At 47.9% G+C, this 230686-nt stretch carries 241 protein-coding genes, 1 tRNA gene, 1 pseudogene and 1 riboswitch (2 of these 244 cut by a window edge); of the genes and pseudogenes, 215 read left to right on the top strand and 28 right to left on the bottom strand.

Going from position 1 to position 230686, the window contains the following annotated elements:
- The 6 genes from nifS to DHAF_RS17835 form a co-directional block, all read left to right on the top strand.
- Window positions 1–719: the 3' portion of a cysteine desulfurase NifS gene (nifS, locus tag DHAF_RS17860; protein ID WP_011460327.1), read on the top strand. 484 nt of this gene lie to the left of the window's left edge; 719 of the gene's 1203 nt are visible here — the last part of the coding sequence; its start codon lies beyond the left edge, outside the window; it ends in the stop codon at window positions 717–719.
- A 14-nt stretch (window positions 720–733) separates the two neighbouring features.
- Window positions 734–1108: a Fe-S cluster assembly scaffold protein NifU gene (nifU, locus tag DHAF_RS17855; protein ID WP_015944678.1), complete on the top strand. Its 375-nt coding sequence runs from the start codon at window positions 734–736 to the stop codon at window positions 1106–1108.
- Between the two features lie 11 nt (window positions 1109–1119).
- A complete protein-coding gene (gene mnmA / locus DHAF_RS17850) occupies window positions 1120–2232 on the top strand; it encodes a tRNA 2-thiouridine(34) synthase MnmA (protein WP_015944677.1) in 1113 nt (370 codons plus the stop codon).
- 151 nt (window positions 2233–2383) lie between these two features.
- Complete coding sequence (locus tag DHAF_RS17845) at window positions 2384–2878, top strand: PRC-barrel domain-containing protein (protein WP_015944676.1); 495 nt, start codon at window positions 2384–2386, stop codon at window positions 2876–2878.
- Window positions 2875–3069: a hypothetical protein gene (locus DHAF_RS17840; protein ID WP_005810836.1), complete on the top strand. Its 195-nt coding sequence runs from the start codon at window positions 2875–2877 to the stop codon at window positions 3067–3069. The genes DHAF_RS17845 and DHAF_RS17840 overlap by 4 nt, the downstream gene beginning before the upstream one ends.
- A gap of 430 nt (window positions 3070–3499) precedes the next feature.
- Entirely contained in the window at window positions 3500–4534 is a 1035-nt protein-coding gene (locus DHAF_RS17835) for an AI-2E family transporter (RefSeq protein WP_015944674.1), read from the top strand.
- A 156-nt stretch (window positions 4535–4690) separates the two neighbouring features.
- On the opposite strand, the gene DHAF_RS17830 is transcribed toward DHAF_RS17835, so the two are convergent.
- Both DHAF_RS17830 and DHAF_RS17825 read right to left on the bottom strand, forming a co-directional pair.
- Window positions 4691–4963 carry a type II toxin-antitoxin system YafQ family toxin gene (locus DHAF_RS17830; RefSeq protein ID WP_005810841.1) on the bottom strand — a complete coding sequence of 91 codons (273 nt, stop codon included), beginning with the start codon at window positions 4961–4963 and terminating at the stop codon, window positions 4691–4693.
- A complete protein-coding gene (locus DHAF_RS17825; protein WP_005810843.1) occupies window positions 4956–5234 on the bottom strand; it encodes a type II toxin-antitoxin system RelB/DinJ family antitoxin in 279 nt (92 codons plus the stop codon). Before DHAF_RS17825 ends, DHAF_RS17830 begins: the two co-directional genes overlap by 8 nt.
- Window positions 5235–5681: 447 nt before the next feature.
- On the opposite strand from DHAF_RS17825, the gene DHAF_RS17820 reads away from it, so the two are divergent.
- From DHAF_RS17820 to DHAF_RS17660, 34 genes are all read left to right on the top strand, one after another.
- On the top strand, window positions 5682–6059 hold the full coding sequence (locus DHAF_RS17820) for an RNA polymerase sigma factor (protein ID WP_242659900.1): 378 nt from the start codon (window positions 5682–5684) through the stop codon (window positions 6057–6059).
- Window positions 6052–6789 (top strand): DUF4367 domain-containing protein, encoded by a 738-nt coding sequence (locus DHAF_RS17815; protein WP_015944673.1) that lies wholly within the window; start codon window positions 6052–6054, stop codon window positions 6787–6789. The genes DHAF_RS17820 and DHAF_RS17815 overlap by 8 nt, the downstream gene beginning before the upstream one ends.
- 93 nt (window positions 6790–6882) lie before the next feature.
- The gene (locus DHAF_RS17810) at window positions 6883–7323 is read left to right on the top strand and encodes a hypothetical protein (RefSeq protein ID WP_015944672.1); all 441 of its coding nucleotides are present in this window, start codon (window positions 6883–6885) and stop codon (window positions 7321–7323) included.
- 239 nt (window positions 7324–7562) lie between these two features.
- Window positions 7563–8384: a hypothetical protein gene (locus tag DHAF_RS17805; RefSeq protein WP_015944671.1), complete on the top strand. Its 822-nt coding sequence runs from the start codon at window positions 7563–7565 to the stop codon at window positions 8382–8384.
- A gap of 245 nt (window positions 8385–8629) precedes the next feature.
- A complete protein-coding gene (locus tag DHAF_RS17800; RefSeq protein ID WP_015943229.1) occupies window positions 8630–9874 on the top strand; it encodes an IS4-like element ISDha2 family transposase in 1245 nt (414 codons plus the stop codon).
- Between the two features lie 206 nt (window positions 9875–10080).
- Window positions 10081–10647, top strand: a complete 567-nt coding sequence (locus DHAF_RS17795) for a hypothetical protein (RefSeq protein ID WP_015944670.1) — start codon at window positions 10081–10083, stop codon at window positions 10645–10647.
- A gap of 160 nt (window positions 10648–10807) precedes the next feature.
- Window positions 10808–11083: a hypothetical protein gene (locus DHAF_RS26810; protein WP_370736977.1), complete on the top strand. Its 276-nt coding sequence runs from the start codon at window positions 10808–10810 to the stop codon at window positions 11081–11083.
- A 608-nt stretch (window positions 11084–11691) separates the two neighbouring features.
- On the top strand, window positions 11692–13890 hold the full coding sequence (locus DHAF_RS25805) for an RCC1 domain-containing protein (protein WP_080518285.1): 2199 nt from the start codon (window positions 11692–11694) through the stop codon (window positions 13888–13890).
- A 423-nt stretch (window positions 13891–14313) separates the two neighbouring features.
- Window positions 14314–16941 (top strand): alanine--tRNA ligase, encoded by a 2628-nt coding sequence (gene alaS / locus DHAF_RS17785; protein WP_015944668.1) that lies wholly within the window; start codon window positions 14314–14316, stop codon window positions 16939–16941.
- A 97-nt stretch (window positions 16942–17038) separates the two neighbouring features.
- A complete protein-coding gene (locus DHAF_RS17780) occupies window positions 17039–17290 on the top strand; it encodes an IreB family regulatory phosphoprotein (protein ID WP_011460321.1) in 252 nt (83 codons plus the stop codon).
- Window positions 17291–17344: 54 nt separating this feature from the next.
- Window positions 17345–18310 carry an aldo/keto reductase gene (locus DHAF_RS17775; protein WP_041271988.1) on the top strand — a complete coding sequence of 322 codons (966 nt, stop codon included), beginning with the start codon at window positions 17345–17347 and terminating at the stop codon, window positions 18308–18310.
- Between the two features lie 31 nt (window positions 18311–18341).
- Window positions 18342–18770, top strand: a complete 429-nt coding sequence (gene ruvX, locus DHAF_RS17770; RefSeq protein WP_005810863.1) for a Holliday junction resolvase RuvX — start codon at window positions 18342–18344, stop codon at window positions 18768–18770.
- Between the two features lie 86 nt (window positions 18771–18856).
- On the top strand, window positions 18857–19162 hold the full coding sequence (locus DHAF_RS17765; RefSeq protein WP_005810865.1) for a DUF1292 domain-containing protein: 306 nt from the start codon (window positions 18857–18859) through the stop codon (window positions 19160–19162).
- A gap of 138 nt (window positions 19163–19300) precedes the next feature.
- On the top strand, window positions 19301–20608 hold the full coding sequence (locus tag DHAF_RS17760; RefSeq protein WP_015944666.1) for a VanW family protein: 1308 nt from the start codon (window positions 19301–19303) through the stop codon (window positions 20606–20608).
- A 141-nt stretch (window positions 20609–20749) separates the two neighbouring features.
- Window positions 20750–21775 (top strand): endolytic transglycosylase MltG, encoded by a 1026-nt coding sequence (gene mltG / locus DHAF_RS17755; RefSeq protein WP_015944665.1) that lies wholly within the window; start codon window positions 20750–20752, stop codon window positions 21773–21775.
- A 143-nt stretch (window positions 21776–21918) separates the two neighbouring features.
- Window positions 21919–23211 (top strand): peptidase U32 family protein, encoded by a 1293-nt coding sequence (locus tag DHAF_RS17750; RefSeq protein ID WP_015944664.1) that lies wholly within the window; start codon window positions 21919–21921, stop codon window positions 23209–23211.
- Window positions 23212–23268: 57 nt separating this feature from the next.
- Window positions 23269–23499, top strand: coding sequence for a DUF4911 domain-containing protein (locus tag DHAF_RS17745; RefSeq protein ID WP_015944663.1), 231 nt, complete (start codon window positions 23269–23271; stop codon window positions 23497–23499).
- Window positions 23500–23681: 182 nt separating this feature from the next.
- Window positions 23682–24143, top strand: coding sequence for a type II secretion system protein (locus tag DHAF_RS17740; RefSeq protein WP_015944662.1), 462 nt, complete (start codon window positions 23682–23684; stop codon window positions 24141–24143).
- Window positions 24144–24290: 147 nt separating this feature from the next.
- Complete coding sequence (locus tag DHAF_RS17735) at window positions 24291–26012, top strand: GspE/PulE family protein (RefSeq protein WP_015944661.1); 1722 nt, start codon at window positions 24291–24293, stop codon at window positions 26010–26012.
- A gap of 43 nt (window positions 26013–26055) precedes the next feature.
- Window positions 26056–27261, top strand: a complete 1206-nt coding sequence (locus tag DHAF_RS17730) for a type II secretion system F family protein (protein WP_015944660.1) — start codon at window positions 26056–26058, stop codon at window positions 27259–27261.
- Between the two features lie 15 nt (window positions 27262–27276).
- On the top strand, window positions 27277–27792 hold the full coding sequence (locus DHAF_RS24780; protein ID WP_015944659.1) for a pilus assembly FimT family protein: 516 nt from the start codon (window positions 27277–27279) through the stop codon (window positions 27790–27792).
- Between the two features lie 29 nt (window positions 27793–27821).
- Window positions 27822–28178, top strand: a complete 357-nt coding sequence (locus tag DHAF_RS17720) for a type IV pilus modification PilV family protein (protein WP_015944658.1) — start codon at window positions 27822–27824, stop codon at window positions 28176–28178.
- Window positions 28175–28729 carry a PilW family protein gene (locus tag DHAF_RS17715; protein ID WP_015944657.1) on the top strand — a complete coding sequence of 185 codons (555 nt, stop codon included), beginning with the start codon at window positions 28175–28177 and terminating at the stop codon, window positions 28727–28729. The genes DHAF_RS17720 and DHAF_RS17715 overlap by 4 nt, the downstream gene beginning before the upstream one ends.
- Window positions 28730–28836: 107 nt before the next feature.
- Entirely contained in the window at window positions 28837–30021 is a 1185-nt protein-coding gene (locus DHAF_RS17710) for a hypothetical protein (protein ID WP_242659899.1), read from the top strand.
- Between the two features lie 41 nt (window positions 30022–30062).
- Window positions 30063–31124 (top strand): pilus assembly protein PilM, encoded by a 1062-nt coding sequence (gene pilM / locus DHAF_RS17705; RefSeq protein WP_015944655.1) that lies wholly within the window; start codon window positions 30063–30065, stop codon window positions 31122–31124.
- The gene (locus tag DHAF_RS17700; RefSeq protein ID WP_015944654.1) at window positions 31125–31667 is read left to right on the top strand and encodes a PilN domain-containing protein; all 543 of its coding nucleotides are present in this window, start codon (window positions 31125–31127) and stop codon (window positions 31665–31667) included.
- A gap of 46 nt (window positions 31668–31713) precedes the next feature.
- Window positions 31714–32316, top strand: coding sequence for a hypothetical protein (locus DHAF_RS17695; protein WP_015944653.1), 603 nt, complete (start codon window positions 31714–31716; stop codon window positions 32314–32316).
- Window positions 32317–32521: 205 nt separating this feature from the next.
- Window positions 32522–33271, top strand: a complete 750-nt coding sequence (gene sigK / locus DHAF_RS17690) for an RNA polymerase sporulation sigma factor SigK (protein ID WP_005810876.1) — start codon at window positions 32522–32524, stop codon at window positions 33269–33271.
- A gap of 224 nt (window positions 33272–33495) precedes the next feature.
- Entirely contained in the window at window positions 33496–34677 is a 1182-nt protein-coding gene (locus DHAF_RS17685; RefSeq protein ID WP_015944652.1) for a thiolase family protein, read from the top strand.
- A 37-nt stretch (window positions 34678–34714) separates the two neighbouring features.
- Window positions 34715–35803, top strand: coding sequence for a butyrate kinase (gene buk, locus DHAF_RS17680; RefSeq protein ID WP_015944651.1), 1089 nt, complete (start codon window positions 34715–34717; stop codon window positions 35801–35803).
- 3 nt (window positions 35804–35806) lie between these two features.
- Complete coding sequence (locus DHAF_RS17675; RefSeq protein WP_015944650.1) at window positions 35807–36718, top strand: phosphate butyryltransferase; 912 nt, start codon at window positions 35807–35809, stop codon at window positions 36716–36718.
- Between the two features lie 241 nt (window positions 36719–36959).
- Window positions 36960–37433 carry an Lrp/AsnC family transcriptional regulator gene (locus DHAF_RS17670; RefSeq protein WP_015944649.1) on the top strand — a complete coding sequence of 158 codons (474 nt, stop codon included), beginning with the start codon at window positions 36960–36962 and terminating at the stop codon, window positions 37431–37433.
- A 73-nt stretch (window positions 37434–37506) separates the two neighbouring features.
- Window positions 37507–38268 (top strand): AzlC family ABC transporter permease, encoded by a 762-nt coding sequence (locus DHAF_RS17665; RefSeq protein ID WP_041271987.1) that lies wholly within the window; start codon window positions 37507–37509, stop codon window positions 38266–38268.
- Window positions 38265–38600, top strand: a complete 336-nt coding sequence (locus DHAF_RS17660) for a branched-chain amino acid transporter permease (protein WP_005810882.1) — start codon at window positions 38265–38267, stop codon at window positions 38598–38600. Before DHAF_RS17665 ends, DHAF_RS17660 begins: the two co-directional genes overlap by 4 nt.
- Window positions 38601–38637: 37 nt before the next feature.
- On the opposite strand, the gene DHAF_RS17655 is transcribed toward DHAF_RS17660, so the two are convergent.
- Window positions 38638–39534, bottom strand: coding sequence for a phosphatidylserine decarboxylase (locus tag DHAF_RS17655; protein ID WP_005810883.1), 897 nt, complete (start codon window positions 39532–39534; stop codon window positions 38638–38640).
- A gap of 144 nt (window positions 39535–39678) precedes the next feature.
- On the opposite strand from DHAF_RS17655, the gene DHAF_RS17650 reads away from it, so the two are divergent.
- The 37 genes from DHAF_RS17650 to gltA all read left to right on the top strand — a co-directional run bounded on the left by DHAF_RS17650 (window position 39679) and on the right by gltA (window position 71239).
- Window positions 39679–40209, top strand: a complete 531-nt coding sequence (locus DHAF_RS17650) for a YqeG family HAD IIIA-type phosphatase (protein ID WP_011460298.1) — start codon at window positions 39679–39681, stop codon at window positions 40207–40209.
- A 12-nt stretch (window positions 40210–40221) separates the two neighbouring features.
- Window positions 40222–41109, top strand: a complete 888-nt coding sequence (gene aroE, locus DHAF_RS17645; RefSeq protein WP_015944647.1) for a shikimate dehydrogenase — start codon at window positions 40222–40224, stop codon at window positions 41107–41109.
- Between the two features lie 81 nt (window positions 41110–41190).
- The gene (locus DHAF_RS17640; RefSeq protein ID WP_011460296.1) at window positions 41191–41667 is read left to right on the top strand and encodes a prepilin-type N-terminal cleavage/methylation domain-containing protein; all 477 of its coding nucleotides are present in this window, start codon (window positions 41191–41193) and stop codon (window positions 41665–41667) included.
- Window positions 41668–41678: 11 nt separating this feature from the next.
- Window positions 41679–42827: a chorismate synthase gene (gene aroC / locus DHAF_RS17635; RefSeq protein WP_015944646.1), complete on the top strand. Its 1149-nt coding sequence runs from the start codon at window positions 41679–41681 to the stop codon at window positions 42825–42827.
- Between the two features lies 1 nt (window position 42828).
- The gene (locus tag DHAF_RS17630; RefSeq protein WP_005810888.1) at window positions 42829–43452 is read left to right on the top strand and encodes a shikimate kinase; all 624 of its coding nucleotides are present in this window, start codon (window positions 42829–42831) and stop codon (window positions 43450–43452) included.
- Entirely contained in the window at window positions 43433–44515 is a 1083-nt protein-coding gene (gene aroB, locus DHAF_RS17625) for a 3-dehydroquinate synthase (RefSeq protein WP_005810889.1), read from the top strand. Before DHAF_RS17630 ends, aroB begins: the two co-directional genes overlap by 20 nt.
- A 269-nt stretch (window positions 44516–44784) precedes the next feature.
- On the top strand, window positions 44785–45123 hold the full coding sequence (locus DHAF_RS17620; protein ID WP_015944645.1) for a type II secretion system protein GspG: 339 nt from the start codon (window positions 44785–44787) through the stop codon (window positions 45121–45123).
- On the top strand, window positions 45120–45503 hold the full coding sequence (locus DHAF_RS17615) for a type IV pilus modification PilV family protein (RefSeq protein ID WP_015944644.1): 384 nt from the start codon (window positions 45120–45122) through the stop codon (window positions 45501–45503). The genes DHAF_RS17620 and DHAF_RS17615 overlap by 4 nt, the downstream gene beginning before the upstream one ends.
- Before the next feature lie 34 nt (window positions 45504–45537).
- On the top strand, window positions 45538–46071 hold the full coding sequence (locus DHAF_RS17610) for a PulJ/GspJ family protein (RefSeq protein ID WP_015944643.1): 534 nt from the start codon (window positions 45538–45540) through the stop codon (window positions 46069–46071).
- The gene (locus tag DHAF_RS17605; RefSeq protein WP_035213812.1) at window positions 46014–46424 is read left to right on the top strand and encodes a hypothetical protein; all 411 of its coding nucleotides are present in this window, start codon (window positions 46014–46016) and stop codon (window positions 46422–46424) included. The genes DHAF_RS17610 and DHAF_RS17605 overlap by 58 nt, the downstream gene beginning before the upstream one ends.
- Entirely contained in the window at window positions 46417–48177 is a 1761-nt protein-coding gene (locus DHAF_RS17600) for a GspE/PulE family protein (protein WP_015944642.1), read from the top strand. The genes DHAF_RS17605 and DHAF_RS17600 overlap by 8 nt, the downstream gene beginning before the upstream one ends.
- A 16-nt stretch (window positions 48178–48193) precedes the next feature.
- A complete protein-coding gene (locus DHAF_RS17595) occupies window positions 48194–49228 on the top strand; it encodes a type IV pilus twitching motility protein PilT (RefSeq protein ID WP_015944641.1) in 1035 nt (344 codons plus the stop codon).
- A 12-nt stretch (window positions 49229–49240) separates the two neighbouring features.
- Complete coding sequence (locus DHAF_RS17590; RefSeq protein ID WP_015944640.1) at window positions 49241–50464, top strand: type II secretion system F family protein; 1224 nt, start codon at window positions 49241–49243, stop codon at window positions 50462–50464.
- A 27-nt stretch (window positions 50465–50491) separates the two neighbouring features.
- Window positions 50492–50980, top strand: a complete 489-nt coding sequence (locus DHAF_RS17585; protein ID WP_015944639.1) for a type II secretion system protein — start codon at window positions 50492–50494, stop codon at window positions 50978–50980.
- Window positions 50981–51027: 47 nt separating this feature from the next.
- Window positions 51028–51789, top strand: coding sequence for a prepilin peptidase (locus tag DHAF_RS17580; RefSeq protein ID WP_015944638.1), 762 nt, complete (start codon window positions 51028–51030; stop codon window positions 51787–51789).
- A 26-nt stretch (window positions 51790–51815) separates the two neighbouring features.
- The gene (locus DHAF_RS17575; protein WP_041271986.1) at window positions 51816–53288 is read left to right on the top strand and encodes a PilN domain-containing protein; all 1473 of its coding nucleotides are present in this window, start codon (window positions 51816–51818) and stop codon (window positions 53286–53288) included.
- Window positions 53281–53784, top strand: a complete 504-nt coding sequence (locus DHAF_RS17570; RefSeq protein WP_015944636.1) for a hypothetical protein — start codon at window positions 53281–53283, stop codon at window positions 53782–53784. The genes DHAF_RS17575 and DHAF_RS17570 overlap by 8 nt, the downstream gene beginning before the upstream one ends.
- A 21-nt stretch (window positions 53785–53805) precedes the next feature.
- Entirely contained in the window at window positions 53806–54372 is a 567-nt protein-coding gene (locus DHAF_RS17565) for a LysM peptidoglycan-binding domain-containing protein (RefSeq protein WP_193345570.1), read from the top strand.
- A 191-nt stretch (window positions 54373–54563) separates the two neighbouring features.
- Window positions 54564–55001, top strand: a complete 438-nt coding sequence (gene aroQ / locus DHAF_RS17560) for a type II 3-dehydroquinate dehydratase (protein ID WP_015944634.1) — start codon at window positions 54564–54566, stop codon at window positions 54999–55001.
- A gap of 148 nt (window positions 55002–55149) precedes the next feature.
- Window positions 55150–55707 carry an elongation factor P gene (gene efp, locus DHAF_RS17555; RefSeq protein WP_015944633.1) on the top strand — a complete coding sequence of 186 codons (558 nt, stop codon included), beginning with the start codon at window positions 55150–55152 and terminating at the stop codon, window positions 55705–55707.
- Window positions 55708–55800: 93 nt separating this feature from the next.
- Window positions 55801–57459, top strand: a complete 1659-nt coding sequence (locus DHAF_RS17550; RefSeq protein ID WP_015944632.1) for a ribonuclease J — start codon at window positions 55801–55803, stop codon at window positions 57457–57459.
- A gap of 286 nt (window positions 57460–57745) precedes the next feature.
- A complete protein-coding gene (gene spoIIIAA, locus DHAF_RS17545; RefSeq protein ID WP_015944630.1) occupies window positions 57746–58831 on the top strand; it encodes a stage III sporulation protein AA in 1086 nt (361 codons plus the stop codon).
- Window positions 58828–59337, top strand: a complete 510-nt coding sequence (locus DHAF_RS17540) for a stage III sporulation protein AB (RefSeq protein WP_015944629.1) — start codon at window positions 58828–58830, stop codon at window positions 59335–59337. The genes spoIIIAA and DHAF_RS17540 overlap by 4 nt, the downstream gene beginning before the upstream one ends.
- Before the next feature lie 18 nt (window positions 59338–59355).
- Window positions 59356–59553: a stage III sporulation protein AC gene (gene spoIIIAC, locus DHAF_RS17535; protein WP_005810911.1), complete on the top strand. Its 198-nt coding sequence runs from the start codon at window positions 59356–59358 to the stop codon at window positions 59551–59553.
- A 12-nt stretch (window positions 59554–59565) separates the two neighbouring features.
- Window positions 59566–59952 (top strand): stage III sporulation protein AD, encoded by a 387-nt coding sequence (gene spoIIIAD, locus DHAF_RS17530; protein ID WP_005810912.1) that lies wholly within the window; start codon window positions 59566–59568, stop codon window positions 59950–59952.
- A 9-nt stretch (window positions 59953–59961) separates the two neighbouring features.
- On the top strand, window positions 59962–61131 hold the full coding sequence (gene spoIIIAE, locus DHAF_RS17525) for a stage III sporulation protein AE (RefSeq protein WP_005810913.1): 1170 nt from the start codon (window positions 59962–59964) through the stop codon (window positions 61129–61131).
- Between the two features lie 12 nt (window positions 61132–61143).
- Window positions 61144–61734, top strand: coding sequence for a stage III sporulation protein AF (spoIIIAF, locus tag DHAF_RS17520; protein ID WP_005810914.1), 591 nt, complete (start codon window positions 61144–61146; stop codon window positions 61732–61734).
- Between the two features lie 68 nt (window positions 61735–61802).
- On the top strand, window positions 61803–62363 hold the full coding sequence (locus DHAF_RS17515; protein WP_005810915.1) for a hypothetical protein: 561 nt from the start codon (window positions 61803–61805) through the stop codon (window positions 62361–62363).
- Window positions 62360–62929, top strand: coding sequence for a SpoIIIAH-like family protein (locus DHAF_RS17510; RefSeq protein ID WP_005810916.1), 570 nt, complete (start codon window positions 62360–62362; stop codon window positions 62927–62929). The genes DHAF_RS17515 and DHAF_RS17510 overlap by 4 nt, the downstream gene beginning before the upstream one ends.
- A 231-nt stretch (window positions 62930–63160) precedes the next feature.
- The gene (accB, locus tag DHAF_RS17505) at window positions 63161–65026 is read left to right on the top strand and encodes an acetyl-CoA carboxylase biotin carboxyl carrier protein (RefSeq protein ID WP_015944628.1); all 1866 of its coding nucleotides are present in this window, start codon (window positions 63161–63163) and stop codon (window positions 65024–65026) included.
- 16 nt (window positions 65027–65042) lie between these two features.
- A complete protein-coding gene (gene accC / locus DHAF_RS17500) occupies window positions 65043–66389 on the top strand; it encodes an acetyl-CoA carboxylase biotin carboxylase subunit (protein WP_015944627.1) in 1347 nt (448 codons plus the stop codon).
- A gap of 90 nt (window positions 66390–66479) precedes the next feature.
- Window positions 66480–66878, top strand: coding sequence for an Asp23/Gls24 family envelope stress response protein (locus tag DHAF_RS17495; protein ID WP_005810919.1), 399 nt, complete (start codon window positions 66480–66482; stop codon window positions 66876–66878).
- A gap of 63 nt (window positions 66879–66941) precedes the next feature.
- Window positions 66942–67466 carry an alkaline shock response membrane anchor protein AmaP gene (amaP, locus tag DHAF_RS17490; RefSeq protein ID WP_015944626.1) on the top strand — a complete coding sequence of 175 codons (525 nt, stop codon included), beginning with the start codon at window positions 66942–66944 and terminating at the stop codon, window positions 67464–67466.
- Window positions 67467–67543: 77 nt separating this feature from the next.
- On the top strand, window positions 67544–67990 hold the full coding sequence (gene nusB, locus DHAF_RS17485; RefSeq protein WP_011460271.1) for a transcription antitermination factor NusB: 447 nt from the start codon (window positions 67544–67546) through the stop codon (window positions 67988–67990).
- The gene (locus tag DHAF_RS17480; protein ID WP_015944625.1) at window positions 67968–68921 is read left to right on the top strand and encodes a tRNA (adenosine(37)-N6)-threonylcarbamoyltransferase complex transferase subunit TsaD; all 954 of its coding nucleotides are present in this window, start codon (window positions 67968–67970) and stop codon (window positions 68919–68921) included. The genes nusB and DHAF_RS17480 overlap by 23 nt, the downstream gene beginning before the upstream one ends.
- Before the next feature lie 75 nt (window positions 68922–68996).
- Entirely contained in the window at window positions 68997–69845 is an 849-nt protein-coding gene (locus tag DHAF_RS17475; protein WP_015944624.1) for a sulfide/dihydroorotate dehydrogenase-like FAD/NAD-binding protein, read from the top strand.
- A gap of 2 nt (window positions 69846–69847) precedes the next feature.
- The gene (gene gltA, locus DHAF_RS17470; protein WP_005810925.1) at window positions 69848–71239 is read left to right on the top strand and encodes an NADPH-dependent glutamate synthase; all 1392 of its coding nucleotides are present in this window, start codon (window positions 69848–69850) and stop codon (window positions 71237–71239) included.
- A 300-nt stretch (window positions 71240–71539) separates the two neighbouring features.
- On the opposite strand, the gene DHAF_RS17465 is transcribed toward gltA, so the two are convergent.
- From DHAF_RS17465 to DHAF_RS17455, 3 genes are all read right to left on the bottom strand, one after another.
- Window positions 71540–72016 carry a hypothetical protein gene (locus DHAF_RS17465; protein ID WP_005810927.1) on the bottom strand — a complete coding sequence of 159 codons (477 nt, stop codon included), beginning with the start codon at window positions 72014–72016 and terminating at the stop codon, window positions 71540–71542.
- Window positions 72017–72023: 7 nt separating this feature from the next.
- A complete protein-coding gene (locus DHAF_RS17460) occupies window positions 72024–73106 on the bottom strand; it encodes a hypothetical protein (RefSeq protein ID WP_015944623.1) in 1083 nt (360 codons plus the stop codon).
- 557 nt (window positions 73107–73663) lie between these two features.
- Window positions 73664–73885: a response regulator transcription factor gene (locus DHAF_RS17455; RefSeq protein ID WP_005810932.1), complete on the bottom strand. Its 222-nt coding sequence runs from the start codon at window positions 73883–73885 to the stop codon at window positions 73664–73666.
- Window positions 73886–74141: 256 nt separating this feature from the next.
- Between DHAF_RS17455 and DHAF_RS17450 the strand changes: the two are divergent.
- The 21 genes and pseudogenes from DHAF_RS17450 to DHAF_RS17350 all read left to right on the top strand — a co-directional run.
- Window positions 74142–74441: pseudogene (locus DHAF_RS17450) on the top strand (DUF4367 domain-containing protein); the annotation flags it as partial.
- 197 nt (window positions 74442–74638) lie between these two features.
- The gene (locus DHAF_RS17445; protein WP_011460266.1) at window positions 74639–75493 is read left to right on the top strand and encodes a bifunctional 5,10-methylenetetrahydrofolate dehydrogenase/5,10-methenyltetrahydrofolate cyclohydrolase; all 855 of its coding nucleotides are present in this window, start codon (window positions 74639–74641) and stop codon (window positions 75491–75493) included.
- Window positions 75493–76128, top strand: a complete 636-nt coding sequence (locus tag DHAF_RS17440; RefSeq protein WP_005810935.1) for a cyclodeaminase/cyclohydrolase family protein — start codon at window positions 75493–75495, stop codon at window positions 76126–76128. The genes DHAF_RS17445 and DHAF_RS17440 overlap by 1 nt, the downstream gene beginning before the upstream one ends.
- A 431-nt stretch (window positions 76129–76559) precedes the next feature.
- Window positions 76560–77510, top strand: a complete 951-nt coding sequence (locus DHAF_RS17435; protein WP_005810938.1) for a magnesium transporter CorA family protein — start codon at window positions 76560–76562, stop codon at window positions 77508–77510.
- An 84-nt stretch (window positions 77511–77594) separates the two neighbouring features.
- On the top strand, window positions 77595–78806 hold the full coding sequence (gene xseA, locus DHAF_RS17430; protein ID WP_015944622.1) for an exodeoxyribonuclease VII large subunit: 1212 nt from the start codon (window positions 77595–77597) through the stop codon (window positions 78804–78806).
- Window positions 78807–78834: 28 nt separating this feature from the next.
- A complete protein-coding gene (xseB, locus tag DHAF_RS17425; protein ID WP_018211232.1) occupies window positions 78835–79080 on the top strand; it encodes an exodeoxyribonuclease VII small subunit in 246 nt (81 codons plus the stop codon).
- 4 nt (window positions 79081–79084) lie between these two features.
- Entirely contained in the window at window positions 79085–79954 is an 870-nt protein-coding gene (locus DHAF_RS17420; RefSeq protein WP_041271985.1) for a polyprenyl synthetase family protein, read from the top strand.
- 8 nt (window positions 79955–79962) lie between these two features.
- Window positions 79963–80406 carry a divergent PAP2 family protein gene (locus DHAF_RS17415; RefSeq protein ID WP_015944620.1) on the top strand — a complete coding sequence of 148 codons (444 nt, stop codon included), beginning with the start codon at window positions 79963–79965 and terminating at the stop codon, window positions 80404–80406.
- Window positions 80407–80429: 23 nt separating this feature from the next.
- Window positions 80430–81035 carry a hypothetical protein gene (locus tag DHAF_RS17410; protein WP_005810947.1) on the top strand — a complete coding sequence of 202 codons (606 nt, stop codon included), beginning with the start codon at window positions 80430–80432 and terminating at the stop codon, window positions 81033–81035.
- The gene (gene dxs, locus DHAF_RS17405) at window positions 81013–82908 is read left to right on the top strand and encodes a 1-deoxy-D-xylulose-5-phosphate synthase (protein WP_005810949.1); all 1896 of its coding nucleotides are present in this window, start codon (window positions 81013–81015) and stop codon (window positions 82906–82908) included. The genes DHAF_RS17410 and dxs overlap by 23 nt, the downstream gene beginning before the upstream one ends.
- Window positions 82901–83710 carry a TlyA family RNA methyltransferase gene (locus tag DHAF_RS17400; RefSeq protein WP_005810950.1) on the top strand — a complete coding sequence of 270 codons (810 nt, stop codon included), beginning with the start codon at window positions 82901–82903 and terminating at the stop codon, window positions 83708–83710. Before dxs ends, DHAF_RS17400 begins: the two co-directional genes overlap by 8 nt.
- Window positions 83711–83716: 6 nt before the next feature.
- Window positions 83717–84523, top strand: coding sequence for an NAD(+)/NADH kinase (locus DHAF_RS17395; RefSeq protein ID WP_005810952.1), 807 nt, complete (start codon window positions 83717–83719; stop codon window positions 84521–84523).
- Window positions 84516–85097 (top strand): tRNA 5-(aminomethyl)-2-thiouridylate-methyltransferase MnmM, encoded by a 582-nt coding sequence (gene mnmM, locus DHAF_RS17390; protein ID WP_005810955.1) that lies wholly within the window; start codon window positions 84516–84518, stop codon window positions 85095–85097. The genes DHAF_RS17395 and mnmM overlap by 8 nt, the downstream gene beginning before the upstream one ends.
- Entirely contained in the window at window positions 85094–85546 is a 453-nt protein-coding gene (gene argR, locus DHAF_RS17385) for an arginine repressor (RefSeq protein WP_005810957.1), read from the top strand. Before mnmM ends, argR begins: the two co-directional genes overlap by 4 nt.
- Window positions 85547–85576: 30 nt before the next feature.
- Window positions 85577–87244 carry a DNA repair protein RecN gene (gene recN / locus DHAF_RS17380; RefSeq protein WP_005810958.1) on the top strand — a complete coding sequence of 556 codons (1668 nt, stop codon included), beginning with the start codon at window positions 85577–85579 and terminating at the stop codon, window positions 87242–87244.
- A 206-nt stretch (window positions 87245–87450) separates the two neighbouring features.
- A complete protein-coding gene (spoIVB, locus tag DHAF_RS17375) occupies window positions 87451–88710 on the top strand; it encodes a SpoIVB peptidase (RefSeq protein ID WP_015944619.1) in 1260 nt (419 codons plus the stop codon).
- Window positions 88711–89007: 297 nt separating this feature from the next.
- Window positions 89008–89826, top strand: a complete 819-nt coding sequence (spo0A, locus tag DHAF_RS17370; protein WP_005810961.1) for a sporulation transcription factor Spo0A — start codon at window positions 89008–89010, stop codon at window positions 89824–89826.
- Between the two features lie 135 nt (window positions 89827–89961).
- On the top strand, window positions 89962–90306 hold the full coding sequence (locus DHAF_RS17365) for a helix-turn-helix domain-containing protein (RefSeq protein ID WP_015944618.1): 345 nt from the start codon (window positions 89962–89964) through the stop codon (window positions 90304–90306).
- 40 nt (window positions 90307–90346) lie between these two features.
- On the top strand, window positions 90347–91222 hold the full coding sequence (locus tag DHAF_RS17360; protein WP_015944617.1) for a methionyl aminopeptidase: 876 nt from the start codon (window positions 90347–90349) through the stop codon (window positions 91220–91222).
- 308 nt (window positions 91223–91530) lie between these two features.
- Window positions 91531–93315 (top strand): methyl-accepting chemotaxis protein, encoded by a 1785-nt coding sequence (locus tag DHAF_RS17355; protein WP_005810968.1) that lies wholly within the window; start codon window positions 91531–91533, stop codon window positions 93313–93315.
- A 96-nt stretch (window positions 93316–93411) separates the two neighbouring features.
- On the top strand, window positions 93412–93903 hold the full coding sequence (locus DHAF_RS17350; protein ID WP_011460257.1) for a hypothetical protein: 492 nt from the start codon (window positions 93412–93414) through the stop codon (window positions 93901–93903).
- Window positions 93904–94100: 197 nt separating this feature from the next.
- Here the strand turns inward: DHAF_RS17350 and DHAF_RS26150 are convergent, their stop codons facing one another.
- Entirely contained in the window at window positions 94101–94247 is a 147-nt protein-coding gene (locus DHAF_RS26150) for a hypothetical protein (protein ID WP_015944616.1), read from the bottom strand.
- Window positions 94248–94653: 406 nt separating this feature from the next.
- On the opposite strand from DHAF_RS26150, the gene DHAF_RS17340 reads away from it, so the two are divergent.
- The 6 genes from DHAF_RS17340 to DHAF_RS17315 all read left to right on the top strand — a co-directional run bounded on the left by DHAF_RS17340 (window position 94654) and on the right by DHAF_RS17315 (window position 101595).
- Window positions 94654–95853, top strand: a complete 1200-nt coding sequence (locus DHAF_RS17340; protein WP_011460255.1) for an ABC transporter permease — start codon at window positions 94654–94656, stop codon at window positions 95851–95853.
- Between the two features lie 2 nt (window positions 95854–95855).
- Window positions 95856–96530, top strand: coding sequence for an ABC transporter ATP-binding protein (locus tag DHAF_RS17335; protein WP_011460254.1), 675 nt, complete (start codon window positions 95856–95858; stop codon window positions 96528–96530).
- Window positions 96517–97692 (top strand): YncE family protein, encoded by a 1176-nt coding sequence (locus DHAF_RS17330; protein ID WP_005810979.1) that lies wholly within the window; start codon window positions 96517–96519, stop codon window positions 97690–97692. Before DHAF_RS17335 ends, DHAF_RS17330 begins: the two co-directional genes overlap by 14 nt.
- A gap of 148 nt (window positions 97693–97840) precedes the next feature.
- On the top strand, window positions 97841–100177 hold the full coding sequence (locus tag DHAF_RS17325; RefSeq protein WP_011460252.1) for a molybdopterin-containing oxidoreductase family protein: 2337 nt from the start codon (window positions 97841–97843) through the stop codon (window positions 100175–100177).
- Between the two features lie 75 nt (window positions 100178–100252).
- Window positions 100253–100729, top strand: coding sequence for a 4Fe-4S dicluster domain-containing protein (locus tag DHAF_RS17320; protein ID WP_005810983.1), 477 nt, complete (start codon window positions 100253–100255; stop codon window positions 100727–100729).
- Between the two features lie 14 nt (window positions 100730–100743).
- Complete coding sequence (locus DHAF_RS17315) at window positions 100744–101595, top strand: dimethyl sulfoxide reductase anchor subunit family protein (RefSeq protein WP_011460250.1); 852 nt, start codon at window positions 100744–100746, stop codon at window positions 101593–101595.
- Between the two features lie 96 nt (window positions 101596–101691).
- Here the strand turns inward: DHAF_RS17315 and DHAF_RS17310 are convergent, their stop codons facing one another.
- Both DHAF_RS17310 and DHAF_RS17305 read right to left on the bottom strand, forming a co-directional pair.
- Window positions 101692–102954 (bottom strand): sigma-70 family RNA polymerase sigma factor, encoded by a 1263-nt coding sequence (locus tag DHAF_RS17310; RefSeq protein WP_005810987.1) that lies wholly within the window; start codon window positions 102952–102954, stop codon window positions 101692–101694.
- 126 nt (window positions 102955–103080) lie between these two features.
- Window positions 103081–103935 (bottom strand): GGDEF domain-containing protein, encoded by an 855-nt coding sequence (locus DHAF_RS17305; RefSeq protein ID WP_015944613.1) that lies wholly within the window; start codon window positions 103933–103935, stop codon window positions 103081–103083.
- Between the two features lie 284 nt (window positions 103936–104219).
- Here DHAF_RS17305 and DHAF_RS17300 point away from each other — a divergent pair, with 284 nt between their 5' ends.
- From DHAF_RS17300 to DHAF_RS17205, 21 genes are all read left to right on the top strand, one after another.
- Entirely contained in the window at window positions 104220–104585 is a 366-nt protein-coding gene (locus tag DHAF_RS17300) for a helix-turn-helix domain-containing protein (RefSeq protein ID WP_005810991.1), read from the top strand.
- A 79-nt stretch (window positions 104586–104664) separates the two neighbouring features.
- Window positions 104665–106758, top strand: a complete 2094-nt coding sequence (locus DHAF_RS17295) for a beta-propeller domain-containing protein (protein WP_041271984.1) — start codon at window positions 104665–104667, stop codon at window positions 106756–106758.
- A 170-nt stretch (window positions 106759–106928) separates the two neighbouring features.
- Complete coding sequence (locus DHAF_RS17290) at window positions 106929–107501, top strand: NUDIX domain-containing protein (RefSeq protein WP_011460247.1); 573 nt, start codon at window positions 106929–106931, stop codon at window positions 107499–107501.
- Window positions 107498–108661, top strand: a complete 1164-nt coding sequence (locus tag DHAF_RS17285) for an endonuclease Q family protein (RefSeq protein WP_011460246.1) — start codon at window positions 107498–107500, stop codon at window positions 108659–108661. The genes DHAF_RS17290 and DHAF_RS17285 overlap by 4 nt, the downstream gene beginning before the upstream one ends.
- 91 nt (window positions 108662–108752) lie before the next feature.
- Entirely contained in the window at window positions 108753–109349 is a 597-nt protein-coding gene (locus DHAF_RS17280; RefSeq protein WP_005810999.1) for a stage II sporulation protein M, read from the top strand.
- A 225-nt stretch (window positions 109350–109574) separates the two neighbouring features.
- Complete coding sequence (locus DHAF_RS17275) at window positions 109575–109865, top strand: FeoA family protein (RefSeq protein WP_005811001.1); 291 nt, start codon at window positions 109575–109577, stop codon at window positions 109863–109865.
- 57 nt (window positions 109866–109922) lie between these two features.
- A complete protein-coding gene (locus DHAF_RS17270) occupies window positions 109923–110144 on the top strand; it encodes a FeoA family protein (RefSeq protein WP_011460243.1) in 222 nt (73 codons plus the stop codon).
- A 63-nt stretch (window positions 110145–110207) separates the two neighbouring features.
- The gene (feoB, locus tag DHAF_RS17265) at window positions 110208–112355 is read left to right on the top strand and encodes a ferrous iron transport protein B (RefSeq protein WP_011460242.1); all 2148 of its coding nucleotides are present in this window, start codon (window positions 110208–110210) and stop codon (window positions 112353–112355) included.
- A 44-nt stretch (window positions 112356–112399) separates the two neighbouring features.
- Window positions 112400–112576 carry a FeoB-associated Cys-rich membrane protein gene (locus DHAF_RS26805; RefSeq protein ID WP_015944610.1) on the top strand — a complete coding sequence of 59 codons (177 nt, stop codon included), beginning with the start codon at window positions 112400–112402 and terminating at the stop codon, window positions 112574–112576.
- Between the two features lie 186 nt (window positions 112577–112762).
- The gene (locus DHAF_RS17260; protein ID WP_005811011.1) at window positions 112763–113143 is read left to right on the top strand and encodes a metal-dependent transcriptional regulator; all 381 of its coding nucleotides are present in this window, start codon (window positions 112763–112765) and stop codon (window positions 113141–113143) included.
- Window positions 113144–113329: 186 nt separating this feature from the next.
- Complete coding sequence (locus DHAF_RS17255; protein ID WP_015944609.1) at window positions 113330–114568, top strand: acyl-CoA dehydrogenase family protein; 1239 nt, start codon at window positions 113330–113332, stop codon at window positions 114566–114568.
- Window positions 114569–114712: 144 nt separating this feature from the next.
- On the top strand, window positions 114713–116464 hold the full coding sequence (locus DHAF_RS17250) for a long-chain-fatty-acid--CoA ligase (RefSeq protein ID WP_011460241.1): 1752 nt from the start codon (window positions 114713–114715) through the stop codon (window positions 116462–116464).
- A 22-nt stretch (window positions 116465–116486) separates the two neighbouring features.
- Window positions 116487–117647, top strand: coding sequence for a 2-hydroxyacyl-CoA dehydratase subunit D (locus tag DHAF_RS17245; RefSeq protein WP_005811019.1), 1161 nt, complete (start codon window positions 116487–116489; stop codon window positions 117645–117647).
- Window positions 117644–118873 carry a 2-hydroxyacyl-CoA dehydratase subunit D gene (locus DHAF_RS17240; protein WP_015944608.1) on the top strand — a complete coding sequence of 410 codons (1230 nt, stop codon included), beginning with the start codon at window positions 117644–117646 and terminating at the stop codon, window positions 118871–118873. The genes DHAF_RS17245 and DHAF_RS17240 overlap by 4 nt, the downstream gene beginning before the upstream one ends.
- Window positions 118874–118898: 25 nt before the next feature.
- Window positions 118899–119684, top strand: a complete 786-nt coding sequence (locus tag DHAF_RS17235; RefSeq protein ID WP_015944607.1) for an acyl-CoA dehydratase activase — start codon at window positions 118899–118901, stop codon at window positions 119682–119684.
- 25 nt (window positions 119685–119709) lie between these two features.
- Entirely contained in the window at window positions 119710–119940 is a 231-nt protein-coding gene (locus DHAF_RS17230; RefSeq protein WP_005811024.1) for a hypothetical protein, read from the top strand.
- Window positions 119941–120012: 72 nt separating this feature from the next.
- Complete coding sequence (gene xerD, locus DHAF_RS17225; RefSeq protein ID WP_005811026.1) at window positions 120013–120981, top strand: site-specific tyrosine recombinase XerD; 969 nt, start codon at window positions 120013–120015, stop codon at window positions 120979–120981.
- A gap of 94 nt (window positions 120982–121075) precedes the next feature.
- Complete coding sequence (locus DHAF_RS17220; protein WP_005811028.1) at window positions 121076–122242, top strand: phosphopentomutase; 1167 nt, start codon at window positions 121076–121078, stop codon at window positions 122240–122242.
- Window positions 122243–122617: 375 nt separating this feature from the next.
- Window positions 122618–122758, top strand: a complete 141-nt coding sequence (locus DHAF_RS17215) for a hypothetical protein (RefSeq protein WP_005811029.1) — start codon at window positions 122618–122620, stop codon at window positions 122756–122758.
- 361 nt (window positions 122759–123119) lie between these two features.
- Entirely contained in the window at window positions 123120–123953 is an 834-nt protein-coding gene (locus DHAF_RS17210; RefSeq protein WP_005811031.1) for a purine-nucleoside phosphorylase, read from the top strand.
- 76 nt (window positions 123954–124029) lie between these two features.
- A complete protein-coding gene (locus DHAF_RS17205) occupies window positions 124030–125322 on the top strand; it encodes a pyrimidine-nucleoside phosphorylase (protein ID WP_015944606.1) in 1293 nt (430 codons plus the stop codon).
- A 96-nt stretch (window positions 125323–125418) separates the two neighbouring features.
- On the opposite strand, the gene DHAF_RS17200 is transcribed toward DHAF_RS17205, so the two are convergent.
- Together DHAF_RS17200 and DHAF_RS17195 are read right to left on the bottom strand one after the other, a co-directional pair.
- Window positions 125419–125742 (bottom strand): type II toxin-antitoxin system RelE/ParE family toxin, encoded by a 324-nt coding sequence (locus DHAF_RS17200; protein WP_005811035.1) that lies wholly within the window; start codon window positions 125740–125742, stop codon window positions 125419–125421.
- Window positions 125739–126050: a type II toxin-antitoxin system RelB/DinJ family antitoxin gene (locus tag DHAF_RS17195; protein WP_005811036.1), complete on the bottom strand. Its 312-nt coding sequence runs from the start codon at window positions 126048–126050 to the stop codon at window positions 125739–125741. Before DHAF_RS17195 ends, DHAF_RS17200 begins: the two co-directional genes overlap by 4 nt.
- A gap of 236 nt (window positions 126051–126286) precedes the next feature.
- Between DHAF_RS17195 and DHAF_RS17190 the strand changes: the two genes are divergently transcribed.
- Window positions 126287–126763 (top strand): CoA-binding protein, encoded by a 477-nt coding sequence (locus DHAF_RS17190; RefSeq protein ID WP_005811038.1) that lies wholly within the window; start codon window positions 126287–126289, stop codon window positions 126761–126763.
- 213 nt (window positions 126764–126976) lie between these two features.
- Complete coding sequence (locus DHAF_RS17185) at window positions 126977–128119, top strand: D-alanyl-D-alanine carboxypeptidase family protein (RefSeq protein ID WP_005811039.1); 1143 nt, start codon at window positions 126977–126979, stop codon at window positions 128117–128119.
- On the opposite strand, the gene sigF is transcribed toward DHAF_RS17185, so the two are convergent.
- From sigF to spoIIAA, 3 genes are read right to left on the bottom strand one after another with little or no spacing between them, the layout of a single operon-like run.
- Window positions 128116–128898, bottom strand: coding sequence for an RNA polymerase sporulation sigma factor SigF (gene sigF, locus DHAF_RS17180; RefSeq protein WP_011460233.1), 783 nt, complete (start codon window positions 128896–128898; stop codon window positions 128116–128118). The two genes, DHAF_RS17185 and sigF, sit on opposite strands and share 4 nt — an antisense overlap.
- A gap of 13 nt (window positions 128899–128911) precedes the next feature.
- Window positions 128912–129349, bottom strand: coding sequence for an anti-sigma F factor (gene spoIIAB, locus DHAF_RS17175; protein ID WP_005811042.1), 438 nt, complete (start codon window positions 129347–129349; stop codon window positions 128912–128914).
- Complete coding sequence (gene spoIIAA, locus DHAF_RS17170; RefSeq protein WP_005811044.1) at window positions 129346–129693, bottom strand: anti-sigma F factor antagonist; 348 nt, start codon at window positions 129691–129693, stop codon at window positions 129346–129348. The genes spoIIAB and spoIIAA overlap by 4 nt, the downstream gene beginning before the upstream one ends.
- A 200-nt stretch (window positions 129694–129893) precedes the next feature.
- Between spoIIAA and spoVAC the strand changes: the two genes are divergently transcribed.
- The 7 genes from spoVAC to DHAF_RS17135 all read left to right on the top strand — a co-directional run bounded on the left by spoVAC (window position 129894) and on the right by DHAF_RS17135 (window position 136573).
- A complete protein-coding gene (spoVAC, locus tag DHAF_RS17165) occupies window positions 129894–130361 on the top strand; it encodes a stage V sporulation protein AC (RefSeq protein ID WP_015944604.1) in 468 nt (155 codons plus the stop codon).
- Between the two features lie 49 nt (window positions 130362–130410).
- Complete coding sequence (gene spoVAD, locus DHAF_RS17160) at window positions 130411–131415, top strand: stage V sporulation protein AD (RefSeq protein ID WP_011460231.1); 1005 nt, start codon at window positions 130411–130413, stop codon at window positions 131413–131415.
- Window positions 131416–131431: 16 nt separating this feature from the next.
- Window positions 131432–131794 carry a stage V sporulation protein AE gene (gene spoVAE, locus DHAF_RS17155; RefSeq protein ID WP_005811048.1) on the top strand — a complete coding sequence of 121 codons (363 nt, stop codon included), beginning with the start codon at window positions 131432–131434 and terminating at the stop codon, window positions 131792–131794.
- A gap of 62 nt (window positions 131795–131856) precedes the next feature.
- On the top strand, window positions 131857–133350 hold the full coding sequence (locus tag DHAF_RS17150) for a spore germination protein (protein WP_005811050.1): 1494 nt from the start codon (window positions 131857–131859) through the stop codon (window positions 133348–133350).
- 14 nt (window positions 133351–133364) lie between these two features.
- Window positions 133365–134471, top strand: a complete 1107-nt coding sequence (locus DHAF_RS17145) for an acyl-CoA dehydratase activase-related protein (RefSeq protein ID WP_011460230.1) — start codon at window positions 133365–133367, stop codon at window positions 134469–134471.
- Entirely contained in the window at window positions 134413–135552 is a 1140-nt protein-coding gene (locus DHAF_RS17140) for a 2-hydroxyacyl-CoA dehydratase (protein WP_011460229.1), read from the top strand. Before DHAF_RS17145 ends, DHAF_RS17140 begins: the two co-directional genes overlap by 59 nt.
- Window positions 135539–136573, top strand: coding sequence for an acyl-CoA dehydratase activase (locus DHAF_RS17135; protein WP_005811054.1), 1035 nt, complete (start codon window positions 135539–135541; stop codon window positions 136571–136573). Before DHAF_RS17140 ends, DHAF_RS17135 begins: the two co-directional genes overlap by 14 nt.
- Here DHAF_RS17135 and DHAF_RS17130 read toward each other — a convergent pair.
- On the bottom strand, window positions 136550–136933 hold the full coding sequence (locus DHAF_RS17130) for a hypothetical protein (RefSeq protein ID WP_005811056.1): 384 nt from the start codon (window positions 136931–136933) through the stop codon (window positions 136550–136552). The two genes, DHAF_RS17135 and DHAF_RS17130, sit on opposite strands and share 24 nt — an antisense overlap.
- Window positions 136934–137525: 592 nt before the next feature.
- Here DHAF_RS17130 and DHAF_RS17125 point away from each other — a divergent pair.
- The 20 genes from DHAF_RS17125 (at window position 137526) to DHAF_RS17030 (ending at window position 157133) form a co-directional block, all read left to right on the top strand.
- Entirely contained in the window at window positions 137526–138845 is a 1320-nt protein-coding gene (locus tag DHAF_RS17125; RefSeq protein WP_015944602.1) for an LCP family protein, read from the top strand.
- Window positions 138846–138956: 111 nt separating this feature from the next.
- Window positions 138957–139298 carry a hypothetical protein gene (locus DHAF_RS17120; protein WP_005811059.1) on the top strand — a complete coding sequence of 114 codons (342 nt, stop codon included), beginning with the start codon at window positions 138957–138959 and terminating at the stop codon, window positions 139296–139298.
- A gap of 138 nt (window positions 139299–139436) precedes the next feature.
- Window positions 139437–142058: a CBS domain-containing protein gene (locus DHAF_RS17115; RefSeq protein WP_005811060.1), complete on the top strand. Its 2622-nt coding sequence runs from the start codon at window positions 139437–139439 to the stop codon at window positions 142056–142058.
- A complete protein-coding gene (locus DHAF_RS17110; RefSeq protein ID WP_005811062.1) occupies window positions 142046–142690 on the top strand; it encodes a site-2 protease family protein in 645 nt (214 codons plus the stop codon). The genes DHAF_RS17115 and DHAF_RS17110 overlap by 13 nt, the downstream gene beginning before the upstream one ends.
- 38 nt (window positions 142691–142728) lie before the next feature.
- On the top strand, window positions 142729–143709 hold the full coding sequence (trpS, locus tag DHAF_RS17105) for a tryptophan--tRNA ligase (RefSeq protein WP_015944601.1): 981 nt from the start codon (window positions 142729–142731) through the stop codon (window positions 143707–143709).
- A complete protein-coding gene (locus DHAF_RS17100; protein ID WP_005811066.1) occupies window positions 143706–144491 on the top strand; it encodes a segregation and condensation protein A in 786 nt (261 codons plus the stop codon). The genes trpS and DHAF_RS17100 overlap by 4 nt, the downstream gene beginning before the upstream one ends.
- A gap of 3 nt (window positions 144492–144494) precedes the next feature.
- Entirely contained in the window at window positions 144495–145085 is a 591-nt protein-coding gene (gene scpB / locus DHAF_RS17095) for an SMC-Scp complex subunit ScpB (protein ID WP_005811067.1), read from the top strand.
- Between the two features lie 121 nt (window positions 145086–145206).
- Window positions 145207–145875, top strand: coding sequence for a DUF2953 domain-containing protein (locus DHAF_RS17090; RefSeq protein ID WP_005811069.1), 669 nt, complete (start codon window positions 145207–145209; stop codon window positions 145873–145875).
- Window positions 145876–145973: 98 nt separating this feature from the next.
- Window positions 145974–146423, top strand: coding sequence for a GerW family sporulation protein (gene ytfJ, locus DHAF_RS17085; protein ID WP_011460223.1), 450 nt, complete (start codon window positions 145974–145976; stop codon window positions 146421–146423).
- 246 nt (window positions 146424–146669) lie between these two features.
- Complete coding sequence (locus DHAF_RS17080) at window positions 146670–147284, top strand: LuxR C-terminal-related transcriptional regulator (protein ID WP_015944599.1); 615 nt, start codon at window positions 146670–146672, stop codon at window positions 147282–147284.
- Between the two features lie 70 nt (window positions 147285–147354).
- Window positions 147355–148116, top strand: a complete 762-nt coding sequence (locus DHAF_RS24775; protein ID WP_015944598.1) for a class II aldolase/adducin family protein — start codon at window positions 147355–147357, stop codon at window positions 148114–148116.
- A gap of 394 nt (window positions 148117–148510) precedes the next feature.
- Entirely contained in the window at window positions 148511–149689 is a 1179-nt protein-coding gene (locus DHAF_RS17070) for a M24 family metallopeptidase (RefSeq protein ID WP_015944597.1), read from the top strand.
- Window positions 149690–149725: 36 nt separating this feature from the next.
- Window positions 149726–151051: an SLC13 family permease gene (locus DHAF_RS17065; protein WP_015944596.1), complete on the top strand. Its 1326-nt coding sequence runs from the start codon at window positions 149726–149728 to the stop codon at window positions 151049–151051.
- Between the two features lie 111 nt (window positions 151052–151162).
- The gene (locus tag DHAF_RS17060) at window positions 151163–152197 is read left to right on the top strand and encodes a 2-hydroxyacid dehydrogenase (protein WP_015944595.1); all 1035 of its coding nucleotides are present in this window, start codon (window positions 151163–151165) and stop codon (window positions 152195–152197) included.
- Window positions 152198–152227: 30 nt separating this feature from the next.
- Entirely contained in the window at window positions 152228–152725 is a 498-nt protein-coding gene (locus DHAF_RS17055; RefSeq protein ID WP_015944594.1) for a hypothetical protein, read from the top strand.
- A 280-nt stretch (window positions 152726–153005) separates the two neighbouring features.
- Window positions 153006–153587, top strand: coding sequence for a nucleoside recognition domain-containing protein (locus DHAF_RS17050; protein ID WP_005811072.1), 582 nt, complete (start codon window positions 153006–153008; stop codon window positions 153585–153587).
- A complete protein-coding gene (locus DHAF_RS17045; protein ID WP_005811073.1) occupies window positions 153584–154123 on the top strand; it encodes a spore maturation protein in 540 nt (179 codons plus the stop codon). Before DHAF_RS17050 ends, DHAF_RS17045 begins: the two co-directional genes overlap by 4 nt.
- Before the next feature lie 42 nt (window positions 154124–154165).
- Entirely contained in the window at window positions 154166–154957 is a 792-nt protein-coding gene (locus DHAF_RS17040; RefSeq protein ID WP_005811075.1) for a glycosyltransferase family 2 protein, read from the top strand.
- Window positions 154927–156342, top strand: a complete 1416-nt coding sequence (locus DHAF_RS17035) for an ArnT family glycosyltransferase (RefSeq protein WP_011460222.1) — start codon at window positions 154927–154929, stop codon at window positions 156340–156342. Before DHAF_RS17040 ends, DHAF_RS17035 begins: the two co-directional genes overlap by 31 nt.
- 17 nt (window positions 156343–156359) lie before the next feature.
- Complete coding sequence (locus tag DHAF_RS17030; RefSeq protein ID WP_011460221.1) at window positions 156360–157133, top strand: pseudouridine synthase; 774 nt, start codon at window positions 156360–156362, stop codon at window positions 157131–157133.
- 17 nt (window positions 157134–157150) lie between these two features.
- Here DHAF_RS17030 and DHAF_RS17025 read toward each other — a convergent pair whose 3' ends face one another.
- Window positions 157151–157663 carry a hypothetical protein gene (locus tag DHAF_RS17025; RefSeq protein WP_005811081.1) on the bottom strand — a complete coding sequence of 171 codons (513 nt, stop codon included), beginning with the start codon at window positions 157661–157663 and terminating at the stop codon, window positions 157151–157153.
- A 272-nt stretch (window positions 157664–157935) separates the two neighbouring features.
- Here DHAF_RS17025 and DHAF_RS17020 point away from each other — a divergent pair, with 272 nt between their 5' ends.
- The gene (locus DHAF_RS17020) at window positions 157936–158397 is read left to right on the top strand and encodes a hypothetical protein (protein WP_005811083.1); all 462 of its coding nucleotides are present in this window, start codon (window positions 157936–157938) and stop codon (window positions 158395–158397) included.
- Window positions 158398–158537: 140 nt separating this feature from the next.
- Window positions 158538–160196, top strand: coding sequence for an L-lactate permease (locus DHAF_RS17015; protein WP_015944592.1), 1659 nt, complete (start codon window positions 158538–158540; stop codon window positions 160194–160196).
- Between the two features lie 283 nt (window positions 160197–160479).
- On the opposite strand, the gene DHAF_RS17010 is transcribed toward DHAF_RS17015, so the two are convergent.
- The gene (locus DHAF_RS17010) at window positions 160480–161724 is read right to left on the bottom strand and encodes an IS4-like element ISDha3 family transposase (RefSeq protein WP_011458871.1); all 1245 of its coding nucleotides are present in this window, start codon (window positions 161722–161724) and stop codon (window positions 160480–160482) included.
- Between the two features lie 421 nt (window positions 161725–162145).
- Between DHAF_RS17010 and DHAF_RS17005 the strand changes: the two genes are divergently transcribed.
- The 4 genes from DHAF_RS17005 (at window position 162146) to DHAF_RS16990 (ending at window position 166706) form a co-directional block, all read left to right on the top strand.
- Window positions 162146–163810 carry an L-lactate permease gene (locus DHAF_RS17005; RefSeq protein ID WP_015944591.1) on the top strand — a complete coding sequence of 555 codons (1665 nt, stop codon included), beginning with the start codon at window positions 162146–162148 and terminating at the stop codon, window positions 163808–163810.
- A 118-nt stretch (window positions 163811–163928) separates the two neighbouring features.
- A complete protein-coding gene (locus DHAF_RS17000) occupies window positions 163929–164648 on the top strand; it encodes a FadR/GntR family transcriptional regulator (protein ID WP_005811089.1) in 720 nt (239 codons plus the stop codon).
- Window positions 164649–164802: 154 nt separating this feature from the next.
- Window positions 164803–165540 carry a FadR/GntR family transcriptional regulator gene (locus tag DHAF_RS16995; protein ID WP_011460218.1) on the top strand — a complete coding sequence of 246 codons (738 nt, stop codon included), beginning with the start codon at window positions 164803–164805 and terminating at the stop codon, window positions 165538–165540.
- Window positions 165541–165662: 122 nt separating this feature from the next.
- Window positions 165663–166706, top strand: a complete 1044-nt coding sequence (locus DHAF_RS16990; protein ID WP_015944590.1) for a 4Fe-4S dicluster domain-containing protein — start codon at window positions 165663–165665, stop codon at window positions 166704–166706.
- A gap of 29 nt (window positions 166707–166735) precedes the next feature.
- Here DHAF_RS16990 and DHAF_RS16985 read toward each other — a convergent pair whose 3' ends face one another.
- From DHAF_RS16985 to DHAF_RS16975, 3 genes are read right to left on the bottom strand one after another with little or no spacing between them, the layout of a single operon-like run.
- On the bottom strand, window positions 166736–167104 hold the full coding sequence (locus tag DHAF_RS16985; RefSeq protein ID WP_005811095.1) for a DUF2085 domain-containing protein: 369 nt from the start codon (window positions 167102–167104) through the stop codon (window positions 166736–166738).
- A 2-nt stretch (window positions 167105–167106) separates the two neighbouring features.
- Entirely contained in the window at window positions 167107–167490 is a 384-nt protein-coding gene (locus tag DHAF_RS16980) for a double zinc ribbon domain-containing protein (protein ID WP_011460216.1), read from the bottom strand.
- A 44-nt stretch (window positions 167491–167534) separates the two neighbouring features.
- The gene (locus tag DHAF_RS16975) at window positions 167535–167843 is read right to left on the bottom strand and encodes a hypothetical protein (protein ID WP_011460215.1); all 309 of its coding nucleotides are present in this window, start codon (window positions 167841–167843) and stop codon (window positions 167535–167537) included.
- Window positions 167844–167987: 144 nt separating this feature from the next.
- Between DHAF_RS16975 and DHAF_RS16970 the strand changes: the two genes are divergently transcribed.
- The 10 genes from DHAF_RS16970 to DHAF_RS16920 all read left to right on the top strand — a co-directional run bounded on the left by DHAF_RS16970 (window position 167988) and on the right by DHAF_RS16920 (window position 180855).
- Window positions 167988–169247, top strand: coding sequence for a BaiN/RdsA family NAD(P)/FAD-dependent oxidoreductase (locus DHAF_RS16970; protein WP_011460214.1), 1260 nt, complete (start codon window positions 167988–167990; stop codon window positions 169245–169247).
- Between the two features lie 92 nt (window positions 169248–169339).
- Window positions 169340–169909: a hypothetical protein gene (locus DHAF_RS16965; protein WP_015944589.1), complete on the top strand. Its 570-nt coding sequence runs from the start codon at window positions 169340–169342 to the stop codon at window positions 169907–169909.
- Between the two features lie 98 nt (window positions 169910–170007).
- Window positions 170008–170102: riboswitch (cyclic di-GMP riboswitch) on the top strand.
- A gap of 187 nt (window positions 170103–170289) precedes the next feature.
- Window positions 170290–171459 carry a Na+/H+ antiporter NhaA gene (locus DHAF_RS16960; RefSeq protein WP_005811106.1) on the top strand — a complete coding sequence of 390 codons (1170 nt, stop codon included), beginning with the start codon at window positions 170290–170292 and terminating at the stop codon, window positions 171457–171459.
- Window positions 171460–171800: 341 nt separating this feature from the next.
- Window positions 171801–172229, top strand: a complete 429-nt coding sequence (locus DHAF_RS16955) for a HutP family protein (RefSeq protein WP_015944588.1) — start codon at window positions 171801–171803, stop codon at window positions 172227–172229.
- A gap of 17 nt (window positions 172230–172246) precedes the next feature.
- Complete coding sequence (aroH, locus tag DHAF_RS16950) at window positions 172247–172612, top strand: chorismate mutase (RefSeq protein ID WP_011460212.1); 366 nt, start codon at window positions 172247–172249, stop codon at window positions 172610–172612.
- Between the two features lie 80 nt (window positions 172613–172692).
- On the top strand, window positions 172693–173721 hold the full coding sequence (gene aroF / locus DHAF_RS16945; protein ID WP_011460211.1) for a 3-deoxy-7-phosphoheptulonate synthase: 1029 nt from the start codon (window positions 172693–172695) through the stop codon (window positions 173719–173721).
- Window positions 173721–174632: a prephenate dehydrogenase gene (locus tag DHAF_RS16940; RefSeq protein WP_015944587.1), complete on the top strand. Its 912-nt coding sequence runs from the start codon at window positions 173721–173723 to the stop codon at window positions 174630–174632. Before aroF ends, DHAF_RS16940 begins: the two co-directional genes overlap by 1 nt.
- On the top strand, window positions 174619–175926 hold the full coding sequence (gene aroA / locus DHAF_RS16935) for a 3-phosphoshikimate 1-carboxyvinyltransferase (protein ID WP_011460209.1): 1308 nt from the start codon (window positions 174619–174621) through the stop codon (window positions 175924–175926). The genes DHAF_RS16940 and aroA overlap by 14 nt, the downstream gene beginning before the upstream one ends.
- 755 nt (window positions 175927–176681) lie before the next feature.
- Window positions 176682–178553 (top strand): L-lactate permease, encoded by a 1872-nt coding sequence (locus DHAF_RS16925; RefSeq protein WP_015944586.1) that lies wholly within the window; start codon window positions 176682–176684, stop codon window positions 178551–178553.
- 496 nt (window positions 178554–179049) lie between these two features.
- Window positions 179050–180855, top strand: coding sequence for an L-lactate permease (locus DHAF_RS16920; protein WP_005811125.1), 1806 nt, complete (start codon window positions 179050–179052; stop codon window positions 180853–180855).
- A gap of 114 nt (window positions 180856–180969) precedes the next feature.
- On the opposite strand, the gene DHAF_RS16915 is transcribed toward DHAF_RS16920, so the two are convergent.
- Window positions 180970–181308 carry a hypothetical protein gene (locus DHAF_RS16915; protein ID WP_011460206.1) on the bottom strand — a complete coding sequence of 113 codons (339 nt, stop codon included), beginning with the start codon at window positions 181306–181308 and terminating at the stop codon, window positions 180970–180972.
- A gap of 25 nt (window positions 181309–181333) precedes the next feature.
- Between DHAF_RS16915 and DHAF_RS16910 the strand changes: the two genes are divergently transcribed.
- The 18 genes from DHAF_RS16910 to DHAF_RS16825 all read left to right on the top strand — a co-directional run bounded on the left by DHAF_RS16910 (window position 181334) and on the right by DHAF_RS16825 (window position 197745).
- Window positions 181334–182089: a CPBP family intramembrane glutamic endopeptidase gene (locus DHAF_RS16910; RefSeq protein WP_011460205.1), complete on the top strand. Its 756-nt coding sequence runs from the start codon at window positions 181334–181336 to the stop codon at window positions 182087–182089.
- A gap of 89 nt (window positions 182090–182178) precedes the next feature.
- On the top strand, window positions 182179–182877 hold the full coding sequence (gene cmk, locus DHAF_RS16905) for a (d)CMP kinase (RefSeq protein ID WP_011460204.1): 699 nt from the start codon (window positions 182179–182181) through the stop codon (window positions 182875–182877).
- Window positions 182874–183464, top strand: a complete 591-nt coding sequence (locus DHAF_RS16900; RefSeq protein WP_011460203.1) for a lysophospholipid acyltransferase family protein — start codon at window positions 182874–182876, stop codon at window positions 183462–183464. The genes cmk and DHAF_RS16900 overlap by 4 nt, the downstream gene beginning before the upstream one ends.
- Before the next feature lie 121 nt (window positions 183465–183585).
- On the top strand, window positions 183586–185571 hold the full coding sequence (locus DHAF_RS16895; protein WP_015944583.1) for a bifunctional 4-hydroxy-3-methylbut-2-enyl diphosphate reductase/30S ribosomal protein S1: 1986 nt from the start codon (window positions 183586–183588) through the stop codon (window positions 185569–185571).
- A gap of 109 nt (window positions 185572–185680) precedes the next feature.
- Window positions 185681–186868, top strand: a complete 1188-nt coding sequence (gene ftsW / locus DHAF_RS16890; RefSeq protein ID WP_015944582.1) for a putative lipid II flippase FtsW — start codon at window positions 185681–185683, stop codon at window positions 186866–186868.
- A gap of 24 nt (window positions 186869–186892) precedes the next feature.
- Window positions 186893–187534 (top strand): hypothetical protein, encoded by a 642-nt coding sequence (locus DHAF_RS16885; protein ID WP_018212810.1) that lies wholly within the window; start codon window positions 186893–186895, stop codon window positions 187532–187534.
- A complete protein-coding gene (locus DHAF_RS16880; protein ID WP_035242874.1) occupies window positions 187527–188864 on the top strand; it encodes a radical SAM protein in 1338 nt (445 codons plus the stop codon). The genes DHAF_RS16885 and DHAF_RS16880 overlap by 8 nt, the downstream gene beginning before the upstream one ends.
- Window positions 188857–190182, top strand: a complete 1326-nt coding sequence (gene der / locus DHAF_RS16875; protein WP_015944579.1) for a ribosome biogenesis GTPase Der — start codon at window positions 188857–188859, stop codon at window positions 190180–190182. The genes DHAF_RS16880 and der overlap by 8 nt, the downstream gene beginning before the upstream one ends.
- 2 nt (window positions 190183–190184) lie before the next feature.
- Window positions 190185–190772, top strand: coding sequence for a glycerol-3-phosphate 1-O-acyltransferase PlsY (gene plsY / locus DHAF_RS16870; RefSeq protein ID WP_005811145.1), 588 nt, complete (start codon window positions 190185–190187; stop codon window positions 190770–190772).
- A gap of 20 nt (window positions 190773–190792) precedes the next feature.
- Window positions 190793–191851, top strand: coding sequence for an NAD(P)H-dependent glycerol-3-phosphate dehydrogenase (locus DHAF_RS16865; RefSeq protein WP_015944578.1), 1059 nt, complete (start codon window positions 190793–190795; stop codon window positions 191849–191851).
- A gap of 420 nt (window positions 191852–192271) precedes the next feature.
- Complete coding sequence (spoIVA, locus tag DHAF_RS16860; RefSeq protein ID WP_015944577.1) at window positions 192272–193756, top strand: stage IV sporulation protein A; 1485 nt, start codon at window positions 192272–192274, stop codon at window positions 193754–193756.
- A gap of 155 nt (window positions 193757–193911) precedes the next feature.
- Complete coding sequence (locus DHAF_RS16855; RefSeq protein ID WP_005811150.1) at window positions 193912–194364, top strand: ACT domain-containing protein; 453 nt, start codon at window positions 193912–193914, stop codon at window positions 194362–194364.
- Between the two features lie 93 nt (window positions 194365–194457).
- Window positions 194458–194534, top strand: a tRNA-Pro gene (locus tag DHAF_RS16850).
- Between the two features lie 80 nt (window positions 194535–194614).
- Window positions 194615–195760 (top strand): metallophosphoesterase, encoded by a 1146-nt coding sequence (locus tag DHAF_RS16845; RefSeq protein WP_015944576.1) that lies wholly within the window; start codon window positions 194615–194617, stop codon window positions 195758–195760.
- Between the two features lie 98 nt (window positions 195761–195858).
- Window positions 195859–196203 carry a PadR family transcriptional regulator gene (locus tag DHAF_RS16840; protein WP_015944575.1) on the top strand — a complete coding sequence of 115 codons (345 nt, stop codon included), beginning with the start codon at window positions 195859–195861 and terminating at the stop codon, window positions 196201–196203.
- Window positions 196190–196900, top strand: a complete 711-nt coding sequence (locus DHAF_RS16835; RefSeq protein WP_015944574.1) for a permease prefix domain 1-containing protein — start codon at window positions 196190–196192, stop codon at window positions 196898–196900. The genes DHAF_RS16840 and DHAF_RS16835 overlap by 14 nt, the downstream gene beginning before the upstream one ends.
- Window positions 196893–197447, top strand: coding sequence for a hypothetical protein (locus DHAF_RS16830; protein ID WP_242659898.1), 555 nt, complete (start codon window positions 196893–196895; stop codon window positions 197445–197447). Before DHAF_RS16835 ends, DHAF_RS16830 begins: the two co-directional genes overlap by 8 nt.
- A 55-nt stretch (window positions 197448–197502) precedes the next feature.
- Window positions 197503–197745 (top strand): hypothetical protein, encoded by a 243-nt coding sequence (locus DHAF_RS16825; RefSeq protein WP_015944572.1) that lies wholly within the window; start codon window positions 197503–197505, stop codon window positions 197743–197745.
- Between the two features lie 76 nt (window positions 197746–197821).
- Here DHAF_RS16825 and DHAF_RS16820 read toward each other — a convergent pair whose 3' ends face one another.
- Window positions 197822–198514: a TerC family protein gene (locus DHAF_RS16820; protein WP_011460193.1), complete on the bottom strand. Its 693-nt coding sequence runs from the start codon at window positions 198512–198514 to the stop codon at window positions 197822–197824.
- A 360-nt stretch (window positions 198515–198874) separates the two neighbouring features.
- Here DHAF_RS16820 and DHAF_RS16815 point away from each other — a divergent pair, with 360 nt between their 5' ends.
- Window positions 198875–199294 carry a hypothetical protein gene (locus DHAF_RS16815; RefSeq protein WP_015944570.1) on the top strand — a complete coding sequence of 140 codons (420 nt, stop codon included), beginning with the start codon at window positions 198875–198877 and terminating at the stop codon, window positions 199292–199294.
- Between the two features lie 83 nt (window positions 199295–199377).
- Here the strand turns inward: DHAF_RS16815 and cybH are convergent, their stop codons facing one another.
- Genes cybH through DHAF_RS16800 form a run of 3 tightly spaced genes read right to left on the bottom strand, consistent with a single transcriptional unit; the run spans window position 199378 to window position 202931 of the window.
- Window positions 199378–200100 (bottom strand): Ni/Fe-hydrogenase, b-type cytochrome subunit, encoded by a 723-nt coding sequence (gene cybH / locus DHAF_RS16810; protein WP_005811165.1) that lies wholly within the window; start codon window positions 200098–200100, stop codon window positions 199378–199380.
- A gap of 18 nt (window positions 200101–200118) precedes the next feature.
- Entirely contained in the window at window positions 200119–201831 is a 1713-nt protein-coding gene (locus tag DHAF_RS16805) for a nickel-dependent hydrogenase large subunit (RefSeq protein WP_015944569.1), read from the bottom strand.
- Window positions 201832–201851: 20 nt separating this feature from the next.
- A complete protein-coding gene (locus DHAF_RS16800; RefSeq protein ID WP_011460190.1) occupies window positions 201852–202931 on the bottom strand; it encodes a hydrogenase small subunit in 1080 nt (359 codons plus the stop codon).
- 164 nt (window positions 202932–203095) lie between these two features.
- Here DHAF_RS16800 and DHAF_RS16795 point away from each other — a divergent pair, with 164 nt between their 5' ends.
- The 22 genes from DHAF_RS16795 to tatA all read left to right on the top strand — a co-directional run bounded on the left by DHAF_RS16795 (window position 203096) and on the right by tatA (window position 224465).
- Window positions 203096–204244 carry an amidohydrolase gene (locus DHAF_RS16795; RefSeq protein WP_015944568.1) on the top strand — a complete coding sequence of 383 codons (1149 nt, stop codon included), beginning with the start codon at window positions 203096–203098 and terminating at the stop codon, window positions 204242–204244.
- A gap of 250 nt (window positions 204245–204494) precedes the next feature.
- Complete coding sequence (speD, locus tag DHAF_RS16790; protein WP_011460188.1) at window positions 204495–204872, top strand: adenosylmethionine decarboxylase; 378 nt, start codon at window positions 204495–204497, stop codon at window positions 204870–204872.
- Window positions 204873–205230: 358 nt separating this feature from the next.
- Complete coding sequence (locus DHAF_RS16785) at window positions 205231–205986, top strand: polyprenyl synthetase family protein (protein WP_011460187.1); 756 nt, start codon at window positions 205231–205233, stop codon at window positions 205984–205986.
- 125 nt (window positions 205987–206111) lie between these two features.
- Window positions 206112–206864 (top strand): twin-arginine translocase subunit TatC, encoded by a 753-nt coding sequence (gene tatC / locus DHAF_RS16780; RefSeq protein ID WP_005811176.1) that lies wholly within the window; start codon window positions 206112–206114, stop codon window positions 206862–206864.
- Between the two features lie 11 nt (window positions 206865–206875).
- Complete coding sequence (locus DHAF_RS16775; RefSeq protein WP_015944567.1) at window positions 206876–207298, top strand: Sec-independent protein translocase subunit TatA/TatB; 423 nt, start codon at window positions 206876–206878, stop codon at window positions 207296–207298.
- A 22-nt stretch (window positions 207299–207320) separates the two neighbouring features.
- Window positions 207321–208289, top strand: a complete 969-nt coding sequence (locus tag DHAF_RS16770) for a polyprenyl synthetase family protein (protein ID WP_015944566.1) — start codon at window positions 207321–207323, stop codon at window positions 208287–208289.
- Between the two features lie 328 nt (window positions 208290–208617).
- On the top strand, window positions 208618–209292 hold the full coding sequence (locus DHAF_RS16765; protein ID WP_015944565.1) for a 4Fe-4S dicluster domain-containing protein: 675 nt from the start codon (window positions 208618–208620) through the stop codon (window positions 209290–209292).
- Between the two features lie 22 nt (window positions 209293–209314).
- The gene (gene nrfD, locus DHAF_RS16760; protein ID WP_015944564.1) at window positions 209315–210256 is read left to right on the top strand and encodes an NrfD/PsrC family molybdoenzyme membrane anchor subunit; all 942 of its coding nucleotides are present in this window, start codon (window positions 209315–209317) and stop codon (window positions 210254–210256) included.
- 301 nt (window positions 210257–210557) lie between these two features.
- A complete protein-coding gene (gene resB, locus DHAF_RS16755) occupies window positions 210558–211862 on the top strand; it encodes a cytochrome c biogenesis protein ResB (RefSeq protein WP_011460184.1) in 1305 nt (434 codons plus the stop codon).
- Window positions 211863–211886: 24 nt separating this feature from the next.
- Window positions 211887–212741, top strand: a complete 855-nt coding sequence (gene ccsB, locus DHAF_RS16750; protein ID WP_015944563.1) for a c-type cytochrome biogenesis protein CcsB — start codon at window positions 211887–211889, stop codon at window positions 212739–212741.
- Between the two features lie 134 nt (window positions 212742–212875).
- The gene (locus DHAF_RS16745; RefSeq protein WP_015944562.1) at window positions 212876–213514 is read left to right on the top strand and encodes a precorrin-2 dehydrogenase/sirohydrochlorin ferrochelatase family protein; all 639 of its coding nucleotides are present in this window, start codon (window positions 212876–212878) and stop codon (window positions 213512–213514) included.
- On the top strand, window positions 213490–214821 hold the full coding sequence (gene hemA / locus DHAF_RS16740; RefSeq protein ID WP_011460182.1) for a glutamyl-tRNA reductase: 1332 nt from the start codon (window positions 213490–213492) through the stop codon (window positions 214819–214821). Before DHAF_RS16745 ends, hemA begins: the two co-directional genes overlap by 25 nt.
- Before the next feature lie 10 nt (window positions 214822–214831).
- On the top strand, window positions 214832–215758 hold the full coding sequence (gene hemC, locus DHAF_RS16735) for a hydroxymethylbilane synthase (protein WP_011460181.1): 927 nt from the start codon (window positions 214832–214834) through the stop codon (window positions 215756–215758).
- A 46-nt stretch (window positions 215759–215804) separates the two neighbouring features.
- Complete coding sequence (gene cobA, locus DHAF_RS16730; RefSeq protein ID WP_015944561.1) at window positions 215805–217319, top strand: uroporphyrinogen-III C-methyltransferase; 1515 nt, start codon at window positions 215805–215807, stop codon at window positions 217317–217319.
- Complete coding sequence (gene nirJ1, locus DHAF_RS16725) at window positions 217316–218491, top strand: putative heme d1 biosynthesis radical SAM protein NirJ1 (RefSeq protein WP_011460179.1); 1176 nt, start codon at window positions 217316–217318, stop codon at window positions 218489–218491. Before cobA ends, nirJ1 begins: the two co-directional genes overlap by 4 nt.
- 23 nt (window positions 218492–218514) lie before the next feature.
- On the top strand, window positions 218515–219495 hold the full coding sequence (gene hemB, locus DHAF_RS16720; protein ID WP_015944560.1) for a porphobilinogen synthase: 981 nt from the start codon (window positions 218515–218517) through the stop codon (window positions 219493–219495).
- Window positions 219492–220490: a putative heme d1 biosynthesis radical SAM protein NirJ2 gene (gene nirJ2, locus DHAF_RS16715; RefSeq protein ID WP_015944559.1), complete on the top strand. Its 999-nt coding sequence runs from the start codon at window positions 219492–219494 to the stop codon at window positions 220488–220490. The genes hemB and nirJ2 overlap by 4 nt, the downstream gene beginning before the upstream one ends.
- Window positions 220490–221503, top strand: a complete 1014-nt coding sequence (gene ahbB / locus DHAF_RS16710) for a siroheme decarboxylase subunit beta (protein WP_011460176.1) — start codon at window positions 220490–220492, stop codon at window positions 221501–221503. Before nirJ2 ends, ahbB begins: the two co-directional genes overlap by 1 nt.
- 12 nt (window positions 221504–221515) lie before the next feature.
- Complete coding sequence (gene hemL, locus DHAF_RS16705; protein WP_015944558.1) at window positions 221516–222808, top strand: glutamate-1-semialdehyde 2,1-aminomutase; 1293 nt, start codon at window positions 221516–221518, stop codon at window positions 222806–222808.
- Between the two features lie 23 nt (window positions 222809–222831).
- The gene (locus DHAF_RS16700; RefSeq protein WP_015944557.1) at window positions 222832–223116 is read left to right on the top strand and encodes a hypothetical protein; all 285 of its coding nucleotides are present in this window, start codon (window positions 222832–222834) and stop codon (window positions 223114–223116) included.
- A gap of 201 nt (window positions 223117–223317) precedes the next feature.
- Window positions 223318–224094 (top strand): SDH family Clp fold serine proteinase, encoded by a 777-nt coding sequence (locus tag DHAF_RS16695; RefSeq protein WP_015944556.1) that lies wholly within the window; start codon window positions 223318–223320, stop codon window positions 224092–224094.
- A 182-nt stretch (window positions 224095–224276) separates the two neighbouring features.
- Window positions 224277–224465, top strand: coding sequence for a twin-arginine translocase TatA/TatE family subunit (gene tatA / locus DHAF_RS16690; protein WP_015944555.1), 189 nt, complete (start codon window positions 224277–224279; stop codon window positions 224463–224465).
- A gap of 337 nt (window positions 224466–224802) precedes the next feature.
- Here tatA and DHAF_RS16685 read toward each other — a convergent pair whose 3' ends face one another.
- The gene (locus DHAF_RS16685) at window positions 224803–225609 is read right to left on the bottom strand and encodes a hypothetical protein (protein ID WP_015944554.1); all 807 of its coding nucleotides are present in this window, start codon (window positions 225607–225609) and stop codon (window positions 224803–224805) included.
- Window positions 225610–225779: 170 nt separating this feature from the next.
- On the opposite strand from DHAF_RS16685, the gene DHAF_RS16680 reads away from it, so the two are divergent.
- A complete protein-coding gene (locus DHAF_RS16680; RefSeq protein WP_015944553.1) occupies window positions 225780–226844 on the top strand; it encodes a tetraprenyl-beta-curcumene synthase family protein in 1065 nt (354 codons plus the stop codon).
- Between the two features lie 6 nt (window positions 226845–226850).
- On the opposite strand, the gene DHAF_RS16675 is transcribed toward DHAF_RS16680, so the two are convergent.
- Window positions 226851–227846: a polyprenyl synthetase family protein gene (locus DHAF_RS16675; RefSeq protein WP_015944552.1), complete on the bottom strand. Its 996-nt coding sequence runs from the start codon at window positions 227844–227846 to the stop codon at window positions 226851–226853.
- Between the two features lie 161 nt (window positions 227847–228007).
- Here DHAF_RS16675 and DHAF_RS16670 point away from each other — a divergent pair, with 161 nt between their 5' ends.
- Complete coding sequence (locus DHAF_RS16670) at window positions 228008–228745, top strand: SDR family NAD(P)-dependent oxidoreductase (protein ID WP_015944551.1); 738 nt, start codon at window positions 228008–228010, stop codon at window positions 228743–228745.
- A 98-nt stretch (window positions 228746–228843) separates the two neighbouring features.
- Here DHAF_RS16670 and DHAF_RS16665 read toward each other — a convergent pair whose 3' ends face one another.
- Window positions 228844–229272 carry a CBS domain-containing protein gene (locus DHAF_RS16665; RefSeq protein ID WP_015944550.1) on the bottom strand — a complete coding sequence of 143 codons (429 nt, stop codon included), beginning with the start codon at window positions 229270–229272 and terminating at the stop codon, window positions 228844–228846.
- A gap of 113 nt (window positions 229273–229385) precedes the next feature.
- On the opposite strand from DHAF_RS16665, the gene larC reads away from it, so the two are divergent.
- Together larC and DHAF_RS16655 are read left to right on the top strand one after the other, a co-directional pair.
- Complete coding sequence (gene larC / locus DHAF_RS16660; protein WP_015944549.1) at window positions 229386–230594, top strand: nickel pincer cofactor biosynthesis protein LarC; 1209 nt, start codon at window positions 229386–229388, stop codon at window positions 230592–230594.
- A gap of 70 nt (window positions 230595–230664) precedes the next feature.
- Window positions 230665–230686 carry the start of an aspartyl-phosphate phosphatase Spo0E family protein gene (locus tag DHAF_RS16655; protein ID WP_005811219.1) on the top strand. The gene runs 131 nt beyond the window's last position, so 22 of the gene's 153 nt are visible here — the first part of the coding sequence; the start codon lies at window positions 230665–230667; the stop codon falls past the right edge of the window.

Raw genomic sequence — 230686 nt, 5'->3', positions numbered from 1 at the left:
TAGGAAAACTAGCCCGGGATAAAGGCATTGTCTTCCATGTGGATGCAGTACAATCTTTCGGCAAGATTCCCATTGATGTGGTAGCTATGAACGTGGATCTTATGACCGTATCCAGCCACAAGATTTACGGGCCCAAAGGGGTAGGCGCTCTTTACATCCGCAAAGGTATCCGGATTATTCCCCGCATCTATGGCGGCGGCCAAGAGAAGAAACGCCGTTCCGGTACAGAAAATACTCCTGGAATCATCGGTTTTGGCAAAGCCTGTGAGTTGGCTGCCCAGCGGATGGAAGAAGAGGCTGTCCGGGAAGCCAAGCTGAGGGATAAGCTGCTTAGAGGCATTGTGGAAAAGATAGATTATGTCAAATTGAATGGTCCTCAAGGTGGAGAGAAACGGCTCCCCGGCAACTTGAATGTCAGTATTCAGTTTATCGAAGGTGAAGCACTGCTTTTAAGCCTTGACATGATGGGAATTGCTGCTTCCAGCGGTTCCGCCTGCACATCCGGATCTTTGGATCCCTCCCATGTCTTGCTGGCTATGGGGCTGTCCCACGAGATTGCTCATGGTTCCTTACGGTTCTCGTTCGGAGCTCAGAACACGGAAGAAGATGTGGATTACGTCTTGGAGCAATTACCCAAAATCGTCGAACGGCTGCGGATGATGTCCCCTCTCTATGACCAAGCCAAACATAGTCAATGCAGTCGGGCCAAAGCGCAATAGAAGGAGTGAGCGATATGTATACAGAAAAAGTAATGGATCATTTTATGAATCCCCGCAATGTGGGTGAGATTGAGGATGCTAACGGTGTCGGCGAAGTAGGCAACGCTAAATGCGGCGATATTATGCGTATCTATTTGGATGTTGAAGGCGATATTATTAAAGACGTTAAGTTCAAGACCTTTGGCTGCGGAGCCGCGGTAGCCACCAGCAGTATGGTTACGGAAATGGTTAAAGGCAAGACCATAGAAGAAGCTCTGAAAATTACCAATGCTGCTGTAGCTGAAGCTCTGGACGGACTTCCCCCGGCGAAGATGCACTGTTCCAACCTGGCAGCTGATGCCTTGCATGAGGCCATTAAAAACTATCATGAGAAAACTCTAAAGGTATAAGGGATGAAGAAATGACGCTTACCGAAAAGAAAAAGGTAGTGGTCGGCATGAGCGGCGGTGTGGACAGTTCCATGGCCGCCGCTTTGCTTAAAGAAGAAGGTTATGAGGTCATTGGCATAACCCTCCAAACCATGCCCTCCGGCGGCCCGGATGATGTGGGAGGGTGCTGTTCCATTACCGCCATCGATGATGCCCGGCGGGTAGCTCATCAATTGGGCATACCTCATTATGTTCTGAACTTTCGTACTATCTTTGAGGAGAATGTCATCGATTATTTTACCAACGCTTACCTCAGCGGTGAAACGCCTAATCCCTGTACCATGTGCAATCGGGTTGTACGCTGGGGAGAGTTTTTGCGGAAAGCCCGGGCTTTGGGGGCCGATTATCTGGCCACAGGCCATTATGCTAAAATTCTTCAGGACCCGGATAGCGGGCGTTACTTGATGAGCCGGCCGGTGGATACATGGAAGGACCAAACCTATATGCTTTACAACCTGACTCAGGACCAGCTCAAGCACACCTTGTTTCCCCTGGCAGACTATAAGAAAGAACATATTCGCGAGATGGCCGCTGAGCGGGGGTTGCTCCGGGTCTCCCGGAAGCCTGATAGTCAGGAAATATGCTTTATCCCCGATGATGATTATGTCTCTTTCATTCGCGAGCGGTCTCCGGACAAGATTAAGCCGGGGAATTTTGTTGATCGTCAAGGCAATATTCTGGGGCGGCACCAAGGCCTGATCAACTATACCGTCGGCCAACGGAAAGGTTTGGGAGTAACTTTTGGTAAACCCATGTTTGTCCTCGGCTTTAATGTGGAAGGCAATGAAGTGATCTTAGGTGAGGATCAAGAGGTATATGCCCATACTCTTCTGGCCACAGATTTAAATTGGATAGCCATTACCGGGCTGGAGGGGCCCTTGACAGTCCAAGCGAAAATTCGTTATAAGGCGCCTCTCGCTGAAGCGAAAATTATCCCCCTCAAGGATTCTGAAACATTGCCCGGAGCCATCGGCCCTGTAGTACGGGTAGAATTCACCACTCCGCAACGGGCTATTACTCCAGGGCAAGCCGTAGTCTTCTACCAAGGGGATCTCGTTGTAGGCGGCGGCAAAATCATCACGTGAATAACAGGGACAGGTACCGTTATTCAACGGTATTTTTGATAAAGAACGCCGTATTCTCTCGATTCATGTTCACAAAAATTTGTGAATGAACATTATTAAAAATGGGCAAAGTAGCATAGAACCATAAAGTTTTTTGAAAGGGAGGGAAAAAATGCGACGAACACGGGAAATCGTTGGTTTACCTGTATTGTGTTTAAAAAATGGAAACCAGGTTGGTTGGGTAAAGGATGTGGTTTTCGATGAAAGCAGCAGGAAGATTAGCGGTATTCTCTTGGAAAGCGCACACATTTTTCACTCCGAAAAGGGCTTGCCGCGGGAAGTTGTAGCTGCTGTTGGTAAAGACGCCTTAACTGTAAGAGACCATGTGGTTCAAAGACTTCAAGGGGTTAAATGGTCACAAAAAGTTGGCAATCAAGTTTTTACCCAAGGCGGGGAAGCAAAGGGCACGATTGAGGATGTCTTTCTTGATGATTCAGCTGAGAACATTGTGGGTTTCGAGGTTTCGGACGGCCTTTTTTCCGATCTTTTAGATGGCCGCGGCGCGATTCTGCAAGCGGACGTAATGGTAGATGGGAAAGATGTCTTAATCGTTGAAGACCAGGTATCCCCCTGGGACCAGGGAAATGAAGGGGGTTCACTATCATGAATTGTCCAGTATGTAGTGGTCGTGCTATCGGTAAAGTCGGAGTGGGTCAGTTTTATTGCTGGGATTGCTGCGTGGAATTCACCAGCGCTATGGACAAAGTCGTCATCTACGATTTGGCTGAAGACGGTTCCTTAGTGGCGTGGAATGACCCGGCAATCGGTGAAGAACTCAGTGAGGCTGCACTGGAGTAAAAGAAAATAAGGAGGGATATACCTTGAGGTCAGGACAAGTTATTGGAGGAATCGTAGCAGGCAGTATCCTAGGTATGACCGTTGGTTATATGATGCGTCCAAAGAATAAAGCTGCGTCTATGATGCGTAAGGGTATGAAGATGATGAAATTCTAGTCTCTCTCCAAAGTGTCAAATGCAAGAAATTCATGTAAAATGTTTCAGGGAAAGATAAGAGCGTAAGCACGGATGGCATGCCGGGCTTACGCTCTTCTTGTACAGTCGGATCATCCCAAATTCGGAATCGATTACGAATTTGGGTTAAATTTCCGGACACTTGAAGTAAAAATATGTGAAACAAATACAGTTGAAACAAAAAACAATGCCTTTGCGGAGGTATAAAACCTCTCGGAATGGGGGAAGACAAGTTCAAAAGAGGCTTGGAGGAGACTATGAAGAAAGAAAAATGGCGCTGGATTTTTCTCATTATTATTGTTTTGTTAGGTTTGCTCCTGATTCTTTCGGTGCGCCCTATCTTAAGCCCGTTTATGCTGGCTTTTGTCCTGGCCTATTTATTGGCCCCTGTCGTAGAAGCTTTGGTGAGACGGGGAGTGGGGCGGAAAATATCCATTGCTTTGGTGTTTGTCGGAATTCTCCTGAGCCTCGCTCTGCTCATCTTCATCGTTATCCCTAAGCTTTACATAGAACTGTCCAAACTGTCCCAGGTGCTGCCGGAGACCGTCCGGACCCTGGAATTGGTCATTCAGGATTTTCGGGCCAACTTCAGAGCTACAGGGCTTCCCCATCAGGTGGTCAGTGTCCTGGACGAACATTTAAGTGAAGGCGAGTCCTTCCTAATCCATTGGCTGGAAGAATTTCTGGATAATCTGCCTAAGGCCTTGACTTCCATGAGCCTTTTTATCCTTTCTCCGGTCATAGCTATCTACCTATTGGCTGATTGGCAACGTCTCCAGGCAGGGTTTTTAAGGTTAGTCCCTCAGCGCAAGCGGGTAGCCTGGCAAAGAGTGGTTCAGGATATCAGCCATATTGTCCGCAGCTTTATCCGGGGCAATGTTATCGTGGCCTTGATCGTTGGGATTCTCACCGGTGTAGGAGTAAAGTTGGTAGGCATGGATTATGCCTTACTGATCGGGGTGATTTGCGGAGTCTTTGATCTGATTCCTTATTTTGGCCCTTTGATCGGCGCTGTTCCTTCGGTGCTGCTGGGATTGATTCAATCCCCCATGATGGCCTTAAAAGTCGCCATAGTTATCCTGATCGTACAACAGCTGGAAAGCAGCATTATCTCCCCGAAGCTCATGGGAGACAGCGTAGGGCTGCATCCTTTGTGGATTATCTTTGCCCTCCTGGCGGGAGGAGAAATCGCCGGCTTTTGGGGGATGCTGTTTGCAGTACCTTTTGCCGCCGTATTGCGGGTGATCATCCGGCATATCTACTTCTGGCTGGTTTCCCCTGAGATGAAATGAAATCCAAACCTCCCTGCACCATATTGAAGGTATAGGGAGGTTTTGGATTTTGTGGGAGGAAATCTCTTAATAAAATGCAGTTTCATTTTCTTCTCATCGTGTAGGTCACGGAACTTTTCGCCGAGCGTCAACCTCAACTTCATAGCTCCCCCGGCTTTAGAATAAATCACTGTGCGTTCCTGTTCTGGTTAAATACAAAATCAGTTCGTTTTCCGTAAGCTCATAAACCAAGAGCCAGTCCGGTGTGATGTGGCATTCTCGGCATCCCTCATAATTTCCCTTCAAGGCGTGGTCACGATATTTGTCAGGCAGCGTTCTTCCTTGTGCAAGTGTTGTCACAACCTCATCCATCAGATTCATGTTGTATCCTCTCTTGAGGACGAGCTTCAAATCCTTTTTGAATTGGGTGGAAGGGAAGATTTTATACATCTGTCTCCACCTCGCGTAGAAGCTCAGAGAAGTTGGAGTAAAGTTTTTTATTCGGCTTCTGCTTCATGCGCTGTATTTCGTTGATCGCCGCCAGTGTTTCCTCGTTGGGCATATCCAACGAAACAGGAAAGGGTATTCCGTTTTGCCGAACCATGGTTTTTGCAAAAATGGTGAACGCAGTGGTCATAGTTAGACCTAATTCACCACATAGTCTGTCAAAATCTTGCTTCAGGTTTTCATCCATACGAATATTGATATTGGTCTGCGCCATAGCACCACTTCCTTTACGTTTACTACTATATTGTATGAATATTTATTTGCATTGTCAATAAATGTTTGTTTTTTAAGCAGCCGGAAGTGTGCCGGCATGGCGACCACCATCAGCCAAAATAGTAAATCAAAGAACTGAAACCAAACCTCCCTGTACCACACTGAAGGCATAGGGAGGTTTTGGATTTTGTGGGAGGAAATCTCTTAATGGGGTGGAATTATTAATTTAAGCAAATGAAGGCTTGTTAAGTGTTGTGACGATTAGCAAGGGGGGAGTCGAAGTGAAGTTTTTTTCTTTGATTAAAATCAATAGAAGGAGCCGAAATAAGCTTGAACGCCTTTACTCCCTATATAACAAGGATATGTTTTACCTAGCTTGTAGCATCCTAAAAGACTATCACCTGGCTCAGGATGCGGTCCATACGACTTTTATAAAAATAGCGGATAGATGGACACCATAGACGAAAAAGATAGAGCCTACATCTTTTCTATCGCTAAAAATACAGCTATTGATATCGGGCGCAAAAGGAGCCGCCAGGATTCATCTTTAGATGAAATAGAGAATTTAGTCGGTGATGAGGCTGTCTCAATTGAAGATGACATCATTAACAGGGAAATGTTTGATATCCTGCAGAAAAAGATCGACGAATTGCCGAATGCTTACGGGGACATCATCCTCTTAAAATACATTTACGGACTACCCGATCAGGAATTGGCTGAGATGCTGGGGATCAGCTTGGAGAATACGAGGATGAGACTCAGCAGGGCACGCAGGAAGCTGAAAGAGATGCTGACAGAAGGAAAGGAGGCACCGGACCATGAATAAGCCTTTATCTCCTAAGGAAGCTGCTCAGGAAAAAATGATGGATGCTCTTATGGAATATGCAGCCAATTGCTATAAGGACCATATGCTGGACACGATTGATGCCGAAAAGGAGAAGTTTTATCAAGAGAACACCTTTCCCCCTGAGTTAGATGTTCGTATGAAAAAGTTTTTCAGGCGCAGGCAACTGAAAGAGGATTTTTTACAAGCAGGCAAAAAGGGCTCCCAAATCCTAGCCAAGGTTGCCGTGGTTTTCTTAGCAGTGTGCCTAAGCCTGGGCGTGCTGGCAGCCACCAGTGAAGCGGCCCGAGTCAAAATCCTGAATTTCCTGATTGAAGCAGAGGACGAATTTACGAAGATCCGTTTTCTGCCTGGTCCGGAAAAGGAAGGGGTACCTGAGCATTTGGGCAATGTGTATATCCCAGAATATATTCCGTCAGGTTTTAAGATCGTCAATACGGAAACCTATTCATCAACTAAAATCATCTATTATGCTAATGAACAGGGTGAACAGATTGAATTTAACCAGTATACCAGTGAGACCATGGAATTAATGATTGATACGGAAGAAGCTCAAGTGGGAAAAGTCCTAATCCACGGTGTGGAGGGTCTGATTTCTGAAAAAGAGGGCTTTACCACGATAGTATGGCATGATCAAGAGCATTCCTTTTATCTTGCTTCGGAAATAGAAAGGGAGGAATTGATTAAAATGGCGAAAAGTGTAGGAAAATAGGTTAATTTTACTCTGAGAAATGTGTTATAAACCACCTCTCTGATTCGTTTATTAAGTAGAACCGTAAAAAGCGAAGAAAGGAGGTATTGATTAATGAGGAAAAGAGGGATAACAGCGGTTTTATTAGCGGTTCTTTTAGTAAGTTCAATTCCATCAGCCATTTTAGCTGACGAAAGAACTTCATGGACACAAGCCGCCAATGGGGGAATCATTCAGCCTTATTGGACCTATCTTCAAAAGTACCAAAATGACTTCTACATTGAACCCAATGGGATAGCATTGGTAGAGGTCATCGCAAGTGCACGGAATGGCGACGAGATAAGGATTGAGGCAGATTTGCAGCAGTATAGGAATGGGAATTGGACAAGCGTCAAAAATTGGTCAAAGACATCTGCGGGTGCCAGCTGTGGTCTCTCAGAAACATGGTATGTTATGAGCGGGTATTCCTACCATATGGCATCGAGTGTCAAAGTGTATAAGAATGGAGTGATGGTTGAGCAATCGAGTTATGTAAGTCCGACCTATTCGTATTAAGATGAATGAGGAAAAGCTGTAGTGTAATGGGCCCATCGCCACGAAGATGATAGTTAAGCTGAGCTTGCAGCCGCTTGTTAAAGGCGAGAATTATGTTACCTATGTATATTTTTGGATGGCAGTTTTTTTATTTGATCCTAGTGTCGAATTTCTAGTAGGCGCTATTCTGAGTAGAAGGGTCAATGAATGATAAATTTTCTTGAAAAATATTATTTCCACATTTGAATGGAGGGTTTAGTATGAAAAAAACGGCTACTTTGATGTTAGCAACATTCTTGTTGTTTTTCATGTCTTTTCCAGTATCGGCTGAGATTATTTCGAAAAATAATTTGCCGGAATTAGTCGATGAAATTTCAAAGCTTGATTCCCAAAATATTAACAATGAAAATATTGCTGATTTATCCCAAAAAGTAAATTCATTGACGGACAAAGAATTTGACGATTTTATCGTTGCATATTTAACAGGAGATAAGGAATTTACTAAAATTGATAATTTATTAAAAGTTGGGATTATAATTCAGCCGCCTAAAAAGGCGGACGAAAAAATTATAACCCAAGGTTTTGAAGCCCGAGATTTAAATATATATGTTACAGCTACAAAAAGAATTGGAGACCCATTCTACAGGCTTCTTGCTTACTATAAACCTTCGGCTGCTGAACAATTTCCAGCATCATACGATTCTATCACACTGTCTTGGGACAGTTCAAAAGGTGATTTCTACTCTTATAATACATCTAACTCTAATTACAATAGTCTCAAAAGCCCTGCAGGAGCATACAATGGAACATTAGTCTTTAATTCATATGACTATAGATATTCTATTTTAACTCCTGAACAATATGTAGCGGCATATGTTACTCCAATAGCTTCTGGGTATTTAGATTTCGCTGTTGAGTATCAACATAGTTTTACTAACTTTACGTTTAGTGGGACACTTGATCCCTCAGTCACTTTTTCCGGACTTGGGATAGTTAAAGGTTCTATAGGTGCTAAAATAAACTGGGCTCCTCAGGAAACTATTTGGTACAAAAGTGATATTAATGCAGTAAATCTGCCATAAGCTAATCATCAATCATAAAATTAAATGCTAGTTACAACTAGCATTTAATTTTGCTTATTTTTAACTCAGTAGCGTTGCATAAAGCTAACAACAAAAATGTCAAAGCTCAAATTTAGCTAAATTTAAGCAAATAGACCCGAAATCAGCGTATATTCCTGATTATCACTGTAAATACACATAAAAAATCCTTATAATAAGAGATAGGGTAGTCCTTGCCCAAATCTCAAATTATAAGGAGATTTAAAATGCAGGACAAGGATACTACGCATTCCACATTTATGCAAGCCTTTCAGCCGCTTTTTTCAAAAGATTTATGGAAAGATATCCATCAGCAGGTCCCAGACCTCGATCGCAGGACCCAAAAACTAAAGACAAATCAACTCACTCTCCTCATTAGTAACGCACAACTTCAAGAATACAGAGCTTTACGAAAGATCAGTACGAGCGTTCTAAGTGACAATCTTGGTCAAGCCATCGGTTTAAAGAGCATTAGTCACAGTCAGATTTCTCGAAGGTTAAAGACTTTGCCTACTAAGGTTTCGGAAATGCTCTTTAGGCGCACTTTACACAAAGTAGCTCAAAAGCAAGGGTATGGGAAGATTCGGCAGCAACTCGGTAAATTGTACATGATTGACGCATCGACTATCAGCCTATGCCTTTCCCGTTATCCCTGGGCCGTGTTCAGAAAGAGCAAAGCCGGTGTAAAAATACATCTACGCTTAAGCTTTGATGGAATAGCTCTACCCGATGAAGTGGTCATTACCCCAGCCAAAATAGCCGATCGCAAGAAGCTGGATGAACTTATTGTTGAAGATAAGGATGCCCTCAATATTTTTGATCGAGGTTATGTGGACTACGAGCTATTTGATGATTACTGCGAAAAAGGGATACGCTTTGTTACTCGTCTCAAAAACAACGCAATCATGGAGTTTACAGGCGTTGAGCGTCCCGTAGAAGAAGATGGGATTATCGAGGAAGACGTGGATATCATCCTAGGAACAGGTTCCCGAAAAATGAAGCATACCCTCCGGGAAGTGACCATAGATGATACCATCAACGAACCCTTTACGATCTTGACCAATGATTTTGAACTAAGTGCCGAAGAACTGGGTGAGATCTATCGTTATCGCTGGCAGATTGAATTGTTCTTTAAATGGCTCAAGCAGCACGCTCAAATTAAACACTTTTACGGTACAAGCGAAACCGCAGTAACCAACCAAATTCTATTAGCACTGATGACTTATTGTTCTTTAATGCTGCTTAAACTTGAAGTGGAATATCCAAGAGACTTGCTCACCTTGCAAAGACTACTGATTACCTGTCTCTTTGAGAGCTATGAGGAGTTTTTAGAAAAACTCCGACGACGAAGAAGGAAAGCTGCCAAAAGGATTAACCATGAAAAGATCTACCAAATGACAGAGCATTACATCATCACTGAGGAAGACACAGGATGGTTAAATGACTTGATATATGACCCTGTGATTCTGTGAGATAATATGTGTAAAAATGTGGAAAAGGGCTATCTGTTGCCTGGTCTTTCTTTGGACTGAGGGGAGTAAACTCGGATGGTTGTATACACCAATTATGATAAATAATTGAAGGAGACCTGAGGCGAATTTTCCCTTGACAGTAACCATCTTAATTTAATGCAACGCTACTGTTTTTAACTAGAATGTATTATGGAGGAATTTGAAATATGAATTATAAAAAGTATACTTTGTTTTTAATCCTATCCATTTTTGTAGCTTTCATTTCAGGATGTAATAAGCATACTAACGAAATAGAACCCGTCAGTGTCACTGAATCCCATTATTACAGTTTAATGCATAGTGTTTTTAATTTTGAATACCACAATAAGTTATGGGAATACCAAAATGTAGTTGAGCATGCTTTGAAAGCTAAAACGGCTTTAGATTTAAGCTATTTGCATGGATTACTCGAAGGATATACATATGATAATGCTCAAATTATCTTGTTGATAAATAGCACAAATAAACCTAATATGCCTCAAACTTTTGATAAAATTGTAGTCACTGAATTACAAGAATCAGCTGTTACTGTTATTGTGGAACTTAATGAATACTTAAAGAATCTTGTAAAAGAGACGGAAGAAATTGAATCGCTGAAGAGCAGACATGAAGAATTAATGACAATTTCTGAATTACTCGATGAAATATCTTATATTGAACTGGATAAAGCAACTAAAGATCAGATTGAGATTTATAAAGTGAATAGTCAAAAGATTATGGACATAATTAATTGAGTGGTTACCTATCAAATAGCACAAGGTGAAGAGAAAATGTCAAGAGCAAGTTGATAAGAATCCAGGTCGTCCGATTTTTTTGAGAAAAAGCCTTCCATTCGGTCAGGCTTCCCTCTCAAGGGCGTATCTTTCCAAAATTCGATATCGCCAAATTTTGTGAATACTTGACACAAGCACTTCGGGTCAGCTAGGCGGGGGCGACACGGGGGACCTCTACGCTCTGACAGAAGTTCTCCTTCCCGAGGAAGTAAGCGAAATCGGGGTCGGCGATGATTCGTCTTTGGCTTTAACCCTAGACGGCGTATTCTATACTTGGGGAGACAACCGCTCGGGTTCGACAGTCAAATCGCATTTTAGGCACATGGAAATAGTTGAGACCTATCAACTGCGCAGGTTTGGGGGGTTATCTACAAGTGAATTGCTCCAAAATGTGTAGGCACACGAATATGTGGATGTGGATAACTTAAATATTTTGCAAAAACATATTGATTGAGTAGGTACACAATAGGGGGGAGCCGAAATAAGCTTGAACGTCTCTACTCTCTATATAAAATAAAAGAGGATACGCTTTATACGGCTTATAGCATACAATATAAGGTATAAAACGCCAACCGGCTATAAGAATGGATTTATACAAAAAGGGAACATCTACATTCCTTAGTTTGTAGATGCCAATAATAACAGATTGACGAAACCGATTACATCCGGAATGTACACGCAGGATTATGGTGTTGGTACCAACAACCGGCCAAATGTATTCATTGCGGGTGGTATACGCTCATTTAGGATCGTATTCGAATAACGCTTTTGCTACAGTAAGCACCCCGGATGGTCCTAAAACCTTTTCATTAAGGTATGACAACAGTGAGCTTTTAATACAAGCAGGTTCTTCGAATCTATTAATTAGCAGAGGCTGATTTTGACTCTATAGGAAGTGATATTAAAATTAAATCAAACTTGGGAGCAGGCTATACGATCGGAACAACTGGATGGACCGGTAATGTTGACCCGCCTAAGGCAATAATTTTTGTGGGAAAGAATTGAATGAGAAAAAGAATGAAGCTTATGGTGATGCTGATTTTGCTTACCTTATTATCAGGGGGATGCGCCGATCAGCAGGTTCAACAACAAAAGATTGTGCAAATAGCTTGCGGCAACGATTTTTCTCTGTTTCTCTATGACACGGGGAAAGTCCGCGCCATCGGCAAAAACTCTTCCGGGCAATTGGGAGTAGGTGATACAGAGGATCGCTATGAGCTGACGGAAGTTCTCCTTCCTGAGGCGGTAAGCGAAATCGGAGTCAGCGACGATTCGGCCTTCGCCCTTACCCAAGACGGCACACTCTATACCTGGGGGGATAACCGATGCCGTCAGGCTGAGAACAGCGCTGAGCCGGCTGTCCCCACTCCCATACGCTATCAAATCAAGGAACAGGAAAAAGTGACTCAGTTCGCTTTAGGCTGGTACGCTTCTTATGGACTCACGGAGTCGGACGTATTGTACGGCTGGGGAAGCAAGTTAGGGCTGGTGACGTTGGAAGATCTCAATTATGAGCCGATCTATCAAGCGGTTCCCTTGCCGCAAAGTCGGGCATTTCCGATTGTTGACGGGAAAGAAAACAAGCGGTATATTCCCCCAAAAATAAGCAAGATCGATATTTCTAACTATACAATTATGGGCATAGGGGACGACGGAACCTTCTTTGGCCCGGTTGGCGAAAACATTTTCGGTGCAATCCCTTATACACCGGGAGAAATCGTCAAGATCGCGGCCGGCCGATTGTTTTGCGTTCTGTTGACAGCGGAAGGGTCTCTCTATCTGTGGGGCGATAATTTTCGGGGTGAACTGGCCAGCGGCGATTATCAACTGCGCAAGGTCCCCCTATTCAGAAGCTTTGCCGAAGACCCGCTCCGGGATGTCGCCGTGGGACCCAGCCATATTCTGGCCCTGACCCGCTCCGGAAAGGTGTTGGCCTGGGGGGATAATGCCAGGAATCAGTTAGGTCTGGCGGATCGGAAAGAGGTGCTATCACCGGAAAATATCGCTTTTCCGGAAAAAATCACGTTGATCGCTACCGGCTTTCACCACAGCGATGCCCTTGGGGAAAGCGGCAAGCTCTATGCCTTTGACGCTAATGATTATGGACAGCTGATGACCGGAGATCAGACATCCCGGGACACGCCGACCGTAGCCGATCTGCAATCCGTCGTAGCCAATCCGGACCCGGTTATTATTCCGGAGTTTAGCCAGGAAGTCGCGATCGCGGCAACCATGGAAGCCTTTCTTACAGAATCAGGCCGGGTGTTTACCAAGGGGCCTGGTGACATGGGAACGCTGGGAACAGCAACGGCGAATAGCCATGAGGAGCCAACCTATGTTCCCATGTCGGAAGCGATCACCCAAATCGAAGCGGGACTCTTTACGTTTACCGTACTGACCGCTAAAGGTGAAGTGTACAATTGGGGGTTAAGCCAACTCAATTCACTCGGCCATGACCATAAGGAAAACAAATGGTATCTGACGCCAACCCAAGTTCCCCTGCCCGAGAAAATAACCAAAATACGCAGCGACATGTACAGCACAGGGGCTTTAGCCGAGAGTGGGAACTGGTATATGTGGGGAGATAATACCTACGGCAGTTTGGCGACCGGGACCAAGGATTATGCAGCCGGTCCGGTTAAACTCGAGACGCCGGTTCCCTTTGCCGAGCTATTTCCCAGCCGGAGCTATTGGCTGGCTTTGACTGCAGAAGGCGAAGTCTACCAGTGGGGAACTTGGCAAAACAAATTTGCCGAGGAAATGTATATGCCGGATGTTCAGACACAGGATCTTAAGTACCAAAAAATAGCCTTGCCGGAAAAAGTCATCAAAGCCAAATCGACGGCCTACGACAATTTTGTCTTATCGGCAACGGGAAATCTGTATGCTTGGGGATTTAGATTCAAACAAGAGCCTCAGATTTTCCTGGAAAATGTCCAAGACTTTGTAGTTTCGCCCCGGGAAAGCGATTTTCTGGCGTTAACCCATGACGGGAAAGTCTACTACTGGGGATATAACTTAATGGAACCCTATATACCGGTCGAGATCCATTATCCTGAAATAATAAGGACAGTTTTCCCGGGGGAAGGGATTTTTTATGCGGCCGGGGAAGAGGCTATGTACATGGTCTATGACACCTGGATTCAGGAAGGGATGAAAACCAACGAGTTTCTGGTGAAGGTGGATTACCGCTATAAGAAATAAGGGCCGTACACAAAGGATGTCCAAGAACGCGACAACGTTGTCGTGTTCTTGGACAGGTTTTGGAGTGAATGATGGCGATGAAAGTTGACAAGCACCCGGGTCCTCCGCTATACTTTAGATTAATTTGTAAGATGTAAACTGATGACGGAACGAGTAATACCTAATTCCTTTATAGAGAGGCTTTCAGGGGTGAAAGGAAGCTAAGGGATTCTGTATGAAGGCTATTCCCGAGGGCGAGGAAAACCTTGACGAGGCATGCGTTAAATGCGATGACAGTAAACTGTCGCTAAGCGACTCATTCTCAAGAGAGGGCTCTGGCCTCCGGATGAGTAAGCAGGGTGGTACCACGGTAATTTAACCCGTCCCTGATTCAGGGGGCGGGTTTATCTATTTTTAAACCAAATTGCATAGGGAGGAAATAAAATGTATACAGGTAACCAGCTTAGAGACATGTTTTTAAACTTCTTTGCATCCAAAGGACATAGAATCTTACCCAGTGCGTCTCTGATCCCCAAGGATGACCCTACCTTGCTTCTTACTGTAGCCGGGATGGTTCCTTTTAAACCCTATTTTATGCGCAAAGTGGAGCCGCCTTTTCCTCGTGCTACCACATCACAAAAGTGTGTCCGTACACCGGACTTAGAGGTAGTGGGTAAAACAGCCCGCCATCATACTTTTTTCGAAATGTTGGGGAACTTCTCCTTCGGTGACTATTTCAAAGCTGAAGCCATTCCCTGGGCTTGGGAGTTTGTGACCGAGGTCTTGAAGCTGCCCATTGATCAGCTGTGGATTACGGTTCATCCGGAAGATGAAGAAGCTAAAAATCTTTGGATCGAAAAGACGGGCGTATCTCCGGAGCGGATTAAATATGACCCGGAAAATTTATGGGCTGCCGGTCCTGTGGGACCATGCGGCTACTGCTCGGAAATCTATGTGGATTTAGGCGAAAGCCGGGGCTGCGGTAAACCAGACTGTGCTTTAGGCTGCGATTGCGATCGCTTCCTGGAGATCTGGAATCTCGTCTTTATGCAGTATAACCGGGATGAGTCCGGCCTGCTTACCCCGTTGCCCAAGCAAAATATCGATACTGGGATGGGTCTGGAGCGGATCGCTTCTGTCATGCAAGGCGCGGCTTCCAATTTTGATACGGATTTATTCCTGCCGATCATCAATAAAGTATCCGAACTTTCCGGAATCCCTTACCATGACAGCCCGAAAAATGATGTTGCCATGAAGGTGGTTGCCGACCATACCCGGGCTGTATCCTTCATGCTTTCCGATGGCATCCGTCCGGGCAGTGAAGGCCGTGGGTATGTACTGCGCCGGATTCTGCGCCGGGCCATTCGTTATGCCCGTCTCCTGGGTATTGATAAACCCTTCCTGGAGCAGATCTTCCTGATCATCCAGAGGGACTACAGCCATCATTATCCCGAACTTAAAGAAAATGAAAACTTCATCCTCAATCATCTGCGCTTAGAGGAAAAGAACTTCCAGGCCACTTTAGAGCAAGGAACGCAAATTCTTCAGGACAAAGTCAAAACCCTTCAGGAAGCCGGAGAAACCATGCTCAGTGGGGCAGATGCCTTCTATCTCTATGAAACCTATGGCTTCCCGGTGGAATTGACAGAAGAGATGCTCATCGAACAAGGGATGAGTGTGGATATGGAAACCTTTAATGCTGCGGCTGAAGAGCATCGCCGTCTGGCTAAAGAGCAGTCCCAGCAGATGAAAGCAGTTCAAGAAAGTGCCGCCATCTCGGAAAAAGCCAAGGCCTTGGGCACGACGCCCTTCCTGGGTTATCATGAACTGGCTGCCCACACTAGGGTGGAAGCACTATTCCGGGATGGAGAAGAGGTTAAGGATGCTGCCGAAGGAGACGAAGTCCTGATCTTCCTGAGGGAATCTCCTTTCTATGCCGAAAGCGGAGGGCAAATCTCCGACAGTGGCCTGATTCGCAGCCTAAGGGCTGAGGCAAAGCTTATCGAAGTGAAGAAGGGTGTTACAGGAACCGTCTATCATCGCTTCCTGCTCACCCAGGGGGTCTTGCATACCGGAGATGAAGTGGAGGCTTTGGTGGATGAACATCTGCGGCTGGCTACAGCCCGTCATCACAGTGCCACTCACCTTCTCCAATCGGCTCTCCGTGCTGTATTGGGAGAGCATGTTCAGCAGGCAGGTTCCTTGGTCACGCCGGATCGTCTCCGCTTTGACTTCACCCATTTCTCCGCCTTGACCTCCGCTGAGTTGCAGCGGGTAGAGGATCTTTTGAACAAGGCGGTACTGGCCAATATGCCTGTTGCGGCTGAAGAAATGAGCTTGGATGCGGCGAAGGCCAGCGGGGCCACGGCCCTTTTCGGAGAAAAATACGGGGATACCGTTCGCGTTGTATCCATGGGAGATTATTCCCTGGAGCTTTGCGGAGGAACCCATATTCATGCTACCGGAGATATCGGCTTGGTCAAGATCATCTCTGAGAGTGGGATCGGAGCAGGCTTAAGGCGGATCGAAGCCGTGGCAGGCGCGGAAGCTCTTAAATATATGCGTTCCCTCAATGACCAGATTCTCGACGCGGCCCAACTTCTCAAAGCCCAGCCCTCGGATCTGCTCAAGCGCATCCAAGGACTCTTAGTCCAGGTCAAGGATCTGGAGAAGGAAGTTCAGCAGCTTAATGCCAAAGTGGCCAAATCCGAAGTGGAATCTCTCCTGCAACAGGTCAAGGATGTGGAAGGGGTACCTGTTCTGGCGGCTAAAGTCTCCGCTCAGGATATGGATACACTCCGCAATACAGCGGACCTTTTAAAGGATAAAATGAAGGACGGTGTCCTCGTTCTGGGGGCCGCTGTGGAAGGAAAGGTCAACTGGGTAACCGTTGTCACACCGGTAGGTTTAAGGGGGCTTCATGCGGGGCAGATTATTAAGGAAGTGGCCAAAATCACCGGCGGTGGCGGTGGCGGCCGCCCTGATATGGCCCAAGCAGGGGGAAAAGATGCCGCTAAATTAGGGGAAGCTCTCGATCAGGTCCCTGGGATTATAAAAAGCCATATAAAATAAAATGTAAGTTTTTGATCCTGAAATAAAGGAAAATGACTTCTCCAAAGAGAAATAAAAACAATGGTTTCTGATACGTGGAAGCAAAGGGGGAACGCCAATGGACCGTTTAGAACACACTATGATGTTTAAATCTCAGGGGGGGGATGTTTCACCCCAGGAAATTTTGCAGCAAGTGTATGTGGCTCTGGAAGAGAAGGGATACGACCCGATCAATCAGCTGGTAGGATATTTAATGTCGGGCGATCCGGTCTATATCACCAGCCACAATCAAGCGCGATCCCTTATACGGAAGCTGGAGCGGTATGAGCTTCTGGAAGAGCTTGTTCGTTCGTATTTGCAAGAGAAGTAATTTTTAGGAAACCCTCACTTCAAGGTGAGGGTTTCTGTGTGAGAAAGGGAAGCGATGATGAGGCAAGTCTCGTTGGGCTGGCATGGTCCCTTGGTATCTGAAGTATGTTTTGGCAGCTTAGCTATTTCTCCCCTGCAAGGGCGTGTATCCCTGGCGGAGGGAGTGAACGTTCTTCGCTATGCTTTAGAGCAGGGAATTGATTGGATCGATACCGCCGAAATATATGATAATTATTCCCAGATTGCCCAGGCCCTTCAGCATCACCCGGAAGTTAAGCTGGTAAGCAAGTCCTACTCGGTCACAGCACAAGAGATGTCCGCAAGTATTGAAAAAGCAAGAAGGGAACTCAATCGGGATGTCATCGATTTCTTTCTTCTTCATGAACAAGAGAGTGCTTTAACCCTCAAAGGACATCAGGGGGCATGGGAAGAGTTGCGGAAAGCCAAAGGGGATGGAAGGGTGAAGTATATCGGCATCTCCACTCATGCTGTGGATGCGGTGAAGGCCGGTGCCCTCCTCCCGGACATCGATGTGATCCATCCTATCATCAATCATCAAGGCTTAGGCATCATCGACGGTACTTTAGAGGAAATGCTGGCAGCCATTCGGTTTGCCTCTGAGCTGGGGATCGGAATTTATGCCATGAAAATCTTTGGCGGAGGGCATTTGGCGGCTCATCCCCAGGAAGCCCTGGATTTTATCCGCAGCATCCCTTGGATTCAAGCTATGGCCTTAGGTATGTCCAGTGTCGAGGAAGTGGATTTTAATCTGAAATATCTCGCCGGTCAGGAGATATCTGAAGAATTAAGACAATCCGTTACTTATAGGGAACGGAAGCTCTATATAGCGGATTGGTGTCAAGGCTGTGGCCGCTGTTGTGAAGCCTGCCCCCAAAGCGCTTTATCTCTGGAAGAAGTGGTCGGGGGCGGGATGGTGCAAGCCGTAGTGGAAGCCGGTCAGTGTGTCCTTTGTGGGTATTGCGGAAGAGTCTGTCCGCATTTTTGCCTGAAAATCGTCTGAGTAGAAAATTGTCTGAAGCGGGGGTGATTAAATGAGAATTATGGGTCTGGACTTTGGTGAACGGACCATCGGAGTGGCAGTGAGTGATGCTATGCTCCTTACCGCCCAGGGGGTAAAGACCATCCGCCGCTCCCCAAAAGAGCTTGAGGAGCTAAAGACCATGCTTCAGGACTATGAGGTAGACCACATTGTCTTGGGTTATCCGAAAAATATGAATGGTACGCTGGGGCCTCGTGCCCAGGCCACCGAGGAATTTGCCCAGATTCTTAAAGAGGAATTTGGGTTGCCGGTCACTCTATGGGATGAGCGTTTAAGCACCATGGGGGCCCAGCGCTCTTTGCTGGAAGCAGATGTATCACGGGCCAAACGCAAGCAAGTGATCGATAAGATGGCAGCCGTCTTTATTTTACAGGGGTACCTGGATTATATAAGGCAAAAAAATGGGCAGAATAAGGAATAGATGAGAAATTAGAAATACCCAGATGTATTTGACATTCCTCCCCCCGGGGAGTACAATGACTATATCTTTAATAAGAGGTGAATCAAATGACTGAACATACACATGGTCCGAACTGCGACCACGAGCATGACGTTGAAGAATTTGACACAATTATTCTGACTGATGATGAAGGAAACGATCATGAATTTCTCCATCTTGATACGTTGGAAGTTGAAGGGTCTACATATTTTGTTTTAATGCCTATCAGTGCTGAAGAAGACGAAGAAGCTGATGAAGCGATCATCCTCAAACTTGGCAAAGATGCTGAAGGCAATGAAATGCTCCTGGATATCGAAGATGATGAAGAGTGGGAAAAAGTCGCAGATGCTTGGGAAAGCATGGAAGAAGAATAAAAACCAGCTGTTTAAAGCAGTCGGGTTCGGTGAATATCGAATCGGCTGCTTTTTTATTTTTGCTCAATATTTTTTAGGCAAATTGCAGACCCTATAGAAAAGCAAAAAATAAATGTTCAGTGCTAAGGGGGAAAGATGATGAGCCTAAGGTGGAAGTACTGCTCCTATTTTTTAATACTGGCGTTGCTGGCCCTTACAGGCTGTACTATGAATGAAGCTCGCCTATTGAATCTTACCCCAGAAGCCGTTTCCAGAGACCCAAACCAGCTTCCTCCAGGCATAGTTTTAGATGACTTGGAATTAGGGGGGATGATGCAGGAGGAAGCCAAGGAGAAGATTAGGAGTTGGTCAAAGGACAAACTGGAAGAAAACCTCTTCTTAGTGTACAATGAGACAGAGATTCAGTTGACACCGGAAGAGCTTGGTATTACTCTCGATTTTGAAAGAACTTGGCAGAATCTCTTGGAGAACACCGGTCAAGAAAACCAAAGCGTTTTAGCTATCGATTATGTCATGGCCAATCAGGTTCTTCACGAGAAGCTTGCAGAGTTTAATCGTTCTGCGGTGGATGCCTCTTTTAAGATTGAGAATGATCAATTTAAGATTACCCCGGCCATTTCCGGGGAAGCCATCAATGTGGATGCTTTTTTTGATGAGATTAAGGAAGTATCTTTGGGTGATTTGCCCAAGAGAATTTCCCTGACAGGGGTAGAGATTCCGGCTGCTGTCACTACAGAGTCCTTGGAAGCCTTAGCTTTTGACGGCGTCATCGGTGAATACACCACCAAATACAATGCCGGTGATAAAAACCGTACCGCTAATCTGATCACGGCGGCGAAGAAAATGGATAAAGCCGTTTTAAAACCCGGGGAAACGTTTTCTTTTAATGGAACTATTGGACCGCGGACAGCGGAGACGGGTTTTAAGGATGCCTATATCGTCATCAACAATGAGTATGTCAAGGGAATCGGGGGAGGAATCTGCCAGGTATCCTCTACCTTATATAATGCTGCGTTGCTGGCGAATCTGTCCATAGTGGAACGGCACCCTCATGCGGTGGTGGTGGCTTATATTCCTCTGGGTCAGGATGCTACGATCAACTATCCCAATCTTGATTTGAAATTGCGCAATGATAGTTCATCCTATCTTTATTTTCGCACCAAAGTAGAAGCAGGAAATCTTACGATTAAGATTTATGGTAAAAAAACAGGGGTGAAAGTTCGTTTTGAGAAGGAGATCGAGAAGGAATTGAATTATCATACCGTACGGAAGATAGATCCGGACTTGCTTCCCGGTGCGGTGATTCAACAACAAAGCGGGAGTAAGGGATATATCGTGAAGACCTGGAAGATTGTCACCGATGCCCAGGGCAAAGAGACGAGGCAGCTCTTAAGCCGTGATAGCTATGCCCCCACCAATAGAATTCTTAAAATAGGTGCTGATTAAAGCGGCAGGTTGGTGGAGGATTGCCGGAAGCGGTGCAGTTTTTAAGGGTTCATTGAACGGAACGTCCTTCAGTGGGGGATTCACCCCCCACTGAAGGTTAATCCAGTGATAAATACAGGATGCGAAAGAGAGAGTGAGAGAATGGGAAGACGCTGGTTAAAAGGTCTGCTCAGTACTTTATTTATTATGGCAGTTCTTGCGGGAGCAGGAATCGCAGCTTGGTGGAACTGGGCGAGCCAACCCTACGCTGAGGAAGGAAGCAATGCTGCAGAAGTGCAGTTTATGATAACTCCGGGAATGAATGCCTCTCAAGTTGCTCAGGAACTGGAACATCAGGGGCTTATCCGCAATGCCCTGGCCTTTCGCTTTTTGGCCAGTCAGCAAAATGTGGATTCCAAGCTGCTGGCGGGAGAGTACCAGCTTTCCGCCCAAATGCCCCCCCAGGAAATGATTAATAAGATTCTTGAGGGACCTGACGTGCATACTGTAAAGGTCACCATTCCCGAGGGATATACGACAGCCCAGATTATTGATCTATTTGTAAAGAATGACTTGGGAAGCAAAGAGGATTATCAGAGGGTTATTGAAAGCGAGCCTTTCAGTTATTCTTTTCTTGCCGATATCCCTGCGGGACCGAACCGGCTGGATGGTTTTCTTTTTCCTGATACCTACTTCTTTGCTCCGGAGGCCGGTCCTAAGGAAAACATCAATCGAATGCTTAAACGCTTTGAACAGGAAATAACCCCGGAAGTGATGACTAAATTGGCAGAAATGAATCTTACGCTGCGGGAGTGGGTGAATCTCGCTTCCATCGTAGAAAAGGAAGCAGGCAAGGATGCGGACCGTCCGATTATCGCCGGAATTTTCCTTAATCGCCTCAAGATCGACATGGCCCTCCAATCCTGTGCCACCATTCAATATGTACTGGGAACTCAGAAATATATCCTCTCTTTAGAAGATATCCAGGTGGAGTCTCCTTATAACACCTATAAGTATCCGGGATTGCCGCCCAGCCCCATTGCCAGTCCTGGGCATGCCTCTCTGGATGCAGTGCTCAACAGCACGGATTCCGATTACCTATACTTCTTAGCTACTCCAAGTGGTGAGACGATTTATGCGAAAACCCATCAGGAGCATTTGCAGAATCAGGCCAAGTATATGAATTAAGTATAGGAACTAGAAAAATAGGAGTGCAGCAACGGCCAAGTAAAGGCAATGAACAGGGAAGTTGAGAAAACGATAACCTTTACCATATCATTTTTTTACACGGCTAAGCTATAATTGAATACAGAGAGGTTGAAAGAACCGTTATGTTAGAGCAAAACCAATCCAGGAAACCTGAACTCCTTGCGCCGGCAGGAGATTATGAAAAGTTGAAATTCGCCATCGCCTATGGGGCAGATGCGGTCTATATGGGAGGGCCTGCCTTCGGGCTGCGAGCTTATGCGGGGAATTTTACCATGGAGCAGATGGCTGAGGCTATTCAGTATACCCACCATGCCGGCCGCAAGCTCTATGTGACAGTAAACATCTTTGCCCATGAGCAGGATTTTGAAGAAATGGCTGCGTATTTGAAACAATTGGAGTCCTTAGGTGCCGATGGAGCCATTGTCTCAGACCCCGGCATCATCGCCTTGGCTCAAGAAGCGGCCCCTAAACTTCCTCTGCACCTCAGTACCCAGATGAACAGCACTAATTCTTACAGCATAAACTTTTGGCTGAAGCAGGGATTGGAGCGGATTGTTCTGGCCCGGGAGCTGACCTTGGCAGAGATCCGAGCAGTACGGGAGAAGGTACCCGGGGAGCTGGAAATGTTCATTCATGGAGCCATGTGCATGTCCTATTCCGGAAGATGTCTGCTCTCCAATTATCTCACCGGAAGAGATGCCAACCGGGGGGAATGCACCCAGCCCTGCCGTTGGGGCTATGGCCTAGTGGAAGAGAAACGCCCCGGTCAGGTATTTCCCGTAGAGGAAGATGAGCGGGGCACTTATATCTTTAATTCCCATGATCTCTGTTTGCTTCCTTATCTGCCCATGCTGAAGCCACTGGGTATTGACAGCTATAAGATTGAAGGGCGTATGAAGAGCATCCATTATGTCTCCAGCACCGTGAAGGTTTATCGGGAGGCTATCGATACCCTTTGGGAACAAGGGGAAGAGGCCTTTAAAGCCAAACTCTCCAGCTGGCTGGAAGAAATGGACAAGGTCAGTCATCGGGATTATTCACCGGGATTCCTCTTTGGCAAGCCTGGAGCAGAATCCCATAATATTGAGAGCTCCAACTATATCCGGGATTATGAATTTGTCGCCTTTGGCTTAGCTGCAGATAATCGGGAACATCCCCAAATTCCGACTTTAGTCAAAGATGAATTCAGTCAAGGATATTGGGTGGAACAACGCTATCATTTCCAAAAAGGGGAGCTTATTGAAGTATTCTCACCTCATGAAGAACCTTGGACCTTTGAGGTCAAAGGCATTCACACGGTAGAAGGGGAAGAAGTGGACGTTGCCCGTCATGCCAAGGAGATCCTTAAGCTGGAACTGCCCCGGCCTTTGCCCCCTTTTGCTATCTTGAGGAGAGCGAAGAAGGATAAGAAATGAGTCCGAGATCTAAATGAGATTTACAATTGGTTATAAGTTTGGAAAGGAAAACTATCAATGAATAGAGAGATACCTTATGCTGATTCCGATGTGCTTATCAAGGCTCAGGTGCCCCGATCAGAGATACAGATGCTGGTGAAATATGTGGAAGGCCTTGGGCATCTGGGTGTCGTTACCACTACGGACCGTCATGCCGGGGAGGTTCTGATTCAGACGACGAAGTACACTTGGCCGGATTTGAAAAAGGCTCTGGAAGGGATGCCCTTTGAGGTCGCATTTAAAAACTGAATTTTCTTCTCGATCCCCTTTTTTGGCCTATTGACTTAGAATAAGTACAAATGTACTATTAATGTGAATGGGCCTAAAGTCCTGAACTTATAAGGTCATAGAGCCATGCTCATGGTTGGAATACATAAAACAGGCTGGACTTAAGGACTTTGCTAAAATTTTAACTAATGGGGGAGAGGCAAATGTTTAAACGGAGAAAAGACGGCGGATTTACACTGATTGAACTTATGATTGTTATCGCAGTAATTGGGATTTTGGCAGTGGTCTTGGTGCCGAAGATGAGCGGAGTGAAGGATTCGGCAAAGGCTGCGGGAGTGGTAACTAATGCGAAGTCTGTAGAAGCCTATGTTGCAGCTAATATAGATAGATGGTCGAGAGCGAGTGATCAGGATGGGACAGCTATAAGCGATCTAACAGCTCAATTTGTCGGAACTACTTCACCGGCCACAAATCCTAAAGAAAAGCTTAATAACCCGCTTGCTCCTACAACGGCTGCGGTTAGTGTTGGCGCGACGGCTACTGCTTCTACAGGAGTAGTCGCGATTGATGTAGCTGAGAGCCCATTTAAAATTACCATAACAGGATACGCTAATGGTACCAGCACTGCAGATGTTGTATATAAAAATGATATCAGTCCAAATTAAGTATCAGGATATCGTGACAAGAGGGTGTTTGCGCTAAACACCCTTTTGTCATACTGGCAGTGATTATTGGATCAGACCGATCTAGGCCCCCTCTAGCGCCCTCATAACTCCACAAAGCCCCGCAATAGATAAAGGAGGGAACTACCTTTGGCTATCCGACAAGAACGCAAGCGCCTTGGCGAAATTCTCATTGCCGGTGGCGCGCTGATGGAAGAACAGCTTAATGAAGCACTGAAGCTGCAAAAATCCCTGGGGCTGCGCCTTGGCGAAGTTCTCATCCGTCAAAATTTTGTCTCAGAAGAAGAAATCCTTCGCACTATCCAGAGGCAATTGGGCCTCCCTGCGGTTGACCTTAACCGAATTTTCGTCACGGAGAAAATTCTAAAAATGATCCCTGAGTCGGTCGCCCGCAAATATACCGTTTTGCCGGTGGATTTTACGAATGGGCAACTACTTGTTGCCACAAGCGATCCGACGGATTATTATGCCATCGATGACCTTCGCTTGGCCTCCGGGATGATGGTCAAGCCTTGTGTGGCCAGAAAAGCGGATATTCTCCGGGCAATTGACCGTTTCTACGGTCGCAGTGAGGCGGAAAAAGCGGTTAGCGATTTTGTCAGACAGAAGGGCCACGATCAAGTGGCGGCCGCCGCTCAAACTCCTGTCTTGACGGTGGTGCAGGCCGGAGGGGAGACGGCGGATGAAGAGGCCACCCCCATCATTAAGTTTCTGAACACGATTATTGAGAATGCGGTCAATAACTTTGCCAGCGATATTCATATCGAACCTGTGGATGATGAGCTGAGGGTTCGTTTCCGCATTGACGGGGTCCTCCGGGAGATTATGCGCACTCCTGTAGGGATGACCGGGCCGGTGGTGAGCCGGGTTAAGATTATGGCGGATCTCAACATCGCCGAACGGCGGCTTCCTCAGGATGGGCGGATCACCTATCTGGTGGGCAGGAAGATGATCGACCTGCGGGTTTCCACGGCACCGACCATGTATGGAGAAAAGGTGGTGCTGCGTATTCTGGATAAGGGTTCGGTGATCCTAGAAAAGGCCTCCCTTGGCCTTCAAGGCCATAATCTGGAGCTTTTTGATGAACTGATTGCGAAGCCATACGGTATCGTGCTGGTTACCGGCCCTACAGGAAGCGGTAAAACCACCACCTTATATACGGCACTGAATCAGCTGAACACCCCGGAGAAGAACATCATCACGTTGGAAGATCCGGTGGAATATAATTTTAAAGGGGTCAATCAAATGCAGGTTAATCCCAAGGCTGGGTTGACCTTTGCCAAGGGCTTGCGTTCCATTCTCCGTCAGGACCCGGATATCATCATGGTGGGAGAGATGCGGGACAACGAAACTGCCGAGATCGCGGTGAGATCGGCCTTGACAGGTCATCTTGTCCTGTCCACGATTCATACTAATGATGCTCCCAGTGCGGTGACCCGCCTGGTGGATATGGAGATCGAGCCTTTTCTTATTTCTGCTTCGGTAGTTGGAATTATATCCCAACGTTTGGTGCGCAAGATTTGTCCCAATTGTGTCCAGGAATACCCGGCAGAGCTCAAAGACTATGCCTTTTTAGGACTCTCTCAGGATTTCCCCTTAAAGCTGAGACGGGGAACCGGATGCCCCTATTGCCATGATTCAGGCTATAAAGGCCGTACCGCTATTTTCGAGATTATGCCCATCTACGGCGGACATAGAAATCTGATTAGCAGAGGGGCCACAGCCGACGAATTGCGGGAATATGCCATCAGTCAAGGGATGATTACACTGAAAAAATCAGCGACGGATCTGGTGCTCAATGGGGTGACGACCATCGAAGAGCTTCTCCGCGTTACTTATGTCAATGAATGATACAATAAGGTAAATGAAATTTCCTCCTTGCGGGGGGTGCAAGATGCGGTTTAAGTACAAAGTAATTGATGAGCAGATGAGTGTCGCCGAAGGCACTTTAGAGGCAGCGGATTATGAGGCGGCCAGGCGGATGATTCAGGAAAATGGCTGGCAGGTTATATCTTTGCTGGAACCCCGGGGATTAAACGCTTTGCTTAATAAAAGAATTATGACTAAGGTCAAGTATGAATCTATCTCCGCTTTTTGCAGCCAGCTGGCGATGATGGTTCGCTCCGGGGCTAATCTTGTCCGGGGGCTGGAGGTTCTCAAGCTTCAGCTGGAAGATAAGGAATTGCAGGAGGTTTTGGAGATCATCGTGCGGGGAGTGAGCAGGGGAGATTCCCTTTCCCAAGCGATGCGGGATTGCCGGGGCGCCTTGCCGGATTTATTGATCAATCTGGTGGCCGTAGGGGAAGAGAGCGGGAACCTGGAATCTGTCTTGACCAGCATGGCGGAATATTACGATCGGGAGAATTATATCCGCAAGAAAGTGCAAAGTGCTTCCATCTATCCGGTTATTCTGCTGACAGTGCTTATTGGCATTATATTCTTTTTCATGAATTTCCTCTTGCCGGAGATCACAGGTATGCTGACGGAAAGCGGTCAAAGTCTGCCCTTACCCACCCGGATGATTATTAACACTGCCGACTTCTTTTCCAATTATGGCATCTATTTGCTGGCCGGCTTGATCGGGTTAGTTTTTGGTTTGAATTGGTTATTTAAAATTCCGAAATACCGTTACTATCGGGATGCCCTGATGCTTGGTATGCCAATTTTGGGGATAAATATAAAAAATATTGTGATCTCCAGATTCAGCCGGACCTTTGCCCTCTTTCTTCATTCTTCCATTCCCATGGTTCCGATTCTGAACTCCATGGAGACCATTGTGGGCAATGAAGTATCACGGACGGGAATCGCGCGTATACGGGAGCGGATTATTAAGGGTGAACCCCTGACGCAGGCTTTTGGACAGGAGAAATTCTTTGATCCTTTGGTGGTTCAGATGATATCCATTGGTGAAGAGACGGGCCGACTTGAAGAAATGCTGGAGGAAGTCGCCGATCTTTACGATAAAAAGGTAGAGCTGGGAATAGCCCGGATGATCTCCTTGGTGGAACCGGTATTTACCGTTATTATCGGTATTTTTGCCGGGGGCATGATTATTGCCATCGCCCTGCCCATCTTCAGCATGGCGACAGGGACTCAGTAATAGGGAGAGTGGAGTATGCCATGGATGCCTGATCTTGGGAATAGAAATGCTGAGAGGGGCTTTACCTTGATTGAGCTGCTGATCGTGATCACGGTGATCGGCATTATCATGGCTTTTGGGGTACCCAAATATCAAGGGGTGAGGGAGCAGTACCGGCTGGAAAGCTCCGCCCAGGCCGTTATGGCTGAACTTAAATATGCCAAGCAATTGTCTATGGATCGGAGAAAGTCAATTTATGTGCTGCTGACGGCGGAGAGAGTATCTCTTTTCGAGAGTGTAAGCAGCCCGGGTGTGGCGGTGGAGAGCTATGGATTTGATATGGGGGTTGTCTTTAAGCCTGATGATGCCGACAACCTATGGCTGCCAGAGATTCGATTGGGGAGCGGTGAGACCCTTGGCCATGGGCTGTTCTATGACCATCGGGGGTTTGTATCCCAGAGCGGAACGATTTGGCTGGAGGCGGGAAGCGGGCGCAGGGTGGGAATTCAGATTGAGAAAAAGACAGGACATCTGTTCATGGTCTGGCCCTAACCGGCATTTGGACAGCAGGAGGGAACGGGATGGAAGGCAAAAGCAGGGAACAGGGGATGACTGTTTTGGAAGTGGCTGTCGCTCTGACTATCTTGATGATTGGTGTCGGTTTTGTTTTGCAAAGCGATGCTGTGTCTCATAAATATGCTTACCGGAGCCAAGTCAGGGAGCAGATGCTCTTCTATGCGGCAGGCGTGCTAGAGGCGGAGATGGAGGGGGTTACCCCTGCGGTGACTATCCCAGGCTTTACAGATTTTGTCCCGGTGATGACTACCCATAGGGTAAATGACCATCTGGAAAAGATTGAGGTAAAGGTATCTCTGCGCAATTCCCCAACCGATCCTGAACCGGTCGTTTTAGCCACATACAGGGTGATAAGAGAATGAACAAGCAACGGGAAGAAGGATTTACTATCCTGGAAGTGATGATAGCCATTGTCATTTTCGGGATACTGATGATGATCATCTCTCAGCTGATGCGGGGGGAGATCCGCATGCTCAATACAGCCAGCGGTCAGGATGCGATCCAACAAAAGGCAAGATCAGCCATGGTTCATCTGCTGGATGAAGTCAGGCTCAATCGCTATGTAGCTTATTATGCCGGTGATACGGCTGAGGGCGGGCGGCATAATGAAGGTGTGTATGCCAATGAACCGGGAGGAACATCCCGCTGCCTGATCAATATCAGGCCGGTGCCGGATGTCTTAAATGGGGATATGAGCAAATTGCCTGGTGGCACGGAAATCTATTATGATTATTGGGATAAAAAGCTTTGGTATCGGGACACTTCGACCAATGAAGTGCATCTTATCGCTGATGAGATCGATGCTCTGACTATCCAACCGCTTACTGAGCATCTTCTGCAGATTCACCTCAAAGCCAGAAGCACTTCCGGAACCTATGAACAGGAATTGTTAACATGGATTCGGATGTATTAGGGGGAATAGGGATGAAGGAACGGGGGGCGGCTCTGATAACCGTCGTTATGGCGATGCTGGTTATTACAATGATTTCCGGAGTGTTTTTCTTCTTAGTCAGGTCGAATATGAAACTGGTCAATTCCGAACAAGGAGCTATTCTGGCCAACAATCTGGCGGATGCAGGTATTCAGTATGGAATTTCCCTACTTCTGGTTGATGAGATTAAAGCAGGAGATGAGCCTTTTTCATTGGAGGATCTCCCTTCACTGGCTAATCCACCAAGCGATCCATTGAATAATGGGGGGGATTTTGATATTTGGTGGGAAAATGGCTCTGAAGCAAACTCATTTATAATCTTCAGCAGGGGGAGCTATGGTAAAATTACGAGGACAAAAACCGCCGGGTTTACCATAGGAACCGAAGGTGTTGGCGGAGGCGAAGGATCGGGCGGGCCTGGGGGAGGAGAGCCGGCTTATCCCTATTGGGATTTGAACCATAGATATATAGAAGGTGATTACGTTGTTTATAGTGTTATGATCGATGGCAGGAGCGTTGAGAGATTATATCGTGCTCGTCATAATGGCTATGTAGGTGAGCTGCCTGGGGCTCCCTGGACCACTTGGCAGGAAATAACCAATCATTACAGAGTTTCTAATTTTTATGAACTTATTAATGGGAATACGATTATCTATTATGGGTCCACTTATTGGCAAGCAAGGTGGAATGGACATGGGACCGGAAATGAACCCGGTAAAAATACAGAGCGTTCCAGCGGTATGTGGCGTGAGCTGATCGATGAATGGCGCCCGTACGAAGCTTATCCGGAGAAAGAAGTTGTCAGCTATAACGGAAAACGGTATCGCGTAAAATGGAATAACCCGCAGGGTCCTCCTGATGCTTCCGATCCTAATGGGCCTTGGGAGCTATTGGAAGATTGTGTCACTCTGCAAAGCGTGGTTATTTCACCATCTTCTATGATCATAAAGGAGGGTGAAAAGGTTACATTTAGGGCGACAGCCCTTTTTTCTGATGGAACCACAGAAGATGTTACCAGTAAGGTGATCTGGTCAAGTACATATCCTCAAATAGCTTCTATTTCAGGTAATGTTCTCACGGGTGTAATGGATACCGGAGTTGAGGGATGTAATGCAACATTGGTTTCTGCTTCATATACTTATAACCATCAGGAGAGAAGCGATATTGTTATTAATCGAGTTGGCGTGACCGAAATAAAAGTATCTGAATCTCATGAAGGGGACGAGGATTCAGGGCTGATTATCTGGGAGCGGGAGGTCCTTTCCGGCCCCTAACTGTGTAAGGAGACGATTAAGATGTCCGAAGGAGAGAGACTGTGATTAGAAAGAAAAAGTGGGTGGCCTTGGTCCATGGCCAGCATTGGACGGTGGCCAAAGTCTCACGGCACGGGAATAAGCTGAAGATTCATGGTCTTTTTGAGTATAGAGGAGAGGGCTTGGCTCCTGAGGGTATGAACATGGTTACAGAGCAGGAGGAAGTGCTTGGGCAGACCCAGGCTGGGCAAGGAGCGGCGCTTGGTCTGAGAGGTTTAAAGCAATGGGCGGACAAAGAGAGAATACCCCTGAAAAAGCTGAACTATGCCCTTTCCTGCCCAGGTGTGATCACGCGCATGATCACTCTTCCTATATTATCCTATAAGGATTTGGAGAAGCTGCTGACAGAGCAGGTGGATCAATATTTTACATTGAATATTTCCGATTATCTGGTGGACTACCGGATTTTAGAAAGGATCAAAGAAGAGGATCAGGAACGGCTGAGGGTCCTTTTGGTGGCAATCCCCTTTTCGGAATGGTCCAAACAGTGGCAGATATGGGAACAGCTCGGGGTCACTCCCAAGGTCACTGATTTTGCGGCAGACAGTTTATGCCGGTTGTATAGCCGCTTATCCAAATGGGAGGAGAATAAACGGCAAGCTTCGGCAAGGGATTTAGCGGTGGTGGATTTGGGGGCTGACCGGGTGGAGTTTGTTCTTTTAGAGCATGGTGTGCTGTTTCTGTATTCGGATATGGGAATTTCTCTTGATGGGCTGAATGAGCAGGATGAGGCGAAGGAGCGGACTGAAGGTGTTGACGGGGCCGACAGAGTTTATCAAAGTGAGTTAGAAGATAATTTAGTCCCTGTATTTAATGCCTTAAGCGAGTTTTTGAACTTTTTTGCTTCCCGCCACTATGGCAAGACGGCGGATCAGATTTTTATTACAGGGGAGTGTGCGGATTTTCCCGGCTTGGAAGAAATTTTCGAAAGGAATATGGGTATTCAGGCCAAAGTAGGTTTTCCAGGGGACTGGATGCCGGTCTTCAATAAAAAGTCCAGACATTTGGTGAATCAAGGGATAAAGTATGGAAGCTTGTATGGGCTGGCCTTCCGGGAGGATTAAATGCGAGAGAGAGTACAGTTGAATTTTGCCCAGAGATGGAGAGTCAGGCTTAAGGCACCACAACGAGCGGCCAGGAACAAAAGGGTGCGCATTGCCTTAGGTGTGCTCGCCGGTCTTGTTTGTATAGTGCTGGGAAGCCTTCCATGGGTTTATGAGTATGAACTAAACACTGAACTGGCGGTGCTGAATCAGCGGATCGCAGCTCTGCAGGAGATAGACGGCAAGGTTTACCAGGTGCAAGCCCTTGAGGAACAGCTCGGGTTACAGGAAAAAGTGCTTGATTTCGTTGGGGGGCAGAGAAAGAACCCCGGGGAAGTGCTCGATCGTCTTAAGGAATCCCTCCCTGCCGGCGCAATTTTAGAGAATGTCACCTTAAACCAAGACAACACTCTCAGGGCATCCATAAGTTTCTTATCACCGGTGGATGCGGCCAATTTCTGGTCGGCTATGAATGTGTCCCAGTATTTTGAGACTCAGGATATCGGAGCCTTGTCTCTTAAGGATGAAAGGCAAACTATTGTCATGGATTTCAAACTCAGGTGAGCTTAGGTTCAGGGAAGAATAGTAAGAATGGAAAAGTGGGAAAAGCATGAGTAAAGAGTCTAGGCAGGTTTTTTTATTAGTGGTGCTGTTGGTCGTCGGGGTATCCTATGCTTATTACACCTATTTATTCACCCCAAAGTGGGCCGATATCCAAACCCTGAAAGGGATGTATCAGGAAAGGCAAAGCCGTTATGAGCTGCTTCTTGGATATTCGGGGCAGGAAGCTTACTTGTCGGCGGAGATAAAGAATCTGGAGAAACAGTCTGAGGAGCTGTGGAAGCAGATTCCTTCGGCCATCCATAAGCCCGATATAGTGGTTGAGCTTTATACGATAGCCAAGCAAAATCAGGTTGAGCCTCTGCATGTATCTTTCGGTGAGACTCAAGGGGAGAAGGATTATATTGCCCAACGCCTAGTGCTTAATTGCCGCGGTTCTCAAGAACAGATTACGAAATTGATCAATGATCTCCAATCTGCCAATGATCAGCGATTTACATTAGCAAGCTTAAACTTTGTCCATTCGGAAGGGGTACTTAACGGAGAAATTCACTTGATTGCTTATGCCAGCACAGTAAAACCGGCAGCAAAGAAAGTGCTGGATGAGGATTATATGACTGAAGAACAGCAGCGTAATCCGAATGATGGATAACTTTTAAACAGTTGATGATTTGCATTGAAAAATGGCCTGAAGGGTCATTTTTTTTTGTAGCGCAAAATAAAGTAGAAGCTGCATTTACTTAAAAAACAATCAACCGGCATCCCCGCAAAAATTAAAAAGGTAAAAGGGCCAAGCAGAAATTGCCCTCCTTTCGCATAGGTATTAAAACGTAAGCGTGAAAGGAGTGGCTTAAATCATGTTGACCGAAATCCTTGTTGCCAGTATTGCCTTAACGGTCTTGAAGGGAGTAACCCTTCTTGTCTCCTATATCAATAATAATGCTTTCCCACACCCTCTTAACGAACAGGATGAAGCTCACTATCTTAAAGTTCTTAGAGCCAGCAAAAGCCCGGAAGCCACTCCCAAAGATCTTACCAAAGCGGAATATGCCCGCAATAAGCTGGTGGAGCATAACCTGCGGTTGGTGGCCCATTTGGTCAAGAAGTTTGACGGTACGGGAGAAGACAGTGACGACCTGATTTCCATTGGTACGATTGGCCTGATCAAAGGAATTGATACCTTTGATCCTGGGAAAGGGACGAAGCTGGCGACTTATGCGGCCCGCTGTATTGAAAATGAGATTCTCATGCATCTCAGATCTCTCAAGAAATCCCGCGGTGAAGTCTCTATCTACGATCCGATTGGAGTGGATAAGGAAGGGAACGAAATATCCCTGATGGATGTTCTGGCTTCAGAAGGTGAGGCTATATCGGACCGGATAGAAAATGAATTTGAGCAGCGGGTCCTTCTGGATAAAGTCAAAAATCTAACCCGCCGGGAGCGGCTTGTTCTGCAGCTGCGTTATGGTTTGATGAACAGCCCCAGAAGAACTCAGCGCGAAATAGCTAAGGCTTTGGGCATCTCCAGATCCTATGTCTCCCGCATTGAGAAGAAAGCCATTCAGAAGTTGATGGAGCAAATGGAAGACCATGATCCGAAGAAGTAAGTAATGTAATGCATATGAGTAATGACTGAATAAAAATTTAAGAATTTAATATAAAGACAAATGAGCCCAAAGAATTTTCTGAGGGCTTTTTTATATAAAAAATTGGTTGTTTAGAGGAGAAATACACAAATGGTAGAATATTAAGAATATTCCTCGAAGTTAATATCTACTCAACTGAGGAGAGCCATAACAGTACCGAGGATGAAAAGGGGAGGGGTCTATCGATGCAGGATGTAGTTATTGTGAGCGGTGCCAGAACACCTATTGGGGATTTCAATGGAGCACTTAAAGATTTTAAGGCCGTGGATTTGGGAATGATTGCTCTGAAGGGGGCGCTTCAGAAATCCAACCTTGAGCCGGCTCAGATCGAAGAGGTGATAGCCGGCCATGTCTATCAGGCGGGATGTAAAGGGAACCCCGCTCGTCAAGTGGCTATGGGAGTCGGTTGTCCTGTAGAAACAGTGGCGGCCACTATCAATCAGCAATGTCCTTCATCCATGCGGGCTACAGAGATGGTAAGCCAGGAAATTATGCTGGGGAAGATCCAGATTGGAGCTGCTGTGGGAATAGAAAGCATGACCAATGTGCCCTATCTCCTGCTCAAGGCTCGCGGAGGCTATCGGATGGGGTCTGATACCCTTCACGATGGTTTACTGTATGATGCTCTGATTGATGCCTTCTATAACTATCATATGGGGATTACGGCCGAGAATCTGGCGGAGATGTACGGCATTTCCCGGGAAGAGCAGGATGAGCATGCTTTGGAAAGCCACCGGCGGGCCTGTCGGGCTCTGAAAGAGGGAAAACTTAAAGAAGAGATTGTTCCGGTGGAGATCGTAACCAAGAAAGAAACCCGCCTTATTGCTGAGGATGAGCATCCTCGTGAAGATGTCACGCTGGAGAGCTTTGCCAAGCTGAGGCCGGCTTTCCAAAAAGAGGGGACGGTGACGGCGGGGAATGCCTCCAGTCTCAATGATGGAGCGGTGGCTTTGCTGCTGATGTCCGGGGAAAAAGCTCAGGAGCTGGGGTTTAAGCCCTTAGCCCGAATTGTGGCCACGGCGTCTGCTTCCGTGGATCCAAAAATCATGGGGTTTGGTGTGGTACCGGCTGTTAGGCGTGCTCTGAACTTTGCCCGGATGGATACCAAAGATATTGACCTCTGGGAAATCAATGAAGCCTTCGCTGCTCAATTCCTGGCCTGTAACCGGGAACTGAAGCTGGATCTGGATAAGGTCAATGTCAATGGCTCGGGAATCTCCCTGGGCCATCCTGTAGGGATGACCGGTGCCCGCCTTATTTTGACCTTGATCCAGGAAATGAAGCGCCGCCGCAATCAGTATGGCTGTGCCTCTCTTTGTGCCGGAGGAGGACCGGCTATGGCAGTCGTGGTGGAGGCATTTAGTTAAATCATCACTGTATCGGCAAAATTGAGGAGGAATAGGATTGGCGGAACCTGCAGTTCGGATTTTAGTCATCAATCCAGGCTCTACTTCTACAAAGATCGGGATTTATGAGAATTTAACCTGTGTATTTGATAAAACCGTTCGCTATCACCGTGCTGAATTGGAGGGCTATGCCAGTATTATGGAGCAGAAGGAGTTGCGCAGGGCATTTGTCCTGAACTCTGTGCAGGAATCCGGCATTCCCATGACTTCCCTGCAGGCTGTGGTCGGCCGCTGCGGTATGGTCAAACCTTTAGAATCCGGGACGTATTTGCTTGACGAACATCTGGTTCATGATTTAACAAGTGAGGAGTCTATGCGCCATGCTTCTTCTTTAGGTGGGGTCATTGCTTATGAAATAGGCCGGCAACTATCCATTCCCGCTTATGTGGTGGACCCGGTGACCATCGATGAAATGATTCCTCAGGCCAGGCTTACGGGAATCAAAGCTATTGCGCGGCGCAGCATTTTTCATGCCCTTAATTCCAAATATGTGGCTAAACGGTTTTGCAGAGAAAACCAAAAGAGATATGAAGAGAGCCGCTTGATCGTGGTTCATCTGGGCGGAGGCATTTCAGTCAGTGCCCATCGGAATGGACGAACCATCGATGTCAATGACGCTTCGGCCGGGGATGGCCCTTTTGGGCCGGAACGGGCAGGTGGATTACCCGTATCGGCTGTTGTCGAGCTGTGCTTTTCCGGACTCTACACCAAGGAAACTATCTTTACTCAGATCATGTCCAAGGGCGGGATGCAAATGCTTCTGGGAACCAATGATTTGCGGGAAGCGGAGAAAAGAATCGACCAAGGGGACGACTATGCCCAATTGGTGGTGGAGGCCATGGCCTATCAAGTGTCTAAGCAAATCGGGGCGATGGCTGCCGCTCTCGAGGGAGAAGTGGAGGGAATTGTACTAACGGGAGGATTGGCTTATAGCCGGCGGTTTGTCCAATTGATTGACCAGCGGGTAAGGAAAATGGCTCCGGTTACGGTATACCCGGGTGAGGATGAATTGCAGGCTATGGCTGAGGGAGCTTTTGCTGTACTGACCGGGCGGGAACAGGTTAAGCATTATGGAGTAAGGAGATAGAGAATGTTCGCTAGAATTTTATCTGAAGTATTGAAGCCACCCCAAAGGATTGCCGTAGCCGCGGCCCACGATAAACCTGTTTTAGAAGCAGTTTTTAAGGCTAAGGAGCTGGGAGCGGCCTTGCCTATATTGGTAGGAGATGAAGGAAAAATACGCCGCTATGCTGAGGAAATGGGCATCGATCTTGCAGACAGCCCCCTTGTTCATGAACCCAATGTCAGGAAAGCTGCCCTATATGCCAGCAATCTGGTTCGTGAAGGTCAAGCCGATCTGCTCATGAAGGGCATGCTGCAAACGGCGGAGATCCTCAAAGCTGTGCTGGATAAAGAGAAGGGCTTAAGGGCGGGCTCAACCCTCAGCCATATTGCCATTATTGAAGTTCCGAGTTTAAATCGGCTGCTGTTGATTACCGATGCAGGAATGAACATCGCCCCGGATATCAAGCAAAAAGCGGATATCATCAGAAATGCAGTGACAGTGGCCCGGGCCTTAGGTGTAGAGCAGCCCAAAGTTGCGGCCCTCTCTGCTCTTGAGGTGGTTAATCCCGATATGCCTTCAACCTTAGATGCTGCTATACTCACTCAGATGAATCGCCGGGGCCAGATTAAAGATTGCCTGGTGGATGGGCCTTTTGCCCTTGATAACGCCGTCAATGCGGAAAGGGCCGAGCATAAAGGCATCCGGGGAAGTGAGGTAGCCGGGCAGGCGGATATCCTTTTGGTGCCAAATATTGAGACGGGCAATGCCATCTATAAAGCAGCCACCTGTTTAGCTTCTTTTCGTTCAGCCGGATTGGTTTTTGGAGCCAAAGCACCGATCATTCTGCCCAGTCGTGCGGATACTCCGGAGTCTAAATTCCTTTCTATCTTGTGTGCTGCTCGTGTTGCCGCCTTTAAGGCGGGAAGCAATGAGTAATTTAGAAAAGGCTCGGATGAAAAAAGAGGCTGGATGATCAGTATATAGCCTGTAAAGCATAAAGCTGCCCGATGATTTAGGGCAGCTTTCTTTAATGATAGCTGTCATGATTTATAGCATTATTGTCATAATTTATAGCGCTGCTGTCAGATAATGCTTGTCAGAATGAAAAGAATAATATATAGTATATAAATAGTAATTTAGAATTTTATTTTGTTATTTTTATAAAAGGAGAATTAAATTGGAAATTAATCTTGACACTCAGGATAAAGCCATTATCCATGCTTTGCAGGAAGATTCCTCTATCTCAAATTTGGAACTATCGAAGAAGATTGGCTTATCGCCCTCGGCCTGTTTAACACGGACAAAAAACTTAAAAGAACAAGGGGTCATTAAGCAATATACTGCCTTTGTCGATGAGAAAAAGCTGGGCGTTGAGTTAATTGCTTTCACGATGGTGAATCTTTCTCCTCTCAATAGAGAGATTGCCAACCATTTTTTGGCGACGATTAATGAAATCCCTAATGTTCTCGAATGCTATACAGTGACGGGCAGCCGGGATTTTCTTTTAAAAGTAGTGGCGAAGGACATTGCTACTTTTCGGGATTTTATCATCGACACCATTATGGCTATTCCGGGGGTGGATAAAGTAGAAACCAGTATTGTCATGAACAGGGATAAATGCACGTTAACCATACCTATAGATCAAGATTAGGGGCGATCTTTTAAGTAGGTATGAGTTGCCTATGGAATTGAATGGAAAGAGCAGAGGAGGAGAGCAACCCAGTATGCAGGATAAGATCAAAGCCTTGAAAGCGGCGTTTCCCTATACATTGCCGGTAATGACCGGCTACTTATTTCTTGGTATGGCCTTTGGGATTCTTTTGAACAGTAAGGGCTATCATTTTGGCTGGGCCATCCTGATGAGTGTTTTTATTTATGCCGGCTCTATGCAATATGTGGCGATTAATCTGCTGACCATGGCTTTTAATCCCTTAAATGCTTTTATTATGACCTTGATGGTGAATGCCAGGCATTTGTTTTACGGTCTCTCTCTTTTAGGCAAGTACAGCGAAGCGGGAAGGAAAAAGCCTTATTTAGTCTTTGGGCTTACGGATGAGACCTTCTCCATTCTTTGTGCCACGAATCCTCCCCAGGGAGTGAACCGTGGCTGGTTCATGTTTTTTGTGACGATCCTCAATCATAGTTACTGGATTGCTGCTTGTGCCCTGGGCGGCATATTAGGGTCCATGGTGTCTTTTAATACGAAAGGGATAGACTTTGTGATGACAGCTCTGTTTGTGGTGATCTTTCTGGAACAATGGAAGTCCCAGAAGCAGCATGCTCCGGCTCTAATCGGCCTCGGCGCTTCAGTGCTTTGCTTATGGGTGTTTGGACCGGAACATTTTATTATTCCCGCCATGGCTGCCATCATTGGGATCCTTTCCCTGTTCAGAAAGCCGCTGGAGAACCTCTGTAAGTCGGAAGGGGTGTCCATGCCTGATGGGGCTAAAACGACTCCCATGGCTATCAAGGAGGAGCAAGTATGATACTTACCAGCCAACAGTCCCTTGTTATCATCGCAGTGATCGCTCTGGGAACAATTCTCACCAGAGGGCTGCCCTTTCTTTTATTCCCTTCACATAAGGAGACGCCGGCTTTTATCCTTTACCTTGGTCAGGTGATTCCCTTCGCTGCTATTGCTATGTTGATTATCTATTGTCTAAAAAATGTATCCCTCCTGGCTGCTCCTTATGGGCTGCCGGAAGGGATTGCCATCGGGTTTATCATCTTTATTCATCTGTGGAAAAACAATGTGCTGCTCAGCATCGGCGGAGGAACGGTGCTCTATATGGCCCTGGTGCAATTCGTGTTTGCCTGAGGCCATCCGCTGCTGATAACGCCACGGTATGAGTAAATTATCGGCCCTTATGGCGGACACCGATTTTTTCTCCGAAAAGAATATAAGTCTCATAGCCTAATTTTGTCTGTTCAACAATATCGGGATCGATCTTAATCTTATTTTCTTCGAAAAAGAGCAGAACCGTGGAACCGCCGAATTTGAAATAGCCTTTTTCATCTCCCCGGGCCACCGGTTGGTGGGGAGTGTAGCTCTGAATGATGGAGCCCACAAAAGTAGCGCCTACTTCGATGGTGAGAATATCTCCAAAATGGTCTGAATGGAAAATGCTCCATTCCCTTTTGTTCTCGCAGAAAAGCTTGGCTACCTTCTGCAGAGCCACCGGATTAACGGAGTAGTAAGAGCCTTTAATACGGTGAGAGGGTTCACAGATACCGCTGTCGATAAAATGAAAACGGTGATAATCCGTGGGGCATAGCCGTAGAATCAAGCAGGTGCCTCTCTTGTATTTTGAAGCCGTCTCCGGGTCTTTAATCAGTTCTTTAAGACTGTAAGTAAGGCCTTTAACCTGGACCAAGCAGTCCAAGTTAATGTCTTCGTAGGCCAGCAACTTACCATCCCCCAAAGAGATGAGGGAGTCTTGACAGGGGTCGATAGAACGGGCTGATGGTTTTAGCTTACGGTAAAAGAAATCATTAAATGAAGAAAAATCTTTGAGGTTTTTCTCGGCAATGGATAAGTCCAGATCAAATTTGCAAACAAAAGGGTGGATCTTGCGCCGGCTGATGCGCCGATCAAGATACCAGCCGTAAAAGCTGGAGCACATCCTTTTTTTGACCACCGTTTCCAATAGTCTCATCCCCACAGGAGAAGAATAAGTCCAGCGAATCATTTTCTCCCCAGCCACTTTTTCGATCTGATAGGTTTGGGTTTTGCGATCATAATATTTAATCAAATGTGTTCAACTCCTATACAGGACATTTTATGATATTTTTTCACATTTCACCAGAGGTTATTTCTAAAGCCCTCTTCCATTTAACTTGCCCAGAGTAGAACTCTGGGATATAATAAGTAAAAAATGCCATGTGGGGAGGACACTATGTTTGATCTCTTCAAGCCGACTTTTCAGGCAGATTCATTGGATAGTATACCCATGGATGTTTTGAAAAGAAATGGTATTCGCGGGCTTATTATAGATCTTGACAACACGATGACGCCCTGGAATGACTTGGAAGTTGGACCGAAGGTTGTGGAATGGTTTGAGAAACTTAAAGTGGCAGGGATTCAGGCATGTGTCGTATCCAATAATAAGCGCAAGCAACGGGTGGCCGTTGTGGCGGAGCGTTTAGGAATACCTTTTGTTTTTCGGGCAACGAAACCACGTCGTAGGGCTTTTCAGGCAGGAATGAATGTTTTGGGTACCGGGATTTCCGATACCGCTGTCATTGGGGATCAACTGTTTACGGATATCCTCGGCGGGAATCGTATGGAAATGTATACGATTTTAGTTCTCCCCATCAATGATCGGGAATTTATCGGTACACGGCTCCTGCGTAGAATGGAGCGAGTATTGGTCTGGTTGATGAAGCGTTATGAAACGTCGGAGCCCCATGGTACAAAGGTACGCTAAACGAGGAACTGTATGATGACGATAACGGAATGGGAAAACCATTCCGTTGTGCTATCCAAAAGCTTTGGGGGTGTAGACTTGGTAAAGCATTTTGCAGTGATTGGCGATCCGATTGCTCATTCCTTATCTCCGGTGATGCATAATGCCGGATATAAGGCTTTAAACTTAGCTGCAGATTATCAAAAATTCCAGGTGAGCCCTGAGGATTTGGGAGAGGCCGTATTGGGTCTTAAGGCTCTGGGCTTCAGCGGCTGGAATGTAACCGTTCCCCATAAGGAAACCATTCTTCCTTTTCTGGATGAACTGACAGAGGAGGCGGTCAGAGCAGGCGCTGTGAACACCGTAAAAGTGGACAAGGGTCGGCTGATCGGCCATAACACCGATGGTTCCGGCTTCGTTCGTTCCCTGCAGGAACATATGGAGTTAGATGAGCGACAACAAATCGTTATCTTAGGAGCCGGAGGTGCCGCCAAGGGGATTGCTATGGCCCTGGCGCCTTTTCAAGCCCAGCTTTGCATCATGAACCGCACTCCTGAGCGGGGGGCGGAGTTGGTGGGAAAAGTACTAGAGTGGGGCGGACAAGCGCACCAGGAGGAATGGGGAAGGGGAGCCTGGCTGGTTCAGGCGGATTGCGTGATCCAAACAACCAGCATAGGCTTAAAAAAGGAAGAATACCCTTTTTCTCTTGCAGGAATACGGCCAGGCACTCTGGTAGTGGACATCATCTTTAATCCTTGGGAGACACCTTTCTTACATTCGGCTAAAGCCATGGGCTGCAAGACTGTCAACGGAATCGATATGCTTCTTTATCAAGGGGTCAATGCCTGGGAATTCTGGCTGGAAGATAAGGCGCCTGTAGAATCCATGAGGAAGGCTTTGTATCAGGCTTTGGCAGTTTGATGGCTACATTGAAAAGACCCGTAAGCAGTATCTTCGCGTTGTGCGTAAAGCTACGCGACCCGGACGAGGGAGTGGCTATGAATGAGGAGAAAGAGGCAGCTTAAAGCCGGTCAATCGGACAAGACAAGGGGCTTTACTCTCCTTGAGGTGCTTCTGGTCCTAACCCTCCTGGCAGGGGTGGGTTTTGTGCTTTTGATAAAGCTCCCAGTGCAGATGGACAACCGCAATTTGTCTTTAGCCAGTACCCAGCTCATTCAGGAACTACGGGATGCCAGGGCCAAGGCGATGGCCGAAAATACCTGGTATGAAATCCGCCTTTATCCAAGCAATAATACTTATCGTATTTTCAGAGAAGGGACGTTGGAGAAAACCATCACCCTTCCGGAAAAAATAAGCTTCGCCAATCAACCGAGCAATATACGCTTTTCTGCGGAAGGCTCACCCATCTTTCTGGGAGGGCCAATCAAGACCGGCAGTATTTCCTTAACCAATGGAAAACATACCAGAAATGTCATTACTGCCTTGATTACAGGCAGAGTTCGGGAAGAAATTAAGTAAGGAGGCAAGGTATGCGTTATTTGACAGCAGGTGAATCTCACGGACCAAAGCTTGTCGGCATCCTTGAAGGGGTTCCCTCGGGGGCTAAGATAGATAAAGAAACCATCGATCAAGCACTGCAAGAGCGGCAAAAGGGTCCTGGCCGCGGGGGACGAATGAAAATTGAAAAGGATCAGATCACGATTCTTTCCGGAGTCCGGGGGGGATTAACCACAGGGGCTCCTATAGCCTTAGAGATTATCAACCGGGACTGGGCCAATTGGGAGAAAATTATGGCCTGGGGTGATGAAGCGGATTTGGAAAGCCGCAAAGTTATGACACCGCGACCAGGCCATGCGGATTTGACGGGATATTTGAAATATCGGACCGAAGTGCGCAATGTTCTGGAGCGAGCCAGTGCCCGGGAGACAGCTATGCGGGTGGCTATCGGGAATATTGCCGTACAGATTCTGGAAGCTTTAGGGGTGGAGATAAGAGGACAGGTCCTATCCGTAGGAAAAGTCCACATGGATAGCGAGGATACCCCTGAGTATTGGCAACGGGTCCAGGCCTCTGAGTGGAAGGTAGGAGACCCCAAGGGTGAAGAAGCGTTAGATGCTCAGCTGCAAGAGGCTCGGAGCCAAGGGGAGTCCTTAGGGGGAGTGCTGCAGATCCAAGTGCGGAACCTGCTGCCGGGTCTGGGTTCCTATGTCCAGTGGGATAGAAAATTGGATGGCCGGTTGGCTCAGGCCGTTTTATCTGTCCAGGCCATCAAGGGAGTAGCCTTTGGCATGGGTTTTACGGCAGGCCAGCACTTTGGGTCCGAAGTCCATGATCCCATCGGTTATGACAGCGGGCGGGGTTATTATCGTTATAGCAATAATGCCGGCGGAATTGAAGGTGGAATGACCAATGGGGAACCGGTGATAATCGAAGCGGTCATGAAGCCCATCCCTACCTTATACAGTCCTTTGTCAACGGTTAATCTGGAAACGAAAGAAGTTATGGAGGCCAGTGTAGAGCGCAGCGATGTGTGTGCGGTTCCCGCCGCTCTGGTGGTCCTTAAGCATGTGGCGGCTTGGGAAATCCTTCAGGCCATTCTGGAAAAGTTTCCTGCCGATACATGGGATGAGTTGGATAAAGCCTGGCAGGATTATAAACGATTTGTGAGTGAGCAATAGTATGAATAATTTTTTTGAGCATGAAATCACATCTTTTAATGGAGATCCCTCTAAAAATGATGCCTTGGAGGAGGGGGAGGGACTCTCTGGCGCTGCTCATAATGATAATATTGTGCTTGTAGGCTTTATGGGTACCGGCAAAAGCACTGTGGGCAGGCGTTTGGCCAAGCTCCTGGGACGGGAGTTTATTGATACGGATCTGGAGATCGAAAGACTAACGGAAATGACTGTATCGGAAATTTTTCGCCGCCATGGCGAGACCCGTTTTCGTTCGGAGGAGCGGCTGTTGGTGAAACGTCTGGCTGAACATAAAGGGTATGTTATTGCTACAGGGGGAGGAACTGTGCTGAATCCTGAGAATTGGCGGGATTTGGCACAAAGCGGTGTTATTATCGGCTTATATGCGCCCCTTGATGAGATTTACAAACGAATTGGCTATCGCAATGACCGTCCTCTTTTGAGAGGAGATCGCCAAGTGGTTGAAGAGCTGTGGGCCAAGAGACAACCTATCTATAACCAGGCGAATTGGACTATCGATACGACTCATAAGGGAATTGAACAAGTGGTTGAAGAGATATTCAGCCTATATGAAGGAGGTTCTATGGATGCAAGGACAGAGGATTGATGTTGCCTCCGTGAAGCCCTACCCTGTTTTCCTGGGGGCCAGGCTGGAGGAGCTGGGTGACTATCTGACCACCCGCATCGGAGCTGGGGAACATCTTCTGGTGATTACTCACCCTAATGTCGGCGATTACTATCTGGATACTTTGCAAAAAGGGCTAAGCTCCTTTATGGTCAATACCCTGATTGTACCTCAGGGTGAGGATGAGAAATCCCTGGACCGCCTCAGTGATTTAACCAGTGAAGCCATTGCCTGCGGCGCGGATCGCAAGACCGTGGTCTTGGCTTTGGGGGGAGGGGTTATTGGAGATTTGGCCGGCTTCTTCGCCAGTGTCTTTATGCGGGGAATGCGTTATGTCCAAATTCCCACCACCCTTCTGGCGATGGTGGATAGCAGCATCGGCGGTAAAGTTGCGGTAAATCATGCTGCAGGCAAGAACCTGCTGGGAGATTTTTACCCGCCTCTGGCTGTATGGACAGATTTTAGTACATTAGAGACCCTGCCCTGGGAAGAAATGCTTAATGGTCTGGCAGAGACTATCAAGCATGCTGTCATTGCCGATGAAGAGCTTCTCTCTTTTATCGAAAAACACCAGGAAGAAATCATGGCGCGGAAGCCTGAGCTATACAAGGAGTTGACTTCCCGCTCCTCGGCGGTTAAAGTCAGACTGGTCTCTGAGGACGAGACGGAACAGGGCAAGAGGATGTTTCTTAATTACGGGCATAGCTTTGGTCATGCTCTTGAGGCTGAGGTGGCCTACCAAGGGATTACCCATGGACAGGGTGTCAGCATCGGCATGGTAGCAGCTGCCCATCTGGCCCAAGAACGGGGACTGATGAACAGTGGAGAAGTGGAACGCTTGATTAAGCTTCTCAAAGCTTTCGGTTTGCCGGTAACTGTCAGAGCTAAGAATCCCCGAGTGTTAACCGATCTTATGGGGGCAGATAAAAAGAATTACAAAGGGCAGAAAGTTTTGGTCCTGCCTAAAGGGATAGGACAGGGGATCGTGATTCGTGACGCCAACGATGAGGAAATTCTAAGAGCTTGGGATAAGGTTATTGAGTGAGAAATTTAACTTCAAATTAAGGGAAAACCACGGCTATGAGTCGTGGTTTTTTTATATCTCTTCGACTTAAGGGCTTGGCGACGCTTAAAGTCGAATGATCCTAAAATAAGTAAAAAAAGCTTTGAATGAGACAAATTTTCTCTAAATCGAATAAAGATTGTCTAAAGACAGTTCTAAAGAAGGAATTCTTCATGGAATTGATAGAATATTATAGATACATCCAGAATAGGCGTATTTTACCATTGAGTTTAGGAGAATGAGATAATTTTATGGGGAATCGATGTAAAGAGAAAGGTTTTACACTGCTGGAAGTTCTTTTGGTTCTTTGTTTGATGATGGCTATCATCAGCATTGCAGCACCACGATGGGGCACTGCTAAGAATCACACTTCTACTCAAGCGGATTTAGCTAATCGAGTGCTGATCGAGGGGGCAGTGGAACTATACAAACTGGATACCGGAAAGTTACCTGAGGGAATAGCAGATTTATATGCACCACCTCCGGGAATAGAAGGTTGGCGGGGACCTTATCTCAGACAGCGTTTTACCAAACCTACTGATAATGAAGAACGCTATGAACTGGATGAGGGAGGCAAAGTCGTCCCATGAATGACTATAATGAAAAGGGTTTTGTGCTTTTGGATGTGATTCTGGCCCTCTTTCTTTTTACGGTAGGTTTTGCTGCTTTGTATGGTTTAAGCGAGAAGGCTTTAAGTGAAGCTGACCAGGCGCTTCGTCTCACCGAGGCGGCCAATCATGCCCAAAATATCATGGAAACCTTAGGAGCGGAGTCCTGGCGGGATAACATCCGGAGAGGCAGCTGTATCCCCGGCGGAGAAGTGGAAGGGTCGGAGGGATTTTTCCGCTGGAGGGTTTATTCTGATTGGGATATCCCTGATGAATTATTAAGAGTTAAGGTGGAAGTTTCCTGGCTGGAACAAGGGAGTGTTCAACGCTATACCTTGGAAAGCCTTTATGCCTTGCAATAAATCCAATAGCCTCAATTAGGGAGAGGACAGCGGTATGCAAACTATTCGGTGGAATCAAAAAGAGCGTTCAGGCAGGGTAGACCAGGATAGAGGCTTCACCTTGATAGAAGTTTTATTTGCCCTTTTAATAACCGGTATACTCTTAGGTGTTGCCTTGAGATTTTTTTATGGAGAGTGGAATATCAGCCAAACCCTTAAAGATAAGATGGAAGCGCATTATGCGGTGGTTACTGCCGGGAGATGGGTGAGTGATGCTATCCGTGAAGCTGAGTCAGTTCAGTGGACCAACCGGGGAAAATGGACCTTGACAGTAACCCCCAGTGGAGAGAACTATAGTGACCAATATTATCTGGATGATAAAGATTATGATGGGGTTAAAGATTTGTACCGCTATCATAAAGGTGCCCATAATCCGATAGTCAGCGGGATTGTGGACTGGAATTGCACTCAAGGAGTGTCAGGGCTGTGGACGATAACCTTTCAAGGACAGATAGGGAAGCAAAGAGTTCATTGGCAAGGCAGGATCAGGGCAAGGGGCGGGGTGAATCAGGGTATATTACCCTCTTAATCCTTATTCTCCTTGCCACATTTTCGGCGTATGGCCTGGAAATGTATGTGAAAGTCCATTCAGAAAATAAAATTGTCCGGCGGGAAGTAAACTCACGCCAGGCAATCTACGGGGCTGAAGGCGGCATTGAATGGGCTAAGGTGATGTTGGAAAAAGATCCGGCCTTTATGGGAGGAACCATTGGCATCGGGGAAGGTACAGTAAAAGTCAATGTCCTGGCCGGGGAAAAAAACTATACTGTAACTTCTTTGGCTCAATATGGCCGTGCTCAACGGATACTTAAGGCGGAACTGGCAAAGATCGATGAGCAGTGGCTGATTATGAAGTATCAGGAGATTCATGAGCATGAATAAGATACCTCTTTGGACGAACCGCCGCAAGAAGGATGGAGATTATGAGGGCTTTCGGGACAAATGGAAACAGCAGATCTCCCATGAGGAAGGATTCGGTCAATATTTGCTAAGTCGGCAAAAAATCGACTTGGGTCAGTTATCCAGGGCTTTAGGGGAACAAAAGGAAACAGGTGCCCGCTTGGGAGAAATTCTTGTTCGGCACAAGGCACTTACTTTGGAGCAATTGCTACTTGAGCTGGGTGGATATCTGGGTGTGACTAAAGTGGATTTGACTCAGGTCGATATTGACCCTAAGGTAGCATCCTTATTAAGTGAGCAGGCTGCCTGTCGTTATGGTGCTATTCCGGTAGGGCTTAAGGATAGAATTTTGCAGGTCGCTATGTTTGACCCAGGAAACCATCATTATGTGGAGAATATTCGAATATTAACAGGTTTTGAGGTCGAGCCACTGCTTGCTGATGAGGCCCAGGTGGTGACGGCCATCAAAAAATATCTTACTGTGGAGAAAAGTATTGCTGAGCTCAGCGGGCAGGATGAACAAGAGTGTAAAGGGATAGGGCGGATTAATACTCTTGACTCTGAGGAAGGAAATGACGCCCCAACGATTCAATTGGTGGATTTTCTCCTTCGGGATGCTATCATGCTTGGAGCCAGCGATGTCCACTGGGAGCCGGGTAAGACGGTAATGCGGGTGCGCTACCGGATCGATGGGAAGCTGGAGACTAAGCGCTCTTTTCCTCTGGGGGTTGCCCGCAATGTGCTGGCCAGAATAAAAATTATGTCAGGAATGGATGTGGCGGAACGAAGGCTGCCCCAAGACGGCAGGAGCAGTTTTATGGTCGGCGCAAAGACCATTGACCTGCGAATATCCAGTCTTCCCACGGTCCATGGGGAAAAAATCGTGATACGTATTCTGGATCAGGATACAGCCCAACGATCCTTGCAATCTTTGGGCATGAGCAGGGGGGTTGAGCAAAGTATTCAACGCTTAATCAAGGAGCCTCATGGGATTATCCTCGTCGTAGGGCCCACTGGCAGCGGAAAAACAACCACCCTCTATGCCTTACTGAGAGAACTCGTTTCTGAGCAGCTTAATCTGGTTTCTATCGAAGATCCGGTGGAATATCAGTTGCCCGGAGTCGTATCCGTACAGGTCCAGCCCAAGATCGGCCTGACCTTTGCTCAAGGATTGCGTTCCATATTGCGGCAGGATCCCGATGTGATTATGATTGGGGAAATACGGGATGAAGAGACAGCCCGCATTGCCATCGCTGCAGCCTTGACGGGTCATTTGGTCTTGTCCACCTTACATACCAACACAGCGGCGGAAGCTTTTACCCGTCTTTTGGATATGGGGATAGAACCCTATTTGGTGGCGGCCGTTTTAAGAGGTGTTCTGTCCCAACGCTTAGTCCGCCGTCTCTGTGAACAGTGTAAAGAGCCTTGGCACCTGGATCCCCTTGAAAAGGACGCCATGGATTTGCCGGAGAGCGTCCGGCAGGTTTTTAGGGCAAAAGGTTGCCCTAAATGTCGGGGAACCGGTTATTCCGGACGTATCGGTATTCACGAGTTACTACTTTACCATCAGGATATTAAGGATTTAGTATTGGAAGGTCAAAGTTCAGGAGCGATCGAAGAAAAGGCTATAGCCAAAGGGATGATTCCCCTGCGCCGGGACGGCTATAACAAAGTGCGCCAAGGTTTAACAAGCCTGGAGGAAATCTGGTATTCAACTAGCGGTATAATGCGATAGGAGTGTGAAAATAATCATGACTATAGAGCAACTATTAAAAGAAGCAGCTCAGCGACGTGCCTCGGATATTCATCTTACAGTGGACAGTCCTCCAGTTTTCCGTATTGATGGTTCTTTGGTAAGGGCTGAAGAAGAGATATTAACTCCCAATGTGCTGGATGAAATGGCGAGAACTTTAATGGACAGTGCTCAGAGTAGCAAGTTTAAAGAGTCTGGAGAAATAGATTTTTCCCACAGCATTCCCGATGTAGGTCGTTTCCGTGTCAATGCTTTTCGCCAACGAGGAGCTGCGGGAATCGCCATTCGTCTTATTCCCTTTAATATCTCGACACCGGAGCAGCTTGGTCTTCCCCCTGTCTGCATCGAGTTTGCCAATTTACGCAAAGGGCTGGTTCTTGTGACGGGTCCTACGGGAAGCGGGAAGTCTACCACCTTAGCCTCAATGATTGATTACATCAATAGGACCAGGTCGGAGCATATCGTTACCGTTGAAGATCCCATCGAGTATATGCATAAACATCGCCTAAGCTTAGTTAATCAGCGGGAAGTGGGAAGTGACACCCAATCCTTTGCCAATGCTTTGCGAGCAGCATTGCGGCAGGATCCGGATGTAATCCTCGTCGGTGAAATGCGGGATCTTGAGACCATAAGTACGGCGGTGACGGCTGCAGAGACAGGGCATCTGGTATTTAGTACCCTCCATACCAATGATGCTACTCAGGCAGTGGACAGAATGATCGACGTGTTTCCGCCTTTTCAGCAGCAGCAAATGCGGGTCCAGTTGGCAGCGGTTCTTCAAGGAGTTATCGCCCAACAGCTGCTTCCTCGTAAGGATCAACAGGGAAGAGTTGCAGCCCAGGAAATTCTTGTTGTCACACCGGCAGTAAGAAATCTCATCAGAGAAGGAAAGACCCATCAAATTGCTAACACAATGCAAACCGGCGGTAAACTTGGGATGCAAAGTATGGAGAAAGCTATTCAGGAACATGTCCGGGCTGGACGCATCTCCAATGCAGTCGCGCAAGAAATGATACAAAATATGGGCCACTAAGAAGGGGGATTTATGAGGAGTCGCAGCTTTGCGTGGAGAGCTTTGGATCAGGAGGGAAATCACCTTGAGGGGATTTGGGAAGTTCGGCAGGAAGGAGAGGTAAGACATCGATTATTTCTCAAAGGATATTACCCTTTGGCTATTAGTCCCCGCCACCACAGACTTTTCAATCTGCTCTCCTATTTTGAACTTTTGAGTAAGAAAAGCGATCGGCTGAGGATTTGGGCAGGCATTACGCAGCGCTTATCCCTTCTTTTAGGGGCTGGTCTGCCATTGCTCCTGGCCATTGATATTTTGGAAAAGCAGAGTAAGGGACGCATAACACGCTTAGCCTGGGGACAGGTGAAGGAACAATTAGAAGCGGGTGCAGAATTATCGGAAGCTCTTAACTTCTTGGTGCCGCCTCCTACCCCCTATATCCGAGCTATGGCCCAAGCCGGAGAACGTGCGGGCAGATTGCCGGAGATTCTCGATCATCTTTCCAGAGATCTTTTTGAGGAGCATACTTATCGCCGTAAACTTAAAGGTACCTTAACTTATCCGGTATTCTTGCTTGTGCTGACCATAGGGCTGATTTATGCTTTAAGCTTTCTTGTTTTACCTGTATATGAACAGATTTTTCTCAGCATGGATGCTGAGCTTCCGGTTCTGACTCAAGTCATATTCCGGGTTTCTCATGGATTACCTTTTCTGGTCCTAGGGGTATTTAGTGTGGGAATGAGTTCTGTTCTCCTTCTCCGCCTGCGCCACCTGGATGATTGGAGAGAAAGGCTGCGGGGTGGGCTGAGTAAGGTGCCTTTTTTGGGCAGGGTCTATCAGCTTTATGATTATCTGCAATTTTCTCAGATATTGGGGACATTGCTGGACGCAGGAATTCCTCTTCTGGAAGCCTTGAGGTTGACTTACGGAGCGGTGCTGACTTTCTCCATGAAAAAGGTGGTTGCTGATCTTGAGGAAGCGGTTCGGGCGGGGAAACGGTTGACGGCTGTTCTGGCCGGCAGGTCCGATTTTCCTGGGGATGCGACGCAGATGCTTGAAGTAGGAGAGGAATCGGGCCAGCTGAGTACCATGCTGTATCACTTGAGCCGACTGTTTCGGATGGAGCTTGAGGAACAGATGACTCAAGTGCCCCACCTGGTGGGTCCGCTGCTCGTCATAGTTTTAGCAGGAATCATCGGCTTGGTAGCAATCGGTGTCCTGCTACCCATCTTTGATATAGGGACATACCTTCAATAAGAAATAATAAAAGGAGAGTAGGATATAATGCACTTTGGGCAGGGAAACAGCGATAACGCGCAGAGGGGCTTTACCCTAGTCGAAGTTCTAATGGTAGTCTTTATCATAGCTATGTTGTCAGCAATTATCATTCCTAAGGTAAGTGCAAGTTCGGAAGCGGCACGGAAAAACTCAGATATTGCTACAGGCCATCAAGTGAAGTCCGCTTTAGATCGTTATCAAGTGGAGAATGGTAGGTATCCCAAATCCACTGAAGTAACCGGAAATGAAGGAAACATTTCTGCGCCTGTACTTATCCCAAAATATATCGCTAAATTGAGTGTGGATACCACACAACAGGAAGCGGCTGAAGGCAAAAAAGGTTTTGGTATAGGAACATTGGCCACCAATGGGTCCATACCTGAGAATGCCCAAACCCACCTTATTATGCTCTACCTCACTGCTGATGGCTCGGCTGCGGAAGTACGAGTCTATGATGCAAACTTAACCAATATACTTTGGAGCTCTGCTAATTAAGCCGGATGGCTAAAAAATCAGCATTACTATGAGAAAGGACGAAAAGAGTGGGAATTGAACTCAGTGTATTATCCGGAATATTGGGGGTGATCATCGGCAGTTTTTTAAATGTGGTGATTTATCGTGTTCCCCAGGGAAAATCTATAATTTTCCCTGGTTCCCACTGCCCTGCATGTGGTCATAATCTTCGCCCCTGGGAACTGGTTCCGGTTCTAAGTTTCCTCATTTTGAGGGGACGGTGCGCTCAATGCCGGGAGAAGATTTCATGGCGTTACCCCTTAATCGAGGGGCTCAATGGATCTCTGTATTTTTATGCTGCCTGGGTGAATCACAGCCGCTCATTTCTTGAGTTGGGGATAAACTTTTATTTTATATCTGTGCTTTTAGTTCTCGCTGTTATTGATTGGGATACCTACCGCCTGCCGGATGTTTTCACTCTTCCTTTACTGGGTGTCGGTATTGTGGCAGGTTTTTTGCTGCCCCAGGGCCCATCGGGTTGGGAAAGCCTGGCTACGGCACTGGGGGTAGGAGGAGTGTTTTGGATGATCACTCGGCTCTATCCTGAAGGGATGGGCTTAGGGGATATAAAGCTTATTGCCGGATTGAGCGCATTTTTAGGATTTCCGGAAGCTTTAATAGCTGTTTTCATCGCCAGTTTCACAGGATCCATAGGCGGACTTATCATGTTGTCCTTTGAAAAAAGAAGTTTCAGGGAACAGATTCCCTTTGGGCCTTATCTGGTACTGGGAGGTTGGATTGTGTTCTTTTGGGGACAAACTATCCTTTCTTTTTATTACTCTCTGTTTTGATATGGATCATTGGAAGGATTTGATGCGTGATGCCTACCGAGCAAGGTCGAGTTTGTGTTGAACTAACCGATCATGAACTGCGTTGGCTTTGGTATATCCAAAAAGGGAAGGATAAGGGGTCTTTGGCACCTGCTCAGTTTGAGATTACCCCTCTTCCTAAAGGGTTGATAAAGCAGGGTAAAGTTCTTCACCTGGATACCTTCCTGTCGATTTTGAAGGGATACCTTGAGCAATACAAGATAGATTTCCAATTGCCTCGTAACCCCAAGATTGATATCGGATTACCTCTCCAGAACCAATTTATTCGCGAGTATCATCTGCCCTGGGTAAAAAAAAGGAACCGTACTGGGCTCCTTCGCTATTTGGCGGAAGAAGAGATTCCTATTCCTGAAGAAGAATTGGTTTATGATTACTTTCTTGAAGAGGAAAAAGGGCCGTCGCGGAGATTGAGGGTGATTTTATCCGGGATAAGGAATTCAGTTTTATCTCCAGTCATTTTTTGTTTCCGGAAAGCAGGCTTTGAAATTAACAAGGTATGTTTTTCCCAACTGGCTTGGGGGAGGGTATTGGGCTTTGGTCCCGAGGGAAATACTCTGTTTCTTCGGGAAGATGAAGGGCAGATTCAATATATTTTCTATAAGGGAGGGATACCTGAGATAATTCGCAGCTTTCCCGCCACCCTTCAATATTTCGGTGAGGAAGAATGGAAGCATGAGATTCATCGGATGCTGCTCTATCTTTCTTCACCCCATGACCAAGCAGAGCTTATGAGAATCCTGTGGAGTCAGGACAGGGTGGCTGAAAAAACAGGGAAAAGAATAGGAGAATACATTAAGGGTGTACGAGGAAAAGTTCCGGTCTTACAAGGAGTGGATGAGGCCTTTTATGCCTTTTGGGGTTCGCAGCCTTTAAATGCTTTGGCAGCTTATGCCCCGGAAAAATACCTTGCTGTATTGGGGCTGGCCCTTGAAGATGAGAAACTAGGGCAGAATAATTTTTGGAGAACAGAGAATCTAAAGAAAAAGAAGCAACGCATTACGTGGGGAATCGCAGGACTTATATTGCTTGTAAATATATATGGTTTGAGGATGCTTGTATCCACCCAACAGACCCTTGATACCTTGCGGGTTGAGGCTCAACGACTAAGTGAAATAACCGCCAACCAAACTTGGGAGAGGGAGAAGGAAACAGCCCTAAAGCAAACATGGGATAGGATTATCGGGAATCCCACTGCGGTTGGGCAGGAGATAAGGGAATTAACAGCCTATGCACCTGAGGGGATTTACCTTGAACGAATTGAGATTAAAGGCCGGACTTTGTTAATCCAGGGCCTTGCTACGGAATCACTGGAGGTTCAAAGAATGTTTCAGCAACTTAAAGCCTTAGGGTGGAGGAAGGTCCAATTGGCCAAATATCAAACGGCAGGGGATTCATTAGAGGATTCATTTAGGGAGGGAATGCCGATTCAATTCGTTTTGAAGGCTGAAGAAGATGATTAAAACGAAAGAAAGCTTAAGAAGACAATTTCCCAAGCTCGGCTATAGTGCCCTGATAACTCTGGTGATTTTGCTCTGCTTAATCGGGGGGACATTGGTTTTTCGCCGACAAGAGGTTGGAGCTCTTCGCCAAGAGATAAAACATGGGGAAGGACTCATCCTGCAGAACCCGGCAAAGGAGGCGGCTTCAGACCTCTGGCTGATGGATGATTTGCTTCTGGTCATGGATGAATGTATTAGGATATTTAGGGAAGAAAATTTAGCTGTTCGTTCGTATCACCTTGAAGGGATTTTTGAGGGGGAGGTTAATCCTTCTTTTCTCTATTTCGCCTTAATTCGTTTACAAGTACAAGGAACGTGGTCAGGGATCGAGAGGGGATTAACCCGTATTGAAGGCATATCTGAAGGTGGTATTTATGTGGAAGAAGCAGTTTTAGAAAAGAATGAGGGAGAAATTCTGCTAAAGATATTTTTCTTTGAACCTGACAATCTCTCCTGACCATAAGATGGGTAAGAGGGGGTGGACCCTGTGGAAGATTATGTGATTCAACCGGGAGATACCTTTTACCAGCTTGCCCAAAGATGGGGAGGAACCTGTGAGGAGTGGAGCCTGGCGAATCCGGGCTTGAACCCGGATTATCTGCAGATCGGTCAAAAGGTTTACCTGCCCAGAACGGTGAATCCCGGGGGAAATGAGCATTATGCCGTCATTACACCACAGCAGGGGGTAGGGTATGCGGGGGATCATCTTGATGAAGTGGAGATGGAAGTCGAGGGAGTAAAGTTCAGAATCAAACGGATAGGGGAAAGCAGAATTCCTCATGAAATTCATCTCACCGTGCCGAGAACCGAAATACGTAAGATTCAGCCTTGCGGTATTTATGGTCCTAGCGAAGTACAGATTATGTTAAGCAATGTTAATATCATTCATTCTCCCCGCCTGATGAGCGACCGGCCTCGTATTGAAGCCCAGAATGGTGGTACAACCCAGGGCAATCAGGGGAATGCTCAGCAGAATAATGCACCGGAGCTTTCTCAAGTCAGGGAGCTGTACTCCGACGTGCGCCAGGATCGGCCTGTTTTTTAGCTGTTCGGACTACCAGCTTAATTCTCCCAATATATCCTTTTCTCTTAGGAATAAAATCTCATATCAATCGTAGGGAAAGACCACCGTAGAGGGCTAATCTCTACGTTTTTTTTGTCGTGACCACTGGTGGAAAAAACGAAATTATGATAAAATTTTGGGGTGCATGACGTGCTGTTAAGGAAGTGGATACGATGGGAAAGATTTGGGTCCTTCATGGCCCTAATTTGAATTTGCTAGGACGGCGTGAACCGGACAAGTATGGGACTCAGACTCTCGACGAAATTAACAACGAACTTCTACATAAGGCTTATACTGCAGGAATCCCTATACAGGTGGAGCAGACCAATTTCGAAGGGGAGTTAATTCAGTGGATTCACAGTATGGGACCGGATGACTTTTTGATTATTAATCCTGGAGCATGGACTCATTACAGCTATGCTGTTCGGGATGCCATAACCAGCGTTCAGGTGCCGGCTATTGAGGTCCATTTATCCAATATCCATGCCCGGGAAGAATTCCGGAAAACCTCAGTCATTGCTCCTGTCTGCTGTGGGCAAATTTCCGGCTTAGGTGGAAAAAGCTATAGCTTAGCTTTGGATTATGCCCTGGAGGCCTTGACACAGAAGTGAAGAAAGTTCATTATATAGGAAGCTTGCTTGTTCACAAGCTTAGCTGACTTATCCTCTGTGTGGATATAGGAAACTTTCTTTCAGTGGTAAATTTGGTTCGATTGGGATAAGCTAAACAGCATAAAAATGAATATTTAGGAGGATAATTATGATTTCATCCAATGAATTTAAGACAGGTTTAACAATTGAAGTGGATAACGATGTGTATACAATTATTGAGTTTCAGCACGTTAAGCCCGGTAAAGGCGCGGCTTTCGTGAGAACGAAATTAAAGAATGTCAAAACCGGCGGCATCATTGAGCGGAAGTTTAATGCAGGTGAAAAGGTGCCTAAGGCTCATGTGGAGCGTCGTGAAATGCAATATCTTTATAAAGATGGGGATCATTTTGTGGCTATGGATAATGAGACCTATGAGCAAACCTCTTTGACCGAGGCTCAAATCGGGGATGGAGTTAAATATCTCAAAGAGAATATGAATTTGGGTATCCTCTTCTTCAACGGCACCGTCATTGGCGTCGATCTTCCCAACACCGTCATTCTTGAGGTTGCCCATACCGAACCTGGTGTGCGCGGCGATACAGCGACAGGCGGTTCTAAGCCGGCCACCTTGGAGACCGGCGCCGTGGTTCAAGTTCCCTTCTTTGTTAACGAAGGGGAAAAATTAATCATCGATACCCGTACAGGAAACTACGTCCAAAGGGCTTAAAGATAGCACATCTGCATATATTCCCGAATCATAATGCCTCCTTTAGGGAAACCTTTTGTTAGAAAAGGTGTACCAGAGGGGGTTTTTTATTGTATGAAATTGAGCATTATTCCTTTAGGGGGAACCGGTGAAATCGGCAAAAATCTTTTGGTTTTTGAATATGGGGACTCCATTATTGTTATTGACGGCGGGGTCAAATTTCCAGATGATGAACTGTTAGGAATTGATCTTGTCATACCGGATATTACTTATCTGGAGAAACGCAAACACAAAATTCAGGGTATTTTCATTACTCATGGCCACGAAGATCATATTGGTGGTCTGCCTTTCCTTCTGCCTAAATTAGAAGCTCCTGTTTACGGCACGAAATTAACCATGGGTTTGGTACGGGCTAAGCTGAGGGAACGGGGCGGTTACCCGGAAAATTTATTGAGAGTCATTGATCCTGGGGAGCCTGTTAAAGCAAAGGACTTCCAGGTTGAAGCATTTAGGGTGACTCACAGTATCCCGGATGCTGTAGGTTATGGAATTCTGACTCCCCTGGGGCGGGTGATCTACACCGGAGATTTTAAAGTGGATTATACTCCTATTGATGGTCAGGAGATGGATTTGGGAAGATTGGCAGCCTGGGGTCAGGAAGGGGTGTTGGCTTTGCTCTGTGATTCGACCAATGCAGAGCGCAGCGGCTCCACCATATCCGAGAAGGTGGTGGGGAAAACTCTGATGGATGCTTTTTCCAGGGCCGAGGGAAAAATAATCATGGCTACCTTTGCTTCCAATGTCCACCGCATTCAACAAGCACTTGAGGCAGCGGCTCTTCTTAAACGGAAGGTATGTGTGGTCGGCCGCAGTATGGAAGCGGTTGTGGCTACTGCCAGAGAATTAGGCTATCTGCACCTTCCTGATCCGGATATGCTGATTGAGACCAGTTCGGTGAATGATATATCCCCTTCCCGTTTGCTTATCCTTACCACGGGCAGCCAGGGAGAGCCTTTGGCTGCTTTGACACGGATGGCTACCGGAAGTCACCGTCAAGTGAATGTTTCAGCAGGAGATACTGTCGTTATCTCAGCCACACCTGTTCCAGGCAATGAAAAACTGATCGGGAGAACGATTAATCATCTGTTCCAGATTGGAGCCGATGTCATTACCAAGGATATGGGACTGGTTCATGTTTCCGGCCATGCCAATCAAGAAGAGATTAAGCTCATCATCCGCTTAACCCGGCCGAAATTTTTAATTCCTCACCATGGTGAAGTAAGACATCAAATGGCTTTCCGCAAGATCGGCAATCTTATGGGGTATGATGATAAAAAAATTGCTATCACTCAAATTGGCACCCGTGTTCTTCTCGATACGGATAAGATGGAATGTGCTGAACGGGTAGAATCCGGCAGCGTCTTTGTGGACGGATTGGGAATTGGTGATGTGGGGCAAATCGTCCTGAGAGATCGCCAGCAGTTATCCCAGGATGGGGTAGTGGTGGTGGTAGCGGCACTTAGCAAAGGATCTCCCACCACTTTAGTGTCGGGGCCGGATATTATCTCCCGGGGCTTTACTTTTATGAAGGAAGCAGAGGAACTGGTGGAAGGGGCGAAGAAAGTCGTCGCAGCCAGTATCGAAACTCAGATCAACAAAGAACGCTGGGAATGGGGGGTTCTCCGCGGGTCCATCCATGAATCCCTAAGCCAGTACCTTTGGGATAAAACCCGCAGAAGGCCTATGATTTTGCCGGTGTTGCTGCAGTTTTGAATCAAAGGGAATCAAGGGACAGGTACGATTATTCATTAGAATTAAGCAGTTGTTGTGATAAGTAAGAGACTCGATAAGCTTAAATGGGCGGTCGGGTCTCTTTTAACTTTTTTTCATCCTTCATTGGTGTCGCCTGAGCGGCGGCATGGTCGGCTATCTGAAAAATGGGACCTGTCCCCTTGATTCACCTTTGATTCCCATGGACAAGTTTTTTGGCGGGAAGCAAGAAAAGCATGTCTAAAACTTTAGGCACAGACATACCTTTTTAACAAAGGGGGACAATGCCGTGTCGCTGCGCTATACTTTACATCCCATAAACCCCAATCCCGAACTTAAACCCAAAACCAAACCCCTGGCTGTTTCTATAAATCAGGGAAAAGTGGCAGGGAAGAATCCCTCAGAGGATTTTGGACGTTGGTTTGGCAGCAATCTGGCAGGCATTTTTCTGCAGATTCAGGATATAGCTCTCAAAGATATAGAAGAAATCCGCTTGCGCATTGAGCGGCCCCTTTTGATCCTGGGACATCATCGAGAGCTGTTTATTGATGAACAAGGTCGGACTGTTGCGGCGGAAAAGGGGTACCGGGTTCAGCGTGAAGATGTTTTACAGGCCTTGGAGCGGATGACCCAAAGTTCTCTCTATGCTGCCGAAGAGGAAATGAAGCAGGGGTTTATCACTTTGCCTGGGGGGCACCGGGTTGGAATTACAGGTGAAGCCATCATGAAACAGGGGGAAGTGCAGACTCTGAAGCATATTTCAGCTTTAAATATCCGCCTGGCCAAAGCTGTCGAAGGCAAAGCAGAGCTCATTTTACCCAAGCTTTTAACAAAGGAAGGGACTCTGCATCATACCTTAATTCTTTCACCGCCGCGGGCAGGAAAGACCACTTTGCTGAGGGATTTAATCCGCAGGCTCAGCGATGGCAGCCCTGCACTTAACCTGCCGGGTCAGACCGTAGGGGTGGTGGATGAACGGAGGGAATTGGCCGGTATGTGGCAGGGGATTCCTGCCTATAACTTAGGGTGCCGTACCGATATTCTGGATGGTTGTCCGAAACGGATGGGGATCAATATGCTCATCCGCTCCATGGCTCCTCAGGTGGTGGCGGTGGATGAGCTGGGACATCCTGAAGATGTGGAGGCCGTCCTGGATGCTTTGAGGACGGGGGTGAAGATTCTCAGCACCGCCCACGCAGCCACTATGAGCGAAGCATTGAGGCGTCCCACCTTAAAAGCATTGTTTGAATTCGGGGTTTTTGAACGGGTGGTGGTGCTCAGTCGCCGCCAGGGGCCCGGAACTGTTGAAGAGATTATCGTTTTGGCTCCGACGGATAGAGTTCATAAAGAGATGGTAAGGGGGGATGCTCTTTGATTTGGGTAGGTGCTCTCTTAATGATTATAGGTTGTGGCAGTCTGGGGCTTTATAGTGCCGCACGCATCCGTAAAAGACCGGTGGAATTGCGGGAGTGCCTGACGGCTCTGACCCTTCTTGATACGGAGATTTTTTGGGGAAATACTCCACTGCCGGAAGCCTTTTCAATTCTAAGGGATAGAACCGATGGAGCATGGTCCGGCTTTTTTGCCGAATTGTCAGAGCGGTTGCATAAGGGTGAAGGGGCCTATGGTGCTTGGAACGAGACCATTGAACAGCAAAAGAAGAATTTTTGCTTAAAAACTGAGGATTGGCAGGTGATAAAAGACGTAGGCAAAGGTCTGGGACGCTCTGATCGCCAAGAACAGCATAAGCAAATCGAGTTGGTCAAACAACAAGTTTCCCTTGTCAAAGAACATGCAGCCCAATGGTCTGAGAAACAAGCCAAGATGTGGTCCTATCTCGGGTTTTTGGGAGGAGCCGCTGTAGTTCTTTTCTTAATTTAGGCAGATGAGGTGGAGATTATGGATTTTTATATGGTGATGAAAATAGCGGGAATCGGGCTCCTTGTGGGAGTTCTCGTCATGGTTCTGGAACAGGCTAATCGCAAGGATATTGCTCAACTTACCGTATTGGCAGGGGTTGTGGTCGTTCTTTATATTGTCGTTCAGGCTGTGGCTGACCTATTCAGTCTTGTACGCAGTGTATTTCAGATCTATTAGGGAGGTCTGAATGTGGAAATATGGCAGATTGTAGGAATTGCTTTAGTGGTTGCCATTATCGGGGTGGTTCTAAAAGAAGTGCGCAAAGAAATTGCCCTTCAACTGACCATACTGACCGGAGTTATTATCTTTACCCTGATTCTGGACAAAATCAAAATCATCATCGATTTACTGCAGAACCTTGCGGATCAGGCGAATATCAGCTCTTACTATTTAATTATAGTTTTGAAAATTGTGGGAGTCGCTTACCTGGCTGAATTTGGTGCTGATATCTGCAGGGATGCGGGAGAAAAAGCTCTCGCGACTAAAATTGAGATCGCCGCCAAGGTGGGGGTTTTAGTTCTGGCGATTCCTATTATCGTAGCGATACTGGAGTCCGTTATGCGACTTGTGCCGTGAGGTGAAACAATGCAGCGAGTGATAATTATCTTTCTTTTCTTTTTTTTCATAGGAAATGGGACAACTCCCTCCTTGGTTTATGGAGCGGAGGAAATGTCAGAGCCGACCGCAGATCTAGCTGCTCAAGTGGATCTGACAGAAGTCCGCGGGTTCCTGGAGCAAATTGATCGGGATGTTCAGGAGTCTTTGCCTAATTTTTCTCTGGCAAAATTCTTTGATGACCTTCGTCAAGGCAATATCAATCTTCACCCTGTGGAGATCGGTAAAACACTCCTCGCCTTATTGGGAAAAGAAATTCTCGAGAGTGCTCCCTTAATCGGAAAGCTCTTGATTTTAGCCGTATTGACTGCCGTTCTCCAGCAGCTTCAGTCCGCATTCAGCGGTGAGGTAGGGAAAATGGCCCAGATCCTTGCCTATCTGGTGCTGATGGGGATTGCCCTGGCCACCTTCCAAATAGCCATGAACCTAGCCTCCGATTCCATTCAAACCATGACGGGATTCATGCAGACCCTGCTTCCGGTCATGATGACTATGCTGGTGGCTATGGGGAATCTGACCACTGCGGCCTTATTTAAGCCCATCGTCTTGGGCAGTTTGACCTTTTTGGCGACCTTAATCAAAACCGTAGCCTTACCCTTGTTTTTTTTGGCAGCAGTTCTCAAGCTGTTTAACCATATTTCCAGTGAATTCAAGCTCAGCAGACTGGCGGGACTTCTGGAGTTTACCGGAAAATTGAGCTTGGGTATCATTTTAACCGTTTTTATTGGGGTCATGGCCGTGCAAGGGGTCACTGGAGGTGTGGCTGATGGGGTCGTTCTGCGTACTGCAAAATACTCTGCAGACCTGATTCCTGTGGTGGGTAAATTCTTTAAAGATGCGGTGGAATTGGTGGTCACTTCAGGACTCTTATTAAAAAATGCTTTAGGGATTGTGGCCATTATCGCTTTAGCCTTGATTTGTTTAGGTCCGGTGGTCAAGCTGGTCGCCATGATTCTGGTTTTCAAAATCTCTTCGGCTTTGATTGAGCCTCTGGGACAAAAGGAGTTAGCGGACACCCTTCAGGAAATGTCCAAGAGTTTGATTTTTATCTTTGCCTCGGTAGCCTCTGTAGCCATTATGTTCTTTATGGCTATTGCCGTGGTGGTGGGGTCCGGTAATTTAACTGTCATGCTGCGATAGGGAGGTGAGGTTTTGGAGAGTTTACAAACCCTTGTACGCAATTTAGCTATTATCTTGCTTCTAGCCAGCTTTCTGGAGATGCTGCTTCCTAATAAGTCCATGAAGGGCTTTGTCAAACTGGTGATGGGGTTGTTCGTCATCTCGGCCATCCTTACTCCCCTTACCACCTTATTGGGAATGACCGTGGAGAGTGCAATCCCGGCTTGGACGGAAAGCTCTGCCCAGGAATTGGCGGTTCTTGCCCCGGGGGAAGTGGGAGAAGCCATTAGCACCAATGCAGTCCAGGAGCAGTATAAAGCAATCGTTGTCAGCCAGATTAAAGCCTTAACTGTTGGCATGGAAGGAATTAAAGAGCTTCAGGTGAATGTGGACTTGGCGGAAGGCTCAAGCGGATTGACGAACATACCCCGAATCGACCGGATTATGATTCATTTGGATGCCGAGGAGCAGGGAGTTCAGCCTATTGAAGACATCGTGATTGACTTAAACGAACCCAAGCCGATCCAGAAGCAGGTATTGTCGGCAACAGCTCTGGAAATCAGGGATAAAGTAGCTCTTTTTATGCAGATGCCCAGGGAGCAGATCATTATAACGGAAGGGTAAATTTCATGATGCTGACGGCAGTGTCAGCAAATGAAAACAGTGAACCAGAAAGTAAGGAGGAATAGCTCATGAATCTTTTTAAAGATATCCAGCCTAAAATCTTAATCCCTGCAGTGCTCGTAGTGGCTGCAGTATGTATGCTGCTCTATAGCAAAGGCGGGGGCAGCGCCCCTGTGGTGCCTATGAATCAGGCAGTGGAGAACCGGGATACCGTTGAGGTCACCCGAATCAGCACTCTGGAAAAAGAAATGGAAAAGAAATTGGTGCAGAATCTTCAGCAGATGTCAGGGGTTGGCAGTGTTCAGGTATCCGTAACCTTATCCTCCAGCCTGCGCTCTGATTATGCCACCAACGGCAGTGTGACCAAGAAAACAACCAAAGAGTCTGATAAAAGCGGCGGAACACGGGAGTCCACAGAAGTCACTGAAAACAATCAGCTGGTGATGCCCAACGGGGCCAGCCAACCGGTCATTGTCATGGAAGAACGTCCTAATGTGGCAGGGGTTCTGATCATCGCCGAGGGGGCCAGTGACCCCAATGTTCGGGAAAATATTCATAATGCCGTACGAACCTTATTAGATATTTCTTCCGATAAGATCAATGTTCAGCCCATGGGAGGGGTACTATGAAAGTCATGACTTTGAAGCGGTGGGGGGATTTGAAGAAGGGGCAAAAATGGGTGCTGGTGGGTTCTGTTATTGTCGCATTGCTGGTGCTGTACGCCTTTTGGCAGCTGGTTTTTGGTGATGAGCCCCTTAGTCAGCCTACTCATGAAAGTATGCCGGTCCAGGTACAACCGGAAGGTCAGAGTATTTATTTTTCTGCGGAGGTGGTCAAGCCCTTACCCCAGGGAGGAGACTATTTTGTCAATTATCGGCTGCAGCGGGAAGCCTCCCGGCAGGAGGCCAAAACTATGCTGGCTCCCCTTTTAGATTCCAATGTGGTCAAGACAAGGGAAGAAGCCCAGGAAAAATGGTTGCAGTTGAGTCATAAGATTCAAAAGGAAGAAGAAATAGAGAATCTCCTTAAAATCAGCGGAATTAAGGATGCCATAGCTGATTTGGGGAATAATGAAGTTGCAGTCATCGTCTATGCCCCCAACCTGGAAGGGACAGAGATCAAGGTGATTCAAGATATTGTGTTTCGTGTTACCAATACCGCCAAAGAACAAGTCCGCATAGCCTATCGTTATTAACAGCAAAAAGATTCTGCGCATGACTGACATGAGAGTTTTCTGAAATAAAGTGTGCAGAATCTTTTCGATTTACTTATAGATCCGATCTCGAAGGTTATACTGTATACTTTGGCGTGATATTGTATACTTGACGCTGTTTCGTTGAAAAAATTTTACCAGTTTCATATAATAAAACATAAACGGAATTTTAGACAGAGAGCGTGATAGGGTATTAGAGAGGGGTTGTACTGGATGAAACCGGTGAAAATTACGGATACGACACTGCGTGATGCTCATCAAAGCCTTTGGGCTACGCGGATGAGAACAGAAGATATGCTTCCTATCCTGACCGAATTGGATCAAGTGGGATACCATTCCCTTGAGGTCTGGGGCGGAGCGACCTTTGATGTGTGCCTGCGTTTTCTGGGGGAAGATCCCTGGGAACGATTAAGAACCATCAAACAGCATGTCAAGAAAACCCCACTGCAGATGTTGCTGAGAGGTCAATCCTTAGTGGGCTATCAGCATTATCCTGATGATGTGGTTCGTGAATTTGTCCAGCTTAGTGTAAAAAATGGAATTGATATTATCCGCATTTTCGATGCGTTAAATGATGTCCGCAATATGATCGTTCCTATGGAAGCGGCTAAAGCAGCCGGAGCCCACGTTCAGGCTTCCGTGGTCTATACTATCAGTCCTGTGCATACTTTGGAGCATTATGTGGAAACGGCTAAAGAACTTGTGGCTTTAGGCGCTGACTCTATTTGTATTAAGGATATGGCGGGTCTCTTAACCCCACAGCGCGGGTATAAATTGGTAAGAATGCTTAAAGAAGAATTGGGAGTCATGATCCAGCTGCATACCCATTATATTGGTGGTATGGGAACCATTGCCTATGTGAAAGCTGCCGAAGCCGGTGTGGATGTCATCGACACAGCCAGTGTTCCCTTAGCTTTCGGTGCCAGTCAGCCGCCGGTAGAGCTTGTGGTACGGGCACTTCAGGAGTTTGAATTCGCTCCGGAGATGAATATTCCCCAGCTCTTTTCCATCGCTAATTATTTTGAAGAACTCCGCAAGAGCAGAGGCTTTGAACGGGGAATCACCCGTATTTCCGATATGCGGGTTTTTGAACATCAAGTGCCTGGGGGAATGATCTCCAATCTCGTATCCCAACTGGAAGAACAAAAAGCCCTGAATCGGATTAATGAAGTGCTTGACGAGATACCCAGTGTTAGGGCAGAATTGGGTTATCCACCTTTGGTAACGCCAACCAGCCAAATCGTGGGGACTCAAGCTGTATTGAATGTGTTGAGCGGGGCAAGATATAAATTAGTGCCTGCCGAGGTGAAAGCCTATGTCCGTGGGCTTTACGGCAAACCGCCCGCACCCGTCGATCCCGAGATTCAGAAGCTGATCATCGGCGATGAAGAAGTCCTCACTATTCGTCCTGCGGACAAATTAGAACCTGGTCTTAAAAAGGCGGAACAGGAAAGCAAAGAGTTTGCCTTATCCCGTGAAGATGTCTTGAGTTATGCCCTGTTTCCACAGGTGGCTAAAAAGTTCTTTATTGAAAGAGAGAAGGGGATCACGGTCGCTGCGAAAAGCCCGTCCGTCCCAGTTGCGAAGGAGGATTCCAAAATGGATTTAAAAGAAATTAAAGAGCTTATTAAACTTATTGGTGACACAGATATCACCGAGTTGAACCTTGAAAGTGAAGGAGTAAAGGTCTCCATTAAAAAGGGCAGCATGCCCGTACCAGCCATGGCGCTGCCTGTCATGGGAGGAACCGCTGAAGCTGCTGTTCAGCCTGCACCGGCGGCAGTCAGTGCACCGGTTAAAGTTGTCCAGGAACCGCAAAGCCCTGCTGAGGCTCCTAAGAAAAATCTGCAGTACATCAAGGCCCCTATGGTGGGAACCTTCTATCGTTCACCGGCACCGGATGCTCCATCCTTTGTGGAGCGGGGGCAGATGGTGAAAGAGTCCCAAACGGTATGCATCATTGAAGCGATGAAACTCATGAATGAGATAGAAGCAGAAATCAGTGGACGCATCGTGGAAATTTTGGTTGAAAACGGCCAGCCGGTGGAGTTCGGTCAACCTTTGTTTGCAGTTGAATAATGAGGAGATAGGCAGCATGTTTAAAAAGGTATTAATAGCCAATCGGGGAGAAATTGCCTTACGGATCATCAGAGCCTGCCGGGAGATGGACATTGAGACCGTGGCCGTCTTTTCCGAGGCGGATCGGGATGCCCTGCATGTCCGGGAAGCGGATCAGGCCGTCTGTATCGGTCCCCATCCTTCGACTAAGAGTTATTTAAATATCCCCAATATCATCAGCGCTGCTGAGTTAACCGGTGTGGATGCTATTCACCCCGGTTATGGGTTCTTATCGGAGAATGCACGGTTCGCCGAGATTTGTGAGTCCTGTGGTATAACCTTTATCGGTCCCTCGCCGCGAGCCATTGAAACCATGGGGGATAAGGCCACGGCGCGCAAGACTATGATCGAGGCGGGAGTTCCGGTGGTTCCCGGGTCCAAAGAAGTGCTCACCGATGTGGAATCCGCCTCAGTTCTGGCCAAGGAGATTGGCTACCCCGTCATGATCAAAGCCTCAGCAGGAGGCGGGGGTAAAGGGATGCGCATTGCCCAAAACCCCAAAGAGCTGGCTAAATCTATTCAAGCTGCCCAAAGCGAGGCTCAGGCTGCTTTTGGCAATTCGGAGATTTATCTGGAGAAGTACGTGGAGGAACCTCGTCATATCGAGTTTCAAATTTTAGCGGATAAACACGGCAATGTGATCCATCTCGGAGAGCGGGACTGCTCCCTGCAAAGAAGAAATCAGAAATTGCTGGAGGAGGCTCCTTCCAGCGCCCTTACCCCTGAACTGCGTAAAGCTATGGGAGAAGCTGCAGTAAAGGCTGCCAAGGCCGCTGATTATTCCAGTGCCGGAACCATCGAATTTCTTTTAGATAAGCATGGGCATTACTATTTTATTGAGATGAATACGCGTATTCAGGTGGAGCACCCGGTGACAGAGTTTGTAACAGGAATTGATCTGCTGAAGGCTCAGATTCGCGTTGCTGCGGGAGAGCCTTTGGGGATTGAACAGGAAGATGTGCAAATTCGCGGCTGGGCTATGGAGTGCCGCATCAATGCTGAGAACTCGGAAAAGAACTTTATGCCCTCTCCGGGAACCATTGAGTTCTATCACCCGCCCGGCGGTCCCGGGGTTCGGGTGGACAGTGCCGCTTATCAAGGCTACACCATCCCTCCCTATTATGATTCCATGATCGGCAAATTGATCGTCTGGGGTGCTGACCGGGAAGAAGCGATCCAAAGAATGAAGCGTGCTTTGGAAGAGTTTTATATTGAAGGAGTACACACCACCATTCCCTTCCATCTTAAAGTACTGGATAATGCCTTTTTCCGCCGTGGGGAAGTCTATACTAACTTTATCCAAAGGCGGATTTTAGGGGAATAGATAGTACATTCACCTTTGCCAGCATGGTCTTCTTTTGTTATAATGACAAAAGATACTTATGGATTAATATGTGGATGATGAGGTGAAACTATGGAAAAACCAGACATAGAAAATGCACTGGGAACGATAAAGATTGCTGATGAAGTCGTAGAAATCATTGCCGGCCTGGCCGCTTCCCAAGTGGAAGGTGTAGCCGGTATGAGCGGCGGCCTGGTGGGAGATATTGCCCAGATGCTTGGTCGTGGCAAGAACCTCTCCAAGGGGGTTAAGGTTGAAGTTGGGGAACAGGAAGCTGCTGTGAATCTTTATCTCGTTGTGGAATACGGTGTGTCGATACCTGAGGTGTCGTTAAAGGTTCAAGAAGCCGTGAAAGAGGCTATTGAAAGTATGACGGGCCTTCTGGTCGTCGAAACCAACGTTCATGTCCAGGGGGTTAATTTTCGTCCAGTTCCTGAGATTAAAGATGAAGAGCTTGCTCGGTTAAAATAAGCGAACGGATTTACCCCCCCTGGTGGACCAGGGGGGGTAAACAAATATAAGGTGGTGACCGGTTTGTTAGGGTATAGTGTTGGTGCCTTATTGGTAGTGATAGGGGGATGTATTCTAGCCATAAGTACGGGGTGGGAACTCCCTTATGAACTTTTACTGGCTGGATTGGATTGGTTAAGGACGAATACTTGGGAAAGCTTAGTCATAGCCATCTTGATCATGATCCTGGGGATATTACCCTTCTTAAAGCCGCGCAAAAGCATAGATCACACTTTTCGGACAGTTTCCCAGTTAGGTGAAGTGCGGGTTACCATTGATGCTATTGGGGATCTTATTGTACGCAGTGCTCAGAGTAAAAACGAGGTGCGCCTGGTTAAACCCTTGATTAAGCAGCGGGAGGATGGCTTGGAGATTCTGCTGGATTGTCAGTTTAATTTTGAAACGGTGATTCCGGAGGTGTCGGAGCAGCTGCAAACTCAAATTAAAGAGGATGTAGAACGCTTTACAGGCATTAAAGTTGCCGAGGTGAAAGTATTGGCACGCCGGCTGGATCCCGTTCAATCCAATCGTCCGCCGCGAGTCAGGTAAGTGGGAAAGCAGAAAATAATACATAGAATCAGAGTTCTTGGCGACATAATCATAACAAATAATTCTAGGAGGAACCTATGAGCCGCAGATTAGCTCGGGAAACCGCATTGCAAGTTTTATTCCAGCTGGAGATGACTGGGGAAAGCCAGGACCTGAAGTCCGCAATTCACAAATGGGCGGATGAATTTGCTGTTCCGGAAGGAAGTATTCCTTTTGCAGAGGAACTGGCGGAAGGAACATTGACTCACAAAGAAGTGATCGATGAGAATCTGGAGAAATTATCCGAAGGCTGGTCATTAGCACGGATGGCTAATGTGGATCGGAATCTTTTACGCCTTGCCAGTTATGAAATCCTCTTTCGGAAAGATATTCCCGGCCGGGTGACCATTAATGAAGCCATAGAAATCGCCAAACGCTATGGCAGTGAAGAATCCGGCAAATTTATCAATGGTATATTGGATAAAGTCGTGGAAAGCGTCAACAAAAAGGATGAAAAAGGGAATGACACTCTATCTCGGGATTGATACAAGTGCATATACCACTTCATTGGCGATTGTGGATGAGCAGGCTGAACTGGTCTATGAAAACAGGAAGATCTTGACTGTTCCGGAAGGGGAGAGAGGGCTTGCTCAATCGGCAGCCCTTTTTCAGCATGTTCAGAATTTGCCTCAACTGGTGACCGCAGTGCCTCCTCAATATTGGGAGAAAGTCAGCGCTTTGGGAGTAAGCACCGCGCCCCGTCCTATCCAAGAGTCCTATATGCCGGTTTTTCTTCCCGGATATGGTGTGGCAGCGGCCATGGCTTCCGCTCGGTGCATCCCTCTGGTTGAAACCAGTCATCAGGAAGGACACTTAGCGGCAGGAATAGCCTCCAGCAAGCTGAAAGAGCCACATTTCCTGGCCATTCATATTTCAGGAGGAACCACGGAGCTTCTGGAAGTCCATCATACACAGCCCGGGAAACTTGATATACAGCTTTTAGGTGGGACAACGGATCTTCATGCCGGTCAATTCGTGGATCGGGTAGGAGTCCGCTTAGGACTGCCCTTCCCTGCGGGTAAAAGCTTGGAGGAGCTGGCCCGTCAGGCTGATCCCGGGGCAGCGGCATGGCTTCCTTCCGCTGTCAGGGGCTTTGAAGTGAGCTTTTCCGGAGTGGAGACCGCTGCCCAAAGATTGATCGATCAAGGTAAGAATCCCGCCGACGTGGCTCGTGCCGTGGAAGGGTGTATTGTGCGAACCTTAGGGAAATTATTGCAGGCAGGAATGGAAAAGACCACACTGTCGGAGATTCTCATTGTGGGTGGTGTAGCTTCCAATCAATTTATCCGCCAAGAGCTGAAAAAGAGACTGGCCCGACATGCTAATCTCCACTGGGCGGAGCCTGATTGGAGCCGGGATAACGCGATTGGTGTAGCCCTGCTTGCCCTTGAAAAAGTCAGGGGATGTATAATTTAGGCAGGAGATATGACAGACCATATCGAATAGTTAGAAAGTTATTATTTTTTTGCATGAAATTAAGGAGGAGTGTACGTGTATCGGGTAGTGAAAAGAAGGCAGCTTGCTTCAGCTCCTTGCATTGTTTTGCTGGAAGTTGAAGCTCCGGCCGTCGCAGCAAAAGTTGAACCAGGCCAATTTGTCATTGTGCGTATGGATGAACAATCTGAACGTATCCCGCTTACAGTCATGGACTTTGATCGGGAAAAGGGCACTATCACTATTGTCATTCAGGATGTAGGCTATTCCTCAGCAATGATTAACTCCATGGAGGAAGGAAGCCATTTCCTTGATTTTGTAGGTCCCTTGGGAGTCCCTTCCGAAATTGAAAATCTGGGCACGGTGGTTTGTATCGGCGGCGGACTTGGCGTGGCACCGGTATACCCCATTGCCCGGGCTTTAAAAGAAGCCGGCAATAAGCTTATTTCCGTAATTGGCGCCCGCAGCGCCGATATCCTTATTCTTGAAGAAGAGATGGCGGCTATTAGTGATGAACTGGTGATTGCCACCGATGATGGCAGCAAAGGGGTTAAGGGTTTTGTCACCAATGGCCTGGAGCAGATTATCGCTCAGGGCACGAAGATTGATGCCATTTGGGCCATCGGACCGGTGGTCATGATGCGCTCTGTAGCCAATTTTACCCGTCCCTTAGGGATCAAAACCATCGTCAGCATGAACCCCATCATGGTCGATGGGACAGGGATGTGTGGCGCCTGCCGTCTCAGTGTAGGAGATGAGACCAAATTCGCCTGTGTGGATGGCCCTGAGTTTGACGGCCATCTGGTGGATTTTGATCTGGCTATGAAACGGCTGGCTTTTTATAAAGATGAAGAAGAACGCGCCAAAGTCTCCAAAGACTGTGACTGCGGAAAGGGGGCGCAATAATCATGGCCTTAAAAGTACCCCGTCATGAGATGCCCTGCCAGGACCCTAAAGAGCGTGCTCACAATTTCAATGAAGTTGCCTTGGGATATGCTTCGGAAACGGCTATCGAAGAGGCTCAACGTTGTCTCCAATGCAAAAAACCGAAATGTGTTGAAGGCTGCCCGGTGAATATTTCCATTCCTGAGTTCATTCAAAAAATCACGGAAGAAGATTTTGAAGGAGCCGCAGCGGTTATCAAGCAGAGCAGTTCTTTGCCTGCAGTGTGCGGCCGGGTTTGTCCCCAGGAGTCCCAATGTGAGGCTAAATGTATCTTAGGCATCAAAGGTGAATCGGTGGCCATTGGCCGTTTGGAGCGCTTTGTGGCTGATTACGAAATCAGCAAAGGATGTAAGATTCCCGAAGTGGCTCCACCCAGCGGTAAAAAGGTGGCGATCATCGGTGCCGGTCCGGCAGGATTAGCCTGTGCCGGTGATTTGGCTAAGGCTGGGCACAAAGTGACGATCTTTGAAGCTCTCCATGTGGCCGGCGGCGTGCTGATGTATGGTATTCCTGAGTTCCGTCTGCCCAAAGATATTGTCCAAAATGAGATTTGCAATTTGGAACCGATGGGTGTGGAGATTCTGGTTAACCAAGTGGTGGGCAAAGTGACCTCCGTTCATGAGCTTATGCAAAACGGCTATGATGCGGTGTTCATCGGCACAGGGGCTGGATTGCCTAATTTCCTGGGAATTCCCGGTGAAAATTTAAATGGCGTCTATTCCGCCAATGAGTTCTTAACCCGTACTAATCTTATGAAGGGATATCGCTTCCCTGAGTATAAGACCCCGGTTAAAATAGGCAAAAAAGTCGCTGTCTTTGGGGCCGGCAACGTGGCTATGGATGCTGCCCGTACTGCCCTGCGTTTGGGCGCGGAAGAAGTCAGCATTGTCTATCGTCGTTCCCGGGCGGAAATGCCTGCCCGTCATGAAGAGCTTGAGCACGCCGAGGAAGAAGGGGTTAACTTCCAGCTCTTGACCAACCCGGTAGCCATCCAAGGGGATGAAAAGGGTGCGGTCAAGTCCCTGACCTGTCTCCGCTATGAGTTGGGAGAACCGGATGCCTCCGGACGCCGTAAACCTGTGCCCATCCCCGGCTCGGAGTTTGAGATTGAAGTGGATACGGTGGTTGTCGCCATTGGGCAAGGTCCCAATCCTTTGGTCACCCAATCCACGGAAGGCTTGGAGCTGAACAAATGGGGCAATATCGTCGTTAATGAAGAAACCCTGGAGACCTCCATTCCCGGAGTGTTCGCCGGGGGCGATATTGTGACCGGTGCCGCTACGGTTATTCTGGCTATGGGAGCCGGCAAGAAAGCCGCCGCGGGAATTAACGCTTATCTTAAGAATAAGGGTTAATTACTGCGGTAAGGTTCAGGTAATTCGGATAATATAGTAGGCCAGAAATAAAGCAAGCCTGTTGGAGAAGCTCTCCGGAGGCTTGCTTTGTTTCAAATTCCCCAATTATGGATAACCCAGGGAGATTCTTCGCTTTCTTTAATGAGAATATAATCCCAGTTATCTGCGCTTATGCTTGCATCCTAGGTTTAATTTCGGAAAGAGTTACATAAAGGACACATAGATTTATAGCGGTCCTGACCGTAATTGGAACGATAGCTGCTCCGGGGAATGTGGGTGGTACGGTTTTGAGGTCCATAATTATCTTGGAGGAGAGATTTTTTTTTGAAGATAGAAATCATTGATTGCATCAAAAATACTATCCCTCGATTTGTATTTTATCCCATCAATATCGACAATGTCATTTGCGTAAACAAAAAAGTGAAGTGAATTACTGTCACTGGAAAACGTGTCGTTGGAAAAGGTAATAAAAAGGGAGTAGCCTTGTATGCTGTTATCTTCGCATTTTAGAAAAGACGTTTTGTTAAATAAATCCTCAATCTGCTTTATGATTGCCGGATCCGTAAAATGGGTATTATTATTGCTATCACTGCTGACTATATCATAGATGCTGATCCTTTTTGTATTATTAATTTCCAAGGAAATCTCATCTTCCTTTTTTTGAATCACATTCAATGAATCGGGATTACCACATGCTGATATTGCCGTCATGATGGATATAAACACAAAAGCGAAAAGAATGCCACGTAAAACCCTGTGCACTATTATTTTAGCCACTGCTCACTTATCTCCAAAAGGTTTTTTGAATTACAATGGGGTATGGGCAATCATTAATGGGGTGACGATATAAGCCGGCAGCCCCCCATTTGGAGGTAACTGTTATATTGGAACCGCTTACAGATGTTACAAGTCCAGAATGAGTCCCAATCCAGTATACTTTGTCGCCGACTATGGGGTTTGTAACTTGTGTATAACGAGATTCAGACATATATGCAGATGGATCATTCATCCACCACGGGTTGGAGCTCGAAGCTAAATACCATGCATATGAATGGCAGTTGTAGTTATAAGTAGCGGAAGACAATCTTGTAGCCGCAGGATATCTTGTATCATAGTCGTTATTTATCACTTTTTTTTGCTCTGCATCAAAATCTTGTAGTTTTAAGACTAGAACTGTAACAGGAGGCGCTGGAGTGTAAACATAGCCGTAACCTAAGACATCCCCTGGTGCTGCCGCTGTCACCGATGTTTCTCCCACTACAAGGGGAGATATCTGAAATTTATCAGCTACTTGTTGTGAAAGTGTCACTATGATATGTTTTTCATCCTCACTTAGCTTATCCGATACTTTCGGATAGAGCAACAGAGACTCCATAAACATTTTTTGTATAATTTCTTTATCACTAATATGGCTTTTTGTTTCAACGGCCAGCATTTTTTCTGTAGAATTCTTGTAATGAGTCAAAAGGTTTTTTGCTAAGTCCGATCTTTGCAAAAGAACGGCTGCGCCATTAAACTCCAAGGAAAGCCCCTTAAAACCTTGTTCTATAGTGTCATAGGCATAAATGTCAATCATAAAGGGGTACTCAAGTACCATTTTCAGCAATGCGGCTGTATCCATTTTTTCTGCAGTGCTTAATGGGATATTAAGCATTTCTTTCAATTGTACAGATGAGTAATTTCCCCATTCTTTTGAATTCGGCGTAATCGGAAATTCAAAAGGATCTTGCGAGGAAGAGATGTCTTTTCTATCAATATTTATATCTTCGACTAAACTTTGAGCAGTGTTTTCTGCAAATACTGCGGTAGTTCCGACACTTAATAACATCGCAATAACAAGAATACATGCCACTATGTTTTTTTTCATACTTTTTACCTCCTAAAACCTAAAATAGAGTTGTTCTACAAGGCATCATTCTGATAGACTGTTCCTGTGGAAACCAGCCGATAATAATACCCGCTCACGACATATCTTTTTTGAGTCAGATAACCGCTATTGCGGTTGGAAGTACTCGTCCAGCTTTTGATCGTTTGCCAACTTTCATTATTGTGCTGTTGGTGCTGGCATCAATGCGACTTTATCGATGTTGCTGCGGGCATAAAGACTGGCATTAAATTGAACTAAGCCACTACCGGAAATGTCAAAAGAATTGGTGAATTCGGTGATGTTAACTCACATTGGGCCTTACGTCCGATTCAGTTGCCTGATTTGTGCCCTGAGCAAACATCTGCATAGGGGTCAGACAAAGAATGAAAAAGAGACAGAGTAAGCGCTACGGTTTTCTTTCTTATGACATTCACCTCCTTTTCCTTGCCCTTCTTTGACTTTAAGCCACATACTTATGCTTTCCTTATGTATATTTTGCACCGTTTTATAATACGGGTCTATCCCCCGCATGGAGGATATTTTCGAGTGTTTTCTATTTAAATATACATTTTATGCACGAATTGAATCAACTCAACTTGGCTTGAAACTCCCAGCTTGCGGTGAATATGCTTGAGATGAGTCCTTACTGTAGTTATTTCAATAGTTAAAGAATCCGCGATCTTTTTACTGCTATACCCTTTTACCCTTAATCGTAATACATCCTTTTCTCTATAGGTTAAGCTTTGGATATCCCGGTTCTGATCAGCTGGAAAATTCATGTCCTCCTCCCTCCTGACTTAAATTAAAGCAGCGCTGCTTTATAAAATACCTATCCCTCCATCGATCTTTCTTTGCAAATAAAGACAACCAAGAACGCTTTTTGCAACAAATACTTGATATAGACCAATGAATTTCTTACATTGGGATGCCGGGATGAGCTTGCCTGCGTAGCTTACTTTTTTCTATACCACATTGAAATTTAAAAGCTAACTATTAATATGTTTTGGTAGCACAGATTAGGGGTATGCCCCAAGCTATATTCCCCAAGGATTTAAAGTGGACAAAACAGAAAAACGAGACCATCTGGAAGCCATTCATTATGCCAACGATCAGGGTCAAACTATCCGCTTCACCCGATACTCGAACAGCAATACTGATGTGAGAATAGATACTGAAGGTGCTGCGGTGCAGAATATTATGATTCACGATAAGGAGGCAATTTTAGCCGAAAAGCAGGGGCTGGTCAGCATTGTCTGGGAAGATGATACTCTGTTTTCCCTGATCGGAGAAACAGAACGGGCAGAGTTGATCAAGATGGCCGAGAGTATCAAGTAAAATAATAAAAGATCCTCCACGGAGTGAATAATAAAACGAGCTGACTATAACTTGGTGATTAATGATGGAATAATCGAAAAGTTTACAAAAATACCTCATAAATTGTTCCCAAGGAAAGGGAATTCCGGCCGGAATGGAGAATAGTAAAGGACGAACTGATATAGTTTATGGATAAGAAAGAGAGGAGTGGGATTTCATTGGCTCAATTGCTGGACGGAAAAGAGATTTCCAAAGTCTTAAAAGAAGAGATCAAGGAAGAAGTAAAGAGGTGGAAGGAACAGGGGGTTAATCCTAAGCTGGCGGTGGTTCTCGTGGGAGACGACCCGGCTTCGGTGGTCTATGCGAAATCCAAGCAAAAAGTGAGTGACAGCTTAGGCATTGACTTTGAACTCACCGTATTGCCCGCCGACAGTTCAGAAGAGTCCATTCTGGCCCTGATTGATTCCCTCAATGCCAATCCGGATGTTCATGGGATTATGATCGAGCTGCCCTTGCCGAAACATATTTCCAAAGAGCGTGTCATGGCAGCCGTGCGCCCTGATAAGGATGTGGACGGAGTTCATCCCATTAATCGTGGCTATATTCTCAGTGGGGAAGAAGGTCTGTTCCCGGCAACTCCGGAAAGCTGTATCGAAATTATGCTCCGTTCGGGAGTTGAAATCGCCGGCAAGCATGTGGTCATCGTGGGACGGGGAGAGACAGTCGGCAAGCCTTTGGTTTTCCTGATCCTAAAACATAATGCCACCGTGACCATCTGCCATTCCCGTACTCCGGATCTGGGAGCTTTTACCCGTCAGGCGGATATTATCGTGGCCGCTGTAGGTAAAGCAAAACTTGTTAAGAAAGATATGGTGAAACCAGGTGCCATCGTCGTCGATGCCGGTATCAATGAGATCCCGGGCGGAATCTGCGGGGACGTTGATTTTGAGGAAGTTAAAGAAGTCGCTTCCCTTATTTCACCGGTGCCGGGGGGCGTAGGCTCATTAACCACCGCCTTGATCATGAAAAATGTTCTGAAGGGAATCACTCTGCAGCGCAAGGAGGGTCAATAATGGCTGAGAACACAATCTGGCAATGGACAACTGCGGAATTCCTGGCCCAGTCCGCCAGTGCCGCACCCACTCCCGGCGGCGGCAGCGTGTCCGCTTATGTGGGCGCTTTAGGCGCTTCCATGGTGTGCATGGTGGCCAATCTGACTGTGGGTAAGGAAAAATATAAGGATGTAGAGCCTCAAGTCCAAGTCATCCTGGCCAAAGGTGAGAAGCTCCTCCATGATCTGAAAAATGGCCTGACCCAGGATATTGAGGAATTCTCTAATTTCATGGCTGTCTTGAAGCTTCCTAAGGATACAGAGGAGCAAAAACAAGCGCGCTCGGCCAAAATGCAGGAAGTTCTGGTTTCAGCTACGGATACCCCTTTGGCCATTGCTCAAAACTGCTATGCAGTTCTGGAGCTGGCCCAGGAGCTGGCCCCCATCGGCAATAAAGGAGCCATCAGCGATGTGGGTGTGGCCGCCTATCTGGCTGAAAGCGCCCTCAAAGCAGCTATGTTCAGTGTGGACATTAATCTGCCCCAGGTCAAAGACAGTGATTATCAGGAGAAGGTTAAAGCGGAACGGGAACGCCTCTTTGCTCAAGCCGAAAAGCTTAAGAATGAGACCGTAGCCGTGGTGCAAAGCAGACTGTAGTTTTTGATGCCTGCCTTTAAGCTTTTTCACAGAAGTTATGGGCTTAAAGAAGGGGCTTTATAAACGGAGCTGCAGAGAGAGTATAGTTGTTTAAGCATGGGAGTGTCACAAAACTGTTTTATTTAAAGCAGCCGGTGACGCTCCCATTTTAAGTATGGTTGAGTTTTTCTTTGGGCCATAATAATAATAGTCTTTGGCCTTCGGAAATAAAAAATATGTAACATGATGCATTTTTATAAGAGCGCAGCTTATTGACACATATTAACTCAAGGAGTATAGTTCTAATGGAGCTTAAAATGACGGGATGGTGATTAAACTGGACGCTGGAGGCCCTAGTCGAAGGAAATTGAATATTTTATCCAAAAATAGGGGTGTGTCCGGTTTTAAAGCAGGATTTGTGATTCAACCGGCCACCTGAAGGGGGAGACCGGATGATCAAAATTTGTAAAAATGATGCAGGCAATTATCAGGAACTATCCTTGGACAATCTGGTTAAGGGAGCCTGGATTCAACTTGTGAATCCCACTGCATGGGAGCTCAATGCCGTAGCGGAGGCTACGGAAGTGCCCATGGATTTTCTTAAAGCGGCCCTGGACGAAGAAGAACGATCGCGTATTGAGCTGGAAGACCATTGTATGCTGGTGATTACCAATATTCCCTTGATGATTAATGAGACGAATTACGATACGCTGCCTTTGGGGATGATTATCTCAGAAGACCACATTATCACGGTCTGCCTGGAAGATAATCCGGTATTTTCGGAGTTTAATGCCGGTACCTACCGGAATTTCAACACGGCAAAGCGGACCCGCTTTTTATTCCAGATTCTTTATAAATCGGCTTCTTATTATCTTAAGTATCTGCGCCAGATTAACAAGTACACGGATCGAATCGAGATGGACCTGCGCACCTCCATGAAAAACCAGGAAATTTTTCAATTGATGGATCTGCAAAAAGGCTTGACCTATTTCACGGTCTCGCTGCGCTCCAATGGAGTGGTCATGGACCGTCTGATGCGTTTGCGGTCCAATAGTCAAAGCCAGCACTTGATTAAGATGTATGAAGAAGACGAGGATTTGCTGGAAGATGTCATCATTGAAAACAATCAGGCGATCCAAATGGTTGAGATGTACAGTCATATTATTGTTGGTTTCTCCGATGCTTTTGCGTCGATCATCTCCAACAATCAGAATATGGTCATCAAGCTGTTGACTTCCATAACCATTACCATGGCGGTACCGACCATGTTGGCCAGTTTTTGGGGAATGAATGTTCCTGTTCCTTTTGGCGATAACCCTTACGGTTTTGGCTTGGTTACCGTGATTGCCTTTAGTATTGCCGGCATCAGTGCCTTGACCTTGTGGAAAAAGAAAATGTTCTGATAGGGGGGGAGACCTCCCTTTTTGCTTTTCCTCCATCTTGAAAAGTCGCGGGCATCTTTGTATTATGAGTAAGAGGTGAAAAATGTGCCTAAGATTTGGACCGTTGCCGAATTAACACGAGAAATCGGTCAGACCCTCAATGATAACCCGGATTTTGTAAATTGCTGGGTCAGCGGGGAGATTTCCAATTACAAAAACCACCGTCCCTCGGGACATTGGTATTTTACCTTAAAGGATGAGCAGTCCAGCATGAAGGGGGTCATGTTCCGCAGCCGTGCGGAACGGGTTCGTTTCACCCCCCAGGATGGGATGAAAGTGCTGGTGCGGGGAAGTATCCGCATCTATGAACGGGATGGCACGATTCAGCTTTATGCTGAGGAGATGCAGCCCAGCGGCGTAGGTGCTCTTTATTTGGCCTTCGAACAGCTTAAGGAACGCTTGGGCCAGGAAGGTTTATTTGCACCGGAGCGCAAAAAAGCCATCCCCCGTTATCCTCGTCGCATTGGCATTGTTACCAGTCCCACAGGGGCTGCCATTAAAGATATCCTGAAGGTCATGTTTCGCCGTAATCCGCAAATTTCCTGGATTCTGGCACCGGCCGCCGTTCAAGGAGAACTTGCTCCCAAGGAGGTGGCTCAGGCCATTGCCCGGTTGAACCGGCACTCCCAAGTGGATGTGATCATCGTCGGCCGCGGCGGCGGCTCTCTGGAAGAGCTGTGGGCCTTCAATACCGAGGAAGTGGCCCGGGCCATCGCCGCCTCCGGAATTCCGGTGATTTCTGCAGTAGGCCATGAAACCGATGTGACTATTGCGGATATGGTGGCGGATCTGCGGGCCCCCACACCTTCTGCGGCGGCTGAACTGGCTGTCCCTGTCTGGCGGGAACTGAAATCCGACCTTGAGCAGCTGGAGGCCCGGCTGCACAGCACCATGAGCTCACAGCTGCAGCGGAAAAGGCAGCGGTTGGACAGCCTAAAAACCATAGGACCTCTTTCCAATCCCTTTTGGCGTATCGATCAGAACCGCCAGCGCCTGGATTCCCTCAGTGAACGTGTGGAGCAGGGCATGACTAGATTTGTTTCTGATAAAAATGGTATACTAAAGCTATTGACTGCAAAGCTGGATTTATTAAGTCCTTTAGCAATTTTGGGGAGGGGCTACTCCCTCACCTATGGTCCCAAAGGGAATGTTCTGCGCAAAAGCGATGATATCAATGTTGGTCAGCAGGTGCAAGTGCGGCTGCAGCAGGGGGTCCTGACCTGTGCCGTATTGGCCAAGAGTGTTGACTCAGATTAATACAGCAAATTCTTAAAGGGGAAATATGATGGAAGCAGTGAATAAAGAGTTATCCTTCGAAGAAGGGATCGAGCATTTAGAGCGTATTGTCCGTGAGCTTGAGCAAAAAGAGGTCCCTCTTGAGCAGGCACTGAATCTCTTTCGCCAGGGAATTGAGCTTGTTCAGAAATGCAATAACCAGCTTGATTATGCTGAAAAGCAAATGCAGATTCTCCTGGAGAATCCCAATGGGGAGTTGGAAGTACGCCCGGCCGATTTTCCTGTGGAAGGATGATTTGATGTTTCAAAAGGAATTAGAAGATTATGCTCGCTTAGTGGATTCGTATTTGGCACAATTTCCTTGGCCAACCGGCACCCTTGCTGAAAGCATGAACTATTCTCTTTCCGCAGGGGGTAAACGCATCCGCCCTGTTCTGGCTCTGGCCGCGGCCCATGCTGTGGGAGGGGACTGTGAAGACATCCTTCCGGCGGTCTGTGCTTTGGAGCTGATACATACCTATTCATTGATCCATGATGATCTTCCCGCCATGGACAATGATGATTATCGACGGGGACGTTTGGCCAATCATAAAGTTTTTGGCGAAGGGCAGGCCATTCTTGCCGGTGACGCCCTTTTAACCTATGCTTTTGAACTGCTTGCTCAGCCCATGAGTGGGGTAGATTCTCAACGTCAGTTGCGGGCTGTCAGGGAAGTTGCCCAAGCAGCGGGGCCGGAGGGAATGGTCGGCGGTCAGATGCTGGATTTGGAAGCTGAAGAAAAGCAGTTAAACCTTGCTGAGCTGGAGCAGGTCCATCGTCTGAAAACCGGAGCGATATTGGTGGTTGCCGCCCGTTTAGGAGCAATTCTCGCCGGAGGAACGGAAGAGAAGATCGAAGCGTTGACCAGCTATGCTCAAGCCATCGGTCTGGCTTTCCAGATTAAGGACGATATTCTTGATCTGGAAAGCGATAGCGAGACCTTAGGCAAGCCTGTACATAGCGATCTCCGCCAGCATAAATCCACTTATCCCTCTTTAATGGGTTTGGCAGGCGCTAAGCTGGAATTGAAGATAAAGACCGATGAAGCTCATGCCGCCTTGGCGGTTTTAGGAGAGCGGGCGGGTTTCCTGCATGAATTGGCTGATTATATAGCTCAACGGAAGTATTGAGGTGAAGCATGAGCGTACTATCGGAAATTCTGGATAACCACATACTGATCTCTGCTATGATAGCCTGGTTTATTGCTCAGACGTTGAAACTGATCATCAATTTTTCCATACATAGAACCTTTGATGTGGCTTTCCTCTTCAGCTCAGGAGGGTTTCCCAGTTCCCATTCCGCCACCGTGAGTGCTCTGGCCATTGGCGTTGGGAAATACTATGGATGGAGTTCACCGACTTTCGCCATTGCTGCGATTTTCGGCATGATTGTCATGTATGATGCGGCCGGAGTACGGCGGGCGGGCGGCAAACAAGCGGAAGTGATCAATCAATTGGTAGAGGGACTTTATCAGCAAATGACTCATCTGTCCCAGGAGCGCCTTAAGGAGTTAATCGGCCATACACCCTTTGAAGTCTTTGCCGGAGCGATTGTCGGTATTATTGTTGGGGTGCTGATGTAAGGTCATGATGTGGAGGGTCACTGTTGGGATATAAGCGAAAGAGCTGGAAGCATATTGCCTTTGTCTTCCTGCTCAGTTTTACATTAGCGGTCATCACCAGCCTGGGAACGACAATTTTAATGAGGAAAACCAATCTTGGCTTAGCCCTGATTCTTTTGCTGGTCATTGTTATTATTAATATTGGTTTTGATGTGATTGGAACTGCTGCTACCGCTGCTACCGAGCAGCCACATCACGCCAAAGCGGCCAATAAGGTTCCCGGTGCCCGGCAAACTGTCTTTTTGGTCCGCCATGCGGATACGGTGGCGAATTTTACCAATGATATCGTTGGCGATGTGACAGGCGCCATCAGCGGCGGGATGTCCGCTTCCATAGTCTTAGAGATCATCAGGACCTATCCGGCCTTAGAGGTTCATGAGATTTGGATTGATACCCTGCTGATTGCCCTGGTGGCCTCCGTTACCGTAACGGGAAAGGCTGCGGGCAAGACCTTTGCTATTCAAAAAGCTGATGAGATTATTGGGCAGGTGGGGAGTCTCACGGCCCGAATTGAAGATTTAACAGGTTGGACAATGACAGATAAAAAACGGAAGGGGGGAAAGCGACATGGGAATTCTCGCAAAAATTGAGCAGCCCCGGGATTTAAAAGGACTGACTTATCCTGAACTGGAACAGCTTGCTCAAGAAATCCGCGCTGAAATGATCGATGTGGTCTCCGCCAATGGAGGGCATCTGGCTCCTAATCTTGGCGTCGTAGAATTAACTCTTGCCTTGCACCGGGTCTTTGACAGCCCGAAAGATAAAATCATCTGGGATGTAGGCCATCAAAGCTATGTTCATAAACTGGTCACAGGCCGGCAAAAGGAATTTAAAAGCTTAAGGCTTTATAAAGGTCTGTCCGGCTTCCCGAAACGCTGTGAAAGCCCTCATGATTGCTTTGAAACAGGTCACTCCAGCACGTCTATTTCCGCGGCGGTAGGCTTTGCCAAAGCAAGAGATCTTCGTAAAGAGAAGAATCAAGTGGTTGCCGTCATCGGTGATGGAGCCATGACCGGGGGAATGGCTTTTGAAGCATTGAATCATGCCGGTCATACCAAAACCAATATGATTGTGGTCCTTAATGATAATGAAATGGCGATTGCCCAGAATGTGGGAGCCATGTCTTCTTACCTTAACCGGCTGCGTACGGACCCCCGCTATGATCGCAGCAAAGACGAAATTGAAAATCTGCTGAAAAGGATTCCGGGAATCGGTTCCAAGATGGCCAAGGCAGCGGAGAAAGCCAAAGACAGCTTAAAGTATCTGCTGGTGCCGGGACTCTTATTTGAAGAAATGGGTTTTACCTATCTTGGCCCGGTTAACGGTCATGATCAAATCGCTTTGGAACAGGTTTTTGAACAGGCCAAGATGGTCAAGGAGCCTGTACTTGTTCATGTTTTGACTCAAAAAGGGAGAGGCTATGAGCCTTCGGAGAAAAACCCCGCTCTCTTTCATGGGGTGGGACCTTTCAATAAGGTGACCGGGGAAGTGATCAAAAAACCGGCTCCCCCCACCTATACCCAAGTCTTTGGTGAGGCTCTGTGTGAACTTGCGGAAAAGGATCCGCGGATTACAGCGATTACAGCGGCCATGCCCAGCGGCACCGGTCTTAATCTCTTCGCTCAGAAATTTCCTGATCGTTTCTTTGATGTAGGAATTGCGGAGCAGCATGCGGTGACCTTTTCCGCGGCCTTGGCTTTTGGTGGCATGAAGCCTGTGGTGTCCATTTATTCTACCTTTTATCAACGTGCTTACGACCAGGTTCTCCATGATGTCTGTCTGCCCCATGCCAATGTGGTCATGGCCATTGACCGGGCCGGAGTGGTCGGGGATGACGGACCAACCCACCATGGAGTTTTTGATATTTCTTTTTTAAGAGTGATACCGAATTTGGTGTTTATGGCGCCGAAGGATGAGAATGAGCTGCGCCATATGCTGTATACTTCTTTGCAGCTGGACGGACCGGTGGCCTTGCGTTATCCCCGTTCTGTGGGCCAAGGGGTGGAGCTGACTGAGGAGCTGAGGGAGCTTCCCGTGGGTAAAGCCGAGATCCTTCAAGAAGGTAAGGATATTACTCTGATCGGGGTGGGCCCGATGGTGTATACCTGCCTGGCTGCGGCGGTTGAGCTTCGCCACCGGGGAGTGGAAGCCACCGTCATTAATTTGCGTTATATTAATCCTTTGGATAGAGAGTCAATTCTGCGCTATGCCCGGATGACCAAGCGTATCATCACTGTGGAGGACCATATGCTGGCCGGCGGTATGGGCAGTGCCGTCATGGAAGTTTTGGGCGATGAGGGGTTAACCGATGTGGTCGTGGAGCGTTTAGGCTATGACGAGTATGTGGATCAGGGAGCCATCTCTCTGTTGCATCAAGGGTATGGATTGTCTGTTGTTGGCATACTAAAGGCAGCGGAGCGTTTAAAGGTTTTACAGCGGATTGAGGGTAGAAGCAGTGTCTAAAGGGAAAGAGCGACTGGATAGTTTGCTGGTCAAAAGAGGATTATCCCCCAGCCGGGAAAAAGCCAAGGCCACCATTATGGCCGGGCTGGTCTATAGCCAGGGGCGGCGGCTGGATAAGCCGGGCCTGGAACTGGCGGAGGATACCCTTCTGGAAGTCAAGGGAGATCTCATACCCTATGTTTCCCGGGGCGGTCTCAAGCTGGAGAAGGCCCTCAAAGTATTTCCCGTATCTTTCGCTGAAGCTGTTGTCGCCGATATTGGCGCCTCTACCGGAGGGTTTACGGATTGTGCTTTGCAAAACGGTGCCCAGCGGGTCTATGCCATTGACGTAGGCTATGGACAGTTGGATTGGAAACTGCGTACGGATTCCCGGGTTGTCTGCATGGAACGGGTCAATGCCCGCTACCTTGAGGGGGATTCTTTGCCGGAACAGGTGGATTTTGTGGTATCTGATGTGGCCTTTATCTCCGTCACGAAGATTTTTCCGGCCATGCTGAAGATACTCAAAGAGGATGGCCAAATTATTACTTTAATCAAACCTCAGTTTGAAGCAGGACGGGAGCATATCGGGAAAAAGGGAGTTGTCAAGGACCCTCAGGTTCATCAGGAGGTCCTGGTTCATGTCCTTGAAGAGGCGGAGAAAAACGGGCTTAAGGTTAAAGGTTTGGACTTCTCACCGATCCGCGGTCCGGAGGGAAATATTGAATATCTGGCTTGGTTAAACCGAGAACAGGAGAATAACTTGCCCTGGCGGGAATTGATTCCTGAGATTGTACAAGATGCTCAAGGAGGAAGGTCGTGAGAAGCTGTGGATCGAGTCGGCTTGTGGATTAATCACAGTAAACCTGAAGCTATAACCTTAGCCGGGCAGATCACTCACTGGTTTGCAGAACGTGGGTGGGATGTTTATACCGATTGGGAAAAGATCACTGCTCAAGGAGTGGGTTTCCTCATCTCTTTAGGGGGGGACGGGACGTTGCTGGAAGCCTCCCGGGAGGCGGCTCCCTATGCTATTCCTGTTCTGGGTGTCAATCTTGGCCGCCTGGGATTTCTTTGTGAAATTGAACGAAACGAGATCTTTGACGCTTTAGAGAAGATCACGAATCATGACTATAGTATTCAGGAACGGCTTATGCTCACGGCGACTGTGAATGATGCAGACCAGACCTTCGACGTATTAAACGATGTGGTCTTTTTGAGAGAACCTGCTTCAGCTATGGTTACCTTGCAGGCTAATCTGACGGGAGAACCTTCAGTAAGCTATCCGGCCGACGGCTTGATTGTATCCACCCCTACAGGCTCTACTGCCTATGCTTTATCTGCAGGGGGACCGATTATGAGTCCTAATGTAGAGGCTATCTTGCTGACTCCTCTGGCGGCTCATTCCTTATCGGCTCGTCCGATGGTCATTTCTGATCAAGAAAATATTGAAATCAGCTTGGTCCGCGGCGAGGAGTGTATCGTCAGTTTTGACGGTTATCATCGGACGGCTATTAAATATGGGGAAAAGGTCGTTATCAAACGGGCTCCCATTAATGCCTTACTAATCCGTCTGGGGAAAAGGAGTTTCCCCCGTGTGGTGCGGGAGAAATTAAAGGATCGTTGGCATGAATAATCGACTTCAAGATATACAAGGGTTTCTGAAGACTATACTTAGGGGAAGCATCCAGCCGGGAGATATTGCTTTGGATCTCACAGCCGGCCGGGGGCGGGATACTTTGTTTCTTGCTCAGTTGGTGGGAGCAGAAGGAAGGGTTCATGCCTTTGATGTTCAGGAGGTCGCCCTTCAGGAAACCCAACGGCTGCTCAAGGAACAGCAAATGGCAGAGCGTGTTCATCTGTATCATTGGGATCATGGTCGGTTGCTGGAAAAAGTTCAAGACCCTGTCCAGGCTGCTATGTTTAATTTGGGATATTTGCCGGGACATAGTCAGGAGATTACCACCCAGGCCGCCTCAACCCTTGCGGCCCTGGAAGCCGTACTCCAATTGCTCCGCCAAGGCGGTGTCATCGCTCTTACGGTGTATCGCGGTCATCCCGGCGGATTGGAAGAAGCTGCTGCAGTGGAAGAATTCTTAAGCTGTTTGCCGCGCCGAAAGTATAGTGTCTTGCGGGGAGAGTATATCAACCAACTCCCTAATGCACCATACTGGATTTTGGTTCAGAAGAATAAGGGGGATACCGAATGAAGACCCGTCGCCAGATGAAAATCCAAGAAATTATTAATAATCAAGTGATTCATACCCAGGAAGAGCTGGCTGAGCTATTAAGGAAGGCAGGCTTTGATGTCACCCAGGCCACTGTATCCCGTGACATCAAAGAAATGGGATTAATCAAAGTTCCCACTTCAGAAGATGATTACCGTTATGCTGTTCCGGGGACGGCTCAGCCTCTCAGCACACCGGACCGGCTGAAAAGGCGGCTGAGAGAAACTGTGGTTACGGTGAATGACAGCGAGAATTTAGTGGTGCTGCGGACCATTCCCGGGAATGCCCAGGCTCTGGCCAGTTTAATCGATCACAGCAATTGGGAAGAAGTGATTGGAACAGTGGCCGGTGATGATACCATTCTCTTAGTGGTTAAGCCAGCCGGTGCCGTACCCAGCGTCCGGGAACGCATCGCTAAGCTTATGCAATAGGGTCATTGGTCAAAGGGGAGATGGATTGATATGTTAACAGAAATCCATGTAGAAAATTTCGCCTTGATGGAAGCCGTGCAATTATCCTTTTCCCGGGGATTAACTATTTTTTCCGGAGAAACGGGTACAGGTAAATCCATGCTTATTGATGCTCTTGGGGTATTGCTCGGAGGCAGAGCCAGCACGGATTTTATTCGTCATGGTCTGGAAAAAGCTTTGGTGGAGGGAATTTTTGAAGAATGTCCCCCGGAGGTTCTCGAAGGTCTGGCTGAAGCCGGTTATCCCGTTGAGGACGGCCAGCTGATTCTTTCCCGTGAAATCAATCGCAGCGGCAGAAATATCTGCCGTGTTCAAGGAAGAACCGTCCCCTTAACTCTCTATCGCACCTTAGTTCAAGGTTTAGTGGATATCCACGGTCAAATGGAACATCAATCCCTGTTTAATCCGGACAGTCATCGCGGCTTGCTGGATGCCTTTGGGGGAGAGCAGCAACTGGAGCTTCTTAAGCAGGTGAATCAATCAGCCAAAAATTATCGCGGTCTTCTCCAGCGGGAACAGCAGCTTCTGCGCAGTGAAGCGGATAGAGAGCGGCGTGAAGATATTTTGCGCTATCAAATCGATGAGATCACCGCGGTTGATCCTCAAGGGGATGAAGAGGACTCCTTATTACAGGAAAAGAAGCGTTTGGTCAATTCGGAAAAGATCATGGGAAATATTACTGAAGTGTATTCCCTTTTATATGAAGGCAATGGGCAATCCTCCGCATTTGATCAAATCGGACGGAGCAGAAAAGCCTTGCAGGAAATCTTCCGCTATGATGAGGGGTGCAGCACGATGCTTGAGCCCATCGAATCCATTTATTATATGATTGAAGATTTAGCCTCTCAGGTCATGTCTTACCGGGAAGGCTTTGACTTTGACCCCGGCCGTTTAGACCAAATCGAAGAGCGTTTAATCCAGTTGCAGCGCTTGCGAAAATACGGGCACACGGTCCAGGAGGTTCTCCAAACCAAAGAAGAGATGTTGAAAGAACTTCATACCATAACCCATCTTCAGGGCGAGCTGGAGGATTTGCGCCGGGATAAGGAAGCAGCCCGCCGGGATTATACGGAAAAAGCCAAGGAACTATCCCGGGTCCGGGCAGTTCAGGCCCAGCGGCTGGCGGAGGGTTTAAAAAAAGAATGTGCCGATTTGGGGCTGGAAAAAAGCAGTTTCCAGGTTCATTTCACTGCCCTGAAAGAACCTCAGGTAGGGGGAGCCGAACAGGCTGAATTCTATTTCAGCGCCAATGTGGGTGAACCCCTTAAACCTCTGGCCAAGGTAGCATCCGGTGGGGAGATGTCCCGCTTAATGCTGGCTATGAAAAGCTTGCTCTCAAAAATTGAAAGTGTGGGTACCTTTGTCTTTGACGAAGTGGACAGCGGTGTCGGTGGACGCACTATTCAGAAGGTGGGAGAAAAATTAGCCAGGATCGCTGAGGGCAAACAGGTTTTTTGTATAACCCATGCCCCTCAAGTGGCCGCTTTTGGGGATCATCATTTTGGCATCCAAAAAGAAATAATTAATGAAAGAACACGAACCCGCATTCAATATTTGACAGAAGATGAGAGAATCCATGAATTAGCCCGCATGCTGGGCGGCGATGAAGAAGCGATTGCCTTGGAGCATGCACGCAAACTCAGGAAAAAAATTCAATAATCTCTTATAGAAATGAATTATTATGGAGATTTTATAGAATAGAAGGTGAATTTGGCCTTCTATTTTTTTATTTGGTAATTCAGAACGGAATTGACAGGATGAAAAGAAATCGCAATGGTTAATTTATTATTAGATTCCGAAAAAAATAATAGCATAGGGAGAAAGGAAGAACATGGGGAGACAAAAAGACGGAGGGTGATAAGAGAGTGAAAACGAAGAGAGCCATGGTCTTCGCCAGTGTTCTTCTCTGTACCTTTCTCAGTCTTAATCCAACACTCCATCAGGTAGCTCAGTTTCCGGTACTCCAAGAATCCAGTCAGAGCGCTCTTCCCCAACTGACGGGAATCTTGTCCAGCCTGATAGTTACAGAAGAAGTAAAAGCTGCCGAAACGGACGCGATCATGGCTGCCAATACGGGAAAGTCTGAAATTGTCCAGGTCACTTACAAACTGTTCGGACTGATTCCCTTTAAATCCAGTGCCATCCAAGTCATGCCGCAGCTGAAGCTTTTACCGGGTGGACAATCAATTGGAGTAAGCCTGCAGGCTAAAGGTGTCATGGTAGTTGGTCAAGCCGCAGTGCAGAACCAGGAGGGGAAATTAGTGTACCCGGCTAAAGAAGCGGGAATCGAAGTAGGGGATATCATCCTGAAAATTGACGGTCGCGAAATGAACAGTGATCAGGATGTAGCCAATGCCATCCATCGTGCCGGCGAAAAGCAAGGGTTCTCAGAAATTCTTTTAAATCACAACGGTCAGACTATGCAAAAGAGGGTGTCAACAGTCTATTGCCCGGAGACCAACCGCCATCGTGTGGGTCTCTATGTAAGAAATGAAGCAGCAGGTGTCGGTACCCTAACCTTCTACGACCCCACAAATCACAAATACGGAGCTTTAGGTCATGTTATCAATGATGTGGATACCAATCAAAAGATCGAGATTCTTAACGGCAATGTGGTAGCTTCGACAATCTATGCTATTGAGAAAGGAAAACGAGGACATCCCGGAGAAAAGATTGGCTCATTCGTTAACCAGTCGAAATTCTCAGGTAATATCGAGAAGAATACCGTGTCCGGTATTTTTGGTTCTTTAGAGGGGGAGATCAAGAATCCTTACTTCCAGGAACCGATTACCGTAGGCTGGGAATCAGAAATTAAAGAAGGGCCTGCCAAAATCTATACTGTATTAGAGGGAGAACGAATTGAAGAGTACGATGTACAGATAGAACGGATTATGCACAATCGTACGGACAGCAAGAATATGGTCATTAAAGTAACCGATCCGGAGCTTGTGGAGAAGACGGGCGGGATTATTCAGGGCATGTCAGGCAGCCCTATCGTCCAAGACGGCAAAATAATTGGAGCGGTTACTCATGTTTTTGTCAATGATGCTTCCCGTGGCTATGGTGTATTCATTCAGAATATGCTTAAGGACGCTGATATAATCGATAAAAAAGAAGTAGCATAACTAAATTAACAATGAGTTTTGGCACTTCCATTGAGACGGCGGTCTCAATGGAAGTCTTTCTTTAAAATAATTTGTGTCGAATAATAGAATATTTGACTGAATTATGGCAAAATCAGGTAAGGGCTATTGAATAGTTGATTTCAAGTGGTATACTGTAATAAGCTGCTTAATTTTTTCACAAAAAGGGAGAATTAAGAGTAATCGTGCTGCAATTGTAATTTTATCTGCCTATAGCAGGAAATAAACGTGCAATTGTCGAAAGATTAACCATGTTCGTGCAAGGGGGAGCCATTTTTTATGCAAAAACCCATCAGAGTTTTATTAGCCGATGATAATCGGGAGTTTGTTGAGGTTTTAAAGGAGTATATTGTACGCCAGCCGGATATGCAACTGGTAGGAATTGCCTACCATGGTAACGAAGCCTTAGACCTGATTTACCGTGAGCAGCCTGACTTGGTGATCCTGGATATAATCATGCCCCATTTGGATGGTCTGGGAGTCTTGGAAAAACTCCAGGATGATATTAAGAAACCTCGCGTGATTATACTTACTGCTTTTGGGCAGGAAAATATGACGCAAAGAGCTGTTCAACTGGGAGCAGATTATTTTATTCTCAAACCCTTTGACCTGGAAACATTAGGCAAAAGAATCCGCCAACTGCAGGGACTTATTCCTTTAGTAAAATATGAGAGTCCGGGAAATGGTGCAGCAACCGCCTCCCCCATTGCAGCGACCTCCTCTTCTTCGGCCCTTGGTGCGAATACACGCAATCTCGAAGTTGAAGTAACCCGTATGATCCATCAGATGGGTGTTCCCGCTCATGTTAAAGGATATCAATATTTAAGAGACGCAATCGTCTGTGTGGTTCAGGAGGTATCACTCCTGGGAGCTGTGACGAAAGAACTGTATCCCATGATTGCGGAAAAGTACAATACCACTCCCAGCCGGGTGGAGCGGGCCATCCGCCATGCTATTGAGCTGGCTTGGGACCGTGGCAATATCGAATTTATGAATCGCTTTTTCGGCTATACCATCAATGTGGACAGGGGTAAACCCACCAATTCTGAATTCATCGCCATGGTGGCGGATAAATTAAGAATGGCGAAAATGCTGTAAATAAATCACCCTTTTTATCAATAAGACTATTGATTGGGAGGGTGTTTTTATGGTTAAAAATAGTGGGTAAAAGTTTGCAACTCATATCAGGTATCTGACGGATAGTTTTAGTAAAATAGGGTGGGAGTGAGGGCAATGTCTGTGCAGACAATCGAAGCAATGGCCAAATGGGTGGAGGATAATATCGCCAAGAATCCAACCTTGACAGAAATGTCGGCATATGTGGGCTATTCCCCCTATTATTGTTCGGCGAAGTTTCACGAACATATCGGCATGACCTATAAGCAATTTCTGGCCCGGTGCAGGCTTAAGGCCGCCGCTGGTGATTTGGCCAATACCAATGATAAAATAACGGAAATTGCCTTTCGGTATGGTTATTCCTCATCCGAATCATTGACAAGAGCCTTTGTAGCCGCATTCAAATGTTCTCCGAGCCAATTCCGCAAATCTTCGCCGGATATACCGGTTTCAGAGGGATAAATGGTTGTTTAATTCTAGTTTCTTAAGGTGGGGGGACTTCATGTCAGACAAATTAGGCAGGAATGAAGAGTGTTGGTGTGGCAGCGGGCAAAAGTACAAAAAGTGTCATGCCAGCATAGAAGAAAAAATTAAAAGCTATGCCGCGAAAGGCTATGCGATACCGGACCGCAGCTTACTAAAAAACCAAAAACAGATTGAGGGCATCCGCGGGAGCAGTAAAATCAATATAGCCCTGCTGGACTATATAGGGGATTTTGTCGTCGAAGGTGTAACTACCGAAGAGCTTGATCGGCTCATCTATAACAAGACAAAGGAACTGGGCGGAATACCTGCAACCCTGAACTACAAGGGATATCAAAAAAGTAGTTGTATCTCTGTCAATGACATAGTATGTCACGGTGTCCCATCAAGGGGGGTAAGGCTGCGAAACGGGGATATAGTCAACATTGACGTTTCCACTCTCTACAAGGGGTTTTATTCAGATTCATCACGCATGTTTTGTATTGGTGAAGTCTCTGTTGAAAAAAGAAAACTTGTCACGGTGGCAAAAGAATGCACTGAGCTGGGAGTGCAAGAGGTTAAACCATGGGGATTTCTTGGTGATGTGGGGCAAGCGGTGAATGACCATGCCAAAAAGAACGGCTATACTGTTGTGAAAGAGATAGGCGGACATGGTATTGGGGAAAAGTTCCATGAAGATCCATGGGTGGGCTATGTATCTAAACGAGGTACAGGAATGTTGCTTGTACCTGGACTGATTTTCACTGTAGAACCGATGATCAATATGGGCAAGGCAGGAATAGTTCTCGACCAAAACGATGGTTGGACGGTTTATACAGCCGATGGCAAGCCCTCTGCCCAATGGGAAAAGACAGTTCTTGTTACGGATACAGGATGCGAAATATTGACGTATTAAAGCAGCATAGTTTGACGGTGGTTTCAGATTGAAGCCACCGTTTTTTCCTGTCCCGGTCCCCTTTTGCAGTGTAGGTGCACCCTCAGCCATTGCCTTAGTTGTGTGTAAGGAGAGTTTTTATTAAATAAAAGTTATAAAAAAATATTACATTTATTTAATTAGAACGCTATTTTATAAAAATTATTAAAGAGTTATAATAAGATAGATCAATTGGCAATAGTTACTTGTTTTTTCTGAAATTAAGCCAAAACGCAACATTATTTAAGAAACACCTGCAACAGTATTTGTGAAAAGGGAGGCAAAACAGTGTGAAAAAAATTAAATACAAAATACTATTATCTTTTTTAATTTCTTCAGGTCTTTTAATCGGGCTGTTCGGCGCTTATAACATTGTCAGTCTGATAGGCTGGAATCAGCTGGAGGGACAATCCATAAAAAAAATGCTGTATGATGATTACGATAATGTGATCAAAAGCGAAGTGGAGACCGCGGTCCATCTTGTGGATTTTTATTATAAACAATTCCAAGAGGGTCTGATGACAGAAGCAGAAGCCCAGGAAACGGCTAAAAAGGCAGTCAAAGGACTGCGCTATGGGAGCGAAGGATATTTTTGGATTGATGATGTTCATGGTATTCTCGTTGCCCACCCCATGCTTCCGGATCAGGAAGGAACGGATCGCCGGGAGCTGACCGATCCTAACGGAGTCAAGTTGATCCAACAGCTGCTCAAGGCGGCTCAGGAAAATGAAAACGGCGGGTATTCAGACTATATGTGGGAAAAACCCAATGATGTGGGGACAAACGAACTCAGCTCGAAACGAGCCTATTCCAAAGAATTTCAGCCCTGGAACTGGGTAATCAGCACGGGGAATTATGTGGACACGATTGATGCTTTGATAGAGGAGAAAAATCAGGAATTAGGGGACCATCTCAGGCAAATCGTCATGGTATCTGTTCTGATTACTGTCGCTGCCTTGATTATTCTGGCAGTCATTAGTTTACAAATCAGCCGGAGAATTTCCGATCCTCTCAACGCCCTGGTCAAGGCCTTCGAAAAAGATGCCAACGGGCAGATTTACATACAGGAAATCAACCATACTTCTCAGGACGAAATCGGCTTGCTGGCGAAAACCCTCAATGAACTGTCCGCTCAGTTAAGAAATTTTATCAGCGGCGCCCAAAACGGTGTACAAGATCTGACGCAACAAGCCAATGATTTCAATTCTTTGGCAGGGCGGGTAGAAGATACTGTCCAGGATTCGGCGGAAAAGACCGCCAGGATCAATGAATTGATGGAAGCGGTGGCAGCCTCTACCGGCGAAATCACCCGGGCTATTGAGGAGATTGATGCAGCATTGACCTCCATCTCCCAAAGAGCAGAAGAAGGGGCTGTTTCTTCCCATGAGGTAAGTGATAGGGCGCAAAAACTACAGGATGATTCCAACCATTCTATTAAAAAAACTAAGGCAATTTACGATACAACCCGTTCCGGTGTGGAACAGGCCATATCCGAAGTGAAAAAAGTAGAGGAAATGATTCACCTTTTAAGTGAGATAAACGCCATTGCCGATCAAACGGACTTATTGGCCTTAAACGCTGCCATTGAAAGCGCCAGAGCCGGAGAAGCCGGCCGAGGGTTTGCGGTTGTTGCCGATGAGATAAGAAAACTGGCGGAAAGTACGGCTTTGACCGTGCAAAAAATCGAAGGGATCTCTCGTCAGGTCATTGTTTCCGTGGATAAACTGGTGGACAATATCCGGCAGGTTCTGGTGTTTATTGAAGAAGATGTGCTCGCTAATTATGACAACATGGTAAGTGTAGGGGCGAAGTATGCCAGTGATGCCAAACATATCAATGCCATCATGCTGGAATTAAGTTCTACTTCCGAGGAAATCAGCGCGTCAACCAATGAAGTATCCACAAGAACAGGCGAGGTTTCCGGCAGTATTTCTGCAAGTGCCGAAAGCATTGAGGGGATTTTCCAGCAAACCGAAATGATCTTGAACCATATGAAGGAGATTAAAAGCAATTCAGAAAATAATTTGGCTACCGTGACAGATCTGAAACAGTATATCGATAAATTTAAAATTTAGATTAATGTCTGAAAGAAGGAGAAGAAAGATTTCCTCTTGATCGTCTATACTAATAAACAGAAGTCGTGATACTATGGAAAAAAGGAGGGGGAAATAGTGGTGGGATTTTCGTTAATGATGGTTTTAGGAATAGCCCTAATAGTCCTTGTTTTGGTTATTGCCGGAATTGCCTTAGCAGTGCGCTCACAACATCGGAATGAAGAACCATCCGAGCAAAAGGAAAGGGGAAAAGGAATGATTAAGACTGTATACACCTATTTGATATTGTTTGCTACCTTGATGATGACTATCGGGGGCAGTGTGGCGGCCTTTATGGCTGTGGCGGATCTATTGGCTCCCCAGAGTTACTATATGTCTTTCGAAGAATATAAACGGAACCAGAGCTACGATAAAGGGACAACGGAAACCACGCCCCCTGCTGTGGAAAAAAGCGAAGAACAGCTCAAGGCAGATTACCAGACCATGGTGAATGATGAGAAAAACAGATCCAGGGAGCGGGCCTTAAACAGCTTGATCAAAAGCTTTGGCTGGATCGTCATCCCTCTGCCGGTCTTTATCTATTACCAGCGTCGTTTAAAGCCGGAATAAGAAACAAAAGTGTAGGCTATGAGTCCTGTACAGAAGTGCAGCCCAAGGGCATTTGAACCTTGGGCTGCTTCTTTTTGCCCGATTAGCTGTAAATTCGTAAGCGATTCCGAATTTGGGGTAAGTATGGAAAAGTGGAGAAAAAGGAGCATGGCCGGCTACCCCTGAAAGTAGCTCTGCCATGCTCCCTCTACCGGTTTTTAGAAGATTACGCCCAAAGCAATAAGAATCAAGATAGCGATAGCGATAATGCCTACGCCGACCCCTGCACCCATGCCGCCGCTGACTGGCATAACAGGTTGAGGACAACATGCTCCGCCCATTCCCATATTACCCATTCCGAACATAGTTTTACCTCCTAATATTTTAGATTTTCTTTAGAATACGATTCCTAAGGCAATTAACAACAGAATGATAACCACAATAATCGCAATACCTGCACCGAAATTAGAACCGCCTGCGCAACCAGTGCCTAATGCCATTTTGAGTTCCTCCTTTGTGTGAAGATACTATAGCTTATGAACTTTTATAGAAATTGCCACAATATGGAAATATTATTTTAAAATAAAATTAGGTGAAAAATATTTTTTTCCCGTGTGAAAAAGCGAAAGGTTTTTGAATTGAAAGCGTTTATATAAGTAACACATAGTTCAAATTAACTTTTGAAGAGGAGCATTTTACTGGATTGAGGAGTGAGGTCTGAGACAAAAGAATGAAGATTTGTGATTTATTTAACGAGGAGGGGTGAATAAAATGTGGTTTCTGGCCTGGGAAAACAGCGTACGCCGCAAAGGACAATCTGTGCTCACAATGGCCATCACCGGGTTAACGGTATTAACCTTTGTGCTGACTTTTTCCGTACTATTCACTTTACAGGAGGGGTTAAAGCTATCCAATGACCGGCTGGGAGCAGATATTATCGTTTTACCTAATAAAAGCAACGCCGATGCCTTTCAAACGATCTTTACGGCTGAGCCCGTTAATATTTATATGAATCAGGAGGTCGCCCGGGAAATTGGGCAAGTCAAGGGGATAGAGCAGCTCACTTCCCAGTTCTTTACCCAAACTCTCGATCAGAGCTGCTGTTCGATAGGTGGGGCGACCCGTTTAGTAGGGTATGATCCGGCGACGGATTTTATTTTAGAACCTTGGCTAAGCGAACACAATCTTAAGGCTTTAGCGGATGACCAGGTTATTATCGGCGGCAACATTCCGGCTTTTTTGGGTAATCAAGCTTCAGTATTAGGCGGAGTGTTCACGGTGGCAGGCAGCTTATACCCGACAGGGAGCGGTATGGATGAGACCATCTTTATTAACATCAATGTTGCCAGAGAGTTAGCCCAGGATAGTCCCTACCTTCAGGGCCTGTGGAAGAAAGAAGCACCGGAAAAGCTTATTTCGGCAGTTTTGATTAAGACTTCCACGGGCTATGATCCGGTTCAAGTGGCTGAAGATATAAATAGCCTGGAGCTTGCCGTGGAAGCCGTGGCTACCAGTGAAATGGTCTCGGCTATGAGAACACAACTACTCATGGTCACGAGGCTGATACTCGGTCTTTGGCTCGCCCTGTTTTTTGTTGCCTGCTTAGCACTCATTGGTCGCTTCAGTGCTCTGGTCCGGGAAAGAAAAAAGGAAATCGGACTGCTTAGAGCCATCGGAGTGCAGAGGACAGAGGTCTTCAAACTCATCCTGCTGGAAGCATGGCTGCTGGCAGGGGCAGGGGGTGCAGCAGGCAGCATTGCCGGTGTGCTGGGAGTCAATTCGATTTTAACGGCGCTGAGAAGTTCCCTGGGCCTGCCGATGGGTCAGTGGTCCTGGAGCTCTGCCTTGGGAAGCGGTTTGTTAGGAATCTTCGTCGCTTTGTTCTTAGGGTTCATAGCCTCAGTGTATCCCGCATGGAAGAGTTCGCGGCTTGATCCGCAGGAAGCAATTGCCAGAGGGGAGGTGGATTAGAATTGACTCTTTGCAGACTGGAGAAAGTCAGTAAAACCTATGCGATGGGTGAAGTGGTTTGCCCGATCAATGAAGTTTCCCTCACCGTGGACAAAGGTGATTTTCTGGCCATCGAAGGCCCCTCCGGCACGGGCAAGAGCACACTGCTGTACATTATGTGCGGGTTGTTAAGGCCTACCGGCGGGGACGTTTTCTTAAAGGATGAGAACCTGAGCAGCCTGCCGGATACCAAGGTGACAGAGCTGCGGGGAGACCTTGTCGGCTTTGTGTTTCAGGAAACCAATCTTTTGCAAGCATTAACCGTGGAAGGCAACTTGCGGTTTGCCCAAAGTGTTGGCAAGGGGAAGAAGCCGGATGAAGCAAAAATCTCCCGCTATCTGGAAGAGCTGGGGCTGAGTTCAAGACGGGATTTTCTGCCGGGCCAGCTCAGTGTGGGGCAGCGCCGCAGGCTGATTGTAGCCAGGGCCTTAATCAATGATCCTCAGCTTATTTTGGCAGATGAGCCGACCAATGACCTGGATGAGATGTGGGCAGGGAAGGTTATGGCTCTTTTGACCGGGGCTGTGGGGGGCGGTGGTGCTGTCGTTATGGTCACTCATAATCCCCAATGGGCTGAAAAAGCGACTAAACGCTATCTTATGCAAGAAGGAAGGCTTGTGGAGAATGGGCAGATATAACAGGATCATTGTCTTATTGCTGTTAGCTGTTTCTTTAACCTTGACCGCCTGCGCCCAACCGGCCGGCACTGGGGAACCGGTTCAGGGAGCGGGGACCGGTGCTCAGATTCAGAATCAGGCTCAGGCTCCTGCTGAGGAACCATCTAATGAGCCTGCCGGCGAGCCGAAGAAGATGCCTGAGGAAGCGCTCTATGTCTGTCAGTATACAACCAATCAGGTTGCGGTCATCGACTTGGCAACCGGTGAAACGGTCAGGGAAATTCCTGTGGGAGCCAAACCCATTGCTCTGTTACAATCTCCCGATGGTCACTATGTCTATGTAGCCAATAGCGGCTCTGGTGATGTGTACAGGATAAGCACCGTTTCCGGGGAGATAGAAGCCAGGATTGCCATGGGCAATCAGCCGGTGGCGATGGCGATTAACTCAGCCGGGGATAGGCTCTATGTCCTGGATTATTACCTCAACAGGGTGAGTAGTGTCGATCTGAAAATCCGCTCTATGGTAGGGTTCTATCCTTTAAATACATGTGGCTTCGAAGAAAGGATGGAGCCGCCGGACTGCTGCCATGATATTTTCGGAGAGCCCTTAGGCGCCGGCCGCAAACCCTCGGCTATCGTTCTTGATGAAGCGGAGAACAAGATTTATGTAGGGAATATGGGCACCTGGGATATAGCAGTCATCGATCTGCAGGAAGGAAAAGAGGTGGAGGCCTATGATGCTGCCTTTGGCATTAATGAGATGATTTTTGCCGGCTCGGCTTCCCGACTCTATATTTCCGCTGCCGGCAATGAACTGGATATTAATGATGCGATCTTAAGCATGGACTTGAAGGGAGGTGGTAAGACGGACAAGGTTAAAGTAGGTGAGAAGCCGGTAAGCATTGCTTCCTCCCCGGATGGCACTATTTTATATGTTGTTACTGAAAAAGAGGCGAAATTAGTCGGGCTGGATACGGAGACAGGCCAGGTTACGGGTCAGTGTCTCTTAAGCGGCCAGCCCGGTGATCTGGCGCTTTCCAAAGCTGGGGATAAGGCTTACATTGCCAACCTGCTGGAAGGTACTGTTTTTGTAGTGGATACCCGTGATTATGAGATTTTGGAAACCCTGCAGGCCGGTGTGACACCCAGAGCACTTGTTTATAGTGATCATCGGCAGTTTTAGCCGACAAGGGTGGCTCGGTAACCTTGGACAATTGGTCAATCCGGTATTCAATGCATTTTTAAAGAGAAAAAAGGAAAGGGGACCTGGTCGATTAACGTTTATCTGGATAAAACCAAAAGTGTGGAAAGAAAGGAATGGGGGAAAGAACATGGAAAATGAAAAAAAGAAGGGTATCTCCAGACGTACTTTTCTCAAAACGACTGGTGCGGTAGCCACTACCGCCGCTATCGGCGGAGGGATCGGGTTGACGACACTGGCCGGTGATGTGGAGGCGGCTCCCGCCGATATCTCCAAGGCGGAGATTTTCACGTCCAGCTGTACCATGGAATGCCTGCATCACAATCTGAAAGCTTACGTGGTGGATGGAAAACTTGTCAAAGTGGAGAGCTGCGAAGCGGATGAAACGGTCGCCTGCCTGCGTGGTCTGGCCCGAACCCAATGGGTCAACCATCCCGAGCGGATCAAGATGCCGATGCTGCGGGATGGCGAAAAAGGCTCCAATCGTTGGCAAGAGATATCCTGGGACGAGGCCCTGGATCTGATCGTGGAAAAAATTAAAGAAACCCAGGCCGAACTGGGCAATCAAGGGATCTGCCTGCGTTCCTTTTCCGGTAACTTCGGCTCTCTCAGCAACGCTGTAGCGGCATCGTTCTTCAATTATTTGGGCGGATTTACCCCCGTTGTCGGTTCCCTCTGCTGTCAGGCTGTCACCGGGAGCATGACTCCCATCTTCGGCAGCCGTTACGAAGATACGCGGGATTCGATTCGGGATAGCCGTTATCTGCTGGCGTGGGGGAACAATCCCGCCGTCACCATGCAATCTTACTTTAAATGGTACCAGGAGGCCCAGGCTCAGGGGGCTAAGATGGTCACCGTCGATCCCCGCTTCAGCGAGACGGCAGCTCAGTCAGATGAGTGGGTGCCGATCATTCCCGGCACGGATACGGCATTGGCTCTGGGGATGATCAAGATCATCATCGAGGAAAACCTGTATGATGCCGATTTCATCCGCGCCCACAGCAGTCTGCCTTTCCTCGTCGCGGAAACGAGCGGCAAGCCTGCCCTTGAGGACGAAGAAGATCCCACTTCCTTCCTGGTTCTGGACGAAGCAAGCGGGCAGATTACCCGGCATGATGGGCCCGGTGTTGTTCCGGCTTTGACGGTCAGGAACACAGCCTGGGCAAGTCAATATAAGACCCAATTCGATATCCTGGCGGATGAATGCCGGCCCTGGACCCCGGAAGAAGTGGAGAAAGAGACCGATGTTCCCGCTGCGTCGACCATCCGGATGGCGCGGGACTATGCCACCATCAAGCCGGCTATGCTCATCCAGAATATGGGCGGCTTCCAGCGCACGGAGTGGGGGTCCTACGCGGCGGCGGCGCATATGTATCTGGCGGTTTTGACAGGGAACATCGGCGGCCGCGGCAATGGCATCTGCGACGCCGGCGGGGTGACGACCTCTATCAAAGTGGGCAATGCCATCCCTTCGCCCAAGCCCCAAGGCGAGTTCGGCGCGGTGCGGGGAGCACGCTTTGGCCGGGATATCCTGGAAGATAAGCCCAATAAGATCGGGTTTCTCTGGACCATGACCAGCAGCATTATGACCCAAAACCCTAACACGGGCGCGGTAAAAGAAGCCCTGAAGAAGATTCCCTTTGTGGTCACAGTGGATAGCCTGATGACGTCCACCGCTCTCTATTCCGATCTCGTGCTGCCCTGTACCACCATCTTTGAAAGTGAAAATGTCCTCGCTTCTTCCCGCAGCCATTACGTGCAGCTGATGGAAAAAGCCGTTGATCCGCCTGGCGAGGCCCACGATGACTTGTGGATCTTTACCCAGCTCGCTAAAAGATTGGGCTTCGGCGACGCTTTCGACAAGCCGGTGGCCGAGCATATCAAAGCCGTCCTGGAGCCCACAGGGATCACCTATGAAGAGTTGCTGGAAAAGAAATGCATCAATCCCCTGCCGGAGGTCTATATACCTTTTGAGAACGGGATCTTCAAGACGCCGACCCAGAAAGCGGAGTTCTTCGTCTACGATTGGCATGAGAAGGGGTTCAACCCTATGCTCGCCTATATCCGCGCTGAAGAGAGCGTCAAGGGGAATCCGGAATTGGCGGCCAAATATCCTCTGGCCTGCGTCCAACGCAAAACAAACCGTACCATCCATTCCACCTTCGGGTCCCTGCAGTGGTTGAACCAAGCTGTATCCGATGTTCCTCACGTGATGATTCATCCCGACGATGCCGGCCCCCGCGGGATCGCCCACGACGATTGGGTCATCCTTTACAACGACCGGGGCCAGCACCGCTGCAAAGCCAATGTCAGCGCCCATATCAAGCGGGGTGTCGTAACGGCGGAGAACGGCTGGTGGGAGCAGCAAGGCGGCAGCAGCAGCTATATCACCAGCGATTTTGTCGAACATTTAAGCGGCGGCCAAAGCTGCAACAATACACTGGTTCAAGTACGAAAGGAGGGCTAAAAAATGTCGGGACAAGTCGGCTTTTATATCAATAGTGAGGGATGTTATGGATGTCAGACATGCCAAGTGGCGTGTATGTCGGAGCAAAAAACCGCGCCGGGCGTGAGCTGGCGCCGCGTCCGTCAGTTGGACACGAACAATCCCCCTTCCCATGTCAACATTTCCATGGCCTGCAATCATTGTCAGGACCCGCAATGCCTGCTCAATTGCCCGGCCGGCGCTTACACGCGCCTGGAAAACGGCATCGTCTACCAGGATCACGCCAAATGCCTTGGCTGCCGGATGTGCACTTACGCCTGCCCCTACGGCGCACCTCAATATGATCCGGTGGAAAAAAAGGTCAGCAAGTGCAGCTACTGCAAAGAACGGGTGGAGCAAGGGCTGATGCCGCGCTGTGCTGAGGCCTGCCCGGGCGGTAACATCATCGTCGGCGATCTGGCAGAGCTTGAGGCCCGCTATCAGGGCGTGCGGGAGATTCCCGGCATTACGCCGAAGGCGGAAGTCACCAAACCATCGATCCTCATCAATCCGGCCAAGCCGCATAAAAATTAGGGAGGGAATCGGATATGCATAACTGGGAAATCCCGTTGGTCTTGTTTACCGTGCTGACTCAGTGGGCGGTGGGAATCGCCCTCATTTTGACAGTCGTAGAATTTTTCTTTGCTAAGTTGGTGGCCGGGGGCAGGGAGAAATTCCTGCGGCCGGCCGGTATGATGACCCTGCCTCTCGTCGGGGGAGGTCTCCTCTTTTCCGTCTTCCATCTCGGCCAGCCCTGGCAGGCGGTGACGGCTCTGAGCAATTTAGGAACAGCGGCTCTCAGTCTGGAAGTGCTGCTCTTTGCCTTGGTCGCTCTCCTGGCACTGGCCTACAGCTACATCTGGTGGAAGAAAGCCGATCAGGCCGGAGTGCGTAAATTGGCCGGCCTTGGGGTGAGTGTAGTCGGGCTGGCCGCTGTCGCGGTGAGCAGCAAGGTGTACATGTTGCCCGCCCGGCCGGCTTGGAACAGTTGGACGACGCCGGGAGCGTTCCTGCTGACCGCCGTTGTGCTGGGAACCTTCACCGTCCTCTTTTGCCTGGGCAGAAGTAAGGATAAAGAGGTGGCACCGGGCATCAAGAGTTTTTCGATGGTGGCTATGGCCGCCCTGGCCGCCGGGCTGCTGGTTTTATCCGGTTCCGGCGCTATGGCTGGTAATTCCGCTGAACAGGCCGCTGTGGCCTTGGGCATGTTTTCATCGCCGGTCTTTTACGTGCGGGCGATCTTAGGCGTCCTTGTGCCTGCAGCCTGTGTCGGCCTGGCCTTGCAAGCCGAGGGAAGGTCGGCCCTTTTGGGCCTCGGTTTGGCCGGTGTTCTGGTTGGCGAGATTTCGGGACGAATTTTGTTTTACGCTTCGACCATGGCGCTCTATCCCTGGTTTTAAGAATGCCAAGGGCAAAATAATAAAGCAATAACCAACAACTCTGAAGGGAACACCTTCTTGGTTGTTGGTTATTGTTATTAATAAGACAAGGGTTGATCAGGCTCTTTTGATACCACTGCTCATAAGCAGGGGTATTTTAACAAGTTCTCCTGCTTGTGTTGTCGACTTAAAAATACAGTCCTTTTCTTCCCTGATATCGATGTTTTCCAAGCCGGCTTCATTGAACCATTTGGTCATTTGGTCCGGGCTGAAGCCGGACCATAGATCTTTGTTGTTTTTGGTAAACAGATTGTAATTGTGAGAACCAAAATCGCCGATAATCAGCTGACCTCCAGGCTTAAGGGTTCTGGTCATTTCTTTGATCGCTTTACCGGGATCGTAAAGATGGTGAAGCACAACCAGGCAATACCCGATATCCAGGGTTTCACTTTCCAAAGGGATAGAATTTAAATCCGCAGGCAAGCACTGGATATGGCGGAGACCTTCGCGCTTAAAACGCTGTTGGGAGAAGTCAACCATCTTCGGTGAGATGTCGAAGGCGTAGGTTTTTTCAAGATTTACTGAGGAAGCAGCCTTCAGTGTAAACTGTCCGGTTCCTGAGCCGAAATCCCCAATGATTTGGGGGTCCTTATTGAGCACTCTGTTTAAAATAGCCTGATCCAGGTGAAAGGGGTAAAGAGAATTCCTGAACTCATCAAAAGAGAGGGCAGAGTTATCAAAGTAATGCTTAGCCTTATGGACGATCTCCTGTTCCGGGTCTTCCGGCCAGGCATCGATGCCGAACCAGCGGTATAAGACTGTGTATTCTTTAGGAGTGAAAAGGCCTTTGTTTATCTTTGTATAAGGAGTCATGATCAGTTTAATGAACTTGTTTCTTGCCCGATTCAATAAAGAGGTATAGGCTGACACGCTGATTCCCATAACTCTGGCAGCGTCGTCATAGGACAATCCTTCGATTTCGCGGAGGAGCAGTGCGGTTCGCTGTTCACTTTTCAATAGATTTAAAATCTTATAGATTTGTTTGGCTGTCTCTTTATTTTCAATGGCCGCCAGTGGCTTGGAAGATTCATCTTCACACTCGAAGGCATCCTGAAGCAGCAGCTCTCTGCCGCCCCTGCGTTTGTTTTTACGCCAATAATCATGACAGAGATTCCTGGCTATGGTATGCAGCCAAGGGGAAAGATTATGCTCTGATCTTGTGCCAAGATTAACGAAGGCACGCAAAAAGGTTTCCTGTGCTAAATCCTGGGCGCAATCTTCGTCCTGGATTAGCCAGCGAATAAAATTATAGATGCAGGGATAATATTGCATGAAAACATCATCGAATTTAAATGGTTGTTCGGCTAAATCTGTAGACATTATCCCTCACCCCTTAAAATGTAATGATTGAACCGAATATTATAATAGCCAATAAGCTAGGAAATTACAATTCAAAGCCGAAAGTCAAATCTGACTCCTTAGTGTTATTATAACTTATATTTAAAATTAGTACACTCTATTACGTCCCTCGTTCTTGGCCTGATATAGATTATTGTCTGCCATAGCTATCAACTCCGCGATGTTGACAACTCCGGAATCTTTGAAGATCGTCTGGACGCCTATACTGCAGGTAATATTTATGGCTTTTCCTTTAAAATAAAAGGGATAATGTTCAATTGCTTCTCTGAGTCGGTTGGCAATGCTTCTGGCGACTTTTTTGCCACTGCCGGGCAGACAGATGAGGAGTTCGTCGCCGCCGTACCGGGCAACCCAGCCGCTTCCTCTGCGGAGCTGCTTTTGCAGGAGCAGAGCCAGCTTTTGAAGCACCTGGTCCCCTGCCGCGTGTCCATTTTGGTCGTTGATCTTTTTAAAATAGTCGATATCTATAAAGAGAATACTTAAGGGCCGAGCCAGTTCAAAAGAACTTTGTATATCAATAGGCAGCCGTTCGTCGATATAGCGGCGATTATAAAGTTTGGTAAGGGAGTCCGTGATCGCCATTTCCTTGATTTGATGGATGGATAAATTTTCGAAGTGGTAAGATTCCAGGCTGAAATACGTATTTTGCCGGATAAGTTGTTTGAATTCCAATGAATAAGGTCTGCCGGCAATGAGGACGGGTATTGTAGTTATGGTAGTGAGGGAGTTATCACTTAACAGAACTCTGAAGGCAGCATTGGCAGAATGGTAGAAGCCAGTGTCGAGCTTATTAAGATGATCAGAGGAGAGATTCAGCTTATACCCGCTCTTCGCGCTCTCATAAATGATCTTATGGTCAGTGTCGGTAATGCAAATCGATGTATTTGCCGATTCCAGTGCCTGAATGATGGTTAAGGCTTCTGCTAAAGTGTTAAAAACCATTTGTTATTCACCTTTCTCTCCGGAGTATAAGGAAATGACGCGCCTATGCGCGTCATTTTGAGAATCGGTTGATGTAATCCGCAAACTATTCTGGTCTTTTCGATACATTCTATATAAATATAAACATAGATTCACAAGGCTGGTAACCATGAATAAAAAGCCCCTTATTTACACATAATAAATGTATTCTGGGATATTGTACATCAATCATGGATTTAAGTCAATACATCAATAATGTGTGTGATATTATTTTATACACGAACAAAATGTAGAAGGGGCAGAGTATGAAAAAATCCTATGAAATAATCCGCGGGCTTCGCGAAGATAAAGATTTGAGGCAACGGGATATTGCGGAAGTTATTGGCACAACCCAACAGCATTATTCCAGATGTGAGCAGGGAGAATGTGATCTTCAGACCCGGGCAATTATTAAATTGGCTGATTTTTACGATGTTTCAACAGATTATCTTTTAGGCAGAACGGAATGCCGGCAAGGGATTGACGCATTGAATCAATCTGTGGTGGGAGCTTATACAACCGGACGCCTTTTAACGGAAGTACTCTCCTTAAATAATATCGGACGTCATGCTGTAATTGAGTATATCGGACTTCAGAAACTTAAAGAAAAAGTTTATGAAACAAGAGAATAAGGCAACCGCAGGAAACAGTTTTTCCCCGCTCTTTACGTCTATAAGAATAAAGGAAAAATGAGGCAGTCGGATAAAGAATATGGATAAGGAGGGAGAACAGGTGAAAGGGCAAAAGATGGGTTTGGCTCTGGTGATGGCGTGTTTGCTCACTCTTCTGGGCTGGAATGCTTACCAGACGAAGACCATAGCAGCAAGCGGCGATGAAAAAATAGGAGCAGAAGGTCCGCAAAAGGTAGGGCAGGAGGCGCCGGTGGAACCGCTGCCGACTGTGGGTTCTTTTGAAAACTTCAAGAAACTGATGGCGGAAGCCGAGTCGCGCACCAGGAATGTTGTGATGTACAGCGGTGGCGATATAGCTGCTGCTGAGAGTAGCCCGCAGGCTTCAGCCGCTTCTTCGGCAGGGAATCTTTTAGACGGTAAGCTGGATTATTCCGAAACCAATGTTCAGGTCCAGGGGGTAGATGAGGCCGATACGGTTAAAACAGACGGGAAATACATCTATAAGCTCACCGATAATCAGCTGATCATAGCCAAAGCCTATCCGGTGGAAGAGATGGAAGTCGTTGCTGCTCTGCAGTTTGACGGGGAAGTTCATCCTCTGGAGATGTATGTGGACGACCAGTATCTGACCGTTATTCTCAACCAAAACTATGCTTGGCGGCAAGTTTATCCGGCACCGGCTCCTCCTTTTGAAAACAGTGTCAAGGTTCTGATCTATGATCTGGCTGATCCCAGCAATCTGAAGCAGGTCAGGGAACTGGAGCTTGACGGAAGCTATCTTTCCTCAAGAAAAATCGGCGATACTCTCTATCTGGTCAATAATAAATACATTCCCCTTTACCGGCTGCAGGAGCAACCGGAGGCACTGCTGACCCCCGGCTATCGGGACAGCCTGGAAGGCGGGGAGATTCAGCGGATCGGTTATGAAGAAATATGCTATTTTCCGGGGTCCCCTCAACCGAATTACCTGCTGATTGCCGGAATTGATCTCGGCAACCTGAGTACCAAAAAGACGGAAGTAAAAACTTATCTGGGAGCCGGTGAGAATATCTACAGTTCTTTAGAAAATCTCTATGTGGCCGTACCCGAGTATAAATACGAGCAAGTCCAGCCCCTTCCGGAGCCGGCTGATACGGCAGGCAGCAATACCTCTGCCATGTCCAGAATGATTGCGGTCATGCCGGCGGAAGTGAACACCAGTGTTTATAAATTCAACTTGCAGGCTGGAGATACAAAGTATTTGGGGATGGGCAGCGTACCCGGCAATATCCTCAATCAGTTCAGCATGGATGAACATAACGGCTATTTCCGGATTGCAACCACCCTTCAGAAATTGCCGGTTCGGACAGGAGAAGCGGAACTGACCAATAATCTTCATATTTTGGATCAAAGCATGAAGCAAGCAGGGAAAATAGAAAACATCGCTCCCGGAGAGAAAATTTATTCGGTTCGTTTTATGGGGGATAGGGGCTATATGGTCACCTTTAAAACAGTAGATCCCTTGTTCGTTCTGGACTTAAAAGATCCCAATCATCCCGCTGTTCTCGGTGAACTTAAAATCCCTGGTTACAGCAATTACCTTCATCCTTATGATGAGAATCATATTATCGGCTTTGGGAAAGAGGCCATAGAAGTGGAAGATCCGCACTGGTCGGGTGAAGGAACGGTGAAAAATGCCTATTACCTTGGCATGAAGGTGGCTCTCTTTGATGTCAGTGATGTGAACAACCCCCAGGAGAAATTTAAAGTTGAAATCGGGGACAGAGGAACGGAGTCGGAATTGTTCTGGAACCATAAAGCCCTTCTTTTTGATCGGGAAAAAGGCATCCTGTCCTTCCCGGTGACCGTTTGCGATATTGACCCGGCCACCGTCAACAAAGACGATTATCTGGCTCAAAAAGACCCGCGCTTGGCCTATGGGCAGCCGGTTTTCCAGGGAGCTTTTGTTTATGATCTTTCCGCTGAAGAGGGCTTCACCCTGAAAGGGATGATAACCCACCATCCTCCGGGAGAAGTGGTGAATCTTCAAAATACTGGGCGCTATGATTACAACCGGGATATTTCCCGCAGCCTCTATATCGGAGATACACTTTACACCTTATCCAACAGCTATCTGCAAGCTAATGATTTAAACACCATGGAGGAGCAGGGGAAACTGGAGATTCATAACTAGATAGGAACGTTTGCGCGGGCGGCTGCAGCCGTCCGCTTTTTTTGCTTATAAAGGATTTCAGGGCGGAGACTATCCCGTGGCTTCGTTTCAGGGACCCAAGACAGTATGTTATAATAAATAGTGAATGGACAGACTAAATAAGATCGATAGTTGGGGAGATGAAACAGATTATGAGTGATCAATCCAGCCAACAAAGGACCGGCGCCATTGAGGACGCCGGACTGGAAGAGAAATGCATAGAGAAAGAAATCGTTTTTGCCGGGCGCATGCTGCGAATGGACCGGGATAGGATTCGTTTGCCCAATGGTGCGGAAGCCACCCGGGAAGTGGTGAGGCACCCGGGGGCGGTGGGAATTTTACCGTTTAAAGGGGATGAGCTGCTTTTGGTCCGTCAATATCGTTATCCTATCCAGCAGGCCATTTTAGAGATACCGGCAGGTAAGCTGGAGCCGGGGGAAGAGCCGCTGGTCTGCGCCGAGCGGGAATTGCGGGAAGAGACAGGCTATCGTGGCACTTTGGAGCATTTGGTCAGCATCTATACCACTCCGGGTTTTACCGATGAAATCATTCATCTTTATAAGGCAACGGACTTGGTCTGGGATCCCTTGCAAGCTGATGAGGATGAATTTCTCAATGTGGTGAATACACCTTGGGTCCAAGCTAAAGAAAAGGCTTTATCAGGTGAGCTTAATGATGCCAAGACCATGCTGGCCATAATTTTGCTAGCGGGTAAAGAGCGGTGAAGCATTACTACACGGATCTTCATATTCACATCGGCCAAAGCTTAGATGGCAAAGCAGTCAAGATTACTGCGGCCAAGACCATGAATTTGCCCGGAGTCATCCAGGTTGCCCGTGATATCAAAGGCCTTGCCATGATCGGGGTCATCGATGCCCAATCGCAGGGTGTGCGGAAGGATTTCCGCACCTTGCTTCACGAAGGGGTACTCCAACCTCTGGAGGGGGGAGGATATGCCGCCCAGGGGTTGATCATTATTCCGGGTACGGAAATCGAACTCTCTTTGGGCACGGGCTCCGCTCATTTTCTTGCGTATTTCCCAACCTTGAACCACCTGGAAAGCTATATCCATAAATTGCAGCCTTATGTGAAGAACTGGCAGCTCAGCTCGCAAAAAGCTCATCTGGGTGTGGAACAATGGCTGGAGGCTGTAGCGGCTGGGGAGGGTATCTGGCTGCCCGCCCACGCCTTTACACCCCACAAGGGGATTTATGGCAATTGCTGTGAGAGCTTGCTTGATGTATTGCCGGGAATGCCTCTTGCCCTGGAGATTGGTCTGAGCGCGGACCGGCAAATGGCACGTTCCATCCGTGAATTGGGTCAGGTGGTGCTTTTCAGCAATTCAGACGCCCACTCTCTGCCCAAGATCGCCCGGGAGTATAATCTGCTGAGTTTAGCCGAGGGCTCCTTTCTGGGACTGCAGGAACTGGTCTATAAGGTTAAGGGGGAAGTTTTGGCCAACTATGGGCTGCCCCCTGTGTTTGGCAAATACCACCGAACCTATTGCCTGGTTTGTGAAAAGGTCGTTGAAGGGGAGCCGCCTTTGTTGGAATGTCCTGCTTGCGGGAGCCGGCAGGTGGTTATGGGTGTATTGGATCGCTTGGTCAGTATTGCCGATGCCGAAATTCCGCCTGAACCGGATCCGCGGTATATTTATCAGCTGCCCCTTAAGGATTTGCCGGGAATCGGGCCAAAAATGGTGCGGAATTTACTCCAGCATTTTGGGACGGAAATGAATGTGCTTCATCAGGTCCCCGGAGAAGAGCTGGTGAAGGTAGCGGGAGAAAAGGCTGCCCGCTGGATAGAGCTTTCCCGCCAGGGAAAACTTCTCTTTCAGGCAGGTGGGGGAGGAGTATTTGGCAAGGTAGTGGACATACTTTCCTAACTTTCCGAATAGGATGTCTATAGAGGATGTCGGCACATGATTCCAGTGTGCCGGGAGCCATGGTGTGGCTATAGACAGGAGGCTGGGAGGTATGCGTAAACTTGGCGAGCATATCCGACAATATTGGGTGATTTATCTGGCTCTGGTCAGTGTCTATCTGGCAGGAGTCATCTTCGGAGCAGTGGGTGTGGGAGCGTTAAACACTGGAGAAACTCAGGAACTCAGCGGCTTTCTGGACAAGCTGCTGGCCGGCCAACCCACCACTCTTGACACCAACTTCCTTATTCAGCTGGCCAGGGAGCAGTTTATCATTATGGCCGGTATCTGGTTGCTTGGTTTGACCGTCATCGGGACCCCCTTGATTTTTCTCATCGTCTTTACGAGAGGATTTGTGTTTGGCTTCACCTTGAGCTTCATTATTGGCATGAAAGGCCTGTGGGGGTTAGGACTTGTCTTGATCTCCATCTTGATTCCGGCCTTGGCGGGGATACCCTTTCTCCTGCTGGGGGCGGGTTTGGCGACCATCTTCTCCATGATGCTCTTAAAAGGTAAACAAGTTGGCGAGTCTTTGCGGCGGGAGTTTATGTATTATTCCGTAGCCACTGTTCTGGTCTCTCTGGGAGCTGTCTTCGTCGGTGTTTCCCAAGGGTATTTCTCTATTTTAGGCGTGCGTTTCTTTAACCTATGATAAAGTTGCCCATAATAAAATAATGATCCGCAGCAAATAAATGCTGAGAAGGCAAAAGCCGGGATACAGGTCGGCTGCCTTCCCGGCATTTTTTTTTATTGTGCAATTCTTATTAAATTTGTCGGGAAATAAATAGAAAATATATTGATTAATAAAGTTAGCGGTGGTAAACTATACCTAGTTAGCGTTGCCTTACTGTATTCTGTGGATTAAGGAGTGATCATAATGACAACACAAACTGTTGGTCTCCCGATTGGAAATATGAATGGATCCGCTTTGGCACCTGTTGCAGGTTCAATGCCCTTAGCCATGGTAGCCCCCGGTGAGGAAGTCAAAGTCGTTTCTATCAAAGGAAGAGACAACACCAAACGCTTTTTGGAAAACTTAGGCTTTGTAGAAGGGGCAGTGATCTCCGTGGTCACTGAGCTTGCCGGTAATGTCATTGTTGCTGTTAAGGATACCCGGGTTGCAGTGAATAAATCCATGGCAACACGGATTCTTACGGTTAAAGTATAAAGAGCAGAAAGAGCTCGGCAATGAAGATTGATGAAAGACAATGAAGGAGGAACTGGAATGTCTACCCTGAAGGATGTGAAGGTAGGTCAAACAGTAACGGTAGTAAAGCTCCATGGTCAAGGAGCTCTCAAACGCCGCATTATGGACATGGGTCTGACGAAAGGCACGGAGGTATTTGTGCGAAAAGTAGCACCTTTGGGAGATCCCATTGAGCTGAATGTTCGGGGGTATGAGCTTTCCATTCGTAAAGAGGATGCCGCCAATATCGAAGTTGAGTAGTAGGATTTCTATTTTTTTGACCCATAGTTAGTTGATGCTAACTTTTTAGAAGGAGGAAAAAAGATGCCATTGAAAATTGCACTGGCAGGGAACCCTAATAGTGGAAAAACAACTCTGTTTAATGCTCTTACGGGTTCTAACCAAACTGTAGGAAACTGGCCAGGAGTGACTGTAGAGAAAAAAGAAGGCAAGCTCAAGGGACATAAGGATGTAACCATCGTTGACCTGCCGGGAATTTATTCCCTCTCGCCCTACACCCTGGAAGAGGTCGTCTCCCGGAATTATTTAATCGGTGAAAAGCCGGACGCTATTATTAATATTATTGACGGCTCGAATTTGGAGCGGAACTTATATCTTACAACCCAACTCACTGAGATCGGGATTCCTGTCATCATTGCCATTAATATGATGGACATCGTCAATAAGAATGGTGATAAGATCAATATTGAAAAGCTCTCCAAGTCTTTAGGGTGTGAAATCATGGAGATTTCCGCTCTTAAAAGAATGGGAATCTCTGAATTGGCTGATAAAGCGGTAAAGACAGCACAAAATGCTCAAAGCCGTCCTGCCAAACTTGCCTTTCAACCGGAAATCGAAGAAGCACTCAAGGCGATTAGCAGCAAGCTGCCGGGAGGCATCGCTGAGGAACAAAAACGCTGGTATGCCATAAAGTTCTTCGAACGGGATGAAAAAATTCTGGAACAAATGACCGCTGTGAATGTGGAAGAGGTTATTGTCGCTGTGGAAGATGCTCTGGATGATGACAGCGAATCCATCATCACCAATGCCCGGTATAATTTTATTACTTCTATTATAAAAGGAAGCTATGTGAAGAAGAGTTCCTCTAAAATCACTACCTCGGATAAGATCGACAAGGTGGTAACCAATCGCTGGCTGGCTTTGCCTATTTTTGCCGTCATCATGACGCTGGTCTATTATATCGCTATTACGACAGTCGGTGATATACTCACCGGATTCACCAATGATACCCTTTTTGGAGAATGGATCAGCGAGCCTTTGGCCGGCTGGTTTGAGGAAATCGGTGCAGCCGGTTGGCTGGCCGGACTTATCGTGGATGGGATCGTCGGCGGGGTAGGAGCGGTACTGGGCTTTGTTCCCCAAATGCTGGTTCTCTTCTTCTTGCTGGCTATTCTTGAAGAATGCGGTTATATGGCGAGGATCGCCTTTATCATGGACCGGATCTTCCGTCGCTTTGGCCTCTCCGGGAAATCCTTTATTCCTATGCTGGTTGGTACCGGGTGCGGTGTGCCTGGGGTTATGGCCACCCGGACCATTGAAAGCGATCGTGACCGGAGAATGACCGTTATGACCACCACCTTTATGCCTTGCGGCGCCAAGATGCCTATCGTGGCCTTGATAGCCGGTGCGGTATTCGGCGGTGTATGGTGGGTCGCTCCCAGTGCTTATTTTATCGGAGTCGCGGCCATCGTCATTTCCGGCATCATTCTCAAAAAGACCAGCCGTTTTGCCGGAGACCCCTCTCCCTTTGTCATGGAATTGCCTGCTTATCATATGCCCACCGCGGGAAGTGTCCTGCGCAGCACCTGGGAACGGGGCTACTCCTTTATTAAGAAAGCCGGAACCATTATCTTGTTAGCCAGTATCTTTATTTGGTTCCTGTCCTCTTTCGGTATGGTTGAAGGCTCCTTCCAGATGGTCGAAGATATGGATGCCAGTGTTCTGGCCGCTATTGGCGGTGTTGTCGCACCGATTTTTGCTCCTCTTGGCTTCGGCACCTGGCAAAGTACGGTAGCAACCATCATGGGCTTGGTTGCTAAGGAAGAAGTGGTCGGCGTGTTCGGGGTTCTTTACGGAGTATCAGGAGATGCTCTGGGCTTGGTTGAAGAAGGGGCTTTCGGCAGCCTGGGCGCTATCGCCGCTCACTTCACAGCTCTTTCTGCTTACTCTTTCTTGGTCTTTAACCTCCTGTGCGCTCCTTGCTTTGCAGCTATCGGAGCCATCAAAGGGGAAATGAATGATATGAAATGGACCTGGTTTGCCATCGGTTATCAAATGATCTTTGCTTATGCCATTGCTTTCCTGGTATTCCAATTTGGTTCTTTGTTCAGCGGTGCGGGATTCACAGTAGGTACAGCCGTCGCAGCCCTTGTCTTCGCAGGGTTATTGTATCTGCTCTTTAGACCCGGCCGGCCTACCCCGAGAGTCAGCGGGATTCCTGTTAAAGGGTGAAACCTATAGGCGGGTTTGATTTTTAGGATAAGAAGGTGAATGCTATGCTTGAGTGGATCAGCTCCAATGGTGTGAATTTAATTATCGGTGCCGTTCTTCTTGCTGTCATTGCTCTGGCGGGTCGCAATGTGTATAAAACGAGAAAGAGCGGCGGATGCTCAGGATGCTCAAGCAGCTGTGGCTGTGGGAGCGGAGGTTGTGAGTCAAATAAAGTAGAATAGTCAAAACCAATGTCTAAAGAACATTATAACGAAAGCCGCTGCTGTGTATCAGTCAGCGGCTTTTTCATAATGCTAAAGTTTGATGGCGAACGATTGATTTTTCTGCTTAATTATACTATGCTTTTAGAGAGAGCCCAATTATTGCAGGAAGTCTGTCTGAAATAATTATAAAAAGGAGCTATTGCCATGAGTATTCAGGAATCCGGCGAGATGTATCTCGAGACTATTTATATACTTCAGAAGAAAAAAGGCGATATTCGCTCCATTGATATTGCCCATGAGCTTGGTTATACTAAGCCGAGCATAAGCCGTGCGGTAGGAATTCTTAAGAAGAATGACTATATTGAAGTGGATTCTTCCGGCGTCATCACCCTGACCGATGAGGGTGAGAAGATCGCTTCCCGCATCTACGAACGCCATGATATCCTTACCCGGTATCTGGTTTATTTAGGCGTGGATGAAGAGACGGCCGCTCAAGACGCTTGCCGTGTGGAGCATGTCATTAGTCAGGACTCCTTTGAGAAAATGAAAGAAGAGTATCACAGACGCATGAAAGAACAGAGTTAAGCAAGAGTGTTGTGTGTACAAAGGGCCGCTGCCCAATGAACTGTATAGTTCGTTGAGCAGCGGCCCTTTTAAATTAACATCCTTTTCTAAATTTAAGAAGGGTATTGACGTACTTATCTATGAGTGTCAGAATATTCATAATAGTACGAAATGAATGGCTATTCATTTCTGGAAAGGAGAGAGGGCATGTTTGATTTTCTCTTGACCTCAGAGCAAAAGCTCCTGCAAGAAGAGGCGGCGCGCTTTGTCAAAGAAAAGGTACCCAAACAGCTGATCTTAGCGATGGATGAAGAAAAGGTGATCTATCCCAAAGAGTACTTAATGGACCTGGGTCAGGCCAGACTTCTGGGGTTGCGCTTTGCTGAGCGGTACAGCGGACGAGGGCTGCAATGGGTGGATGAAGTTTCAGTTCTCGAAGAGATCGGGGTTTTGGGTACGAGTTTGGCGTGCCTTTATTCCTTACCTTCCATCGTCGGCGAAGCCATTAATCATTTTGGCTCAGAGGTGCTGAAAGATCGTTATTTAAAGCCTACTTTAGAAGGAAAGCTGTACACTGCTGAAGCATTGACTGAGCCGAGAGGAGGATCGGATTTTTTTGGGGCAACGACTTTAGCCCGGCGTGAGGGGGATGTCTATATTCTCAATGGGCAAAAGCGTTTTGTGGTGGGAGCAGAGGGGGCCGACTATTTTATGGTTTATGCCAAGACCGATCCGGAAGGACCTGCCCATCAGAGTATCAGTGCCTTTATCGTAGACCGTGGTCCCGGAGTGGAAGTGGAACATATCTACGGCTTAATGGGAACCCGTGGAGGCGGGGCAGGCCGGGTAGTTTTCAAGGATGTAAAAGTTCCTGCCGAAAACCTTCTCGGTGTGGAAAACGGTGCGGCAGACATTTTTTATCAGATGATGATCCCGGAACGGTTAACCAGTGCCGCGGGAGCTTTGGGGATGGCCCGGGCGGCTCTGGAAGTAGCTTCTGATTACAGCACCAGGCGCAAAGCTTTTGGCAGAAAAATTAAAGATTTTCAAGGGGTCAACTTTAAAGTGGCTGACTCGATCACCCGCCTGGATGCAGCCCGCTCACTTGTTTATACCACCGCCCGGGCCGTGGATTCTGGAGTGCCGGGCCATGTGGCACGCCGTTTGGTCTCCGAGGCGAAAAAGTTCGCCACGGATTCGGCCTGGGCAGTGGTCAACGATGGGATGCAGATCATGGGGGGGATTGGTTATACCAATGTCTTCCCCATCGAGCGATTGCTGCGGGATATCCGTCTCATCATGATTTGGACCGGTACCAATGAAGTGATGAATCTCATTATCCAACATGAGTATTACAAAGAACGCCGGGGGAATTTACAATTCCATCGCTCCCTAGAAGAAGATGCGGTGAATGCTCATTTGACGGAGGAAAAAGTATATGAGTAGTTGCCCATAAGGTCGATGAGGCCGCAAAAGGTTTGGCTCATGGCTGGAGAAAGATAAAAGCGGTGAGCTCATTATAGAAATCAGGGTGTCCGGGATTAAGGGTTAGAGGAAAAGAACCATGTAATGGAAGCGGGAGGTATACTCATGAGTCAGGAAAATAAAAGGCATGAATTTCCCTGGAGAGCTCAATACGACCAACAGGTTCCCCATTACCTAAGCTATCCTGAAGAGACGGTGGATGGGTTATTCCGCAAAAGTGTGCAAAAGAACTCCGGAGAGGTTGCCCTAATCTATTTTAATAAGAAAATGAGTTACAGTGATTTGGGCAATAAAGTTGAACGCCTGGCAGGTTCCCTGCAAAAGCTGGGTATTGATCCCGGGGATCGGGTGGCCCTTTTGCTGGCTAATTGTCCCCAATACGTGATTGCTTATTACGCTATCCTTGCCATTGGCGGGGTGGTCGTTCCTGTCAATCCTCTCAGTACCGAATCAGAATTATTGCATATTTTTCGGGATGCTCAGGTCAAAGCAGCCATTTGTCTGGACCTTCTGGCCGAGCGGCTGGAAAATGTGAGAGACATTTGTCATCAGGCCGGAGAGACCCAATTGCTGAAGCATACCTTCTATACGGCTCTCAATGAGTATATGCCTTTTCCTCTTAAATTTCTTTATCCATTCACACGGAAGCTGTCCCCGGGAGGTAAGGAACGCCTCAAAGTTGCCGGGAGGTTTAAGGATCTGCTGAATGAGGGCAACGGTCCCGTGCTAAAAGATTATCCGTCCCAAAAAGTGGATGTTCGTAAGGATATAGCGGTCCTCATCTATACCGGCGGCACTACCGGACGCCCCAAGGGAGTGATGCTTTCCCATTATGGTTTGCTTGCCAATGCTTATCAGGCGATAGCCTGGGTTCAAATGGGCAGCAAGGATCGTTTGGTCACTGTTCTCCCGGCCTTTCATGGGTTTGGCATGTCCGTGTGCATGAATGCTCCCTTATTCTCCGGAGCTTCAACGATTCTGATTCCCCGCTTTGAAGCGAAAGATGTCCTGAAAGCCATTCACAAGCATAAGCCCACGTATTTTGCCGGAGTTCCGACGATGTATATAGGCATGATTAATTACCCCCAATTAAAACGCTATAGCCTTTCCTCCTTAGTGGGGTGTTTCGTGGGGGCGGCTGCTCTGGCCCCCGAGGTTAAACGAAGCTTCGAAGAGCTTACCGGAGCCAGGCTGATGGAGGGATACGGTCTCACTGAAGGGGTCAATGCCCTCTGCTGCAATCCCTTGCGGGGGGAAAACAGAACCGGCAGCATCGGTTTTCCTTTCCCGGATGTGGACTTTAAAATCAGGGACATTGACACCGGTGAAGAGGAGCTGCCTCCCGGTGAATCGGGAGAACTGGTGATTCAGTGTCCGGACTTAATGCTGGGCTACTATAACCGGCCGGAAGAGACGGCCTACGCTTTAAGGGATGGCTGGCTATACACCGGAGATATCGCGACCATGGATGAAGACGGGTATTTTTATCTTGTGGACCGTAAAAAGGATATGATTATCACCGGTGGCTTCAATGTCTATCCCCGGGAAGTAGAGGATGTGCTGTATGAACACCCGGCAGTCAGGGAGGCCTGTGTGATCGGGGTTAAGGACGGTTACAGCGGGGAAAAGGTAGTGGCTTTTGTCAGCCTTAAAGATGGAGCTGCCGCTACAGAGCAGGATGTCATCGCCTTTTGCCGCAAACACCTGGTCCCTTATAAAGTTCCTAAAACCGTAGAATTCCGTACCGATTTACCTAAGACGGCTATTGGCAAGATCCTGCGCCGGGCCTTACGGGATACTCCTCCTGCAGAAGGGGAAGCAAAACAGAGTGCCAAGGAAGCGGCAGCGACGAAGTAGCTGTAAGTCAGGAGGATGCCCCATGATGGAATGGAGTGTGCCTGAAGAGCAAAGAGATTCCCTGAGCTTACTGTTGGAGGAATCCGCGCTTAAGGGCTTAAAACGCAAAACCCGCTATCCCAATTACCGTTTTTTGGGAATACTATGTTCCTATTTTCCGGAGGAACTGATTATGGCCTTTGGCCTTGAGCCCCTGCGCCTTTTGCCGGATTCCGCCCAGCGGACCCCTGGGGAGCTGCCTCCTTTTTCCTGCTCTTTGGCCCGGGGGATCCTGGATATGGAGTTGCAGGGCCGCTGGGAAGACCTGCTGGGGGTCGGCTTTGTCCATACCTGTGATACCATGCAGTGTTTAAGCGGTATTTGGGAGTTTGCCGGCCAACAAAACATCGTCAACATGGTTCCTCCCGTCATGCTTAAAGCAGCCGGGGCCAATCAGTATTATCAGGAGGAGGTCAAAAGGGCCTGGGAGCAATTGCAAAAACTGACCGGTCATGAGCCTACAGAGGAAAGTCTAAGGGAAGCCATCCGCCTATGCCGGCGCATCAGGGAAAAAGTCAATGAGGTGGAAGAGCTGCGGGAGAAACTGCCTTCCCCCCTGACGGCGGCCCTGCTGCGGGCCGGGCAGCTTATGCCCAGGGCGATCTATGCAGAGGCCCTGGATGAAGTGCTCCCTGAACTCTATGCCAGGGCGGAGGAATCCGGTTCAAGGGCACGCCTGATGGTCTCGGGGGCTGCTCTGGAGAATGATCAAGTGTATGCCATGATCGAGGAACTGGAGGGGCGGGTCGTGGTGGATGACACTTGTACGGGTTACCGCCACTACTCCGGGCCCCTGATGGAGGAGTCGGCTGACCCCTGGTATGATCTGGTGAAGCGCTATGAGGATATGCCTCCCTGTCCCTGTAAGAATCAAAGCCTCAATGCCCGCCTGGAGTATTTGGGGAATTTAGCCTCCCGGCGGCAGGTGGAAGGTGCGGTGCTGGTCATCCGCAAGTATTGCGAACCCCATGCCTGGGATGCGGTTCCCTTGGCGGAAACCCTCCAGAACCGGGGGATTCGTACCTTGGTTCTGGAACTGGAGGGAGCGGAGGCAGGGGGACAGGAGAGAACCCGGCTGCAGGCATTTTTGGAGAGCATTCTGGAGAATCGGTCTTCGGATTCGGGGGGGAGGGCACAAGCATGACCCAGGAGACGCAGCAACGGAATTATCGTCCCCTGCGCAGTACGGATACCCTGAAGAAAACCATGAAGCGTTACTATATCTTAACCGGGTATCACCGCTATTGGGGTAAGCCGCTGGGCCGCAAGATTGCCTGGGTAACCAGCGGCGCCCCTGTGGAAATTTTGCGGGCTTTTAAGATTCATCCGGCTTACCCGGAGCAATACGCTGCTATTTACAGCACCAATAAGGCCACGGCCCGATTATGCCAGGTGGCGGAAGCGGCAGGCTATTCCCAGGATCTATGCTCCTATGCCCGCTCCAATATCGGTGGAGTTTTACGGCCGGATCTGGCCCCTTTAGGAGGAATGCCCAAGCCTGATCTGCTGGTGGCCTGCAATAATATCTGCGGTACAGTATTAAAATGGTATGAAGTGCTGGCCCGGCACTTTAAAGTTCCTTTGCTGGTGCTGGATACTCCTTACCTGACGGGAGAGATGACGGAGCAGGCCAGGAATTATGTCCTGGAGCAGCTTAAGGCCATGGTTGTGGAGCTGGAGAAAATTACCGGCAGGACATTAGATGAAAAAGAGCTGGAGAAGCAGATGGAATTCAGCCGGGAAACAACCGGTCTCTGGAAAGAGGCCCGTCAAGCCTGTCAATCCCGCCCCTCCCCCCTGAATGCGCCCGATCTCTTTATCCATATGGCCCCCATTGTGGTGATGAGAGGGACCAAAGGGGGGCGGGATTATTACCGGTTGTTTCGTGACGAGGTCAAGGGGCGGGAGGCCCTGGCCCAGGGTGCGGTGGAAAATGAGCGGATTCGTTTGGTCTGGGATAATATTGCGATTTGGCCTAAAGTATTCAGTTTCAATAAGATGTTCACGGAACGGGGAGCATGCTTTGTCACCGATACCTATAGCGGCGGCTGGGCCATGGAGCAGGCACCGGGTACCCCTTTGGAAAGTCTGGCCGCCACCTATACGGAAGTTTTCCTGAACCGTTCCCCGGAATTCCGCACCAAACAACTGGTGCAGCTCATTCGGGACTATCAGGCCGATGGATTCGTAATGCACTCCAATCGCTCCTGTAAGCCCTATTCTCTGGTCCAGGAGGTTATCCGCAGAAGGGTTATGATGGAGACAGGTGTTCCGGGATTGATGATCGAAGCCGATATGGCTGATCCCCGGGCTTATGCAGAAGAACCCATCCGCAATCGTGTTCAGGCCTTTTTGGAGACCTTCGATTGAGGTGGGCAAAGGAAAGAGGGAAGGTATGGCCAAAATATATATTGGGGTGGATATCGGCTCCCTGACGGTGAAAGTCGTTCTTATCGATCAGGAAACTGAGATGATCGCTTATGACACAGCCCGGGCCGGGTATAGCGGACGGGAGGTGGCGGTTCAGATGGTGGCTAAGCTGCTGGCGGAGTCAGGACTTAGCCGGGAGGATGTGGGCGGGACGGTTGCTACCGGATACGGGAGGATTACTTTTCCCGCCGACCGGGAAGTATCGGAAATCACCTGTCAAGCCAGGGGAATTCACCACCTTTTTCCCACTGCCCGCACCGTTATAGATATCGGAGGACAGGACAGCAAAGTGATCCAAATGTTGCCTAACGGCAAAGTTGTGGATTTTGCCATGAATGACAAATGTGCGGCGGGAACAGGCCGCTTCCTCGAAGTCATGGCCTCGGCACTGGAGATTAGTCTGAATGACATAGGAAACCTTGCCGAAACGTCTCGGAATCCTACGGCCATATCTTCCTTTTGTACGGTCTTTGCGGAATCGGAAGTGATCACTCATGTATCGGCAGGAAAGCCGAAAGAGGATATACTGGCCGGGGTCTGCGCATCCGTGGCCAGCCGTGTAGCATCTTTAGCACAGCGGATCGGCTTAGTGCCGGATATTGTGTTTACCGGCGGGGTAGCCCGCAATCAAGGGGTATTGGCTGCACTCCGCCGCCAATTGAGCCATCCTCTGCTGGTGTATAGTGAACCCTCGATCACTGCCGCTTGGGGAGCGGCCTTAATGGCATCAAGACAATCCCCCTCTGCATAAATTTTAGGGATTGGGGGTCGAAGTTATGCAGAGAGGTAAAAGCTGGCCGGAGTTTCTTTTCACTATCGCCCGGATCGTTATTTTAATGATGCTGCTGGCCGTCATGCTGCCCAAGCTGGTCACGGTCTGCAGCCTCTTGCTTACATCCCAAGAGGACAAAGATGAGAAGCCCAGCGGCAACCCGATGCGGGTTGAGGAGGAAGGCACTGTGTGGAGCGAATTTGTCATACAGCTCTTTCCTGATATAAAAAGATAGGGATTCGCCGGTTTAAACCCGCAGGAAAACCTTTCCCTCTTGTAGAACTTTCTAAGCGAGGGAGGGATTGCTGTGGAGGTTCAAACAGAAGCTTGGCTTAAGAAATATTTGAGCTACCTTAATGTGGAACGAGGGCTTTCCCCCAATACCCGAAACAGCTATGAACGCGATTTGCGGAAATTCACAGCCTTTCTTCAACAACGTGGGAAAAACATTATAGCTTGTGAGGGCAACGACCTTTTCTTATTTCTTCTCCAGGAGAAGAATCAGGGGAGGTCTGCCCGCACATTGGCGCGGTACCTCGCAACCCTGCGGGGTTTCTTTGCTTTTCTCTTAGGGGAGGAGATGCGGGAAGATGATCCCACCGAGTACCTGAGCACTCCGAAGCTTGAACAGCATCTGCCCCATGTTCTGTCTGAGGGGTCAATCAGCAAGCTTATGGGTGAGGGAGGGGACCGGGACAAAGAAGGGCCCAAACCTGGCAAGAGCAGTAAAAAAGCTGGGGATTCTGACTCAGAAGGGAAGGATAAGGGACTATTGATGCGTAATATGGCCATGATCGAGGTACTCTATGGTTGTGGCTTGCGTGTCTCCGAACTGGTGGGCTTAAAGGTTTCGGATATCATCTTTGAGACGAGGACCCTGCGCTGCCGGGGCAAGGGGAACAAAGAAAGGATTGTCCCCATCGGCGAATATGCCCTTGAGGTTTTGCAGAATTATCTGGAGCATGATCGGGAACGCCTGAGGGGAAAGCATAAAACGGAAGTCCTCTTCCTTAATTCCCGAGGTACGGCTCTGACCCGGCAAGGAATTTGGGATATCCTCAAAAAATGGGCACAAACCCATGGTGTTCAGGAAAATATTTATCCTCATAAATTCAGACACAGTTTTGCTACTCATCTCTTGGATCATGGAGCGGATTTACGTTCTGTCCAGGAAATGCTGGGGCATGCCGATATTGCCACGACCCAGATTTATACCCATCTTTCCCGTCAAAGGCTGTTGGAAGTATTCCGCAAAGCCCATCCCCGGGCTGATTAAGATGTGATAAAATTTAATAGGATTGATAAGTTTTAATGGATTGATAAGCTTAACGAGTTGATAAGTTTAACGAAATTAAAGGAGGAAGCGCTTTTTGAAACGAGCCATCTTGATTGTTTTAGATAGTGTGGGGATCGGTGAAATGCCCGATGCCCATGAATACGGAGATGTGGGCAGCAATACCATAGGCAATATTGCCAAGGCCCGCGGAGGTCTTCATTTGCCTCATCTGCAGAGATTAGGTCTGGGCAATATTGCACCTATCCAAGGGGTGGACCCTGAGGCAAGCCCTCAAGGTTGTTATGGAAAAATGGCGGAGCGTTCCCCCGGCAAGGATACCACTACGGGACATTGGGAAATAGCCGGTGTGGTCCTGGAAAGGGCCTTTCCTACCTTTTCCAAGGGTTTTCCGGAGGATTTTCTCCAAGCTTTTGCGGAGCGCATCGGCCGCCAGGTCATAGGCAATGAAGTGGCTTCCGGCACAGAAATCATTCAGCGCCTGGGACAGGAGCATGTGCGGACGGGGAAACCGATCGCCTACACTTCAGCAGATTCAGTGTTTCAGATCGCGGCTCATGAAGAGGTGATCCCTTTAGAGGAATTATATCGAATCTGCGGGATAGCCCGGGAAATGCTGGAGGGGGATTTAAGAGTAGGCCGAGTCATCGCCCGCCCCTTTTTAGGCGAGGAAGGAAACTTCTACCGGACTACCAATCGTCATGATTATGCCATTGAACCGCCCCACAAAATCCTCCTGGATATGGTAAAGGAAAAAGGACTTCGAGTCATGGCTGTAGGAAAAATCAAAGATATTTACGCAGGCCATGGGGTTACGGATCATCTGGCCAGCAAAGGGAACAGGGATGGGGTGGAGAAGACCCTGGCTTTTATCAGGGAGAAGAAACCGGGCTTGATCATGACCAATCTGGTGGATTTTGATATGCTTTACGGTCATCGCAATGATGTGGAAAACTATGCTCAAGCCCTTGAGGAGTTTGACGGGAGATTGCCGGAAATCCTCGCTTCCCTTGAGGAGGAGGATATCCTCTTCATCACCGCCGACCATGGGTGTGATCCCACCACGGAAAGCACGGACCATTCCCGGGAGTATGTTCCTTTACTGGTCTATGGGAAGAAGGTTGTGCCCGGAAGGAATCTGGGAATCCGCTCTTCTTTTGCGGATTTGGGAGCGACGATTGCTGAGTATTTGGGGACGGAAGAGTTGGTTAATGGGCGGAGCTTTCTGGGGGAGTTGATTTGAGGGAAGGCTTCGCAAGCTGGATCTCCAGGATTTTGCTTTACACCGGTCGGCTCCATAAGCTGCGCGGACAAAACTAACGCTCAAGCACTCCGCTCCGAAAAGTCCCCGGCTAAATCGGCTCCTCGAAAGCACTGCTTTCGCACTTGTTCTCATAGCCGGTTGGAAACGTCCTGTTTCCAACTTTTCTCCGCTGCGTGCTTTTCGCGAAGTTTTGTTTCCGCTCGCTTAAAGTCGCTTCCCTTTTGTAAAGCAAAATCCTTGGGCTGCTTTCCGGGTCTGGGTAGCGGGGCCTTATGGAGTGGGTGGGGTAAATTGCCCTACTCAAGCCTCTTTTTCCGTCTTTACCGACGCTGCTTAAGTGGCAGGGTCGGCGATTTGGAAAAAGATACAAAGAAAGGCTTTGAAGAGAAGAATAGCTCCGAAGGAGACCCCATAAACGGCGTACAAGAGGCTGCGCTTATAAAAAGTTCAGGCCTCAGGCCCAAGGAAAAACTGAAAGAGACCCGCAAGACGTAGCTTTACGTACAAAAGAGAACGGATTTAGCGGAGGGGCGGTCGGGTGAACAAAGCTTTCTTAACGTAGCGGAGCCATGGTTAACATCAGGTATTGCCCAGAGGTTTGGTGACGAAAGTGTCCGGTGGTCAGTTTCGCTCAAGGCGGCACTCTCCAAAGGATACTTATCCGCCGCAGATGCTGTTAAGAAAGCGAGTGAGCCAGCCCTGGAGCTATGGAGTACGCGTTGTGCGTAAAACTACGCGACCCGGACGATAAGGCTACACGACCTGAACGACGTTTTTCGCTCTGTCGTTGCTGCGGCCGGCATGAGCGGCTACTGTAATCTACCTGTTAAAAATAATCGATAAGGAGACGATCACCATGATGCGTGAGCAAGAATTTATGGACAAACTCAGCGAAACCCGGCGGTTTATTATTGAAAAAGTAAATATAGAGCCCCAAATGGGTGTTATCCTTGGCTCGGGACTGGGTGGCTTTGTGGACTTGATTGAAGATAAGGTGGTTATTCCTTATCAGGAGATTCCCAATTTCCCTGTTTCCACCGTTGAGGGACATAAAGGTCAATTGGTGTTCGGGAAAGTTCTGGGTAAGACCGTGGTGGCTATGCAAGGACGCTTTCATTTTTATGAAGGGTATTCCATGCAAAGCGTCACGTTTCCTGTTCGGGTCATGCAGGTTTTGGGAGTATCCGGGCTGATCGTGACCAATGCTGCCGGTGGGATTAATCCTGCTTACCGTCCGGGAGATCTGATTTTGATCAAGGATCATATCAATATGATGGGGGATAATCCCTTGCGCGGAGCCAATCTCAGCAACTTAGGCCCACGTTTTCCTGATTTAAGTGAAGGGTATGATCTGGAGTGGCGGCAAAAGGCCCTCACCATAGCCCGGGAAGTGGGGATCCATCCTCAGGAAGGGGTCTATGCAGCGATGAGCGGTCCCAGCTATGAAAGCCCGGCGGAGATACGCTTCCTGCGCACCATAGGAGCCGATCTGGTGGGTATGAGCACCGTCCCGGAAGTCATCATAGCTAATCATGGCGGGATGCGGGTTCTTGGCATCTCCTGCGTTACCAATATGGCGGCTGGAATCCTCGCCCAGCGCCTTAGCCATGCCGAGGTTATGGAGACGGCCGAGCGCATTGAGAAGCAGTTTGTGCGGTTTGTGCAGGCTTTGGTTAAAGGGCTGGCCTAAGGTCTCGGGATGATATTGATATGGGGAGCTTTGGGCAGTTTTGGCTGCTCTTCAGGAACATACGGGGGTGGGTGCAATGCGGGTCGTTGATATAATTAACAAAAAGAAAAAAGGCGAAGCATTAACAAAAGAGGAAATAGAGTTTTTCGTACAAGGTTATGTAAAGGGGGAGATTCCCGACTATCAAATAGCTGCTCTTTACATGGCCATTTACTTCCAAGGGATGAATGATGAGGAAATCGCCGACTTAACCATGGCCTATGTGAACTCAGGAGAGACCATCGATTTATCCGGCATCCCAGGAGTAAAGGTCGATAAGCATTCAACAGGGGGAGTGGGGGATAAGATTAGCCTGATCGTTATTCCCTTGGTTGCCTCATTGGGAATCCCTGTGGCGAAAATGAGCGGCAGAGGATTAGGTCATACCGGCGGGACCATCGATAAGCTTGAAGCGATTCAAGGATTCAGGACCGCTTTAAGTACCGGGGAATTTATCGCCAATGTGAATAACCACGGCATGGCGGTAGTAGGGCAAACAGCTAATTTGACCCCTGCCGACAAGCTGACCTATGCCTTAAGAGATGTGACAGGAACCGTGGATAGTATTCCTCTCATAGCAGGTTCCATCATGAGCAAGAAGATTGCCTCCGGGGCGGACGCCATAGTCCTCGATGTTAAGGTAGGCTCAGGGGCTTTCATGAAATCTCTCCCAGAAGCCAAAAAGCTTGCTGAGTGTATGGTGCAAATAGGTAAGTCATTAAAGAGAAGGACTATCGCCATCATCACCGATATGAATCAGCCTCTTGGCCATGAAGTGGGGAACGCTAATGAAATTAAAGAGATTATCGATGTCTTAAAGGGCAAGGGAGCGGAAGACGAAACCAGAATTGCTTTGACGATAGCCTCCTATATGGCCATTGCCAGTGGGAACTATCATGATTTCCAGTCAACTTATGCAGAGCTTCAGCAAGTTATTGCCTCAGGTAAGGCCGTAGAAAAATTAAAAGAGCTGATCTCAATTCAAGGAGGAAATCCTCAAATAGTCCATGAGCCCTCCCAATTACCCCAAGCGAAGCATCATATCGAAGTCCTCGCCAATCATGCAGGGTATATAAGCTCTATTGACGCCGAACAGATTGGGCTGGTGGCTATGCTGTTGGGGGCAGGAAGAAAGAAGAAGGACGATCCCATCGACTATGCGGCCGGGGTAACGCTTTTGAAGAAGGTAGGGGATTATGTTGACCTTGATGAACCTCTCTGTATTCTGCACACCAACCTTGAATATGTAGAAGCAGATGTTTTAAAGGCCTATGGATTTCAGGAGAGCAAGCCCGATCCGATAGAATATATTCATGAAGTGGTAAAGTAATCAGCATAATTTGGGCGCTTCTTTAAGTATAAACGAGAGAACCCTGGCCGCGACTGTGGCCAGGGTTCTTTGCAAGTTCCTGTTCGGAAAATAATATTATAGTTCTTCCTCAAGATGCTTTTTGACATCCCGGCCGCCGTACATGATACGGACTATTTTTACGGTGTTCGCAGATGCAACAGGTAGATAGAATACCAGATAATAATCTACCGGAAAAAAACGCAGTCCCTGGCTGCGCCATGGTTCATCATCATAGATTCGATAGCGCAATGGCATCTCATCAAGCGAGTGGATTTCCGCCATAATTCTCCGGGTTTGGCTTTTGGCAGCGTCAGGTGAACACAGGCTATGTGCTATATATTCAAAGATGTTCCGCAAGTCTTGTTTGGCCTGAGCAGAATAAACGACTGTCCAGCTCATAGTCCATAATCCCGTTTCATCTCTTCCTCAACGCTTTTCATAGGGTAGGTTCTGCCGGCTTCAATATCTAGCATGCCTTTTTCAATTTCAGCATTAAATTGTTCTTTTGTCAGGGAACTATAGGAAGGAGGAGTATCTTTTGGTAACTTCATTTCAAAAGGAATACCTCTTTGCAATACAACCTGTTTCAGAAACATACTGACAGCGCTGGACATAGGAATACCTAACTGTTCAAGCACTTGTTCAGCCTGTTCTTTTACTTCTGGCTCAACACGAGCAAATATATTAGATGTTCTTGCCATAATCATCGCCTCCTACTGATATTATATATAAGAATATGCAATATGCAAGCTATTTGCAATCTATTTGAATGCGTCCTGTGTCGCGACTTGGAAAATTAGGGCTTTGGAAAATCATCCTTTGGCCGAAAACTGGCAGATCCATCCCGATAGAATATATTCATGAAGTGGTAAAGTAATCTGAGAGTCATAGGATAAGCTGTTTTCACGTAATCTTTAATACCTGAAGTTAGGGGTGACTATAGATGCGTGAAAAGAAAGTGTTTTCTCTGGCTGGGGAAACTACAACAGCTCATCGTTATGCTGTGGTAGGGAATGCCGATCGCTTTCTGAAGCATAAGCATGCCTATAAAGTCTGGAGGACCTTAAAGCAATTCGGCTGTGTGGTTCATCCTGTGGCTGAGGATTTACAGCGTTTGGAAGGTTTTAAAGTCTATGCAGGGCTGGCGGCTTTGCAGGATAAGGTGGATGTGGTGGTCCCCTGCTTAAAATCGGAATCGATTCCGAATATTATCAGTCAGGCTCAGGAATGTGGGGCTCAATTCGTTTGGTTTCAAGAACACAACTGGACAGAAGAATTTCAGGAGCAAGCAGATGCAGCGGGGATTCAGGTAATTCAAGGGTGCCTCCTGAAGCATAAAATTTATCCCAAGCCTTTTGCTTACCTTCATCCCTGCTATTGGCATGGACTGAAATCACCAAAGGCTCCCAAGAGGCGTTAGCGCGAACTGAGAGAGCAACTGAAAAAAAGAAGATAGCCATGACTTGGTAACAGCACCAGGTTGTGGCTATTTTCTTTATAATTTTATAATTATGTTAAATCAGCAATGTTCAAACTCCATTAACGAGAGTTGATATGTTTAAGTTGCCTTTCGATATAATTTATTTTTCTGGGGATAATAGAATAAATATGTTTCGTAAGGGGGTTAAAACGAATGCGTAAAACATTATCGTGGGTTTTTGCTTTGGCGTTATTCATTGGCAATCTGGCCGTTCCCCATCAGGCCTATGGTGCCGTACTGGAGACCGAGGCAGCGAGTGCGATTCTGATGGATGCTAAGTCCGGTCAAATACTTTTTGAAAAAGAAATCCATAAAGAACTGCCGCCGGCCAGCGTGACCAAGTTGATGACTTTGTTAGTGGCCGCGGAGGCGGTTGAATCGGGACGGGTCAGCCTCACCGATAAAGTAACCGCCAGTGAAGGGGCCAGCAGTTTAGGCGGTTCGCAAATCTATCTGGAGCCGGGGGAGACCTTTTCTCTGGAAGAGATGTTGATTTCGATCGCGGTGGGCTCGGCCAATGATGCCTGTTATGCCGTAGGAGAACATATCAGCGGCACTCACGAGGCCTTTGTGGAAGAGATGAATAAGAAGGCCAAGGAGATTGGCGCTAATCATACCCATTTTGTCAATGCCTATGGTTTACCGGCACAAGGACACTATACCAGTGCCTATGATCTGGCCCTGATGGGTCGTGAAGCTTTAAAGTATCCTCTGGTCCGCAAATTGACAAATATGAAAGAGTATGATTTGCGCGGGGGTAAATTCAAGCTCTGGAATACCAATAAGCTGCTGTGGTGGTATGAGGGAGCCGATGGCTTTAAAACCGGTTGGACCAGTGAAGCGAATTATTGCCTTGCCTCCACCGTCGAGCGGGATGGGCTGCGCCTGATTGCAGTGGTCATGGGAGTTCCTCAGGTCAGGGGACATTTTACGGAATCCATGAAGCTGTACAATTATGGCTTCGCCAACTATGCCTATAAAGAATATGCCCCCGTTGGTCAGAAACAAGGAGTGATTAAGGTCCGCAAGGGAATGGAGGAAGATCTGGTAGCTGTTACGGAAAAAGCCCTGGGAGTCACCGTGCCGAAAGGCAGCGACAAAAACATCTGGGCCGAGACGAAGCTCAACCCAGATGTGGAAGCGCCTGTGAAAGCGGGTCAAAAGGTGGGGGAAATCCTTCTCTATCGCGATAATGAATTAATGGCCTCCGTGAATCTGGTGGCCGAAAAGGATATCGAGAAAGCAGGAATTGGCAAGCAAATTCTTCGTACTTTCGAAGGAGTATTTGGATTTTAATCATGCTCGGGTTCATGGAGATACTGGCGAATACGGTGCAGAGCAGCCCGCTCGATCCTTGAGATTTGGACTTGGGAAAGGTTAAGGAGGGCTGCGATCTCACTTTGGGTCTTATCTTCATAAAAACGCATCATCAAAACTCGTTTTTCCCGTTCAGGGAGTTTGTCCAGAACCTCTTTCAGGGCAATCTTTTCAAACCAACCGGCCTCCAAATCCTTCTCCATAGGAAGTTGATCCAAAATATAGATGGGATCGGAGTCATCTTGATAGAGGGTATCATGAATGGAAGTAGGACTTTGGACCGCTTCTAAGGCAGATACAATGTCTTCTCGATCGACTCCGATACTTTCTGCGATTTCGCCGATGGTAGGGTCCCGGCCCAAGGTTGCCGACAGGCTTTCCCGGGCCTTATTGACTTTATAAACCAGCTCTTTGTAGGAGCGGGGGACCTTAACGGGATGATCGTCCCGCAGGAAACGGCGGATCTCCCCGATAATCATGGGGACTGCATAGGTGGAGAACTTGACGCCATAAGTAAAGTCAAATTTGTCGATAGCCTTGATCAGACCGATGGTGCCGATTTGAAAGAGATCCTCCAGCTCATACCCGCGGTGAGAAAAGCGTTGGACAAGATTGAAGATCAGTTTAAGATTGCAGTTGATCAGCCGCTCTCTGGCTTCAGCATCACCGTTTTGGGCGCGATGGAGCAGATCCATCATCTCTTCGTCCGATAAAAGAGGGAAGCGGGGAAGGTTCATTTCCGTTAGTCTTTGAATCATCATTCTATCCCCCCTAATGCGTGGAGGGCTGGATATTGTCAAGTTGTTTAATCATTGTGACAGTGGTCCCTTGATTGACTGCTGACTCCACCTGGAGATCATCCATGAAGGATTGCATGAAGACAAATCCCAGCCCCATGCGCTCAGGATCCGTGCTGAAGGCCGGCTGCATGGCTTGCTCCACGTCGGGTATGCCACACCCCTCATCCTTGACAATGATTTTTAAGGCTTCAGGATTTTGTTCAATGATTAATTGAACCAGCTTGTCCGGATGATTGGCATAACCATGAATAATTGCATTGGAAACCGCTTCACTGACGACGACCTTAAGTTCCTCAATATCGTTGAGTGAAAGGTCCAGTTGGGCCCCGACGGAGGCAATCAGCATCCGGGCGATTCCCACATTCTCGCCCAGACTAGAGAACTTAAGATCTAAAAGGTTTCTTTTCATACAGTTTTTCCCTTCCTTCCATCTTCCTGGTTCAGAATATCTTCGAATTGAATGATACGTGGGAGACCGGATAATTCCATGATCTTATAGATATGGGGAGGTACCCGGGTGATGATCACTTTCCCCCCCATGGGGAGAAGCTTCTTGTAACGCCCAAGAATAACCCCCAGCCCCGAACTGTCGATAAAACTGATGTCTTCCAGATTAAGTATGACTGTTCGCACTCCACGACGTTCAATCTCACTATCTATGGTCTGGCGTAGACTTTCAGAGGTATTCATGTCAAGTTCTCCCTTTAAGGTCAAGAGCAAGGTCTGACGCTCCAGTTTTTTGTCAATAAGCAATGGTGTTCCCCCCTATTGAGTCTTCTCAAAGTTCAATTCGACGACATCCATAATTTTCCTGCTTAAGTGTAAAAAATATTTATATAAAGGAAAATATGGCAGAGAATTTGGAGGACCGCATAAAAAGGGAATTCCAGATTCATACTATGTGTTAGCACTATTGACAAGGATTAACAGGGATAACGAAAGGAGTGATTTCCTTGGCTGACCAAAAACTGCGACCACCAACTCTTAATGTGACTCCTGAGGAGTACAAAGAGCTCACACAATCTATGACTCCAAAGCCTACGTTCATGAAAAATATCATCAGGGCTTTCCTGGTAGGTGGAATCATTTGCGCTTTCGGACAAATTGTCATTAATTTTTTAGTTCAGATGGGGCTGCCCAAAGATGACGCCTCAACGGCGGCAACAGCCTTCCTGATTCTCTTGGGGGCACTCCTCACCGGGTTGGGTATCTATGATGAAATCGGAAGATTTGCCGGGGCCGGCTCCATCGTCCCGGTCACAGGATTTGCCAACTCCATAGTATCCCCGGCCTTGGAGTTTAAACGGGAAGGTTATGTGATGGGTGTCGGCGCCAAATTATTTACCGTAGCGGGGCCGGTATTGGTTTACGGGATTGCGGCTTCGATTGCTATAGGGCTCATCACCTATTTCCTGCGCTGATCAACCGTCCTTAGTATGTAAAGTAAATGAAACGGGGGATGAAAAAGAAATGAACCTAAAACGCATAGGCAATCAAACGGTGGTTTTCTCGAATCCGTCCGTAATTCTCTCCTCTTATTCCGTAGTTGGCCCTATGGAGGGTCAGGGCCCTTTGGGCAAGACCTTCAACAAGGTATGGCAAGATAATATCAATGGCAATACATCCTGGGAAGTCGCGGAAACCAAAATGTTGGAGGAAGCCATGGAAGGGGCTGTCAAGCAATCCCAAATCAAGAAGGATGAGATCGATTACCTGTTGGCCGGGGATTTGCTGAATCAGATCATTTCGGCGAATTTTGCTGCCCGCACCATGGGCATCCCTTTCATCGGGCTCTATGGGGCCTGTTCCACCATGGCCTTGAGCATGTCGGTGGGAACCATGCTCATTGACGGGGGCTTTGCCCGCAAGGTGCTGGTGGGAGTATCCAGTCATCATGATACAGCCGAACGCCAGTATCGCCTGCCTACAGAGCAGGGGGGGCAACGGGCGATGAGTGCCCAATGGACGGTGACCGGGGCAGGCAGTCTCGTTCTTGGTCAGAGCGGGGAGGGGCCGCGGATTACTGCTGCCACCATCGGCAGGATTGTGGATTTTGGGGAAACAGATGCCAATAATATGGGAGCCGCCATGGCTCCGGCTGTAGCCGATACGGTTATCAATCATTTTCAGGATATGAATCGGACACCAGAGGACTATGATCTGATTATTTCCGGTGATTTAGGCAGTGTAGGATTAAATCTTACTCAAGAAGTACTGAAAAAGTCGGGGCTCCATTTCCAGAATTTCTCGGACTGCGGCGTATTGATTTATGACAAAAGTCAGGACGCTCATGCCGGTGCCAGTGGCTGCGGCTGCTCGGCAGTGGTCTTTGCCGGACATATTATGGAAAAGATCAAATCCGGTCAGTATAAAAGAGTCCTTCTCGTGGGGAGCGGGGCCTTACATAGTCCTACTTCCAGCCTGCAGGGAGAGTCCATTCCAGGAATAGGGCATGCTGTAGTCATTGAGGCTTGATAAAGGAGGAAGAGCAATGTTTGAGCAGATTATTCCAGCGTTTGTGGTAGGCGGCCTGATTTGCGTAGTTGGTCAGCTGCTGATGGATTTAACGAAACCCACCTTCACTCCGGCTCATGTGTTGGTAACCTTCGTCACCGGCGGAGCCGTTTTGGGCGCTCTCGGCGTCTATGAACCCTTAGTAAAATTTGCCGGAGCCGGAGCGTCGGTCCCACTGTCAGGATTCGGCTATTCCCTGGCTAAAGGAGCCATAGAGGCTGTGGGAGAAAAAGGCCTGATCGGAGCTTTTTCAGGCGGGGTCGAGGCGACAGCCGTGGGGATTGCAGCGGCGGTCTTTTTTGGCTATTTGGTTTCTGTAACCTTTAATCCCAAGGGCTAAGCCGGTGATGAAACTTGAACCCGATTAAAGGATGAACGGGAAGTGGGTCTGGAGGCGGTAATTTGGATAATTCAAGTGAAAGCAATGTTAAAGTCAGTAAACATTACCAAAAGAATCTGGACTATCTTAATCGGGAACTGGGGGTTCCCGATAATTTTGATATTGTCCTGCGGGAAATGACCATTGGCGGCAAGAAAATAGCCATTTACTCTGTGAATGGTATGGTGGATACCCAGGTTGTCAGCATTATCCTCGAAGCCCTTGTGGAGCTTGAGCGGGCGGACCTCGTGGTGAATACCCTGCAGACCCTGGTGAAAGGCCGTATTGTGGGCCTCCAGGTATCTGAAGTGGATACCATGGATAAAATCCTCTACTTCATTTTGTCCGGCCCTATGGCTCTGTTCGTCGAAGGTCAGGAAAAAGCGATCATCATTGATGCCCGCAGTTTTCCGGCCCGCTCTCCCAGTGAGCCGGATATTGAACGGGTTACCCGGGGGGCCAGGGATGGCTTTACGGAGACCTTAGCTTTTAATACGGCCCTCATCCGCCGTCGTTTGCGGGATCCGAAACTCAGGCTGAAATTAATGCAGGTAGGGAGACGGTCCAAAACCGATGTCTGTGTGGCCTATATTGAGGATATAACCAACGATGATTTGGTCAAGGAGATATCTGAAGAAATTCAGAAGATCAAGATCGATGGCATTCCTATGGCGGAAAAAAGTGTGGAGGAGTTCATTCTCGGCAGCAAGATTTGGAATCCCTATCCCCGGGTGCGCTATACGGAACGGCCGGATGTGGCAGCTGTTCATTTGCTGGAAGGCCATGTAGTGGTCTTGGTGGATACTTCTCCTTCGGTGATGATTGCTCCGGCTACCTTTTGGTCCCATACCCAGCACGCGGAAGAGTACCGTCAGGAACCCATCGTCGGCGCCTATTTGCGCTGGGTTCGCTTTATGGGGATTTTTGCAGCTCTTTTCCTTTTGCCTCTATGGCTGGCCTGTGCCTTAAATCCTCACCTCCTTCCCGAATGGCTGCAATTTTTAGGCATTCAGGAAGTAGGGAAGATCGGGTTGATTCCTCAGGTGTTTCTTGCGGAATTTGGGGTGGATTTAGTCCGCATGGCTGCCATTCACACACCGGGGCCCCTGACTGTAGCCCTGGGTTTGATTGCTACCTTTATGATTGGTGATGTGGCCATCAAGGTTGGGCTTTTTGCTCAGGAAATTATTGTTTACATTGCCATTGTCACAGTAGGTACCTTTGCCACGCCCAGTTATGAGCTGGCCCAGGCCAACCGTCTGGCTCGTTTGTTCCTTTTGGTCATGGTAGCCCTCAATAATTTCATCGGTTTGGCCATCGGGGTACTGATCCTGTTCTTCCTGCTGTGGAGGACGAAATCTTTCGGTGTTCCTTATTTATGGCCATTATTGCCTTTGGATATAAAAGCCTTGGGCACCGTTCTGGTGCGGTCTCCTCTTCCTATCAAGAATAAGCGGCCCAGTATTCTTAAGCCGAAAGATACCATCCGCCAGCCCCAAGGGCATGATGAAAAATAGCTAAGGAGGATACTATGCGATTAGGGTTTCCACGGGCTTTAATGTACTACGAATATTATCCTTTTTGGGCAGGGTTTTTTTATAAATTAGGAATCGAACTGGTTACTTCTCCCCTAACCAATCGGGAGATTATGGAAAGCGGCCTCAAAAAGGCCCCTGATGAAACTTGTTTGCCGGTAAAGATTCTGGTCGGGCATCTCACCGTTTTAAGTGATGTGGATGGAATTTTTCTTCCCCGTTTGGTGAGCATGGAGAAAAATACCTATCTCTGTCCCAAAATTCTCGGGCTTCCGGAGAGTGTTCTCTATGCCCTTCCTGCGGGCGTACAGCTGTACACCGTAGATATTAACTGGCGGGAAGGGAAGAGGGAAGTTTTAAAACAGCTTATGGCCTTCGGAGGGACGCTTAGGGCTACTAAAGGCCGGATCAGGGAAGCCTTTGCTGAAGCTCAGCGTTGGCAGAAAGCCTACCAAAGAATGCGTCATAGCGGTTGGTCCTTTACTGAAAGCATGCAATGCTTTGAGGCTTTAGCAGAACCTATGAAGTTAAAGGATTTGGGATTTAAGCAAGTGGGGCGCCGCCAAAAGCCTGAGGATTTTGAAGATGGGTGGCTGCTGGACCAGGCCGTCCGCTCCGGGTGCCGGGAGAAGGGTCCCAAGATTGCCCTGGTGGGGCATAGCTATCTGACCTATGAATCCTATGCCAATATGAACTTGTTGCAGCGGCTGCGTGAAAAGGCCCAGGTCGTGGTAGTGGAGAACATAGGCCCATCCCCTGTTGAAGAGCAGCATAGCAAACTTCAGAAAAAAATCTTTTGGAGCCATGCCAAAAAGATCTTCGGGGCGGGTGCTGTCTATGTGGAGGATCCGGAAATCGAGGGTTTAATTTATTTGTCCTGTTTCGGCTGCGGAACGGATTCCATGACTAACGATTTACTGGCCCGCCGTGCCCGCCAGAACCAAAAACCCTATTTAGTGCTTACTTTAGATGAACACAGTGGCGAGGCAGGGGTGGTCACCCGGATCGAAGCCTTTCTCGACATGCTGGAAAGGAGGAGGGATTATGAAAGTCACCTTTCCTCATATGGGGAACGCTTGGATCGTGATTCAAGCCTTACTTGAGAACTTGGCTGTGGACTATGTGGTGCCACCGCCCAACAGCAAAGAGACCCTAAACATAGGAACCCAGCTGGCCCCGGAGTCCTTCTGTCTCCCCCTTAAACTGAACCTGGGGAATTTTGTCCAGGCTGCGGCCCAAGGAGCGGATACGGCTCTGATCACAGGGGGAATCGGTCCTTGCCGTTTTGGCTATTACGGCGAAATGGAAAGGGAGATTTTACAGGAAGCAGGATATCCCTTTGATGTCATCACCCTGGAGCCTCCTGATGGCAGTCTGTTGGGGCTTACCGAGCGGATTCGCAAGCTGGCCGGTGCCAAGAACACCTGGAACCGCATTCTTAAAGCCATGCTTTTCGCTTATCGAAAGAGTGTGGTCCTGGATCAGATCGAAGATAGGTTCCATGGTTTTCGTCCCCTTGTCAAGGATGCCAAGCTGGCTGATCACCTTTATGAAGAGGCTAAAGGGCGTTTAGTTCAGGCGATGACGGATCAAGGGATGAAGGATGTTCTGCAATGGCTTAAGGAAGAGATGGAGCAAAAACTGGGAAACAGCGCCGGTTACGAGGGAGAAGAGCTGCTGAAAATCGCGGTAGTCGGCGAAATATATACCCTATTGGAGCCCTTTATTTCCATGGATGTGGAGAAGGAATTGGGCAACCTGGGAGCGGTAGTGGATCGTTCCATCTACCTGTCGGGGTGGGTAGGCCAGCATGTTTTCCGGGGTTTGGCTCAAGGCTACCGTCCCCTGAAATCCTATTATTCTTTAGCCAAACCTTACTTAGGTCATTTTGTCGGGGGCCATGCCCAGGAAACTATCGGCGCCGCCATCAAGTTCGCCCAGGAGGGCTATGATGGAGTCGTTCAGCTCCTGCCCCTGGGCTGTATGCCGGAGATTGTAGCCTCCAGCATTCTGCCCAAGGTTCAAGAGGATTACGGCATACCCATTATGACCTTGACCGTGGACGAACATACAGGAAAAGCCGGAGTGCAAACCCGGATTGAAGCTTTTGTGGATTTGTTGGAGCGGTCCCGTCTGAAGAGAAGAGTGAACAACGAGGGAGTGTTGGATCTTGCCGGTAAGTAAATATTTTCTGGGAGTCGATGTAGGTTCGGTCAGTACCAATATCGTGCTCCTCTATGAAGATGGAACCATAGCCCAGACCATGTATTTGCGGACCCAGGGCCGCCCTATGCAGACGATTCAGGAAGGGATGCGGGAGTTGCGCGCCTGTATCGGCTCTGCGGCGGAGATCAAGGGAGTGGGAACCACGGGCAGCGCCCGTCAGTTAGCGGCTACCCTGTTAGGGGCCGATGTGGTGAAAAATGAAATCACGGCTCATGCTGTAGCCGCTTCTCGGATGAATGCCAAAGTCCAAACCATTTTAGAAATCGGCGGACAGGATTCTAAAATCATCATCCTGCGCAATGGGGTTGTGGTGGACTTCGCTATGAATACGGTCTGTGCGGCAGGAACCGGGTCATTTTTGGATCAGCAGGCCTCACGTTTAGGGATTCCCATCGAAGAATTTGGGGTATTGGCCTTAAAAGCCCAACATCCTGTACGCATCGCTGGTCGGTGTTCCGTTTTTGCGGAGTCGGATATGATTCATAAGCAGCAATTAGGTCATCCTCTCCCGGATATTATCGCCGGGCTATGCCAGGCCATGGTGCGCAACTATCTCAATAATGTAGGGAAAAACAAAGAGATCCTGGGGCCGGTATTTTTCCAGGGGGGTGTGGCAGCCAATCCGGGTATTCGCCAAGCCTTTGAAGAAGAGCTGGGCCAAGAGGTCATTGTTCCTGAGCACTTTTCAGTCATGGGAGCCTTGGGCGCTGCTTTTCTGGCTCAAGAACGTTTCCTGAACAAAAAGAGTCCGACCACGAACTTCCGGGGGTTGAAGATGGCTGAAAGTCATTTTAAGGCTCGGAGCTTTGATTGCAAAGGCTGCAGCAATCACTGCGAAGTGGTGGAGATCAGGCAAGAGGATAAGGTGCTGACCCGTTGGGGAGATCGGTGCGGGAAATGGTCTGTTGCGGATGTGGAGCCTATAGAAATAGCTGAGGTAAGAGACCAACAGAACTTAGCGTCTGGGTCTCACAAATAGGAGATCCAGAGCAACCAGAATTAAGATGGCGATCAGAATGGTCTCCAGGCCCCGGTCAGGAATGATAATCCTTGGCTCACCCCAGCCATAGGTTAGGGTGTTGGGGTAAACGAGGGCAGGGGGCTGTACAGGAGGTTGGGCCGGAGTGATCAGGGGATAGGGATAAGAAGGAAGAGAATGGTGCTCATAAGCTGGATGGGCATGGCCATAAGGATAGGTGTACTGAGGATAGGTGTATTGTGGATAGGGATTTGAATAAGTGGAATACACCCCTTGATGCCCATAAGGATAAGGGGAACTGGGATAGCAATTTCCTGAGTAGTCATAAGATCCCCGTGCACCGAACAGAGAGGAGTTCATAGGCTACCTCCATTCAAACCGATTTAAGTGGGGTCAGCCGAAGTAGAGAGAGTGGCTTGTGCTGGGATAAGAAAACCATGCCCAAGCCTTTTTCATGTCATAGATGTTTAAGCCTTATTTTGAATGAACATAATTTAGAGAGATGAAAATGACAAGGTATTGACATGGTATTATATTCCAATTTATTGCGATTTGCTACTCCGCCTTGAAAAAGGCCGAAGGTTGATTCTCCAGAATTTTACTTTACGCCGGTCGCTCAATAAGCTGCGCGGACAAAACTAATGCTCAAAGCCCTCCGCTCCGAAAGATACCCCGCCAAATCGCTCCTCGAAAGCACTGCTTTCGCACTTGTTCTCAATGGCGGGTTGGAAACGTCCTGTTTCCAACCTTTCTCCGCCGCAGATACTGTTAAGAAAGCGAGTGAACCAGCCCTGGAGCTATGGAGTGCGCGTTGTGCGTAAAGCTACGCGACCCGAACCGTTTTTGTCATTTCCATTTTTTTAAGCGAAAAAATTTTCTCCAGGGTGTATAATGCCTTGCAAATTGTTTGATGCTATGGGAGGGAATTTTTATGGATATGGAGTGAGGAAAGATGGACAAAAAGAATCTTAAGAATCGGCTGATTCACTTCATTCATACTTATGGATTTAATGCTGTTCTGGGCTTTGGTCTGGGGATTGTCATTGTGTTTGCTGTGGTTTTGTTTTCGGGGAGACAGGATCTTTTTGGCCAGGAAGCACGCAGCAGGAACATGCTCCAAACAACTTCCCAGGAGGAGAATATAGCTCAGAATCAAGACTCCTCCGGTCCCGGTGCAGCAGGAGATTTAAAAAACACAGCGGACGAAGCATTGCCCGAGAATACTCTAAGCGATGAAATCTCCAGTGAACTTTCCCTGAAGGACCGGGTTACAGTGTTGCTTATTGGTATGGATAACCGTCCCGGTGAAGCACTCAGCAATACGGATACTCTGATGGTAGCCAGCTTGGATCAAAAGAGCAAAAAAATGGTGTTGCTTTCTGTTCCCCGGGATACTCAGGTTATTCTTAATCAAAAAAAAGAAAAGGTCAATGCCATAGCGCGTTTGCAAAAGGGACCAATCTCAACCCAACAGTATTTGCAGGAGCTGCTGGGTACCCCCATTGACGGTTATGTCTTAACCAATTTCCAAGGGTTTAAAAATATTGTGGACGGCTTGGGCGGCATTACCATTGATGTGGAAAAAGATATGTACTACGATACGGGAGAGGCCCAGGACCGTTTTATCAATCTTAAAAAAGGTGTCCAACGTCTCAATGGCACCCAGGCCTTGCAATATGCCCGTTTTCGCAATGATGAACTGGCGGATATTACCCGAACTTCCCGGCAGCAGGAAGTGATAAAAGCTATTGTAGCTGAAGCCACGACCCCCCGGAATATTCCCAAGCTTCCCATCATCATCCCTAAGGTCTATCAGGCCATAGATACCAATCTCAATCTGGGGCAAATCTGGGCCTTAGCCATGGCCTTTAAAAATAAAGACACCTATGAAGTGATCAATCAAACTCTTCCGGGTCAATTTTCGGATGAAGAGGGAATCAGCTATTGGAAGGTGAACCCGAAGGAGACCAAGGTCATACTGAACCAGCTTTTCCAGGGTAAAACCTCCCCAATTTTCGAAACCATCCAAAAGGTTCATGTGCCTGCCCAACCTCCGGCAAGCAAAGAAGCCAAGCCTGAGAGCGAAACGGACGATGTGAAGGAGAAGGCTCAGGATGAGGATCAAGGGTCGATAACCGTTGAAGTTCTGACCACCGAAGTCAAAGAATCAGAAACACAACCCCAAACAACAAAGGAAAAACCTCAAGTTCCCTCTAAAGGGAAGGGTTCACAGCCTCAGGATGGGGAGATAACCTTCGAAGTCCTTGATTAAGTGTCCTGACTAAGCCTTTGCATAAGAAGTACCTTGTCATTTCCTGTAAACAAAGGTATAATATTTGAGGCATTCCTAGATGGATAGAGGATACAAAATGGAGGTTATTGGATGGATAAGTTGTTCGAGAAGTTGAAAGAGTATTTACATATGGATGATGAGATTCCCTTTGATGAGTTCTCTCAATACTATAAGAGCCTGATTGAATGTTTAAATACCACCTTTGAGGAAATGGATCAAGATACCCGCATCAAAGGCCGTTATGCCTGCTCAATCGTTCAGGCTAATGCAGAATCCCGGGAAAAGCGGGAAAAGAAGAATGCCAAAGCCTTTAAGAAGATCAGTGCCAAAACCGCTTTTTGGATGAATGCCATTAACTACCGGCTGCTTAAAGAGGGTCTGACTCAAGCTGAGATCGATCAAGCGATGGAAGCTATTAATGACAGTATTTAATACACAGGAAATCTGCAAAGCACTTCGTTCGCGAGGTGCTTTGCTTATGGGTGTTCCTTTTCTTGCTGGAGCTGCCAGGTAAATGATATAATTATGGTTAATCTTTTGTAGTGAGAACGAATGATAAGGAAGTAAACTATGATTGTCATATTAACCCATCGCCAAATGGATTTTGATGCTTTGGCATCCATGGTCGCCGCCCAAAAGATTTTTCCGGATAGCCTGATGGTCGTGGACGGGAAATCCAACCCTTATGTTCAGGATTTTATTGCCTTGGCCAGGGACAGGCTGCCTTTTTCCCGCCCCAAGGATGTGGATTGGGCCAAAGTGGAAAAGATCGTGTTGGTGGATACCCATAATTTGCAGCGGGCTGCGGGGATTAAGGAAGGGGTATTTGAGCAGATACCTCTGGTTATTTATGATCATCATCCTTATGATGGCTTCCTTACTGAGGAGATGCATATTGAAAGCATCGGTTCCTGCACTACGTTGCTCATTGAAGAACTCAGAAAAATGGCCGTCCAGCTCAGTCCTTTTGAGGCGACCCTTCTTGCTCTGGGCATTTATGATGATACAGGCAGTCTGCTTTTTGAAAGCACGACAGTGCGGGATGTTAAAGCCGTAGCCTATCTCCTTGAACAAGGAGCGAATTTGGGAGTTGTGGCGGAATATCTCCGTAAACCTTTAATTGAGGAGCAAAAAGAACTCTTGCAGCAGCTCCTGGATAATGGGAAGACTGAGGATTTCCGCGGTCAGCCTGTCTATATTTCCTGGGCGGAAAGCGATGACTATGTGGGCGGTCTTGCCCTTTTAGCTCATCGAGTGGGAGAGATGGAAGGGGCGGAGACTTTATTTCTGGTGGTTCAGATGGAAAACCGGGTCTATCTGGTGGGACGCTCCCGGGGACGGGGGATTGAAGTCAATCGCATTACCCAGGCCTTTGGCGGAGCGGGGCATACCCGTGCTGCTTCAGCTACTGTGAAACATGCTTCTGTGGCTGAGATTCTCAAGCAACTCAAGGGGGAATTGGCACAGCAGGCTCACCGCATTAACCGGGTCAGAGATATTATGAGCTATCCGGTTAAAACCGTATCTCCGGAGATGAAACTCAGCGAGGTAGAGCAGATTCTGCTTAAATATGGTCATACAGGGGTGCCGGTAGCTCAGGGAGAAAAACTGGTGGGCATCATTTCCCGCCGGGATGTGGATAAAGCCATCAAGCATGGGCTGGCCCATGCTCCGGTCAAAGGATTTATGACCAAGGACGTGGTGGTTGTGGAGGCCGATTCCAGCTGGGAAGATGTGCAAAGAACCATGGTTCAGCATGATATCGGCAGAGTCCCCGTTCTGGAAGAAGGAAAACTGGCAGGGATCGTTTCCCGTTCCGATATTCTGCGCATTATTCATGGCAGCGCCGTTCCTACGGAAATGTCACTGACCCGCCATCGCAGTCTGGCGATGCGGGAAGATATCCTGGGCTTGCTTGAGGAGTTGCCGGAGCAGATTCGCTCTTTGTTGGCAGCAGCTCAACAGGTAGCCGATGAATTAGGGTATTCCGTATTTGTAGTGGGAGGATTTGTGCGGGATATCCTGCTTAAGGTGCCGACCCAAGACTTGGATTTTGTCATTGAAGGAGACGGACATGCCTTTGCCCGGGCTCTTGCCCAGCGGCTTCAGGACGTTCAAGTGGTATTCCATGATCAATTTGGCACCGCCCGTTTGGATTTTGCCGATGGCTCCCACCTGGATGTAGCCAGCTCACGCCGTGAAGATTATTCTTCCCCCGGCGCACTGCCTCAGGTGGAGGAATCCCGTTTGCGGGATGATATGTTCCGGCGTGACTTTACCATTAATGCCATGGCCATAGCCGTTAATTCTGTCCGCTATGGCGAGCTGGTGGATTATTATGGGGGCTTAAGAGATCTGAAACAAGGAGAAATCCGTTTTCTTCATAATCTCAGCTTCATCGAGGATCCTACCCGCATTCTCAGGGCTCTTCGTTTTGCCGGCCGTTACGGTTTTCGTCTGGCCAAGGAAACCCGGGAGGGACTTTATACAGCTTTAGATGCCGGTGTCCTACAGAAACTAAGTATCGAACGGTTTACGGAAGAATTCATGCATATGCTTTCTGAATTGAAGTTTGGCGTTATGGGAGAATCCCTGCTCGATATGGGTGTGTTCCGCAAGTGGTTTGGTGCCGAACTGCCCTGGGATTTTACTCATCCGGGGCTGAATCAAGCCATTTCCCCGGAAAGAAAATGGCTGATCTGCCTGCGCAGGATGGACAGATCCCAGTTCGAAAGAATTGAGGAAAAACTTCGGTTAGCCAGGGAGCTCAAAGGGATAGCCTATAAATTCTTTGACATTATGGATGGACTTCTATCCTTAGGCGTGGGAGAAAAAGGTTCTGAAGCTTCTCCATATGCCCGGGAAAAGATTTCTTTAAAGAGTTTGGATCAGTATCTTGAAGGTCTACCGGCCCTCCTCATGGAAGTTCTGCTGTGGGATGAACGCTTCCGGGATTCTCTGGAAGCCTACACAGAAGCAGTCAAGGCCATTCATCAGACCGTAGATGGCACGGCTTTGCGACAATGGGGAGTTAAAGAAGGGCCGGAGATTGGCCGCATTCTTAAAGCGGTCCGTCTGGCTTGGCTGGAAGGCAAGCTGCAGACAGAGGAAGAAGAGAAGGAATTTGTGCTTGGGTTGCTGAAGGATGGCTTGTCAAACCGACCGAAGGGGGAAACTACGTGTTCAACTTAACCACCATCATCGCCAACATACCTGCCTTACTTGTGGGGTTTGCTTTTCATGAATATGCCCACGCCTGGGTGGCTGATCGTTTAGGAGATCCGACTCCCCGCAGCCAGGGACGTTTAACTCTGAATCCCTTCGTCCACCTGGATATCTTTGGTACCCTGATGGCTGTACTTTATTCCTTTGGCTGGGCGAAGCCGGTCATGACCCAACCCCACTATTTCAAGGGGAATAAAGAGCGGGGGAGAGTACTGGTGTCGGTCGCCGGTCCTCTGGCCAATCTGTTGGTTGCTTTTATCGCCATGATGCTTTGGGTCTTAACCCTGGCCTTCCTGGAGGATTCATCCTGGACCGGCACACTATCCACAATATTCATGTCCCTGGTGATCATGAATTTGGGTCTTGGGGTGTTTAATATTCTGCCGATTCCGCCTTTAGATGGTTTTTCTATCTTAAGGGGGGTTGTTCCCGGGCGGTACAGCAAGGTTCTTGATACCCTGGAGACTTACGGCATGTTCATTCTGGTTATAATACTATTTACCAACTTTTTGGGAGTAATACTGCAGCCTGCAGTATCCGGCCTTTACGCTTTTTATCGTGATACCGCTTTGTTTTTGCTGTCGCCTTTTATCGGCTAAAGGCAATGGAAAACCTACAACTGAAAGGGGTTTTATAAGTGAAAGGTAGAATTTTCAGCGGCATGCGCCCTACGGGGAGCCTGCATATCGGGCATCTCAGTGTCATCCAGAATTGGGCCGCACTGCAATCGGAATATCAAAGCTATTATGGAATTGTGGATCAGCATGCTCTGACGACAGGTTATGAGGATGGTTTGGATTTTGGCGTACTTATCCGGGAGATTGCTCTGGATTGGCTGAGTGTGGGGATTGATCCGGAGCAGTCGGCGATTTTTGTTCAATCCCATATTAAGGAACATGCAGAACTGCATCTGCTTTTGTCCATGATTACCCCTCTATCCTGGCTGGAGCGGGTGCCGACCTATAAGGATCAAATGCAGCAGCTGGGCAAAGAAGGAGGCAAGGATATCTCAACCTATGGTTTCCTGGGCTATCCCCTCTTGATGGCTGCCGATATCTTGGTTTATAAGGCTGATACCGTACCGGTGGGAGAAGATCAAATCCCCCATGTCGAGCTGTGCCGCGAAATTGCCAGACGCTTTAATCACCTTTATGGTCCGGTTTTTCCTGAACCGAAAGCCCTGATCGGCAAAGTTCCCCTGTTGCCCGGTGTCGATGGACGTAAAATGAGTAAAAGCTATAATAATACCATCTCCTTAACCGCTTCCACAGCAGAGATCAAAGAAAGGGTTCAGCAGATGGTGACGGACCCGGCCCGTTTGCGCAAAGATGACCCGGGTCATCCTGAAGTTTGTATAGTCTATAAATTTCATGAGGTGTATACACCTGAAGTCGCCGAAGTTGAGGAAAACTGTCGCGGAGGCAAGATCGGCTGTGTGGCTTGTAAGCGTCATCTGGCCGAGAACCTTGATAAGCTGCTCAGTCCTTTCCGTGAGCGCCGTGCCCTTTGGGAAGAGCCTGGTAAGGTTGAGCGGGTTTTGGAGCAGGGGGCTGAACAAGCCCGCCAAGTTACTCAAGAAACTATGAAAGAAGTTCGTCACGTGATGGGGCTGAGATGAGCAACGGGTCATCGGTAAGCCATAGTGCCAATACCGCCCCTTACGTGGAGCTGCCCGCATTTCAAGGTCCCATGGATCTGCTTCTGCACCTGATCCAGCAGGAAAAAGTGGATATTTACGATATTCCCATTGCCAGGATTACCGATCAATTTATCCAGGTCGTACGTCAGATGGAAGATCTGGATATGGAAGTGACCACGGAATTTCTGGTTTTAGCTGCCCAGCTTCTCCAGATCAAGTCCCGCTACTTGCTGCCCAAACCGGTTAAAGATGTGACCGTCGAAGAAGAAGGGGATCCGCGCCAAGAGCTGGTGGAACGGCTTTTAGCCTACCGGGCTTTTAAACAGGCTGCGGAAACTTTGGGAGAGATTCAAATCTCTTCCGGGCAGCGGTACTTTCGCGAAGTTGATGTGGATGGGCTGCGCAGTCAATTCACTCCGGCGGATCCTTTGGCAGGGATTCATTTTGAAGCCTTATGGCATGCTTTTCAGCGGATTATTGAGAGGGCGGAGCAGGGGGAAGAGATCAGGACGGTGGAGCCGGATGAAATCCCCATTGAAGTTATGGTCAATGATGTACTGCGCCGGGTCATCCTGCATCCTCGCGGCCTGCGCTTCAGTCAGTTGATTCGGGGCACTAAACGTATGGAGATTATTGTTTCTTTTTTGGCTTTACTGGAGCTGTTGAAGTCAGGAAAAGTGCATTGTGAACAAAGTTCGCAGAACGAGGAGATTTTTGTATTTCCTACAGAAAAAGCTTGGGAGTTTACTGAAGGGGAGTAAAATATGCTGTTTCGGGAAAGAGAAATTGCGGGAGTCGAAGCGCTGTTATTTGTTGCCGATAAACCTCTGACCAAGGAGCGTTTAGCAGAGATCCTTCAGTTAAGCAGTGAGGATATTGCTGAAATACTGTATGACCTTAAACAGCGCTACGCTGCACCTGCCAGCGGGGTTACCCTGATTGAAGTCAATGAAGGCTATAAGCTGGGAACCAAACCGGAGATGTCCGCTTATATAGAAACCCTTTACCATCAACCCGCCCAGGGACTGTCGGGAGCGGCTTTAGAGGTGTTGGCCATCATTGCCTATAAGCAACCCGTCACCCGGGGAGAAGTGGATTTTATCCGTGGGGTGCAATCCGATCGCTCCTTAGGGACGTTGGTGGAGAAAGGTCTTGTCAAAGATGTAGGACGCAAGGAAGGGCCGGGCCGGCCTATTCTTTACGGCACTACGGAACAGTTTCTGATTCATTTTGGGCTTAAATCCCTGGAGGAGCTGCCGGATCTGAATTTTGAGAGCATGCAGGAAGCGGCCCTGGCTGAAGAACTGTCCATGGGGGCCGGGGAGTTTGGGCAAGATAATGAGGATTGTGAGTAACAAGGGAGTGTCGCAAAACTACGTTTTTATGTAGTGGCGATACTCCTTTTTCTAAATTCGTAAGCGATTACGAATTTAGGGTGCATAAATACCCCCTCTTAGGGCATCCTAAACTGTTAAGATGGCGTTCGGGGGGATAATGGTGCAGATTCTCGCTCTTCTGGTGGCGATGTTCATTTGGTTAATGATGATCCTGTGGATCAAAGCATCCTTGGATTTTCGTTATTCCCGCATTGAGGAAAATGACGATCTGGAAATTCATCTTTCCGCTCTGGGCGGTTTCTGGAAGTTTCGGCTCAGTATTCCGACGATTAAGCTGGAATGGGAAGAAGGCCCTAAAATTGCGGCGGAACAGGAAGCACAGGCCCCTACGGGTGAAACCAGGAAGGCTGTCCAGCAATTGAAAATGCGTTACTTCAAGAAGAGTTTTTTCTATGAGCTCTTTCCCAATATTCCTTCCTTGCTGATCGCCTTTACCCGTCTTAAAAAGAAATTTTATCGGGGAATCCATTGCACAGAGTATGATTGGAAGATCGAATATGGCCATGAAAATCCTGCGGTGACGGCTTTGGTATCAGGGAGTTTCTGGGCAATGCTTGGCTATTCTATGGGAAGAATGTATAACCAGGTGACCATGGATGTTCAGGAACCGCGGATTATGGTGGTGCCTCAGTTTAAGAAGCCGGGTTTTCGCTGCGATATTCAAAGCAGCTTCAATTTGCGAATTGGCCATATCCTGTTGGTGGGAGCTGAACTGGCCAGGCTGATCTGGCGCAGAATCAGAAAATAGGGTGCGTCGCAGCGCTTAGAAAAACTTTAATGCATAGTTTTGGCGAAAAAAGACCATATTGTTATTATCAATGATTAAGTTTAAAGGGGTGGATAGCTATGGGGAATCATCCCATTGAAGCTTTAATGAAAAGTGCTATGGAAAGTATTCAAGCCATGGTTGATGTGAATACGATTGTCGGCGACCCGGTAGAGTCCTCGGACGGTTCGGTAATTATCCCTGTTTCCCGGGTGTGCTGCGGATTTGCCGCAGGTGGGAGTGAGTTTGCACCTCCTGAAGGGGACCGGGACGAAGGAGATAAAAAAGATCAAGCGGCCGCTTTCCCCTTTGGCGGCGGCAGCGGTGCTGGGGTGTCGGTGCAGCCGGTAGGATTCCTGGTGGTGGGACACGGTCAGATACGCCTGTTGCCCATTGATCACAATGTGGTGATCGATCGTCTGTTTGATGAGATTCCAAATTTAATGGATAAGATATCTAATATGGTGAAGAAGGATAAACCCAGCGATCAGGTAACCAAGGAAGATATCATTATCGTGGGAGAACACTAAGGTAAGAATTGATTTTTAGTTGATCTGTGGTTCTGAAGTAAAACTTATTGGCAGGAATTAAAAAACGGTAAGGTGATTTAAGCAACCTTGCCGTTTTTTCGGCTGAGCTAAACCCAATACGGTTGGGCCTGTTTAAAATCGGCGACGTTGTCGATTTTGAACAGGCCTTTTATGAAGTTGAATGAAATATGTGAAATTTAATGCTATAATTAATACCGACTGTTGGTAGGGATGGGAGGAAAGACCGTGATAGACGCACGAATCATCGTGGTGGACGAGAAACGGTTGTTCCGTGAAGGACTTTGCAGAATGTTGTATCAGCTTTCTTGGGTATCCTCTGTTGTTGGCTATAATACAGTCGAAGAAGGCATAAAGGCAATCCATCAATATGAAGCAAATTTGTATATAATGAACCCGTTTGTGGGAGGAGAGGCCCAATATGCTTTTGTCAAAGAAATCCGAGCCCATAAGCCAGGAATTAAAATTGTATTGCTGACGGATTTCGACGATGCGGACAGCATATTGGATGCTACTCAACAACATATCAACGGGTATTTTTCCAAGTCAATGGCATTTGACAAATTCGAAGTGTATCTGCACGAAGTGATGGAAGGAAAGTATAGGCTAAGCGAAGCACTGGGTTCTCTGTTGTTTGAAAGGCTCGTGAAAAAGAACAGTGCAGATGATTTAACAGCTCGTGAAAAAATTATCTATCAGATGATGCGCAAAGGATATACCAACAAAGAAATTGCCAAGCAGCTTTCCATCTCAACCAATACGGCGAGGAACCATGTCAGCAGTATTATGCACAAGCTCAATATTTCCAGCCGCTATCGAATCCCGGAGAGTCAGGAGGATTAAACGCTGCAAATTCGGATAGATAGATTTTTTATAAACTGAAGGTAAATACATTATGGAGGTAAATACCATTATGATAGATCATCATTCTGTAGGAGAAGAATTCAATCTTTATCCAAAGACGGAAAAAGAAGCGATGGAGCAATGTATCATTGTCAATCGGATTCTGGCCAATGAGGGAATTCTGGATGTATTGGGACATATCAGTGTGCGCAATCCGGTTAAGGGAGATACCTTTTTTCAGGCCTGCCGCAGTTTTCCGGGAGATGTGACCAGAGATGATATTCTGGAAATTGATTTGGAAGGGAATATCGTTTCTGAAAAAAAGAAGTCATTGTACAGAGAAGTGGGCAGTCATGCGGTGATTTTTGCAGCCAGACCGGAGGTCAATGCCATTTGCCACAGTCACTGTGACGACTGGCTGCCTTATGTCTGCACGGATACGCCCATGCGCCCAATCATTCATGAGGCATGTATGTTTGTTGAGGGAATTCATACTATGAAACGGGAACAAGATTGGGAAAGCTGTATGCTGCAAAAGGAAGAGTATTCTAATCTGCTGGAAGCGCTGGGAAACCGGCGGGCAGTATTCATCAAAAATCACGGCGCAATTTTGGTTGATGATTCTCCGATCCATCTGGTGGCGGCTTGCATATTCCTCCGGAAAAACGCCATAGCATTTTACAAGTCGAGCTTGATCGGAGAACCGGTCTATATTGATGCTGAGGCGGCCTTAAGATCCGCTAAAGAAATTTTATTGGAAGGTGTCGCAGAGCGGATTTGGAAGTATTGCTTACAAAGAGTCAGACGCAATATGCCGGACTTATATTGGTGAGAATCCTGTTGTTTGGGTAAAATTAGGCTTTTGCCTGCAGGTTGAGACGTTTCTATGATGGGAACGTCTTTTTGTTTTATCCTTTTGCTTATGATTAGTGATTTCGCATAAATCAATGTGAAACGGTATGAATGTACTAGTTCATATAGTACGATTATACACTTACTGTACAATTGTCCGGTGAGTTTTAAGAAAATATAATAAGTTACAACAATAACAAACAATCAGGAGTTGGACAGGATGGAAGAAAAATAGCATGAAAAAGTAAGAAAGGAGTGCTTGTTCAGCGCCGGCAGCCGGATTAGCTGTTGCAACCGGCTGATCCCAATCTATTTTGTCATGACCAGCCAATGTTTTTCAAGGTGAAATATCAATCAGAGAGGAAGTGCCCAGTATGCAGCTCAACCGTTACGCAAAAATTGTTTCTCCAACCAGCCACAAGGAATTTGACCGCCGCCATGGGGCGGTCCAGGCAAAGATGAAGGAAAAAGGAATCGAAGGGATTCTGCTTTATGGCAGCTATATCCGCCAGTGTGGTGCCATCCGCTATTTCGTTGACTTTCCCACCGGCGGCACCAATGGCTTGTATGCTATTATGCCGGATGAAGGCGGTCTTGCCCTCTTTGGCCATGGCCATGTTAACAGTACGACGATTCCCAAGGAATTAGCCTACAGAGTGGATGTTAACTTTGGCTACCCCTATGCGGGTATCGCCGGTTTTACCCTGCCTCATATTTTCGACGAAGTTGTCAAGTATGTAAAGAAGCGCAATATGAAGCGCATCGGCCTTTATCGTACGGGGATGCTTCCTTATGATTTTGTCAGGACGATTGCGGATAACATTCCCGGTGTTGAATTGGTACAGGTGGATGACATGCTGGATGAAATTATGGCTGTTAAGTCGGAAGAAGAACTGGAAATCTGCCGCTATGTCTGCAAGGTCCACGATCAGATTTATGCTGCGCTGCCTGTTTTGGTGCGCCCCGGCAAGAGAGAAAAAGATCTGACCAACGAAATCCAGAAGATTGCCACGGATCTGGATTGCGAAGGTCTGAATATTATGATCGGCGCCGGAAATCCCATGGCCCATCATCAGCATTACTTCTTTCAGAATAAAGTCATTCAGGAGAACGACTATATTGATCTGCTGGTTGAAGTCAGCGTTGCCGGCGGCTACTATGGTGAGCTGTCCAGGATGTGGTCCTTAAGTGAGCCGGATGAAGAAATGATCGAACTGAACAAACACTCCATGGAAGTTCAGGACATTCTGGCTGCAGCAGCCCGGCCGGGGGTTCCCGCTGCCAAGCTGATGGAGATCTTGCATGATTATCAGAAAGAACACGGCTATAAGCTGGAAGACAGATTTTTCGGTCATAGCCAGGGTCTCGACTTAACCCAGCGCCCCCTCTACGCTTATGATGAAAATATGCTGCTCCAGGAGAATATGTTCATTTCCATTCACCCAGCCATGGAAAACAGCCATATGTGGGCTTTCAATACGGATAATTACATCATCACCAAAGAGGGAGCTGTCCGTGTGAATCAGACACCGAGAGGCATTTTTCGAGTCTAATCTGAAAAGTCAATGGATTAATAAAGGAGGATATGTATGGTCACTTCTATTCCTTCCATATCATTACTTTTGGGTGCTTTTTTCGTGGCTGCTATTGTTATTGCCTTCGTAAAAAAGGTCAATATTGGTGTTCTCGGCCTGGCTTTTGCTGTCTTGTTGGGATTGTTGACAGACCTGAAGTGGAAGGATCTTCCGGGTGCATTCCCAACCACTGTGGTCCTGACGATTTTCTCCGTTACTCTGTTCTTTGGATTCTTTGCTGAAAACGGTACGATTCAGTACCTGGCAAATAAGTTTCTATGGAAATTCCGCAATACTCCGAAGCTGATTCCCTTTGCCTTCTATCTTCTGGGTATCCTGCTGGCTGCCCTGGGCGGCTGCGATATGGTGGTATTCACTGCGGCGGTTGCATTTCCCGTTGGGAAGTCCATCGGCATGAAGGGTCAGCATGTCGGTGTCTGCGCTATGTTGGGTTCCATGGCCGGTTCCTTTCTGCCCTGGTCTCTCCATGGCTCTACGGCCAAGGCGATTATTGAGACCATGAACGATGGTAAGTGGGCGCATGTAGCCAACACCATCAGCTGGGGAACCTTCTTCTCAGCCTTTGCAATATATTTGGTCATTATCCTAATTTACTATTTTGTCTTTAAGGGCCACAAGCTGAGCGGCCAAGCGGAAATGGAAGAACCCGCAGCGGCCACTCCGATACAAAAGAAGAGCCTTGTGATCATCCTGGGTGCATTCTTCCTGATTGTTGTTGTGCCTGTTCTGACGAAAATGATTGGCGGTTCATTCCTGACCACAATCAACCGTTTCAGCAGCGTCGCTCCTGTTTGTATCGTTGGCGCAGTCGTCAATATGCTGATGAATATCGGGGATGACAAAGCTGTTTTGAAGAAAAGAATTCCCTGGAATACACTGGCTATGCTGTGGGGCATGGGCATCCTGCTTGGTTTGGGCGCTACGCTGGGTGTGAATAAGTACTTGGGCGAACTGGCTGAGCATATTCCGACCGGCATGGTTCTGGTTTCCTTCCTCCTGATTGCAGGCGGCCTGAGCCTGTTCTCCAGCTCCTTGAGCGTTGTTTACCCCTTGCTTCTGCCCATCGCCGGCGTCGTTGCTCCTAACCTTGGCCTTAATCCGGTGGCAATTATGGCTGCCATTATCATTGGCTCCGCAACGACGGCCATGAGCCCTCTGTCTACCGCAGGCGGCCTGCTGTTGTCCAGCTGCCCGGATGAGGTTTATGACAACAGTATGATGTTTAACAATATGTTTATCATGGCGGTTATCACCATGGCCTTGTTGGCTGTTGCAGGTGCCGTTGGCATGATTGGCCTGTGGGGTACCCTGCATCTGTAAAAAACATAGCGGACTGAAAATATTGGATGATGTCCCCGGTCATACCCGGCGGGACGGAAATGACTCCGCCCTGCCGGGTTACCGGCTGGGCAGGAAAGGCAGGAAAACTGTATGGCCCATACCGTTTATATCTCGGATGATTATGATCTGCAGGAGACCATGGATAATATCAGTGCCAGGCTGAGTGAATGCGGTATCCGTGTAATCCGCGGACCCAAGACCATTAAGGGGAAAAAGCTGGTCATTTCTCCGGAGGAATATGAAAAGTACTTCGCAGATGTGGAGGTAGCTTTGTTCAGTTCCCGTTCTGTCTGTCCGGCAGAACTGATCCGTTGCGCACGAAAACTGAAGGGTCTGGTCTGCCCGACCATCGGCACAGATAGTCTGGACATGAAGACAGCCAATGAACTGGGCATTATTGTCGGCAATGGGGCGTGTCCGGAAAATTATATCGGAATGGCTGAGGCCAATGTTCTGCTGACCCTGATGCTGATGTATAACCCGAACAAATCCATGGAAATTGTGCAGAAGAACCTGCCCAAGCCGGTGGAATCCCAGCACTGGGCCCGTTTGCTTTGGCAAAAGACGGTGGGTGTGATCGGCTTTGGCCGTATTGGCAGGGCCTATATTGAGCGGCTGCAGAATTTTGATCTCCGTATTTTGGTATATGACCCCTATGTTAAGGTGGAAGCAATCCCAGCCTATGCTCAGATAACCGACCTGGACACCCTGCTGAGGGAAAGCGATCTGGTTAATGTGTTTCTGCCGGTCAACGAGGAGACACGGGACCTGGTCAATGATCAATTCCTGAGCAAGATGAAACCAACCGCCTACTTTATCAATACCTCCAGAGGCCAGATTGTTGATGAAGATGCCCTTTGCCGGGCTTTACGGGAAAAGCGGATTGCCGGGGCGGCTTTGGATACCTTTAAGGTAGAGCCCCTGCCTCTGGACAGTCCGCTCCGGGAATTCGGCAATCTGATTCTGACCCCCCATTTAATCGGTCACACCCTGGAAAATCAACTGGCCTTTGCCGATATAGGGGTAGAAAATATCACCAGGATTCTCAAAGGTGAGCTGCCGCTGTACTGCGTCAATCCTCAGACGGAACAGCGGTGGCGCGAGCGCTTGGCCACGCTGGCCTGAGAACCAATAACAAAGGAAAGGAGCCGGTCTATGTATACCTTCGAACGGGATAAAATGCGGTTCCCGATCTCGGATGAGGAGCTTGAGCGCCGCTGGGCTTTGGTAAGGGCCGCCATGAAAGCAGAGAACGTGGATATTCTGGTCATGCAAAACGACCATCAATACCGCAGCGGCATGGTTCGCTATTTTACGGATATCGGCAGTCTGTCAAATCCGGTAACGGTCGTTTTTCCATACGATGATGAAATGACCCTGATCGCTAATGGCGGAGGGTATAATCCTGCCCAAACTCCGGCCTGGGGCTGCAGGGGAGTGAAGACCCGGCTGGGAGTGCCCATCTTCCCGACTTATGTGGAAGAACTCAACACCAGGGATGCTCAGGCTGTACTGCATATGAAGAACATTGCCATCCATCCTACGTTAGCCAGGAATGGTGCCTATATATCCGTTACCGATAATTTTCTGGTCACTGCAAATGGTCCGGAACGTCTGCATCAATTCCCCCAGGAAATTATGATCATCGACTGACGAGTCGTAGCAAGTCACTACAGCAAGGCTGGAATTCTGAAATCCCTGTTGATCGATTCACATAGATGTGCCTGATATCTTGGAAGATATCGCTGATTGAATATAAACTAAATCATACTACAAAGGAAAAGCTAGCCGTGTAGGTTGGCTTCAGGAGATTACGCCCGAGGGTAGGTTGTGCAGCACATGTGAAAAACGGGACCTGTCCCTTTGATTCATCTTGATTCAAGGTCTAAATCCCTTCATGACCACATAGATATGGACTTAGGGAGGGGAGGACATGGTCAATGCCATCTGGTTGTTTATGCTGGTTACGGGCATTATCGTGGCTGCCCTGAATGGGAGGATAGACACGGTCACAGAATCAGCGATGAAAGCGGCAGAATTGGGTGTGGAGACAGCTTTTGGCCTGATTGGGGTCATGAGCCTTTGGCTGGGACTCATGAAGCTGGCAGAGGAAGCAGGCTTTGTAAGAGCCTTGGCCCGTTTTTTTGGACCGGTGATTCGCCGGCTTTTTCCGACCATTAGGGAAGACAGCCCAGCCCTGGGGGCGATCATTTTAAACCTGAGCGCCAATGTTCTGGGATTGGGGAATGCTGCCACACCTTTTGGGCTGAAGGCCATGCAGGAGCTGCAAAAGGAGAACCCTAACCCGGATACGGCCAGCCCGGCTATGATCACCTTTCTTGCTTTAAATACCTCCTGTATTACCTTGATTCCGGCCACCATCATAGCAGTGCGGCTGAAGGCCCAATCGGTTCATCCCACGGAGATTATCGGTCCGACAATTTTTGCTACAGGGTGTGCCATGACGATCGCCATCCTGGTGGATTATCTGATTCGGCGGAGGTCAAGACCATGAGCTTTATTGCAGAAATCTCCCGTTGGGCCATTCCTTTGCTGCTTTTGTTTATCCCTTTAATTGCTTTTCTGCGCGGAGTACCTGTGTATGAATCTTTCGTCACAGGAGCGGAAGAGGGCTTTAAAACGGCCATCAAAATTCTGCCTTTTCTGGTGGGGATGCTGGTCTCCATCCGTATTTTTGTGGATTCAGGTGCCTTAGAGATTCTGGCCGGATTATTGCAGCCCATCTTTACGATCTTTGGCCTGGATTCCGAGCTCACGGCGATTATACCTCTGGCGGTCATGCGCCCCCTAAGTGGTTCAGGAGCTTTGGGAGTGGCGACTCAATTGATCAATCAGTATGGACCGGACTCCTTCATTGGCCGTTTAGCCTCCACACTGCAGGGGAGTACGGACACCACCTTTTTTGTCCTGACCGTCTATTTCGGTTCGGTAGGAATCAAAAAATACCGCTATGCTTTGAAGCTGGGCCTCATGGCGGATCTGATCGGACTGATCGCTTCTCTGTGGATTGTCCATAGGATGTTTTATTAAAGCGGTTCATGAGCATACTAAGGAGGATAAGGAGGCCTTAGTATGCTTTTTGTTGTGTTGCCCGCTTACAATGAGGAGGCAGGTCTGCAACCGCTCCTTGATGATATAAGCAAGGCCTGTCAGGGGATTCCCCTGCAAATTATTGTCGTCAATGACGCCAGCACGGATCATACCCTGGAGATTGCCCGGGATTATGCCCTGAGCAACCCGGCGGTTCAGGTTCTGTCCCATACCCGGAACAAAGGGCTGGGGGGCAGCTTGATGACAGGGTTTAAGCATGTCTTTGCCCAGAGGAGAATGTTAGGGGAACAGTCCGGTGAATGGATAGGGCATGATGATGTTATCCTGACGATGGATGCCGATAATACTCATCCGGCGGAACGCATTCCGCTTATGGCGGAGCTGATTCAGCAAGGGGCGGATCTGGTCGTGGCCTCGCGCTATGCTCCCGGCGGCAAGCAATACGGTCTGAACCCACTGCGGCAGGTTCTCTCCTGGGGAGCAGGGCAAGTCATGACCGTGTTTTTTCCTGTGGAGGGACTGAGGGACTATTCCTGCGGGTACCGGGCTTATCGGGCTTCAGTCTTAGAGAGCGCTTACATAATCTATGGGGAAGAGCTCATTGAAAGTCGCAGCTTTGCCGGAATGGTGGAGCTTTTAGTGAAGGTAGCCAACTATTGTGGGGAGATTCGGGAGATTCCTTTCGACTTACATTATGAGAAGAAACAAGGAAAAAGCAAAATGAAAATCTTAGCCACGATTATGGGCTATTTTGCTTTAATCCTGCGCTTAAAGAAGGAAAAATGGGGTTGGGTGGAATGGGTAGGCGAGTAAATGGCATCTTAGTTCTTATTTTGATTGTGGGAGCGGTGCTGCGCTTAAAAGGAGTCACCAATCCCTATCTGGATGATCAGGGCTGGCGGCAGGCAGATACAGCAAGTATGGCTTTGAATATGCTGGGACATCTGGGGGATTTCCCTGATGTCCTTTTTCCTATGCTTAATTATGATGGAGCAGGCCCCCAGCCTGTGGAACTGGAGTTCCCATTCTTTCCCTACCTTCTGGCCTGGACTTGGACCTGGTTAGGCTGGCAGGATCTATGGGGGAGATTATGGGGAATTTGCTTCTCCCTGCTTACCATCGGCGGAATCTATCAATTTGGCAGGCTGGCTTTATCCGGGAGAGCAGGCTTATGGGCTGCAGCTTTTTATGCCTTCCTGCCTTTAACCACTTACTATGGCAGGGTAGTTATGCCGGAGCCTGTGGCTCAGGCCTTCAGTATCTGGGCTTTAGTCGCCATAGTGTCCTGGCGGAACAAGCCGACCCGGAGGCATTTGCTGGGGGCTTCAATTCTGATGGCGGGGGCGGTTTTGGCTAAGCTGCCCCAATTGATGATTTTTCCGGTGGCCTTGCTGCTGGGCTTTTATCCGTTGCGGAGAAAGATCGGGAAACTGCTCGTCTACAGCTTTTTATCTTTAGTTCTTCCTATGCTATACTATAGCTGGGTTCATTTCGGGGCGGGGGAGGCCAGTCAATTTGTCTCGGGGATCCTGTCCCATCAGGTTATAGAAGGCTCCACAGGCTATGGGGAAATTCTTTATAAAAACTTAAAATCCGGATTGGGTTTGCCGCTGCTCTTGGCCTTAATGGGAATAGCCCTGATAGTTCAAAAGAAAGCTTTCCAAAAAGAAGGGCATCTTGCTCTGCTGTTATGGGCCGGGATCAGCAGTGTCTATCTGGTGGTCATCTGCCTGAGGATTCCTCTGGATTATTATCTGATTCCCTTAGCCTTGCCGATCGTGCTATTGGCTGGATATGCCCTGGATGTCTGGGGCGGGAATAGGGAAGGGAATGGAGTTCCTGCTTTTGTGGTGGGAATAGTCTTGATTGGATTGCTTTGGGTAAACCAAACCTTATATTATGGGTCGAAATATCAATGGAATGAGGAGCTTCTTACCCAGGCTCAGTGGCTTCGTCAACACACAGAAGCCGATAGTGTGTTGGTTTTAAGCGGTCCTCAGCCCATGACCTTATATTATTCCCAACGCTATGGCTATCGCCTAATCCGTGATGACTCACAAGCCTGGGAGGATTTGCAGGAGATGCCCGGGGATTATTTGGTTGCTCTTCCCGACTCCCGGGGGGAGGATTTTTGGGAACGAGTAGAAAGTGCTTACGCTCAGGTCGGCCCCGGCGTATATCAATTGAACGGGAAATAATAAGCTTTTAGGAGCGATTGGATTTGAACAGAAATAATGAACGGGGTAGGCCAAGGCAGGAAGAACGTTTGCAAAAGGTCTTGGCCCAGGCCGGGATCGCCTCCCGCCGGCATGCTGAAGAGATCATCCTCCAGGGGAGGGTTAAAGTTAACGGAGAAGTCATCCGGACCTTGGGAACTAAGGTCGTGTCCACGGATCGGATCGTCGTGGACGGCCGGCTCCTTTCCATTCCTCAGAATGACTATGCCTATTATCTATTGCACAAACCCACCGGGTATATCACCAGTGTTACCGATCCCCAAGGCAGAAAAACCGTGATGGAACTCATGCCAAAAATCCCCCGGAGAGTCTATCCGGTGGGCCGCTTGGATTATGATACCTCAGGACTGCTTCTTCTCACCAACGATGGGGATTTAGCCCACCGTTTAATGCATCCTTCCTATGGTGTGGAAAAGACCTACCGGGTAGAGGTGGGGGAGAAGATACCGGAACAAGCCTTAAAGCGTTTGGAAAAAGGAGTTCTTCTGGAAGATGGCAAAACAGCCCCAGCCCGTATCAGAGAAGTTTCTCCAAAGGGCCGGGGCTCTCTGCCAACCTATGAGATTACCATTCATGAGGGGCGGAATCGTCAGGTACGACGAATGTTTAAAGCCGTAGGTTTTCCATTAAGCACCTTAAAGCGGCTGCGTTTTGGCCCCTTGGAGTTGGACCCGTCTCTGGCACCGGGGGCATTCCGCACCCTGTCCAAAACGGAAATCCAACATTTGCGCCGGGCGGTAAAGCTTACTTAGCTCATGGGGCAGAGGCGCTAATGGGGCATATGCAAGGCGTGATCAAGGGACTTATTCCATTTTTCAATGTCCCGCCCGCCAAATTTTTGCAGGGCATTGGCCACAGAATTGACCTTTTCCTGCTCGGTGGTGATCAGGACAAGAAAATGTCCTGTTCTTACCTCATATTCATAATGACGGGCGCGCTCAGGACTGAGGCCATAGCTTAACAAAGCTTCCACTAAGCCTTGCCCATGGGGACGGTGGAGAAGGTCATTGGCCAGGGGGCCGGCTGCCACACATTCCCCCAGATTGGGAATATCCATAGGCGGAGCTTGAACCAACCAAGCGTTAAAACGGTCAAAATTAATTTCCGGCGGTACAAAAGCCAGCTCGTTGGCAATCTCTTCTTTGACATCACCTTGATGAAGATAACCGGCCCGGACAATAACCGAAATATTGCTGTTGGCTAAGGATTCCCCTTGGATTTCTTCTACGGCTTCTTTGGTTTGCTGGGGCCCTTTAAATACAGCAAGAATCGTTCTGCTCATTTTTATCCCCCTTCATGATTTTTGTTAGTATATCCATTGAACGGGACTTCATTCAGGGGATTCAACCCCTGCGGAAAGTCAGTCAGGTTAATTTAATGTAAACAGCCTGCTTCACACGAAGAGGAGAAGGAGAATGCGAAACCTTGCCGAATAAAGAGGTAAACTTGATAGTTCAAGAACAGCGAATGGACACCATCAGGGGTTTAGGCGTTAGTATATTTATTAAAAGATTGATTAATAGAACATGACTAAGTGTGGCAGGGAGATGAAGAATGAAAATTCGTATTGGAAATGAAGTGCTGACAGAACATATCCGGGCCAGAATCCGTTTGGATTTTCGTGGAGAAGGGAAGAGCGGGCGTTTTATATTCGGAGGGAAAACCCAGGAAGAAATAGCTGAACAGGTCCGTGAGCAGGAAGTCGCCTTACTGAGAAATGTACCCATGCAGGGAATATTCCTTGAAGACATCGACGTGAGCCTTGATTTGTATACCGTCACTGAATCCGATGGCCGGCGCAAACGTGAGGTGGCCTACGCCCCTGTCATCTTAACACTAAGGCTGGAGAACCTGGATGATCTGCTCCCCTTCACGATCAAACCGGAATTCCGTAAAATTGAATTTCTCAGCCCGGAGAACCTGCAGATTCACCGGCTGGATGTGGAAAGGCTTTTCTTTCGGGTAAGCCAGTCTATCCAGGAGGAAGTTAAAAAAGCAGAATTGCGCTTTCAGTAAATTAAAACCCAGTTGAGGACTGGGTTTATTTTTTTGCCTATTTTGGGGCTGTGTATGATATTTTCTCAAGAATTGCTAATAATAACCTTTGTACATGGCTATTCAACAAGTATCTTAAAAAAGAAAGGTGGAATTTATACATGCCTTGGACTCAAAACTATTCTGCTTTGGGAGGAAGTATAGCCCTGACAGCTTTGGTTGTCTCCATCCCTATTTTCTTCCTCTTATGGGCGCTGGCCATTAAACGTATGAAAGGACATATTGCGGGTATGTCGACCCTGCTCATTACCCTCGTCATTGTTGTCCTTGTCTACAAGATGCCGATCTCCATCGCTCTTTCAGCAAGCCTTTATGGAATTCTCTATGGGCTCTGGCCGATTTCCTGGATCGTGGTTACCGCAGTGTTCTTATATAATTTAACCGTTGAGGCCGGCCAATTCGATGTCATTAAAGGCTCTATTTCCTCAATTTCCAATGACCGGCGGATCCAAGCTTTATTGGTGGCATTCTGTTTTGGGGCTTTTTTAGAAGGAGCTGCCGGGTTCGGTGCACCTGTGGCTATCTCAGCCTCGATTCTGATCGGTTTAGGCTTTAACCCACTCTATGCAGCAGGACTTTGCTTAATTGCCAACACGGCACCTGTGGCCTTTGGTGCCATCGGCGCACCAATTATCGCAGCGGGTGCAGTCACCGGCATGGGGGATTTTGTCATTTCCCAGGCTATAGGACGTCAACTTCCTTTCCTGTCGGTGATCATCCCTATCTACCTGGTGGTGCTTATGTCCGGTTGGAAAGGAGCCAAGGAAGTTCTTCCGGCAGCCCTTGTGGCAGGGATCGCCTTCGCCGTTGCCCAGTGGTGGTCCTCTAACCATCTGGGTGCCTATTTGCCGGATATTATCTCTTCGTTGTTCTCCTTGATTGCCCTGACCTTGTTCCTGCGTGTATGGAAGCCCAAAAATAACTGGCGCTTCCCTCATGAAGAAGGTAAAGAGGATAACGTGGTTGCGCAAAGATTTACGGCAGGGCAGATTATCAAGGCCTGGTCGCCCTTTGCTATACTCACTGTCCTGGTCGGAATTTGGGGAACCCCCGGGTTCAAGACCTGGGCTACCAATGCCGGGCTTTACGTCAATATAGCTCATTGGCCGGGATTGGATGGGCTGGTCTATAAGGCGGCTCCCATTGTCGCCAAGCCCACCGTCTATGCAGCAGCCTATAAATGGGATTGGTTTTCTGCCGCCGGGACAGCCATTTTAATCTCTGCCATCATCTCCATGTTCATTCTCGGGGTTAGCCCCGGAAGAGCCTGGAAGGTCTTTGTCAAGACACTTAAACAATTAACCTTTGCGATTATCAATATTGCTTCGGTTCTGGGGTTCGCCTACTTAGCCAACTATTCGGGGCTGTCCTATACCTTGGGTCTGCTCTTTGCTTCGACAGGTTCCCTGTTCCCCTTCCTGTCTCCTGTCTTGGGATGGCTGGCCGTGTTCCTCACCGGTTCGGATACCTCGGCCAACGCCTTGTTTGGTAAATTGCAGCAGGTCACCGCCGAGCAGATCGGGGTTAATCCGGTCCTGACTGTGGCGGCCAACAGCTCCGGCGGGGTTGTGGGCAAGATGATTTCGCCCCAGTCCATTGCGGTGGCGGCTGCAGCTACATCTCTGGTGGGGAGGGAGTCAGAGCTGTTGCGGTTTACCCTCAAGCATTCCCTGATTCTATTGCTCGTCATATGTATTATGATTACTCTGCAGGCCTATGTGGTTCCGGGAATGATTCCGGTGATCACGGCAGGGCCCTAAAGGAAAATGTTATATATAATTAAACCAAGATTGCCTGAAGGGAAGGGGAGCCATCCCCTTCCTTTTCTGTTGAGAACTTATTAAAGATTCCAAATTGAAATTCTATTCGACATCAGTAGCGTTGCATTGAAATAAAAAGCTTATGTCAATAGAAAAACCCTCATAATTTCAATTGTTCATAAATCCCTTATATGGTGTATACAACCATTTGCTTTCTCTCTCTTCTGCCAAAAGGAACATTCACCTAAAAGGCAGTCCTATTCCACATTTTTACACATATGCTTTACAGTATCACTGGGTCATAGGTTAAATCATCGAGCCATTGGGTCTCTTCTTCTTTCAAGATAGAATGCTCCGTCATTCTATAGATCTCCTCATAACGGATTCGTTTGGAGCCCTTTCTCCTTCGTCGTCGCAGCTTCTCCAAAAACTCTTCATACCTCTCAAACAGACAGGCGATCAGCAGTCGCTGCAAAGTGAGTAAATCTCTTGGATAGCCCGCCTCAAGCTTGAGCAGAACTAATAAGCAATACATCATCAGGGCTAGGAGGATTTGGTTGATGACTGCGGTCTCACTCGTGCCGTAAAAGTGTTTAATTTGAGCATGCTGCTTGAGCCATTTAAAAAATAACTCAATCTGCCAGCGATAGCGATAGATCTCACCGAGTTCTTCGGCACTTAGGTTAAAATCATTCGTCAGGATGGTGAAGGGTTCATGGACGTTATCATCTATCGTCACTTCCCGAAGGGTATGCTTCATTTTTCGAGAACCTGCTCCTAAGATGACATCCACGTCCTCTTCGATGAGCCCATCTTCTTTGACTGGACGTTCTACTCCAGTAAACTCTATCACCGCGTTGTTTTTGAGACGAGTCACAAAGCGTATTCCCTTTTCACAGTAATCATCAAAGAGCTTATAATCCACATAACCCCGATCAAAGATATTCAAAGCCTCTTGGTCTTGAACAATGAGCTCATCCAGTTTCTTGCGGTCGGCGGTCTTGGCCGGGGTAACGAGCACTTCATCCGGGACAGCCATTGCATCAAAGCTTAAACGCAGATGCATTTTGACACCGGCTTTGCTCTTTCTAAAGACTGCCCAGGGGTAGCGGGAAAGGCATAGGCTCATGGTGGATGCATCAATCATGTACAATTTTCCGAGTTGCTGCCGAATCTTCCCATACCCTTGCTTTTGAGCTACGTTATGTAAAGTGCCCTTAAAAAGCATTTCCGGAACTTGAGTGGGTAAGGTCTTTAACCTTCGGGAAATCTGGCTGTGACTAATGCTTTCGAGTCCGATAGCTTGACCTAAACTGTCATGGTGAACACTTGTACTGATCTTTCGCAAAGCTCTGTATTCTTGAAGTTGAGCATGGCTAATGAGGAGAGTGAGTTGATTGGTTGTTAGTTTTTGAGACCGAAGGTCAAGGCCAGGGACCTCCCGGTGAATAGTTTCCCATAGATCTTTCGAAAAAAACGGCTGAAAGGCTTGCATAAATGTGGATTGCGTAGTATCCTTGTCCTGCATTGTTATCTCCTTATAATTTGAGATTTGGGCAAGGACTACCCTATCTCTTATTATAAGGATTTTTTCATGATGTTTACAGAAATAATTAGGAATAACCGGTGATTTCGAGGAAATTTGCTTAAATATGAGCAAATTTAAACCTTGACTTTTTCGTTGCTATCTTTATGCAACGCTACTGATTCGACATAGTAAGTGAATTTATTCTCTTAGTTGCTTTTCTATTGCAAATGATGCGAATTTAACATACAATTACCCCTGGAGGTCAGACCAGAATCAAGTAAAATTCTTGGTCCGACCATTAAAATTGGCTTAGTTGGCCTGACCATACTATGATAGGAGGAATTAAACAGAAGATTATAAAAAATAAGAATATTTAAATCAAATTAACAAACGCACATTATTCTGAAAGGGGATTTGACTCATGCCATGGACACAGGATTACGCAGCACTTGGCGGTAGCCTTGGCTTAACTGCACTTGCTGTTTCAATTCCTATCGTATTTTTATTTTGGGCTTTAGCCGTAAAAGGTATGAAAGGGTATGTCGCAGGACTGATTACCCTTGCTATAAGCATTGTGGATGTTATTATTGTTTATAAAATGCCGGTGACTCTGGCTCTTTCTGCTACGGCATATGGTATGCTTTATGGACTCTGGCCTATTGCCTGGATCGTTATTACCGCCGTTTACTTATACAATTTGACGGTCGTGTCCGGTCAGTTTGACATTATTAAAAGTTCTATCGCTTCTATTTCCGATGACCGCCGTCTGCAGGCTCTTATTGTCGCCTTCTGTTTTGGAGCTTTTCTGGAGGGTGCCGCCGGTTTCGGTGCTCCTGTAGCTATTACCGGTGCACTGCTCATCGGTCTCGGTTTTGACCCCATCAAGGCAGCCGGACTTTGCCTGATTGCCAATACTGCTCCTGTGGCCTTCGGTGCCATCGGTGCGCCCATCATCACCGCAGGTGCAGTCACCGGCATGGGCGACTTTGTTATCTCCCAAGCCGTAGGCCGCCAGCTTCCTTTCCTCTCCGTCATCATTCCTCTCTACCTTGTTATTTTGATGGCCGGTTGGAAGTCTGCTAAAGAAGTTATGCCTGCTATTCTTGTCACCGGTGTATCCTTTGCGGTAGCCCAATGGTGGTCTGCCAACTATCTGGGTGCCTATCTCCCCGATATCATCTCTTCTTTGTTCTCCTTGGTGTGCACTACAGTCTTCCTGAGATTCTGGAAGCCTAAAACTGTATGGCGTTTCCCTCATGAGAGAGGTACCAAAGAACCTGAAATGAAGAAATACACCGGAGGTCAAATTGCCAAAGCATGGTCTCCTTTCGTTATTCTTACTGTCATGGTGACCATCTGGGGAACACCCTCTTTCAAAACCTTCATTCTTGATAAACTGCATCTTGTTCTGAAATTCAGCTGGCCCGGTCTTGACGGTCTGATCTATAAAGCAGCTCCCATCGTGGCTAAACCTACCGTCTATGAAGCCATCTTCAAATGGGATTTCCTGTCCGCCGGAGGTACGGCCATTCTTATCGCTGCTATTATCAGTACCATCATTTTAGGAATCAAACCATCTACAGCGGTCAAAGTCTTCGGTGATACCCTGAAGCAATTGATGTATCCCGTTATCAATATTTCGGCAGTACTTGGCTTTGCCTACCTGGCCAACTACTCCGGCCTTTCCTATACTTTAGGATTATTCTTTGCTTCCACCGGTGCTTTCTTCCCTGTTCTTTCTCCAGTATTAGGTTGGTTAGGGGTATTCCTTACCGGTTCCGATACCTCGGCTAATGCTCTCTTTGGTAAACTGCAACAAGTTACCGCAGAGCAGCTGGGCATGAATCCTGTACTCACTGTGGCAGCTAACAGTTCCGGTGGTGTGGTAGGCAAAATGATCTCACCTCAATCCATCGCCGTGGCCGCCGCCACCACTTTAGTCGGCCGTGAGTCCGAGCTCTTCAAATTTACAGTGAAACACTCACTGGCTATGTTGGCAGCTGTCATTGTGATTATTTGTCTGCAAGCTTATGTGGTACCCGGCATGATCCCGGTTATTGCTGATGCCGCTGCCTTCCTCCATTAAGATTGAAGCATATATAGAGTGGACAACTTATTTCAAATAAGTTATATTAAAAATATTATGAATCAATAATGGGAAGTAGTTAAACTACTTCCCATCTCTTTCTATAGTGGAGGGTAGCATGGATTTAAAACCTATCAAAACGAAGAAAATATACGAGGAAATTATCGAGCAGATACGGGTGTTGGTGGTTAAAGGGGATCTGAAACCGGGGGATCGCCTGCCATCGGAGCGGGATTTGGCGGTGCGTCTCAATGTCAGCCGTGCCTCTGTTCGCGAAGCCCTTAGTGCTTTGGAAATGATGGGGCTCTTGGAGATTCGCAGCGGCGAAGGAACCTATATTAAGAAAATCAATTTAGATTCGGTTGTGACACCTTTAACATGGGTGTTGAGCATGGAGAAAGACACCATTCTGGAACTGCTTGAAGTTCGCAAAATGCTGGAGGGCCAAACTGTAACTCTAGCTGCCAAGAGAGCGACTTCCGACGATCTGCGTGAGTTGGAAGGGGCGCTGAAGGCGATGCATGACGATGTGCAAACCGGTCAATTGGGAGAAGAAGCGGATCTGCGCTTTCATTATGCCGTAGCCAGAGCCAGCAAAAATAAGATCCTGGTCAGGCTGATGAATGCTATATCCGATACCATGCACCAGTCCTTAAAGGCCAGTCGGGTGCGCCTTTATGAAGAGCATGCCACACCGGAAATTTTATATAAGGAACATGTCCTCATCCTGGACGCTATTCAGATGAAAAATGATGAACAAGCCCGTCAGTATATGTTGGAGCATTTGGCGGGAGTTGAGAGACGGCTTATGAATTATTACTCCAGTAATAATGTGTAGGGAAATTAGCCGGCAGATTTTATTTTAATTTAAATAATAGGTTCAGAATTGAGAAATTTGTTTTAATTGACAGAAAATAGTGCTGGTCAATGCAGAGTTGTTCATGATAAACTTAAGTGGGAATTGAGGGCTAGGCTTAAGGAGAGAGTAAAATTTGGAGCTTAAACCGATTAAGACACGAAAAATTTATGAAGAAATCGTCGAGCAAATTCGGGAACTGGTAGCCCGCGGGGAACTTAAACCCGGCGACCGGCTGCCTTCAGAACGGGATTTGGTGGAGCGCCTGAAAGTGAGCCGGGCTTCGATTCGGGAAGCTCTCAGCGCCTTGGAATTGATGGGACTGCTTGAGGTGCGCAGCGGCGAGGGGACCTTCGTTCGCAGACTGCGTTCCGAATCGGTAGTGGCGCCTTTAGCGTGGATGCTTACCATGGAGAAGGGAACCGTGCTTGAATTGCTGGAGATTCGGAAAATTCTTGAGGTCCAGGCTGTAGGGATGGCGGCTGAACGTGCCGAAGCAGAGGATATAAGAGAATTATCGGCGGCCTTGGATCGCTTGCAGGACGATTTACACAGTCCTACTTCCGATGGCTCTTCAGACCATCGATTTCATTACGCCATTACCCGGGCGACCAAGAATAAGATTATGATCCGGCTTATGGACACCATATCGGATCTTATGAAATATAGCCTTAAGGCGAGCCGTTCGAAGCTTTATGAAGGCAAATACACTCCGGCCCTTCTTTTTCAGGAGCACAAAAAGATTTATGAAGCGATTGTGGCCAAGGATGTGGAAATGGCCAGGAACTATATGCTTACTCATCTTACCGGTGTAGAGGAAGAAATCTTAAAAGGTTTTGATGAAGAAAATGAGGCAATAACACCTATATATTAGGCTTGAGATAGGACAGGAAAGTATTGGGACAGAGCGTAAAAGGCTCTGTTCTTTCTTTTCTCAGTTAAAACGTTTATACTAAATCTAAAGAATAAATTAAGTGGCACTAAGAGGTGAAGCAGATGCTCAACACATGTCAAATGGTTTATCACCATAAGAATTGTTTAAATACTAAAAAGCCCTACGCTAAACCCTGCCGGTTATGCATAGAGGCTTGCCCTCATCAGGCTGTCTCTGAATATCGTGAAATCGATGCCAAAAAATGTACCGAATGTGGGGCATGTATGGCAGTTTGCCCCAGTGACGGTTTTGTGGATCGTTCGACGGATCTCCTGCATACCTATCTTGAGGAGCAAGGGGAGATTATCCTCAATTGTCCTCAGGCAGCCCCTCTGGGTTTTGAGATACCTTGTCTGGGAGTCATCGATGGCGATTTGTGGCTGGCCCTGATCCATGCAGCCAAGGAAAAGAACGTGGTGATTCATACGGGCAAATGCGCAGAGTGCCCTGATAAAAAAGCCTGTGCCTTAAGCGTGAAAACCTTCAAAGCCATTCATGAGAGCTGGCCGGATCATCCCCCGATCGTCATTCAAGTTAGCCCTGATCAACCGGGGGAGGCGGCAACACCTGGAACCGGTTCCCCAAGCAGAGCTGCTCTGCCCCAAAAGGAGCCGGCGGAAAAAAGAGGGTGGAGGAAGAAAGGCTGGGAGAAGCTTGAAACCATCTTGCCGGGGTTGACTGCGGATGAAGCCTACCCAATCCCCCGCACACGCCAATTATTAGTAAAGCGGATGCAAGCTTATCCCCAGGATAAGATGCCCATACCTGCTTTGCAAGTGGGAAATATTTGCACCAGCTGCGGAGTATGTGCGGCCATCTGTCCCCAGGCAGCCCTTACCAAAAGGGAAAACGGGGATGAGTTAACCCTGATCTATGAACCGTATAAATGTGTCCGTTGTCAGCGCTGTGTCACTATCTGCAACCCGAAGGCCCTGGAATTTGTGCCAAAGCAGCTGTCCCATCGTCACTACACAGGCAAGATTCTTCTTCATAAGGGCAGTCCTAAGCATTGCACCCGCTGTGGCAAACTAGTCTTCGATAATTCTGAACCCCCCATGTGTGTCGCTTGTGCTTCCTCTTCCGGTGACAGCATCTTTAATGCTTAGCCCCGTATAGGGTCTTTGCTTTGTTGTATTTAAAACATGATATAATCATACAAGAGCCTGCCATGATTAATACCCATCAGAATAATTTTAGCCAGTAAAAAAACAGTAGCGATTCCTGCCCCAATGCCGGTCAATAGTCTGCGTTTATTCGTGCTCTCCCCTAACCCCAAATATTGAACACTCCCATCGATTCCTAAGGGAATAAGCAAGAGAATGATCGTTCCCAGTGGTACAGGGTGATACTTCAAAGCAAGGAGTGCGCCAAGGATATAGCCGAAGGCTATTCCGGTACATCTTGCACAGACTGGAAATTGGCGTCCCCTGAAAAAGAAGGATCGTTCAGGCAGACGGTGGCATAGAAACAAATAATGCAGGGCTTTGCCAATGTTTATGTTCATGCTCAATAACCTGTTGCCGCACTAAATCCTCCCCAGACAATACCGAACACATAAAGAATCATGCCAAAGGCAACTCCGCCTATGGTCCAATTACAAATGGATTTGGCTTTTTCAGGCTCTTTGGCATGCCAAATAAAAAAAAGGATGATACCGACAACCGGCATACAGAATGAAGCGGCCTTGGCTGTTTTGGGAGCATTCTCCTCTTTCAAAGCAGCCCCTTTCGTAATAAGCTGCGCTCCGCAATTCTTGCAAAGTTCATGCTTTGATTTAGTATTCGCACCACAGGCTTGGCAATGTTTGGTTCCATGAAGCGGCTTGACTCCACAGTTTGGGCAGACCTTAACTTTTTTGCCAATTTCCATACCACATTCGCGACAGAACATTCCTTCTCTCCCCTCTCTCTCAGTGAGTGTAAAAACAGCCGGAGCTAATTATGATGGTGATGATGACCGCAGCTGCAACCCGGCCCGTGAACATGTGGGGCAGGTGAAGAGCCGTCTTGTTTGGAGGTCCCTTTTTTAATAGGTTCTCTTAGCAGTTGATTCATTAAATGCTGGGTATGGGAAAGTGGCTGCTGCTGAATTTCCAGAGCCAGCTCAATGGCTTGGCGCAGCGTTTCATTAGGCACTCCCAAGGCTTTAGCATCCGTAACGGCTGAGCGAAGGCTGGCCAGGGCATTCGTAGCTGCAGCAGCAGATATCTGTATTAATAAAGTCGTTTTTTGATCCAATTCCATACTGATTCCCTCCTATAATTGAATTTAAACTTAATATAGCATAAGAATGTGGCAAGCACAAAAACTTTAAACAAATCCATGATGTATACAGTCGATCTTCAAGGATTGGGTTCAAGAAAGGATTAAGTCAAGAAAGGATTAAGAATGAAGAAAGAACGCGTTATTGTAATCGGAGCAGGAGCAGCCGGACTTATGGCTGCAGGCCAAGCCGCCCTGAAGGGGGCCGACGTGCTGCTCCTGGAAAAGAAAGAACGTCCCGGGCGTAAAATTGCCATTTCCGGCAAAGGACGCTGCAATCTGACCAATGCAGAAAATGTGGGAGATTTTATTCGGAATTATCCAGGCAACGGACGTTTTCTCCATGGCATCTTAAGAGAATTTGATAATGTAAGGCTTTGCGATTTCTTTGCTCAGTATGGTGTTGAGACCAAAACTGAGCGGGGAGGGCGGGTGTTTCCTGTCTCGGATGATGCCGAGCAAATCGTTGAGGCCTTGCTCAAGTATATTATGGATGCAGGGGTGGAACTGGCCACCGGACAGACGGTGGAAGAGATACTCCTGGGTGAAGAGAAGGTCCGGGGTGTGCGTTTAAGCAATGGGAAAGTCCTTGAAGGCAAGTCGGTGATCGTCTGTACGGGAGGGGGGTCTTACCCCGCCACAGGCTCCGCCGGAGATGGCTACAAGATGGCTCAAAAGCTGGGGCATAAGGTGATTCCCCCACGGCCATCTCTTGTTCCCTTGAGAACTTATGAAGATTGGGTAAAGCAGGTTCAAGGGCTTTCCTTAAGGAATGTGGAAGCCACGTTGTGGTATGGCGGGAAAAAGCAGCAAACGGAGTTTGGGGAGATGCTTTTTACTCACTTCGGCGTCTCAGGACCCATCATTCTCACCTTAAGCCGTTGGGCAGGCGAAGCGTTGGCCGGCGGGGAGAAGGTTCGCTTGACCCTTAACCTTAAGCCGGCCTTAACTGCGGAGCAATTGGATCAGAGAGTGCAGAGAGATTTCAAGAAATACTTGAATAAGCAATTCAAGAACTCACTGGATGAGCTGCTTCCCAAAAGCTTAATACCCCTGGTGATCCAATGGTCCCAAATTCCCCCGGAGAAAGCGGTCAATAGCATCAATAAAGAAGAAAGAAAACACCTGGTCCATGTGTTGCAGGAACTTCCTTTAACTATCAAAGAGACTCTGCCTTTAGCGGCAGCTATCGTGACCGCCGGAGGAGTGGATGTCAAAGAAATCGATCCCAAGACCATGGCTTCCAAAAAGATTAAGGGTCTTTATTGGGCCGGAGAAGTAGTGGATGTGGACGGAGTGACGGGAGGATATAACCTGCAGGCAGCCTTTGCCATGGGGTACCGGGCCGGCCGGGGGGCGGGGGAATACGCCTCAGTCGATGACTAGTACTCCGTAACACCTAGAATCTGCACATTCTAAGATAAGAATCATGTCTTAGTTCCGCCACGGTTGCATAAACTGGTGATGAGGTGAAGTTTATGCGTCGGTGGCAATTTTTTAGTAAGTATAAAAAGCGGAGCGGGTTCATTCCTCGTTCCGGAAGAAGCGCATCCCGTGTCAGGAACTATCGGCATAGTGCGCCCACGGGCTTGCTTAGATTTGAGAAGGTCATTATTCGGGCAGTGGTTCTCTCTGCTGTCTTCTTGGTTTTAGCTCAAATGGCCTTAGGGTTAGCCAAAGACCCTGTAGGTTACTATATTTCCGTGGCCCAAAACATAGAAGCCCCCTCCTTGGACAGTACACCGGTATCAAGTACGGTCACCCCGAACTTGATTCAGGAAACGATTCCCCAAACTTCCCTGATCACCCTCAAGGCGGTCCCCGCTGCTCCGGTTCGCGTGATCCAAAATGGCAAAACTCTGGGAACGTTGGCACGGGGAGAGTTGGAGATTCCTGCTCAAACAGGAGTAATTCAATTGGATGGAACCAATGTGCCCACTATTGTTCGCATCCAGGTGATTAAGAAAGATTCCGCCCTGACAGAGCCGCGGCTTAATCAGACCCTAATGATCGAGCATAATATTCAAACCTTGAGAGTCGGGCGCTGAAGTATGGAAAACAAGAAAAATGCAGAAATTTGCCGGGTTTTATTGCTTAAGGCAGTTTATCTATGCTATACTAAAGTATCTGAAAATTATATTATCGTTGATGGTTGGAGCAAACTTTGTGAAAGCAAAGGACGCTAAAGCTATGGGTCTAAGGCCGTCGCGCAAGACCGGCTAGGATCGCCAGGCTACAAGTAGTTAGAACTTCTTAGGGGAGAGTAGTTCCTTTTTGGACTACTCTCTTTTTGTATGCTTTTTTTGCCCTGTTGGGAAGAATAAAGGGTTGAACAGCAGTATAAGGCAGCCGGCAGTGTCGCCTTTTGTGGGGCGTGAAAATATAAGGAACATTTTACACATTATTTTTAACTTGAGGAGGAAGACCAGTGAGTACGCAGAAAAAGACCATCAATTTTTTGCAGGAGTTTTCGATTCCATTAATTCTAGGTGTCCTTATCGCACTTGTTTGGGCTAATTTAGCGCCGGAAAACTACCATCATTTTGTCCACAATGAAATTATCGGCCATATATCTCTTCATTTCTTTGTCAACGATATCTTTATGGTGTTCTTTTTTGCCATGGCAGCGATAGAAATTACTCAAAGCCTGCTGCCCGGAGGAAGCTTAAATCCCCTTAAAAGGGCGATCAATCCTCTGATGGCCACCCTTGGCGGAGTTCTGGGCCCAGCCCTTGTCTTTCTTGGTTTAAATGCCCTGATCGGGAGTCCTGAGTTTGCCAGAGGCTGGGGTATCCCTACAGCCACCGATATTGCTTTAGCCTGGCTGGTGGCAAGGGTAGTGTTTGGAGCTCAGCATGCTGCGGTCTCTTTCTTGCTGCTTCTGGCTATTGTCGATGATGGCATCGGTCTGATGATTATTGCCTTCTTCTACCCTGATCCCGCCAACCCGGTGGCACCCCTCTGGTTATTGCTCACTGTGGCGGGTATGCTGGTTGCTTATCTGCTCAGACGCAAAAATGTTCAGAGCTACTGGCCTTATATCATCTTGGGGGGAATTCTGAGCTGGGCCGGCCTTTATCTGGCCCATATTCACCCGGCTTTGGCCCTGGTGTTTATCGTTCCCTTCCTGCCCCATCCTCCCCGGGAGGAATTCGGCTTATTCGAAGATGATCCCCAGGATCACTCCACTCTGAAAACATTTGAGCACGAATGGAAAATATTCGTGGACTTCGGCCTGCTTTTATTTGGATTAACCAATGCGGGGGTGGAATTCTCAGAAATCAACACTCTCACCTGGCTGGTTCTCATTGCTCTCGTCGGCGGAAAAACCATCGGCATATTCCTCATGGGTTCTTTGGCTACAGTCATCGGCTTTCCCTTCCCCAAAGGCATGGGGTATAAAGAGCTCCTGGTGGCCGGCGTGATAGCGGCTATGGGACTTACCGTTGCCCTATTCGTCTCGGGTGTAGCCTTTATTGATCCGGGTCTGCAGGGAGCAGCAAAGATGGGAGCACTGTTCAGTGCAGTTGCGGCGGTCATTGCTTTCGCCTTGGGTAAAGTGCTCGGAATCAAGAAAGTCAAAGACACTCAGGCTTAAGGTGTGGCTGGAGCAGGTCCTCTGGAAAAAAGGGGCCTGCTTTTTCTTTTGGCTCCTGTCTTGAAAATGATCCTAATGCATTATATAATATAATTTAATATCTAATCCGACAGCTGGTGTAGGGCATAGTGTAGGACGGTTGTGGTTCTCTTATCTTTTACTCTTAAATTTAATAAAGGAAGGATGGTAGGACGGTGATTTAGTGAATTAGACACCGTAGGTGTCTTTTTTGTTTTCTTTTTTAGGTAAAATGTCCTAATGTGCTAAAGCACATAGTGTAGTACTATTAAGGATGGGTTAATCTAAGCCAAGGAATCCCTTTAGGGAAAGGAATGAATAGAATGGTTGCTGAAAGTAAGAAAATTGCTATGGCGGCGATGCGGATGGCTATGGCTGAAAGCCGTGAAGAGGAGGTTCACTTGAAGGACGGTTTCGGACGCCACGGCATTCGCACTGTGGCGGTGGATTATGGGGGCGAATATCTTACAGCTATTAAAAAAATCGTGGAAAGAGCCATTGTTGCCGCGAAACGGGAAGGGGTCATTCAAGAAACCCATGGCGATGAAGGAGCCGTTGCCGGTGCAACCCGGGAAGCTTTGAGCCAGATTATGCCCAAGGCCATGGGATTGAATATCGGTGGAAAAATAGGCATTGCCAGAAGAGATGAACATTTATCGGTAGCGGTTTTCTTCGGCGTGGGTTTATTGCATTTGGATGAGGTGGCGGTAGGCCTGGGACATAGGGCGGCGCCGAAAGAAATCAAGGACTAAAAGGGAGGTGAACCAATGTGACAAGAGTTCGTGGTATACGGGGTGCCATTACGATTCAAGAAAATAATGCTGAACACATTCGTGAAGGGACACAAGAGCTTTTGCAGGAGATGATCAAGCGCAATTCTTTAGCAACAACGGATATTATCAGTGCCATCTTCACCCTGACCAAGGATATTGATGCGGCATTCCCGGCAACTTTCGCCCGCCAGCTGGGCTGGGACCGGGTCCCTATGATCTGTCTGAATGAAGTTCCTGTTCCGGGTTCATTGCCGATGTGCATCCGCGTGCTGCTTCATGTGGAGTCTGCTTTGACCCAGGAAGAAATTCAGCCGGTCTATCTAAGGGATGCCGTTAATTTACGCAGAGATCTTGTTGAGTAGAGTTGTATTATGGTAGATTTTGCTCACCTTGCCGGTGAGTAGTGGAAAAATGTAGGATGGTAGTTAAGGAGTGGAACATTATGATTATCGTATTAAAGCGTGGAGCCGGTGAGGCAGAGGTTCAGGAAATCAATGAGCGTTTAAGCCAGGAAGGATTCAAAATTCACCTCTCCCAAGGGGTGGAGAAGATCATCATCGGTGCTGTAGGGGATCGCTCACGGCTGAAAGCCCTGGATCTGGAAGCCCTGCCTTGGGTAGAGAAAGTGGTTCCGATTCTGGCGCCGTACAAACTTGTCAGCCGTGAATTTCAGAGTGGGAATACCATTATCAAGATCGGCGATTATGAGATCGGCGGCGAAGAAATTCACGTGATGGCGGGACCCTGCAGTGTGGAAAGCCGGGCCCAGATTATCGAGACTGCCCATGCTGTTAAAGAAGCAGGAGCTACCTTCTTGAGGGGGGGAGCCTTCAAACCCCGTACTTCCCCGTATGCTTTTCAGGGCTTGGAAGAGGAGGGCTTAAAGCTTCTTGCCGAGGCCAGGGAGGAGACAGGATTGCTGGTTATAACCGAAGTAGTGGATGTGCGGGATGTGGAACTTGTAGCCCATTACGCAGATATCCTGCAAATCGGGGCCCGCAATATGCAGAACTTCTTCCTCCTGAAAGAAGTAGCCAAAACCAATAAACCCATTCTCTTAAAACGAGGACCCTCGGCAACTCTTGAAGAATGGATGATGGCCGCCGAGTACATTATGGATGGCGGCAACTACCAGGTCATGTTCTGTGAACGGGGAATTCGTACTTTTGAAACCTATACCCGGAATACCCTGGATTTAAGCATGGTTCCCGCTCTTCAATCCCTTTCCCATCTGCCGGTTATTGTCGATCCCAGTCACGGAACCGGTCGCTGGAACCTGGTGCCTCCCATGGCCAAAGCGGCGGTAGCAGCCGGAGCGGACGGTATCATTGTTGAGGTGCATCCCCAACCGGAGAAAGCCGTATCCGACGGCAAGCAGTCCTTAACTCCGGATAATTTTGCCTCGATGATGGCAGAGCTGGAGATTCTGGCTCAGGCACTGGGCAGACCGGTGAAAGGGGCTCGCCGGTGATGGAAAAAGGTCGGGAAATTATTTTGTCCGGAGGATGGACAGGGCAAAGGCAGCCCCGTGCTTGTGTCATCGGCCTCGGCCTGATTGGAGGGTCCTGGGCAGGTGCGCTGGCAGGGCAGGGGTGGTCTGTCTGCGCTGTAGAATGCCATGAAGAAAGTCTGAAAGAAGCAAAAGTTCGGGAATGGATCAAAGAGGGCTGGCAGGAGATACCGGAGAGCCTTGATGTGGATCTGGTTATCCTGGCGACGCCTGTTTCCCTGCTGGCAGAAAGTTTTGCCCGGGCCGTCGGTTGTGTGTCTGCCGGCAGCCTTATCACCGATGTAGGAAGTGTAAAAATAGACATATGCCGGGCAGCCAATCAGATGAATTCGGTCTATTTTATTGGGGGCCACCCCATGACAGGATCAGAGCAGCAGGGATTTCAAGCGGCTAAACCGAATTTATTCCAGGGCTATCCTTATGTGATTACTCCTCCCCCCTCTTGTCCTCAGGAGATGGTGGAAAAGTTTTCTCAATTGGTCCAGAGGCTTGGGGCAAGAATCGTCTCGCGGGAAGCTGAGGATCACGATGATGAAGTGGCCTTGATCAGTCACCTGCCTCATGTGCTGTCCCTTGCCCTGGCCTTAACTGCAGCAGAAGGGAATTTAAGAGGGAAACCCCTTGAAATAGCCGGTCGGAGCTTCCGGGAAATTACCCGGCTGGTGGATAGTTCGCCGGAAATGTGGCGGGATATATTGTTTTCCAACGCCTCGGCAATTCTCCGCTCCCTGGATATCTGGGAAGAAAAGGTTAAGGAGATTCGGGAGATCATCGCGGGCGCTGATGGCGAAGAGATGCTTAAAGTGTTTGCGAGGGCTCAAGGGGCCAGGAGTCAAATGCTGAACCGGAGGGAATCAGATGCAAATAAATAATGAGTCTAAAGGAATACGGATTAATCCTATGGGGCGGATTCAAGGTGAAATAGAGGTCCCTGGAGATAAGTCCATATCCCACCGGGCTGCTTTGTTCGGCGGGATGGCTCAGGGTGAAACCCATATTACCAATTTTTTGCTGGGACAGGACTGCTTAAGTACGCTGGCATGTCTGAAGACACTGGGTGTGGAATGGGAACGACGGGATGCGGAAGTCTGGATCAGAGGCCGGGGCTTTGAGAATTGGCATGAGCCCCAGGATATTTTGGATGTGGGGAATTCCGGAACCACCATGAGGCTCATGCTGGGTGTTTTAGCAGGCTGTCCCTTCAGCGCGACCTTAACCGGGGATTCTTCCATCAGGTCCCGGCCCATGGCCCGGGTAACCCTTCCTTTGCAGGAGATGGGGGCTCGCATCCTCGGCCGGCAGGAGGGAAAATATGCCCCCTTGACCATTCAAGGCGGCCTCTTACAGGGGATTCAATTCCGTTCACCTGTGGCTTCCGCTCAGGTCAAGTCTGCCATTCTTCTGGCCGGGTTAAGAGCAAAAGGGGAGACTATGGTCACAGAACCTTGTCTTTCCCGGGATCATACGGAACGAATGCTGAGGGGCTTTGGTGTGGATCTGAAGAGTGAAGGGCGCACCGCCAAGGTAAGGGGAGGAGCCGCCTTATCCGGGCAAGAGGTAGCGGTGCCGGGGGATATTTCCTCTGCAGCCTTTTTCCTGGTCCTGGGAACCCTCATTCCCCAAGGAGAACTTCTGATTAAGAATGTGGGGATGAATCCTACCCGAACAGGGATCCTGGACGCTCTTTGGCAAATGGGGGCAGATATCCAGGTAGAAGAGGAACGGGAAGAATGCGGTGAACCCCGGGCCAATCTGCGCGTACGGCCGGCCCAGCTCCATGGCATAGAGATCCAAGGCGAAATGATCCCCAAGCTCATCGATGAAGTTCCAGTTCTGGCCGTGGCGGCCAGCCTTGCCCAAGGTGAAACCGTGATTCGTGATGCTGCTGAGCTCCGGGTCAAAGAGACGGACCGGATACAGACGGTCGTCCAGGGCCTGCAGGCTCTGGGTGCCAACGCTCAGGAGCTTCCCGACGGCTTGCGGATTCAAGGGGCTAAAAGCTTGCGCGGGGGAGCCGCTCATAGTCATGGTGATCATCGCCTGGCCATGGCTTGGGTGGTGGCAGGCCTGCTTGCCGAGGAAGGGATAAGTCTGCAAGGCATCGAAGCAGCAGAGGTTTCCTTCCCTAACTTTCTGGAACTGATCCATGAGATAGCTGAATCGTAAGCTTCTTAACTTATGAACGAGATATTCTCAATAAGGTAAAGAAAACCCGGCTTCGCCGAGCCTTAAACCCATGCTGGCAAATGAGGCGAAGTCGTTGGTTGCACTTATGCTGGAGGAAAGTATGCAAGGTCGTTATACTTTCTGACAGTGCAAAAAGGACTGCTTAGCATATAAGCGGTTCTTTTTTGCTTGTTTCTATACTATTTATTTAGGAAACCGAATATTTTGATAATAGGTAAAATAATTAATTATTAAAAAAGTTGCGCAAGTAGGAAGGAATTGACACGATGATGTCGAATTTCTTCGTTCAATGCTTTTAAAATTATTTTTGGTCTAGTGGTCAGCTCGGCAGATGATAGACGGTGAGTATTAAAATTATTGGAAATTATTTATTTCACGAAGAAGGGAAACGTATTATTACGTAGAATAACAGATAAATATAAACTCAAAATTCAGATTATTGAAAGTAAGCGGAATACTTTTGAAATTTTGAAAGGGGGGATGCCTAAAGAAGAAATGACTTTGCCGGATGTCAGAAAGTTATTTTATTCCAGATTTTGGAGGTGAGAAATTCAGCAAAGATCAGCCATAAGTGAAAGGGCAGTAGATATTATGAACATTTAGATTTTACTTCTGGAAATATTACTACCCTGAAATTACTGAATTATTATTTGTCATTTTTCTTAATTGGTTTAGTAGTATTAAAAAAGTAAATCTTATTGAGCAGTTTAAAATCACGAGCGGGAGGTAAATACATGAGCATTCTATTGCAAGGATTTTTGGCCTTATTGCCGATTTTGGTTGTGGCAATTTTTCTTGTCGGCTTGAAATGGCCGGCAAGTAAAGCGATGCCCCTTTCATATATTACGGTAGTAATCGTTGGCTTGTTAGTATGGAAATTACCGGTTATCCAGATCGTTGGCGGAACAGTCAAAGGTCTCGTCGTAGCACTTAGCCTTCTCTATATTATCTTCGGTTCCGTTCTCGTCCTCTATACAATTATGGAGTCGGGCGGTTTGGCACAGATTCGGCAAAGCCTTATCGGGGTTTCTGCTGACAGACGTATTCAGGTCATCATCGTGGCCTGGCTGTTTGGTTCTTTCATTGAAGGCGCTTCCGGTTTCGGTACTCCTGCGGCTGTGGCTTGCCCCTTGATGCTGGGACTCGGCTTTCCGGCCTTTGCCGCGGTTATCGCCGGCATGATGATTCAGAGCACACCGGTTTCCTTTGGGGCGGTAGGAACTCCCATACGTACGGGAGTCGGGACCGGTTTGGGAGCCGGAACGGACCCTGGCATCAATGAATTTGCCTCTAATCTCGGCATTAATATTGTGGATGCAGCTGGCACTCTGAACCCAATTGCGTATTATGATCAATTTATCGCACTTATTGCTCATAATGTGGCTATTTTACACTTCGTCGGTGGATTTTTGACTCCCCTCTTTGTTGTCGCTTTCTTAACCAGATATTTTGGCAAGAACAAATCCTGGTCGGAAGGAATCGCTATTTGGCCCTTCGCTTTGTTCAGTGCCCTGGCTTTTACCATCCCTTACGTTCTGATTAACCGTTTTGTCAATTACGAGTTAACCTCGATGCTGGGAGCCCTCATTGGGTTGGTTATCGTTATCTTCGCCGCCAAAAACAAGTTCCTTACCCCTAAAGAAGAAGATACCTGGGATTTCATAGATAAGAAAGATTGGGATCCTTCCTGGACGGGCAATATTGAGGTTCACTATGTTGAAAAGCCCGGCGGTATGTCAACATTGGTCGCTTGGCTGCCTTACATTTTTGTAGCGGGCCTGATCCTCATTACCCGTTTCATACCCCCGCTTAAAGCCTTTTTAAACGATGTGGCGATTACTTATCCGGCCATCGGGGGCTTGACTGAAAAATGGGTCATTCTTTATTCACCGGGCACGATCTTTATTATTGTTTCCCTGCTGACCTTCCTGGTTCATGGGATGAAAACAGATTCCTACGTCAAAGCCTGGAAACAAGCAGGTAAAGTCACTGCCGGTGCCAGCGTGGCCTTGATTTTCACCGTGCCCATGGTTCAAGTGTTCATCAACTCCGGTGGCGGAGCCGCCGAACTGCTCAAGATGCCCTATGCCTTGGCTGAAGCCACTTACCAATTAGCAGGCGGATTGTGGCCGTTGTTTGCACCGATTATCGGTGGTTTAGGCGCTTTTGTCGCCGGTTCCAATACCGTCAGCAATATGACCTTCTCCTTGTTCCAGTTCCAGACTGCTCAGCTGATTGTAGACGGCAATCCTGCCCTGGCTCCCATGGCAATGCAGTGGCCCCTTTGGGTTGTTGCTCTCCAGGCCATTGGCGGTGCAGCAGGAAACGTTATTTGCATCCACAACGTTGTAGCTGCTTCTGCTGTGGTTGGCTTCCTGGGCAGAGAAGGGGAGACCATCAGAAAGACCTTTATGTTCTTCCTCTACTATGCCTTTATTCCCGGTGCCTTTGGTTATTCGCTTCTGTACTGGAACGCCCAAGGACCGTTTAACTTAGGTTCAATCATTCTTGCCGTGTTCTATGCAGTATTGATCTATGTTATAGCCACGAACAAAAACAGGCTTAAAAAGTTGAACACATCCATACCCAAAAGCATCAATACTTGATTTATTTACTCCTTAAGGGAACTGTCGCAGTTAGACAGACTGAAAACAAGCAAAAGACGGCTTCTGGCATTCAGCCAGAAGCCGTCTTTTGCCGTAGATTCATTGGCCAAAATAGCGTGGTAATAAAAAATGGGTCGAAAAAAGAGGAAATAAAGGGATTAGGTCGAATTATAGGAATATGCTAAGCATTTAGAAAATATAGAATTAATAGTATAAACATCCTTCCAAGTATCTTGAGAAAATTTTAATTATTGTAAATTTTCAAATTAAAAGAAGGAATATTAAGCTCTTTGTCGAAATAGTAAAACAAAGGCTGGTCTAGCCAGATGATATATTATCATTTGACTATTTTTTTTACGCTTAAAGGGGGGATGCTTATTGAGGTAAATGATATTTTAGAAATCAGCTTTAGAAACTAAATACTTTCTGGAAAACGATGAACAAGCAAACAAAGATTAAATGAGTATTATTTAGAGAAAAATTGAGGAGGTCTATAATGAGTACAGGACTATTAGCCATCCTATCATTGATGCCAATCTTAGTCGTTGCAATCTTTCTGGTCGGCTTAAAGTGGCCCGCCAGTAAAGCGATGCCAATTTCTTTTGTAGTAGCAGTGGTACTAGCCCTTTTTGTATGGAAAGTTCCGGGCGCCCAGGTCGGTGCAGCCACGGTTAATGGTATTGTCACTGCCATCACGCTCTTATATATTATTTTCGGCTCCATCCTGCTTCTGAACACCTTGCAGGAGAGCGGCGGGCTTCAAACCATTCGGAATGGTTTTACCGATATCACTCCTGACCGTCGTATTCAGGTTATTATTGTAGCTTGGCTTTTTGGTTCCTTTATCGAAGGCTCCTCCGGCTTCGGTACACCTGCCGCAGTAGCCGTTCCTTTGATGGTCGGTCTTGGTTTCCCGGCTATGGCGGCCGTTGTGGCAGGGATGATGATCCAGAGTACTCCCGTTTCTTTCGGTGCAGTTGGAACACCAATGCTCACCGGGGTAAGTTCGGGGTTGAAAACTGTGGAACTCGAAGCTTATGCTTCCAGCTTAGGATTCTCTGACTGGCATAATTTCATAGCCTTTGGTATCGCCAATAAGGTTGCCTTGCTGCATGTCACAGCCGGTATCTTAATGCCCCTCTTCGTCGTTGCCTTCATGACCCGTTTCTTTGGCAAAAACAAATCCTTTAGTGAAGGTCTTGCCGTATGGCCATTTGCCATCTTTGCAGCTTTAGCCATGACTGTTCCTTATCTGATCGTTGCCAACCTGCTCGGACCTGAATTCCCCTCTATGCTGGGTGGTCTGATTGGTCTGGCAATCGTGGTTCCGGCCGCTAAAAAAGGATTCCTTATGCCGAAAGGTGAAGCTTGGGATTTCGATGAGAAGAAAAACTGGGATCCATCCTGGACGGGCAGTGTTGAAATCCAAAATATTGCCGCTAAAAATAAGATGAGTGGATTAGTAGCCTGGATGCCCTATGTTCTCATTGGCTTAACCCTCGTGGCTACTCGTGTCTCCTTCTTACCTTTAGCAACCCTTCTTAAGAAAGCAAAAATTGTTATCCCCAATATTTTTGGAACAAGCATATCAGCTTCTTGGGAAATTCTGTTTTCCCCAGGATCGGCTTTCATCTTTGTCACCATTATTACTTTCTTCCTCCATAAAATGGATGGAGCGGCTTATGGCCGGGCATGGAAGAGTTCCTTCAAAACCATGCTGGGTGCCGGTTCTGCGTTGATCTTCACAGTGCCCATGGTTCAAGTGTTTATGAACTCTGGCGGTGGTTTAGCAGGATTTGAAAAGATGCCTATCGTTCTTGCTGAAGCAGTTGCAGGTTTAGCAGGCTCCGCATGGCCCCTCTTTGCTCCCACCATCGGTGGTCTGGGTGCCTTCGTAGCCGGCAGTAACACCGTATCAAATATGATGTTCTCTTTGTTCCAGTTTGGTGTAGGTGAGCGGATTGCTGTCGATCCGACCTGGATTGTCGCTCTTCAAGCCGTCGGCGGTGCAGCGGGCAATATTATCTGCGTCCACAACGTTGTTGCTGCATCGGCAGTCGTAGGTCTTCTGGGAAAAGAAGGTCTGGTTATCCGCAAAACATTCTTCCCCTTCCTCTACTATGCATTCCTTCCTGCAGCCATCGGCTACTCGATTATCTATACTCCGGCATCGAGTATTTTCAACATTGGTACGATTATCGCTGTGGCAGTATACACAGCGGCAATAGTCATTATTGCTACCAATAAAGGAAGACTGGCTAAACTTCCTCCGATGACACCGAATAGAAAAATCAACGCCTAGAGGCATTTCCGGGACGGACTAAGCAAGTTCAGGGATGGCTGGAGCATTTATGCTGCCAGCCATTCTTTTTTTCTCAGCACCACCAAAAGTATGCGCAAGGATGTTGTCGGCACTCTACTGGGAACCCAAAGGAGACTCCGAAGGATAACGGATGACGGCATCAAGATAAACATAGTGGTCATCATGCTCCTGCCGTACCATGCCGAGGATGCCGGGATCTTTCATCTCATCCAAGTAATGCTGAACAAAAAGCTGATAGGCCTGTTCATCCCAGGGATCAGTGAATTCAGCCACCCCGTCGAGGTAAACAGGAAGAGGAATTTTCAACCGCTTATGAAAAACCTGCAGTGTGGTAACAGGGGCAGTATCCACAACAATTGAATCGATGCCATCCATGCTTTGACCTCCCGGACACTTTGTTTTACAATAAGAATAGTATTGCCATAAACTCAATTAATTAGCAAATGGTAATGGTGAGGTGAGGGGAATCGAAAATCAAGAGCATGAACTAAAACAGGAACCCCATCTAAAGCAGGAAGATGGACCAGAGATGATGCCCAGAAAATTAACTTGGGTTGACTTATTTTATGCCCTTCTGGGCATCATCTTTCTTTATCTCGGTGTAGGCTATGTCATGGCCTGGTTCGCCAGTTGGTGGGAATATGAGCGTGTTCTGCTTTATGTTAATGGCTTTGTGACCCAAGGTATGTTTCTGGTTGTTATTATAGCCATCATGAAAGTCCGCCGCTGGACCTGGAGTGATTTGGGATGGAAGGATGTTAAGGGCAGATATGTGGGAAGTGTAATCGCCTTTTATATACTGACCTGGATTATTAATATTTTTTATGCAGCGTATTTGCTGCAGAAAGGATTTACCCCTCCGGATACAGATGTTTATACACAATTAATGGGCAATGCCACGGTGGTGACCTTTTGCCTTAATCTTATCCTGGCCGGCATGCTGGCCCCGATTATTGAAGAGACCATGTTTCGCGGAATTATCTTCGGCAGTTTGCAGACTTATATGGGTAAGTGGACTGCAGCGGCCGTAAGTGCGGCGATTTTTTCCGGACTGCATTTGCAGTCTTACGGCTTTCTGCCCCGTTTTGTTCTGGGGATGGTCCTGGCTTATCTTGTAATGAAGCATAAGTCCATCAAACCTGCCGTAGCTTTACATGCCGTCAATAATATTGTGGCCTTGCTTTTAGTTGCTCTTTCCGAGGGACTGGTGTGAGGGAAGGATGAAGAACGGATTGTTGGTCAGGGGCCATTATGGTATAATAAACTGTCGTTTTGAAGTTGGCCAAAATTGAGGGTGTTACTGTGAAAAAAAATCTTCAGATAGCAATTGACGGCCCTGCCGGTGCGGGAAAAAGTACAATTGCCAAGGCAATCGCCAGGCAGTTGGGATTTTTTTATGTCGATACAGGAGCAATGTACAGAGCCATAGCTTACAAAGCTTTGCGCCTGAATATAGCGCTTACACAGGAAGAGGAGATTGCGGGCATGGCCCGGCAAACGGAGATCACTCTGGAACACTCAGCGGCAAGAAGGGTGTTTTGTGATGGCCTGGATGTTACGGAAGCCATACGCAGCCCTGAAGTATCCCGTTCGGTTTCCATCATTGCCGCTTACCCCGAAGTCAGAGAACGCTTGGTAGAACTCCAGCGGCAGGAAGCCGGGCAGGGAGGGGTGGTCATGGACGGCAGGGATATCGGAACCTATGTCCTGCCTGATGCCGACCTCAAAATCTTCCTGACCGCTTCATCTGAAGAAAGGGCCCGGCGGCGTTGGCTGGAACTTCAGCGAGCCGGAAAAGAGCTGTCCCTGGCTGAGGTGCAAAGGGACATGGATGCCCGGGATCACTATGATCAGCAAAGGGCTGTCTCTCCTTTAATTCCGGCGGCGGATGCGATTTTGCTGGATACGACCGGTTTGCAGATCGAGGAGATTGTTGACCGTATCCTCAGCTTATTCAATGATAAAGTGGAGACAGGGTACGTAAGGAGTCAGAACCAATGAACCTATATCAGTTTCTTAAAAGGATATTCCGCCTCCAGTTTCGAGTGATGGGCTGGAAAATCCATGGTGTTGAGAATCTCCCCAAGGAGGGACCGGTGATCATAGTCAGCAACCATGTCAGCATCTGGGATCCCGTGGTAGCTGCCTGCAGTGTTCCCCGGGATGTTTCCTTTATGGCTAAGGAAGAACTATTCGCCAACCCCCTTTTGGGGGGGATTTTTCGCAGATTGGGAGCATTCCCCGTCAAGCGGGGACAAGGAGATACCAGCGCGATTCGCAATTCCCTGAAGGTTCTTAAGGAGGAGAAAGTTCTGGGACTTTTTCCCGAAGGAACCCGCTCTAAAACCGGTGCAATACAAAAGGGGTTTCCCGGGATGATTTTGTTGATGGAAAAAAGCCAGGCTCCCATCGTGCCTGTGCGGGTCAATGGAACTCAAAATCTTTTTGTGCGGGGATGGGGACACCTGGAAGTCATTGTGGGAAAACCGATCTTTCCTGAACAGCTCAAAGCGCCTGAAGGGGTTGAGAACCGCAGAGAGTGGGCTGCCGACCAAATCATGAAGGCCATTGTGGAATTAAAAGCCTAGATTATTTGTCCGTAAACGGACAATGAATTTTTTTTCTCAGAGAGGGCAATTTAATTCTAATGAAGGAATTTTGGGAATTATAGCGAATTTTAAGCGTAATGCGAGTTAAGGAGGGGCAAACTTGAAAATCATCCGGGCAGAAAAAGCCGGATTTTGCTTTGGTGTTAAACGAGCTTTGGATATGGCGGAGCGAACAGTTCAATCTTCAAGTACCGCTTCTTTGGGTCCCTTAATTCATAACCAACAGGTTGTGGAAAAAATGGAGAAACAAGGGGTTCGTGTCGTCGGGGAAGTGAAGGAGACTCAAGCCGGGGACACCTTGATTATCCGCTCCCACGGAGTGCCTCCGGATATCTATGAGGAAGCCCGGCGCTGTCAAGTCAAGGTGGTGGATGCTACCTGCCCCTTTGTGCAAAAGGCTCAGCGGCTGGCGGCAGAATCTTCCCAGTCCGGTCAGGTCGTGGTGGTGGGGGATCGGCAGCACCCGGAAGTCCAGGGGATTTTAGGCTGGGCCGGCGGCAATGCCATTGCTATTGAGACCCTTGAGGAAGCCAGGGAACTCCCCTTTTATGAGCAGCTCTCCGTGCTTGCTCAAACAACCCAGCCGGCTGCTAATTTCCACGGGATTGTGGATGAGTTAAAAACCCATACTCACGCGCTCAAGGTACATAATACGATTTGTAATGCCACTGAAGAGCGGCAGACCGTGGCCCGTGAATTGGCCGGCAAAGTTGATGTGATGATTGTGGTTGGGGGCAAAAACAGTGCCAACACCAGAAAACTGGCGGGGATTTGCTCTGAACGAACTCAGACCTATCTCATCGAAACCGCCGACGAATTGGAAGATAACTGGTTCACAGGGGTGGTCACCGTAGGATTAACGGCGGGAGCCTCGACACCAGATTGGATTATTGAGGAGGTTTATAGGAAGATGTCAACAATGGAAAACAAGGAAACTCATGAAATGATGAATATGGAGGACTGGGCCGAAGGAATGCAAAATTTGCACCGGGGAGCTCTGGTCACAGGAACTGTGGTGAAAATCAATCACGATGAAGTATTTGTCGATTTAGGTTGGAAATCGGAGGGCGTTATCGCTTTGAAAGAGCTTACCGTAGCTTCCGATCTGCAGACCAGCGATATTGTAGCCATCGGCGATCAAATCAGCGCCGTTGTTCTCCGTGTGGAGAATGAAGAAGGGAACCCGGTGCTCTCTAAACGCCGGGCTGATGAAATGGCTGCCGTGGATAAGCTGAAAGAATTAGCGGAGAGTAAAGAAGAGATTCAAGGAAAAGTGGCCGATGTGGTCAAAGGCGGGCTGATTGTTGATGTAGGTATGCGCGGCTTTGTTCCTGCCTCTCAAATTCAACCGGGTTACGTGGAGGATTTGAACCAATTTAAAGGCCAAACCCTCCGTCTCAGAGTGATCGAGTTTGATCCGGCTAAGCGGCGCGTGGTCCTTTCCCAGAAAGAAATCCTCCAAGAAGAGCAAGCGGCTAAGAAAGAGCATCTCCTGGCGACCCTTCAGGAAGGGGATGTGGTCAGCGGTGTAGTGAAGAGGCTGGCTCAGTTCGGTGCTTTTGTGGATATCGGCGGAGTGGATGGACTGCTTCATGTTTCCGATATAGCCTATACCCGGATTAAGCATCCTTCTGAATATGTCAATGTGGGGGATGAAGTAGAAGTCCAAATCCTCAAAGTGGATAAAGAGCAGGGCAAAATTTCTCTGGGTCTGAAACAATTAAAACCCAGCCCCTGGGAAAGTGCTCCTGAAAAATATGCCTTAGGCTCTTTGGTTACTGGAAAAGTAGTGCGCATCGCCCCCTTCGGAGCCTTTGTCCAACTGGAGGATGGCATCGATGCTCTGATTCATATTTCCCAGCTTTCCGAAAAGCGGGTCAATAAAGTTGAAGATGTAGTGAAAGTCGGTGACATGGTTCAGGCTAAGGTCATTGAATGCAAGCCGGAAGAGAAGCGGATTAGCTTAAGTATCCGTGAAGCCGCTGCCGAAGCACAGGCTACGGAAGATGCAGAACTCTTGGCCAGTCAGCCTGAAGCACCTCAGGTTACCATCGGTGATGTGGTTCAATCTGAATCAGAATCCTAAAAGATAAAACGTGATCATTTGGCATGTATGACTTCTTGCAAGGTTGCAGGAAGTCATTTGCTGTCCGTAGAAATAATCCACTGATGAAAGTTAAAGTGAGGGATCAGCAGTGCCGAAAAAACGCAAACGCTCTCTGCTTGGAAAAATGCCCAAACCCTTGCATGAGGTGGATTTTTACTTATCAATAGCGGTTCTTGCCATCCTCGCTTTTGGGATGGTCATGGTGCTTACGGCCGGTTCGGTGCGAGGCTACAACGAGAATGATAATACCTTCTTCTATGTGCTGAGGCAGGGAAGGTGGGCTTTACTGGGGGGCTTTGCGGCACTGATCATGACCAGAATCCCTTATCCTTTGCTCAAGAAATTCGCCGGTATCGGGATGGGTGTTACGTTGATTCTTCTGGCCCTGGTCCTTGGCTCGGATAGTGGTGTTGAAGCGGGTGGAGCTTCCCGCTGGCTGCAAATCGGCCCTGTGCAGATCCAGCCTTCGGAAATTGCCAAAATCGCCATGATCCTTTTTCTGGTCAACTATATTGATCGTTATCCCCTGAAAAGCTTGAGGGATTTGGCCTGGCCGTCCCTCATCCTGATTCCTCTTTTTGCTTTGGTCTACAAACAGCCTGATTTAGGAACGACCATGGTTCTGGTGTTTACGGCCGCCGCCCTTATCTGGCAGACAGAGCTGTCGGCGCTGTGGTTTATCCTGGCGGTTCCTTGTTTGGGCGGTCCTCTTCTCTACCTGATTTATAACACTTCCTACCAGTGGAAGCGCATTGTCGTTTGGCTGGATCCCTGGAAATATGCCATGAACGCGGGGTATCAGATTACCAATGCGCAAATTGCCTTCGGGTCGGGGGGGATTTTCGGTGTGGGCTTAGGACGAAGTATGCAAAAATTCGGCTACCTGCCGGAGACCTATACGGATATGATCTTTGCTTTAATTGGCGAAGAGCTGGGATTGATGGGTGCCTTATTATTGATCAGCTTGTTTATCCTCTGCTATGGAAGAGGATTCTATATCGCCAGACAATGCCCGGACCGCTTCGGACGCTTGCTGGCTTTTGGGATTACCTTTTCCCTGGCTGTTCAAACCGGGATCAATCTTGGTGTCGTCACAGGAGTATTGCCTGTCACCGGAATTACCCTGCCCTTAGTCTCTTACGGAGGGAGCTCCTTGGTGATTACTTTGGTGGAGATTGGCATCCTGCTGAATATTTCCCGATACAGCAAGATATCCAGGCCTCATGGGCGCTCTTCAGCTATGACCCCGGTTGAAGGACGGGCTTTGCGGGAATAATAGGAAAAGTCAAGCATAGGAGGGATGGGCTTGGTTTTTCCTTTAGGAGAGTGGCTGCTCCTTAGTCTGGGTTTTTTGGCCTGGATGGAGTGGCCCTGTTTCCATATTGAAAAAGGCTTGAGGATGATCCCTTTGGCTTGGGTTCTGGGCTGGATTGCGGAACATAATGTCGCCTTTTCTCCGCCCTGGGATTGGCACTTTCCGCGGATCTTTGTCCTGATAACCCTTACCTTAGTGGCCTGGAAGAAGACCGAAGAGCGAAAATACCCAGGTATTCTTTTGGCAAGCTTTTGCTTAGTGGCTCAGGATTTGTTCGTACTCAATGAGCCGGGTATTTTTGCCTATGAACAATGGCTCTTTGCAGGGTTCTTTGTAGCGGTGGCCTTTTTCAGTACCCGCAGTCAGTGGGGCATGATCGCCGCTCTTGGCGGAGGGATGCTTATAAGCATGGCCTTCACCGTCTTTTTGTTTGACGGAGTGGTGAGATATTATACGATTCCCAATGCCTTCCTTTGGCACTTCAGCATTGGGGCCTGCGCCATCATTGCTGTGCTCAGAGAAGTTCGGGAACATTACCAAACCAGAAAAGCCTTAAGCCTCTTGCCGATGGCTGCTCCTCAGGAATCACAAGCGGAAGAAGGCAGTGTTTATAGAAAGGATGACTAACTTGGCACAAGGTTTAGTCGTTGCGGCTGTCCATGCAGGCAGTATCGCCGAAGAGATGGAGATAGAATGTGGTGATCAGATCCTTGCCATTGATGGACAGGAGATTGGGGATATTATTGACTTTCAGTATTTAACCGCGGAAGATGAGTTTACCTTGCTGCTGGAAAAGGCCGGTGGAGAGCTTTGGGAACTGGAGATTGAACGTTCCTACGGCGAGGAATTGGGCATGGAGGTTCAGGCTGTCAGTTCCCACGGTCTAAAGTTATGCCGGAACAATTGTATCTTCTGTTTTGTAGCCCAGATGCCCCAAGGAATGAGAGCCAGCCTCTATGATAAAGATGATGATTACCGCCTTTCCCTGACCCAGGGGAGCTTTATCACCCTTTCCAACTTAGATGAGGATGAGTTTGAGAGGATCCTTAAGTTCCATCTTAGTCCCTTATACGTTTCGGTTCACGCCTGGGATGCCGAAGCCCGGGTCCGCCTGATGAAGAATCCCAGGGCAGGTGATTTATCCTCGCAATTAAAGCGGCTTGCCGAAGCGGGGATCCAAATTCATTCCCAAATCGTTTTGGTACCAGGTTATAATGATGGAGAGGTGCTTGAGCAGACCGTAGGTGAGCTGGGAAACCTTCACCCCTCGGTGCAATCCATCGCGGTGGTGCCTGTAGGTTTAACAAAGCATCGGGCAAATCTCCCGGATTTACGCCCTTTTACTCCTGAGGAAGCCTGGAGTATTTTAGCTAAGGGTGAAATGTGGCAAAAGGAGTACCGCCGGAAAACAGGTCGCAGTCTGGTGTATTTTTCCGACGAATTCTATGCTTCGGCAGGACGGGACTACCCATCTATAGAGATCTATGATGATTTCGCCCAGTTGGAAAACGGTGTGGGCATGGCCAGCAAATTCCGCCAGGAATTCGATCATGCTCGGCAAAGTCTTCCTCCTGCCATCCCGCAACGGAAGGTGCACTTGATTACCGGGGTGTCGGCGGCTCCCTTTTTCGAGGATTTGCTAAAAAAGTTAACGCCTATTGAAGGTTTGACTGTCCAACGTCATACTATTATTAATAGTTTCTTTGGCCCCACGGTGACCGTGGCAGGCTTGTTGACCGCTCAGGATATTGCCGGGCAGATAGGTAATATTAAAGGAGAGATTTTTTTAATTCCACGGGTGATGCTTAAAGCAGATGAAGAGGTATTTCTGGATGATCGAAGCGTGGAATGGCTGGCTGAAGAGCTGCAGGGGATACCTTTGGTGGTTGAGAACCAGGGGAGGGCTTTCCTGGAAGCAGTGACCGGATTGGATTTGGAGGGTGAAGATTGTGAGTAAACCAGTTGTAGCTATCGTGGGAAGGCCTAATGTAGGAAAGTCAACCCTGTTCAACCGCTTGGCAGGGGGGCTTGTGGCTATCGTGGAGAACCGGCCCGGTGTGACACGGGACCGGCTCTATCGGGATTCTGAGTGGTTGGGGCGTAAATTTACAATTATTGATACGGGGGGTATCGAATTTGTCAACGAAAACACCTCCATAAGCGCACAAATGCGCCGTCAGGCGGAGATTGCTATCGAAGAGGCAGATGTGATCGTCTTTGTGATCGATGCCCAAATTTCGCCGACTCCTGATGATGATATGATTGCTCAGACCTTAAGGCGATCAGGAAAGCCGGTGATTTTAGCCGCTAACAAAGTGGAGAATTTCGCTAAAACGGAGCTCTATGAGTTTTATAATCTGGGTTTAGGGGAACCTGTCCCGATCTCGGCAGTTCATGGTATGAATATCGGCGATTTGCTGGATGAGGTGGTTTCCCATTTTCCCGAGGACATTGAGGAAGAGGTGGACCCGGATACCATCCGGATCGCTGTGGTCGGCCGTCCCAATGTGGGGAAATCTTCTTTGGTGAACACCCTGCTGGGAGAAGAGCGGGTGATTGTCAGCAACATTCCCGGCACCACCCGGGATGCCATCGATTCTGCCTTTGAGCATGAGGGCAAGCATTATATCATTATCGATACGGCCGGGATGAGAAGAAAGGGCCGCATCGAGGAATTGACCGAACAATACAGCGTCTCCCGTTCTTTGCGTGCCGTGGATCGTTCCGATGTGATTCTGATGCTGCTCGATGCCGGTGAAGGGGTTACGGAACAGGATAAGAAGATTGCCGGATATGCCCATGAGGCGGGCAAAGGGATCGTCTTAGTGGTCAATAAATGGGATCTGATTGAAAAAGATGATAAGACCATGAACCGCTTTGAAAAGGATATCCGGGAGGAATTGGGCTTTATGCAATATGCCCCGACTCTCTTTATCTCAGCCAAAACCGGGCAGCGGGTCACTAAGCTTTTGGATTTAGTAGACTTTGTGGCCGAGCAGAATTCGACCCGTGTAGCCACAGCTACCCTGAATACCTTAGTGAGAGAGTGGGTCCATCTCAATCCCCCTCCCACGGATAAGGGACGGCGGTTAAAGGTTCTTTATGCCACCCAGGTGGGAGTAAAACCACCGACCTTTGTCTTCTTTGTCAATGATCATGAGTTAATGCATTTTTCTTATCGCAGATATTTGGAAAATCAGCTGCGCAGCAGCTTTGGGTTTGAGGGTTCACCGATTCGGATGATTGTGAGACAAAAGGATGAAGAGAGGGAATAAGGATGTGGGAATACGCGATATTTATTATCGCTTATCTGCTGGGGGCCATTCCTTTTGCTTATTGGGCAGGCCGCTATAAGGGAATGGACGTGCGCAAGCATGGCAGCGGGAACATAGGAACCACCAACGCTTTTCGTTTGCTGGGGGCAAAATTGGGAGTTCTCGTCCTTTTGGGGGATGCTTTAAAGGGAGCCTTGGCCGCTTATCTGGGCTATCGCTTTTTTGGTCCTTGGGGAGGGATTATAGCCGGATTACTGGCTATGGCCGGACACAGCTGGAATCCCTTTTTTGGCTTTAAACCCAGTGGCAAAGGGGTGGCCTCGGGCTTTGGGATCATTCTCGTTTTGATGCCCAAGATTACTGTTATGGCCATTGTCCTCTTTGTTTTGGTTGTCTTTTTGACACGTTATGTTTCCGTGGGGTCCGTGTTGGCTGCCTTAACCGTGGGAATTCTTGTTTTTCTTTTTAATGAGCCCATGGCTTATAAAGTGTTTGCCGTGATCGCTGTCAGCGGCGTGGTGATTCGTCACCGAACCAATATTCAAAGAGTTCTTAAGGGAACGGAAAATAAATTTAACCTAAAGCGATAAGTGTGGGAAGGGGGATTACATTGGCTAAAATAGCTGTCTATGGCGCAGGCAGTTGGGGAACAGCCCTGGCCGTTTCCATGGGTAAAGCAGGTCATGAGGTTGCCTTAGTAGGGCGAAACCTCAGCGAGATGGATCTCATGGAGCAGAGACGCGAAAACCGTCCTTATCTGCCGGGGGTGGTGCTGCCCCCAACAGTGCGCCCCACAGGGGACGCAGGGGCGCTTGAGGAAGCGGAAATGCTGGTGCTCAGTGTGCCCTCCCATAGCGTACGGGAGACGGCCCAAAAGATCAGGGCCTATCTCCAACCGGGAACCATCGTTGTGAACACGGCCAAAGGGCTGGAGGAGGGAAGTCACAAGCGGCTTTCTCAGGTCTTGACTGAAGAACTTCCCCATCATCCCATCGTGGTTTTGTCCGGTCCCAGCCACGCTGAGGAAGTAGGCAAGGATATGCCGACCACGGTTGTGGTGGCTTCTCAAAACAGTCAGGCTGCGGAAGCTGTTCAGGATATGCTGATGACTCCTAAATTCCGCGTCTACACCAATCCGGATACCATCGGTGTAGAATTGGGAGGAGCTTTTAAAAATATTATTGCTCTGTGTGCCGGCTTTGCCGACGGCTTAGGCTTTGGGGATAATACCAAGGCTGCCCTGATGACCCGGGGGATTGCTGAGATTACCCGCTTAGGTGCGGCCATGGGAGGGAACCCGCTGACCTTTGCCGGCCTGGCCGGAGTGGGGGATCTTATTGTAACCTGCACCAGCCGGCATAGCCGCAATCACCGGGCTGGGGTTGCTTTGGGCGAGGGTAAGCCTTTGGAGCAAGTCCTCAAAGAGGTGGGTATGGTGGTGGAGGGCGTTCGCACCACCCGCGTTGCCTACGAGCTGAGCCGTCAGTATGAAATCTCCATGCCCATCACAGAACAGGCTTACCAGGTTCTTTTTCAGGGTGCCGATCCCAGGGCGGCAGTATCTGCTCTGATGATGAGAGGCAAAAAGCACGAGATTGAGGAAGTGGCTCTGATTGCCATGGAACAGGGTTCTTATCAGGAGAATGGCCCGGATGATCATGGTGAGTAAAACCTGAAGGATTGAATGATGGAAAATGTCGGGAGTATCGTCAGACTCTTTTTAATAAAGGGTTGGCGGTGCTCTTTTTTTGCAGATATATCCTCTTACAGTTCCGAAATTCGTAATCGATTCCGAATTTGGGTTAGCTTTTTGTACCCTATTTTTCGTTGAAATGGAATATATTGCTTGATCTTTACATAGCAATGATAAAGGATTGGGTGGTGAATTCGGATGAATTCAAGGAGAAAATTAATTTATCAGGGCAAAAAGGAATTTTGACATAATTGCCCAAGCCGGTCAATATACTTATACTGCGTAATGTGCTAGTCCAGTTATCCGGTATCCATCATCTTGTGTCAGGGAGGTGGGGGGATAAGGTGGGGGCCCTTCCCCGGTTTTGGGACAGCACTCAAAAGGGAGGGAATTTTTGTGGAAAAAGTGGACATTTTTAAAGATATTGCTGAGCGTACAGGGGGCGATATCTACCTCGGAATCGTTGGGCCAGTCCGCACTGGGAAGTCCACCTTTATCAAACGCTTCATGGACCTCCAAGTCCTGCCCAATATCATGGATGTATTTGAGCGGGAGCGGGCGAATGATGAACTTCCCCAAAGTGGTTCAGGAAGGCAGATCACCACGACGGAGCCTAAATTTATTCCATCGGATGCGGTAGAAATTCTGATTAAAGACAGCATCCAAATGAAAGTTCGTTTAGTGGATTGTGTCGGCTATGCTGTGGAAGGGGCTATTGGCTACGAGTCGGAAGATGGTGAAGAGCCTCGTCTGGTTCGGACCTCCTGGAGCGATGAGCCCATTCCGTTCCAAGAAGCGGCTGAGATTGGCACACGCAAAGTGATCACAGATCATTCCACCATCGGTATTGTCATTACCACAGATGGCTCCATTACCGACATTCCCAGGGAAGCCTATGTGGATGCTGAAGAGCGAGTCATTGAAGAGCTGAAACAGTTAGGAAAGCCTTATGTGGTCGTTATGAACACCACTCGTCCTTATTCGGAAATGACCATGGAGCTGAGCAGCTCACTCGAAGAGAAATATAATGTGCCTGTTATTCCGGTCAATTGCCTGGATATGACTCCGGAAGATATTACGCAAATTCTCGAAGAAGTTCTTTATGAGTTCCCGGTAGCAGAAGTTAATATTGAGATTCCTAAGTGGGTTGAAGAGCTGGAATCCAGCCATCCTGTCCGGGCCAGCTTCGAAGAGGCTGTTCGCCAATCCGTTGAGGGCATCCGCCGTATCCGCGATATCGATATGGCCCTGGATAAACTGGGGGAATGCCCCAATGCTCAGGATGTTCTGCTTAAGCAGATGAACCTGGGAACGGGGATCGCCGAAATTGAAATGACGGCTATTGATGGACTCTTTAAGACAGTCCTCGAGGAAATGACCGGAGTCAATGTAGAAGGGGAACACACCCTGATGAGGCTGGTCCTGGATTACAGCAAGGCCAAAAAGGAATGGGATAAACTGGCCCCGGCCATCGAAGAAGTGCGCAGCAATGGCTATGGCGTAGTAACCCCCCATCTTGACGAAATGTATCTGGAAGAGCCGGAACTGGTGAAATCCGGCGGGCATTATGGCATCAAGCTGAAAGCCAGTGCTCCCTCCCTCCATATTCTCCGGGCGGATGTTACCACAGAGATTACTCCTCTGATCGGAACAGAGAAGCAAGCTGAGGATTTAGTTCGCTATATCCTTGATGAATTCGAATCCGATCCCAAGAAGGTGTGGGAATCCAATATCTTTGGCAAGTCCCTGCATGACTTGGTCCGGGAAGGGGTACAGACGAAGCTTTACCGGATGCCGGAAAATGCCCAGCACAAGCTTCAGGATACCTTACAAAGGATTGTCAATGACGGCAACGGCGGTCTAATCTGCATCATCATCTAGCCCAAAAGTGAATCAAGGGGACAGGTCCCGTTTTTCATTCATGAAAAACGGGACCTGTCCCCTTGATTCACTCTTGCTATAGGATAGACATTTGCTTATAATGGTCACTAATAACACCTGTAGCCCCATAGTTCAGGAGTAGGGAGCGAGAGCCAGTGGCGGGTCAGAACCGGAATAAAGATTTTTTAATCGTCAGCAAAGATATACTCCCCGAGGCCATCCTCAAAACAGCCCAGGCTAAAGAACTGTTGGTTAAAGGGGATGCAAATACGATTAATGAGGCTGTGGACCGGGTCCAGCTGAGCCGCAGCGCCTTCTATAAATATAAGGATGGGGTTTTTCCCTTCTATGAGGCCAGCAGGGAAAAGATCATTACCTTTTCCCTGACTTTGGAGAATACGGCAGGGGTTTTATCCAATGTGTTGAATACCATTGCCCGTTTTAAGGCTAATGTGCTGACCATTAATCAGGGAATCCCTCTCCAGGGGATCGCTAATGTCACCATATCCGTGGAGAATATGGGGATGGTGGATATCCCGGAAAATCTATTATCGGCATTAGGTGAGATAGACGGGGTTCGGAAAATAGAGGTTATCGGACAAAATTAGCTGATAAAATAAAGTGTGTGTTGCCAACTTATGTCTTGCATTTTTTTAAAACATGTGTTATTTTATATAAGTCCCTCAAATACGGGATGCAATCGGGGCGTGGCTCAGCTTGGTAGAGCGCTACCTTGGGGTGGTAGAGGTCGCACGTTCAAATCGTGTCGCTCCGACCATTAACGAAATTAGAGAAATCCGTAAACTTGCTCCAGGCAAAGATTTGCGGGTTTTTTTATACCCGGAGAGGAAGGGGTGCATGAACATATCGGGCTTTATTTTGGGTGTGATATTGATACTCTCTGTTTACGGAGGTGTGAACTATTATATCGGGAGAGGGCTATTCCAATGGCTTAGCTTGCTTTTTCCGTATATCAACGCCAGGGTTTACGCAGGTATCTATCTGTTTTTTGCTTTATCTCTGATCCTTGGTTTTTTGCCTCTTTCTGCTTCCCTAAAAAAGATCATGAGTTGGATAGGCGCACATTGGATGGGTGTCTTTATCTATCTGTTCTTATTTTTTATGGTGGCAGATTTGGTGATAGTATTAGGAAGTATCCTCAAGGTAATTCCCAGGCCTATCCCTCAGAATATCCGTTTCTATGCGGGCCTGCTTGTGATTTTATTAACGGCCGGCCTGGTCAGTTATGGGCTTTATAACGCCAATCAAATCAAATATGTTTCCTATGCCGTTCAAACAAAAGACACGACCTTAGCGGCCGATATGAACATTGTCCTGATCAGCGATCTGCATTTGGGTGCTGTCAATTCCGAAAGAAATCTGGAACATATCGTTCAGGGTATCAATCAGTTGGAACCGGATCTTGTCTGTCTGGCCGGGGATATTTTTAACGATGATTATCATGCGCTGCGCAATCCTTCCGCAGCCATTGAGCTGTTTAAAAGTATTAAGGCAACGTACGGCGTCTATGCCTGCCTGGGCAATCATGACGGGGGCAAAACCTTTAACGAAATGATGGGTTTCCTTGAGCAAAGCAATATCAAGCTTCTGAATGATGAATACGCCATAATTGATGAGCGGCTGGTTTTGATCGGCCGGTTGGACTCTTCACCCATCGGGGGCTTTGGGGAGCTGAAAAGAAAAGATATGACGGAGACCATCGCTTCCCTGCCGACCAATATACCCGTTGTCGTCATGGATCATACTCCCTCAAACCTTGACCAATATGGCCCGGAGATTGATCTGGTCCTTGCCGGGCATACACACAGAGGTCAGATATTTCCAGGCAGTTTGTTCACAAACGCCCTATTCGTTGTCGACTACGGGCACTACCAAAAGGATGCCGACAGCCCCCATGTTATCGTGACGTCGGGTGCGGGGACCTGGGGGATGCCCATGCGGATCGGTACCCACAGTGAAATCGTCAGTATCTTATTGCGTTAGAACGCAAGGGGATTCAATTAAATCTTCTTGCTATACCTTGATCATCTATGTATAATGTACATAGATGATCAAGGTATATTTATAAGGAGAGTGGCACGATGAAAATTGATAAAGGCTTGATTGGTGGCAGCACGAATCTTTTAGTGCTGACTTTGCTTCAAGAGCAGGATCGGTATGGTTATGAAATAATCAAGGAGCTGGAATCCCGTTCGGACAGTACCTTTCTGTTCAAAGAGGGGACACTCTATCCCGTTCTTCATAAGCTTGAAAATAACGGATTAGTCACCTCGTATATGGTGAAAGGTGAAACAGGTAAAGAGCGGAAATACTATAAAATAACCGGTAAGGGTCAAAAGCAGCTGGCGGAGGAGAAGCAGACCTGGGAAACGTTCTCGGTTTCAGTAAACAAAGTCATAGGTGGTAATGTCCATGCCTTCTCCTGAGCTTGATAATTTTTTGAGAACTGTTCTATCCTATGTTAAATTTTCCTTTGACAAAAAGGCCATCCGTTCTGAACTGGAAAGCCACCTTTGGGATAGAATCGAGGACTATCTTGAACAAGGCTATGAGGAAGAAGCCGCCGTACATTTAGCGGTGGAGGGTATGGGGGAGCCAAAGGAAATTGGCATAGAGCTCAATAAACAGCATAATCCGCTCATTGGCTGGTTATGGTGGTTAACCAATAAAGCGGTTGTGTTATTAGTTGCCATTAATCTCTTGATTTATGGAATACCTATCACGGACTCTTTGCTGGCTGATGATCCAGCCAAGGATATTCCCCCTACCGACATAGTCTATGATTTAAAGGTTGATGAAAAAGTATATTTGGATGATACAGTGATTGAATTTACCCGTGTTATTCTGAAAAAGAATGGGGAATTAAGCATTATCTATAAATATTACGATACCCGGTTCTGGGGGAGAGGATGGAGCTTAGGCGGAATCGGCAGGATCTCGGACAATCTGGAAAATGAATATTGGAGTGGCTCCGGCAGCAGCAACGGAGGAATTGTCACGAAAGGAATAAGAACCTTTAAGGATTTTGATAAAACAGCGGAGATCTTAATCATCAGCTATGATCACTTCAATAGAAGTTATCGGGTTGAAATCCCGCTGAAGGCCGGTGATGTCCATGAGTAGATCTAAGAAAATCATGCGCAACATGCTCCTGATGGTTGTGTTAGGCGCTATGTTTATTCTGCGTTCGGGCCTCTACCTGAGTCCGCTGTCAGCCCATGAACATTCTGAACGCAGCATCCATTATGGACCATCGAAGGTTGTGCATATGGAGGACTTTGACAAAGGTAAGTACATTTTGGGGAAATACGATCGATGGGTATCCTGTAATACGGTAAAAAAAGAGCTCTTCTTTTTTTGGAGCTTTGGCAATAACCCCGTCGGCTTTGAAAATGATCCTACTAAGGCAATAGACTATACGATGGATGGTTCTTTTAATGATGGTCATTATGATTTCAAACTTTATGGAATCGCCAATGACCCCAGAATTAAGAAGGTTGAGATTATCCTAAGGGATGGAAGGATTTTGACTCAGACTGAATTCTACGGGGATTTGTTTCTTTTTACCTGGCAGACCGATGAAGATGCTCCGAATGGGGGTCTAAAAGAGGTTCGTGGTTATGGTGAAGGGGACAGTATTTTATTTCGTGCCGAGAATGAAGTGGGCTAAGGGATGTGGTAAGATAGTTATGATGTGATTAGGCTAAGGAAGGATGAGGAATGTATTGAAGAGGCTGGACTTTAACAAATTTGTGGAGGCAGATTTTACTTATATGCGTTTTGTTCACGTAGCCAAACAGGAGAGTCAAATGGGAATGAGAGAGCGCATTGACAGGGAACTGGCTGTCATGATCGATGATTTGATGGCCATCAACTTAGAGTATAATAATGTGGGCAAGCAGGTCCTGGCTATTTGGCAGGGATACTGGATGGCCATATCGGCCCTGGATATCGATGTGGAAGATTAATTCCGCTGAGAATCCAGGTTGGCAAATAAGGCATAAAGGAAGCGTGCCAGGGCAGGACACGCTTCCTTTATGTATACTAGGCTGCATGGTGTTGAGTAGTCTGCAGAGCCTTTTTCTTATTTTTTTGGTGACCAAGAAGCAGGACGATGGTTATAAAGACGGCACTGAGGCCCCATTCAAGGAGGGCGCTTTCACCAATGAAATGCTTTACATAAGGTTCACCCACCAACATAGTTACGGCTGTGTGGGTTATGACTGCAGCGCCGAGGGGAATAATGATCGGAAAGCGGTTGATGGCCTTGATAACAAGGGTGCTTCCCCAGACCACGATAGGGATACTGATGCACAGTCCGAAAATAACCAGAAAGGGACTTCCGTGAGAAGCGCCTGCTACGGCTAAAATATTATCCAGCCCCATAATAAAGTCGGCAATAATAATTGTGCGGATGGCTCCCCAGAAATTCACAGCACTTGCTACATGCTCCCCTTCTTTATCATCGGTAAGGAGGTTGTAAGCCATCCAAACCAGGAGAACACCGCCTACAAACATTAAACCGGGAATCTTTAATAACCAGACAGCCACGATGGTCGCTAAAGAGCGGATCAGGATTGCCCCACCAGTACCGATCAGAATCACTTTTTTCTGGGAGTCACGGGGTAGGTTTCGCGCTGCCATGCCGATGACAATGGCATTATCACCGCCAAGAACCAGGTCCATAAGTACGATGGATAGTACGGCTGAGAAAAACTCCGGGCTAAAGAACTCCATTTCTTTCATCTTCTCTCTTTTTATTTTTTTCAGTACCAGAATGGAATAAGCCTTTAACAGCAGCGGTATAAGGAGCAGTTGTCAGGAATGCGGGCATAAAAAAAACCTTTACCCGGATGGGCAAAGGTCTCGCTAACAACTGTGTTGCCAACAAAGCCGGGACTTTTAGTCCGTGAATGACGACTTTGCTGTACAGCTACTCCCCTTTGGACTTAATATTTTTAGTATAGCAAGGCTGAGGACAATCTTCAAGATTCCTCAAAAGTTTTTTCGTAGTCACACCAATTTCCGCTTCGTTAATATGCTGATAATGGAATAGAGATTATTCCTACTATTAGGTATTGGAGAGGAGAAACGGAAATGGCGTTATTAAGTTACAACAGAAGCATCATAACCAACGAAGCAGAGGCAACTTTTGTGCCGCTCACAGGCATACCAACATTAATTCTGGAGTTCGGTCTTTCTGTACCCGAACCAGCCAATTTTGTAGAATTGCAGACATCTGTTGGCTGGCAGGTTGTGAATACCATTGCCGATTTTCAACCCACCCTTAGACTGGTCGTTTTGCAGGATGGGCTCGAAGTAGGGGCTGCTCACCAGGAAGCCCTTGCAGACGGTGACGATGAACCGGTGGAAATGTTGGCAGCCTTCCAAACGGTTCTGACCGATGTAACGGTCGGTCATCATGTTTACCAAGTGTTGGTTTATAACCTTCAGCCCGCTCAAGGGGACATTGCCGTCACAGGCCCAGCTACGATATCCGGCAAAGTTATCAGCTAGAAACAAGCAGGGGACACTTCGGTGTCCCTTAACTTCATTAACCCGGCAGGAAAAGGCTGCCCCACAGCCGCCATTTATGGATGTCAGGGAGAAGGGGGATGATCCTCCGGCTTGACGGTTTCGGGGAGTTCATATTTATAGCCGCTGATCATGGAGGAGACAGTACCATCATCATCCAAAATATCCTGACGAAAGACCATATAGAGATGGCCGAGGAGAAAGGCGGCATAGCCCCAGGCAAACAGGTGATGGATCATTCTGACTTGACTTTCACTGCCTATCGCCGGGATCAGCCAGGAAAAAAGACCGAGAGCTCCACTGGGCGTGGCGGTGGCTCTCATGGCAAAACCGGTCAGGATCATGACCAGACTGGCCACCCAGATGAAGACAAGATACATCAATTGAGCCATGGAATTATGCCCGACATGGGTTGTATGTTCACGGGTTAAAAAGAGATAGTATTTTAGAGTGGCTACGGCATCCTGCCAGAACTCTTTGCGCCAAAACCGCAGCTTGGCGAACTCATTGCCGACCACAAACCAATACAGGCGGAAGAGAAGATTGGCTGTAAAGATATAAGCAGTTATCCCATGCCAATAGCGCATATTGCCCATGAAGAAATTTCCCACCGCTTCCCCGGGAGAGCTCAGGATGGGATTGCCAATATACAGCCCGGTTATAAACAGAACCACGATGGCGGCGGCATTGATCCAGTGGAAGAATCTGACCGGCCATTGCCACACGTAGATAGGAGAGCGGAGTTTTGAGGGACTCCCATCAGGTTGATAGTTTTTGGCTTCAGCCATGGGGCACACATCCTTTGTCTAGAGAACTTTTACTTTGGCTAATTCTTCTCCTGCCGGAGAGATGAGATGAGTCGCGCAGGCTAAACAAGGATCGAAGGAGTGGATGGTCCGCAGCAGTTCCAGAGGTTGATCCGGAACGGCCACAGGGGTATCCAGGAGAGAGGCTTCGTAAGGGCCTTTGACCCCTTTCTCATCCCGGGGAGCGGCGTTCCAGGTAGTTGGGACCACAGCTTGATAGCTTTCCACTTTGCCGTCACGGATTTTGACCCAGTGGGCCAGAGCACCCCGGGGCGCTTCGGCAAAGCCAACCCCTTGTGCTGCAGCCGGCCAGCGGCTGGGTTCCCATTTCTCCGGATTGAAGGTTTGACTGTCCCCTGCTTTAATATTAGCCAGCAAATCCGCGTAAAATCCGGCTAAATGATCTACAGAAAGTTTAGCCTCCAGCGCCCTGGCCAAGGTCCTGCCCAAAGTAGAGAATAAAGCGGTAATGGGAAGGTCTAAGCGCTGTAAAGCATCGTCCACCAACCCCTTGATGGGCTTATTGCCCCGGGCATAGCCCACCACAAAACGGGCCAGGGGACCCACTTCCATGGGATGCCCCTGCCAATGGGGAGTTTTGATCCAGCTGTATTTTTTATTCTCATCGAGATTATGGTAGGGCGGTCTTGGCCCGTCATAAGCCGGAGCAGTCTTGCCCTGCCAAGGATGCAGCCCGGCCTGAGGATCGTCGTATTGGTACCAGGAATGACTGACGAATTCTTTGATGTGTTCGGGGTCTTTTAAGTCTACATCATAGACTTTGCTCAGATCCCGGTTTAAGACGGCACCATTGGGGAAGAGGAAGGAATCAGGCTCCCGGATATCGGTCATCGGGACACCGCCGTAGCAAAGGAAATTGCCGATGCCGCCTCCCCATAAATCCCCTTTGTAGAAGCCGGCAATAGCAAAGAGATCGGGAAGGAGGACTTTATCCACGAAGGTTTGGGCCTCATCGATTTTGGACTTGACGAGATTTAATCGTTCCATATTGATCACATGAACATCATTCATATTGATAGTGGAGGGATGACCTCCCACACAATAATTAGGGTGAGGGTTTTTGCCGCCAAAGATGGTGTGGATTTTGACGATTTCTTTCTGCCAATTAAGAGCTTCAATATAGTGAGCCACTGCCAGCAAATTGGCTTCTGGAGGGAGACGGTAAGCAGGATGCCCCCAATAGGCATTGGCGAAAATTCCTAACTGCCCGCTTTCCACCAGTCCCTTGACTTTGTTCTGGACATCGCGGAAGTAACCTGCTGAGGAGTTGGGCCAATCCGACAGGGACATGGCCAGTTCGCTGGTGGCTTTGGGATCGGCTTTAAGAGCACTGAGAACATCCACCCAGTCGAAACCATGCAAATGATAGAAATGAACCACATGATCATGAACCATTTGGGTAAGGGTCATGATATTGCGGATGATGTTGGCATTCTTAGGAATCCGATAGTCAAGAGCATCCTCAACGGCACGGATGGAGGTGAGGGCATGAATGTGGGTGCAGACGCCGCAGATTCTTTGGACAAAGGACCAGACGTCTCTGGGGTCCCGGTTCTCGACGATTTTTTCAATGCCTCGAAAGATAGTTCCCGAGCTTAAGGCTTCAGTGATTTGAGTTCCTTCAACCACCGCTTCGATTCTTAAATGCCCTTCTACCCGGGTCAGGGGATCAACGACAATTCTTGTAGCCATAGATTCCAAACCTTTCTTTACTATTCCTGTTTTTGTCTTTTCTCACTGGTTTTGGTGGCAATGGTCGCCGCGGCATGGGCTACCACGCCGACTCCGGCCACTCCCAGAGCGGCCAGGCCCAGTTCGTCGGGATTTTTGCCGATGGCATTATTGGGGATGTCCGCCAGATGAGTATAAAAGGGTGTGCTGGTATCGTACCAGTTATTTTCGGAGCAGGCCATACAAGGATGACCTGATTTCACAGGGAAGCTGATACCCCCATTCCATTCCATGACCGCACAAGCATTGTAAGCCACGGGCCCTTTACACCCCATCTTGTAGAGGCACCACCCTTTTTTAGCTCCTTCATCATCAAACTGCTCCACAAATTGACCGGCATCAAAGAAAGCCCGCCGGGTACACCCGTCGTGAACCCGCTTGGAATAGAAAGCTTTGGGGCGGCCCTGACTGGTTAGTTCAGGAATCTCGCCAAAGGTCAGATAATGCACGATGGTTCCGGTGATCACTTCAGCGATGGGCGGGCATCCCGGTACATCGATGACCGGTTTGTTTTTGACAATACGGCGGATGGGAACGGCTTCCGTAGGATTGGGGTAAGCCCCTTGAATACAGGCATTGGTGGCACAGGAGCCATAAGCAATGACTGCGGCCGCTCCATCGGCACATTCCTTGAGAAGATCATTGGCGGTCATTCCGCCAATGGTACAGTAGACCCCGCCGTCCCCTAAAGTGGCGCTGCCTTCGACCACTAAGACATAGTGTCCATAATAATCCTGCATGGCTTTGAGCCGGGCGGACTCAGCCTGTATTCCTGCAGCAGCCTGGATAACTTCCATATAATCCAGGGATATCATATTCAAGATGAGATCAGAAATCAGGGGATGAGCACTGCGCAGAAACGATTCGCTGCAACATGTGCATTCCTGCAGATTTAAATAAATCACTGGAACCCGGGGTTTTGTTTCCAGCGCTTTGACTATTTTGGGGACAGCTGAAGAATCAAGACCCAGCATAGCCGCGGTGAGTGTACAGAATTTTAGGAAGTCACGCCGTGATATGCCTCTGCGGCGGGCCCAGCTATAATAGGTATCCTCGCCCAAAATTATCCCTCCCTGACGCTGTAATTCAACCTATTGTTTTGCATAAAGTGGTAAATTATACATAAGACGGCCGCTTCTGTCCTCAAGCCAATGCTCTGCATGTGTTCAATCTTGGTTATTCCGGTAATACTAAGAAAGGCTAAATTGATGGAGAAGGTGAAGGGATGAGTCTTCTTATTAAAAACGGGTTGGTATGGCTTCATGAACAAGAGGATTATTTTAAGGCTGATATTCTCATTAAGCACAGCAAAATCAAAGAGGTGAGGCCGGTAATTGAAGGAGAGAAAGGAATCCCGGTTCTTGATGTGCGGGAGGGCTATATTCTACCGGGATGGATTGACTGTCATACTCATCTGGGGATTATCGAGGAAGCAACAGGAAAAATCGGTGTGGATAATAATGAAATATCCGATCCCATTACTCCGAATCTGAGAGCAATCGATGGGGTAAATCCCATGGACATAGCCTTTAAGGATGCGGTTCGTCATGGCATCACCACCGTCATGTCCGGACCGGGAAGCGATAACCCGGTTGGGGGCCTCAACATGGCTTTCAAGACTGCGGGGCGAATCATCGATCAGATGGTGATTAAGAATCCGGTAGGTCTGAAGATAGCCCTGGGAGAAAATCCTCTCACCACCTATGGTGCAGATAAAAAATCCCCGGTGACCCGGATGGGGACGGCCTCTCTGATTCGTGAACTATTCATGCAAGCTCAGGATTATATGAGCTTAAAAAAGGCGGATAAAGTGAAGAAGCGTGATGTCAAGCTGGAAGCTGTGATTCCCCTCTTAAGGGGTGAAATCCCCCTGCGGGCCCATGCTCATCGCGCTGATGACATCATAACCGCTGTGCGCATTGCGGAAGAATTTAAGATCGAAAAACTAGTGATCGAGCACGGCACAGAAGCGGATCTGATTGCCGACTACCTGTTTGAAAAGAAAGTCGCGGTGGCTTTGGGCCCCATGCTGACCCCCCGCATCAAGATGGAGCTGCGCAACAGGAATTATGCTTCGGCTCTTAAATTGATGGACTCAGGGTTAACGGTGGCCCTGATCACCGATCATCCCTACAACTCTATCGAGCAATTGCGGACCATAGCCATCCTGGCTGTGGCCGAAGGCCTCTCCCCAAAAGATGCTCTCAAATGTCTGACGGTCAATCCGGCTGAAATTCTGGGATGTGATGACCGTATCGGCAGAATCGCCGAAGGGTATGATGCCGATCTGGTGGTCTATGATCAGGAACCGCTGAGTATTAACGCTAAAGTTCTGCAGACGATCATTGATGGGAGGATTGTCTACTCGGCCTAAGACACAATTCATAGTGACCATCATAAGATAAAAGTGAAAACCTGAGAAATGGAGAGCAAAGCGGCAGAGAGTTCGTCATATTCCGGAATTGGAGCGGAATAAAGGGTTTTATGGGATAAAGTTCACTTTTTTATTGACAAGCGGCCACATTGTGCTACAATTGTTTTCGATAGGAATTTGGGTCACCGGACGTTGGGTTCGGCTCGGATTCCTTCCATTTTGCTTTTGTAAAGGGGGCAAAGATGACAAAATGAGCAATTCTCTGGGACGTCATGTGTTGGCTGAAATCTATGGTTGCAGTTTCGAGATTCTTAATAACCGCGAAGAAGTCGAAGCAATCATGGTCAACGCAGCCCTGGAAGCAGGCGCAGAAGTACGCGAGGTGGTATTTCATAAGTTCAGCCCGCAAGGTGTGAGTGGTGTGGTGGTCATTTCCGAATCCCATCTAGCCATCCATACATGGCCGGAACTTGGTTATGCGGCAGTCGACGTATTCACATGCGGGGATCAGGTCAATCCCTGGGATGCCTGTAATTATTTGACCGAGCAATTTAAAGCAGGTCATATGACAGCTACGGAAATGAAACGTGGACTGGTGGAAGATCCAAAAGAAGCGGTAAATCTTTAGGAGGGATATTTATTTTATTCCAGACTGAGATAAGGCTGGCATAATAGACCTTGTGACGGGAAAGTTACAAGGTCTATTGTTTCGCTGTCAGAAAGCATAAGCTTGCGCTATATACTTTCTAAGCATAAGGGCAACCAGCGACTTCGCCTCATTTGAGAGAATACGTTTGAGGAACAGCGAAGCCGGGTTTTCTTTATGAATGATGGAATGTCAATATTTGCTAAGTAATTGCGGGATGATTTATATGAACTTGTAAAAAATAATGTTATTGATCCCAGGAACCTTGACAGGGGCAGGATTTTGATGAAAAGCCTCGAATATTACTTAGATTAGCCTCAAATATTAAGGAGAGATTGCCTTGTTGCTACTGTCTGAACACTTCAAGGAGGAGCTTGAAGAAATAAAAAGAACCCTTCGACGTGAAATCAAGCTCAAGGCTGCTGAATTTGACGAACTTGTGGAATTGAATTTTGGTGAACTTGAGAATAACGCCTGCCCGCTGATTGTCCTTGCTGTGAGCCAAACCTTTGGCGGTGCGGCCCGTTCAGCTATTGGCCTGGCCACAATCTTTCAATACATATTTATGGCCGATCAGGTTCATCGCCTGATGAAGGATGATCCGGATCTGGAAGAAAGTAAACGACAATTCCCGGTTCTTGTAGGAGATTTTCTTTATGGAAAGTTTTTTCTGAGTTTGTGTAAAGAGAAAATGCTCCATTTCCTGGCCCCTTTGGCTAAGGTTATTGAAAATATGAATCAAGGAGCAATCATCCGTTGGTTGTCGAGGGATAAAAAAGTAAGTGATGGCGAATATATAAGAACTATTGAGATGGAAAGAGCATCTCTGACCGGCCTTGCGGCACGGTTGGGGGCGGAGCTGGCCGGCTGTCCGCTGAAGGTGCAGGAGCAATGTGAGACCATAGGCTGGAATTTGGGGATTGCCTGGGCGGCGTCTCAAGAACGAAGGTCGGGCGGGGTGGTTGACTTTGCGCTGACTGAGGCCAGATCGATTCTCCGGGAGCTCCCCGATCACAGAAATCATTCTTTAAATCAATTAATCGATTATATTGAAAGCAATGTACAGGTTAAAACTCTGGAGTTGAATTATAGATAGCAAACAGGGTTGTCTTTGTCAGCAAAGCAATTCCGTGCTAAAATTGAAGAGAACTTAGAAGTCGCAATTATTTCAAAAATGCGTGCTGAATAAAAGTAGAAGGATTATGGGAAGGATGTGTGGGGATGCGCAGGCGGAAACGTGTGGACGAAAATATGCCGCTTATGGAGCATATTAGCGCATTACGCAAAGTTTTCTTATTTGCAGCATACGGAGTCATTTTAGGTACGGTTGTCGGATGGATATACAGCGATCAGGTTTACGCATTCCTTGCCAATCCAGTGATTCAACTGGGTATAGAATTAATTACAACTACCCCCATGGAACCCATCATGGTTAAGCTGAAAGTATCTATTGTCGTAGGGGTAGTCATTGCTTTGCCAATAATTATCTGGCAGATTTGGAGTTTTATTCTCCCGGCCTTAAAGCAAAATGAAAAGAAATACCTTTATATGATTGTACCCAGCTCGGTTATCCTGATGTTAGCCGGTATTGCTTTTGCTTTTCTCTTTGTTATTCCTATCGGGCTTAAATTCCTGCTGTTTACCGGCCAAGCTGTTGTCACTTCAACTACCTTAGTGACAAAAGCGTCGTATTTATCCTTTATTATCCGTTTTCTTTTAAGCTTCGGTTTGATTTTCCAACTCCCTGTTATCCTGCTGCTTTTGATTCGTATTGGCGTCCTCTCCCCGGATAGTCTGGCTAAAAAGAGGAAGTATGCCTTCTTTGGGATTGTCGTGGTGGTTATGCTCATTTCACCTACTCCTGAGATTATGACTCAGGGACTCATGGTGCTGCCCACCTATATGCTGTATGAGGCTAGTATTTGGCTCGGTTACATTGTGGCACGAAAACGAGAGAAAGCGCTGGAAGGATAGGGGGGTAAGAGATGAGTTTTAATGAACTTATTATATTAATGGTTATTGCCTTGGTATTATTTGGCCCTGAAGATCTTCCCGACGTGGCTCGTGCCATTGGCAAAGTGGTTTTTGAGGTTAAGAAAATTGCCGGAGATATGACAAAAGAGTTTCAGGATGCTGTGAATACCCCCAGCAATGTCCTCAAGAAGACCTTGGATGACACACTGAAAACCCCGGCACCCAAGAAAAGCACCCAGGAAGTGACAAAGACGGCAGCGGCAGCCCCTTCAACCGCGGCAGCGGTTGCACCGGAAGCTGCAGATACACCGGAAGCTGCAGATACGCCCAAGGATGAGAATGCAACACCCAATAAAGATGACGAAGAATTATTAACCTATGATGAGGATCCCCTTGCGGAACTCCCACAAGACATGGTGTCCTACGAAAAATAGGGTGCAAGCAGGTGAACCAAGATTGAAACAACTTTGGCTTTTTAACCAAATCAACTCCGATCTGCAGAGGGTTGAGAAAGAACTTCATGCTTATATAAAAACAGATTTTCCTATACTGGATCAATCCGCTGTTCAACTACTGGAAGCCGGTGGAAAGCGGTTGCGCCCGGCTTTTACCCTTTTAGCAGGAAAATTCTATGGCTATCCCATTGACAGGCTCCTTCCGGTGGCTATGGCTTTAGAATTGATTCACATGGCCACTCTGGTTCATGACGATGTAGTGGACGCGTCAATGACCCGGCGGGGACGGCCGACAGTTAAAGCAAAATGGGGAAATGTAGTTTCGATTGCTACCGGGGATTACCTATTGGCTAAAGCGCTGGAGCTGCTTGCTCAGATTAATCATCCTGAAGTATCCAAGATTCTTGCTGAAGTCAGTGTGGAAATGAGCCAGGGAGAGATCCAACAGATTAAAGCTTCCAATGATGTCAATCAGAACTTGAAACAGTATTATTATCGTATTAAGCGTAAAACGGCCATGCTTATTTCGGCCAGTTGCAAACTGGGTGCTCTGATTTCTGCTGCTCCGCGGCGGGAGGTTTGGGCTCTGGGTGCTTACGGACACGCTCTGGGTATGGCTTTTCAAATCGTCGATGATGTCCTGGATGTCACCGCTGAAGCCTCCGAACTGGGCAAGCCTGTGGGAGGAGATATCCGTCAAGGAATTATGACTCTGCCTTTGATTCTTGCCCTGCATCAATCCGGGGAGAGGGAGCGTCTCCATGAATTGCTGGTCAAACCGGAGAAAGATGAGGATGACGTCAGAGAGGCCATTAAAATGATCAAGGACTCCGGAGCAATTGCTGACTCCATGCACTATGTGGACTTATATATAAGTAAAGCCAATTCTTACCTTCAAGAGCTGCCCAATGTACCGACCCGGAAGGCTCTCGTGGATTTGGCTTATTTTGTGAAGGAACGCAAGTTTTAGGGTATATTCAAAGATAGGTAAAATTTATTGCACTTGCATCTAATTTGCCCAATGAATACTGAGACCGAAAGAAATCAGCCTGGAGCTGATGGACTTCGGTCTTTTCGATAGGTTTATAATTGTGAATTTTTAGTGAAATAATAATGAGAATGCAAAAATTACCGAAAGCTAATACTTTGCAATAAATAATTTCTATGGTATTCTTTATTACGAAGACAAGAAGCAAAGGCAAAGGTTATGAACTAATAAATAAATATAATATGTCGGAGCTTTTTGTGTGAAAAAATGGGTAAGTACTAGAGGGAATTAGAGAAAGGGGTTGTTCCATGTGTCAAAGCTCGATGTAAAACTAAAACGTCGTACAGCTTTAAAAATCGGGGCTTTAACCGCAGCTGCCGTGGCAGTTGGTGTGCCGATGGGAAGTTTGAAAGAAGCGAGTGTTAAGGCTGCAGGAACGGAGTCGAGTGAATCCAAGCAATTAGGTTTTATGTATGACCAAACAAAATGCATTAATTGTAAGTTATGCGCCAAAGCATGTAAAGAAACGAACAAATGGGAGCCCGGTGCCGAATGGCGTAAGGTATATGTAGCAGAGCCGGCAAGCAACAAGGTGTATCTCTCGATGAGCTGCAATCACTGTGCCGATCCTGCCTGTATGGCAGTATGCCCTGTCAAAGCCTATACGAAACGGGATAAAGACGGTATTGTAGCCCATAATACGAAGAAATGCGTGGGCTGTGCCTATTGCCTCTATGCCTGCCCTTACCATGCACCACAGTTTGTTAAGTCCGGTACTGGAGCAGTAACTAAATGCAGTTTCTGTGCCGAGATTCAGGACCAGGGGGGCAAACCTGCCTGTGTATCCGCATGCCCGACCGGTGCATTAACCTATGGTGATATTACTGAACTGAGGAAAACTCCCGGTGCTGTAGCTCCGGAAGTCAATGGTCTGCCGCCGGCCAGCATCACCAATCCTTCATTAGTGATTATTCCGAAGGTATAAGGAAAGAGGAGGAGGAAAAAACATGCATCTTCATTGGCAATGGTTAATCGTTATATATCTCTTTTTAGGTGGTTTAGGTGCCGGAGCATACCTCACTTCTTATGCTGCCGGGAGAGGCTGGTTAGGGAACTCACCTGCTTTGCAACGGGCCGGATATTTTATAGCTGCCCCCATCGTGGCCTTTGGTACAGTGCTTTTAGTATTTGACTTGGGTCAGGGACTAAAGAAACCCTGGCTGCTCATCGGCCTTTTAAGTAACTTCTCCTCAGTCATGACCTGGGGCGTATATATTCTTGCCCTCTTCATCTGTGTGGGGTTAGTGGTTGCCTTCTTTGTCTGGAAGAAAAAAGCGATTCCCGGTGCGTTAGAGCATCTCGGAGCACTGCTGGCTTTCTCGACATGTGCTTACACAGGTTTGCTCGTTGCCGTGGTTGAAGCGATTCCTTTCTGGAATACCTATGTTATGCCGGTATTATTCGTTGTTTCTGCCATTTCCACAGGTCTTTCCATTACGGTCCTGGTCGGCAATATCATTGATAAGGGCGTACATGCCGATGAGTACAAGATTTCCAAGCTTCACTTCTGCCTTGTCAGCGTTGAGATCATCCTCGTCGCCTTTATCTTCAGCGTGGCCAATGCCGGTGGCGGGGTGAAAGCCGCTTCTGCCGCTCAAGCCATTTCCGGCGGGCTGGCGCTTTGGTTCTGGCTGTTCCTTGTGGTACTGGGACTGGTGGTGCCTCTGCTGATCTCAGCTTTCGCAGTGAGAAAACTTGGCAGGTCCGCTCATACCGGTCATGCTCTGCATGCGGCAGCTGGAAGCGGCAACACCGTGGCCTTAGAGCAAGGGCAAGGCTTGGCCAATGTGCTCCTGCTCAGTGATGCTTTGGTTGTTCTGGGGGGATTTGTGCTGCGCTATGTGGTCATCTTTGCAGCACTGCCTATTTGGAACGGTACTTTAATGTAGTTTAGAATTCATAGATTGGGAATAGAATAGGGAGGCAAAGCTCGCAATGCCGGTGATCAGGGTTGAAGAGCTTTGCCTCCTTTTTTGACACTTTATGTACTTTTTGTAACTTAATGGGGGAGATCTTAATAAATCCTTTTTCAACCCTTAACAAACCCTTACAGAATCCTATGGAAACCCTAAATGAATCGTGATTTTTCTGTGAAACAAACTTTCATCCTAGGCTAACCTGAGAATATATAGTAAAATAATACATAAAATAATCCTTTGAATAATTCCATAATTTATACTGGAGGTTATTATGAGCAATAGGTCTGACGGATTGATTGAAAAAATTTGGGACATCTTCAGCTCAATGAAAACAGGGTTGGTATTACTCGGAATCGTTGCACTGGTTTCAGGGATAGGAACTCTGGTACCACAGGAATCCCTCGATCCCGAAGGAGCACATGCAGTTGCTGAGATTTGGAGAACTTTAGGATTTACCCATATCTATTCTTCACCTTTGTTTCAATTCTTATTAGGTCTACTCTGTATTAATCTCATTGTGTGTAGTGTACAGCGTTTTGGGGGAATCTATAAGTTGACATTTAATCCCGAGGCTCCCCGGGATAAGTCCAGTCTGCCTCAGAAGATTAGCGCCAAACTATCTGGGCAGACTGAAGATGTCCTAAAACAAAGAACTCAGGAAGTTCTTAAGAAGAAGGGGTTTCGCCTTACCGAAGCGGCAGGCGAAGGTCAATGGAGTTTTACAGCACAGAAGCGGCGCATGGGCAGTTGGGGCTCCTTCATCACTCATCTTGCTTTTGTCATCTTAATCCTTGGTGCTCTGATCGGGTCCCTCTCCGGCTTTAAAGGGTATATGATGGCCGGTGAAGGAAGCGTGGTTCCCATTCAGGAGATTGACCTCTATAAAGGCCAGGTAAAAGAAAACTTTATGGTTAAGATCAATTCGGTGGAAGATAGGATTCTGCCCAGCGGAGAGAGGGATAACTGGTATACCGATCTTAGTATCATTGAATCAGGTACAGAGGTTCACCGCCAATCCATTTCTGTGAATCATCCCTTGACCTATAAGGGTGTAACCTTCTACCAATCCAGCTATGCGCCGGGAGCCCAATTTACTGTGGAAATGGGCGATAAGACCTTTCCGGTAGCACTCCAGAATGGGTATGGTTATTTTAATGCACCGGGAACCAATCTTTACTTTGTGCTGGCGGCCATGAAAACAAGCCCCCAAGAGTCCGTGATCCTTTATCAGGTTTTTGATGAGCAGAGGCAGTTGGATATGGGGCAGCTCACACCGGGAGAATCCAAGAACATCCAGGATGCTTATACCATAACCTTTGATAAAGCGATAGCATTCACAGGATTACAGATTAAAGCAGATCCCGGAGTAGGGATTGTCTGGCTGGGAAGCGGCCTTTTAATGGTGGGATTGCTTTTATCCTTCTACTGGCGGCCTGTTCGGATAGCAGGTGTTTTGGAGGCTAATCATGAGACCCAGGAGGCAACCTTGACTTTGGGAGCTTACACCGGAAAGCTGAGCATGGGAGTCAAAGAAGAGTTCGACCGCATTGTTGCTGAAGTAGAAGGAATATCATAATTTTGTGTAAAGGAGTCGATATCGTTGGGCGGATCCATGGAAAATTTCGAAGTCATTTTATTTTATATCATGGTTGGAGCTTACATAGGAAGCACCGTCTTCTATTGGATCGGGATGGCTGCTAAAAAAGACGTCGTTACCCACCTGGGTACATTCGCTGCCATCATCGGACTGATAGCCAATACAGCGGCCATCGCTTTGCGCTGGGTGATTACGCAGCGGCCGCCATTAACCAATGGTTATGAATTTATTCTTACCTTCTGTTGGGGAATTGTCATTATTTATATCTTTGCGGAGTTCCGCTATAAGATTAAAGCTCTGGGCAGCTTTGTCATGCCTGTAACCTTCATATTGCTTATGTTTATTATCATGAAAATGGGCCCTTCGGAAAGAGTGGCTGGAGCTATCCCACCGGCTTTGAAAAGCCAGTGGTTGACCTTCCATGTGTTCACTGCTATGCTGGCCTATGGAGCCTTTGCTATTTCCTGCGGTTTGGGAATCATGTATCTGCTTAAAACCGGCGCCGGTTCCCATGAAAAGCATGAAAAAGAAACCTGGCTCAACCGTTTCCCCCCTGAAAATGTTCTGGATGAACTGGCTTATAAGATGATTGGCTTTGCCTTCCCGATGTTGACCCTGTGTATCGTTACCGGCGCTATTTGGGCTAACTATGCCTGGGGCACCTACTGGTCCTGGGACCCCAAAGAAACCTGGTCCCTGATCACTTGGATTATCTACGCTGCCTACCTCCATGCCCGTTTGATGTATGGCTGGAAAGGAAAACGGGCGGCTTGGATGGCCATCATTGGTTTTGCAGCCGTGTTGTTTACATTCTTTGGGGTGAATTACCTGCTTCCAGGGTTGCATTCTTACGCCTAAAGAAGAGCTTGTTCATAAAAACACTTAATCATCCCATAAGAAATTGCTTGTTTTTTAGTTGGGATTTTCGTTGTAAGATGTGATTAGAATGATTTAAATTTTAAGGGTTCTAAAAAAGAAGCGGGGGGCTGTACGTGTCACATTATTACCCCATCTATGTTGAGTTGCAGAATAAGCCGGTTTTAGTCGTGGGCGGAGGAACAGTCGCTTTGCGCAAGGTGAAGACCCTGCTGGAGCATGGTGCTGTCGTTCGTATCGTCTCACCCGAGCTTCACCCTGAATTGGTGGAGCTGGTGGATGATGAACGATGTCTGTGGAAGAAAAAGGAGTATTCTGCCGATGATCTGCAGGATGAGGTGCTGGTATTTTCCTGTACGGAAATCGAGGAGGTTAACAGCGCCGCTGCCGGAGACGCTCAAAAATCCATGCGCCTGATCAATGTGGTGGATGATCCGGAGAAATGTACGTTTATTGTACCCTCTATATTAGAACGGGGAGATTTAAGCATTGCCGTCTCTACGGGAGGGAGCAGCCCCATTGTCGCCCGGCAGATTCGGGCCGAGCTGGCAGAACACTATGGGGAGGCCTACGAGGATTACCTGACTTTGCTGGGAAGCTGGCGTAAGGACGTTAAAGCCCGGCTGACAGCGGAGCAGAAGGAAAAGTTTTGGAATCGCGCTACGGATGGAGAGATGCTTGAGCTTATAAAAAACGGTCGGCTGGACGACGCGAAGGGAGTAATGCAGAAGTGTTTCCAATCACTATTGGGTTGAACCATAAAACGGCTCCAGTAGAGATTCGCGAGAAGGTCAGCTTTCATCCTTCGGAGATCAATAAAGCCTTAATGGAATTGAATGAACTATCCGCCTTAAACGGGATAGTGTTGTTAAGCACCTGCAATCGTTTGGAGATCTATGCCGCCACTCCAGAAGTGGAACTGGGAGTCAGTGTGATTAAGAAATTTCTGGCCCGGCATGGGAAGCTTCGCGAAGAAGATATTAATCAATATCTTTATGTCCATACTCTTTATGATTCCGTACGCCATCTTTTCCGTGTCGTCGCCGGCCTGGACTCCATGGTGATGGGTGAAACTCAAATCCTGGGCCAGGTAGCGGAGGCCTACGAAAAATCATCACAGCTTAATCTAAGCAATAAAATTATTCATGCCATTTTTCAAAATGCCTTGGCAGTGGGAAAAAGGGTCCGCTCCGAGACACAAATTGACCAGCATCCCACCTCGGTTTCTTACACAGCGGTAGAGTTGGCCAAGCAAACCTTTGGCGATGTGCAAGGCAAGAGTATTTTGATTTTAGGGGCAGGGGAGATGAGCGCTCTGACGGCCAAGCATTTGGTGGCCAGCGGAGCGGATACTGTATTGGTGTCCAACCGTTCTATGCAGCGCGCTCAAGCCTTGGCAGAGGAATTCTCAGGAAGAGCCATTCCTTATGAAGAATTGGATACGGCCTTGGCCGAAGCCGATATCGTTATTTCGGCAACGGCTGCCGCTCATTTTGTCATCAAGCCGGAGCGCATGAGGCGGGTTATGGAACAGCGCCGGCAGCGGGCTTTATTGCTGATCGATATCGCCGTACCCCGGGATATTCATCCCAATGTGGGAGAATTAGAAGGTGTGACTTTGTTTGACATCGATGACTTGCGGGGAGTAGTGGACTCCCATCAAAAAGCCCGGGAGGAAGCAGCCCTGCAGGCTGGGAGGATTCTCGAAGAAGAGATGGGACGCTTTGTGAAGTGGCATAATTCTTTGTATGTAGTTCCCACCATCGTTGCTTTGCAGCGTCGTGGGGAGGAGGTCCGGGAGATTATGCTGAAAAGCGCCTTGAATAAACTGGGTCCTATCGATGAGAAACAGGAGAAGATTATCCGGTCCATGGCCAACTCCATCGTAACTCATCTTCTGCATGCTCCTATTGCCAATTTGAAGGAAGCAGCCAATACCAGCCAAGGTCATCTTTATACGGAAATACTTCAGAATTTATTTGACTTGGATGGTAATGAGCTTTCACCTCATGCGGGGTGGAGTGTTCATCATGCCGCCAGTCATCATTCCAACCAAGGTTAAGGGGGAGCACATGGGAAGCGTTAAAATAGGTACACGGGATAGTCAGCTGGCCCTTTGGCAAGCCGAATGGGTGAAAAGGAAACTGGAAGAGTATTACCCGGAAAGAGAGTTTGTCCTGGTCCCCATGAAAACAAAGGGAGATAAGATTCTTGATGTCCCCCTTGCTAAAATCGGCGACAAGGGTCTTTTTACAAAAGAGTTGGAAGTTGGTCTTCTCAATGGGGAGATTGATTGTGCTGTTCATAGCCTCAAGGATCTGCCTACGGTCTTGCCCCCAGGATTGGAAATCGCCGCTTTTTGCGAGAGAGAAGAGCCGCGGGATGTTTTTTTAAGTAAAGACGGCACGCCTTTAGGGTCATTACCGGCCGGCTCAATCATCGGCACCAGCAGTTTAAGGCGCAAAGCCCAGCTGCAGAATTATCGCTCCGATCTGTCTTTTGCGGATTTGCGCGGCAATCTCCAGACCCGTTGGCGGAAGCTCCAGGAGTCCGATATGGCAGGTATCGTTCTGGCAGCGGCCGGTGTGAAACGCTTAGGCTGGGAAGACCGGATCACCGAATACATCTCTGAAGAGATTATGCTTTCAGCAGTAGGCCAAGGAGCCATTGCTGTGGAGATTGCTGCCCAACGGGCTGATGTCAGGGAAATGCTTGACTTGCTGAACCATGGGGATACGGAAAGAGCCGTCAAAGCAGAACGGGCTCTCCTCTACCGCTTGGAAGGGGGCTGTCAGATTCCCATCGGAGCCTGGGCTGTGACAGAGCAGCAACAGATTGTTCTGAAGGGAATGGTCGCTTCCTTGGACGGTCAACGCATCCTGAAGGTCACTCTGTCGGGAGAGCATCCTGAAGAACTGGGCAGGCAAGCTGCCGATCTGCTGATTGCTCAAGGAGCCCTGGAGATCCTGCAGGAGATTCGTACACCCTTAGAAAAGTAAGTTGTTATGCTCATAATACGCTACAGCAAGCAAGGAGTGTTCTGATTTGGACAAAGGATATGTATATTTGGTCGGTGCCGGGCCAGGGGATCCGAAACTCATTACAGTTAAGGGCGCGGAGTGCATTGCCAAGGCCGATGTGCTGATCTACGATCGCCTGGCTTCACGCCGTCTCCTGACCTTAGCCCGTCCCGATTGTGAACTTATTTATGTAGGGAAATCCCCGGACCGGCACACCCTGCGCCAGGAAGAGATCAACGCTCTTCTGGTTCAGAAAGGCCTGGAGGGTAAAATAGTGACGCGTTTAAAGGGGGGGGACCCTTTTGTTTTTGGACGCGGTGGGGAAGAAGCAGAGGATCTGCTTCAGGCAGGGATTCCCTTTGATATTGTTCCCGGTGTTACCTCAGCGATTTCCGTACCTGCTTATGCAGGTATCCCGGTGACTCATCGTGATTTAACCTCTTCTTTTGCTGTCATAACCGGTCATGAAGACCCCACTAAAAACAGCTCGGCTTTGGCTTGGGAACATTTAGCCACGGCTCACGGGACTTTAATCTTTTTGATGGGCATGGAAAATCTGTCCTTGATCGCCACTAAACTTATGGAAAATGGCCGTTCACCGTCAACCCCTGTGGGAATTATCCAATGGGGGACCCGGCCGGAACAAAGGGTGCTGGTCGGTGAACTTCAAAATATTGCTCAATTGGTAAAGGAAGAAGGCTTTACCAACCCCTCGATCATCATCGTGGGAGAGGTTGTTCAACTAAGGGAGAAACTGCAATGGTTCGAAAAGAGACCTCTCTTCGGTCAGCGGATCATTGTGACCCGGGCCAGGCATCAAGCCAGCGCCTTGTCTCAAGGCATTGAAGATCTGGGCGGAGAACCCTGGGAGTTTCCGGCGATTGAAATCGTACCCCCCAGGGACCCTCAGCCCCTGATTCAGGCCATCAAGAACCTGAAGCGGTTTGAATGGCTGATCTTTACCAGTGTCAACGGCGTGGAGGAATTCTTTAAAGTTCTCATGGAGCAGGGCAGGGACGTTCGTGATCTGGCCGGTATGGATGTGGTCGCTATCGGTCCGGCCACCAGAGATGCTTTGGAGAAGCGCTGCCTGAAGGTCTCTTTTGTTCCTGAAGAATATCGTGCTGAAAAAATCATCGAAGGGCTGGCCAGCCGGGTTCTGCCCGGTCAAAGTGTGCTCCTGGCCCGGGCCGAAGAAGCCCGGGATATTCTGCCCGAATCCCTGAAAGCTTTAGGGGCGGATGTCTGGGATGTTCCCACCTATCGTACAGTTTTGGGGAATGCCAACAAGGAGGAATTGATGAAGTTGCTGGAGGAGAAAGCTGTAGCGGCTGTTACCTTTACCAGTTCCTCCACAGTACGCAATTTCCTGCAATTAATTGATGGCAGGCAAAGCCTTTTGGATGGAGTTAAACTCTATTCTATCGGTCCCATTACCAGCAAAACAGCTCAGGAATTTGGGTTGAGCATTTACCGGGAAGCAAAGCAGTATACTATTAAGGGGCTGCTTGAGACTCTGGCAAGGGGGAACGAGGAATGATCAGTTTAACAAAATTGCTTTTTAATACAGAGTACTTCGGTGATTCGCTGCGCTACAGCAAAGGGTCAAAAGGGTCTATGCACGGAACCACTTCCGGATCAGGTCCGGTGGTGGTCTGGAACTCGACCCGGACCTGCAATTTGCAATGCGCCCACTGTTATATGGAATCCGATGCCCAAAAGTATCAAGGTGAATTGACCACAGAAGAGGCCAAACGCTTTATTGATGATTTGGCCGATTTTAAAGTGCCGGTGCTGCTTTTCTCAGGGGGGGAACCCTTGATTCGCCCGGATTTTTTTGAACTGGCTGAATATGCCGCCGCCAAAGGGATCCGTCCCACTCTATCCACCAATGGCACCTTGATCACCAGGGAAGTGGCCCAACGCATTAAAAACATTGGCGTAGGCTATGTGGGCATCTCCTTGGATGGCTTGCGGGAGGTTAATGATAAATTCCGCGGCAAGCAAGGGGCTTTCCAAGCGGCCATGGCGGGCATTCAGAACTGTGTCGCCGTAGGCCAGCGGGTAGGGCTGCGCTTTACGATTAATAGCCATAATTATGCGGAGCTGGATAAGATCTTTGACTTTATTGAAGAAGAAAATATCGATCGGGTCTGCTTCTATCACCTGGTCTATTCCGGACGGGGCAATCAAATGATCGCTGAGGATGTCACCCCCGAGCAGTCCAGACAGGCCATGGAGACCATCATCCGGCGGACCATCGACTTTGAAGAACGGGGACTCCGCAAAGAGATTTTAACGGTGGATAACCACTGTGACGGGGTTTATCTTTACCTGCGTACGTTAAAGGATGACCCGGAGAAGGCTCAAAAAATCAAGGAATTGATCAGCATGAACGGAGGCAACCGCTCCGGGATCGCTTTCGGGGAAGTAGACCCTCTGGGCTATGTGCATCCGGATCAATTTACTCAACATATCACCTTCGGCAATGTGCGGGAACGGAAATTCGGAGAGATCTGGACGGATCTGAACCATCCTATCCTGGCTGGGTTAAAGGATCGCAAACCCCTTCTCAAAGGCCGTTGCGCCCGCTGTCAGTACTTAAATAACTGTAACGGCAATTTCCGCACCCGTGCGGAAGCTGTCACCGGAGATTTCTGGGAATCCGATCCAGCCTGCTACTTGACCGATGAAGAGATCGGTATAGTGTAGGGAAATGGAGGAGGAATGAACAAATGCCAATGATTAGACGCCCCAGGAGATTAAGAAGCAGTGCAGCCATCCGCAGAATGGTCCGGGAACATCATGTCCGGATTGAGGATTTGATTTACCCGATGTTTGTCACGTTTGGGGAGAAGAAAAAGATCCCCGTTTCCTCCATGCCCGGAGTGTATAATTACTCCTTGGATGAGTATATAGTGGCTCTAAAGGATGTGGTGGAGGCGGGAATTCCGGCTGTCTTGCTCTTTGGTCTGCCCGAGTCCAAAGATGCAGCAGGGACCGGGGCCTATGACCAGCACGGTATCATCCAGGAAGCTGTTCGTCTGACCAAGAAACATTATCCGGACCTTTATGTGATCACCGATGTCTGCCTCTGTGAATACACGGATCATGGACATTGCGGAGTGATCCAGGATGGCCGGGTGCTCAATGATCCTACCCTGAAATTGCTGGCTCAGACAGCGGTTTCTCATGCTGAAGCCGGGGCGGATATGGTAGCGCCTTCAGATATGATGGACGGCAGGGTGGGAGCGATCCGGGAAGCTTTGGACGAAGCCGGCTATACGGATATTCCGATTATGTCCTATGCGGCCAAATTCGCTTCTGCCTTCTATGGACCCTTTCGTGAGGCGGCCGGTTCGGCCCCTCAATTCGGAGATCGCCGCACTTATCAAATGGACCCTCCTAACGGCAATGAAGCCATGATCGAGACGGCCCTCGATGTCGAGGAAGGGGCGGATATGCTCATCGTCAAGCCGGCCCTGGCCTATGGAGATATCACCTATCGGACCAAAGAGCAGTTCGGGCTGCCCATCGTCGCCTATAATGTCAGCGGTGAGTATGCCATGGTTAAAGCAGCCGCTGAGAAAGGCTGGATTGATGAAAAACGTGTGGTCATGGAGAGTCTGGTCAGCATGAAACGAGCGGGAGCCGATCTGATTATTACTTATCATGCCTTGGATGCCGCACGCTGGATAAAGGAGGAACAATCATGATTGTATCCTGGAATACCACCAATGCCTGCAATATGTATTGCGATCATTGCTACCGGGACGCCGGCTGCCAAGCCGAAGAAGAGCTGAACACTGCCGAAGCCAAAACCCTGCTGGAGCAGATTGCCAGGGCCGGCTTTAAAATTATGATCTTCAGCGGCGGGGAGCCTCTCCTGCGCCCGGATATCGTGGAATTGGTGGCTTATGCCACTTCCCTGGGCCTGCGCCCGGTTTTCGGCACCAATGGGACCTTGATTACCGTAGAAATGGCCCGCCGCCTGAAAGAAGCAGGGGCTATGGGTATGGGCATTTCCTTGGACTCTCTGCATATTGACAAGCATAATCAGTTCCGCAAGTATCCCCGAGCCTGGGAAGAGGCTGTGCAAGGGATGCGCAATTGCCGGGAAGTCGGCCTGCCTTTTCAGATTCATACCACGGTCATGGATTGGAACCGGGATGAGCTGGAAGCCATTACGGATTTTGCCGTAGCGGAAGGGGCGGTAGCCCATCATTTCTTTTTCCTGGTTCCCACAGGGCGGGCCGTATCCATTGAAGAAGAGTCCCTGCGGGCTGAGGAATATGAAGATGCTTTAACCCGCATCATGAAGAAACAACAAGAAGTCGATATAGAGCTTAAACCAACCTGCGCTCCCCAGTTTATGCGGATTGCCAAAGAGATGGGGGTGAAGACCCGTTTTGGGCGGGGCTGCCTGGCCGGTACTTCTTACTGCATTATCAGCCCCAAAGGACAGGTACAGCCTTGTGCCTACCTCAATATCCCTTTAGGTGATGTCCGGGAGACACCCTTTGATGAGCTGTGGAAGACCCACCCGGTCTTAAATGAATTGCGCACTTTGGATTATAAAGGGGGCTGCGGCAGTTGCGGTTATAAAACCATCTGCGGTGGCTGCCGGGCCCGGGCTGCTTATTATGAAGAAGGAGACTTTATGGCAGAGGAGCCCTGGTGCCTTTATCACGGGCGTAAGGGGGGTAAATAATGGATGCTCTCGATCGGGCTCTGCTGAATATCGTGCAGACGGATTTTCCCATCACCTCCCGCCCCTATGAGACCTTAGCAGGTCTTACCGGGACCACGGAGGAGGAAGCCTGGCAAAGGATACAGCGCTTTCGCCAAGAGGGTGTGATCCGGCGCTTAGGGGGAGTCTTCGATTCCCATCGTTTGGGCTATAAAAGCACCTTGTGTGCGGCCAGAGTGCCCGAAGATAAGATTCAGATCCTGGCCGATCTGCTGATGGAACTTCCCGGCGTGACTCATAATTATCTGCGCAGCCATGACTATAATATTTGGTTTACCCTGATTGCCTCTTCCCAGAAGGAAGTGGAAAAAATCCTGACCACGATCAAAGGGCTCATCGGCACCGATGAGGTGTACTCTTTGCCCGCTCTCCGCTTGTTTAAAATCAGTGTGGATTTTGATTTTAATACGGAAGAACAGGCCGGAGAACAGCGCCATAGCGAAGAATGTGAGTGTACAGCCAATCCGCGGGGGTCCCAAAAGCTGGAGCCCTACCCGGTGGACGACATGGATAAATTGCTCATACGGGAACTGCAGGGGAATATCCCGGAGTCCCTGACTCCCTATGCCGAGATTGCCGCCAAGCTGATGTGGCAGGAGGAGAAGGTCCTCAGACAGACCCGGGCTTTGGTTGACAACCAGGTGATTCGGCGCTTCGGAGCGGTTCTCCGCCACCAGAAAGCCGGATTTACCGCTAATGCCATGGGTGTTTGGCAGGTCCCCGAGGCCGAAGCTGAAGCCATCGGCAAAGTCATGGCCTCCTTCCGGGAAGTGAGCCATTGTTATCAAAGGCCTACGCTGAAAGATTGGCCATATAATCTCTTTACCATGATTCATGGCCGTTCCGAAGAGGAGTGCGGCGAGGTGATGGCCAGGATCGCCCAAGCGACAGGAATCAAAGATTATGCCATGCTCTTCAGTATCAAGGAGTTAAAAAAGAGCAGTATGCAATACTATAGGGAAGAAGACGATTAGGAGGGTTTAATCTTGGGGTTTCAGGATCAACGAAGTAAAGAAGCTTTTGCCCGGGCCAATGGCGTCCTTCCCGGCGGAGTCAACTCTCCGGTAAGGGCTTTTAAATCCGTAGGGCGGGAGCCCATATTTATCGCCAAAGGACAGGGGGCAAGACTATGGGATATTGACGGCAATTCCTATCTGGATTACGTTTTGTCCTGGGGACCGCTGATTCTTGGTCATGCCCACCCGGTGGTGGTGGGGGCCATTAAAGCGGCCGCGGAGCGGGGAACCAGCTATGGAGCACCCACTGAGATTGAAACGGAATGCGCTGAAGAAGTGATTAAAGCCTTCCCCTCCATGGAAATGGTCCGCATGGTCAGCTCCGGAACCGAGGCCACCATGAGCGCCTTGCGCTTAGCCCGGGGAGTGACAGGCCGCAACAAAATTATTAAGTTTGAAGGGTGCTATCACGGTCATGGTGATTCCTTGCTGATCAAAGCGGGCAGCGGGGCTTTGACCTTTGGCGTCCCCACCTCTCCGGGTGTACCCTCTTCAGTAGCTTCACAAACTATTGTAGCTCAATATAACGACCTGGAAGGTTTAAAAGAGATTTTTAAGGAATGCGGGGAAGACATTGCCGCAGTGATCCTGGAGCCGGTGACCGGGAATATGGGCGTTGTTTTACCTCAACCCGGGTTTTTGGCGGGCTTGCGGACCCTGACTCAGGACTATGGCAGCCTGCTGATCTTTGATGAAGTGATGACAGGCTTCCGGGTGAGTTATGGAGGGGCACAGGGCCGCTATCAAATCGATCCGGATTTGACCTGCCTGGGTAAAGTGATTGGGGGGGGGCTGCCTGTGGCAGCCTATGGCGGCAAAAGGAAGTACATGGAGCAGGTAGCTCCCAGCGGGCCAATTTATCAAGCCGGCACCTTATCCGGTAATCCTTTGGCCATGGCGGCGGGGCTGGCCACTTTAAAGCTCTTGCAGCAGGAGGGGGTCTATGAGGGACTGGAGAAGAAAACCGCCCGTTTAGCTGAGGGCTTGCAGTCCATCGCTCAGGAATTAGGGTTCCCCATCTGGGTCAATTCCGTGGGAGCTATGTTCTCCGCCTTCTTTACCGATCAACCTGTAATTGACTTTAAAAGCGCCTGCTCTTCCGATGTGGAGCGTTTTGGTTCCTTCTTCAGAGGCATGCTGGAGCGGGGGATCTACTTAGCGCCCAGCCAATATGAAGCGGTATTCCTTTCTGCCGCCCATACGGATGCAGATATTGACTATACCTTGGAACAGGCCAGGGATGTCCTTAAATCCTTGGGCTAAATTGTTGAGAAAGGATTAAACGGATGGAAGGTAAGAAAATCATTCGCGCGGTCATATCCATAGGTTTAGTTGTGGCTTTGATTAGCATCATTTTTGTTTCGCAAGGACATGATCCCAATAACCCCCATGCCTCCATTCCCAGAGAAGAGTGGATTAGCGGGGAGAAGGGGCATGGATTTTCGGTTAAGAATAACCAGAATCCCCAAAAGCAATGCTATAGATGTCATGTCAAGCAGGATTTAGGCGGCAAGAGCTATTGCCAATCCTGTCATGACGCATCCGGGGTGGACTATGCTCTGCCTGACTAGTACAGGGCCGCCCAGGGACCCGGCCTTCCTGAACAGCATAATACGATAAGCCCCAAGAAGCCGCCGGTGCAATGACCGGCGGCTTCTTGGGCATGGGCCTGGAAAGAAGTCCAAATGATCCCCATCCCCTGATGAAGACAGTCACAGCTATCTAGAATGTGGAATAATATGGTATATAATTCATCGGCATGGGGGTATTCTATGGATAAGGATGAACGACTTCATTATTTGGACAGTTTGGAAAGACTAAGAGGCTCAAAGGTTTTAGTTTACTTTGCCTATACACCCCTCGATGATAGCATTCTCGTGCCCCTCTACGAACAACTCAAAGCAATCGGGCATACAGAGAAAATTGATTTACTCCTGCACAGTTATGGCGGAGCGGTAGACACCCCCTATAAGGTTGTCATGCTGATTCGTGAGTTCTGCAACGAATTCGGCGTTATCGTCCCTTTTGTAGCCAAATCTGCGGCATCTATGCTGGTTCTGGGAGCAGATGAAGTTGTTATGGGACCCATCTCTGAGCTGGGGCCCATTGATCCCCTGATTAAGCACCCTATTTACAAGGAGTTATGGGTTCCCGTCCAAGCTATTCGCTATTGTATCGATTATCTTCAGCGTTCTATCGAATCCAATCCCAATCCGGAGCTGGTAACCGGCATCATCACGCCTATGATCAATAAACTGGACCCCTGGTTGATTGGAGATTACGAAAAAGCTTTAAAAGCATCTCACCAATATGCTGAAGCCCTCTTATCCCGTTATATGTTAAAAGATAACCCCGAACTTGTTCCTGTAGTCACCCGGGCTTTGACAGAGGGCTATTTTTCTCATGGCTATCCAATCGGGCGCCAGGAAGCCAAAGAGCTGGGTTTGCGGGTAACAGAGGCCGAGGATGAGCTTTGGGATGTGATTTGGAGCTTGTACCGGGGCTACGAGGAACTTTTCAGCACTTGCGATAGTGGAGATAGAGTCTGAATTCAGGCTCTTTTTCTCATCTACTTAAATAGCCAATAAAATCAATATACCCAATAAAATCATATTGAAAAAATGGACATAATCCTGTAGGATAAGGGATGTAAAGGGAATGCAATATTATTCACGTTTTATTGGTTTATTAAAATTATTGCTATGTAGACTAGACTATGGAGGTGTATGACATGTTAGCAACATTTGGTATGGTAACCCCAACTGTAATGATCATTGTATTAATCATTGCATTGGTTATTTTTGGGCCCGGAAAACTACCTGAGCTGGGCAAGGCTTTGGGACGAGGAATCTCTGAATTTAAATCGGCAACCAATGGCGAAGAGGAAGAAAAGAAAGAAGTTGAAAGCAAAGAAGTTTAACCCCAGGGTAACTGTAATGCTCTTTCTTTTCTAAGTACTGTAAATTGATGGAACGAATAGACAGGAAGCAGGCATAACCAGCTGTAAGTGGGTGCCTGCTTTTTTCTTTTCAATAAAAAGAACATGCCGCACTCTATCTACGATAAAGATCTGCGACACGTCCTTAACTTTTTTGCAAAATATTTAAGCTAATACAGCGCTATTGCTAGTCACCATCCATTTTTAACACCTCTTCAATCAGATACTTGACTTTATTATATATCCTTTAGTATGGACAAGCAAATTGTGAGTTATACATTTTTATACATAATATGTATTTGGATTAAAAAGGTGAGAATCAGGTGAATTCCCAACTTATCCGATAGTAATACAATAGGCTGGGGTTATCAATGACCCATTCATACACATCATTATTACCAATGATTTTACAATGTATTATTTGTGGCTGGGATAAATTAATTTGCGCAAAACTATCGGCATAAACGCATCGCTTGACACCTTTCACCATGTCGTTAGGGACACAAAGCCTTAGTATGATTCTTTCCGTTGGGTTTCTTACTAAATGTCCGATCATGGGCTGCATTATTTTTGATGAATCGCCTAGTTCATATTTCAACTTAAACGTGGTAGGCTGGTTTTTCTCCAAGGGTACATCAAAGATGATTTTGGCCGTAGTTAACGGGCTGGCATCCTTGCATAGCTCTACTTTATGATTATGGGCCGATTCAAGAATTGGTGAACTGATATAATCACCTGTCCAGTTATGAGAACGTTTCATCTCACTTATTTCTTTTAAAGCATATATATTATAATTTGAAGAATAGGCGATATTTTCCCGGGTTTTAAAGTGCAATTCTGTTTCGATTTCTTTATAGATATAATCCATTGAAAGTGAAGGGAATCTAGGTTTGAATTTATTGGAGTTATTCCTATAGAACTGTATGGATCCTACCAACATTGCTCCGATAGAAATTCCGGCAACCAAGTACTGCCAAAACAAGACAACTTCACTATGCCATAATGAAATTATATTTGCCGCAATTAATGACCAAAGACTAATCAGGATAACCCAGATAATAGATGCGGATAAACTAGATACGATGCCCACCTTGTATTCCACAGTAAACTTTTTATCTAGTTTCATTTTATTCCCTCGCGATAATTCCATTTTTTCCCTAATGACTATAATTCGGCATAGGGCAGATAATTCCTTCTTGAGATAGGAGAATTATTGCACAAAGATGGGGTTAGGGAAGGGAGTACTGGTTACACTAGGACTAGGGTAGAAATTGAAGTCAATAAGGAAGTGTATTTGTGGATATTGCCAAAGAAGTTTCTAAACCTCAATTGATTTATTCTTTTGTCAAAACCATATTTCCAGCGGTAAAGGCTCAGCTGGGTTTCTGGGCAGAGAAAGCGGGGCGTTGTCCTGACCGGGTGCTTGGGGAGCAAGCCCTGGCCAGTATAGCCCATAAGGAATTTCATTGTTTAGGGGGCAGCATTTATTCTCTGTATCCCGGGGCCAGGGTTGCCGAGGTGATTGAGTTTGTGGTGGCCTATCAGACCATCAGCGATTACCTGGATAATCTGGTGGATGCCCTGGAAATTCAGGATGAACAGGCTTTTCGCCAGCTTCATCTGGCCATGACTGAAGCTCTGGATACGGATGTCCAGTGTTCCGATTATTATGCTTATTATCCTCACCGTGAAGACGGAGGTTATTTGGTCGAACTGGTGCAGACCTGTAGGAGGAGGGTGCAAAAATTGCCTTCTTATGAAGTCGTTCGGCCCTACATGATGGAACTGGCTGAGCTTTACTCCTTGCTTCAAGTCACCAAACATTTGCATCCGGCTGAGCGTGAACAAAAGATGTTAGGCTGGTTAGAGCAGGTCATTCCCGGATATCCGGGACTATCCGCCTGGGAGCTGGCAGCTGCCACAGGATCAACCCTGGGGACGTTCTGCCTTTTTGCTATGGCTTATGATTCCCAGCTGACGGACACAGAAGCAAAAAAAGTCAGGGATGCCTATTTCCCCTGGATTACAGGCTTGCATATTCTTTTGGACTATTTTATCGATCTTGAAGAAGATAGAAAGACCAACCAATTAAATTTTGTCGAGTACTATTCTTCAAAAAAAGAGCAGCAGGAGCGGCTGCTGCTCTTTGTGGAGACGGCTCTCAGTCAGGCAAGATCTTTGCGCTACCCTGATTTCCATGAAGCTATTATCAGGGGGTTACTGGCCATGTACCTATCCGACCAAAAAGGAAAATCCAGAGAATGCGGTCAAGTGACCGCGGAGCTGATAAGGGCAGGGGGCAGGCCTGTTAAGGTGCTGTTTTGGATATGTCTTCAGTTAAGAAAAAAAGGCAAGCTATAGCTGCCTCTATGCTTGACGATAAAGGATAGTCTGGGTGAGTTCGCTCAGGAAGGTTTTGGAGGGCGAAGGGGGAAGGGAGCTCAAGGCCTGAACGGCGGTTTCAGCGCAATGGAGGGCGGTGTTAAAAGCTTCATTGAGGGCCCCCGAGGAAATAAGGGCCTGAATAATTCTCTGAACATTCGCCGGGGATAAATCCCGGGCTTGCAGCATGTCTCTTGCCCAAGGTCCGTAGAGGGGCTTATCTAAAAGATAGATGACGGGTAAAGTGATGTAACCGTTGACTAGATCGGCGGCTGCGGGTTTACCTGTTACCTGGGGATTGCCAGTGAAGTCCAGAATGTCATCAATAATCTGATAGGCATACCCCAGATTCATGCCATACTGGCCAAGGGCTTCGACGGCCTTCTGGTTTGCTCCCGCACTGGCCGCACCGGAGCAGCAGCAGCTTGCTAAAAGAATTCCTGTTTTCTGGGCAATGCGCTGGAAGTATTGGCTGGGTTCAACAGCTAAGTCACAGCGTTGCTCAGCCTGTTGTACTTCACCGTCACACATGGATTGAATGGCGTCCACCAGGTAGGACATACTCGTAAGGAGATGTTTATTGGCTAAAATACGAAAGGCCTCGGCAAACACATAGTCCCCGGCTAAAACGGCCACCTGATTCCCCCGTTGCGAGTTGATCGTGGGTATGCCCCGCCGCCGGTCCGAATGATCGATGACATCATCATGTATCAGGGAAGCCATGTGAATTAATTCTGCGGCCACCGCCGCATCAAGTGCCGCCGAGTTGAGAGGGCCAAAACACTGGGCGCTTTGTAAGGTCAGCAGGGGCCTTAACCGCTTCCCACCTGAGTCAAGGAGCAGGAGACAAGAATCTTTGATAGTGTCCCCAGCTCTCAGAAAAGATTCCCGAAGCCGCTCTTCGACAACGAGCAATTCGGGAAAAGAGATAGCGGAGTTTGCGGATTTTATGGTTACAGAAGCCATATCCGGAGAAGCCATGAAATCAGTCCTTTACACTAACCTTTTCCTTAGTATTCCATGTTGATGAAAAAGGATACCTTAAAGGATTGGGATCTTGAACGTGCTCTCCTTCTAGGCTATACTGGAGAAAGCAAAAAGGATGGGTGCTTGCGGAAAGAGTTGTTAAGGAGGAAACGGTGATGTTACAAGGAAAAACCGCTTTAATCACAGGAGGGGCGACAGGAATTGGCCGCGCCATTGCTTTAAAGCTTGCCCAAGAGGGTGTTAATATTGCTGTCAATTATTCCCGCTCTCGGGAAGATGCTGAACAAACCTCTCAGGAAATCGAAAAACTCAAGGTAGCCTGCAGGATATACCAAGCCAATGTGGCAAAGGATCAAGAGGTTCGGGAAATGATCGGTGCAGTGGTCCGGGATTTTGGACAATTGGATATTCTTGTCAATAGTGCAGGGATGACTCATTTTGTTGAGCATGCCGATCTTGAAGGCATGAAAGATGAGTATTGGGACGAGATTTTCAGTGTCAATGTCAAAGGCCTTTTCAATACCTGCCGTGCCGCGGCCGAAGCCCTCAAGAAGCAAAAAGGCTGTATCGTTAATATTACTTCTATCGCCGGTCTGACCGGATTGGGGAGTTCTATCGCCTATAGTGCTTCCAAAGCCGCTGCGATCAGTGTTAATAAATCCTTGGCCCGGGTTCTGGCTCCCGATGTCCGGGTTAATTCGGTGGCCCCAGGGGTAGTGTTAACCCGCTGGGTCAGCGGCCAAGAGGAACATATCACCCGCATGGCTGAGGGAACCCCTTTACAGAAGGTGTGTACTCCGGAAGATGTGGCTGAAGTCGCCTATGCTTTAATCGCCCATGCCGGATTTGTCACAGGTCAAACCTGGGTCGTAGACGGGGGCAATTTTATCTGATCATCAAGTTTTGCTTAGGTTTTCAGGTTTAGGGAGAGGATGATATGTTCAAGAGAAGAGCATATATCCTCTTTTTTTGAAAAAGCCGGGCCGCGGCTTTAGTCCTTGAAGGGTAAGGATTCCAACATGCCCAAGGCTTTGGTGCAGTATTCCAGAATTTCACGGCGGCGGACAATCCCGATAAAGATTTTTTGATCATCCACCACCGGGATAAAGTTCTGCTCAACAGCCCGGGAGATCAGGTCTTCCATGCGGGAGCTGATGGAAACCGGATAGTTTTGAATATGCTGTTCGATCTCTGTCAGCCGGATGCTATGGGTGTTTTGAAAGTTGAGGCCGGGAGTATTTTTAAGCTTCCACAGAAGATCCCCTTCCGTAATCGTGCCGCGGTAGCAGCCCTGGTCATCAATAAGGGGAATGGCCGAGTAACGGTGGAATTCCATTTTTTCTATAGCCTGACGCATGGTAGAATTGATCTTGAGGTAAATTACATCTTGCTTGGGTATCAGGAAAAAAGCAACATTCATCGTTTTGAACACCTCTCTTTGTTTAACAGAAAGAGTAAAGATTCATTAACCTGCCCTAGTATAGTTCAGCACAAATTAATTTGCAAGAGTATTTGTTTAAGGAGAATGAAAATATGAAAGCAGCTTATCTGGATTGTTTTTCCGGTATCAGCGGGGATATGCTTTTGGGCGCCCTGGTCGATGCAGGATTGGATTTTAATCTTTTGCAGAGGGATTTGGCTGGCTTGGATCTGGATGAATATGAATTGTATGAACAGAAAGTCCTTAAACAGGGAATCAGGGGTACCCAGATCCATGTTCACGCTTTGGAAGGTCATGTCCATCGCCATCTGTCGGATATTCAGGCAATCATCGGCAGAAGTGCTTTGCCTCCCCAGGTTAAAGAGAAGAGTTTAGAGATATTTACCCGTTTAGGGAAAGCTGAAGCGAAGATTCATGGCACCGATATCGAACAGATTCATTTTCATGAAGTCGGCGCAGTCGATGCCATTGTGGATATTGTCGGGGCAGTCATAGGTTTTTGGCGTTTGGGAATTGAAAAAGTGTTTGCTTCGCCAATTCATGTGGGAAAAGGTTTTGTTAAGGCGGCTCATGGGCTGCTGCCCGTACCTGCTCCGGCTACCTTGGAATTATTGACCGGGGTTCCGATTTATGCTCAGGATGTGGAAGGAGAGCTGGCTACTCCCACCGGAGCTGCCATAGTAACCGCCTATTGCCGGGAGTTTGGTCCATTCCCTAAAATTAGAGTAGAGAGAGTCGGCTATGGTGCAGGAGTGAAAGATTTAACCATCCCGAATCTATTAAGGCTGACCGTCGGAGAGCTGGCCGATGAGGATAAAGGGCAGGAGGGGATTCGAGAAGGAGAGGCATTAACCCTGGAAGTAAATATCGACGATATGAACCCGGAGTGTTACGATTATCTCTTTGAAAAACTCTTCCAAGCAGGAGCAATGGATGTCTATATCCAGACTATCCAGATGAAAAAAAACCGCCCTGCCGTACTGCTGACGGTGCAGACTCCCTATCATAAGCTGGAGGAAATGCGCAAGATTCTTTTCCAGGAGACGACCACCATAGGATTACGGGTTTATCCGATCAAAAAATATATGCTTCCTTATGAGCTATTCACTGTTGAAACAAACTACGGTTCAGCGAAAGTCAAGGTGGCTTTTATGGAAGGGAGAGCCTGCACGGTCAGCCCGGAGTACGAGGACTGCCGCCGGCTGGCCCGATTGACCGGAGAACCCCTTAAGCAGATCTATGAAGAGATAAAAGAAAAGGCGAAAATTTTACTTTATTCGACGAAATATCCTATAGACTAATTGGGCCAGATTTTGTAAAATATTTTTGTTGGGCTGTTATCTGTTATCATATGGAAAGGGAGTCAAATCTATGTGGAACCATCAATTGCTTA

The organism is Desulfitobacterium hafniense DCB-2, from assembly GCF_000021925.1.
Classification (GTDB): Bacteria; Bacillota; Desulfitobacteriia; order Desulfitobacteriales; family Desulfitobacteriaceae; genus Desulfitobacterium; species Desulfitobacterium hafniense.
The sequence above is the reverse complement of the archived record's forward strand: the minus strand, read 5'-3'. Positions and strand labels throughout refer to the sequence as shown.

Excerpts from the sequence above, each read along its gene's own strand:
- nifU (WP_015944678.1), top strand. The coding sequence starts at position 734 with ATGTATACAGAAAAAGTAATGGATCATTTTATGAATCCCCGCAATGTG.
- mnmA (WP_015944677.1), top strand. The coding sequence starts at position 1,120 with ATGACGCTTACCGAAAAGAAAAAGGTAGTGGTCGGCATGAGCGGCGGT.
- DHAF_RS17845 (WP_015944676.1), top strand. The coding sequence starts at position 2,384 with ATGCGACGAACACGGGAAATCGTTGGTTTACCTGTATTGTGTTTAAAA.
- DHAF_RS17840 (WP_005810836.1), top strand. The coding sequence starts at position 2,875 with ATGAATTGTCCAGTATGTAGTGGTCGTGCTATCGGTAAAGTCGGAGTG.
- DHAF_RS17835 (WP_015944674.1), top strand. The coding sequence starts at position 3,500 with ATGAAGAAAGAAAAATGGCGCTGGATTTTTCTCATTATTATTGTTTTG.
- DHAF_RS17830 (WP_005810841.1), bottom strand. The coding sequence starts at position 4,963 with ATGTATAAAATCTTCCCTTCCACCCAATTCAAAAAGGATTTGAAGCTC.
- DHAF_RS17825 (WP_005810843.1), bottom strand. The coding sequence starts at position 5,234 with ATGGCGCAGACCAATATCAATATTCGTATGGATGAAAACCTGAAGCAA.
- DHAF_RS17820 (WP_242659900.1), top strand. The coding sequence starts at position 5,682 with ATGGACACCATAGACGAAAAAGATAGAGCCTACATCTTTTCTATCGCT.
- DHAF_RS17815 (WP_015944673.1), top strand. The coding sequence starts at position 6,052 with ATGAATAAGCCTTTATCTCCTAAGGAAGCTGCTCAGGAAAAAATGATG.
- DHAF_RS17810 (WP_015944672.1), top strand. The coding sequence starts at position 6,883 with ATGAGGAAAAGAGGGATAACAGCGGTTTTATTAGCGGTTCTTTTAGTA.
- DHAF_RS17805 (WP_015944671.1), top strand. The coding sequence starts at position 7,563 with ATGAAAAAAACGGCTACTTTGATGTTAGCAACATTCTTGTTGTTTTTC.
- DHAF_RS17800 (WP_015943229.1), top strand. The coding sequence starts at position 8,630 with ATGCAGGACAAGGATACTACGCATTCCACATTTATGCAAGCCTTTCAG.
- DHAF_RS17795 (WP_015944670.1), top strand. The coding sequence starts at position 10,081 with ATGAATTATAAAAAGTATACTTTGTTTTTAATCCTATCCATTTTTGTA.
- DHAF_RS25805 (WP_080518285.1), top strand. The coding sequence starts at position 11,692 with ATGAGAAAAAGAATGAAGCTTATGGTGATGCTGATTTTGCTTACCTTA.
- alaS (WP_015944668.1), top strand. The coding sequence starts at position 14,314 with ATGTATACAGGTAACCAGCTTAGAGACATGTTTTTAAACTTCTTTGCA.
- DHAF_RS17780 (WP_011460321.1), top strand. The coding sequence starts at position 17,039 with ATGGACCGTTTAGAACACACTATGATGTTTAAATCTCAGGGGGGGGAT.
- DHAF_RS17775 (WP_041271988.1), top strand. The coding sequence starts at position 17,345 with ATGATGAGGCAAGTCTCGTTGGGCTGGCATGGTCCCTTGGTATCTGAA.
- ruvX (WP_005810863.1), top strand. The coding sequence starts at position 18,342 with ATGAGAATTATGGGTCTGGACTTTGGTGAACGGACCATCGGAGTGGCA.
- DHAF_RS17765 (WP_005810865.1), top strand. The coding sequence starts at position 18,857 with ATGACTGAACATACACATGGTCCGAACTGCGACCACGAGCATGACGTT.
- DHAF_RS17760 (WP_015944666.1), top strand. The coding sequence starts at position 19,301 with ATGAGCCTAAGGTGGAAGTACTGCTCCTATTTTTTAATACTGGCGTTG.
- mltG (WP_015944665.1), top strand. The coding sequence starts at position 20,750 with ATGGGAAGACGCTGGTTAAAAGGTCTGCTCAGTACTTTATTTATTATG.
- DHAF_RS17750 (WP_015944664.1), top strand. The coding sequence starts at position 21,919 with ATGTTAGAGCAAAACCAATCCAGGAAACCTGAACTCCTTGCGCCGGCA.
- DHAF_RS17745 (WP_015944663.1), top strand. The coding sequence starts at position 23,269 with ATGAATAGAGAGATACCTTATGCTGATTCCGATGTGCTTATCAAGGCT.
- DHAF_RS17740 (WP_015944662.1), top strand. The coding sequence starts at position 23,682 with ATGTTTAAACGGAGAAAAGACGGCGGATTTACACTGATTGAACTTATG.
- DHAF_RS17730 (WP_015944660.1), top strand. The coding sequence starts at position 26,056 with ATGCGGTTTAAGTACAAAGTAATTGATGAGCAGATGAGTGTCGCCGAA.
- DHAF_RS24780 (WP_015944659.1), top strand. The coding sequence starts at position 27,277 with ATGCCATGGATGCCTGATCTTGGGAATAGAAATGCTGAGAGGGGCTTT.
- DHAF_RS17720 (WP_015944658.1), top strand. The coding sequence starts at position 27,822 with ATGGAAGGCAAAAGCAGGGAACAGGGGATGACTGTTTTGGAAGTGGCT.
- DHAF_RS17715 (WP_015944657.1), top strand. The coding sequence starts at position 28,175 with ATGAACAAGCAACGGGAAGAAGGATTTACTATCCTGGAAGTGATGATA.
- DHAF_RS17710 (WP_242659899.1), top strand. The coding sequence starts at position 28,837 with ATGAAACTGGTCAATTCCGAACAAGGAGCTATTCTGGCCAACAATCTG.
- DHAF_RS17700 (WP_015944654.1), top strand. The coding sequence starts at position 31,125 with ATGCGAGAGAGAGTACAGTTGAATTTTGCCCAGAGATGGAGAGTCAGG.
- DHAF_RS17695 (WP_015944653.1), top strand. The coding sequence starts at position 31,714 with ATGAGTAAAGAGTCTAGGCAGGTTTTTTTATTAGTGGTGCTGTTGGTC.
- sigK (WP_005810876.1), top strand. The coding sequence starts at position 32,522 with ATGTTGACCGAAATCCTTGTTGCCAGTATTGCCTTAACGGTCTTGAAG.
- DHAF_RS17685 (WP_015944652.1), top strand. The coding sequence starts at position 33,496 with ATGCAGGATGTAGTTATTGTGAGCGGTGCCAGAACACCTATTGGGGAT.
- DHAF_RS17675 (WP_015944650.1), top strand. The coding sequence starts at position 35,807 with ATGTTCGCTAGAATTTTATCTGAAGTATTGAAGCCACCCCAAAGGATT.
- DHAF_RS17665 (WP_041271987.1), top strand. The coding sequence starts at position 37,507 with ATGCAGGATAAGATCAAAGCCTTGAAAGCGGCGTTTCCCTATACATTG.
- DHAF_RS17660 (WP_005810882.1), top strand. The coding sequence starts at position 38,265 with ATGATACTTACCAGCCAACAGTCCCTTGTTATCATCGCAGTGATCGCT.
- DHAF_RS17650 (WP_011460298.1), top strand. The coding sequence starts at position 39,679 with ATGTTTGATCTCTTCAAGCCGACTTTTCAGGCAGATTCATTGGATAGT.
- aroE (WP_015944647.1), top strand. The coding sequence starts at position 40,222 with ATGATGACGATAACGGAATGGGAAAACCATTCCGTTGTGCTATCCAAA.
- DHAF_RS17640 (WP_011460296.1), top strand. The coding sequence starts at position 41,191 with ATGAGGAGAAAGAGGCAGCTTAAAGCCGGTCAATCGGACAAGACAAGG.
- aroC (WP_015944646.1), top strand. The coding sequence starts at position 41,679 with ATGCGTTATTTGACAGCAGGTGAATCTCACGGACCAAAGCTTGTCGGC.
- DHAF_RS17630 (WP_005810888.1), top strand. The coding sequence starts at position 42,829 with ATGAATAATTTTTTTGAGCATGAAATCACATCTTTTAATGGAGATCCC.
- aroB (WP_005810889.1), top strand. The coding sequence starts at position 43,433 with ATGCAAGGACAGAGGATTGATGTTGCCTCCGTGAAGCCCTACCCTGTT.
- DHAF_RS17620 (WP_015944645.1), top strand. The coding sequence starts at position 44,785 with ATGGGGAATCGATGTAAAGAGAAAGGTTTTACACTGCTGGAAGTTCTT.
- DHAF_RS17615 (WP_015944644.1), top strand. The coding sequence starts at position 45,120 with ATGAATGACTATAATGAAAAGGGTTTTGTGCTTTTGGATGTGATTCTG.
- DHAF_RS17610 (WP_015944643.1), top strand. The coding sequence starts at position 45,538 with ATGCAAACTATTCGGTGGAATCAAAAAGAGCGTTCAGGCAGGGTAGAC.
- DHAF_RS17600 (WP_015944642.1), top strand. The coding sequence starts at position 46,417 with ATGAATAAGATACCTCTTTGGACGAACCGCCGCAAGAAGGATGGAGAT.
- DHAF_RS17595 (WP_015944641.1), top strand. The coding sequence starts at position 48,194 with ATGACTATAGAGCAACTATTAAAAGAAGCAGCTCAGCGACGTGCCTCG.
- DHAF_RS17590 (WP_015944640.1), top strand. The coding sequence starts at position 49,241 with ATGAGGAGTCGCAGCTTTGCGTGGAGAGCTTTGGATCAGGAGGGAAAT.
- DHAF_RS17585 (WP_015944639.1), top strand. The coding sequence starts at position 50,492 with ATGCACTTTGGGCAGGGAAACAGCGATAACGCGCAGAGGGGCTTTACC.
- DHAF_RS17570 (WP_015944636.1), top strand. The coding sequence starts at position 53,281 with ATGATTAAAACGAAAGAAAGCTTAAGAAGACAATTTCCCAAGCTCGGC.
- aroQ (WP_015944634.1), top strand. The coding sequence starts at position 54,564 with ATGGGAAAGATTTGGGTCCTTCATGGCCCTAATTTGAATTTGCTAGGA.
- efp (WP_015944633.1), top strand. The coding sequence starts at position 55,150 with ATGATTTCATCCAATGAATTTAAGACAGGTTTAACAATTGAAGTGGAT.
- DHAF_RS17550 (WP_015944632.1), top strand. The coding sequence starts at position 55,801 with ATGAAATTGAGCATTATTCCTTTAGGGGGAACCGGTGAAATCGGCAAA.
- spoIIIAC (WP_005810911.1), top strand. The coding sequence starts at position 59,356 with ATGGATTTTTATATGGTGATGAAAATAGCGGGAATCGGGCTCCTTGTG.
- spoIIIAE (WP_005810913.1), top strand. The coding sequence starts at position 59,962 with ATGCAGCGAGTGATAATTATCTTTCTTTTCTTTTTTTTCATAGGAAAT.
- DHAF_RS17515 (WP_005810915.1), top strand. The coding sequence starts at position 61,803 with ATGAATCTTTTTAAAGATATCCAGCCTAAAATCTTAATCCCTGCAGTG.
- DHAF_RS17510 (WP_005810916.1), top strand. The coding sequence starts at position 62,360 with ATGAAAGTCATGACTTTGAAGCGGTGGGGGGATTTGAAGAAGGGGCAA.
- accB (WP_015944628.1), top strand. The coding sequence starts at position 63,161 with ATGAAACCGGTGAAAATTACGGATACGACACTGCGTGATGCTCATCAA.
- accC (WP_015944627.1), top strand. The coding sequence starts at position 65,043 with ATGTTTAAAAAGGTATTAATAGCCAATCGGGGAGAAATTGCCTTACGG.
- DHAF_RS17495 (WP_005810919.1), top strand. The coding sequence starts at position 66,480 with ATGGAAAAACCAGACATAGAAAATGCACTGGGAACGATAAAGATTGCT.
- nusB (WP_011460271.1), top strand. The coding sequence starts at position 67,544 with ATGAGCCGCAGATTAGCTCGGGAAACCGCATTGCAAGTTTTATTCCAG.
- DHAF_RS17480 (WP_015944625.1), top strand. The coding sequence starts at position 67,968 with ATGACACTCTATCTCGGGATTGATACAAGTGCATATACCACTTCATTG.
- gltA (WP_005810925.1), top strand. The coding sequence starts at position 69,848 with ATGGCCTTAAAAGTACCCCGTCATGAGATGCCCTGCCAGGACCCTAAA.
- DHAF_RS17460 (WP_015944623.1), bottom strand. The coding sequence starts at position 73,106 with ATGAAAAAAAACATAGTGGCATGTATTCTTGTTATTGCGATGTTATTA.
- DHAF_RS17455 (WP_005810932.1), bottom strand. The coding sequence starts at position 73,885 with ATGAATTTTCCAGCTGATCAGAACCGGGATATCCAAAGCTTAACCTAT.
- DHAF_RS17440 (WP_005810935.1), top strand. The coding sequence starts at position 75,493 with ATGGCTGAGAACACAATCTGGCAATGGACAACTGCGGAATTCCTGGCC.
- DHAF_RS17435 (WP_005810938.1), top strand. The coding sequence starts at position 76,560 with ATGATCAAAATTTGTAAAAATGATGCAGGCAATTATCAGGAACTATCC.
- xseB (WP_018211232.1), top strand. The coding sequence starts at position 78,835 with ATGGAAGCAGTGAATAAAGAGTTATCCTTCGAAGAAGGGATCGAGCAT.
- DHAF_RS17420 (WP_041271985.1), top strand. The coding sequence starts at position 79,085 with ATGTTTCAAAAGGAATTAGAAGATTATGCTCGCTTAGTGGATTCGTAT.
- DHAF_RS17415 (WP_015944620.1), top strand. The coding sequence starts at position 79,963 with ATGAGCGTACTATCGGAAATTCTGGATAACCACATACTGATCTCTGCT.
- dxs (WP_005810949.1), top strand. The coding sequence starts at position 81,013 with ATGGGAATTCTCGCAAAAATTGAGCAGCCCCGGGATTTAAAAGGACTG.
- mnmM (WP_005810955.1), top strand. The coding sequence starts at position 84,516 with ATGAATAATCGACTTCAAGATATACAAGGGTTTCTGAAGACTATACTT.
- argR (WP_005810957.1), top strand. The coding sequence starts at position 85,094 with ATGAAGACCCGTCGCCAGATGAAAATCCAAGAAATTATTAATAATCAA.
- recN (WP_005810958.1), top strand. The coding sequence starts at position 85,577 with ATGTTAACAGAAATCCATGTAGAAAATTTCGCCTTGATGGAAGCCGTG.
- spo0A (WP_005810961.1), top strand. The coding sequence starts at position 89,008 with ATGCAAAAACCCATCAGAGTTTTATTAGCCGATGATAATCGGGAGTTT.
- DHAF_RS17365 (WP_015944618.1), top strand. The coding sequence starts at position 89,962 with ATGTCTGTGCAGACAATCGAAGCAATGGCCAAATGGGTGGAGGATAAT.
- DHAF_RS17360 (WP_015944617.1), top strand. The coding sequence starts at position 90,347 with ATGTCAGACAAATTAGGCAGGAATGAAGAGTGTTGGTGTGGCAGCGGG.
- DHAF_RS26150 (WP_015944616.1), bottom strand. The coding sequence starts at position 94,247 with ATGTTCGGAATGGGTAATATGGGAATGGGCGGAGCATGTTGTCCTCAA.
- DHAF_RS17340 (WP_011460255.1), top strand. The coding sequence starts at position 94,654 with ATGTGGTTTCTGGCCTGGGAAAACAGCGTACGCCGCAAAGGACAATCT.
- DHAF_RS17330 (WP_005810979.1), top strand. The coding sequence starts at position 96,517 with ATGGGCAGATATAACAGGATCATTGTCTTATTGCTGTTAGCTGTTTCT.
- DHAF_RS17325 (WP_011460252.1), top strand. The coding sequence starts at position 97,841 with ATGGAAAATGAAAAAAAGAAGGGTATCTCCAGACGTACTTTTCTCAAA.
- DHAF_RS17320 (WP_005810983.1), top strand. The coding sequence starts at position 100,253 with ATGTCGGAGCAAAAAACCGCGCCGGGCGTGAGCTGGCGCCGCGTCCGT.
- DHAF_RS17315 (WP_011460250.1), top strand. The coding sequence starts at position 100,744 with ATGCATAACTGGGAAATCCCGTTGGTCTTGTTTACCGTGCTGACTCAG.
- DHAF_RS17310 (WP_005810987.1), bottom strand. The coding sequence starts at position 102,954 with ATGTCTACAGATTTAGCCGAACAACCATTTAAATTCGATGATGTTTTC.
- DHAF_RS17305 (WP_015944613.1), bottom strand. The coding sequence starts at position 103,935 with ATGGTTTTTAACACTTTAGCAGAAGCCTTAACCATCATTCAGGCACTG.
- DHAF_RS17300 (WP_005810991.1), top strand. The coding sequence starts at position 104,220 with ATGAAAAAATCCTATGAAATAATCCGCGGGCTTCGCGAAGATAAAGAT.
- DHAF_RS17295 (WP_041271984.1), top strand. The coding sequence starts at position 104,665 with ATGGATAAGGAGGGAGAACAGGTGAAAGGGCAAAAGATGGGTTTGGCT.
- DHAF_RS17290 (WP_011460247.1), top strand. The coding sequence starts at position 106,929 with ATGAGTGATCAATCCAGCCAACAAAGGACCGGCGCCATTGAGGACGCC.
- DHAF_RS17280 (WP_005810999.1), top strand. The coding sequence starts at position 108,753 with ATGCGTAAACTTGGCGAGCATATCCGACAATATTGGGTGATTTATCTG.
- DHAF_RS17275 (WP_005811001.1), top strand. The coding sequence starts at position 109,575 with ATGACAACACAAACTGTTGGTCTCCCGATTGGAAATATGAATGGATCC.
- DHAF_RS17270 (WP_011460243.1), top strand. The coding sequence starts at position 109,923 with ATGTCTACCCTGAAGGATGTGAAGGTAGGTCAAACAGTAACGGTAGTA.
- feoB (WP_011460242.1), top strand. The coding sequence starts at position 110,208 with ATGCCATTGAAAATTGCACTGGCAGGGAACCCTAATAGTGGAAAAACA.
- DHAF_RS26805 (WP_015944610.1), top strand. The coding sequence starts at position 112,400 with ATGCTTGAGTGGATCAGCTCCAATGGTGTGAATTTAATTATCGGTGCC.
- DHAF_RS17260 (WP_005811011.1), top strand. The coding sequence starts at position 112,763 with ATGAGTATTCAGGAATCCGGCGAGATGTATCTCGAGACTATTTATATA.
- DHAF_RS17255 (WP_015944609.1), top strand. The coding sequence starts at position 113,330 with ATGTTTGATTTTCTCTTGACCTCAGAGCAAAAGCTCCTGCAAGAAGAG.
- DHAF_RS17250 (WP_011460241.1), top strand. The coding sequence starts at position 114,713 with ATGAGTCAGGAAAATAAAAGGCATGAATTTCCCTGGAGAGCTCAATAC.
- DHAF_RS17245 (WP_005811019.1), top strand. The coding sequence starts at position 116,487 with ATGATGGAATGGAGTGTGCCTGAAGAGCAAAGAGATTCCCTGAGCTTA.
- DHAF_RS17240 (WP_015944608.1), top strand. The coding sequence starts at position 117,644 with ATGACCCAGGAGACGCAGCAACGGAATTATCGTCCCCTGCGCAGTACG.
- DHAF_RS17235 (WP_015944607.1), top strand. The coding sequence starts at position 118,899 with ATGGCCAAAATATATATTGGGGTGGATATCGGCTCCCTGACGGTGAAA.
- DHAF_RS17230 (WP_005811024.1), top strand. The coding sequence starts at position 119,710 with ATGCAGAGAGGTAAAAGCTGGCCGGAGTTTCTTTTCACTATCGCCCGG.
- DHAF_RS17210 (WP_005811031.1), top strand. The coding sequence starts at position 123,120 with ATGATGCGTGAGCAAGAATTTATGGACAAACTCAGCGAAACCCGGCGG.
- DHAF_RS17205 (WP_015944606.1), top strand. The coding sequence starts at position 124,030 with ATGCGGGTCGTTGATATAATTAACAAAAAGAAAAAAGGCGAAGCATTA.
- DHAF_RS17200 (WP_005811035.1), bottom strand. The coding sequence starts at position 125,742 with ATGAGCTGGACAGTCGTTTATTCTGCTCAGGCCAAACAAGACTTGCGG.
- DHAF_RS17195 (WP_005811036.1), bottom strand. The coding sequence starts at position 126,050 with ATGATTATGGCAAGAACATCTAATATATTTGCTCGTGTTGAGCCAGAA.
- DHAF_RS17190 (WP_005811038.1), top strand. The coding sequence starts at position 126,287 with ATGCGTGAAAAGAAAGTGTTTTCTCTGGCTGGGGAAACTACAACAGCT.
- DHAF_RS17185 (WP_005811039.1), top strand. The coding sequence starts at position 126,977 with ATGCGTAAAACATTATCGTGGGTTTTTGCTTTGGCGTTATTCATTGGC.
- sigF (WP_011460233.1), bottom strand. The coding sequence starts at position 128,898 with ATGATTCAAAGACTAACGGAAATGAACCTTCCCCGCTTCCCTCTTTTA.
- spoIIAB (WP_005811042.1), bottom strand. The coding sequence starts at position 129,349 with ATGAAAAGAAACCTTTTAGATCTTAAGTTCTCTAGTCTGGGCGAGAAT.
- spoVAD (WP_011460231.1), top strand. The coding sequence starts at position 130,411 with ATGAACCTAAAACGCATAGGCAATCAAACGGTGGTTTTCTCGAATCCG.
- spoVAE (WP_005811048.1), top strand. The coding sequence starts at position 131,432 with ATGTTTGAGCAGATTATTCCAGCGTTTGTGGTAGGCGGCCTGATTTGC.
- DHAF_RS17145 (WP_011460230.1), top strand. The coding sequence starts at position 133,365 with ATGCGATTAGGGTTTCCACGGGCTTTAATGTACTACGAATATTATCCT.
- DHAF_RS17140 (WP_011460229.1), top strand. The coding sequence starts at position 134,413 with ATGAAAGTCACCTTTCCTCATATGGGGAACGCTTGGATCGTGATTCAA.
- DHAF_RS17130 (WP_005811056.1), bottom strand. The coding sequence starts at position 136,933 with ATGAACTCCTCTCTGTTCGGTGCACGGGGATCTTATGACTACTCAGGA.
- DHAF_RS17125 (WP_015944602.1), top strand. The coding sequence starts at position 137,526 with ATGGACAAAAAGAATCTTAAGAATCGGCTGATTCACTTCATTCATACT.
- DHAF_RS17120 (WP_005811059.1), top strand. The coding sequence starts at position 138,957 with ATGGATAAGTTGTTCGAGAAGTTGAAAGAGTATTTACATATGGATGAT.
- DHAF_RS17115 (WP_005811060.1), top strand. The coding sequence starts at position 139,437 with ATGATTGTCATATTAACCCATCGCCAAATGGATTTTGATGCTTTGGCA.
- DHAF_RS17100 (WP_005811066.1), top strand. The coding sequence starts at position 143,706 with ATGAGCAACGGGTCATCGGTAAGCCATAGTGCCAATACCGCCCCTTAC.
- scpB (WP_005811067.1), top strand. The coding sequence starts at position 144,495 with ATGCTGTTTCGGGAAAGAGAAATTGCGGGAGTCGAAGCGCTGTTATTT.
- DHAF_RS17090 (WP_005811069.1), top strand. The coding sequence starts at position 145,207 with ATGGCGTTCGGGGGGATAATGGTGCAGATTCTCGCTCTTCTGGTGGCG.
- ytfJ (WP_011460223.1), top strand. The coding sequence starts at position 145,974 with ATGGGGAATCATCCCATTGAAGCTTTAATGAAAAGTGCTATGGAAAGT.
- DHAF_RS24775 (WP_015944598.1), top strand. The coding sequence starts at position 147,355 with ATGATAGATCATCATTCTGTAGGAGAAGAATTCAATCTTTATCCAAAG.
- DHAF_RS17070 (WP_015944597.1), top strand. The coding sequence starts at position 148,511 with ATGCAGCTCAACCGTTACGCAAAAATTGTTTCTCCAACCAGCCACAAG.
- DHAF_RS17065 (WP_015944596.1), top strand. The coding sequence starts at position 149,726 with ATGGTCACTTCTATTCCTTCCATATCATTACTTTTGGGTGCTTTTTTC.
- DHAF_RS17060 (WP_015944595.1), top strand. The coding sequence starts at position 151,163 with ATGGCCCATACCGTTTATATCTCGGATGATTATGATCTGCAGGAGACC.
- DHAF_RS17055 (WP_015944594.1), top strand. The coding sequence starts at position 152,228 with ATGTATACCTTCGAACGGGATAAAATGCGGTTCCCGATCTCGGATGAG.
- DHAF_RS17050 (WP_005811072.1), top strand. The coding sequence starts at position 153,006 with ATGGTCAATGCCATCTGGTTGTTTATGCTGGTTACGGGCATTATCGTG.
- DHAF_RS17045 (WP_005811073.1), top strand. The coding sequence starts at position 153,584 with ATGAGCTTTATTGCAGAAATCTCCCGTTGGGCCATTCCTTTGCTGCTT.
- DHAF_RS17040 (WP_005811075.1), top strand. The coding sequence starts at position 154,166 with ATGCTTTTTGTTGTGTTGCCCGCTTACAATGAGGAGGCAGGTCTGCAA.
- DHAF_RS17035 (WP_011460222.1), top strand. The coding sequence starts at position 154,927 with ATGGGGTTGGGTGGAATGGGTAGGCGAGTAAATGGCATCTTAGTTCTT.
- DHAF_RS17025 (WP_005811081.1), bottom strand. The coding sequence starts at position 157,663 with ATGAGCAGAACGATTCTTGCTGTATTTAAAGGGCCCCAGCAAACCAAA.
- DHAF_RS17020 (WP_005811083.1), top strand. The coding sequence starts at position 157,936 with ATGAAAATTCGTATTGGAAATGAAGTGCTGACAGAACATATCCGGGCC.
- DHAF_RS17015 (WP_015944592.1), top strand. The coding sequence starts at position 158,538 with ATGCCTTGGACTCAAAACTATTCTGCTTTGGGAGGAAGTATAGCCCTG.
- DHAF_RS17010 (WP_011458871.1), bottom strand. The coding sequence starts at position 161,724 with ATGCAGGACAAGGATACTACGCAATCCACATTTATGCAAGCCTTTCAG.
- DHAF_RS17005 (WP_015944591.1), top strand. The coding sequence starts at position 162,146 with ATGCCATGGACACAGGATTACGCAGCACTTGGCGGTAGCCTTGGCTTA.
- DHAF_RS17000 (WP_005811089.1), top strand. The coding sequence starts at position 163,929 with ATGGATTTAAAACCTATCAAAACGAAGAAAATATACGAGGAAATTATC.
- DHAF_RS16990 (WP_015944590.1), top strand. The coding sequence starts at position 165,663 with ATGCTCAACACATGTCAAATGGTTTATCACCATAAGAATTGTTTAAAT.
- DHAF_RS16985 (WP_005811095.1), bottom strand. The coding sequence starts at position 167,104 with ATGAACATAAACATTGGCAAAGCCCTGCATTATTTGTTTCTATGCCAC.
- DHAF_RS16980 (WP_011460216.1), bottom strand. The coding sequence starts at position 167,490 with ATGTTCTGTCGCGAATGTGGTATGGAAATTGGCAAAAAAGTTAAGGTC.
- DHAF_RS16975 (WP_011460215.1), bottom strand. The coding sequence starts at position 167,843 with ATGGAATTGGATCAAAAAACGACTTTATTAATACAGATATCTGCTGCT.
- DHAF_RS16970 (WP_011460214.1), top strand. The coding sequence starts at position 167,988 with ATGAAGAAAGAACGCGTTATTGTAATCGGAGCAGGAGCAGCCGGACTT.
- DHAF_RS16965 (WP_015944589.1), top strand. The coding sequence starts at position 169,340 with ATGCGTCGGTGGCAATTTTTTAGTAAGTATAAAAAGCGGAGCGGGTTC.
- DHAF_RS16955 (WP_015944588.1), top strand. The coding sequence starts at position 171,801 with ATGGTTGCTGAAAGTAAGAAAATTGCTATGGCGGCGATGCGGATGGCT.
- aroF (WP_011460211.1), top strand. The coding sequence starts at position 172,693 with ATGATTATCGTATTAAAGCGTGGAGCCGGTGAGGCAGAGGTTCAGGAA.
- DHAF_RS16940 (WP_015944587.1), top strand. The coding sequence starts at position 173,721 with ATGGAAAAAGGTCGGGAAATTATTTTGTCCGGAGGATGGACAGGGCAA.
- aroA (WP_011460209.1), top strand. The coding sequence starts at position 174,619 with ATGCAAATAAATAATGAGTCTAAAGGAATACGGATTAATCCTATGGGG.
- DHAF_RS16925 (WP_015944586.1), top strand. The coding sequence starts at position 176,682 with ATGAGCATTCTATTGCAAGGATTTTTGGCCTTATTGCCGATTTTGGTT.
- DHAF_RS16920 (WP_005811125.1), top strand. The coding sequence starts at position 179,050 with ATGAGTACAGGACTATTAGCCATCCTATCATTGATGCCAATCTTAGTC.
- DHAF_RS16900 (WP_011460203.1), top strand. The coding sequence starts at position 182,874 with ATGAACCTATATCAGTTTCTTAAAAGGATATTCCGCCTCCAGTTTCGA.
- DHAF_RS16885 (WP_018212810.1), top strand. The coding sequence starts at position 186,893 with ATGGGCTTGGTTTTTCCTTTAGGAGAGTGGCTGCTCCTTAGTCTGGGT.
- DHAF_RS16880 (WP_035242874.1), top strand. The coding sequence starts at position 187,527 with ATGACTAACTTGGCACAAGGTTTAGTCGTTGCGGCTGTCCATGCAGGC.
- plsY (WP_005811145.1), top strand. The coding sequence starts at position 190,185 with ATGTGGGAATACGCGATATTTATTATCGCTTATCTGCTGGGGGCCATT.
- DHAF_RS16845 (WP_015944576.1), top strand. The coding sequence starts at position 194,615 with ATGAACATATCGGGCTTTATTTTGGGTGTGATATTGATACTCTCTGTT.
- DHAF_RS16840 (WP_015944575.1), top strand. The coding sequence starts at position 195,859 with ATGAAAATTGATAAAGGCTTGATTGGTGGCAGCACGAATCTTTTAGTG.
- DHAF_RS16835 (WP_015944574.1), top strand. The coding sequence starts at position 196,190 with ATGCCTTCTCCTGAGCTTGATAATTTTTTGAGAACTGTTCTATCCTAT.
- DHAF_RS16830 (WP_242659898.1), top strand. The coding sequence starts at position 196,893 with ATGAGTAGATCTAAGAAAATCATGCGCAACATGCTCCTGATGGTTGTG.
- DHAF_RS16820 (WP_011460193.1), bottom strand. The coding sequence starts at position 198,514 with ATGGAGTTCTTTAGCCCGGAGTTTTTCTCAGCCGTACTATCCATCGTA.
- DHAF_RS16815 (WP_015944570.1), top strand. The coding sequence starts at position 198,875 with ATGGCGTTATTAAGTTACAACAGAAGCATCATAACCAACGAAGCAGAG.
- cybH (WP_005811165.1), bottom strand. The coding sequence starts at position 200,100 with ATGGCTGAAGCCAAAAACTATCAACCTGATGGGAGTCCCTCAAAACTC.
- DHAF_RS16805 (WP_015944569.1), bottom strand. The coding sequence starts at position 201,831 with ATGGCTACAAGAATTGTCGTTGATCCCCTGACCCGGGTAGAAGGGCAT.
- DHAF_RS16795 (WP_015944568.1), top strand. The coding sequence starts at position 203,096 with ATGAGTCTTCTTATTAAAAACGGGTTGGTATGGCTTCATGAACAAGAG.
- speD (WP_011460188.1), top strand. The coding sequence starts at position 204,495 with ATGAGCAATTCTCTGGGACGTCATGTGTTGGCTGAAATCTATGGTTGC.
- tatC (WP_005811176.1), top strand. The coding sequence starts at position 206,112 with ATGCGCAGGCGGAAACGTGTGGACGAAAATATGCCGCTTATGGAGCAT.
- DHAF_RS16775 (WP_015944567.1), top strand. The coding sequence starts at position 206,876 with ATGAGTTTTAATGAACTTATTATATTAATGGTTATTGCCTTGGTATTA.
- nrfD (WP_015944564.1), top strand. The coding sequence starts at position 209,315 with ATGCATCTTCATTGGCAATGGTTAATCGTTATATATCTCTTTTTAGGT.
- resB (WP_011460184.1), top strand. The coding sequence starts at position 210,558 with ATGAGCAATAGGTCTGACGGATTGATTGAAAAAATTTGGGACATCTTC.
- hemC (WP_011460181.1), top strand. The coding sequence starts at position 214,832 with ATGGGAAGCGTTAAAATAGGTACACGGGATAGTCAGCTGGCCCTTTGG.
- nirJ1 (WP_011460179.1), top strand. The coding sequence starts at position 217,316 with ATGATCAGTTTAACAAAATTGCTTTTTAATACAGAGTACTTCGGTGAT.
- hemB (WP_015944560.1), top strand. The coding sequence starts at position 218,515 with ATGCCAATGATTAGACGCCCCAGGAGATTAAGAAGCAGTGCAGCCATC.
- nirJ2 (WP_015944559.1), top strand. The coding sequence starts at position 219,492 with ATGATTGTATCCTGGAATACCACCAATGCCTGCAATATGTATTGCGAT.
- ahbB (WP_011460176.1), top strand. The coding sequence starts at position 220,490 with ATGGATGCTCTCGATCGGGCTCTGCTGAATATCGTGCAGACGGATTTT.
- DHAF_RS16700 (WP_015944557.1), top strand. The coding sequence starts at position 222,832 with ATGGAAGGTAAGAAAATCATTCGCGCGGTCATATCCATAGGTTTAGTT.
- DHAF_RS16695 (WP_015944556.1), top strand. The coding sequence starts at position 223,318 with ATGGATAAGGATGAACGACTTCATTATTTGGACAGTTTGGAAAGACTA.
- tatA (WP_015944555.1), top strand. The coding sequence starts at position 224,277 with ATGTTAGCAACATTTGGTATGGTAACCCCAACTGTAATGATCATTGTA.
- DHAF_RS16685 (WP_015944554.1), bottom strand. The coding sequence starts at position 225,609 with ATGAAACTAGATAAAAAGTTTACTGTGGAATACAAGGTGGGCATCGTA.
- DHAF_RS16675 (WP_015944552.1), bottom strand. The coding sequence starts at position 227,846 with ATGGCTTCTCCGGATATGGCTTCTGTAACCATAAAATCCGCAAACTCC.
- DHAF_RS16670 (WP_015944551.1), top strand. The coding sequence starts at position 228,008 with ATGTTACAAGGAAAAACCGCTTTAATCACAGGAGGGGCGACAGGAATT.
- DHAF_RS16665 (WP_015944550.1), bottom strand. The coding sequence starts at position 229,272 with ATGAATGTTGCTTTTTTCCTGATACCCAAGCAAGATGTAATTTACCTC.
- larC (WP_015944549.1), top strand. The coding sequence starts at position 229,386 with ATGAAAGCAGCTTATCTGGATTGTTTTTCCGGTATCAGCGGGGATATG.